Origin of the sequence: Methylobacterium sp. R2-1 (genome assembly GCF_014191355.1) — a bacterium.
In the GTDB taxonomy this organism is placed as follows: Bacteria; Pseudomonadota; Alphaproteobacteria; order Rhizobiales; family Beijerinckiaceae; genus Methylobacterium.
Genome location: NZ_JACHWM010000004.1, coordinates 173015 through 355694, shown reverse-complemented (window position 1 = coordinate 355694; position 182680 = coordinate 173015). Strand labels below are relative to the sequence as shown.

General features: G+C 67.5%; 173 protein-coding genes, 1 tRNA gene and 6 pseudogenes (1 of these 180 only partly in view). 89 read left to right on the top strand and 91 right to left on the bottom strand.

The annotated features are described in order from the left end of the window. A pseudogene (locus FHU13_RS08415) lies at positions 1–180 on the top strand (glucose-1-phosphate thymidylyltransferase); the annotation flags it as partial. 580 nt (positions 181–760) lie between these two features. On the opposite strand, the gene FHU13_RS08410 reads toward FHU13_RS08415, so the two are convergent. From FHU13_RS08410 to FHU13_RS08390, 5 genes are all read right to left on the bottom strand, one after another. Beyond that, positions 761–1135, bottom strand: a complete 375-nt coding sequence (locus FHU13_RS08410; protein WP_183435403.1) for a DUF4440 domain-containing protein — start codon at positions 1133–1135, stop codon at positions 761–763. A gap of 201 nt (positions 1136–1336) precedes the next feature. Further along, a complete protein-coding gene (locus FHU13_RS08405) occupies positions 1337–1579 on the bottom strand; it encodes a hypothetical protein (protein ID WP_183435402.1) in 243 nt (80 codons plus the stop codon). Positions 1580–1606: 27 nt separating this feature from the next. Further along, positions 1607–1882, bottom strand: coding sequence for an adenylosuccinate synthase (locus FHU13_RS08400; RefSeq protein WP_183435401.1), 276 nt, complete (start codon positions 1880–1882; stop codon positions 1607–1609). A 27-nt stretch (positions 1883–1909) separates the two neighbouring features. Further along, positions 1910–2164, bottom strand: a complete 255-nt coding sequence (locus FHU13_RS08395) for a hypothetical protein (RefSeq protein WP_183435400.1) — start codon at positions 2162–2164, stop codon at positions 1910–1912. A 702-nt stretch (positions 2165–2866) separates the two neighbouring features. Further along, positions 2867–3763 (bottom strand): NAD(P)H-hydrate dehydratase, encoded by an 897-nt coding sequence (locus FHU13_RS08390; RefSeq protein WP_183435399.1) that lies wholly within the window; start codon positions 3761–3763, stop codon positions 2867–2869. Between the two features lie 223 nt (positions 3764–3986). Here FHU13_RS08390 and FHU13_RS27630 point away from each other — a divergent pair, with 223 nt between their 5' ends. From FHU13_RS27630 to FHU13_RS08365, 5 genes are all read left to right on the top strand, one after another. Continuing rightward, the gene (locus FHU13_RS27630) at positions 3987–4277 is read left to right on the top strand and encodes a hypothetical protein (protein WP_183435398.1); all 291 of its coding nucleotides are present in this window, start codon (positions 3987–3989) and stop codon (positions 4275–4277) included. 84 nt (positions 4278–4361) lie between these two features. Beyond that, positions 4362–4724, top strand: a complete 363-nt coding sequence (locus FHU13_RS08380) for a hypothetical protein (RefSeq protein WP_183435397.1) — start codon at positions 4362–4364, stop codon at positions 4722–4724. Positions 4725–4893: 169 nt separating this feature from the next. After that, positions 4894–5145 carry a PilZ domain-containing protein gene (locus tag FHU13_RS08375; protein WP_183435396.1) on the top strand — a complete coding sequence of 84 codons (252 nt, stop codon included), beginning with the start codon at positions 4894–4896 and terminating at the stop codon, positions 5143–5145. Between the two features lie 172 nt (positions 5146–5317). Continuing rightward, a complete protein-coding gene (locus FHU13_RS08370; protein ID WP_183435395.1) occupies positions 5318–5491 on the top strand; it encodes a hypothetical protein in 174 nt (57 codons plus the stop codon). A gap of 567 nt (positions 5492–6058) precedes the next feature. Further along, positions 6059–6265 (top strand): hypothetical protein, encoded by a 207-nt coding sequence (locus FHU13_RS08365; protein WP_183435394.1) that lies wholly within the window; start codon positions 6059–6061, stop codon positions 6263–6265. Between the two features lie 59 nt (positions 6266–6324). On the opposite strand, the gene FHU13_RS08360 is transcribed toward FHU13_RS08365, so the two are convergent. Continuing rightward, positions 6325–6600, bottom strand: coding sequence for a hypothetical protein (locus FHU13_RS08360; protein ID WP_183435425.1), 276 nt, complete (start codon positions 6598–6600; stop codon positions 6325–6327). Between the two features lie 289 nt (positions 6601–6889). On the opposite strand from FHU13_RS08360, the gene pstS reads away from it, so the two are divergent. The 6 genes from pstS (at position 6890) to phoB (ending at position 12468) form a co-directional block, all read left to right on the top strand. Further along, positions 6890–7933 carry a phosphate ABC transporter substrate-binding protein PstS gene (gene pstS / locus FHU13_RS08355; protein WP_183435393.1) on the top strand — a complete coding sequence of 348 codons (1044 nt, stop codon included), beginning with the start codon at positions 6890–6892 and terminating at the stop codon, positions 7931–7933. Between the two features lie 110 nt (positions 7934–8043). Next, positions 8044–9018 carry a phosphate ABC transporter permease subunit PstC gene (pstC, locus tag FHU13_RS08350; RefSeq protein WP_183435392.1) on the top strand — a complete coding sequence of 325 codons (975 nt, stop codon included), beginning with the start codon at positions 8044–8046 and terminating at the stop codon, positions 9016–9018. 56 nt (positions 9019–9074) lie between these two features. After that, complete coding sequence (pstA, locus tag FHU13_RS08345) at positions 9075–9968, top strand: phosphate ABC transporter permease PstA (RefSeq protein ID WP_183435391.1); 894 nt, start codon at positions 9075–9077, stop codon at positions 9966–9968. Positions 9969–10007: 39 nt separating this feature from the next. Beyond that, entirely contained in the window at positions 10008–10823 is an 816-nt protein-coding gene (pstB, locus tag FHU13_RS08340; protein ID WP_183435390.1) for a phosphate ABC transporter ATP-binding protein PstB, read from the top strand. Positions 10824–10955: 132 nt separating this feature from the next. Further along, a complete protein-coding gene (gene phoU / locus FHU13_RS08335) occupies positions 10956–11669 on the top strand; it encodes a phosphate signaling complex protein PhoU (RefSeq protein ID WP_183435389.1) in 714 nt (237 codons plus the stop codon). Positions 11670–11763: 94 nt separating this feature from the next. Then, positions 11764–12468 carry a phosphate regulon transcriptional regulator PhoB gene (gene phoB / locus FHU13_RS08330; RefSeq protein WP_183435388.1) on the top strand — a complete coding sequence of 235 codons (705 nt, stop codon included), beginning with the start codon at positions 11764–11766 and terminating at the stop codon, positions 12466–12468. A 235-nt stretch (positions 12469–12703) separates the two neighbouring features. Here phoB and FHU13_RS08325 read toward each other — a convergent pair whose 3' ends face one another. Continuing rightward, on the bottom strand, positions 12704–13249 hold the full coding sequence (locus FHU13_RS08325) for a GcrA family cell cycle regulator (RefSeq protein WP_183435387.1): 546 nt from the start codon (positions 13247–13249) through the stop codon (positions 12704–12706). 514 nt (positions 13250–13763) lie between these two features. Between FHU13_RS08325 and FHU13_RS08320 the strand changes: the two genes are divergently transcribed. The 3 genes from FHU13_RS08320 to FHU13_RS08310 all read left to right on the top strand — a co-directional run bounded on the left by FHU13_RS08320 (position 13764) and on the right by FHU13_RS08310 (position 15883). Beyond that, positions 13764–14630: a cell envelope integrity EipB family protein gene (locus FHU13_RS08320; RefSeq protein ID WP_183435386.1), complete on the top strand. Its 867-nt coding sequence runs from the start codon at positions 13764–13766 to the stop codon at positions 14628–14630. Positions 14631–14728: 98 nt separating this feature from the next. Next, positions 14729–15499, top strand: coding sequence for a potassium channel family protein (locus tag FHU13_RS08315; RefSeq protein WP_183435424.1), 771 nt, complete (start codon positions 14729–14731; stop codon positions 15497–15499). A gap of 108 nt (positions 15500–15607) precedes the next feature. Next, on the top strand, positions 15608–15883 hold the full coding sequence (locus FHU13_RS08310) for a DUF421 domain-containing protein (protein ID WP_246714545.1): 276 nt from the start codon (positions 15608–15610) through the stop codon (positions 15881–15883). A gap of 11 nt (positions 15884–15894) precedes the next feature. Here FHU13_RS08310 and FHU13_RS08305 read toward each other — a convergent pair whose 3' ends face one another. Further along, on the bottom strand, positions 15895–17193 hold the full coding sequence (locus FHU13_RS08305) for a DNA polymerase IV (protein WP_183435385.1): 1299 nt from the start codon (positions 17191–17193) through the stop codon (positions 15895–15897). A 56-nt stretch (positions 17194–17249) separates the two neighbouring features. On the opposite strand from FHU13_RS08305, the gene FHU13_RS08300 reads away from it, so the two are divergent. Next, positions 17250–18071 (top strand): cobalt-precorrin-6A reductase, encoded by an 822-nt coding sequence (locus tag FHU13_RS08300; protein ID WP_183435384.1) that lies wholly within the window; start codon positions 17250–17252, stop codon positions 18069–18071. Between the two features lie 71 nt (positions 18072–18142). Then, positions 18143–19600 carry a cobyric acid synthase gene (locus tag FHU13_RS08295; protein ID WP_183435383.1) on the top strand — a complete coding sequence of 486 codons (1458 nt, stop codon included), beginning with the start codon at positions 18143–18145 and terminating at the stop codon, positions 19598–19600. Between the two features lie 12 nt (positions 19601–19612). Here FHU13_RS08295 and FHU13_RS08290 read toward each other — a convergent pair whose 3' ends face one another. Beyond that, positions 19613–20719: a DUF3616 domain-containing protein gene (locus tag FHU13_RS08290; RefSeq protein ID WP_183435382.1), complete on the bottom strand. Its 1107-nt coding sequence runs from the start codon at positions 20717–20719 to the stop codon at positions 19613–19615. A gap of 75 nt (positions 20720–20794) precedes the next feature. After that, positions 20795–21793, bottom strand: coding sequence for an adenosylcobinamide-phosphate synthase CbiB (gene cbiB / locus FHU13_RS08285; RefSeq protein WP_183435381.1), 999 nt, complete (start codon positions 21791–21793; stop codon positions 20795–20797). Positions 21794–21834: 41 nt separating this feature from the next. On the opposite strand from cbiB, the gene cobD reads away from it, so the two are divergent. Beyond that, on the top strand, positions 21835–22812 hold the full coding sequence (gene cobD / locus FHU13_RS08280; RefSeq protein ID WP_183435380.1) for a threonine-phosphate decarboxylase CobD: 978 nt from the start codon (positions 21835–21837) through the stop codon (positions 22810–22812). Here cobD and FHU13_RS08275 read toward each other — a convergent pair. After that, on the bottom strand, positions 22805–23989 hold the full coding sequence (locus FHU13_RS08275; RefSeq protein ID WP_183435379.1) for an MFS transporter: 1185 nt from the start codon (positions 23987–23989) through the stop codon (positions 22805–22807). The genes cobD and FHU13_RS08275 overlap by 8 nt on opposite strands. 327 nt (positions 23990–24316) lie before the next feature. On the opposite strand from FHU13_RS08275, the gene FHU13_RS08270 reads away from it, so the two are divergent. The 3 genes from FHU13_RS08270 (at position 24317) to FHU13_RS08260 (ending at position 26622) form a co-directional block, all read left to right on the top strand. Further along, positions 24317–24520, top strand: a complete 204-nt coding sequence (locus FHU13_RS08270; RefSeq protein WP_183435378.1) for a hypothetical protein — start codon at positions 24317–24319, stop codon at positions 24518–24520. A 197-nt stretch (positions 24521–24717) separates the two neighbouring features. Further along, positions 24718–26127 carry a malonyl-CoA decarboxylase gene (locus FHU13_RS08265; RefSeq protein WP_183435377.1) on the top strand — a complete coding sequence of 470 codons (1410 nt, stop codon included), beginning with the start codon at positions 24718–24720 and terminating at the stop codon, positions 26125–26127. 138 nt (positions 26128–26265) lie between these two features. After that, positions 26266–26622, top strand: coding sequence for a CsbD family protein (locus FHU13_RS08260; RefSeq protein ID WP_183435376.1), 357 nt, complete (start codon positions 26266–26268; stop codon positions 26620–26622). Between the two features lie 48 nt (positions 26623–26670). On the opposite strand, the gene FHU13_RS08255 is transcribed toward FHU13_RS08260, so the two are convergent. After that, positions 26671–27456 (bottom strand): 3-hydroxybutyrate dehydrogenase, encoded by a 786-nt coding sequence (locus FHU13_RS08255; protein ID WP_183435375.1) that lies wholly within the window; start codon positions 27454–27456, stop codon positions 26671–26673. Between the two features lie 216 nt (positions 27457–27672). On the opposite strand from FHU13_RS08255, the gene FHU13_RS08250 reads away from it, so the two are divergent. The 7 genes from FHU13_RS08250 (at position 27673) to FHU13_RS27625 (ending at position 33255) form a co-directional block, all read left to right on the top strand. Then, positions 27673–28626 (top strand): acetyl-CoA carboxylase carboxyltransferase subunit alpha, encoded by a 954-nt coding sequence (locus FHU13_RS08250; RefSeq protein ID WP_183435423.1) that lies wholly within the window; start codon positions 27673–27675, stop codon positions 28624–28626. Next, a complete protein-coding gene (locus FHU13_RS08245) occupies positions 28623–29348 on the top strand; it encodes a DUF1796 family putative cysteine peptidase (protein ID WP_183435374.1) in 726 nt (241 codons plus the stop codon). The genes FHU13_RS08250 and FHU13_RS08245 overlap by 4 nt, the downstream gene beginning before the upstream one ends. 148 nt (positions 29349–29496) lie before the next feature. Then, entirely contained in the window at positions 29497–30918 is a 1422-nt protein-coding gene (locus FHU13_RS08240; protein ID WP_183435373.1) for a L,D-transpeptidase family protein, read from the top strand. 89 nt (positions 30919–31007) lie between these two features. Next, the gene (gene ppk2 / locus FHU13_RS08235; protein WP_183435372.1) at positions 31008–31898 is read left to right on the top strand and encodes a polyphosphate kinase 2; all 891 of its coding nucleotides are present in this window, start codon (positions 31008–31010) and stop codon (positions 31896–31898) included. A gap of 144 nt (positions 31899–32042) precedes the next feature. Continuing rightward, on the top strand, positions 32043–32435 hold the full coding sequence (rplS, locus tag FHU13_RS08230; protein ID WP_183435371.1) for a 50S ribosomal protein L19: 393 nt from the start codon (positions 32043–32045) through the stop codon (positions 32433–32435). Positions 32436–32621: 186 nt separating this feature from the next. Beyond that, a complete protein-coding gene (locus tag FHU13_RS08225) occupies positions 32622–33029 on the top strand; it encodes a nucleotidyltransferase domain-containing protein (protein WP_246714544.1) in 408 nt (135 codons plus the stop codon). A 7-nt stretch (positions 33030–33036) separates the two neighbouring features. Next, a complete protein-coding gene (locus FHU13_RS27625; protein WP_246714543.1) occupies positions 33037–33255 on the top strand; it encodes a hypothetical protein in 219 nt (72 codons plus the stop codon). Positions 33256–33416: 161 nt separating this feature from the next. Here the strand turns inward: FHU13_RS27625 and FHU13_RS08215 are convergent, their stop codons facing one another. Next, on the bottom strand, positions 33417–34613 hold the full coding sequence (locus FHU13_RS08215; protein ID WP_183435370.1) for a lytic murein transglycosylase: 1197 nt from the start codon (positions 34611–34613) through the stop codon (positions 33417–33419). Positions 34614–34900: 287 nt separating this feature from the next. Here FHU13_RS08215 and rpsD point away from each other — a divergent pair, with 287 nt between their 5' ends. Continuing rightward, entirely contained in the window at positions 34901–35518 is a 618-nt protein-coding gene (rpsD, locus tag FHU13_RS08210) for a 30S ribosomal protein S4 (protein ID WP_183435369.1), read from the top strand. 67 nt (positions 35519–35585) lie between these two features. Here rpsD and FHU13_RS08205 read toward each other — a convergent pair whose 3' ends face one another. The 5 genes from FHU13_RS08205 to FHU13_RS08185 all read right to left on the bottom strand — a co-directional run bounded on the left by FHU13_RS08205 (position 35586) and on the right by FHU13_RS08185 (position 42173). Then, positions 35586–36650, bottom strand: a complete 1065-nt coding sequence (locus tag FHU13_RS08205; RefSeq protein ID WP_183435368.1) for an NAD(P)H-dependent flavin oxidoreductase — start codon at positions 36648–36650, stop codon at positions 35586–35588. Positions 36651–36758: 108 nt separating this feature from the next. Further along, positions 36759–37601 carry a phosphatidylcholine/phosphatidylserine synthase gene (locus tag FHU13_RS08200; RefSeq protein WP_183435367.1) on the bottom strand — a complete coding sequence of 281 codons (843 nt, stop codon included), beginning with the start codon at positions 37599–37601 and terminating at the stop codon, positions 36759–36761. A gap of 50 nt (positions 37602–37651) precedes the next feature. Continuing rightward, complete coding sequence (locus tag FHU13_RS08195; protein ID WP_183435366.1) at positions 37652–38362, bottom strand: phosphatidylserine decarboxylase; 711 nt, start codon at positions 38360–38362, stop codon at positions 37652–37654. A gap of 75 nt (positions 38363–38437) precedes the next feature. Next, on the bottom strand, positions 38438–40366 hold the full coding sequence (locus FHU13_RS08190; RefSeq protein WP_183435365.1) for an ABC transporter ATP-binding protein/permease: 1929 nt from the start codon (positions 40364–40366) through the stop codon (positions 38438–38440). 109 nt (positions 40367–40475) lie between these two features. Next, positions 40476–42173 (bottom strand): LysM peptidoglycan-binding domain-containing protein, encoded by a 1698-nt coding sequence (locus FHU13_RS08185; RefSeq protein WP_183435364.1) that lies wholly within the window; start codon positions 42171–42173, stop codon positions 40476–40478. A 228-nt stretch (positions 42174–42401) separates the two neighbouring features. Between FHU13_RS08185 and FHU13_RS08180 the strand changes: the two genes are divergently transcribed. After that, entirely contained in the window at positions 42402–43004 is a 603-nt protein-coding gene (locus FHU13_RS08180; protein ID WP_183435363.1) for a TIGR00730 family Rossman fold protein, read from the top strand. Beyond that, positions 43004–43795: a class I SAM-dependent methyltransferase gene (locus FHU13_RS08175; protein WP_183435362.1), complete on the top strand. Its 792-nt coding sequence runs from the start codon at positions 43004–43006 to the stop codon at positions 43793–43795. The genes FHU13_RS08180 and FHU13_RS08175 overlap by 1 nt, the downstream gene beginning before the upstream one ends. A 4-nt stretch (positions 43796–43799) precedes the next feature. Here FHU13_RS08175 and cysS read toward each other — a convergent pair whose 3' ends face one another. Further along, positions 43800–45188, bottom strand: coding sequence for a cysteine--tRNA ligase (gene cysS / locus FHU13_RS08170; protein ID WP_183435361.1), 1389 nt, complete (start codon positions 45186–45188; stop codon positions 43800–43802). Between the two features lie 327 nt (positions 45189–45515). Here cysS and FHU13_RS08165 point away from each other — a divergent pair, with 327 nt between their 5' ends. Continuing rightward, complete coding sequence (locus FHU13_RS08165; protein ID WP_183435360.1) at positions 45516–45842, top strand: hypothetical protein; 327 nt, start codon at positions 45516–45518, stop codon at positions 45840–45842. Positions 45843–45871: 29 nt separating this feature from the next. Here the strand turns inward: FHU13_RS08165 and FHU13_RS08160 are convergent, their stop codons facing one another. Next, positions 45872–46417 carry a CreA family protein gene (locus FHU13_RS08160; protein WP_183435359.1) on the bottom strand — a complete coding sequence of 182 codons (546 nt, stop codon included), beginning with the start codon at positions 46415–46417 and terminating at the stop codon, positions 45872–45874. A gap of 164 nt (positions 46418–46581) precedes the next feature. Between FHU13_RS08160 and FHU13_RS08155 the strand changes: the two genes are divergently transcribed. The 5 genes from FHU13_RS08155 to FHU13_RS08135 all read left to right on the top strand — a co-directional run bounded on the left by FHU13_RS08155 (position 46582) and on the right by FHU13_RS08135 (position 52486). Further along, entirely contained in the window at positions 46582–47586 is a 1005-nt protein-coding gene (locus tag FHU13_RS08155) for a DUF2865 domain-containing protein (RefSeq protein WP_183435358.1), read from the top strand. Positions 47587–47744: 158 nt separating this feature from the next. Then, positions 47745–49841 (top strand): OmpA family protein, encoded by a 2097-nt coding sequence (locus FHU13_RS08150; protein ID WP_183435357.1) that lies wholly within the window; start codon positions 47745–47747, stop codon positions 49839–49841. Between the two features lie 77 nt (positions 49842–49918). After that, positions 49919–51142 carry an MFS transporter gene (locus FHU13_RS08145; protein ID WP_183435356.1) on the top strand — a complete coding sequence of 408 codons (1224 nt, stop codon included), beginning with the start codon at positions 49919–49921 and terminating at the stop codon, positions 51140–51142. Between the two features lie 76 nt (positions 51143–51218). Then, complete coding sequence (locus tag FHU13_RS08140; protein WP_183435355.1) at positions 51219–51710, top strand: VOC family protein; 492 nt, start codon at positions 51219–51221, stop codon at positions 51708–51710. After that, entirely contained in the window at positions 51707–52486 is a 780-nt protein-coding gene (locus tag FHU13_RS08135; RefSeq protein WP_183435354.1) for a class I SAM-dependent methyltransferase, read from the top strand. The genes FHU13_RS08140 and FHU13_RS08135 overlap by 4 nt, the downstream gene beginning before the upstream one ends. Here FHU13_RS08135 and gltX read toward each other — a convergent pair. The 5 genes and pseudogenes from gltX to FHU13_RS08110 all read right to left on the bottom strand — a co-directional run bounded on the left by gltX (position 52483) and on the right by FHU13_RS08110 (position 55939). Continuing rightward, complete coding sequence (gene gltX / locus FHU13_RS08130) at positions 52483–53832, bottom strand: glutamate--tRNA ligase (protein ID WP_183435353.1); 1350 nt, start codon at positions 53830–53832, stop codon at positions 52483–52485. The two genes, FHU13_RS08135 and gltX, sit on opposite strands and share 4 nt — an antisense overlap. A gap of 56 nt (positions 53833–53888) precedes the next feature. Beyond that, positions 53889–54137: pseudogene (locus FHU13_RS08125) on the bottom strand (efflux transporter periplasmic adaptor subunit); the annotation flags it as partial. A gap of 1 nt (position 54138) precedes the next feature. Continuing rightward, positions 54139–55049: pseudogene (locus FHU13_RS08120) on the bottom strand (FUSC family protein); the annotation flags it as partial. After that, positions 55046–55480 (bottom strand): DUF4345 domain-containing protein, encoded by a 435-nt coding sequence (locus FHU13_RS08115; RefSeq protein ID WP_183435352.1) that lies wholly within the window; start codon positions 55478–55480, stop codon positions 55046–55048. The gene FHU13_RS08115 and the pseudogene FHU13_RS08120, both read right to left, overlap by 4 nt. A 177-nt stretch (positions 55481–55657) precedes the next feature. Next, positions 55658–55939, bottom strand: coding sequence for a hypothetical protein (locus FHU13_RS08110; protein WP_183435351.1), 282 nt, complete (start codon positions 55937–55939; stop codon positions 55658–55660). Between the two features lie 198 nt (positions 55940–56137). Between FHU13_RS08110 and FHU13_RS08105 the strand changes: the two genes are divergently transcribed. Next, positions 56138–56773 carry a glutathione S-transferase N-terminal domain-containing protein gene (locus FHU13_RS08105; RefSeq protein WP_183435350.1) on the top strand — a complete coding sequence of 212 codons (636 nt, stop codon included), beginning with the start codon at positions 56138–56140 and terminating at the stop codon, positions 56771–56773. 884 nt (positions 56774–57657) lie between these two features. Here the strand turns inward: FHU13_RS08105 and tolB are convergent. The 8 genes from tolB to ruvB form a co-directional block, all read right to left on the bottom strand. Continuing rightward, positions 57658–58998 carry a Tol-Pal system beta propeller repeat protein TolB gene (gene tolB, locus FHU13_RS08100; RefSeq protein WP_183435349.1) on the bottom strand — a complete coding sequence of 447 codons (1341 nt, stop codon included), beginning with the start codon at positions 58996–58998 and terminating at the stop codon, positions 57658–57660. Positions 58999–59076: 78 nt separating this feature from the next. Then, positions 59077–60465, bottom strand: coding sequence for a cell envelope integrity protein TolA (tolA, locus tag FHU13_RS08095; RefSeq protein WP_183435348.1), 1389 nt, complete (start codon positions 60463–60465; stop codon positions 59077–59079). 13 nt (positions 60466–60478) lie between these two features. Continuing rightward, positions 60479–60928 (bottom strand): biopolymer transporter ExbD, encoded by a 450-nt coding sequence (locus FHU13_RS08090; RefSeq protein WP_183435347.1) that lies wholly within the window; start codon positions 60926–60928, stop codon positions 60479–60481. A gap of 34 nt (positions 60929–60962) precedes the next feature. Beyond that, entirely contained in the window at positions 60963–61679 is a 717-nt protein-coding gene (gene tolQ, locus FHU13_RS08085; RefSeq protein WP_183435346.1) for a protein TolQ, read from the bottom strand. Between the two features lie 294 nt (positions 61680–61973). Then, positions 61974–62405 carry a tol-pal system-associated acyl-CoA thioesterase gene (gene ybgC, locus FHU13_RS08080; protein WP_183435345.1) on the bottom strand — a complete coding sequence of 144 codons (432 nt, stop codon included), beginning with the start codon at positions 62403–62405 and terminating at the stop codon, positions 61974–61976. A gap of 156 nt (positions 62406–62561) precedes the next feature. After that, positions 62562–63275, bottom strand: a complete 714-nt coding sequence (locus tag FHU13_RS08075) for a DUF4142 domain-containing protein (protein WP_183435344.1) — start codon at positions 63273–63275, stop codon at positions 62562–62564. Between the two features lie 305 nt (positions 63276–63580). Continuing rightward, positions 63581–64549, bottom strand: coding sequence for a metallophosphoesterase (locus tag FHU13_RS08070; RefSeq protein ID WP_183435343.1), 969 nt, complete (start codon positions 64547–64549; stop codon positions 63581–63583). Continuing rightward, the gene (gene ruvB / locus FHU13_RS08065) at positions 64542–65612 is read right to left on the bottom strand and encodes a Holliday junction branch migration DNA helicase RuvB (RefSeq protein WP_183435342.1); all 1071 of its coding nucleotides are present in this window, start codon (positions 65610–65612) and stop codon (positions 64542–64544) included. The genes FHU13_RS08070 and ruvB overlap by 8 nt, the downstream gene beginning before the upstream one ends. 182 nt (positions 65613–65794) lie before the next feature. Between ruvB and FHU13_RS08060 the strand changes: the two genes are divergently transcribed. Together FHU13_RS08060 and FHU13_RS08055 are read left to right on the top strand one after the other, a co-directional pair. Continuing rightward, the gene (locus tag FHU13_RS08060) at positions 65795–67585 is read left to right on the top strand and encodes a L,D-transpeptidase family protein (RefSeq protein WP_183435341.1); all 1791 of its coding nucleotides are present in this window, start codon (positions 65795–65797) and stop codon (positions 67583–67585) included. 146 nt (positions 67586–67731) lie between these two features. Further along, the gene (locus FHU13_RS08055) at positions 67732–68259 is read left to right on the top strand and encodes a Dps family protein (RefSeq protein ID WP_183435340.1); all 528 of its coding nucleotides are present in this window, start codon (positions 67732–67734) and stop codon (positions 68257–68259) included. Positions 68260–68396: 137 nt separating this feature from the next. Here the strand turns inward: FHU13_RS08055 and FHU13_RS08050 are convergent, their stop codons facing one another. Further along, positions 68397–71099: a bifunctional acetate--CoA ligase family protein/GNAT family N-acetyltransferase gene (locus FHU13_RS08050; RefSeq protein WP_183435339.1), complete on the bottom strand. Its 2703-nt coding sequence runs from the start codon at positions 71097–71099 to the stop codon at positions 68397–68399. Between the two features lie 74 nt (positions 71100–71173). Then, entirely contained in the window at positions 71174–71323 is a 150-nt protein-coding gene (locus FHU13_RS08045) for a hypothetical protein (RefSeq protein WP_183435338.1), read from the bottom strand. A gap of 120 nt (positions 71324–71443) precedes the next feature. On the opposite strand from FHU13_RS08045, the gene FHU13_RS08040 reads away from it, so the two are divergent. The 3 genes from FHU13_RS08040 to FHU13_RS08030 all read left to right on the top strand — a co-directional run bounded on the left by FHU13_RS08040 (position 71444) and on the right by FHU13_RS08030 (position 74322). Next, on the top strand, positions 71444–72094 hold the full coding sequence (locus FHU13_RS08040) for a class II aldolase/adducin family protein (protein WP_183435422.1): 651 nt from the start codon (positions 71444–71446) through the stop codon (positions 72092–72094). Positions 72095–72819: 725 nt separating this feature from the next. Next, on the top strand, positions 72820–73335 hold the full coding sequence (locus FHU13_RS08035; RefSeq protein WP_183435421.1) for a MucR family transcriptional regulator: 516 nt from the start codon (positions 72820–72822) through the stop codon (positions 73333–73335). A gap of 204 nt (positions 73336–73539) precedes the next feature. Beyond that, the gene (locus FHU13_RS08030; protein ID WP_183435337.1) at positions 73540–74322 is read left to right on the top strand and encodes a restriction endonuclease; all 783 of its coding nucleotides are present in this window, start codon (positions 73540–73542) and stop codon (positions 74320–74322) included. A gap of 2 nt (positions 74323–74324) precedes the next feature. Here the strand turns inward: FHU13_RS08030 and FHU13_RS08025 are convergent, their stop codons facing one another. Continuing rightward, positions 74325–75617 carry a PepSY-associated TM helix domain-containing protein gene (locus FHU13_RS08025; protein WP_183435336.1) on the bottom strand — a complete coding sequence of 431 codons (1293 nt, stop codon included), beginning with the start codon at positions 75615–75617 and terminating at the stop codon, positions 74325–74327. 436 nt (positions 75618–76053) lie between these two features. Here FHU13_RS08025 and FHU13_RS08020 point away from each other — a divergent pair, with 436 nt between their 5' ends. Together FHU13_RS08020 and FHU13_RS08015 are read left to right on the top strand one after the other, a co-directional pair. Beyond that, positions 76054–78234, top strand: a complete 2181-nt coding sequence (locus FHU13_RS08020; protein ID WP_183435420.1) for a transglycosylase domain-containing protein — start codon at positions 76054–76056, stop codon at positions 78232–78234. A gap of 290 nt (positions 78235–78524) precedes the next feature. Then, positions 78525–79592: an adenylate/guanylate cyclase domain-containing protein gene (locus FHU13_RS08015; protein ID WP_183435335.1), complete on the top strand. Its 1068-nt coding sequence runs from the start codon at positions 78525–78527 to the stop codon at positions 79590–79592. 19 nt (positions 79593–79611) lie between these two features. Here the strand turns inward: FHU13_RS08015 and FHU13_RS08010 are convergent, their stop codons facing one another. Next, positions 79612–80010, bottom strand: coding sequence for an MAPEG family protein (locus tag FHU13_RS08010; RefSeq protein ID WP_183435334.1), 399 nt, complete (start codon positions 80008–80010; stop codon positions 79612–79614). Positions 80011–80316: 306 nt separating this feature from the next. Between FHU13_RS08010 and FHU13_RS08005 the strand changes: the two genes are divergently transcribed. Beyond that, complete coding sequence (locus tag FHU13_RS08005) at positions 80317–81216, top strand: ParA family protein (RefSeq protein WP_183435333.1); 900 nt, start codon at positions 80317–80319, stop codon at positions 81214–81216. Next, the gene (locus tag FHU13_RS08000; RefSeq protein ID WP_183435332.1) at positions 81206–81739 is read left to right on the top strand and encodes a hypothetical protein; all 534 of its coding nucleotides are present in this window, start codon (positions 81206–81208) and stop codon (positions 81737–81739) included. Before FHU13_RS08005 ends, FHU13_RS08000 begins: the two co-directional genes overlap by 11 nt. Before the next feature lie 33 nt (positions 81740–81772). Here FHU13_RS08000 and FHU13_RS07995 read toward each other — a convergent pair whose 3' ends face one another. The 3 genes from FHU13_RS07995 to groES form a co-directional block, all read right to left on the bottom strand. Then, complete coding sequence (locus tag FHU13_RS07995; protein ID WP_312889570.1) at positions 81773–82051, bottom strand: hypothetical protein; 279 nt, start codon at positions 82049–82051, stop codon at positions 81773–81775. 219 nt (positions 82052–82270) lie between these two features. Then, positions 82271–83911, bottom strand: coding sequence for a chaperonin GroEL (gene groL / locus FHU13_RS07990; protein ID WP_183435331.1), 1641 nt, complete (start codon positions 83909–83911; stop codon positions 82271–82273). An 84-nt stretch (positions 83912–83995) separates the two neighbouring features. Beyond that, positions 83996–84286 (bottom strand): co-chaperone GroES, encoded by a 291-nt coding sequence (groES, locus tag FHU13_RS07985; RefSeq protein ID WP_183435330.1) that lies wholly within the window; start codon positions 84284–84286, stop codon positions 83996–83998. Between the two features lie 213 nt (positions 84287–84499). On the opposite strand from groES, the gene FHU13_RS07980 reads away from it, so the two are divergent. After that, positions 84500–85504, top strand: a complete 1005-nt coding sequence (locus tag FHU13_RS07980) for a magnesium transporter CorA family protein (protein WP_183435329.1) — start codon at positions 84500–84502, stop codon at positions 85502–85504. Between the two features lie 43 nt (positions 85505–85547). Here the strand turns inward: FHU13_RS07980 and FHU13_RS07975 are convergent, their stop codons facing one another. Then, a complete protein-coding gene (locus FHU13_RS07975; protein ID WP_183435328.1) occupies positions 85548–86189 on the bottom strand; it encodes a MarC family protein in 642 nt (213 codons plus the stop codon). Positions 86190–86405: 216 nt separating this feature from the next. On the opposite strand from FHU13_RS07975, the gene FHU13_RS07970 reads away from it, so the two are divergent. Continuing rightward, a complete protein-coding gene (locus tag FHU13_RS07970; protein WP_183435327.1) occupies positions 86406–87866 on the top strand; it encodes a lipopolysaccharide biosynthesis protein in 1461 nt (486 codons plus the stop codon). A 98-nt stretch (positions 87867–87964) separates the two neighbouring features. Continuing rightward, positions 87965–89155 carry a glycolate oxidase subunit GlcE gene (glcE, locus tag FHU13_RS07965; protein ID WP_183435326.1) on the top strand — a complete coding sequence of 397 codons (1191 nt, stop codon included), beginning with the start codon at positions 87965–87967 and terminating at the stop codon, positions 89153–89155. Between the two features lie 13 nt (positions 89156–89168). Here glcE and FHU13_RS07960 read toward each other — a convergent pair whose 3' ends face one another. Then, positions 89169–90812, bottom strand: a complete 1644-nt coding sequence (locus FHU13_RS07960; RefSeq protein ID WP_183435325.1) for an inorganic phosphate transporter — start codon at positions 90810–90812, stop codon at positions 89169–89171. Between the two features lie 337 nt (positions 90813–91149). On the opposite strand from FHU13_RS07960, the gene FHU13_RS07955 reads away from it, so the two are divergent. The 4 genes from FHU13_RS07955 to glpD all read left to right on the top strand — a co-directional run bounded on the left by FHU13_RS07955 (position 91150) and on the right by glpD (position 93475). Beyond that, positions 91150–91359 (top strand): hypothetical protein, encoded by a 210-nt coding sequence (locus tag FHU13_RS07955; protein WP_183435324.1) that lies wholly within the window; start codon positions 91150–91152, stop codon positions 91357–91359. Positions 91360–91464: 105 nt separating this feature from the next. Continuing rightward, positions 91465–91650 carry a hypothetical protein gene (locus FHU13_RS07950; protein ID WP_183435323.1) on the top strand — a complete coding sequence of 62 codons (186 nt, stop codon included), beginning with the start codon at positions 91465–91467 and terminating at the stop codon, positions 91648–91650. Positions 91651–91658: 8 nt separating this feature from the next. Then, complete coding sequence (locus FHU13_RS07945; RefSeq protein ID WP_183435322.1) at positions 91659–91964, top strand: hypothetical protein; 306 nt, start codon at positions 91659–91661, stop codon at positions 91962–91964. Further along, positions 91961–93475 carry a glycerol-3-phosphate dehydrogenase gene (gene glpD / locus FHU13_RS07940; protein WP_183435321.1) on the top strand — a complete coding sequence of 505 codons (1515 nt, stop codon included), beginning with the start codon at positions 91961–91963 and terminating at the stop codon, positions 93473–93475. Before FHU13_RS07945 ends, glpD begins: the two co-directional genes overlap by 4 nt. On the opposite strand, the gene FHU13_RS07935 is transcribed toward glpD, so the two are convergent. The 3 genes from FHU13_RS07935 to FHU13_RS07925 form a co-directional block, all read right to left on the bottom strand. Beyond that, complete coding sequence (locus FHU13_RS07935; RefSeq protein WP_183435320.1) at positions 93463–94896, bottom strand: mannose-1-phosphate guanylyltransferase/mannose-6-phosphate isomerase; 1434 nt, start codon at positions 94894–94896, stop codon at positions 93463–93465. The genes glpD and FHU13_RS07935 overlap by 13 nt on opposite strands. A gap of 182 nt (positions 94897–95078) precedes the next feature. Then, the gene (scpA, locus tag FHU13_RS07930) at positions 95079–97244 is read right to left on the bottom strand and encodes a methylmalonyl-CoA mutase (protein WP_183435319.1); all 2166 of its coding nucleotides are present in this window, start codon (positions 97242–97244) and stop codon (positions 95079–95081) included. Positions 97245–97349: 105 nt separating this feature from the next. Beyond that, entirely contained in the window at positions 97350–97850 is a 501-nt protein-coding gene (locus FHU13_RS07925) for a hypothetical protein (RefSeq protein ID WP_183435318.1), read from the bottom strand. Positions 97851–97966: 116 nt separating this feature from the next. Between FHU13_RS07925 and FHU13_RS07920 the strand changes: the two genes are divergently transcribed. Beyond that, positions 97967–98896 (top strand): DUF817 domain-containing protein, encoded by a 930-nt coding sequence (locus tag FHU13_RS07920; RefSeq protein ID WP_183435317.1) that lies wholly within the window; start codon positions 97967–97969, stop codon positions 98894–98896. A gap of 8 nt (positions 98897–98904) precedes the next feature. Here the strand turns inward: FHU13_RS07920 and FHU13_RS07915 are convergent, their stop codons facing one another. Beyond that, complete coding sequence (locus tag FHU13_RS07915) at positions 98905–99120, bottom strand: hypothetical protein (protein WP_183435316.1); 216 nt, start codon at positions 99118–99120, stop codon at positions 98905–98907. Positions 99121–99683: 563 nt separating this feature from the next. On the opposite strand from FHU13_RS07915, the gene FHU13_RS07910 reads away from it, so the two are divergent. Both FHU13_RS07910 and FHU13_RS07905 read left to right on the top strand, forming a co-directional pair. Next, positions 99684–100841 carry a S1C family serine protease gene (locus FHU13_RS07910; RefSeq protein WP_183435315.1) on the top strand — a complete coding sequence of 386 codons (1158 nt, stop codon included), beginning with the start codon at positions 99684–99686 and terminating at the stop codon, positions 100839–100841. Between the two features lie 69 nt (positions 100842–100910). Beyond that, a complete protein-coding gene (locus FHU13_RS07905) occupies positions 100911–101606 on the top strand; it encodes a J domain-containing protein (RefSeq protein ID WP_183435314.1) in 696 nt (231 codons plus the stop codon). Between the two features lie 127 nt (positions 101607–101733). Here FHU13_RS07905 and FHU13_RS07900 read toward each other — a convergent pair whose 3' ends face one another. Further along, positions 101734–103221, bottom strand: coding sequence for an SPOR domain-containing protein (locus tag FHU13_RS07900; protein ID WP_183435313.1), 1488 nt, complete (start codon positions 103219–103221; stop codon positions 101734–101736). 421 nt (positions 103222–103642) lie between these two features. On the opposite strand from FHU13_RS07900, the gene clpS reads away from it, so the two are divergent. The 3 genes from clpS (at position 103643) to FHU13_RS07885 (ending at position 106952) form a co-directional block, all read left to right on the top strand. After that, positions 103643–104038: an ATP-dependent Clp protease adapter ClpS gene (gene clpS, locus FHU13_RS07895; RefSeq protein WP_183435418.1), complete on the top strand. Its 396-nt coding sequence runs from the start codon at positions 103643–103645 to the stop codon at positions 104036–104038. A 22-nt stretch (positions 104039–104060) separates the two neighbouring features. Then, entirely contained in the window at positions 104061–106544 is a 2484-nt protein-coding gene (clpA, locus tag FHU13_RS07890) for an ATP-dependent Clp protease ATP-binding subunit ClpA (RefSeq protein ID WP_183435312.1), read from the top strand. Positions 106545–106679: 135 nt separating this feature from the next. Beyond that, positions 106680–106952: a hypothetical protein gene (locus FHU13_RS07885; protein WP_183435311.1), complete on the top strand. Its 273-nt coding sequence runs from the start codon at positions 106680–106682 to the stop codon at positions 106950–106952. 15 nt (positions 106953–106967) lie between these two features. Here FHU13_RS07885 and hemA read toward each other — a convergent pair whose 3' ends face one another. Genes hemA through bchF form a run of 14 tightly spaced genes read right to left on the bottom strand, consistent with a single transcriptional unit; the run spans position 106968 to position 122553 of the window. Then, positions 106968–108185, bottom strand: a complete 1218-nt coding sequence (gene hemA / locus FHU13_RS07880) for a 5-aminolevulinate synthase (RefSeq protein ID WP_183435310.1) — start codon at positions 108183–108185, stop codon at positions 106968–106970. Positions 108186–108241: 56 nt separating this feature from the next. After that, positions 108242–109051: a putative photosynthetic complex assembly protein PuhE gene (puhE, locus tag FHU13_RS07875; protein ID WP_183435309.1), complete on the bottom strand. Its 810-nt coding sequence runs from the start codon at positions 109049–109051 to the stop codon at positions 108242–108244. Position 109052: 1 nt separating this feature from the next. Next, the gene (gene acsF / locus FHU13_RS07870) at positions 109053–110153 is read right to left on the bottom strand and encodes a magnesium-protoporphyrin IX monomethyl ester (oxidative) cyclase (protein WP_183435308.1); all 1101 of its coding nucleotides are present in this window, start codon (positions 110151–110153) and stop codon (positions 109053–109055) included. Beyond that, positions 110150–110446 carry a hypothetical protein gene (locus FHU13_RS07865; RefSeq protein ID WP_183435417.1) on the bottom strand — a complete coding sequence of 99 codons (297 nt, stop codon included), beginning with the start codon at positions 110444–110446 and terminating at the stop codon, positions 110150–110152. The genes acsF and FHU13_RS07865 overlap by 4 nt, the downstream gene beginning before the upstream one ends. 17 nt (positions 110447–110463) lie before the next feature. Continuing rightward, the gene (gene puhC / locus FHU13_RS07860; RefSeq protein WP_183435307.1) at positions 110464–110934 is read right to left on the bottom strand and encodes a photosynthetic complex assembly protein PuhC; all 471 of its coding nucleotides are present in this window, start codon (positions 110932–110934) and stop codon (positions 110464–110466) included. 15 nt (positions 110935–110949) lie between these two features. Further along, positions 110950–111621, bottom strand: a complete 672-nt coding sequence (gene puhB, locus FHU13_RS07855; protein WP_183435306.1) for a photosynthetic complex putative assembly protein PuhB — start codon at positions 111619–111621, stop codon at positions 110950–110952. An 11-nt stretch (positions 111622–111632) separates the two neighbouring features. Further along, a complete protein-coding gene (gene puhA / locus FHU13_RS07850) occupies positions 111633–112406 on the bottom strand; it encodes a photosynthetic reaction center subunit H (protein ID WP_183435305.1) in 774 nt (257 codons plus the stop codon). 14 nt (positions 112407–112420) lie between these two features. Beyond that, a complete protein-coding gene (locus FHU13_RS07845; RefSeq protein ID WP_183435304.1) occupies positions 112421–113866 on the bottom strand; it encodes a BCD family MFS transporter in 1446 nt (481 codons plus the stop codon). Further along, complete coding sequence (bchM, locus tag FHU13_RS07840; protein ID WP_183435303.1) at positions 113863–114594, bottom strand: magnesium protoporphyrin IX methyltransferase; 732 nt, start codon at positions 114592–114594, stop codon at positions 113863–113865. Before bchM ends, FHU13_RS07845 begins: the two co-directional genes overlap by 4 nt. After that, the gene (bchL, locus tag FHU13_RS07835; RefSeq protein WP_183435302.1) at positions 114594–115487 is read right to left on the bottom strand and encodes a ferredoxin:protochlorophyllide reductase (ATP-dependent) iron-sulfur ATP-binding protein; all 894 of its coding nucleotides are present in this window, start codon (positions 115485–115487) and stop codon (positions 114594–114596) included. The genes bchM and bchL overlap by 1 nt, the downstream gene beginning before the upstream one ends. Continuing rightward, positions 115484–119212, bottom strand: a complete 3729-nt coding sequence (locus FHU13_RS07830) for a magnesium chelatase subunit H (protein ID WP_183435301.1) — start codon at positions 119210–119212, stop codon at positions 115484–115486. The genes bchL and FHU13_RS07830 overlap by 4 nt, the downstream gene beginning before the upstream one ends. Next, positions 119187–120779 carry a ferredoxin:protochlorophyllide reductase (ATP-dependent) subunit B gene (gene bchB / locus FHU13_RS07825; protein ID WP_183435300.1) on the bottom strand — a complete coding sequence of 531 codons (1593 nt, stop codon included), beginning with the start codon at positions 120777–120779 and terminating at the stop codon, positions 119187–119189. Before bchB ends, FHU13_RS07830 begins: the two co-directional genes overlap by 26 nt. Positions 120780–120784: 5 nt before the next feature. Beyond that, entirely contained in the window at positions 120785–122053 is a 1269-nt protein-coding gene (locus tag FHU13_RS07820; protein ID WP_183435299.1) for a ferredoxin:protochlorophyllide reductase (ATP-dependent) subunit N, read from the bottom strand. Further along, the gene (bchF, locus tag FHU13_RS07815; protein ID WP_183435298.1) at positions 122050–122553 is read right to left on the bottom strand and encodes a 2-vinyl bacteriochlorophyllide hydratase; all 504 of its coding nucleotides are present in this window, start codon (positions 122551–122553) and stop codon (positions 122050–122052) included. Before bchF ends, FHU13_RS07820 begins: the two co-directional genes overlap by 4 nt. Before the next feature lie 260 nt (positions 122554–122813). Between bchF and FHU13_RS07810 the strand changes: the two genes are divergently transcribed. From FHU13_RS07810 to FHU13_RS07760, 11 genes are all read left to right on the top strand, one after another. Continuing rightward, complete coding sequence (locus FHU13_RS07810) at positions 122814–123701, top strand: B12-binding domain-containing protein (RefSeq protein ID WP_183435415.1); 888 nt, start codon at positions 122814–122816, stop codon at positions 123699–123701. Positions 123702–123728: 27 nt separating this feature from the next. Continuing rightward, positions 123729–125192: a transcriptional regulator PpsR gene (ppsR, locus tag FHU13_RS07805; RefSeq protein WP_183435297.1), complete on the top strand. Its 1464-nt coding sequence runs from the start codon at positions 123729–123731 to the stop codon at positions 125190–125192. Between the two features lie 124 nt (positions 125193–125316). Next, positions 125317–126204, top strand: a complete 888-nt coding sequence (gene chlG / locus FHU13_RS07800; RefSeq protein ID WP_183435296.1) for a chlorophyll synthase ChlG — start codon at positions 125317–125319, stop codon at positions 126202–126204. Next, complete coding sequence (locus tag FHU13_RS07795; RefSeq protein ID WP_183435295.1) at positions 126201–127580, top strand: BCD family MFS transporter; 1380 nt, start codon at positions 126201–126203, stop codon at positions 127578–127580. Before chlG ends, FHU13_RS07795 begins: the two co-directional genes overlap by 4 nt. A 4-nt stretch (positions 127581–127584) precedes the next feature. Then, positions 127585–128778: a geranylgeranyl diphosphate reductase gene (locus FHU13_RS07790; RefSeq protein ID WP_183435294.1), complete on the top strand. Its 1194-nt coding sequence runs from the start codon at positions 127585–127587 to the stop codon at positions 128776–128778. Then, positions 128775–129272, top strand: a complete 498-nt coding sequence (locus FHU13_RS07785; protein ID WP_183435293.1) for a TspO/MBR family protein — start codon at positions 128775–128777, stop codon at positions 129270–129272. The genes FHU13_RS07790 and FHU13_RS07785 overlap by 4 nt, the downstream gene beginning before the upstream one ends. Positions 129273–129275: 3 nt before the next feature. Further along, entirely contained in the window at positions 129276–129635 is a 360-nt protein-coding gene (locus FHU13_RS07780) for a hypothetical protein (protein ID WP_183435292.1), read from the top strand. A 47-nt stretch (positions 129636–129682) separates the two neighbouring features. Then, entirely contained in the window at positions 129683–131278 is a 1596-nt protein-coding gene (locus FHU13_RS07775; RefSeq protein ID WP_183435291.1) for a c-type cytochrome, read from the top strand. 117 nt (positions 131279–131395) lie between these two features. After that, on the top strand, positions 131396–132388 hold the full coding sequence (gene gnd / locus FHU13_RS07770; RefSeq protein ID WP_183435290.1) for a phosphogluconate dehydrogenase (NAD(+)-dependent, decarboxylating): 993 nt from the start codon (positions 131396–131398) through the stop codon (positions 132386–132388). Beyond that, the gene (gene pgl, locus FHU13_RS07765) at positions 132385–133116 is read left to right on the top strand and encodes a 6-phosphogluconolactonase (RefSeq protein ID WP_183435289.1); all 732 of its coding nucleotides are present in this window, start codon (positions 132385–132387) and stop codon (positions 133114–133116) included. The genes gnd and pgl overlap by 4 nt, the downstream gene beginning before the upstream one ends. Before the next feature lie 231 nt (positions 133117–133347). Continuing rightward, positions 133348–133770 (top strand): hypothetical protein, encoded by a 423-nt coding sequence (locus FHU13_RS07760; protein WP_246714542.1) that lies wholly within the window; start codon positions 133348–133350, stop codon positions 133768–133770. 138 nt (positions 133771–133908) lie between these two features. Here FHU13_RS07760 and FHU13_RS07755 read toward each other — a convergent pair whose 3' ends face one another. After that, on the bottom strand, positions 133909–135681 hold the full coding sequence (locus FHU13_RS07755) for a glucan ABC transporter ATP-binding protein/ permease (protein WP_183435287.1): 1773 nt from the start codon (positions 135679–135681) through the stop codon (positions 133909–133911). A 269-nt stretch (positions 135682–135950) separates the two neighbouring features. Between FHU13_RS07755 and FHU13_RS07750 the strand changes: the two genes are divergently transcribed. Both FHU13_RS07750 and FHU13_RS07745 read left to right on the top strand, forming a co-directional pair. Next, on the top strand, positions 135951–136724 hold the full coding sequence (locus FHU13_RS07750; RefSeq protein ID WP_183435286.1) for a motility protein A: 774 nt from the start codon (positions 135951–135953) through the stop codon (positions 136722–136724). Positions 136725–136738: 14 nt separating this feature from the next. Beyond that, the gene (locus FHU13_RS07745) at positions 136739–137572 is read left to right on the top strand and encodes a flagellar motor protein MotB (protein ID WP_183435285.1); all 834 of its coding nucleotides are present in this window, start codon (positions 136739–136741) and stop codon (positions 137570–137572) included. 85 nt (positions 137573–137657) lie between these two features. Here FHU13_RS07745 and FHU13_RS07740 read toward each other — a convergent pair whose 3' ends face one another. Then, the gene (locus FHU13_RS07740; protein WP_183435284.1) at positions 137658–138164 is read right to left on the bottom strand and encodes a CAP domain-containing protein; all 507 of its coding nucleotides are present in this window, start codon (positions 138162–138164) and stop codon (positions 137658–137660) included. 125 nt (positions 138165–138289) lie between these two features. Further along, positions 138290–141031, bottom strand: coding sequence for a DUF3772 domain-containing protein (locus tag FHU13_RS07735; protein ID WP_183435283.1), 2742 nt, complete (start codon positions 141029–141031; stop codon positions 138290–138292). 710 nt (positions 141032–141741) lie between these two features. Between FHU13_RS07735 and FHU13_RS07730 the strand changes: the two genes are divergently transcribed. After that, positions 141742–142290, top strand: coding sequence for an HNH endonuclease (locus tag FHU13_RS07730; protein ID WP_183435414.1), 549 nt, complete (start codon positions 141742–141744; stop codon positions 142288–142290). A gap of 7 nt (positions 142291–142297) precedes the next feature. Here FHU13_RS07730 and FHU13_RS07725 read toward each other — a convergent pair whose 3' ends face one another. The 11 genes from FHU13_RS07725 to FHU13_RS07675 all read right to left on the bottom strand — a co-directional run bounded on the left by FHU13_RS07725 (position 142298) and on the right by FHU13_RS07675 (position 153867). Then, the gene (locus tag FHU13_RS07725) at positions 142298–142552 is read right to left on the bottom strand and encodes a hypothetical protein (protein WP_183435282.1); all 255 of its coding nucleotides are present in this window, start codon (positions 142550–142552) and stop codon (positions 142298–142300) included. Positions 142553–142575: 23 nt separating this feature from the next. Further along, complete coding sequence (locus tag FHU13_RS07720; protein WP_183435281.1) at positions 142576–143475, bottom strand: outer membrane protein; 900 nt, start codon at positions 143473–143475, stop codon at positions 142576–142578. Positions 143476–143769: 294 nt separating this feature from the next. Continuing rightward, on the bottom strand, positions 143770–144630 hold the full coding sequence (locus FHU13_RS07715) for an outer membrane protein (protein ID WP_183435280.1): 861 nt from the start codon (positions 144628–144630) through the stop codon (positions 143770–143772). 175 nt (positions 144631–144805) lie between these two features. Then, entirely contained in the window at positions 144806–145672 is an 867-nt protein-coding gene (locus tag FHU13_RS07710; protein WP_183435279.1) for an outer membrane protein, read from the bottom strand. Positions 145673–145989: 317 nt separating this feature from the next. Beyond that, on the bottom strand, positions 145990–147330 hold the full coding sequence (glmM, locus tag FHU13_RS07705; protein ID WP_183435278.1) for a phosphoglucosamine mutase: 1341 nt from the start codon (positions 147328–147330) through the stop codon (positions 145990–145992). Between the two features lie 148 nt (positions 147331–147478). Continuing rightward, positions 147479–148228, bottom strand: a complete 750-nt coding sequence (locus tag FHU13_RS07700) for a sulfite exporter TauE/SafE family protein (RefSeq protein WP_183435277.1) — start codon at positions 148226–148228, stop codon at positions 147479–147481. A 127-nt stretch (positions 148229–148355) separates the two neighbouring features. Beyond that, positions 148356–150284 (bottom strand): ATP-dependent zinc metalloprotease FtsH, encoded by a 1929-nt coding sequence (gene ftsH, locus FHU13_RS07695; RefSeq protein WP_183435276.1) that lies wholly within the window; start codon positions 150282–150284, stop codon positions 148356–148358. 137 nt (positions 150285–150421) lie between these two features. Beyond that, positions 150422–151447, bottom strand: coding sequence for a tRNA lysidine(34) synthetase TilS (gene tilS, locus FHU13_RS07690; protein WP_183435275.1), 1026 nt, complete (start codon positions 151445–151447; stop codon positions 150422–150424). Next, positions 151444–152469: a tol-pal system protein YbgF gene (gene ybgF, locus FHU13_RS07685; RefSeq protein ID WP_183435274.1), complete on the bottom strand. Its 1026-nt coding sequence runs from the start codon at positions 152467–152469 to the stop codon at positions 151444–151446. The genes tilS and ybgF overlap by 4 nt, the downstream gene beginning before the upstream one ends. 140 nt (positions 152470–152609) lie before the next feature. Then, positions 152610–153122, bottom strand: coding sequence for a peptidoglycan-associated lipoprotein Pal (pal, locus tag FHU13_RS07680; RefSeq protein WP_183435273.1), 513 nt, complete (start codon positions 153120–153122; stop codon positions 152610–152612). 346 nt (positions 153123–153468) lie between these two features. After that, positions 153469–153867 (bottom strand): hypothetical protein, encoded by a 399-nt coding sequence (locus FHU13_RS07675; RefSeq protein WP_183435272.1) that lies wholly within the window; start codon positions 153865–153867, stop codon positions 153469–153471. Between the two features lie 103 nt (positions 153868–153970). Here FHU13_RS07675 and FHU13_RS07670 point away from each other — a divergent pair, with 103 nt between their 5' ends. Then, positions 153971–154366 (top strand): response regulator, encoded by a 396-nt coding sequence (locus FHU13_RS07670; RefSeq protein WP_183435271.1) that lies wholly within the window; start codon positions 153971–153973, stop codon positions 154364–154366. Positions 154367–154387: 21 nt separating this feature from the next. Here the strand turns inward: FHU13_RS07670 and FHU13_RS07665 are convergent, their stop codons facing one another. Further along, the gene (locus FHU13_RS07665; protein WP_183435270.1) at positions 154388–155413 is read right to left on the bottom strand and encodes a WcbI family polysaccharide biosynthesis putative acetyltransferase; all 1026 of its coding nucleotides are present in this window, start codon (positions 155411–155413) and stop codon (positions 154388–154390) included. Between the two features lie 47 nt (positions 155414–155460). Here FHU13_RS07665 and FHU13_RS07660 point away from each other — a divergent pair, with 47 nt between their 5' ends. Beyond that, entirely contained in the window at positions 155461–156522 is a 1062-nt protein-coding gene (locus tag FHU13_RS07660; RefSeq protein ID WP_183435269.1) for a GSCFA domain-containing protein, read from the top strand. Between the two features lie 56 nt (positions 156523–156578). Here FHU13_RS07660 and hemC read toward each other — a convergent pair whose 3' ends face one another. Further along, positions 156579–157508 (bottom strand): hydroxymethylbilane synthase, encoded by a 930-nt coding sequence (gene hemC / locus FHU13_RS07655; protein WP_183435268.1) that lies wholly within the window; start codon positions 157506–157508, stop codon positions 156579–156581. Positions 157509–157707: 199 nt separating this feature from the next. On the opposite strand from hemC, the gene FHU13_RS07650 reads away from it, so the two are divergent. Continuing rightward, a tRNA-Lys gene (locus FHU13_RS07650) sits at positions 157708–157783 on the top strand. A 57-nt stretch (positions 157784–157840) separates the two neighbouring features. Here the strand turns inward: FHU13_RS07650 and FHU13_RS07645 are convergent. The 3 genes from FHU13_RS07645 to FHU13_RS07635 are packed head-to-tail and all read right to left on the bottom strand — an operon-like array spanning position 157841 to position 159581. Continuing rightward, positions 157841–158635, bottom strand: coding sequence for a hypothetical protein (locus tag FHU13_RS07645; RefSeq protein WP_183435267.1), 795 nt, complete (start codon positions 158633–158635; stop codon positions 157841–157843). Further along, a complete protein-coding gene (locus tag FHU13_RS07640; protein WP_183435266.1) occupies positions 158632–158871 on the bottom strand; it encodes a hypothetical protein in 240 nt (79 codons plus the stop codon). The genes FHU13_RS07645 and FHU13_RS07640 overlap by 4 nt, the downstream gene beginning before the upstream one ends. Then, the gene (locus FHU13_RS07635) at positions 158868–159581 is read right to left on the bottom strand and encodes a hypothetical protein (protein WP_183435265.1); all 714 of its coding nucleotides are present in this window, start codon (positions 159579–159581) and stop codon (positions 158868–158870) included. Before FHU13_RS07635 ends, FHU13_RS07640 begins: the two co-directional genes overlap by 4 nt. Before the next feature lie 59 nt (positions 159582–159640). Here FHU13_RS07635 and FHU13_RS07630 point away from each other — a divergent pair, with 59 nt between their 5' ends. The 3 genes from FHU13_RS07630 to FHU13_RS07620 are packed head-to-tail and all read left to right on the top strand — an operon-like array spanning position 159641 to position 161145. Next, the gene (locus FHU13_RS07630) at positions 159641–160204 is read left to right on the top strand and encodes a hypothetical protein (RefSeq protein ID WP_183435264.1); all 564 of its coding nucleotides are present in this window, start codon (positions 159641–159643) and stop codon (positions 160202–160204) included. 51 nt (positions 160205–160255) lie between these two features. Next, positions 160256–160693 (top strand): hypothetical protein, encoded by a 438-nt coding sequence (locus FHU13_RS07625; protein WP_183435263.1) that lies wholly within the window; start codon positions 160256–160258, stop codon positions 160691–160693. Beyond that, positions 160690–161145 carry a hypothetical protein gene (locus FHU13_RS07620; protein WP_183435262.1) on the top strand — a complete coding sequence of 152 codons (456 nt, stop codon included), beginning with the start codon at positions 160690–160692 and terminating at the stop codon, positions 161143–161145. Before FHU13_RS07625 ends, FHU13_RS07620 begins: the two co-directional genes overlap by 4 nt. A gap of 71 nt (positions 161146–161216) precedes the next feature. On the opposite strand, the gene FHU13_RS07615 is transcribed toward FHU13_RS07620, so the two are convergent. Next, a complete protein-coding gene (locus FHU13_RS07615; RefSeq protein WP_210287512.1) occupies positions 161217–161717 on the bottom strand; it encodes a hypothetical protein in 501 nt (166 codons plus the stop codon). 448 nt (positions 161718–162165) lie between these two features. Here FHU13_RS07615 and FHU13_RS07610 point away from each other — a divergent pair, with 448 nt between their 5' ends. Together FHU13_RS07610 and FHU13_RS07605 are read left to right on the top strand one after the other, a co-directional pair. Beyond that, complete coding sequence (locus tag FHU13_RS07610) at positions 162166–163164, top strand: GNAT family N-acetyltransferase (protein ID WP_312889569.1); 999 nt, start codon at positions 162166–162168, stop codon at positions 163162–163164. 30 nt (positions 163165–163194) lie between these two features. Next, positions 163195–163443, top strand: coding sequence for a hypothetical protein (locus FHU13_RS07605; RefSeq protein ID WP_183435260.1), 249 nt, complete (start codon positions 163195–163197; stop codon positions 163441–163443). A 107-nt stretch (positions 163444–163550) separates the two neighbouring features. Here FHU13_RS07605 and FHU13_RS07600 read toward each other — a convergent pair whose 3' ends face one another. From FHU13_RS07600 to FHU13_RS07585, 4 genes are all read right to left on the bottom strand, one after another. Next, complete coding sequence (locus tag FHU13_RS07600; protein WP_183435259.1) at positions 163551–165371, bottom strand: reverse transcriptase family protein; 1821 nt, start codon at positions 165369–165371, stop codon at positions 163551–163553. Between the two features lie 325 nt (positions 165372–165696). After that, entirely contained in the window at positions 165697–167361 is a 1665-nt protein-coding gene (locus tag FHU13_RS07595; RefSeq protein ID WP_183435258.1) for an SWIM zinc finger domain-containing protein, read from the bottom strand. Continuing rightward, on the bottom strand, positions 167358–170492 hold the full coding sequence (locus FHU13_RS07590; protein WP_183435257.1) for a hypothetical protein: 3135 nt from the start codon (positions 170490–170492) through the stop codon (positions 167358–167360). Before FHU13_RS07590 ends, FHU13_RS07595 begins: the two co-directional genes overlap by 4 nt. Before the next feature lie 597 nt (positions 170493–171089). After that, positions 171090–171497 carry a hypothetical protein gene (locus FHU13_RS07585; protein ID WP_183435256.1) on the bottom strand — a complete coding sequence of 136 codons (408 nt, stop codon included), beginning with the start codon at positions 171495–171497 and terminating at the stop codon, positions 171090–171092. Between the two features lie 1114 nt (positions 171498–172611). Between FHU13_RS07585 and FHU13_RS07580 the strand changes: the two genes are divergently transcribed. Next, positions 172612–172869: a DUF6894 family protein gene (locus FHU13_RS07580; RefSeq protein ID WP_183435255.1), complete on the top strand. Its 258-nt coding sequence runs from the start codon at positions 172612–172614 to the stop codon at positions 172867–172869. Between the two features lie 235 nt (positions 172870–173104). Here FHU13_RS07580 and FHU13_RS07575 read toward each other — a convergent pair whose 3' ends face one another. Further along, positions 173105–173404 (bottom strand): hypothetical protein, encoded by a 300-nt coding sequence (locus FHU13_RS07575; RefSeq protein WP_183435254.1) that lies wholly within the window; start codon positions 173402–173404, stop codon positions 173105–173107. A 69-nt stretch (positions 173405–173473) separates the two neighbouring features. On the opposite strand from FHU13_RS07575, the pseudogene FHU13_RS07570 reads away from it, so the two are divergent. Continuing rightward, positions 173474–173785 (top strand): annotated as a pseudogene (locus FHU13_RS07570) (methyl-accepting chemotaxis protein); the annotation flags it as partial. 86 nt (positions 173786–173871) lie between these two features. On the opposite strand, the pseudogene FHU13_RS27620 reads toward FHU13_RS07570, so the two are convergent. The 3 genes and pseudogenes from FHU13_RS27620 to FHU13_RS27615 form a co-directional block, all read right to left on the bottom strand. Further along, positions 173872–174066, bottom strand: a pseudogene (locus FHU13_RS27620) (hypothetical protein); the annotation flags it as partial. Positions 174067–174201: 135 nt separating this feature from the next. Beyond that, entirely contained in the window at positions 174202–174531 is a 330-nt protein-coding gene (locus tag FHU13_RS07565) for a polyketide cyclase (RefSeq protein ID WP_246714541.1), read from the bottom strand. Positions 174532–174708: 177 nt separating this feature from the next. Further along, a pseudogene (locus FHU13_RS27615) lies at positions 174709–174953 on the bottom strand (hypothetical protein). A gap of 2129 nt (positions 174954–177082) precedes the next feature. Here FHU13_RS27615 and FHU13_RS07560 point away from each other — a divergent pair. From FHU13_RS07560 to FHU13_RS07550, 3 genes are all read left to right on the top strand, one after another. Beyond that, the gene (locus tag FHU13_RS07560; RefSeq protein WP_183435252.1) at positions 177083–177250 is read left to right on the top strand and encodes a hypothetical protein; all 168 of its coding nucleotides are present in this window, start codon (positions 177083–177085) and stop codon (positions 177248–177250) included. A 70-nt stretch (positions 177251–177320) separates the two neighbouring features. Beyond that, positions 177321–177764, top strand: a complete 444-nt coding sequence (locus tag FHU13_RS07555) for a hypothetical protein (RefSeq protein WP_183435251.1) — start codon at positions 177321–177323, stop codon at positions 177762–177764. Then, positions 177745–178089: a hypothetical protein gene (locus FHU13_RS07550; RefSeq protein WP_183435250.1), complete on the top strand. Its 345-nt coding sequence runs from the start codon at positions 177745–177747 to the stop codon at positions 178087–178089. The genes FHU13_RS07555 and FHU13_RS07550 overlap by 20 nt, the downstream gene beginning before the upstream one ends. Before the next feature lie 908 nt (positions 178090–178997). Here the strand turns inward: FHU13_RS07550 and FHU13_RS07545 are convergent. After that, entirely contained in the window at positions 178998–179411 is a 414-nt protein-coding gene (locus FHU13_RS07545; RefSeq protein ID WP_183435249.1) for a DoxX family protein, read from the bottom strand. Positions 179412–179617: 206 nt separating this feature from the next. Here FHU13_RS07545 and FHU13_RS27350 point away from each other — a divergent pair, with 206 nt between their 5' ends. Together FHU13_RS27350 and FHU13_RS07540 are read left to right on the top strand one after the other, a co-directional pair. Continuing rightward, positions 179618–179824 (top strand): hypothetical protein, encoded by a 207-nt coding sequence (locus tag FHU13_RS27350; RefSeq protein ID WP_246714540.1) that lies wholly within the window; start codon positions 179618–179620, stop codon positions 179822–179824. Between the two features lie 1274 nt (positions 179825–181098). Further along, entirely contained in the window at positions 181099–182547 is a 1449-nt protein-coding gene (locus tag FHU13_RS07540) for a DUF1254 domain-containing protein (protein WP_183435248.1), read from the top strand. A gap of 38 nt (positions 182548–182585) precedes the next feature. On the opposite strand, the gene FHU13_RS07535 is transcribed toward FHU13_RS07540, so the two are convergent. Continuing rightward, a protein-coding gene (locus FHU13_RS07535) for a transporter (RefSeq protein ID WP_183435247.1) crosses the window boundary here: on the bottom strand, positions 182586–182680 show its end. It continues 919 nt past the right edge of the window; the window shows 95 of its 1014 coding nt (coding positions 920–1014); the start codon falls outside the window, past its right edge; the stop codon is at positions 182586–182588.

The window sequence follows — 182680 nt, the reverse complement described above, 5'->3', positions numbered from 1 at the left end:
CGGGTGCTGCAGCACCGGCAGGGGCTACAGGTCGCCTGCCTGGAGGAGATCGCCTACCTGCAGGGCTTCATCGGCCGCGAGCAGCTCCAGGCGCGAGGCGAGTTGTTCGCCAAGACCAAGTACGGCCAGAACCTGCTGCGCCTCGCCCGCGAAGGTCGCCGGCCCGATCAGGATTTTTGAAACATCGCGCGATCGGAGAGCATGGACGCTGCCGGCTGATAAATGGGGCATCCCGGCAGAGGGCCGGCAAGTTGCTTCGAGCTTGCTGGTCGTCGGAACAGGGCTGTCGCCCATCCGACGTTGAAAGCCGACCCGCGATCGGTGCGGGAAAGCCAATTTCCCTTTTGCGTCAAGTGATGGTGTTAGGTGAGGCGCGAGGGTTAAACTGCTGCGACTGCAGGTTTATTCGCGATCTGCTTGGAGAGATGAATCTTCCACATCGCAATACGATTGATGTAGATTCTGAGATTTATTCAGTGTTCATTTCGTCCCTGTGTAAACTGTACTGCCGGGCGGCTGCTCCGTTACATCCTCCTAACTAATGGAATCCGACTATGCGTGATCACGCAATCAAGATGGACGATTTTTCTCTGTAATACTTGGCCTGCGGTGGAGATGGAGCTTCCGGGCGGTTCAGCCGCTGTCCTTATCCTTGCTTCATGCCAGTGATGACGGTATTGCCACAGCGCACCCATCACTGCCTTGAGCAAGCCGGTGCTCTTCCCCCCAAACAGTCTCTGTCATGCAGTCGGAAGAACGGTCAGCTCTCCTCGTCGACGACCGGGGCGGGAATTCGAGGAGTTTGCTGGTGCTGCACCACCCGCCATTCCTCGTGTGACAGGCGGCGGTACGTCGACGTGCAATGCGCCTCGTAGGTCTCTTCGCCCCGCGTGGCCTTCACGGTGTAGGCGATGACGATAAGGCCTTCCTGAGGGCGGGCGATCCGGCCGTCGTCGATCTCGACGTCGGACCAGCGTGGCGTGTCCGACACCGCTTCGATCGCTTGCGTCCCGCTGAAAACGTAGGGCGGTTGCGGAAGCGCCATCAGGCACTCGTCATCGACCATTTCGCGGTAGCGGTCCGCTCCTCCGGTCCAAAGACTTTTCTCGAACGACCAAACACGGTCATCGTCCACGCGACTCTCCTCAGGCTCTCGACGTGCCGGGACAAGACGCGCCTTCGATGATCGTTCCTGAACGAAACGTTTCCGTGTCGGCGGCGGACGTTTCCGATCGCTGACGTCAGGCGTATGAAGATCCTGCTTTGGCCGGGGCGACAAGGAGTGCTGTGGGGCCTACGTAGGCGCTCGCTCGGGCGATGGTCGCGAACCGTCGGTTCAGAACGGCCAGGGCTCCGCTTCCTCTTGGACCAGGAGTCGCTCACCGGGCGAGATCAGCGGCACGATTTCGTCGATTGGCTGCGGCACGCGGATTGTGCGGCCGGCCGCGGTGATGAAGGTCTCGTTCCGCATCAGATCGGTGTCGCTGACCGCTTGCACGCTGGAGACGCGCAGCAGGTGGCGGCACCCATCACCATCCTGAACTTGCAGGTAGGCGCCGACCCGGCGCACGGCTTCCATGACGGGATCCTCCGAGCCAGCGCGATCTCAGGCGTCGGCGACCGTGAATTCCATGCCCCGCCCCGGTCCCTGGTCGGCGTAGTCGACGAGCGTCAGCCCGCGCTCGGTGAGCGCTTCTTCGACGATGCCGCGGTGCTTGCGCACCATCTGCCCGATTGCCAGCGGTGTCAGGCGTGGGCTCGCTCGGCGCAGGGCATCCACGCCGACATGGGCCGGCATACCTTCGCTCTCGGCGATCCGTGCCAGTGCCAAACCCAAATCGCGAGCCTTCGTCTCTGCGGCTGATTTCGGCTTGAAGGCCATAGGATTCCTCTTCTCTCGATGCTCTCGTCAGGCAGCCTGCAGCGTCTCGGCAAAATCTTCGGGCACCTCGCCGAACCGGCCGAGGATCGTCGCGCTTTCCAGTTCGCCGGTCTCGTCGTCGGCCACGATCTGGATGGCGGCCGTGCCTGGCAGCCGGGTGGCCATGGCCTCGGCGCGCTTCAGCGCACCGCTCACCGTCGGCGATGCTTGCTGATCGCCCGGGCACAGGCGTTTGCGTTTCAGCACGAAGGTTTGCACGAGGTAAGTCGTCCGCATCGTCACCGTCGTTCTCCCACACCAAGGCCAGGCTGACCGTCATTCACGTTTCCGACGGGACGTTGCGGTCACGTTTCCCCGTTGGGAGATAGGCCACCCGCACGTTCTGTTTTCGTTCTAGCATGGATGGGGGCGCTGCGTGAGCCCTTTCGAAGTGACGATTCGACGGCGACAGACCGCCTCCCTTTCTCCTTGGCGGGGGCGATGTTTCATTCCGGATTGGCGCGGCGACGGCTTCAGGCCGCGCTGAGAACTGATGGTCCGCGTCGGCGCTCAAAGCACCTGACCCAAAAACAAGCCGGGGCACGGTTCGGCCGGAGCGACCAGCCCACGCTTCGGACGTCGTTGACGCCCGAAGGCAAGCCATTCTGGCCATGGAAGGCCAATGTGGTGACGACGGACACCCTCATGGACTTCGTCTGCCGGCGCGGCAGCCTCGTCAGACGATCGTCAGCGGCGGTGGTCGAGGCGATCAGCCGCCACCGATACCGGAAATGACCTTGCCGGTACCGTTGCAGTCCGGGCAGCTCTTGGCCTCCACCTGGCCGCTTCCTCCGCATCGAGGACACAGATTTTCACCCGTGCCGGGCGTTCCGGGTGGCGCTTCATCGCCGGGTTTGACAGGCTCCGATGGTGTCATGATGGCCCTCCCTGATGTGAGGTAAGGCAGAACCCTCGCGCTTCCGGCAGTGTTCCCGGCGTCGAAACTCATGACCCGGATGCAGCTTCGGCCTCGCGCAGGATGGCAGGTACCTCATCGGGGATCTCGCGCGCCAGAAAGCCGACCGGCCCCACGCGTTCGGAGAGCCGCCGTCCGGCCTCGCCATGCAGGTAAACGCCCCAGGCCGCCGCTGTTGCCGCTTCGGCGCCTCTTGCGAGAAGGCCCGCGACGATACCCGCCAGGACATCCCCGGAGCCGGAAGTGGCAAGTCCGACCCCACCACCGCCATAGAGCCACGACCGACCGGAGGGATCCACGATCCAGCTCTTTGCGCCCTTCATGATCACGACGCATCCGACCAAGTCTGCGGCCCGGCGGGCCGCCGCGAGCGGATCCGTCTCGACTTCGCTCCGGTCGATGTCGAGAAGTCGGGCCATTTCGCCGGCATGCGGTGTGATCACCGCGCGGCCGCGGCAGGATCGAACAGCGTCGGACTGCGCGCCGAGACCGGGGAGCACGCCCGCATCGAGCACGAGCGCCGTCGTCTCTGGACCCGGCAGGAGCGTGCGGGAAAGCGCCTCCGCGGTCTTGCCGGCGCTCAGGCCCGGGCCGATCAGGACGGCCTTGCAGCGCTCCGCCAACGCGGGAAGTCGCCTCTCGGCATCGGCCGGGTCGATCTCGCCCTCGCTCGTCTCGGCGAGCCCGATGATCCGGGCTTCGGGCACCGTGAGGGCCATGGTCGACGCGACGCTCCTGACTGTTGCGATCCGGAGACGGCCGGCGCCGGCCCGAAGCGCGGCGACGCCGGCCAGCAGGGCGGCGCCCGGAACCTGCACGGAGCCGCCGACCACGAGGATCGTTCCGCGCTGCTCCTTGCTGCCTTCCCCCGGCGCCGGGAGAGGTGTTTCCCGAAGACATTCGAGAGTCAGGTGGTTTTCGGTCATCGCGCCCCTGTGTTCGCGTCCGGGGTGGCTGGCATCCGAGGGCGTCCTCGGCATTTGCGATGACGCTAGAGCGTAAAGCCACCGACGGCCCGCCCGTATCCCGCTCGAGCCGCGAGCGGTGTGCACTGTTTGCCGCAGACGATGGCGCTTATCGGCCGTCGCCATCGAATGGATACAAAATCGAGGCGTTGGGTTCCATAGGAGAAGAAACTCGGAACCAGCCATGAAGACCTTCCTCATCCTCGCAAGTGCAGTCGGGTTCGCGGCTGCGAGCCTCATACCGCTTACGACGAGTCCTGCCGATGCTCGCTCGCGTCACAAGAGCCGCAGCATCGTCACGAACGACGGCAGCGTGACCGGCGGGCGCGGTCGGGATCGAACGACCTCACGCGGTGCGACCGGGGCCAGCACCATCAACAGAAACTCTGCGGCTGGGGGTAACGCCAATCAGCCCGAGCGCGCGGTTCCGCAGGGCAGCGGCGGCGGGGGAAGCGGCGGCGCCGGCGCTCAGTGACGATCACGAACGCCTACGCCGTCGCGATGGACGGTGCAGTCAGGCGACGACGAGAGCGGGCGATGCGAAGGAGACAGGTGATCGATGGCACTCCGTTCCGAGACCCCGCCTCCGCCCGCTGACCACGTACCGGAAGCGCCCCCTGCTTCGGCGCAACCAACCACCGCGCAGCTGAAGGCCGAAATCGACTCAGGGCGCACCGGCGATAAGATCCCTGCCCAGGATCCCGGCCTGTCGCCCCTCGGCACCGATGACGAGGCGGCCGGGAGACCCTCGACCGCGTCCCAGGTCGCGCTGGCGCGGGATCAGGAAACCCGACCTCGCCGCCTGAGAGCCGCCAAGATGCGGACTGGGCATGGCGCCAACCAGTGGGTCATGCCCGGCTATTACGGTGTGATCGCGGCGGCGGCTCTCGCGGTGGGGCTTCTCGTTTGGTTCCTGCGCTGAGCGACGGTCTACGGACATCGTGTCGTTTCGAGCGAGTCGGGAAATCCCTAATCCAGGCGAAAGCGACCGACCTTCACCTTTAGGCGCCTGATTGTTCCAGTTTTAAGGAATCGCGCAACGACATCTTATTCTGCAGCCGTCACGCTTCGATGGTCACGCGAGGACATCGATGTCCAATCATGCAGGATGCCGGCTCGAACAAGCACCGACAGTCGTCGAGGCCGGGTTGATCGCGGTTGATGAACACACCTCGATTGAATGCTGGGTGCACGGCATCTCGGCGCAGCACGTCGAGATCACCGTTCTGGACACGTCACTCATCCCCGACGTGTTCATGCTCACCTCATCGCCTCTCGACCCCCTCAAGGTGTGTTGCACCCTGTGGCGGACGGACGAGATGATCGGGGCGCGGTATCGCTAGGACTCTTCCAAACGTGAGGGGTGCTGGTTTGCCGGGCCGCGTGAGCGAGCAAGGCGCGGGCATCGTGCATCTCGCCCGATCGGGGCGCCGCCGTCCAGCGCCTTTTGCCGGAGCGGGGGCGACCGGCGAACCCTATCGACCTTTGCCGGGTTGGTCCGTCTGGAGGTGCCTCATGGCCGATACGAGAAAGCCGGACGACGTCGAAGCTCCGGATCGACCCCGCCTGACGCCCCAGGGCCATAGCAGCGGCACACCTTCCGGGGAGGACAGCACCGATCCGCAGGGCGGGGCAAAACAGGGCCAAGGAGACAAGGCTGAGGGAGAGCGCGACGAGCCGGAGCGCTGATCAGCGGTCAGGCTGAGGGGCGTGAGAGGCGCGCTGTTTCCTACCACGGCGCGTGACGGACCGGCTTCTCTGGAGAAACCGGTCCGCCTGTCGCCTGCGTACCGCATTGGGGGCGGGCAGCCCAACGACATTGAAGCAAACGGAGCCGTCGCCTGCGCTCATCCGCTGGCCGCGAATGAGGAAGCGGGCTCGAATGTATGGCTAAGCTCCTTTGGGAGCTCGATCTTTTCGATCTTTGGGGATCGAGAATGAGAAACGGTCACGTCGCCGATGTGCGAAAACGCACAAAATCTAATCCATTAGGCCGATTCCGGGGGAGGAATTTTCTCAGCCAAACAGAGGGTTGCTGCCTCTGCTACCGCGGTTTCGTTCGCGCTTGGGCCCCGGCTGAGGATCGAAGACCGCTGCGTTTGACACTGCGGGCGAGTCGCGAAGCCGAATTTGCCGGAGGGTGGAATTAATCCATTCGCAGTAAGTCTTTGTTAACCATCCTCGCGCAATCTGGGGCACCATCGCTCCTCCTTGCCAGTGGCGATACGGTTCCTTCAGATTTGGCCTCGTCAGTTCATGGCACATCTCGCGACGGACTACCCTGCTCGATCGATCGTCGAAGCCGCCATGCCCGTCCTGAATGGCGAGAGCCGTGACCGGATCGGACAGGGGCTGCGCGACGTGTATGTCGAGCGCTGCGACGCCCAGCCCATCACCGACGCACAGGTCGAGTTGCTGCTGCGTCTACGGCAGAAGGAACGTGATCGCCGCCGGAGCCCGTGAGCGGCTGATCCCGGAAGGCCCCCGTCGAAGTTGCCATGTCAGGCGGTACTCAGCCGGTACTACTGCCAGCGCCGGGCTATCGGCTGCTGTCGCCGGACCTCGGCGGCACGAATCAAGGTCAGTACCCGATCGAGGTCCTTCAGAAGGGAGGACTCCGTCGCGCGCGCCAAAGCGATTTCCTGCTCGTCGCTGCCGAAACGCTGATGCTGCTGCTGCCGTGTCAATTCCTCCTCAAGGGCCGCCCGCTCGGCGTGAAGCGCCAGGTACGCCGCCTCTTGGGGATCGGCCGGATCGAGCAGGGTCTCCTCCTCGCGCGTTGAATGCGGCTCCGCCACGCTGACGGTCTCCTTGAACACTTTTTGTAGGAACCCGCTGCGAATCCACATGTCGCGGGCAGCGGCTCCCTGAAGCAACGTCAGCAGGGACGTGGTTCAGTAACGCTCAAGAACCTCAAGCGGTCCCATCCTCAGCGAAATTCCGCCTCTCCGTGGGCTGTCATGTCACCGTCATGTGCTCGTCATAGAGGCGGCGCGTCGGCGCACTAGATGGCAGCAGTGTCGCAGCGAGACCGGTCCGTGATCAGGATCGGCCCCGACAATGCGCCCGACACCCACGGAGATGCTTGTGAAACCCTTCGCTTACGCCTTGGCGGCCGGCCTCGCTGCCGCTCAGCTCGCGACCTCGGCCCTGGCCGCCGACATCACCGGCGCCGGCGCCACCTTCCCCTTCCCCGTCTACTCGAAATGGGCTGAAGCCTACCGCAAGGAGACCGGCACGGGCCTCAACTACCAGTCCATCGGATCGGGCGGCGGCATCAAGCAGATCCAGGCCAAGACCGTCGATTTCGGCGCGACCGACGCGCCCCTCAAGCCGGCTCAGCTCGAGAAGGACGGCCTCATCCAGTTCCCGACGGTGATGGGCGGCGTCGTTCCGGTCGTCAACATCGCCGGACTCGAGCCCGGCAAGCTCAAGCTGACCGGTGAGATCATCGCCGAGATCTACGCCGGCAAGATCCTGAAGTGGTCGGACCCGAAGATCGCCAAACTCAACGACGGTTTGAAGCTGCCCGAGGCGAACATCACCCCGGTCTACCGCTCGGATGCCTCCGGCACGACCAACATCTTCACCACCTATCTCTCCTCGGTCTCGGAGCCCTGGAAGAAGGAGTTCGGTGCCGCCACGACCGTCAGCTGGCCGGTCGGCCAGGGCGGAAAGGGCAACGAGGGCGTCACCGCCACCGTCAAGCAGGTCCCGAACTCGATCGGATACGTCGAGTCGGCCTACGCCAAGCAGAACAAGCTCGCCTACGCCCTGATCGAGAACAAGGCCGGCAAGTTCCCGCAGCCGGACGACAAGGCCTTCCAGGCCGCCGCCGCCAGCGCCGACTGGAAGTCGACCCCCGGCTTCGGCATCGCTCTGACCAATCAGGCCGGTGCGGACGCTTGGCCGATCACGGCCGCCACCTTCATCCTCGTCTACAAGGAGCCGGCGGACGCGGCCAAGGCCGCCGACGTGCTGAAGTTCTTCGATTGGGCCTACAAGAATGGCGACAAGCTCGCGACCGAGCTCGATTACGTGCCGTTGCCCGACAACGTCGTCGGCCTCATCCACGAGGAATGGAAGTCCGTAAAGGGCAAGGACGGCAAGACCGTCTTCGCGGGTAATTAAGCATAGAGAAGGGCCCTCTCCCTCAATGGAAGAGGGCCCTTTCCGAAGTGGTCCGCTCGCCTCGCGTGCTACGGCGCGCTAAACGCTCACCAGCCGAAGAGCCTTCGCGGATGACCGCCTTGACACAGACCCTCACCGTGGCCCGCGAGAGCGCCGTGGCCCGTATCGCCCCGAGCAAGACCGGCGACCGCCTGTTCCAAGGCGCCGCCTATGCTTCGGCCTTGTTCGTGCTCATGGTGCTCGCCGGCATTCTCGGCTCGATCATCTACGGTGCGTGGCCGGCCTTCTCGGAGTTCGGCTTCGGCTTCCTTACCTCCAGTGCCTGGAACATCGGTACCGAGCAGTTCGGCGCCCTGCCCGCGGTCATCGGCACGGTCGCCGCCGCCATGCTCGCGCTGCTCATCGGCGTGCCGATCTCGCTCGGCATTGCGGTCTACCTGACGCAGCTCTGCCCCGGCTGGGCGCGCAAGCCCGTGGCCATGACCATCGAGCTGCTCGCCTCCGTGCCCAGCATCATCTACGGCATGTGGGGCCTGTTCGTGTTCGCCCCCCTCTTCGCCCGCTTCGTGCAAGTGCCGGTCTCGAACCTGGTCGAGGGCCTGCCGATCGTCGGGACGATCCTCTACGCCCGCATCCCCTCGGGCGTCGGCGTGCTCACCGCCGGCATCATCCTCGCCATCATGATCGTTCCCTTCGTGGCCTCGATCACTCGCGACATGCTCGACCAGATCCCAACCGTCCTGCGCGAGAGCGCCTACGGTATCGGATGCACCACCTGGGAGGTCGTGCGCCATGTGCTCGTGCCGCAGGCCTCGGTGTCGATCATCGGCGCGATCATGCTCGGTCTCGGCCGCGCACTCGGCGAGACTATGGCGGTCACCTTCGTGATCGGCAACGCCAACCGTCTCTCCGCCTCGATCTTCGATCCGGGCTCGACCATCGCTTCGCGCATCGCCAACGAGTTCAACGAGGCCGACGGGCTTCAGCTCTCGTCGCTGATGGCGCTCGGCTGCCTGCTGTTCATCATCACCTTCGTCGTGCTGATCATCGCCCGTCTCTTGGTGCGGCGCACCAAGGTCGCCTGAGCAGGGTTGCCAAAGAAGACCGCCCGAGACTGCCCGAGTCGAAAGGACGCCGATCCATGGATGCCAGCAACCCCATCGCGACGGCCGGGCGCGCGCCGACGGCCAGCCGCGTGCGCTCCGGCCGCCGGATCGCCGACCGCGTGCTGATCCTCGCGAGCACAATCGCCACCCTACTCGGCATCATCGTCCTCGGCTCGATCCTGCTCATGCTGATCGTCGAGGGCGTCAAGGGCTTCACGCCCGCCCTGTTCACGGCGCCGACGCCGGGGCCCGGCTCCGAGGGCGGCGGCATCGCCAACGCCATCCTCGGCAGCCTCATCATGACGTTGCTCGGCATCCTCATCGCCACACCGGTCGGGCTGATGGCCGGCACCTTCCTCGCCGAGTACGGCCGGACCTCGAAGCTCGCCGACATCATCCGCTTCCTCAACGACGTGCTGCTCTCGGCGCCTTCGATCCTGATCGGCCTGTTCGTCTACACTCTGATGGTCCGGCCGATGGGCACCTATTCAGGCTGGGCCGGTGCGGTGGCGCTCGCCATCATCGCGACACCGGTGATCGTGCGCACCACCGAGGACATGCTGCGCCTCGTGCCCGGTCCGATGCGCGAAGCCGGCGCGGCTCTCGGCGCACCCCGCTCTCTCGTCATCCGCGCGGTGACTTGGCGTGCGGCGAGCGCGGGCATCGTCACCGGCATTATTCTCGCGCTCGCCCGCATTGCCGGCGAGACGGCGCCGCTGCTGTTCACGGCACTCAACAACAACAGCTGGTTCAATGCCAACCTTCTCGGCGGCGTGCCGAACCTGCCGGTCATGATCTACCAGTTCGCTCTCTCGCCCTATCCGAACTGGCAGAGCCTCGCATGGTCGGGCGCGCTGCTCATCACCGTCACCATCCTCGCCCTGTCGGTGGTGGCCCGCTTCGTGATCAAGGACCAGCGGGCGCGCTGAGAAAGCCCCGGGACAGACCTCCTACAGACGAGAGATCCGATGAGCGCCTCCCCCGCGATCCGCAGCCAGTTCGAGGGCCGCAGCCCGGCCGACGTCAAAGCGCCCGTGCGCATCGCCGTCAAAAACCTGAACTTCTACTATGGCAGCTTTCACGGCTTGAAGGACATCAACCTCGACTTTCGCGATCGGCAGGTCACGGCACTGATCGGACCGTCCGGCTGCGGGAAGTCGACTTTGCTGCGCACCTTCAACCGCATCTACAGCCTCTATCCGGAGCAGCGCGCCGAGGGTGAGATCCTGCTCGACGGGCAGAACGTCCTCGACTCCAAGATCGACCTCAACGAGCTGCGCTCGCGGGTCGGCATGGTGTTCCAGAAGCCGACGCCCTTCCCGATGTCGATCTACGACAACGTCGCCTTCGGCCTGCGTCTCTACGAGAAGCTGCCGAAGTCCGAGCTCGACGGGCGCGTGGAGGAATCCCTGCGCAAGGCGGCTCTGTGGGATGAGGTGAAGGACAAGCTCAAGCAGTCCGGCACCGGCCTGTCCGGCGGCCAGCAGCAGCGCCTCTGCATCGCCCGCACCGTGGCGCAGCGTCCCGAGGTCATCCTGTTCGACGAGCCGACCTCGGCCCTCGATCCGATCTCGACCGGCCGCATCGAGGAACTGATCGAGCAGTTGCGGGCCGAGTTCACGATCGTCATCGTGACCCACAACATGCAGCAGGCCGCGCGCATCTCGCAGTTCACCGCGTTCATGTATCTCGGCGAACTGATCGAGTTCGATGCGACCACGAAGATCTTCATGAACCCGGCCAAGCGGCAGACCCAGGACTACATCACCGGCCGCTTCGGTTAAGCTCGGGCGCGACCGCGATGCGGTCGTGCTCCACCCTGCGCCCTCGTTTTAGCGCGCTCTCAATCTCTGGACCGATGTCCCGTTCAACTTGAGAGCGCTCTCGTCCGACTGCCTGATCGGGAAAATCGCGACATGGCCGAGCATATCGTCTCCTCCTACGACACCGATCTTGAGAACCTGCGCCGCTCGATCGCCGAGATGGGGGGCGTGGCCGAGAAGATGATGACGGATGCCACCGATGCCCTGGTACGCCGTGACACCACCCTCGCCCAGGCGGTGATCGTCGCCGACAAGCGCCTCGACCTGCTGCAGCGGGAGATCGAGGAGCGCTCGGTTCTCCTCATCGCCCGGCGCCAGCCGCTTGCCATCGACCTGCGGGAGACGATCTCCGGCATCCGCGTCTCGGGTGACTTGGAGCGGATCGGCGATCTCGCCAAGAACATCGCCAAGCGCGTGGTCGCGATCAGCGATCAGGCGCAGCCGCAGAAGATCGTTCTCGGCGTCCAGCACATGAGCGACCTGGTGCAGGAGCAGCTCAAAGATGTGCTCGACGCCTACGCCAGCCGAGACGTGACCGCCGCCCGTGAGGTGTGGGAACGGGACAGCGCCATCGACGCGCTGTACAATTCCCTGTTCCGCGAACTCCTGACCTACATGATGGAGGATCCGCGCAACATCTCGTTCTGTACCCACCTTTTGTTCTGCGCCAAGAACGTGGAGCGCATCGGCGATCACACCACCAACGTGGCCGAGACGATCGAGTACCTCGTCACCGGTGAGACGCCGGTCGGAGAGCGGCCCAAGAACGACGCTTCGAACTACGCCACGGTGACGCCGAGCGCCTGACGCCGGAAGGCTTCGGGGACGCGAAGCGTCGAAGAAGCGTACCGGCCCGCTCTCGGATGGGTGAGGCCGGGCGCGACGGATGGAAAGACGGACGATGACGAGTGCGCGCATCCTGATCGTCGAGGACGAGGAATCGCTGACGACCCTGCTGCGCTACAACCTCGAAGCGGAAGGCTTCGCGGTCGATGTGGCGGTCCGTGGCGAGGAGGCGGATCTGCGCCTGCACGAGATGACACCCGATCTCGTCCTGCTCGACTGGATGGTGCCGGGGCTCTCTGGCATCGAGCTGTGCCGCCGCATCCGTGCGCGACGCGAGACCGAGCGGCTGCCCGTCATCATGCTGACCGCTCGGGGCGAAGAGGCCGACCGCGTGCGGGGTCTCTCGACGGGCGCCGACGACTATGTTGTGAAACCGTTTTCGGTGCCGGAGCTGCTAGCCCGCGTGCGCGCCCTCCTCCGCCGTGCCAAGCCTGCCCACGTCGCCAACATGCTGGTGGCCGGCGACATCGAACTCGACCGCGTCAGTCACCGCATCCGCCGTCAGGGCCGCGAGATCCATCTCGGGCCGACGGAGTTCAAGCTGCTCGAGTACCTGATGCAGAGCCCCGGCCGGGTCTTCTCGCGGGAGCAACTGCTCGACGGCGTGTGGGGCCATGACGTCTACATCGACGAGCGCACGGTCGACGTCCATGTCGGCCGCCTGCGCAAGGCGATCAACCGCCCGCGTCAGAGCGACCCGATCCGCACCGTGCGCGGCTCCGGCTACTCGTTCGACGAGATGTTCGCAGGAGCCGAGTGAGGGCCCGTCTTTCGACGGCTGCTCGGTCGGTCCGACAGGCTCATCCGAGCGGATTTCATGCCCGACCGGCGCAACCAGCCAGGAGCGGAATTGGCATGCGAGGCCGTTGATCGCCGCTGCCGCTTGACAGCTTCGCTCAAGGAGGCGGACGCCTTCGACCCATCTCAGCGAGCGGCGCCGATAAATCGACGCACTGCGCGGTCTCCGAAACAGCCGCGCAGTACCGCCTCATCGATCAGCGAAAACCGGCGACGCGACGATCGCGCTTGCGCTCGGCCGCGGGCTGATAGGCGACCTGCGCGTGCTGGGTGCAGTAGGGCAGGCCTGTGATGGCGCGGGCGCCGCAGAAGCGGAATTCCGGCGAGGTCGGGTCGCCCATCGGCCAGCGGCACATGGAGTCGCGCAGGTCCATGATGGTGACCCGCTCGGAGACGGCCAGCGCCACCGGCTCCGGGGCTGGCGTCCGCGGCAGCGGAAAGTTCGGTGCGGGGCGATGCGCCACGATCGCGGGCGGCTCCGGCAGCGTCGGCTCCTCGACGACCACCACCGTCTCCATCTCGACCTCGGCGGTCAGGTCATCCTTGCGGCGACCCTGAGCCGAGGCCGGGCCGATCGGTTTGACGCGACCGGCGAGCCCGAGGCGGTGCACCTTGCCGATCACGGCGTTGCGGGAGACGCCGCCGATCTGGAGGGCGATCTGGCTGGCGCTCAGACCATCGTCCCACAGGCGACGAAGCAGCTCGACGCGCTCATCCGTCCAGCTTGGGACCGCTTCCGTCATTGCCCCCTCCACGTCGAAACGTCCTTTGAACGCGAAACCGACCGACCGTGCGGCATCTCTGCCGCTTGAGGCGACAGCAAGCATCGCCAAAGCCGGCAAACCGGCCCTGCACATGTCGGTTAACAGACGCCAAAGCTGCCGTTGGCGACGCGGTGGAGACTACAGGACAGCTCGGCCGCGGAGCAAGCGTTAGCGCGTTCCATAAGCCGGTTTCCACCGCCAATCAGACTCCGTCGCCGACGGTTCGGACCGGTATCGACGTCGCTGCCACCGAATTCGCTGGGATCTGTTAACGCCTTGCGCAAAATTGCTCTTTTCCGAAATTGTCGGCCGTTTGCCACCTGACGCGGCAGGCCCTTCAAGCGCTCGCACCGGCCGTACCGGTGCCGTTGCCCATGCTCGGACGGTCTCTGAAAAAGATTGTCCAAGCGGACGCGATGACTATGTGTCGGGGCGGCATCCGCCGGCCCGCCGCCTGTGGACAACCCATCTTGAGTGGATCTTGGGAGATCGCATGCGACTGCGCCTCGCGCCGGCCCTGTTCCTTCTCGCCGCGACAACCGGCTTTGCGCTGGCCGCCGGCCCAGCCGCGCCGGTTCCAGACGAGACCGCGATCCGGCTGACCAATCACCGCGCGGTCTACGATCTGTCGCTGGCGCGCTCCGCTGGCACGCGCGCGGTCGAGGGGGTGCGCGGTCGCATCGTCATCGATTTCTCCGGCGACGCCTGCCGGGGCTACACGATGCAGACGCGGCAGGTGACGATGATCGATTCCGGCGAGTCCGGCGATCGCACCTCGGATCTGCGCAGCACCACCTTCGAGAACGGTGACGGAAAAAGCTTCCGCTTCCGCACCACGACCATCCTCAACAACGCGCCGTCACCGGCCGTGGACGGAACGGCGGAGGCGGCCGACGCCCTCAAAGTGAAGCTCAAGGAGCCCAAGCGAGACCAGTTCCAGAGCGAGGGGACGGTGCTGTTCCCGATCCACCACATGATCCGCCTGATCGAGGCGGCCAAGGCGGGACAGACTACCGTCTCCGCCAAGGTCTTCGACGGCTCGGACGACGGGCGCAAGGTGTACGACACGCTGGCCATCATCGGCCGCCCGAGCGCGGCGCCGGCGGCCGACACCGAACGCGACAAGCCGCTGCGTGAGGGCGACCATGCCGGTATGCGGCGCTGGCCGGTCACCTTGAGCTACTTCACGCCCGGAGAGGGCGAGCGGACGCCGATCTATACCCTCACCTTCGATCTCTACGAAGACGGCGTCAGTGGGCGGCTGCACCTCGACTATGGGGATTTCGCCATCGACGGCAACATGAGCCGTCTCGACCTTGCCAAGGTGGACCCCAAATCCGGGGCCGACTGCCGGAAGTAGCCTCCGGTCGCTGAGGCCGAATCGGCGGCGGATCGGGCTGAGCCCGAGGAACGTTCATGCTCCCGGAGCCGCGAGCGGCGACGGCAGCGGGTTGCGAGATGGCGAGCCTGAGGCAGAGTCTGCGGGAACTCTACGAAGGGAGCAGCGACCGCGCACACCGCTTCCGCTACGGCCTGCTCGCCTTCGATCTCGCCACCCTCCTGATTATCATCGTCTCCTCGTTCCTGCCCCGCCATCCGCTGGTGGAGGGAATCGACGTCCTGATCGGTGCGGCCGTCGCCGCCGACTTTCTCTCGCGGCTGGCAATCTGTCCGCGACCGGCGCGCGAGTTCCTGCGGCCCACGACCTGGGCGGACGTGGCGGCGATCGCCTCCTTCCTGGCCCCGATTGTCGGCGAGGGCGCCGGCTTCCTGCGCATCCTGCGCACGCTCCGGCTACTGCGGACCTACCAGCTGCTCGACCGGCTGCGAGCGGACTTTCCGTTCTTTCGCCGCAACGAGGATGTGATCATCGCGGTGGTGAACCTCGCGGTGTTCATCTTCATCATGACGAGCCTCGTCTACGCGACCCAGCACCGCTCGAACCCAAATATCGGCAACTACGTCGATGCACTGTACTTCACCGTCACATCGCTCACGACGACGGGGTACGGCGACGTCACCCTCCAGGGCACAGGCGGGCGCCTGATTTCGGTCGTGGTGATGATCTGCGGCGTCACGCTGTTCCTGCGCCTCGCCCAGGTCCTGTTCCGGCCCTACAAGGTGCGCTTCTCGTGTCCCGACTGCGGCTTGCAGCGGCACGAGCCGGACGCGGTGCACTGCAAGGCCTGCGGTACCCTGCTCAACATTCCCGACGAGGGCGCGGATTGAGCCGCATCGGCGCCAGGCCGTGATGCGTTCCCTGTCGGACGGCGGTCCATCCTCCGCGGTGCCGGTAGTGCGCGGTCGTCGAGCCGGCTGAGGGAGGTGGAGGATCGGATGCCCGACTGGCTCGCCTTCCGCTTTCCCGCCTTCCAGCGCTTCGTCACGCCGAAGCGGTTGCCCCTCGTCGTCGACGGCCGCCTCTGCTGGCGGAACATGCGCCGCGAGATGATCACTCACTCGGAACTGATGACCCAGCTTCGCCTGCAGGGAATCGACGACCCGGCCCTCGTGCGGCTCGCCTCGCTGGAGAGCGACGGCAGCATCAGCGTGATCCGCTGCGACGGGAAGGAGACCGCGCCCGGGCCGGAGGATCGCCGGGAACTGGTCTGAGGTGACTGGCCTCAAGTCCCGGATTTTGCCGGCTCTGTTCGGCGCCGCTCCGGCTCGCCGGTGAAGACGAGGCCGCGCTGGATCGCGGCGCTTCCGAATTTTTCGCGCAACCGGTCGAGCGCCGCCTCCCGGCGGGCGACGCGTTCGATGCACTGATCAGCGAGGTCGCCGCGGTCGGCGTGGATTGCGCCGCACAGGTCACCGCCCCCGATGCCGATCAGGCGAAACGGCGTGCCGTCGCAGGCGGCGTGCAGCATCGGTTCGCCCTCGTGGAAGAGGCGGTCGGCAAGCTGCGTCGGTTTCAGGCCGCCGCGGGTGCGGGTGCGCAGCCGGAACCGGGCGTCCTTCAGCTTCAGCGTGACGCTGCCGGCGGCGAGCTCCGCCCGCTTCAGCCGTCCCGAGACCTTCTCGCACAACCGCCACAGGATCGGCCGCAGATCCTCGAACCGGACGAGATCGGTCGCGAAGGTCGTCTCGGCCGAAACGCTCTTGGCCTCGCGGGTCGGACGCACCGGCCGCCGGTCGCGCCCTGCCGCGAGATCGATGAGGCGTGACGCGTCACGGCCGAGCGAGGCCTGGAGCCGCACAGGGTCGGCGCGAGAGATATCGCCGACCCGATGGATGTTGAGCGCGGCGAGGCGATTGCGGGCGCTCTCCCCGATGCCGGGCAGAATGCCGACCGGCTTGTCGGCGAGGAAGGCGGCGGCCTCCTCGCCGGCGATGATCGAGAAGCCGCGGGGCTTGTCGAGATCGGAGGCGATCTTGGCCAGGAACTTGTTGGCGGACAATCCGACGGAAACGGTGATGCCGATCTCCGTCTCGACCCGTGCGGCGAAGCGGGCCAGCGTCAGGGCCGGGCTCGCCCCGTGCAGGCGCTCGGTACCGGCGAGATCGAGGAACGCCTCATCGATGGAGACGGGCTCGACCAGCGGCGTGAGCGCCAGCATCATCGCTCGCACCTCGCGCCCGACGCGGGCGTACTTCTCCATGTCGGGGCGCAGCACGGTGGCGTCGGGGCAGCGCTTGAGCGCCTCGAACATCGGCATGGCCGAGCGCACGCCGGAGATCCGCGCGAGGTAGCAGGCGGTGGCGACGACGCCGCGCTTGCCGCCGCCGATGATGAGCGGCTTGTCCCGCAGGGAGGGATCGTCCCGCTTCTCGATCGCCGCGTAGAAGGCGTCGCAATCGACGTGGGCGATGCTGAGGGCGTCCCGTGCGGGGTGGGTGAGCAGGCGCGGCGAGCCGCAGCCGCGGCAGCGCAGGGCACCCTCGGCTTGCATCGTCAGGCAATCGCGGCAGAAGGGTCTCACATCGAAAACCTTGCCCGAGCTTTGCTGGGCTTTCGCGGGCGAGACAGGTTGTACGGATGTCCGAGGCCGCCGACCAGGGTTCTCCCACGCGCCATCCCAAACCGAATCCAGATCGGCGTCCGATGCAGGTGCTCGTGCTCGGCGGAACGACCGAGTCGAGCGCGCTCGTCGCCCTGCTGGCCCGCGAAACCGACCTGTCGGTGACCCTCTCGCTGGCGGGCCGCACGGCCGCGCCGCGGCCCGGACCGGTACCGATGCGCGTGGGCGGGTTCGGCGGCGTCGAGGGGCTGGCGCGGTGGCTCGCCGGAAATGGCATCGAGGCGGTGATCGACGCGACACATCCCTTCGCCGCACGGATCTCGGCCAATGCGGCCGCGGCGTGCGGGGCCGGCGGCGTGCCGCTGATCGCCGTTCGGCGTCCCGCCTGGGAGCGGCAGTCCGGCGACGCGTGGATCGAGGTCGAGAACGTTCCGGCCTGCCTCGACGCGCTCGGACCGGAATCGAGAACGGTGTTCCTCACCATCGGCCGGCAGGAGCTTTCCGCCTTCGCCCGCGCGCCGCAGCACGCCTATGTCGTGCGCACGATCGAGCCGGTCGGCGAAGCGCTGCCGGTGCCGAACCTCGTGACCGTCAGTGCCCGCGGCCCCTTCACGCTGGAGGACGAAGTTCGCTTCATGCGCGAGGCGCGGATCGAGGTGCTGGTGACGAAGAATTCTGGCGGTGCGGCAACGTATCCGAAGATCGAGGCGGCGCGCCGGCTCGGGCTTCCCGTGGTGATCGTCGACCGCCCTGCCCTGCCGGATGTGCCTGCCGTCACCGACGCCGCGGGCGCGCTGCGCTGGCTGAAGACCGAACTTGTTCGACGCGGGTTTACATGAATTCGGCTCGACGATGCTCGGCACCAGTGCCATGGCAGGATCATGCCCGCACTTGAAACGAAAAGCCGTCCATGACCCGCGCCCTGATGATCCAGGGGACCGGGTCCGATGTCGGCAAGTCGCTGCTGGTGGCGGGCTTGGCCCGCGCCTTCACCCGGCGTGGGCTGACGGTGCGTCCGTTCAAGCCGCAGAACATGTCGAACAACGCCGCCGTCACCGCGGATGGCGGTGAGATCGGCCGCGCCCAGGCGCTCCAGGCCCGCGCCGCGCGGGTCGCGCCGTCCGTTCACATGAACCCGGTGCTGCTCAAACCCCAGAGCGAGGTCGGCGCGCAGGTGGTCGTTCAGGGGCGGATGATCGGCACCGCCAGGGCGCGCGAATATCAAGCGTGGAAGCCGCGCCTGATGGCATCGGTCCTCGACAGCTTCGAAAGGCTGCGCGCCGAGTCCGACATCGTGCTCGTGGAGGGCGCGGGCTCACCGGCCGAGGTGAACCTGCGCAAGGGCGACATCGCCAATATGGGCTTTGCGCGCGCAACGGAGACGCCGGTGGTGCTCGTCGGCGACATCGACCGGGGCGGCGTCATCGCCAGCCTCGTCGGCACGCAGACCGTGCTGGAGCCCGAGGACGCGGCGATGATCCGCGGCTTCATCGTCAACCGGTTCCGCGGTGACCCGACCCTGTTCTCCGACGGAATGGCCCTGATCGCCGCGCGCACCGGCTGGTCCCCGTTCGGCCTCGTGCCGTTCTTTCCCGACGCTGCCCGCCTGCCGCCGGAGGACGCGCTGGCGCTCGATGCCCCGCAAAGCCGCCGCGACGGCGCCGGACCGCTGATCGCAGTGCTGCAATTCCCCCACATCGCCAATTTCGACGACCTCGACCCGCTGCGGCAGGAGCCCGGCGTCGCCGTCACGTTCGTGCCGCCCGGCGCGCCGATCCCGGCGGAGGCGGATTTGATCGTCCTTCCTGGTTCGAAGACCACGATCGACGATCTCGATTGTCTCCGCGCGCAGGGGTGGGACATCGACATCCGTGCGCATCTGCGCCGCAGCCGGCGGGTGCTGGGGCTGTGCGGCGGCTACCAGATGCTCGGGCGCTCCATCGCCGACCCTCAGGGAATCGAGGGTGCGCCGCGCGACCTGCCAGGACTCGGCCTGCTCGACGTCGAGACGGTGATGACGGGCGCGAAGCGTCTCGTCGCCGTCACCGGCACGACGCTGGCGGATGGCGAGCCGTTCTCCGGCTACGAGATGCATGTCGGCGACACGACCGGGCCGGACACCGCCCGGCCCCTGCTGCGCTTCGCCGACGGTCGGGCCGACGGAGCGGTCTCGCGCGATGGACTGGTGGCCGGCACCTATGTCCACGGCCTGTTCACCGACGACCGCCAGCGCGCGGCATGGCTCGCCCGGCTCGGCGCCGCACCGGGCCTCACCCGCTACGAGGCCGGCATCGAAGAGGTGCTCGACCGCTTCGCCGACCATCTCGAAGCGCATCTCGATTGCGACGGGCTGCTGCGCCTGCGCTGAAGGCGGCGCGCCTCACTCGCCGGGCATCAGCTTGGCAGGCACCTTGTAGGCGCGCGCTCCGCCGTTCCTGAGGCTGTCGAAGAGGACCAGAACGCGGTTCGATCCGATCGCCGTCACCGCCTCGGGCTTGCCGCAGCGATCGGCATCGTCGAGTTCGTCCAGCGCCCCGAGAAGCTGCGGATCGCCGCCCTTTCCCGGATCGAACAGGAAAAGCTTGTAGGCGACCTTCGGCTGCTCCTGGGCCGGCCCGCTGAGCACCAGCAGGCGCCCGTCGTCGAGCGCCGCGAGATCGCGGATTCCGGCATCCTTGCCGAGCTTGATCGGGATCGTCCGCCGCTTTCCCTGATAGGCGCCGTGCCCGTCCGCGAACAGGGCATCGACATCGGCCTCGACGAGGAAGGCTTCTCCCTCGATCGAGGGCGCGCGGAGTCCGGCGTAGAGCCGGTCCTTCACCACCGCGATGCCCTCGATATTGAGGCCGTTCGACTCGGTCAGGCTCTCGAGGAAGGATGGTCCCACCCGGTCCGCACCCGCCAGGACCTCGCCGAGGCGATAGGTGGTCTCGACGGCGGCCTCCGGCTTGTCGTCGTCCTCCACATCCGGCTTGCCCTCCTCATCGACGCGGATGCGGGCGAGGATCATCGCCGAGGTGTTGAGCGTATCCTTCTTGCGGCCGCAGCCGTGCGAGCCGACGACGTAGAAGTACGGCTTGGCGTAGGCGACGCCCTCGCCGTCGAACTCCTTGAACTTCGCGGGACTCTTGTCCGGGCATTGCTTGCCGGCGAACACCGTTCCGCGCGTCGCCGCGTCCGGCGCCTTGCCGATCAGGTCGATCGTCTTCTTGGGCTCGATGTCTCGGTCATCGATCGTCAGGAACTGGGCCTTGCGCCCCTCGTCGTTGACGACGAGACACCGCCGCTTGCCCGAGGCGCGCAGGATGCAGGCGATGCCGCTGACGTCGTAGGCGGCCGCCCCGTCGTCCTTCTTGCCCGAGCCCTTCAAATCTTCCTTGAAGGTATAGGGCTTGCCCTCTGGTTCCAGGACCGTGTCCCCGGCCTCCGCTGCGGTCGATCCAAGTACAAAGAGGAAATAAAGACAGATGCTGCTGGCGAGGCGCATGGCCGCAATCTCCTGTCTATTTCGATCGATGTGAAATCGATATTCGGGGGTATTGAGGATGCTGGTGGATATTTTTCAAAAAAGGTAGAGCCAAATCCCGGTTCCGGCAACGACCATTGTGAATTGTAGCGCGCAGGCGGTCCGATAAAGTTTCAGCGCGCGCACGATGTCGTCGGGGGTGGCGTCCGCCCGACCGTCGCCCATCCAGGCATCCTCGACCCGGGTGGCACCGTAGATGCGCGGGCCGGCGAGCCGCAGGCCCAATGCGCCCGCCATCGCCGCCTCGGGCCAGCCGGCATTGGGCGAGCGGTGGCGGCCGGCGTCGCGGCGGATTGCCCGCCATGCGCCCGCCGCCGAGACGTCCCGGCTCAGCGCCGCCGCCGCGATCAGCAACAGCGCGGTGAGCCGCGAGGCCGGCAGGTTCACGAGGTCGTCGAAGCGGGCGGAGGCCCAGCCATACGCCTCGTAGCGCGGGGTGCGGTGGCCGACCATGCTGTCGGCGGTGTTGATGGCCTTGTAGAGAGCGCCGCCGGTGAGTCCGCCTGCGCCGATCCAGAAGGCCGGCGCGACGATGCCGTCCGAAAAGTTCTCGGCGAGGCTCTCGATCGCGGCGCGGCAGACCGCCGCCTCGTCGAGGCTCTCGGGATTGCGTCCGACGATCATCGAGACGGCCGCGCGACCGCCGGTGAGCCCCTCCGTCCGCAGGGCGGCGGAGACGCGTCGGACATGGACGAAGAGGCTGCGCTGCGCCGGCAGGCTCGCAGCGACCAGGGCAAGGAGCACCACGCCGGCCCCGTGGCCCGCGCGTGCGGCGAGCGCGGTCAGCGCGAGGGAGATGGCGGCCGTCACCGTGAGCAGCAGCACGAGCGCCAGGATTCCGCCGAGCCGGCGTGCGGCGGCGCTGCCCCGGTTCAGCCCGTGCTCCAGCGCGCCGATCAGCCGGCCGATCCAGGTGACAGGATGGCCGAGCGCCCTGTAGAGGCGGTTGGGATAGCCCATCATGGCCTCGAACAGCAGGGCGAGCGCCAGGATGCCGAGGGTGTCGGGCGGATGGGTCAGGGCGATCCAGGGCATCGTTGGCAGGGTCGGTGTGGGGCGGAGGGGACGGAGGCGAGGTGCAGGGGGACGGCTCAAACGAGGCGATCGCGCATGGCGGCGATCTCGACGCGGCCCGAAGGCTGTTTCCGGGCGCGCCCGAGCCGTGGCTCGACCTCTCGACCGGCATCAACCCGGTGCCCTATCCGCTGCCGCCCTTTGAAGCCAGTGCCCTGCACCGCCTGCCCTCCCCCGGCGACCTCGCCCGGCTCAAAGCCGCGGCGGCGGCGGCCTACGGCGCGCCGGGGCCGGACCATGTCGTCGCCGCGCCCGGCACGCAGATCCTGATCGAGACCCTGCCGCGGCTCCTGCCACCCGCCCGCGTCGCGGTGGTCGGCCCGACCTATGCCGAGCACGCCGCCGCCTGGACCCGCTCCGGTCACACGGTGCGGATGGTGGACGATCCGGCCGAGGCCGACGGCACTGAGGTTCTGGTTGCCGTGAGCCCCAACAATCCTGACGGGCGCGTTTTCTCGGCCGAGGCGCTGATGCGCGCCGGGGGCGGCCTCGTCGTGCTCGATCAGGCCTTCGCCGACCTGGAATCCGTAGAGGCGGCATCGCCGCAGCCCGGCCTCGTGATCCTGCGCTCCTTCGGCAAGACCTACGGGCTCGCCGGGTTGCGGCTCGGCTTCGCGCTCGCCGAGCCGGCGTTGGCGCAGCGCATCGAAGCCGCACTGGGTCCCTGGGCGGTCTCGGGCCCGGCCATCGCCGCGGGCCTCGCGGCGCTGCCGGATGGTGCGTGGCGCCGCGAGGCTGCCGCGGCGCGGGCACAGGACGTGGCCCGCCTCGACCGGATGATCGGGCGGGCCGGCGGACGGATCGTCGGCGGGACGGCCCTATTCCGCACCGCCGATTTTCCTGACGGGCCCGGTCTGTTCCGGGCGCTCGGGGAAGCCGGGATCTACGTGCGGCGCTTCTTGGAGGCGCCGGAACGTTTGCGCTTCGGCCTCCCCCCAGACAAGACGGCGTGGTGCCGCCTCTCGCGGGTGCTCAGGTAGGCCGGGACCTGCCGCCGAGCCAGGACACGGCCAGCGCGGCGAGGGCGAAGGCGCCGCCGACGGCGCAGACACCGGGCCAGCCCGCGAGGAGGAAGGCCCGCGAGCCGAGGAAGGCGCCCGCCGCCCCGCCGATGAAGACGGCGGTGAACAGCACGGTGTTGATGCGCCCGCGGGCGCCCGGTGCGAGGGCATAGGCGCGGGTCTGGTTGGCGATCAGCGCGCCGTTGATGCCGATGTCGAGGAGCAGCACGCCTGCGGCGATAGCGAGGAGCGACACCTCTCCGGCGAGCGCGAGCACGGCGAAGGCCGCCGCGACCAGGACGCTGCCGGCGATCACCACAGGCCGGGCGCCGCGCCGGTCGCTGTAGCGGCCAGAATACGGAGCGATCAGAGCTCCCGCGACGCCGATGACGCCGAACAGGCCCGCACCCGCCGCCGTGAGGTCGAAGGGCGGCGCCTCGACGAGGAGCGCGAGCGTCGCCCAGAAGGCGTTGAAGCTGGCAAACAGCAGCGCCTGCGACAGGCTAGCATTGCGCAGGATCGGCTGGCTGCGCACGAGATGCAGCAGCGAGGTCATCAGCGCGCGGTAGCGTAGGCGCCGCGTCGGTGCGCTGCGCGGCAGGGTGCGCAGCGCCACCCCCGCCATGACGAGTGCGAGGCCGGCTGCGGCGAAGAACACCGCGCGCCAGCCGAAATGCGCGCCGACGAAGCCGCTCGCGGTGCGGGCGAGCAGGATGCCGGAGAGCAGGCCGGTCATCACGCCGCCGACGATCCGTCCCCGGCTCGCATCGGGTGCCAGCTCTGCGGCGAAGGGCACCGCCTGCTGCGCGGCGCAGGCGAGCACTCCGATGACGAGGCTCGCGGCCGCGAGCACGGCGAGGTTCGGGCTGAGCGCGGCGGCGACCAGCGCGACGGCCAGCCCGAGCAACTGCCACACGATGAGGTCACGCCGCGGCAGCGCATCGCCCAGCGGCACGAGAAACAGGATGCCGAGCCCGTAGCCGACGAGGCTGGCGGTCGGCACGAGCAAAGCCGCCCGCTCGCCGAACTCGGCGACGAGGACCGCGAGCAGCGGCTGGTTGTAGTAGATGTTGGCGACCGCTCCGCCCGCGATCAGGGTGAGTCCGATTCGCGTCGTCGGTGGGAGGGCGCGTTGATCGCTCGCGTCGCGGCTCATGGGTGCAGTGCTGCGAGCGCGGGGGAACGGGTCAGCACGGCGCGGAGGGAAAGGGCAGGCAGCATGGGCTGCCCCTTACGGTAGGCCGGGACCGGAATTCCAGTCCCATCTGCGCGGACAGCCCTGTGACGGTCGCGCGTCACAGTGACCATTTCCGTTCAGGTGCCCGGTGGTAGCATACCTCCACCGGCACACCCATATGTGGGTGGCACGGAAAAAGGCACAGCCTTTGCAGCGGCTTGGCTGGGCAGGCAGTTGCGGATGGATGCGCGATGGCGCACATCTTCTCCAAGCGCCTGGCAGCCGCTTCAACAGAAGGAGTCGTGTATGCCGAACTACCGCGTCCACTTCGCGAAGCAGATCCTCGGAGTCCCCTTCACCGTTGGTTTCGTGGAGATCGCGCGCGCTCGCGATCCGGAGCGCGCTCTCAAAGCGGCGGAGATCCGGTTCGCTCGCTCGCGCGGCGTGACGGATTGGCGCGAGCGGGCCGACACGGTGGATCTCGCGCCGCATGCGGAGGCGGAGCTCTGAGCCGCGCCGGATGGTCGGCTTCGGCCCACCGCCAGGGGAACGTTCCGTGAGGCCCGGCGGGATCGCATCATCGACAACGTGCGAAGCACGGATGCCACGCTTCGCAAGTCTGGCGTCGACGCGGCGGAGGCCCTAGGTTCCGGCAACAGCCGAGCCTGCCACGGGTCGGCTCGACAGATCCAAGGGCTTCTTCGGTCATGGCGGCGATCTCGTTTCTCGGTGATCTCATCCAGACCATCAGCGACCGGGGCCGCGACCTTATCGGCCTGGCGCGCAGTGACCTTGCGCGGACCGCGAGTGCGGCCGACCTCGCCAGACTGTGCGAGGATCTGATCTCCCGCCGAGGCGAAGCCTCCGGAGTGGCGCTGGCCCGCCTGATTCTCGATCGCTACGCTGCTTTCCCCCTCGATGAGCGGCTCGCCTTCCTCGAACTCGTGGCGGCCGAGTTCGGTGCCGACCACGACGCAGTCGATTCTGCCATCGCTGCCTACCGGGCCGAGCCGACGCGGGCGCGCCTCGGCCTTCTGCATGACGCCGCCGAGCCTCGCTCGCAGGAACTGATCCGGCGCCTGAATCTCGCCCGCGGCGGCACCCTGGCGCTGGTGCGTATGCGCGAGGATCTGTTCACCCTGCGCAAGCGCCTGAAGGAGCGTGACGCCGCTCCGGAGACGATCGACGCGGTGGTGAGCCTCGACAGCGATTTCGAGCACCTGTTCGCGTCCTGGTTCAACCGGGGCTTCCTGGTGCTGCGGGGCATCGATTGGTCGACGCCGGCCCACATCCTCGAAAAGATTATCCGCTATGAGGCGGTCCACGAGATCGCCGACTGGGACGAATTACGCCGCCGTATCCAGCCGACGGACCGACGCTGTTTCGCCTTCTTCCATCCGGCGCTGCTCGACGAGCCGCTGATCTTCGTCGAAGTGGCGCTGACCAACGCGATCGCTCCGGCGATCCAGCCGATCCTCGCGGACGGGCGCGAGCCGGTCCCGGCGGGGGCTGCCACGACCGCGATCTTCTACTCGATCTCGAACTGTCAGAAGGGTTTGGCCGGGGTCACCTTCGGCAACTTCCTGATCAAGCAGGTGGTCGAGGATCTGGCGCGCGAGATCCCGTCGCTGAAAACCTTCGTCACCCTCTCGCCGGTGCCCGGTTTCCGTACTTGGCTCGACCGCGAGCGCGGCGCCGACGCGCCGCAGGGTCTGACCCGAGAGGACGTAGAGGCGCTGCGCCTGCTCGATACCGACGATTGGCGGGCCGACAAGGCGAAGTGCGAGGCCGTGCGGCGCGCCATGCTGCCGGCGGCAGCGGCCTACTTCCTGCGTGCCAAGAACGAGAAGGGCCGCCCGCTCGATCCGGTCGCCCGCTTCCATCTCGGCAACGGCGCCCGCCTGGAGCGGATGAACTTCCTCGGAGACACCTCGAAGAAGGGCCTGAAGCAGTCCTACGGGCTGATGGTGAACTACCTCTACGATCTCTCGGCGATCGAGAAGAACCACGAGACCTACGTCAATCTCGGCACGGTCGCGACCTCCTCGGCGGTCAGCCGCGAGCTGCGCTCCAACCTGCCGCCGCCGCGGTCGGTCGTGCTGGCCGAGGCGGGATAGCCAGCCCGCCGTCGGGCGCAGCGAGCATCGCTTTTTCGCTGCGGCGCGGGACCGATTCCGTCCTCACACGTTCTTCTGTCCGACGCCCGCCCGAAACTCTCAAGGTGGCGGGCACGGCAGAAAATGAGGAGTTCCGCCATGGTTGACACGGATCGCGTCGTCGGCGCTGCGAAGGATTTCGGCGGTCGGGCGCAGGGTGCGGTGGGCGACGCACTCGGCTCGGACCGGGACTCGCTGGAGGGCCGCTATCGGGAAGCCGAGGGCCGGGCGCAGCGCATCTACGGTCAGGCGAAGGATACGGTACGCGACATCGCCGATGATGTCGGGGGCTATGCGGAGGATGCTTACGACCGTGTCAGCCGTCACGGTGGCACCTATCTGCGCGACGGGCGCGAGCGGGTCGAGACCCAGGTCGGCGAGAATCCGTTCCTCGCCCTGCTGATTGCCGGCGCGGTGGGCTACGGCCTCGCCCTGCTGCTGCACACGCGTCGCTGAACGGGATGACCGGAGCGCGGCGGCGCCGCCGCGCTCCAACCTTCGGCACTACTGCGCCGTCCAGCCGCCATCCATGGCGAGGTTCGCGCCGGTGATCTGACTGGCGCCGTCCGAGCACAGGAACACGGCGAGCGCCGCCACCTGATCGACGGTGACGAACTCCTTGGTCGGCTGCGCCTTGAGCAGAACGTCCTCGATCACCTGCTCCTTGGTCAGTCCGCGCGCCTTCATCGTGTCCGGGATCTGGCTCTCGACGAGCGGCGTCCAGACGTAGCCCGGCGAGATGCAGTTCACGGTAATGCCGTGGGTGGCGAGTTCGAGCGCGGCCGTCTTTGTGAGGCCGACGATGCCGTGCTTGGCCGCGACATAGGCCGACTTGTAGGGCGAGGCGACCATCGAGTGCGCCGACGCCGTGTTGATGACCCGGCCCCAGCCCTTCGCCTTCATGTGCGGTACGGCCGCGCGCAGGGTGTGAAAGGCCGAGGAGAGGTTGAGTGCGATGATCTGGTCCCACTTCTCGACCGGGAAGTCCTCGATCGGCGAGACGTACTGGATGCCCGCGTTGTTCACGAGGATGTCGATGCTGCCGAACGTCTCGACCGAGAGTCCGATCAGGCCGCCGATCGCGTCGGCCTTGGTGAGGTCGGCGGGCGAATAGGCTGCCTTGACCCCGAACTCGCCCTCGATGTCACTGCGCGTTCGCTCGATCTCCTCGGGCTTGCCGAAGCCGTTGAGGACCACGTTCGCGCCTTCTCTCGCGAAGCTCCGCGCGATGGCGAGGCCGATGCCGCTCGTCGAGCCGGTGACGACGGCGGCTTTCCCTTTAAGGGGCATGAATTCCCTCCGGTTCGCGGGCCGCGCGGACCCTCTCGTCCCACGACTTGCCTCAACGGCTCGGCGAAGTCGATCTTGCTGCGCCGCACGCCCTGACGCTAAGCGGCGGTTGACACCCATGCCCGCTTCCCCGAACACCTCGCGCCAGTCGGCCGCAGGACGCCGGGCGGATGCGCGGCTGCCGAACAAGAGTTGGATCGACGATCGATGGCGGTGATGCGCTCCTATCTCGACTTCGAGAAGCCCGTGGCGGAACTCGAGGCGAAGCTCGAGGAACTCAAGGCCCTGGGCCAGCGCGACGGCGCCGTCTCGATCAGCGAGGAGGTCGGGCGGCTCGAAGGCAAGGCGGCCCAGGCGCTGGCCGAGATCTACGCCGCCCTGACGCCTTGGCAGAAGACGCAGGTCGCCCGCCATCCGCAGCGCCCCCACTTCGTCGATTACTGCGCCGGGCTGATCGAGGAGTTCACGCCGCTGGCTGGTGACCGGAGCTTCGGCGAGGACGAGGCGATTCTCGGCGGCTTCGGGCGCTTCCGCGGCCGCCCGGTCTGCGTCCTTGGTCAGGAGAAGGGCGCGACCACCGAGGCGCGGCTGCGGCACAATTTCGGGATGGCCCGGCCCGAGGGCTACCGCAAGGCGGTGCGCCTGATGGAAACCGCCGACCGGTTCGGCCTACCCGTGCTCGCCTTCGTCGACACCGCCGGCGCTTTCCCCGGTATCGAGGCGGAGGAGCGCGGCCAGGCCGAGGCGATCGCCCGCTCGACGGAAGCCTGCCTCGCGCTCGGCGTGCCGAACGTCGCCATCATCATCGGCGAGGGCGGCTCGGGCGGCGCCATCGCCATCGCCACCGCCAACACGGTGCTGATGATGGAGCACGCCATCTACAGCGTGATCTCGCCGGAGGGCGCCGCCTCGATCCTGTGGCGCGACCAGGGCCGCGCGCACGACGCCGCCACCGCCATGAAGATCACCGCGCAGGATCTGCTGCGGCTGGGCATCATCGACGCGATCGTGCCGGAGGCGACCGGCGGGGCCCACCGGGACCGTCGGGCGGCGCTCGCCGCCGCCGGCGAGGCCATCGCTCGAGCCCTCGGCGAATTCGACGGTTTGAGCCGCGACGAGATCCGTGACCGGCGCGCCCAGAAGTTCCTCGATATCGGCCGCAAGCTGTGAAGCGGGGGCTGGGCGCGGGCCTACTGCAAGGCTTGCGCCTCCTCGGCCGACGCGACACCCGCGAGCCGGGCCCCGTCAATCACATCTCGCTCGGCAGCCACTGCCACACGGCGCAGATCCTGAAGGGCCTCGGCCTGCGCACATGGTCGGCCCCTTTCGACTGGATCTTCTCGTCGCCGGGCATGGTGCGCGATTGCCTGGCCGATGATTTCTCCGATCTGCTCGATCGGCGCCATTACGAGAGCACGCCGCTGTCTGAGCGCCGCGCCCCCGATGAGACCCGCTGCCGCCATCTCCTCTATCGCGAGCGGTACGCGATTCCGTTCGTGTTCAACCACCACGACCCGGCGTCCAGCGACGAGGATTACCGCTTCCTGGAGGCCGGCGTCCGGCGGCTGCGCGCCGCTCTGGACCGGCCCGGTGCCCGAAATCACTTCTACCTGATGACCGCTCTTCCCACCGACGCGGAGACGGTCCGGGCCATCCGCGACGCGCTGGTGGTACGGGCGCGAGCGCGGGGTGCGGACAATCACCTCACGGTGCTCCAGCTTCAGCAGGGGGAGCACCGGGCTGCCAGCCCGCTCACGCAGGAACCACATCTCGATTGGTTCAGGGTCGAGGTCCGCTCGGCTTCGGTGGGAGTCCGCTTCGCCGACCCGGCCGATGATGCCTTCTTGAAGGAGTGGGTCCGGGAGTACGGGCGCGTTTCCGCGGAACCGTGACCGTCCTGCAACGCCTGTCCACAAAGTGGATCCATGCATTGCGGTAAGGTTCGGGTAAGCTTAGCGAGTCTATTGGGTTTGGGGAGTGACGTCCGCAAAAGGGCCGAGAGGTGCCCTGCGGGCGAGGACACGTAAGGACGGGTTCCCCATGGCTGTGCGTCCGTTTGTGGCGGCTGCTGCCGTTGCTCTGGCGATGACCCTCGGTGCCTGCCAGGACAGCGCCATGCTCGGCGGCGCCTCGTCCCGCAGCCTGACGCCAATTCCGCCCGAGACGGTCGCACTCATGCAGACCAAGGGCATGAGCCAGTCCGACCCGATCCTGATCCGTGCCTTCAAGAAGGAAGCGGAGATGGAGGTGTGGAAGCGCGGCTCCAACGGCCAGTACGCGCTCCTGAAGACCTTCCCGATCTGCCGCTGGTCGGGCCAGCTCGGCCCCAAGCTGAAGCAGGGCGACCGCCAGGCGCCGGAAGGGTTCTACACGATCACGCCGGGTCAGATGAACCCGAACTCCAGCTACTACCTGTCCTTCGACGTCGGCTACCCGAACGCCATCGACCGGGCCAAGGGTGGGACCGGCAACTACATCATGGTGCACGGCACCTGCTCGTCGTCGGGCTGCTTTGCCATGACCGACGCCTCGATGGCCGAGATCTACGCGATCGCCCGCGAGGCCTTCAACGGCGGGCAGCGCGCGTTCCAATTTCAGTCCTACCCGTTCCGGATGACCGCGGCGAACATCGCCAAGTTCCGCAACGACCCCAACGCGCCGTTCTGGAAGAACCTCAAGGAGGGCTCGGACTATTTCGAGACCCTCAAGGAGGAGCCGCGGGTTGCGGCCTGCGGCACCAAGTACGTGTTCGGTGGTGCCGACGTGGCGGCGGGCAACTGCACGCCGCGGGTCGATCCGCTCGTCGCCGAGAAGCGCGACCGCGACAGCCACGAGGTTGCCGAGCTGATCGCCAAGGGCACGCCCGCGACTCGCGTCGTCTATGACGACGGCGGCCAGAATCCGGTCTTCCGCCCGCAGAAGCCCGAAGGCCCGACCTTCGCGAGCCTGATCGAGAACGAGAAGGACAAGGAAAAGGAGCTGGCCTACGCCGCCAAGGACTACGTCCGGCACAATCTCGGCGAGGTCAGCCGCCCGGAGAGCCTCGCGCTGGGCCCGAACGAGTTCGAGGTCGACGCCAAGGGCAAGCCCATCCTCGTCGCCGCGGCGCCGACCGACGCGCCCGGCCCGACCAAGACTGCGGCTGCCCGCAAGGAGCGGGAGAAGCCGACGACGGTCGTGGCCATGCAGGAGACGGCCAAGGCGGGCGAGGGTAAGGTCGGCAAGACCGACGGCAAGCCGCAACGCGTCACCGTCGCGGACGCCGACGGCGATGTGAGCGCCTTCAGCAAGGTTCTGGGGAACAAGGTCTCGGGCAAAAAGCCGGTCAAGGACGAGAAGTTCGCCGAGGCGTCATCCGCCAAGCCGAAGCCGGCCGCGAAGGAGGCGGTGAAGGACACGACTTCCTCCGCGGCCGTGAAGCCCCACGCCGCCGTGACGACGACCGGCTCCGTGCGGAACTGAGGGGTGGTTTGGCCGGTGGGATTTCGCCGGCCTGTCACACGAGGGTGCTCTAAGCGGCGGGCCCGACCCGAGCCTGGACCCTCCTCCCCATGCGCGACGACAGCCGCCCGCTTTCTATCGATTTCGAGGCGATCCGCCGTGAGTTCGCCGACAGCTACGACGAGGAGCTGGAGCTCGGCTTCGATGAGGATCACGACGACGGCCAAACGCCGTCGCGCCGCACCTACTTCCGCGAGCTGCTTCGGCTTCAGCACGAACTGGTGCGCCTTCAGGATTGGGTGAAGACAGAGGGCCTGCGGGTCGTCGTGATCTTCGAAGGGCGCGATTCGGCCGGTAAGGGCGGCGTCATCAAGCGCATCACTCAGCGCCTCAACCCGCGCATCTGCCGCGTGGCGGCGCTGCCCGCGCCGAACGAGCGCGAGCGCACGCAATGGTACTTCCAGCGCTATGTTGCCCACCTGCCGGCTGCGGGAGAGATCCTGCTGTTCGACCGCTCTTGGTACAATCGCGCCGGCGTCGAGCGCGTCATGGGCTTCTGCACCGAGGCGGAGGTCGAGGAGTTCTTCCGCTCCGTGCCCGAGTTCGAGCGCATGCTGGTGCGCTCGGGCATCCGGCTGGTGAAGTACTGGTTCTCGATCACCGACGCCGAGCAGGCCCTGCGCTTCCAGATGCGCATCGCCGATCCGCTCAAGCAGTGGAAGCTCTCGCCGATGGATGTCGAATCGCGCCGACGCTGGGAGGACTATACCCGCGCCAAGGAGGACATGTTGGCGCGCACCCATATCCCCGAGGCACCCTGGTGGGTGGTCGAGGCGGACAACAAGCGGCGCGCCCGGCTCAACTGCATCAGCCACCTGCTGGAGCAGATCCCCTATGGTCCTGTCGAGCATCCGTCCGTCGTGCTGCCGGATCGCGTGCGCCATGCCGACTACATCCGTGCACCGATCTCACAGGCGATGATCGTTCCGTCGCGCTACTGAGTACGGCAGAAGCCTGACCGTTGCGGGGAGGCCCATCGACAAAGCCGCGCGCATCGGGTAAAGGCCCGGCCAACTCACAACAGGATGCCGAAATCCTGACGCCCGGACCTCACCGGACGGGCGCTAACGGCCGGAGCATTTCCAATGAACATCATCGAGCAACTCGAGCGCGAAGAGATCGCCCGCCTCGCCAAGACCATTCCGGATTTCCAGCCGGGCGACACGGTCATCGTCAACGTCCGCGTCAAGGAAGGCGAGCGCACCCGCGTCCAGGCCTATGAGGGCGTCTGCATCGCCCGCAACGGCGGCGGCCTCAACGAGAGCTTCACCGTCCGCAAGATTTCCTACGGCGAGGGCGTGGAGCGCGTGTTCCCCGTGCACTCCCCGATGATCGATTCGATCAAGGTGGCCCGCCGCGGTAAGGTCCGTCGCGCCAAGCTCTACTACCTGCGCGATCGCCGCGGTAAGTCGGCCCGCATCGTCGAGCGCAACGACCGCCCGGCCAAGGCCGAGAAGGCTCCCGCCGCCGCGGAGTAATCTTTCGAAGGATCGGCTCAGCGGAGCCGCTTTCGCCGACGCGCCCGTCCCGAGATGCTCGGGGCGGGTTTTTTGTTGCTCCGTCTTGAACAGCGTGAGCGGAACTCGCGGCGCCCTTCGATCCTCGTGCCGTGCTATAGGAAGCCGGTGCGGCCCAAGCACACTTGGCGTCGGACGACCACTGCGATGAGGACGATCAGCGCATCCGAGAAATTGGTCAATCGCGAGGCCTTGGATGCGGCCGAGTTGTTCCTCAAGCGGCTCGATGGTCGTTATCCGGTGCGAGGCGGCATCTTGTTCGGGAGCCGCGCACGCGCCAGCCATAACGCGGACAGTGATGCCGACTTGGCCGTCGTACTCGCCGGCACTTCGGGCGATCGGCGTTCCGCGTCGAGAGACATGGCCGGGATCGCATTCGATGTGCTGATGGAAACGGGTGTGCTCGTCGATCCGCTTCCGCTTTGGGAGGACGAACTTGAGCGCCGGGCCGGGTCGCGTTCAGCAACCCGGCGCTCATCGACGCGATCTGGCGTGATGGAGTGCGTGTGTGAGCGATACGCCCGACGCTCTCTCGTCCTTCATGTGGAAGGCTGAGCGGGCCTTGGCCAGCGCCCGCGTGCTTCTCCATGACGGTGATGCCAAGGGGGCCTGCAATCGCGCCTACTACGCGATGTTCGATTCGGCCCGCACGGCGTTGATGACGCTTCCCGGACTGCTCGGCCCGCCGGTAGCCATCAAGACGCATCGCGGTTTGATCACGGCTTTCTGCCAGTACCTCGTCCGACGAGCCGGATCGATCCCGCGTTCGGACGCTCTCTGAATCACGTCGAGAAGCTTCGCCTCTCTTCAGACTGTTTCGGCGATATCCTGGAAGCGGACGACGGCCTCTGGGCCGTCGAGCAGGCGGATGCCTTCGTCAACGAGGTGAAGGCCCGTTTTCCGGAGCTCTGATCGAAGACGGACGCGCTCCGATCGAAGAGATCACCCCCGCCGCAGCGCCTCCAGCACCTTCCCGCCCGGCCGGCCCGTGGCCGGCATGCCGAGCTGGCGCTCGACATCCTTGATCGCCTCGCGGGTCTTGGAACCGACCTTGCCGTCCGGCTCGCCGACATCGTAGCCGCGGGCGAGCAGGCGGCTCTGGAGGTCGCGGCGCTCGGCGCGCGAGAGCGGCGGGTCGTCGGTCGGCCAATCGGCCTGGACGCCGGGGCGTCCCCGCAGGCGGTCGGACAGTACCGCGATGGCCAGTCCGTAGGATTCGGCTGCGTTGTAGGAGTAGATCGCATCGAAGTTCTTGGTGACGAGGAAGGCGGGGCCGTTGATGCCGGCGGGTGCCAGGATGCCGGCGGCCCCCTCCCCCGTCAGCGGTTTGCCATCGACGCGGGTGACGCCGAGCGAGGCCCAGTGGCCGACCGCGTGCTTGTTCTTGCGCCCGGCGGCGGCCACGTTGAAGCCGCGCGGCAGCCGCACCTCGTAGCCCCAGGGCTGCCCGTTCGACCACTTGGCGACGCGCAGGAAGTTGGCGGTGGAGGCGACCGCATCGGCCACCGAATCGACCACGTCGCGCCGCCCGTCGCCATCACCGTCCACGGCGAGGCGCTGGTAGGTGGTCGGCATGAACTGCGTCTGGCCGAAGGCGCCGGCCCAGGAGCCGGTGAGTCGCGACGCATCGATGTCGCCGCGTTCGATGATCTTCAGAGTCGCGATCAGTTCGCTGCGGAAGAAGTCGCGGCGGCGGTTGCTCGAACAGGCGAGCGTGGCCAGCGACTGCACCAGCGGCATCTTGCCGAGGTTCTTGCCGAAATTCGACTCGACGCCCCACACGGCGGCGATGGTGTAGCGATCGACGCCGTAGCGCGCCTCGGCATTCGCCAGTGCCTGGGCGTGCTGGCGCATGGCCGCGCGCCCGTCCTCGACCCGCTCCTCGTCCACCAGCGCCGACATGTAGTCCCAGATCGGCGTCTTGAACTCGGGCTGTGCCTGGGACAGCTCGATCACCTTGTCGTCGTAGGCGATGTTGGACGTTGCCGCCCGGAAGGTCTGCGCCGAGACGCCTGCGCTCGCGGCCTGCGCCTGAATGCCCGAAAGGCAGGATTGGAAATCCGCGCGGGCTGAACCAGCGATGAGGCTGCTGGTCAGTGCAAGTCCGATGAGGCTGGCGCGGGTGGTCGGCGTCGGCATGGGTCGGCGCTCCGTCGAATTTCGGGGATTCTCTCGCGCGATTCAGGCGATACGAGGGTTAACGAAAGGTGAGGATCGGCGTGCGGCGGAGCCGCGATCTTGGTCGCGGCATTGACGGTGCCGGCGTTCTCGTCTAGGCACCCGCTCGTGTACGGGGCTCCGGTTTGGGGCCCCGTCGCATTTCATACGCACCCGTGGGCGGTAACAGCCGCCCTGTCGCCCTCGCCGCTCCGGCGAAGAGGGAGAGGAGGGCGCGTTCCTCAAAAATTTGTTCCAGAGGAACAGCGATGTCAAAACGCGTCCAGGCGAAGCACAAGCTCGATCGCCGTATGGGCCAGAACATCTGGGGCCGCCCGAAGAGCCCCGTGAACCGCCGCGAGTACGGCCCCGGCCAGCATGGCCAGCGCCGCAAGGGCAAGATGAGCGACTTCGGCACGCAGCTGCGCGCCAAGCAGAAGCTCAAGGGCTACTACGGCAACATCACAGAGAAGCAGTTCCGCCGCTACTACGCCGAGGCGATCCGCCTGCGCGGTGACTCCGGCGAGAACCTGATCGGCCTGCTCGAGCGCCGCCTCGATGCCGTGGTGTACCGCTCGAAGTTCGTGGCGACCCCGTTCGCGGCGCGCCAGTTCGTCAACCACGGGCACATCAAGGTCAACGGCCGCCGGGTCAACATCCCGAGCTACCAGGTCAAGGCCGGCGACGTGATCGAGGTGAAGGAAGCCTCCCGCCAGCTCGAGTTCGTGGTCGTGGCCTCGCAGCTCGCCGAGCGCGATGTCCCGGACTACATCGAGGTCGATCATCAGAAGATGACCGCCCGCGTCACCCGGATCCCGGGCCTCACCGAGGTGCCCTACCCGGTGCAGATGGAACCGAACCTCGTCATCGAGTTCTACTCGCGCTGATTTTCGTCCGAGATCATCTCGGAGAACGAAAGGGCCGCCCCTCGGGGCGGCCCTTTCTCGTTGTGGCTTACTTCGGCACACCGCCCGCCAGCAGGCAGGTCAGTTCGGCCGCCGCACGTTCCCGCGAGAGGCCAACGGCCTGTCCCGACCAGAGCGGCGAGAAATCGCCCGAGCCCTGCGCCTCGGCCGCAATGCGCAGGGGCTGGAGCGCGGGCGCGGCACTGGGGAAGGCTGGTGCGAGCGCGCTCAGGGGGCCCAACTCCCGCACGGCGCGGGTGAGCAGGCTGCGGGCTGGGCGGCCGGTGAGCACGTTGGTCAGCACCGTGTCTTCGTCTCGCGCCGCGCTCAGGGCTGCACGGTAAGGTGCGGAGATGCCCGCTTCCGGACAGCGCAGAAAGGCGGTGCCGACCTGTACCGCGCTCGCGCCGAGAGCAAAGGCCGCCGCGACGCCGCGGGGATCAGCGATGCCGCCGGCCGCGATCACCGGAACGTCCACCGCGTCGGCGATCTGCGGCACCAGGGCGACGGTGCCGACCTGTGAGGCGGCCGCGTCTGTGAGGAACATGCCGCGATGGCCGCCGGCCTCCGCGCCCTGCGCGATCACCGCGTCGACCCCGCGCTCGGCGAGCCAGCGCGCCTCGCGCACGGTGGTGGCCGAGGACAGGATCAGACAGCCCGCCGCCCGCACCCGCCGCAGCAGCGGCTCCGTCGGCAGACCGAAATGCAAGCTGACGACGCGCGGGCGCAGCTCCGCCACCAAATCCGCCATCGCGTCGTCGAAGGGCATGCGGTTGGCCATCGTCACCGGCGTTTCCGGGGCGAGGCCGAGTTCTTCGTAGAACGGTGTGAGCGCTCGTCGCCACGCGGCCTCCCGGCCGGCATCGGGCGCAGGTGGCTCGTGGCAGAAGAAGTTGAGGTTGAACGGCGCGTCCGTTCGCCGGCGGATCTCGGCCACTTCGGCGCGGATCTGATCGGGCGTGAGCGCGGCGCAGGCGAGCGAGCCGAGGCCGCCCGCCGCGCTGACGGCGGCGGCAAGAGGCGCCTTCGGCCCGACCATCGGTGCCTGAACGATCGGTACGGTGATCCCAACCAGACGGGCGAAGTCCGTCTGCCCTGTCGTCTCTCCTGTCATGGCGGGCTCCTCGATCCTGCCGGTGTGCGCCAGGGACGCGGCGTCAGGCTCGTCGCACGGTCCATCTGCCAACCCTCGGATCGGCCGCGGAGAGCGATCGCGGACGCGCTACGCCTTCGGGGCGTCCAGACTGTCCTTGGCCCCGGCAAGCCGCTCGGCCGCTGCCTCTTGCTTCAGCCGCTTGCGGTACTGCGCGGCGCCGAAGGGAAGGCCCGCCAGGTACGCCAGGCTGACCGCCGCCATCGCCTCGAACGGGAAGCTGATGACGAGGCCGAAGCCGACCACCACGACGAGGAAGATCGGGACCACGAGGTCGCGCGGCACCCGCTTGCCCCAGGTCTTGCCTGAGAAGGTCGGCACCGTGGAGACGACGAGAAGGGCGATGGCCACGACGTAGGCGAGGATGACCGGCGTGCCCCAGCGGTCGAAATGCACGCCCAGGAAGTGCAGGTAGAGCGGCAGCATCCCAGTGATGGCGCCGGCCGGCGCCGGCATGCCGACGAAGTAGTCCTTCTTCCATTCGGGGCGGTTGGGATCGTCGAGCATCGCGTTGAAGCGCGCGAGCCGCAGGCACATCGCGATGGCGAAGACGAGCGCCACGATCCAGCCGACGTCTTTCAGGTTGTGGAGGGTGAAGCTGTAGAGGATCAGCGCCGGGGCGCAGCCGAAATTCACGAAGTCGGCCAAGGAATCGAGCTCGGCGCCGAAGCGCGAGGTGCCCTTCAGCAGGCGCGCCACCCGGCCGTCGATCCCGTCGAGAACGGCAGCGACGATCACCGCGATGACGGCCGGCTCGTACCGTCCTTCGAAGGCGAGCCGGATCGCGGTCAGCCCGAGGCAGAGCGCGAGCAGGGTGATCATGTTCGGCGCGATCATCCGGAACGGCACCGGCCGGAACCGGCGCGGCCGATCGTTCGCGTCCGGCGCGAAGGGCGGGAAGAGATCGTCCATGTCGTCTCTCGGCTCGTCGCTTCTCGGCATGTCGCCCTTCTGCAAAGAGATCAGATGCGGCGGAAGGCCCGCTCGGCCCCGCCGCCGAGATCGGCCAGCACCGTTTCACCGGCTACGGCCTTCTGGCCGAGCCCCACCATCACGCGGGTGCCGACCGGCAGGTAGACGTCGACGCGCGAGCCGAAGCGGATGAGGCCGAAGCGCTCGCCGACCTGCTTGGTATCGCCAGCCGAAACGAAGCCGACGATGCGCCGCGCCACGAGCCCGGCGATCTGCACCACACCGATGCGCACCGGCTGGCCGCGATGGGTCGTCTCCATGACGAGGCCGTTGCGCTCGTTGTCGTCGCTCGCCTTGTCGAGCTCGGCGTTGAGGAACAGGCCGGGCGTGTAATGGATCTGGCCGATCTTGCCGGAGACCGGCACGCGATTCACGTGGCAGTCGAACACGTTCATGAACACCGAGATCCGCAGCATTGGCTCATGTGAGAGGTCGAGTTCCGGCGGCGGCAGCACGGTCGAGATCAGGTTCACGCGCCCGTCGGCGGGGGAGACGACGAGACCGTCGCCGACCGGCACCACCCGCTCGGGATCGCGGAAGAAGTAGCAGACCCAGAGCGTCAGGATCAGGAAGACCCAGCCGAAGAACTGCGAGAAGTAGCCGAGCACCACGGTGAGCACGATGCCGATCAGGATGAAGGGGTAGCCCTCCTTGTGGATCGGCACGAGCGTCCGGCGGATCGTCTCGATGAGGTCGGTCATGGGCTCCCGTTGGACTCCGGCGGGGCGAATCTTCCCCGCCGGATGGCAGGGGGGCGCGGTTCCGTCAACCGCGGGTTAGTGCACAGGCTCCAGCGTGGCGGCTTCGGCCAGCGTGCGCTCGTCCTCGGCACGCTTCAGCGCCTCGCGGGCGGCATCCGCCTCGCGCTGGCGGTTCCACAAGGCGGCGTAGACGCCGCCCCGCGCCAGCAGGCTCGTGTGGTCGCCGCGCTCGACGACGCGGCCGTGATCGAGCACCAGGATCTCGTCGGCGTTGATCACGGTCGAGAGGCGGTGGGCGATTACCAGCGTCGTGCGGCCCTGGCTGACCCGGTCCAGCGCCGCCTGGATCTCACGCTCGGTGAAGGAGTCGAGGGCCGAGGTCGCCTCGTCGAGGACGAGGATTGGCGGCCCCTTCAGGATGGTGCGTGCGATCGCCACGCGCTGCTTCTCGCCGCCCGAGAGCTTCAGACCGCGCTCACCCACCGGCGTGTCGTAGCCCTCCGGCAGGCTCTCGATGAAGCGGTCGATCTGGGCGAGGCGCGCCGCTTCGCGCACCTCCGCTTCGCTGGCGTCCCAGCGGCCGTATCGGATGTTGTAGCCGATGGTGTCATTGAACAGCACCGTGTCCTGGGGCACCATGCCGATCGCCGCGCGCAAGCTGTCCTGGCGGACGCCCGCGATGTCCTGCCCGTCGATGGTGATACGGCCCGCATTCGGCTCGTAGAAGCGGAACAAGAGGCGCGAGAGCGTGGACTTGCCCGCCCCCGAGGGGCCGACGATAGCGACCGTTCGGCCCGCGGGCACCTCGAAGGAGATGCCGCGCAGGATCGGCCGCTCCGGGATATAGGCGAATCGCACGTCCTCGAAACGGACGGTCCCGGCCTCGATCTTGAGCGGCGGCGCGCCGAGGCGATCGGCGATCTCCGGGTTGCGCTGCAGGATCAGGAACATGTCGTCGATGTCGATCAGTGCCTGTTTGATCTCGCGGTAGATCATCCCCATGAAGTTCAGCGGGATCGAGAGCTGCACCAGCATCGTGTTGACGAGCACGAAGCCACCGATCGTCGTGCGACCCGCCATGATGTCGCGAGCGGCGAGCCACATCACTGCCGTCATGCCGAGGGTGAAGATGACAGCTTGGCCGGCGTTCAGCACCGCGAGCGAGACGTAGGTTTGGGTGGACGCCTTCTCGTAGCGCTCCATGGAGGCGTCGTAGCGGGCCGTCTCGCGCTTCTCGGCGCCGAAATACTTCACCGTTTCGAAGTTCAGGAGCGAGTCGACCGCCTTGGTGTTGGCCTCGGTGTCCGAGTTGTTCATCCGGCGGCGGATGCCGATGCGCCACTCGGTCGCCTTCCATGTGAAGCCGAGATAGGCGGCGATCATCGTCGCGACGACTGCCGAGTAGAGCCAGTCGAACTCGTAGGCGAGGATGCCGAGCACGAGGGCCAGTTCGACGATGGTCGGCACCAGCGTCAGCACCATCAGGCGCGACAATTCCTCGATGCCCGAGCGACCGCGCTCCAGCACGCGGGTCAGGCCGCCGGTCTTGCGCTCGAGATGGAAGCGCAGGGAAAGTCGGTGCATGTGCTCGAAGGTCTGGAGCGCGAGCCGCCGCACGGCGTGCATCGCGACCTTGGCGAACAGCCCGTCGCGCACCTGCGTCAGCCCGGCCATGGCGATGCGCGACAGGCCGTAGAGGGCAATCAGGAGGAACGGCGCCGAGACGAGGCCCGCCGGCACCGCAGAGGCCGCGTCCCCTGCCCCATCCTTAGCGCCCACCGCGGCGACCAGCGCGTCAGTGGCCCATTTGAAGGTGAAAGGCATCACCATCGTCGCGCCCTTGGCGACGAAGAGCAGCCCGAAGGCGATGAACACCCGGCGCTGGAGATCCGCGCGGCCGTGGGGCCAGAGATAGGGCCAGAGCCGGCGATAGGTCGTCAGGAGGCCGGGGCGCTCGAGAGGCGCGGACGCGCTCTCCCCCGCCGGCGCGGGTGCTTTTGCCATCGTGCGGTTCGGAAGGATCTCTCGGCGCGATGCGGCCGTCACGAGGCGCATATAGGCGCTCGCGCCCGATCGCGCACCCTCCCCGCCCCAGGCTTGTCCGGCCTTCCGGTCAGGTCCGGCGATCCAGGCCGCTTCGCGCCGACGGCGTCTCACGCGCGGGTGCGTCCTTCGGCAGCACGAACATCTGCCCTGGATAGATCCGGTTCGGATCGCGGATCTGATCCTGGTTGGCGTCGTAGATCACGGTGTAACGGTTGCCGCGGCCGTAGGTGCGCCGGCTGATCTGCCACAGGCTGTCACCACGGGTGATCCGGGCGGTGCTGACCTCCGGTACGAACACGGCGCCCGCACCGGCTGCAGGGGGAGCAGCGGCCGGAAGGCTCGGCGCGAGCGCGGTGGCGGCCCTGCGATCGGCGCCCGGTGTCGGTGCCGTGGCACCCGAGGACGCGGCCTGAGACGGCGAACCCGCTGCCGCGGGACGATCCGGCTCGGCGCGCATAGCGCCGGTCTCTATGGGCGGGGCGGCCGCGAGGCTCGGCGCAGAATTCACGTCGGCCGATTTGGCTTTCGCCGCCGAAGGCGTTGCGCGGTTCGCTCCGGCTTGCTCAGATGCGCCGGGACGCGGCTCGGCCGCCGCCCGCTCCCGGCTTGGAACCGCCAGGGGTGTCCCGTCGGGCTTCGTCGCGCCGGCCGCGCCTGTCTCCGCATACGGCGTCGGCGGCGTGCTGTCGGGATATGCGAAGGCCACCTCGGCGCGCGCCTTCACCTTCCCGCCGGCCGGGTCGACGGAATCGACGCGGATGCGGTAGGCGCCGGGCTTCACCCCCCGGCCGATTGTGAAGGCGACCCGCCCGTCGGCCCCGGATTGCCCTGCGGCCACCATGGTATCGTTGAGATAGAGGCGCAGGCTGCTCCACGCCGTCGCCTGACCCGTGACGTGAAGTCGTCCGCCCTCCTGCGCATCGACGCTGACGATGCGGACGGCGCCCGGTACGGTAGCCGTCTTGCCGGCCGGCTTGTTCGATTCGCGGCTCGGCTTGGTTGCCATCGAGCGGTTCTCTCCGGCTTCCTTGCCGGCTGCACTTCCGCTCTCTCGCGATCCTTCGGCCTCGCCCGGCGTCGGCGCGGCCTGGCCGGGCGTTCCGGCAAAGCCAGTCGCGGGGTGCTTGCCGGCAGCCTCAGGCGCATCGGGCTGGGATAGCACCCGCGTCGGCGCGTTGGGCGCGCTCAGGGCGATCAGCGGCTTGGCATCGCGCTTCTCGGCCACCACGATCGTCACGCTCTCGCGCCCCGGCAGCGGCTTGCCGTCCGGGCCGGTGCCGCGTAGGGCGATCTCGCTCGTGCCCGGCGGTAGATCCGGCGGCGTCAGCGCAAACTGACCGGCGGCGTCGGCCTGAGCCGTGGCGAAGGGCTTTCCGTCGCGCAGCAGCTCGATGCGGCTGTGGGGCGCCGCGCGCCCGGCAATGACGCTCGCCCCGTCCGGCTCGACCCGAACGATGTCGAAGCTCGGCGTTCCGTCTTCCGCGCGTGGCTGCGCGTCGCTCGCTGGGTCCTCCCCTGCGCCCCCTTGCGATAGGGCTCCGAGGGCGGCATGAGGGGAGTCCGTTGAGGGTGCCTTGCTCGCACGGTCGCCGGTCTCCGTTCCGGCCGAAGGTTCTCCCGGCTTAGCCGGCGTTTCGGCAGAAGGATTGACCGCCGCGTTGCGCTTGAGAAGCTCCCCGGTCCCGAACAACGCGACCACCATGGCGAAGCCGCCGAGCAGCCCCGCTACCGCGAGGACGATGCTTCGCCGCACCTCAGCCGTCATGGCCGCTCACTCCCGTACCCCTCGGGCTGCCGCGGGCGAGCACGATGCGCCGCCGATTGTCGACAACCCGTCTAAATCCGGTGACATATTAACGAACATGAGAAGAACACCAAAGCTCGAACGCGCACATATCCTCTTTTCCCGCGCGAACTCAGCATTCTGTCGCTTGGACGCCTGCATGAACCTGAGCCTTGACCTGTCCCGCCCCCTCCGTCGAGGAGACGCGTGATGGCGCAGCTCACCTCCGTCTGCGTCTATTGCGGCTCCGGCTTCGGCGGCGATCCGGCCTTCGCCGAGGCCGCGTGTCGGCTCGGCGCCTCGCTTGCCCGCGCTGGCGTCAAGCTCGTCTACGGGGGCGGCAATGTCGGCCTGATGGGCACCGTCGCGAGCGCGACGCTCGACGCAGGCGGCTACGTCACCGGCATCATCCCGGACTTCCTCAAGTCGCGCGAGCGCATGCTCGATGCGGTGCAGGAGACCATCGTCGTGTCCGACATGCACACCCGCAAGCGGCTGATGTTCGACCGGGCCGACGCCTTCGTCGCGCTGCCCGGCGGCATCGGCACGCTGGAGGAACTGGTCGAGCAGCTCACCTGGGCGCAACTCGGCCAGCACCGCAAGCCGATCCTGCTGCTCTCGGTGAACGGATTCTGGGACCCGCTGATCACCCTGATCGACCATATGCGCGCCCACGGCTTCATCCGCGAGGGCCTCGACTTGAACTACCTCGTCGGCGAGGACCCCGACCGCGTGGTGGAGACGCTGAGCGAGGTTCTGGCCCGGTCGGAGCCTGCGCCGCTGGCGGATGAACTGATCGAGAAGCGCTTCTGATGACGGCTTCGACCGAACCCGGCCACACCATCGCCGGCGAGCACCGGGGCGAGCACTACGCGAACGTGCTGGCCAAGCTCTCCCGTAACGCCGCCGTCCGGCGCTACCTGGAGATCGGCGTTGCGTTCGGCGACATCTTCTCCGGGGTCGCCTGCCGGCACGGCATCGCCGTCGATCCGGAGTTCCAGCTCAAGACCAACATCGCGGCCAACAAGGTGAAGGTCTCGCTGTTTCAGGTGATGAGCGACGTGTTCTTCGCCCACCTGAATCTGCGCCGCGACATCGGCGGCCGGATCGACCTCGCCTTCCTCGACGGCATGCACCTGTTCGAGTTCCTGCTGCGGGACTTCTTCAACACGGAGGCGATCTGCCGGCGGGATTCGATCATCGTGATGCACGACTGCCTGCCGGTGGCCGAACCGATGGCCGACCGCGACCCGATGCAGGCCGACATTCGCGCGCGGGGTACCCCCTTCGAGGGCTGGTGGACCGGGGACGTCTGGAAGATCGTGCCGATCCTAAAGCGCTACCGGCCCGATCTCGACGTGATGCTGGTGGATGCGCCTCCGACCGGCCTCGTCATCGTCACAGGGCTCGATCCCTCCTCGCGCACGCTCAAGACCCATTACGACGCGATCGTCGAGGAATTCTCGCGGCTGCCCAACACGGCGGCGGAGATCGCGCAGATCTATGCTGAGCACCCGCTCACCTCGACGGAGGACGCCCTACGCCGTCTCGGTGGACGCTCCTTCGCCAACGGCAGCAGTTGGCTGCAGCGGTTGACGGGCTGACGCTTCAGCCCGCCACCGTCCAAGTGGTGGTGCCGTCCTTGTTGTCCTTCACGCTCACGCCGATGGCGGTGAGCGCGTCGCGGACCCGGTCGGAGGCGGCCCAGTCCTTGGCGGCGCGGGCCGCCTTGCGTTCGGCGATCAGTGCCTCGACCCGGGCCACGTCGATCCCCGCCGCGCCGACCCGCTCCGCCTCGCGCTGTGCCGCCGTGCGGGGCAAGAAGCCCATCAGCCCCGCGCCGGCCTTGAGCGCTCCGGCGTCGGCGCCGGCGAGTCGGTGTAGCTCGCCGATGGCGGCCGGCGTGTTGAGGTCGTCGCTCAGCGCCTCGACCACGCCCGCAGGCGCCGACGCGTCGGGCGCCGCCTCGCCGGCCGCCTCGTACCAGCGGTCGAGCATCCGGCTCGATTCCTCCAGGCCGCGCAGGGTCCAGTCGATTGGCTGACGGTAATGTGTCTTGAGCATGTTGAGGCGCACGACCTCGCCCGGCCAGTCATCCAGTACCTGGCGGATGGTGATGAAGTTGCCGAGCGATTTCGACATCTTCTCCCCTTCGACCTGCAGGAAGCCGTTGTGGAGCCAGACGTTGGCCATCACGTCGGTGCCGAAGCAGCAGCGCGACTGCGCCACCTCGTTCTCGTGATGGGGGAAGATCAAGTCGATGCCGCCGGCATGGATGTCGAAGGTTTTTCCCAAGTGTTTCCACGACATTGCGGAGCACTCGATGTGCCAGCCGGGCCGGCCGGGCGCGTCGATTCCGGAGGGTGAGGGCCAGGAGGGCTCGCCCGCTTTCGAGGGCTTCCACAGCACGAAGTCGAGTGGCGAGCGCTTGTAGGGCGCGACCTCGACGCGGGCGCCAGCCTCCATCTCGTCGAGCGGGCGTTTCGAGAGCGCGCCGTAATCGGGCATGGACGGCACGTCGAAGAGAACATGCCCTTCCGCAACGTAGGCGTGGCCGGCAGCCACCAGCCCCTCGATCAGCCGGTGCATCTCCGTGATGTGGTCGGTTGCCCGCGGCTCGATGAAGCGCGCCGGTTCACCTTCTCGGTTCACGTCTTCGGCCATCAGCACGCCGAGGTCGCGGATGTCGCGGTGGAACTGCGCCAGCGTGCCGTCCGTGAGTTCGCGGATGGTGATGCCGCGTTCGAACGCGCGGGCGTTGATCTTGTCGTCCACGTCCGTGACGTTGCGGGCATAGGTGACGTGCGTGTCGCCGTAGAGTTGGCGCAGCAGCCGGAACAGCAGGTCGAAGACGATGATTGGCCGGGCGTTGCCGATATGCGCCGCGTCGTAGACCGTCGGCCCACAGGCATACATCCGCACGTTCGTCGGATCGATCGGGGCGAAGGCCGCTTTCTCGCGGGTCAGCGTGTTGTAGAGGCGCAACATCGGCGTCATCGACTGCGTTCCTGCCGGGCTCGCCCGGCCTCCCTTGCGGCGTGTGCCGCCCTCGTCGTTTGTCGTTGCAGCACAGCACCTTCGACGGGCCGACCGGTGGGGCTGGTACCGCCCCCGCCACAGTGTCGCCCGACCCGCCACCTGCCGCTGTTGCACCGCCGCGACGGCCGCCGCAACGAGCTTGGGCTACCCCAAAACGGTGATGAATTCGAGAAGGGCGGCGGACCGGCCGCTTCTCAGCCGACCGTGAGCGGACCGGCAAGGATTTGTTTACCGCGCCGTCCGAACACTCCGCACTCGAACGAACCCGTTCACAAGGTCTTCACCATGCGCCGACCGGCCGCCGTTCTTCTCGCTCTCGTTCTCGCCACCGCTGCCCTGCCGGCAAGCGCCGGCAATGAATCGACGGCGATCAAGCATGTCGAGAAGACGTTCCTGATCCCGGCCGAGGACGGCTACGGCGTCGGTGAGTGCTTGAGCGGTGGCCCGAGCGAGTGCGGACAGGTCGTGGCCAACGCGTGGTGCGAGTCGCAAGGCTTTGCCAGCGCGAGCAATTACGGCATCGCCGCGCAGGACGAATACACCGGCGCCATCGGCGATGCCGCTCCGGTGAAGAGCGCGCCGCGCCCGCTGCGCATCACCTGCCAGGATTGAGACCTGTCGGGATCGGAGCCGCAACCGCCCTACTTCACGAAATCCGCGCATTTCGGCGGCGGCTCGGTCCCCCAGGGGGCGAGCGGCACGGCCGAGGTGGAATTCTTGGGCGAACCCTGGATCACCCTGTCGGAATAGACCATGTAAATCAGCGTGTTGCGCCTGGCGTCGCAGCCGCGGACGATTTGCATCGACTTGAAGATCAATGAGCGGCGCTCGCTGAACACCACCTCGCCCTGCTTGACCTTGTCCTTGAACTGGACCGGGCCAACCTGCCGGCAGGCGAGCGAGATGTCGGAGACATCTTCCGCCAACCCGAGCGTGCCCTTGATTCCGCCCTTCTCGGGCTGAGTGTACCAGCAGGCGACGCCGGCCACCGCCGGGTCGTCGATGCCGTAGACCACGAGTTTGTCGTTGGGCGTCAGCGGGCGCCAGACCGTTGACTTGTCGAAGATCCGGTCGGGTTCCTGCGCCTGGGCCGGGCCGGCCAGAGCGAGGCAGAAGGTGACGCTGGCGGCGAGGCAGGCTGCTGCGCGTCGGCCGCCGTCCCCATTGGTGCCCGTGAGCCACATCATCGACGCAATCCCCTCAAAGCTTGGCTTCAGAGACATGGTGTCTCTGTCGCGAAAGGGCGAGGGGCTTTAACACATGTGGACGATCGCTGGTGCCGCTTCGCGCGGCTCGGCATCCTCGCTGTATCCCCCGCGACCTCCTGCCCGAGATCCCCAGCATCCGCACCATGCCGATGATCGGACCGCAGTTTCGCCGCGCACTCGGCGCCGTCCTTGCCGCGCTCGCCCTCGGCGGGGCGTCGCCGGCTGCGGCCGCGCCGGATGTCTGGGCCTGCCAGCGCTACCGCACGGAACTCGCCAACCTCAACGCCAGCGCCTCGACTGCGTCGGCTCTCCAGAGCGAGGTCGCGCGTCTCGAAACCTACTATCGCAGCCTGAACTGTGAGGGCGGCAAGTTCCTGTTCTTCGACACGCGGCCTCCGCAATGCGGTGCCGTCGAAGCGCGGATCCGCTCGCTCAACGCTACCTATGGCGGGGGCGACGGCGAGGTGGTCGCTGCCCGGCGACGGCAACTCGTTGCCGCCGTGTCGAGCGCCTGCACAGGCCTGATCGCCGGAGAGGGACAGGAGGGGCAGACGGCCGGCAACCAGACGGCCCGTGGCGGCGCGCAGGTGGTCTGCGTGAAGACTTGCGACGGGTCCTATTTTCCGATGGCGAACCTGCCCGACGGGCGCGGCGGGGCCGACGAGATGTGCCAGGCGCTCTGCCCCGGCACGGAAGCCGTTGCCTACTCGATGCCGCACGGCGACGAGGCGCTGAAATACGCCGCGACGATCAAAGGCAATCGCGCCTACACCGCGCTGCCGGCCGCCTTCAAGTTCCGCAAGAGCTTCACGCCGGACTGCTCCTGCAAGCGGGAGGGCCAGAGCTGGGCGCAATCGCTCGCCAAGGCCGAGAGCATGCTGGTACGGCACAAGGGCGATATCTTCGTCACGCCGATGACGGCCGAGAGGCTCTCCCGAGCGCCGAAGGTGCGCCTCACTCTGGTCGGACGTGCCGACCGGACGGCGGCGAGTCTCGCGGCGGACGCGGCCAACCGCGAAGGCGCGGCAGCGGCGCAGACCGCGAAGGAAGGCGGCGAGCTGACCGGCGCGACCGCTGAGAGCCGCAGCGCGATCCGCGTCATCGTTCCGAGCCTGCTTCCGCCGCCGGCGCTGACGCCCGCGCCATAGGGCACACTGAGCGATTTCGGCCCCTCCGCCGGCCGGATGACGGCAAACAAAAGCTGCGCCTCGACCAGGCCCAATCGAGCTTCGACCCGGAGCGATGGGGAACCAATCCGGCCCGACTGTGTTCGGAACCGCCGATTGCGTTTCACGAGGCTGACTTCATGCGGATAACCCGCTCCTTGCTTCTGGCCGGCACGATTCTGCCGGCGCTCGTCTTGTCCGATTCGTCCTCCGCCCGTTCTCTCGGGGACGGGGAGCGGATCGAACTTGCACAGCGCGAGGGTGCCGAAGAGGGGCCGCGCGGTGGCGGGCGCGGGCCAGGTGCGCCCGGCGGTGCTAGTCCGGCCGAACGCGGCGGGGTCGAGCGTGGCGGCCCGCCGGCACGGGAGCGGCCGGACAGATCCGAGCGTCCGGAGCGGCCCGAGCCGCGTCAGGCACCTGCTGCCCGCGAACGGCCTGAGCCTGCCGAGCGGCCGGCACGTCCCGAGAGGCCGGCGTCGCAGGAACAACGCCAGGAGCGTCCGGAGCGACCCGAGCGCTCAACCGCTCCCGAGCGCGGGGCGCCGCCGCAGCAGCAGAGGCCCGAGCGGGCGCCGGCCCCGGCCCAGAGGCCGGATCGATCGGAGGAGCGTCCGACCCCGCCGGCCGCCCGTGAGCGGAACCCGGACCGTGAAACGCCGGCCCGCCGCGATGCCCCCGACAGGTCCGACCGCGATGGCCAGGACCGTCCGGGGCGTCCGGGTGGCCGCGACACCGAACGCCCGGACGCCGCACCGAGCCAGCGCCGGGCTCCGGATGCGCCGACACCGCCCGCTTCCGAGCGCCCGGAGCGTCCGACCCCGCCGGCTGCCCCGCGTCCATCCCAGCCCGAGAGTCAGCCGACCCAGCGGCCTGGCGTTCCGGGGCGTCCCGTCGCGCCGAATCCGCAGCAGCCCACCCGTCCCGATCAGCCGACCCCGCCGACGGCGATTCCGCCCGATGGGACCCGAGAGGCTCCCAGCGGCCGCACGCCGCCGAACCAGCAGCCGGGTGTTCCCGGCCGACCGGTGGCTCCCAACCAGCAGCCCGGCGTTCCCGGTCGCCCTGTCCAACCCCCGGGCACGCCGCCCGATGCCACGGTGCCGAACCAGCCCGACGGCCGCTCGGATCAGCGCGGTCTCGATGATCGTCGCGATGGCGAACGGCGCGGTGACCGGCTCGACCGCCGTGACGACGACCGACGCGATGACCGGCGTGACGATGACCGGCGGGGCGATCGCAACGACCGTCGCGACCGCTTCAACGTGCCCGGAACGCCCGCCTACGTTCCCGGCGGCTTCCGCGACGACGATTATCGCGGGCGCGACTACGATACGATTCGCCGCGATCGCCGCGAGTACGACGTCGATGGCCGGACCTATTACCGTGAGCCCGGCCGCATCATCGTTCGCGACCGCGACACCACCTTCATCCGCCACGACGAGAACGAGCGGTTCCGCACCCTCTACGGCGAGCGAGGCTACCGCAGCGAGCGCCGCGGCGGCGAGATCTACAGCTACGTCGACAGCCCGGCGGGCGGCCAGATCATCACCGTCGTCGACGACGATGGCCGGCTCCTGCGCCGGTCCCGTCGTTACCGCGACGGGCGTGAGGTCGTGCTCATCAACAACGTCTACGGCGGCGCACCCCGGCCGATCTACGAGGACGTGGTCGAACTGCCGCCGCCGGATATCCGCATTCCGCGCGACCGCTACGTCGTCGATTACGAACAGGCCGACGAGCGCACCGTGTTCGAGGCGCTCTCCGCTCCGCCGGTCCAGAAGCTCGATCGGCGCTACACCCTGGATCAGGTGCGCTACAGCCCGCAGCTGCGCGCGCGGATGCCCTCGGTGGACATCAACACGATCACCTTCGACACCGGCTCCTTCACCGTCACACCCGATCAGGCCAAGCGCCTCTCGACCATCGCGGCGGCGATCAACCGGACGATCAAGGACAACCCGCAGGAGGTCTTCCTGATCGAGGGCTACACCGACGCCGTCGGGTCGGACATCGACAACCTCTCGCTCTCCGACCGCCGGGCGCAGTCGGTGGCGGCGGTGCTGACGCAGAACTTCCAGGTTCCGCCGGAGAACCTCACCACACAGGGCTACGGCGAGCAGTACCTGAAGGTGAACACGCAGGAGGCCAACCGCGAGAACCGCCGCGTCACCGTTCGCCGCATCACCCCGCTGCTCCAGCAGCAGGCGGAGGGGCAACCGCCGGCCGCGCCGCGCTGATCGAGGCTCTTGACCCTCCCCCGCCTGCGGCGCAGGTGGGGGAAAGTTACGCGTGGGCTTAAGAGCACGGGACAGCGATGGCGGACGACAGCGACCGGTTCATCGAGGCCGGGACGCCGACATTCCGCCGGGCGACGCTCGCCCTCTTCGCGGCGGGTTTTTCCACCTTCGCGGTGCTCTACGGCGTTCAGCCTCTGCTGCCGGTCTTCCACGACACCTTCGCAGTCTCGCCGGCCGAAAGCAGCCTCGCGCTGTCGCTGCCCTGCGCCACGCTCGCCGTCTCTCTGCTGATCGTCAGCCCGCTCTCCGAGGTCTGGGGACGCAAGCGGGTGATGGCGGCCTCATTGTTCGCCTCGGCCCTGCTCACCATCGGTGCCGTTCTGATGCCGACCTGGCACGGCTTCCTGATGCTGCGGGCTCTGACCGGCATCGCCGCGAGCGGCCTGCCCGCCGTCGCCATGGCCTATCTCAGCGAGGAAATGCACGGGCGCGCCATCGGCCTGTCGATGGGGCTCCTCATCGGCGGCAACGCGCTTGGCGGCATGGTCGGGCGGCTGCTCGCGGGCGTCATCGCCGACCACGCCTCGTGGCGCTGGGGGCTCGGGATCATCGGCGTGCTGGCGCTGTTCGCAGCCCTCGCCTTCCAGTTCGCCCTGCCGGCCTCGCGCCACTTTCTCGCACACCGCATGCGCTGGCGCGAGGTGCCGGGCACCTTCACCCACCATTTCCGCGATGCCGGCCTGCCCTGGCTCTTTCTCGAACCGTTCCTGCTGATGGGCGGCTTCGTCTGCGTCTACAATTACATCGGCTTCCGCCTGCTCGATCCGCCCTTCTCGCTGAGCCAGACGGTGATCGGGCTGATCTTCATCGTCTACCTCGCGGGCACGGCGAGTTCGGCCATCACCGGCCACGTCGCCGGGGTATTGGGGCGCCGCAAGGTGCTGTGGCTGGCGATCCTGCTCGGGATCGGCGGCATCGCCCTGACGCTTGCCGACAACCTCGTCCTCATCATCGGCGGCATCGTCGTCGTCACGGTCAGCTTCTTCGGCGCGCACTCGGTCGCGTCGAGTTGGGTCGGGCGCCGAGCCTCCAGCGACCGGGCGCAGGCCTCGGCGATCTATCTCTGCATGTACTATCTCGGCTCGTCCCTGCTCGGCACGGCCGGTGGCTGGTTCTTCCTGCATTACGGCTGGCCGGGGGTCGCGGGCTTCTTCGGCAGCCTCTACGTGGCGGCCCTCCTCGTCGCGCTGCGCCTGACGCGGCTCGCGCCGCTTCCGCCGGCCGGCGGGCCAACGTCCTGACGTCCGACCGCCGGGCCAACGATTGAGTTTCGGCGGCTGCGGCCGTTATCCTGCCGACAGAGTGGGAGAGCACAGCATGTCCAGCGTCAGCACCTGCCTCTGGTTCGGTAAGGACGCGGAGGCGGCCGTCCGCCTCTACGTCTCGCTCGTGGCCAATTCGCGCATCGACCACATTCAGCGCGCGCCGGGTCCCTGGCCGGGCGGCGAGGCCGGCGAGCCGATCCTGATCGTCTTCACCCTCGGTGGGCAGAGCTTCCAGGCGCTGAACGGCGGCACGCCGGTCGAATACGGAACCGCCGCGTCGATCTCGGTCACCTGCCGAGATCAGGCCGAGGTCGACCGTCTGTGGGCTTCGCTCACCGCCGAGGGCGGCGCGGAGATCGCCTGCGGCTGGCTGCGCGACCGATGGGGCGTGCCGTGGCAGATCGTGCCCGAGATCCTGCCGCGCCTCCTCGCCGATCCCAGCCCGAATGTGGCCGCCCGCGTCTTCACCGCGATGCAGGATATGGTGAAGCTCGATGTCGCCGCTCTTGAACGGGCGGCGGCCGGCGGAGAAGCGACGACATGACTCCAGCGCCGAGCCACGACGCCCACACGGAGAGCCAGTTCGGCAGCCGTGCCGCCGACTACGTCGCAAGTGCCGTCCACGCCGCTGGCGAGGATCTCGCGGCTCTGGCCCGCTTCGGTGCCCTCCCCCATGCGGCCGTGCTCGATCTCGGCTGTGGCGGCGGCCACGTCACCTATGCGGTGGCGCCGCATGTGCGCTCGGTGACCGCCCTCGACCTGTCGCAGGCAATGCTCGATGCGGTCGCCGCCGAGGCGGGACGCCGCGGATTGGCGAATGTCGCCACCCAGCAAGCCAGCGTCGAGGCGCTGCCCTTCGCGGATGCACGCTTCGGTCGCGTGCTCTCGCGCTACAGCGCCCATCACTGGGGCGACGTGCCCGCGGCCCTGCGGGAGGCGCACCGCGTGCTGACGCCCGATGGACGCCTCGGCCTCGTCGATGTCGTGCATCCGGGTCCGCCGCTCCTCGATACCCATCTTCAGGCCTGGGAGCTGCTGCGCGACCCGTCCCACGTGCGGGATTACGGCGAGGGGGAATGGCGCCGGATGCTGGCGGAGGCCGGCTTCGTGCCCGGTGCCGTCCGGCGCTGGCGGGTGCGCATGGATTTTCCGTCCTGGATTGCTCGGATGGGCACGCCGGAGGCGAGCGTCGCGGCGATCCGCACCCTGCAACAGGCGGCACCCGAACCGGTGCGGTCCCATTTCGCGCTGGAGGAAGACGGCAGCTTCACCCTCGACGTGATGATGATCGAGGCCGAGCCCGACGGGGTTTCGGACTAAGCCGCCGCCCCCGCCAGACGCTTTGCAGCCCGCTCGCGTCCGATCAGCGGAAGCAGCGCCGAGAGGTCTGGCCCGTGGTCGAGACCGGTCAGCGCGAGGCGCAGCGGCATGAACAGGGCGCGGCCCTTGGCGCCGGTCTCGGCCTTCACCGCGTCGGTCCAGACCTTCCACGTGCCGGCGTCGAACGGCGCCTCCGGCAGCAGGCGGGCGGCCTTGGCGATGAAATCCGGCTCGGCGATCACCGGCGTGACCGGCCCCTCCACCACCCGCCACCAATCGGCGGCATCGGAGACGCGGCCGAGATTGGCTCGCACCGCGAGCCAGAACGGCTCGGCCTGTTCTTCCGGGACGCCGAGGTTGACCAGCCGCTCGCGCGCCGCGTCGAGCGGCATGTCGTGGACGAGACGCGCATTCATCCCGTCGAGCTCGGCCGGGTCGAACCGGGCCGGAGCGCGCGAGAGGTGGGCGAGATCAACGAGGCTCGCCAGCTCGTCGAGGGAGGCGATCGGACGCACGGCCTCGGCCGAGCCGGTCAGCACCGCGAGCGAGCGCACGGCGGCGGGCTCGTAGCCGGCCTCGCGCAGGGAGCGCAGGGACAGGTGGCCGAGGCGCTTCGACAGCCCCTCCCCGTCCGCGGTTGTCAGCAGGTTGTGATGGCCGAAGGCGGGGACCGACGCGCCGAGCGCTTCGAAGAGCTGCACCTGAACGCCGGTATTCGTCACGTGATCCTCGCCGCGGATCACGTGGGTGACGCCGACCTCCGCGTCGTCCACGACCGAGGGCAGCGTGTAGAGGTAGCTGCCGTCAGCGCGCACCAGCACCGGGTCGGAGAGCGAGGCACAATCGACGTGGCTCTCGCCGCGGACGAGGTCGTTCCAGGCGACGACCCGGTGATCGAGCTTGAAACGCCAGTGCGGGCGCCTTCCCTCGGCCTCCAGCGCGGCGCGCTCGGCCTCGGTCAGGGCGAGCGCCGCCCGATCGTAGATCGGCGGCAGACCGCGGCCGAGCTGGCGCTTGCGCCGCCGCTCCAACTCCCCCGGCGTCTCGTAGCAGGGATAGAGCCGACCCTCCGCCTTCAGCCGCTCGGCCGCCGCGTCGTAGAGCGCGGTGCGATCGCTCTGGCGGAAGAACAGGTCCGGCTGGATGCCGAGCCAGCCGAGATCCTCGGCCACGGCGGCGGCGAACTCCTCCGTCGACCGCTCCCGGTCGGTGTCATCGAGGCGCAGCAGGAAGCGGCCGCCCTCGCGCCGGGCGAACAGAGCGTTCAACAGCGCCGGCCGGGCATTGCCGATATGCAGGAAGCCGGTCGGCGAAGGGGCGAAGCGGACGAGGGGAGAGGCGACCATGGCGCCGCTCTACCGAATTTTTGCAGGCATCGCACCGTCTGTGCCCAGCGGCGGCTTCAGTTCTTCCGCTCGGCACCGGGTTCCGTCCGGTTGGGAGTGCCGAAAAGCCGATCGCGCAGTGATTTGACCCATTGCGGCTGCCCCTCGCGGCCATCGCCGACGACCACGGTGGCCGTCATGCCCGCGACCAGGGTCACCTCGGACGGCACATGATCGATACGGATCCGCACCGGCACCCGCTGGGCGAGCCGCACCCAGGTATAGACCGGATCGACGTTCGGCAGGTCCTGAGTGCGGGTCGCGGCCGCGGGCGAGAGCTTCGGCCGGACGCCCCTTGCCCTCCGCGACCGAGCGCAGAGCGGGGGCAAGTGCCTCGCGCACCCGCGGGCCGGGCCTGTCGATGCGCTCCATCGCCGCCGCCAGCGCTCGGCTGGCCGCGGCCAGGACGTAGAGCGCAGCGATGGTGCTGCGGGCGCCCGCGGCCCGGTGGATGCCGTCATCGAGTTCGCCGGCGATGGCGCTCGCATCCGCCCGCATCGGCGCGACTTGCCGGATCAGAGCGGCCGTGCGCTCCGGTCCGGGATCGCTTCGGGTCAGGCTCTCGCGGGCAAAGGCCCTGACGTGACGGCTGCGTGGGCCTCGGCGAGGCGTGGGAGAAGGGCCTGCCACGTGCTCGGTGAGGCGAGCGCGTCGTTGATGAAGGTGATCGCGACGATGCCGACCGCGATTGCGGCGACGCGACCGATGGCGGCATCGAACACCGTCTGGGGTGCATCGATATGGGCGATCGCGACGATCGCCACGGTGTAGCCGGAGAGCATCGCCCCGTAGGCGCGGGTGTCCTGCAGGAACTGCGCGACGAAGACGCACAGGCCCAACCAGCAGGCGAAGCTGACGAGCAGGAGCACGCGATCCTGCCCGAACAGCGCCATCAGCACCAAGCCGACAAGGCCACCGACCACCGTTCCGAGGAAGCGGTAGCCGGCTTTCGAGAGGGCCTGACCGCGTTTCGGCTGGGCCAGGATCGCGACGCAGACGGCGGCCGAGGAGGCGCTGTCGAGCTGGAGCCAGAATGCGGCGTAGAGCGCCAGCATCATGGCGAGCCAGATCCGGAGGGCGAAGGCCCAGGCGGCGGGTTTGGGCACCCAGCGGTCGATTGCGTCGAGCAGGCGCTCGCCCGGACCCGCCCGGTCGGCCCGCCGCGCCGCCCCACTCACTGTACGACCTCGAGACCTGGCTCCAGAGCCTGCCTCCGATCCCGGGCGAGGCGCGCGACCCGCATCTGCCACAGGCAGAGCAGCGGCGTGACGACGAGTTCGAGGGCGAGCGCCGCGAGCATGGTCAGCGACGGCACGCCCGTGAGGGAGAGCCCGAGCAGCCGCGCCAGCCCGCCGAGCACCACAACGAGGGTCAGGAAGCGGAACAGCCGCGACTTGTCCTCGATCCCCGGTACGCAGGTGAGGAACAGGATGCCGATGCCGGTCAGCAGGCCGGACAAGTACCGGAAATGGCTGTCGGCCGACACGTTGACCGGCGTGCCGCCGCCGATTCCATCGATGCCGAACAGGACGCCGTACAGGCCCGCCAGGACAGGCACGACCGCGGCGACCGCCACCGTGCGCTGCAGGATGCGGCGTTCACGCTCCATGTCGGTGAGGCTTCCCGTCTTCGCTTCGATGCGCTCCCGCGCGGAACCGAACTCCGCTTCGGCCCGGGAGCGTTTCCGAACAGGGCGGCGGGCAACTCGCGCGCCACCATTCGGTTCACAAGCGACCTGTCTCGTACGACCTATCCCGTCAACGGCGTGAGCGATCCTTCGGACTCGTCAGGCCTTCTGCTCCTTCAGGCGCTTGACGCACTTGCTGTAATATTGCGGCCACTTCGGCCCTTGAGCGGCTTTCTCGGTGGCCGAGAGCGCGCGCCACTCGGCGCCGCACTTCTTCTGCCGCTCGCGGGCAGCGGATTGGGCCACGCTCGGCTCCTTCGCCGTCTGCTCCTTCGCCGCTTCCTTGGCGCTCGGCGCGCTCCAGGCCTCCTTGGCCGTCGCGGCCTGAGCCAGGAGAAGCGGCGCGGCAAGAGCCGCGGCGGCGAGGAGACGAGAGAGCATCGGGCAACTCCGGTGGGACGGATTCGGCAGCGTCGCCGTACGCCGCATCTCAGCCGCATCGGCGATCAAAGAGCAAGCGTCCCCTGCAACTTGCGCACGATTGGAGGCAAGCTTGGCCTTCGGCTTGAGCCTTCGACCCGTTCCGCGCTACCTCCTTAGCCGAGGATGGGCGCGGGCCCGCTTTTCCGGGAAGCCAGCATGGCGGTCACGACGGCGCAGCCGATCGAACTCTACACCTGGAGCACGCCGAACGGGTGGAAGATCCCGATCATGCTCGAAGAGTGCGGGTTACCCTACCGGATCGTACCGGTGAATATCGGCAAGGGCGAGCAGATGGCGCCCGACTTTCTCACCATCTCACCCAACAACAAGATCCCGGCCATCGTCGATCCCGACGGGCCGGGCGGCGCGCCGATTTCGGTGTTCGAGTCGGGTGCGATCCTGCAGTATCTCGGTCGGAAGACCGGCTGTCTCTATCCCAGCGACGAGCGCGCTCGCACGGCGGTGGACGAGTGGTTGTTCTGGCAGGTGGGGGGGCTCGGCCCGATGTTGGGACAGGCACACCATTTCCGCATCTACGCGCAGGAAAAGATCCCCTACGCCATCGAGCGATTCACGGAGGAGGCCAAGCGCCTCTACGGCGTCCTCGACCGGCGGCTCGCCGCCCATGAATTTCTCGCCGACACGTACTCGATCGCCGACATCGCCGCGCTGACCTGGGCAAAATTCCATGGCAAGCAGGGCATCGAGCTGGACGGCCACCCGAACGTGCGCCGCTGGCTCGACACGCTGCTCGCCCGCCCGGCAGTGCAGCGCGGCCTCGGCGCGATCTGAGCGCACGGCAGTGGAGGGCGACTCTTCGTCACGACCGTAGCCGACGTTCTCCGCGAGCCGGCACGCCTGTTGATGCACGTCGTGCCGGCCCGCGAGCCCGTCCGTTTGCCGGGGGATGCAGCACGAACGGGCATCCCAGTTTCCCAGTCGATTGATGCTGCTTTGTGTCCGTGCCTCCGGCACTTCTCCGACTTGCTCCATACACGACCTCGGCAAGAACCGCCTCCGGGACCGGTGCCGAGATGGGTCCCGACCGGTCGCGGGATGGGGTGCGTCGGGGTTCCTGACTTGTGCGCACAGGACCTTTCCGCAGCTTGCCGTAAGCCGTTGCCGGCGAACGGTTTTGTCTAGAAAGAGTTCGCCCTGGCAAAAAACAGTCGGCTTGGCAGCAGATTTCCGCTTGACGACCTGCCAATACGGACGCAGTCTCTATGCGTGCTTCGCAGTCGCAAGCACATCGGCCAAGAAACCGCTCGTCCGCGCACGGTTTGTTGGCGAAAGCTGGAGGAGACAGGGATGACTCCACCGCAGCGCAAAGCCGCAACGATAGCCTGAGAACCCGTTCGGTCTCGGACTTAGCGGCCCGCCACGAACACCGGACGGAAGCGGATCCCTAGGGGCGCAGAAGCGGCCGACACGGCGCGACTTCGAACACGCATTAGCCCCACCTTTGGACCGCTTCCGCCGCGGTTTCTATCGCACGCGAGAGAGCTTTCACCGTGCCGGCCATCGAGGCTCGCGCGGATTTTTGTCGTTGGCGTGCGACCGTCGACGGGCGCGTGTCGGATCGATCTCCGAGAACGTAGCGCCACCGGCGATGGCCCACCTTGCGAGAGGCGTTCGTCGCCGGCCTCGCGGGACGAGGCCGGTCGCAAGCGGTCGGACTACTTTCCCGACAGAAGCGGCGACCAAGTCGGGTCCGAGGCGAAGGACGGGGTCGGCACCGGCTGCTCCACCTTGCCGGTGATGTCGACCATGTAGAGCTTGCCGCCGCCCTGCCCGCCGGGATCGCGGAAGAACATCACGTACTGGCCGTTCGGCGCGAATGTCGGGCTCTCGTTGTGAAAGCCCTCCGTCAGCACCCGCTCGCCCGAACCGTCAGGCTTCATCACGCAGATGGCGAAGCCCCCTTTCCGCTGCCGGGTAAAGGCGATGAGGTCGCCGCGGGGTGACCAAGCCGGCTGCGAGGCCGAGCCTTCGCCGAAGGAGAGGCGGCGCGGGTTCGAGCCGTCGGCGCCCATCACGTAGATCTGCTGCGAGCCGCCACGGTCGGATTCGAACACGATCTGGCTGCCGTCCGGCGAGTAGCTCGGCGAGGTGTCGATCGCGAGCCCCTGTGTGACCGGCGTCTGCGCCTTCGAGGCGAGATCGACGGTGACGATATCGGCGTTGCCGCCCTGCTGCACGCTCATCACGAGGCGGCGACCGTCCGGTGAGAAGCGCGGGCTCGCGCTCATCGAGGCAAAGTTGCCCACGGTCTGGCGCTTGCCGGTCTCGAGGTCGATCATCTGGACCTTGGGCTGCTGGCCCGGCGCCTGGGTCATGAAGGCGATGTCCTGCCCCGCCGGCGAGTAGCGCGGCGCCACCACCGAGACGTCACCGCCCCCGGTCAGTGCGCGGACGTTGGCGCCGTCCTGATCCATCACCATCAGCCGCTTGCGGCGGTTCTCCTTCGGGCCGGACTCGTCGACAAAGGCGACGCGGCTGTCGAACCAAGGCCCGAGGCCGGTCACCTTGGTGTAAACCGCATCCGACACAAGATGCCCGGTGCGGCGCGCATTGGCGACGTCGGTGCCGTATTGCTGACCTGTGATTTGCTGGCCCGAAGCCACGTCCCAGAGGCGGAAGGCCACGGTGAGCCGGCCCGAGGCGTCGCGCCCGACCCGGCCCGTCACCAGGGCCTGGACGCCCGCGCCCTTCCACGCCTCGAAGTTCGGCGCCGCGTCGAAGCTCGGGTTCTCGGGAAAGCGCCCCTTCTCGAGCGGCGTGAAATAGCCGGAGCGGCGCAGGTTGTTGGTGATGACGCTGGAGACCAGCGTGCCGAGGCTGGCATCCCCCGCGAAGTCGGCGACGGCGATCGGCATCGGCTGGAAGGCGCCGCTGCCGATGCGGAGCTGCAACTGCGCCTGCGCCGGAGTGGCGGCGGGGAGCGCCAGCGCGAGGACGCCGAGCGCGGCCGTAAATGCCGGCAAGAGGCCGCGCCGGGTGAAGGCTGTTCCAGGCATGGGACAAGTCCAGGTCGGTCAGGGAGTGCGAAGGAGAAAGGCCGATGACGCGGTGGATCGGCCGGTCGAGCCGGCGGATCACACGGGCGAGAACTCGAACTCGGCGTTGATGGCCTTCCAGTCGTTATAGTACGGCGCGTACTGGGCCGGAATCTTGTACGGCGCGCAACGCCGCACCGCCCGCAGCGCGGCTTGAGCGATCGACTGATCGACCGAGTTGTTTCCGGCGCGCATCACGCGCGGTTCGGCGGTGAGCGAGCCGTCCGGATTGAGGCGGATATCGAGCATCGGCAGCACCACGCCCTGCGTCGCACCGGGCGGCGCCGAGTAGCACCGCTCGATCTGCTGCTGCAGCATGCCAACCAGGGCATCGCGCAGCGAAGGTGAGAGGCGCTGGGCATTGCCGGTCGCCGCGCCGAGCGAGGCCGTGCGCTGGACCTCGCGGCCGGTGGCGCCGGTCGATTGTGAAGCGGCCTTCGAGGCGAGTGCCTGGCGGATGTCGCCGGGGCTGAACTTGTTGGCGAGTTCCGCCTGGTGGCGCGCCTTGGCCTCGGCATCGGCCTTCGCCTTGGCGTCGGCCATCGCCTTCGCCTTGGCTTTCGCGGCGGCCTCGGCCTTGGCCTTCGCCTCGGCTTCCGCCTTCGCCTTGGCTTCGGCGACCTGCTTGCGGTGCTCGGCCTCCGCTTCGGCCTTCGCGGCAGCCTCAGCCTTGGCCTTCGCTTCGGCTTCCGCCTTGGCGTGCGCCTCCGCCTCGGCTTTGGCCTCCGCTTTGGCTTTGGCGTCAGCCTTCGCCTTGGCTTCTGCCCGCGCCTTGGCTTTCGCCTCTGCAGCCTTGGCGGCGGCTTCGGCCTCCGCCTGCTCGCGCTCGACCAGCTTCTGCAGTTCTTCGCGCTTCTCGGCCTCTGCCTTCGCGGCAGCAGCTTTGGCTTCGGCCGCCTTGGCGGCCTCGGCCTTTGCGGCTTCCGCTTTGGCCGCGGCATCCGCTTTCGCCTTGGCTTCCGCCTTGGCCTTTGTCTCGGCGGCCTTGGCGGCAGCGGCCTTCTCGGCCTCGGCTTTCGCGGCCTCGGCCTTGGCTGCGGCAGCCTCCGCCTCCTCCTTCACCGGGTCGGCGGTGTCGGCGCGCAGGGGCATGGCGTCGACGGCGGCGAGCTTGGTGTCGGCGGTGCGGGTGGGCGCGGCTGGTGCGTCGGTCTTCGCGTTCTCGGGCTCGCGCTGTTCCATCTTCTCGGAGACGCGGTCGGCGCGGTTCGGATTGTTCTCCGGCTTCTCGGCGTTGCGTTCGCCGCGGGTCAGCTCCGAGAATTGCTGCTCCGTCAGCACCTCAACCGGCACGCCCTCCTGCGCGTCGGGCAGCGCCGGGGCGGCCACCGCGAACAGCGCGAGGCCCAGCACAGCGGCATGCGCCCCGGCGGAGATCCAGACACCCGGTTCGCGATTTCGAAAAGACTCGGGCCAGCGCAGAGCCACTTTTCTCGCTCCGCTAGTTCGATTCCGGCTCGGTGACGAGGGCGACCTTCTTGAAGCCGCCCCCTGTCACGATCGCCATCACGTGCGCCACGCGGCCGTAATCGACGCGCTTGTCGCCGCGCACGAACACGCGCTCCTCGGTGCCGGTCTTCGAGGTCTGCATGAGCTGGGGCACGATGTCGTCGTCCTTCAGCTCGACCTCACCGAGATAGACTTCGCCGGTACGGCGGATCGAGAGCGTGATCGGCTTGACGTCGGAGTTGAGCGGGCTCGCCTTCGATTGCGGCAGGTCGAGAGGCACGCCCACCGTCATCATCGGTGCGGCCACCATGAAGACGATCAGCAGAACCAGCACGACGTCGATGAACGGCGTCATGTTGATCTCGTTGATGGCGCCGTGTCCGCGCCGTCCGCGGCGGCGGCGCTTGCGGCCGCCCTGCGCCGCGCCGTGCGTCATGCCCATCGATCCGGCTCCCGCTTCAAGTCTGCTGCGATGGTCAGGCGGCGACCGAGAGGCGCTCGTCGATCTGGCGCGACAGGATCGCCGAGAACTCGTCGGCAAAACCCTCCAGCCGCGATTGCGACTTGGCGACCGAGGCCTGGAGCTTGTTGTAGGCGAGCACGGCGGGGATCGCCGCGAACAGGCCGATCGCGGTGGCGAACAGAGCCTCGGCGATGCCTGGCGCCACGACCGCGAGCGAGGTGTTCTTCGAGGCCGCGATCGAGGTGAAGGCGGTCATGATGCCCCAGACCGTGCCGAACAGGCCGATGTAAGGGCCGGCCGAGCCGATCGAGGCGAGGAAGAGCAGACGCGAGTCGAGCCGCTCGACCTCGCGCTGAATGGTGACATCGAGCACCTTGTCGATGCGCTGCGACAGCGAGTGGATCTGCCGGCCGGAGCCCTCGAAGGAGCGCTTCCACTCCCGCATGGCAGCGACGAACAGGGCGCCGAGGCCGGTCGGCTGGCGGTCGTTGAAGGAGCGGTAGAGCTCCTCCAGCGAACGGCCGGACCAGAACGCCTCCTCGAAGGCATCCATCTCGGCTTCCGTGCGGCGGAACAGCAGCGTCTTATCGACGATGATCGACCAGCACCAGATCGAGGCGCCGAGCAGGCCCATCATCACGAGCTTCACGACAAAGTGGGCCTGCCAGAACAGGCCGAACAGGCTCATGTCTGCGACGGGCGCGGCCTGCATGGCATCGGCTGGAGTCATCGAACGATCCTCGCGTCGTCAGGGCCGCGCAAGAGCGCACCGGACTGCCGACTGATCCTTTGAGCGATGAGACCTGAGATCACTCGCGAATCTGTCGAAAGTAAGGGTCGGGAGCGTATCCGGAGCGACCCGTGCCTCGCCGCAGTTCACGCCTTCCTGCACACGAGTCTAAGCCTGGGACAGGGTTAAGAAACCGTTGCTTGGGCGCGTGCGATCGACCGCCGGAGGGCCGAGTCGGCCTCAGCCCGGACCATGAGGGCCGATCGGGCGGCCAACCCTAAAGGGCGTTCGAAGTCAGGTGGCTCTCGGATCCGGCGGCGTCAGAACACGGCGCAGGCTGTCGGGGAGGCGGATCGCCCGCCCGTTCCGAACGCAGGCGACGACGACCTCCGCGCGAACCAGCACCTCCTCGCCGCGGCGCACCTCCTGAGCCAGATGCATGGAGGCACCGCGCAACTCGCTCGAGCGGGTGTGCACCTCGATCAGGTCGTCCATGCGGGCGGGCTTGAGGAAGTCGAGATTCATCTTCCGCACGACGAAGACGAGACCCGTGCCCTCGGCATGCAGATCAGACTGGTCGCCCGCGAGGTTACGCAGCAACTCGGTGCGCCCGCGCTCCATGAAGCGCAGATAGCTCGCGTGATAGACGAAGCCCGAGAAATCGGTGTCCTCGTAGTAGACGCGCAGCGGAAGGCGGTGCGCGTCGGCGCCGGTCATCGGATCCATGGGCATCCGGATTTGAAGAGGAAGCCGGTCTTTACCGGCTCCCGTCCGCGCTGGCGAGAGGCCCGCTTTCCGCGACGGCGTGTCCGGCCGGGCGCCCAAACGGGCAGGGCCGCCCCTTTCGAAGGCGGCCCTGCCGACGCGTCAGCTTCGGATCGCTCAGCCGCCGATGCGGTCGGCGAGCGTTGCGGAGTGGGCGTGCTCGTCGGCGATGTAGGGCAGCGCCTCGTTGGCGAAGGTGCGGCCGGCGACGCTGTCGCCGTTGCGGGCGTAGCTGCTGTAGAGGGCGAGCGTCCGGGCGTCCGAGCGGGCCTGCCCGTTGATGTAGGTGCGGTCGAACTCGCGGGCGGAGCGGGCCGAGCGTAGGCGCTCCAGACGCTGCTGACCGTTCGGTCCGAGCGCGACGCGGCGACCGGGATCGCCCGAGCTGTTGTCGATCAGGCCGACCCCGCCGAGCACGCCGCCGACGATGCCGGTGCCGATGTTGGCGGCCAGCGTCACCGGGGCGAGCACCACGCCGACCGGATTGTCGAGGCGGGTCGGGATGCCCTGCTGGTCGGAGACGACGCGGCCGCTCGCGGTGAGCGAGGTGCCCTCGGGCAGCAGCGCCTTGGTGGTGGCCTCACGCTCGACCAGCACGCGGTTGGCGTAGTTGCGCACGTGCGGGTTGCGGGAACGCTCGAGCGCGATCCGGCTCGCCTCGATGCTGACTGCGTCCGAACGCAGGGCCTCGGCGCGGAACTCCCGCGTGTCGGTGGCCGCGCCGCCGATCGGGGCGTCGGCGCCGATGCGCAGCGGCAGTGCGTCCTGGGCCAGGGCGGGTACGGTCAGGGTGACGGACAGGCCGAGGGCGGCCAGGACGGGCGACTTCATGGCGGCTGTTTCCTTGGAGGTTTTGTAGAGATGCGTGCCGTTGCCGGCGCTCCCGGCAAGCGGGGTCGCAGCCTCAACTTGTGCGGTGGATGCATGTTCCACGGACGCGGAAGTCTGTGATCACAGGATCATCCTTCCGACGGCCGAACCTGTGTGCGCAATGCAATGACGCATGCGACGCAGATTTATTAATGGTTTAAGCGAGGTGCGCCCCTTGATCGTCGCGGCTGCGGCGGGGGACATCTGCTGGCGGGTGATCGTTTCGATCGAACGACCGCGCTATCCGATATGCGTTCGCCGCATGCTTAGCTGGTCGGACGCCCCGCATTCTCAAGATCGATCACCACAATCTCCGGCGGTATGCCGAGCCGCACCGGGGCGATGCTCATGCCGAGGCCGCCGGAGACGATCAGGTCCGCCTGCTCGCGTACATGGCCGTAGGCGAAGCGATCCTTGTAGCGGGAGGGCACGACCGGCGCGTAGCCGAACAGGCGTACCTGCCCGCCATGGGTATGCCCCGAGAGCGTGAGGGTGATCCGCGGCGGCACCTGGGGGAAGATATCGGGCTCATGCGCCAGAAGAATCGCCGGCGCGCCCTCCGGGATCTGGGCGAGCGTACCGGGCAGATCGTCGACGCCGATCCGGGGATGACCGCGCTTCTTCGCGCTCGGGACGAAGGCGATCTGGTCGCCGAGGCCTGCGAGCCAGACGTCATGCCCCCGCACCGCGAGCGGCAACGCCTCGTTCTGCAGCACCCGGATGCCGTTGCGCCGCAAGGCCTCGCCCGCGATCGTCGGACCGCTGCCGCGCGCCTGGGCCGACCGATCCTCCCACCAATCGTGATTGCCGAGGATCGCGTAGGTGCCGAGTGGCGCCTGGAGCCGTCCCAGGACCGGTCCCCACTCGGCGGCGTCGACATACCGGGTGACGAGGTTCATGCCGGAAACGTAGTCGCCGAGCAGCACCGTCACGTCGCCCTTCAGGGCGTTCGCGGCGGCGACGATGCCCTCAATGCGCGCGGCCGACATCCACGGCTCGCAGGCATGAATGTCGGCCAGCGCGACGATCCGCAGCGTCAGGCCATCCGGCCACGGCCCTTTTGGCTTGAGCCTGTAGCGGGTGACCGTGAGGCGCATCGGTTCGATGCCGACCGCGTAGGCGCCCGTGCCGGCACCGGTCAGTGCCGTTGCGCCGAGGCCGATCAGGACCGTGCGGCGTGTGACGGAAACGGGCCTGCTTTCACGCGCCCAAACGCGGTCGTCCGCCTCAGGCATCCGGGTCGTCGCTGCCGCCGAACAGACCGAACTGGCTGCTCGGATCGCGACGAGGCTCGGCGAAGCCCATGTGGCGGAAGGCGTGCGGCGTCAGCACGCGTCCGCGAGGGGTGCGCTGCACGAAGCCCTTCTGGATCAGGTAGGGCTCGATGATGTCCTCGATGGCGTCGCGCGGCTCGGAGAGCGCGGCGGCGATGGTCTCGATGCCGACCGGGCCGCCGCCGAAGGAGGTGGCGATCAGTGTCAGGTATTTGCGGTCCATCACGTCGAGGCCGACGGGATCGACGTCGAGCATCTGCAGCGCGCTGTCGGCGATGGCGCGGCTCACGGTCTGCGCGTCCGCAACGATGGCGAAGTCGCGGACCCGGCGCAGCAGGCGCCCGGCGATGCGCGGCGTGCCGCGGGCCCGCTTGGCGATCTCGTTGGCGCCCTCCTCGGACATGCCGAGGCCGAGCACGCGCGCGCCGCGACGGACGATGAGTTCCAGCTCGTCGATCTCGTAGAATTCGAGCCGGATCGGGATGCCGAAGCGATCGCGCAGCGGCGTGGTGAGCAGGCCCGCCCGGGTCGTGGCACCGACGAGCGTGAATTTCGGCAGCTCGATCTTCACCGAGCGGGCGGCCGGGCCCTCGCCGATGATCAGGTCGAGCTGGTAATCCTCCATCGCCGGATAGAGGATCTCCTCCACCGCCGGGTTGAGGCGGTGGATCTCGTCGATGAACAGAACGTCGCGCTCCTCCAGGTTGGTGAGCTGCGCGGCAAGATCCCCAGCCTTGGCGATGACCGGGCCGGAGGTCGAGCGGAAGTTCACGCCGAGTTCGCGGGCGACGATCTGAGCGAGCGTCGTCTTGCCCAAGCCCGGCGGGCCGACGAACAGGACGTGGTCCAGGGCTTGGCCGGTCTTCTTAGCCGCCTCGATGAAGATCTGCATGTTGGCGCGCGCAGCGCGCTGCCCGATGAACTCGGCCAGACTTAAGGGGCGGATCGACTGATCGACATCGTCCGCCTTGCGCTCGGGGCTCAGCAGGGTCTTGCCGGGCTTAGGGGTCTTGTCTTCGCTCACGGGGATCTCGCGGGGCGTCGGCTGGCCTCGCGTTTTGCACATCCGGCGCGCCGGGGCCACCGCGGCCAATCGGCCCCGAACCAAGAGGGCGACGTGACGTGGCACACGCCGCGCGGGAGGTCTTCAGCGAGTTGGTAACCAACACCGCCGATGATCGGCACGTGCTCTCGACGAGATCCGCGATGCCGAACGTTTTCAACGCCCCGCGCGGGCCCCGCCGCGCCCGGCTCCTCGGCGGGACAGGGGCGGCCCTGGCTCTCCTGCTTGCCACCCCGCTCCGGGCCGAGCCTTCACCCGCGCCCGAGCCGCAGCCCGATTCCCGCATCAATCTACGGATCGAGCCGAAGGCCGAGGGCGTGCCGGAACCGAAGCGGGAACTGCGGGCCGACCCGAAGCCGGAGCCGCGCCGCGAGAAGGCGGAGGCCAAATCCGACCCCAAGCCCGATCCGAAGCTGGAGCGTCCGACCGCCGACACCGTGGCCGTCCCGACCGAGACGCCGCTGGCGAAGAAGGCCTCGCGCGAGCTCCCGCCCGTGGTCTACGCCCGCGTCTCGGAGGATCCGGTGCCGACCTACACGGCGCAGACCTTCGTCGAAACGATGCGCGCCGCCGAACGCTATCAGGTCTATGCCGAAGCCGGTGGCTGGAAGATGCTGCCCGCCGACTTCGCCCCGAAGCCCGGCGACAGCCACCCTGCCATTCCCTCGCTGCGCCACCACCTGACGCTCACCGGCGACCTTCCCGCCGACGCACCGCCCTCCGACCGCTACGATCCGCCGCTGGTGTCTGCGGTGAAGGCGTTCCAGGCCCGGCACGGCTTGCCGGATGCCGGCATCGTCGGCCGCCTGACGCTGAATGCCCTCAACGTGCCGGCCGATGTGCGCCAGCGGCAGCTGCGCGCCTCGGCGCAGCGGCTGATGGGCTCGAATTTCGGGTTCGGCGAGCGCTACGTCACCGTGAACATCCCCTCCGCCACCGTCGAGGCGGTGGAGAACGGATCCGTCACGCGCCGCTACGTCGCGGTGGTCGGCTCACCCGACAAGCAGACCCCCGCTGTCGAGACCCGTATCACCGACGTGAACCTCAATCCGACCTGGACCGTGCCCGTTTCGGTGATCAAGAACGAGATCATCCCGACGATGCGCAAGAACCCAGGCTATCTGTCCAAGAACCGTATCCGCATCCTCGGCCCCGGTGGCGTCGAGGTCGATCCCACCACGATCGACTGGAACACGCAGAAGGCAGTCAACTATACCCTGCGCCAGGATTCCGGCCTCGACAACTCGCTCGGGCAGATCCGCATCGACATGCCGAACCGGCACGCGATCTACATGCACGACACGCCTTCGAAGTCGCTGTTCGCGGGCTCGGTGCGCTTCCACTCCCACGGCTGCGTCCGTGTCGGGCAGGTGAAGGAATTCGCCGCGTGGCTGCTTCAGGGCACAGAGGGACCGAACGGTCCCGGCTCGGCCTGGGGCCCGATCGAGATCGAGACCGCCATTGCCGCGGGCGAGCGGCGCGACGTGAAGCTCGTGAAGCCGACGCCCGTCGCTTTCGTCTATCTCACCGGCTATGCGACCTCGGACGGCCGTGTGCATTTCCGCGACGACATCTACGGCCTCGACACGCCGCCCGCGCCGGCCGCCGCCACACCGCCGGCGCCGGACGTCACGACCACAGGCGCCATCACGCCCCGCGCGCCGATGCCGCGCCCGCCGGCCTCGAGCGCGGCGCCGCGGTCTCAACCCTCCACGGCGCAGGGCATGTCCGCCAAGCCCGCGGCCGCCAAGCCCGACCCGGCCAAACCGGCGGCCAGGGACGTTTCTGCAATGCCCACGCCCGCTGCCTCGTCCCCTGCGACCGTGCGCCCTGCCCCGCAGAAGCCGCAGGCCCGCAAGGCCCTGCCGCCTGCACGCAATCAGGACGGCGAACCGGTACTCCTGCCGCCCGGACTCGTCGGCGGACGCGGCTGACGGCGCCTCGAACTCTCGCCTCCCATCCACAGCAGCGCTGCCATGCGAGGCGGAACAAAGCCTTCCGCTTCCTCATTCTGCCGATCGAGTGCCGACGCAGTTGTCGCCGGCTGAAATTCGGTTGCAGATTGTTAGGAACCAGCACCATGGCCAACGCTAAGCTGCGCGTCGCCAGCGATCGGCTCAACACCCCGACCGACCTCGATCCGAACGACGTCGCGAAGATCTCCGAGGGCCTGACCGTCCTCCTGTCGGATCTCTTCGCCCTCTACATCAAGACGAAGAACTTCCACTGGCATGTCAGCGGTCCGAACTTCCGCGACTACCACCTGCTGCTCGACGAGCAGTCCGAGCAGATCTTCGGCATCATCGACGCGGTGGGCGAGCGGGCCCGCAAGATCGGCGGCACCACGCTGCGCTCGCTCGGCCAGGCCGAGAAGCTCAAGCGCGTCCGGGATAACAATGCGGATTACGTGAGCCCGCTGGAGATGCTCAAGGAGCTGCGCGACGACAACAAGGCGCTGACCGCCAACATGCGCGAGCTGCACGGCATCACCGACGATGCCAAGGACGTCTCGACCACCAGTCTTCTCGAGGAGTGGATCGACCAGTCCGAGGAGCGGACCTGGTTCCTCTACGAGGCGACCCGCGAGGCCACCGACGGCGGCCACTGATCCGCACCCGGCGCCTGCGTGCCGAGGAACCGCCGGCCCGAAAGGGTCGGCGGTTCTTTTTTTGGGTGGTCTCGTGCGGGCCTAAGCCGCCTCGCTTCGGGGCGCGATGACAGTCGACCGATGGGGTAGACCACCAGCTATCTTCCAACCTTCAAGATCGCCTTCACGAGGCTCGCATCGTCCGGCATCGGCTTCTCCTCGAAGCCGAGATGGCGGCAGACGGCGCGCATTGGACGATTCTCGGCGAGGACGCTCCCTTCGACGCAGCCGATGCCTTCAGCCCGCGCCCAATCGATCATCATGCGCATCAGGGCGACGCCGAGACCGGTCCCCTTGATGTCGGAGCGTACGAGGATGGCGAACTCACCCGTGTCGTGATTCGCGTCGGCATGCAGGCGCACGGCACCAAGCATGCGCCGGTCCTCCTCCGCCGCCTCGTCGATGGCGACGAAGGCGATGGCCCGGGAATAGTCGAGCTGAGTCAGCCGCGCGAGGAAGGTGTGGCTGAAGTCGCGCACCGGCGCGAAGAAGCGCAGGCGCACGTCCTCCGGATCCACCTGTGCGAAGAAGGTGCGGAACATGTCCTCGTCATCGGGCCGCACCGGCCGGACTTGGACGCAGCGTTCCCCGACATTGAGGCGCCGCTCCCAGTCGGATGGATAGGGTCGGATCGCGAAGCGCGGGTGCCAGTTGCCGCGGCGGCGCTCCGAGGGGCCCAGCTCCGGGGCGATGCGCACGCGCGCGTCGAGGGCGATGGCGCCCTCGGCATCGGCGAGCAGGGGATTGATGTCGAGTTCGCGCACCGCCGGCAGGTCGGCGGCGAGCTGGGCGAGCTTCACCAGCAGCAAGGCGATGGCAGGCAGGTCCGCTGCCGGGACGTCGCGATAGGCTTCGAGCCGCCGGGCGACGCGGGTGCGGCCAATCAGCTCGCTCGCCAGCGCGAGGTCGAGGGGGGGCAGCGCCAGCGCCCGGTCATCGATCACCTCCACCGCCGTACCGCCCCGGCCGAACACGACCACCGGCCCGAAGACCGGATCCTCGGCCAGCCCGGCGATCAGCTCCCGCCCCTGCGGCCTTCGCAGCATCGGCTGCACGGCGAAGCCCGCCACCCGCGCGTCGGGGCGCAGCTCCCTGACCCGCGCGATCATCGCGCGCGCCGCCTCGCGCACGTCGGCCTCCGAGGTGAGGCCGAGGCGCACTCCGCCGACTTCCGACTTATGCACCACGTCCGGCGAAACGAGCTTGAGCACCACCGTGCCGCCGCCGGCGATCAGCGGCCAAGCGGCCGCCGCCGCCCCGTCGGGATCGGGGGCCAGCGTCACCGGCACCGAGACGATCCGGTAGGCCGTCAGCAATTCGGTCACGGCGTAAGGGTCGAGCCAGCTGCGCCCCTCGGCCAGTGCCTGGTTCACGATCCGGCGGGCGGCCACGACGTCCGGCGAGAAATCGCGCGGCAAGGCGTCGGGCGTGCGCATCAGGTCGTTCTGGGCCTCGCGGTAGCGCACGAGGTGCAGGAAGCCCTCGACCGCGTCGGCATCGGTGGCGAAGAGTGGGATCTTTGCGTCGGCGTAGATTGCCCGGATCGCCTCGTCCTCGCCGATCGATACGGCGAAGACGGGCTTGCGGCGTCCGGCCGTACGGGCCTTGGCGACGGTGCCGGCCACGGTCTCGGCCACTTCGCGGCTACCTGCCCGCGCGGTCGGTACATGGACTGCGACAATGGCGTCGCTGTCGCGGCCCGCGAGCAGCGGTTCGAGCGCGCGGACATAGTCGCCCGGCACTGCATCGATGCCGAGATCGAGGGGATTGGCGTGCCGACCGTGCCGCACGGGGGCGAGACTTTCCAGTGTCGCCTCGGCCGGCGCCGCGAGCGTGCCGCCGCGGTCGGTGAGATGGTCGGCGGCGAGCGCCCCGATGCCGCGCCCGTTGGAGACGATCATCAGCCTGTTGCCGGGAAAGGGCCGCTGGCGCCCCAGGGTCTCCACGGCGGAGAACATGGCATCGAGCCCGTCCACCGCGAGCAGTCCCGCGCGGCGGAAGGCGGCCTCGTAGACGGCGCCAGGTCGGGCAAGCGCTCCGGTATGGGTCTCCGGCTGGCGGCCCGGTGCCTCGTGGCGGCCGGTGCGAAGCACCACCACCGGCTTGGCGCGGGCGGCCGCCCGCGCGGCTGTCAGGAATTTTCGCGCATCCGCGACGTGGTGCAGGGACAGGATGATCGCGCGGGTGTGATAGTCTTCGGCGAAGTAATCGAGGCAATCCGCGATATCGATGTCGGTGGAGCGGCCCAGCGTCATCACCGCCGAGAAGCCGACGCCGTGCCGCCACCCCCACTCGGCGATGGCCGAGGCGACGGTTCCGGATTGTGAGATGAGGGCGAGGTCGCCCGGCTTCGGCGGGCGCGCGAGCAGGGTCGCGTTCAGGCCACGCGCCGGCACGCTCAATCCGATGCTGTCGGGTCCGATCAGCCGCAGGCCGTGCTGCCGCGCCGCTGCCTGGGCGGCGCCGGCCGGGGCCGCTTCGCCGTGACCGAGATGGGCGGACAGGATCACCGCCGCGGCCGCGCCGATCCGGCCTGCCTCCTCGACAATCGCCGGCACCGCCGCTGGAGGCGTCGCGACCATGACGAGATCGGGAGGCTGGGGCATGTCGGCGAGCCGCGGGCTGCACGCCAAACCGTCGACGCTGGCCTCGCGCGGATGGACCGGAACGATGTCGCCGCTGAAGCCGCCGGCGCGCAGGCCGTCGATGATGGCCCGGCCGACGGAGCCGGGCCGATCGCCCGCTCCCACCACGGCGATACGGCGCGGCGCGAGCAGAGCCTCGAATCGATAGGTGCTCATGGGCCGCCTATAGCATCCCGAGGCGTGAGACCGAGCGTCAAACGGCCTCAACCGGCCGCGCGATCGGATGGCCCTCAGGTATTCCTGCGCTGAGGCAGCACAAAAGTCTCGTACTGCTTGAAAGCCATCGGCCAATGCCCGCGCTCGGCGAGGCGACAGGCCGCATCACAGATCAGGCTCTGCATCCGGGCGATGTCCGCAAGGGTAACCCATCCCTGTTTCACCGGCAGGCTCCTGCGGCTAGTGTCGTGACGCGGTCCCGCTGGTTAACAGTCCAACCGCGCCCGACCGCGCCCGTTCCAGGCGTGCGTCACACGATCGGTTTCTCGCCCGAGGAGTTGCCCGTGCCGTCCTTCGCGACCCGCCAAGCGATGGTCGAGTCGATGCGCCGTATGCTCGATCTCGGCCTCAGCCAGGGGACCTCGGGAAATCTCTCGGTTCGATCCGGCGTGGGTTTTCTCGTCACTCCATCCGGAATCCCTGCCGAGCAGCTCAGTCCCGACGACCTCGTCGAGATGGATTTCGACGGACGTTGGGACCATCCGCTCGCGCCCTCCTCCGAGTGGCGCTTTCATCGCGACATCCTGGCGGCGCGGCCGGAGATCGGCGCCGTGGTCCATGCCCATCCGCCCTACGCCACCGGCTTCGCGATCTGCGGTCGTGAGATTCCGGCCGTGCATTACATGATCGCCATGGCAGGAGGGCCGACCATTCGGTGTGCTCCCTACGCGCCCTACGGCACGCAGCGGCTCTCGGATTTCGCCCTCGACGCTCTCGAGGGCCGCAGCGCCTGCCTGCTCGCCAACCACGGTATGATCGCCACCGGTCCCAACCTGTCGAAAGCGATGTGGCTTGCCGTCGAAGTCGAGGCTCTGTGCCGCCAGTATGCGATTGCATTGCAGGTCGGCACGCCGGTGATTCTGTCCGACGCCGAGGTCGCTGAGACTGTTGAGCGCTTTCGGTCCTACGGCCCGCGGGAGAAGTCCGGCCACTGACGCTTATGGGCACTGGCCTGAATGCAGGCGATAGCGGTGCTTCTCGATCTCGTTGCAATCTCGCCGTGAGACCACTGCCATGCGTGGGCCTCGAAGCCCTCGATCTGTACATTTGATCGAATTGACAATCTTATATTTGTGCCATCATTATCGGAATACATCGATGCCGCGGTACAGTCAGGTCTCTCGTAAATTGTCTCGCCCTTGTTTGGTCAAGATCGATTGTGTTATATATTGATCATGCTGCTGCAAAATAAACAGTTCATCTGTGGAAAAATTTCCGATTTAGTCAGTATGTACTGAATCGCCGATCGAAAGAGACCCGATCGGGTCGCCCGACCGCGGCAAGATCGCTATGCGATCGCATTCCTGCTGCAACTGTCCGCACCTTCTTCCCGCAGCCTCGACGGAAGGCGGCCTCCCGGTCCTGGGCACTTCGTCCGGCGGATCTGCTCACTTTTCCTGTCTTGCACTGTGGATTTGCGTCGAAATTTTTGGACGGTATTGTGGAATCTTGTATGCGACTTTTCGCGGAGCCCGGTTTCTAGCTGGGCAAAAGTTCAGTTGATTTTTTAAAGTACGTAAATTCCATCTTGCGGCCGAACCGATCAAAGGTTAAGTCCTGCGTCATTCAGCGCAGTCACTGCGTGCTCCGCAATGATGGCGTCGTTTGCGCGGCGCGTATTGGCGCTCGTCGTTTGCACATATCAGAAGGGATATTGATGATGTCGCTCGAGGATGGCTCCGCTGGCGATTACGTGACCTTAGCCGTCGACATCGTGTCAGCCTATGTGGGGAACAACTCGCTGGCAGTCGGCGAATTGCCCGGGCTGATCACCGCGGTTCACGGTGCCCTTGCGCAACTGTCAAACAATCCGGCCGAGCCTGAACAACCGGCTTTGACGCCGGCCGTGCCGATTCGGCGCTCGATTCAACATGACTTCCTCATCTGCCTCGAGGATGGCAAGAAGTTCAAGTCGCTCAAGCGGCACCTGCGGACGCGCTACAACCTCTCGCCGGACGAGTATCGCGCGCGCTGGAACCTTCCCGACGACTATCCTATGGTTGCCCCGAGCTACGCCGCCACTCGATCGGAACTCGCCCGGACCATGGGTCTCGGCCAGCAGCGCCGGAAGTGGCCGTCTAAGGCAGCTCCGGAGGCCGTATCCGAGCCAGCCCATGAAAGCAGCACGTCGGCGCCGCGCCGCCGCGGCCGGACCCGTTCGGGGGACGCAGCCTGAGCGCAACCGTGCTCGCAACCCGCGAGACGGACGTGGCCGTCATCGCGGTGCCGAAGTTGACGTAAGCGCCTTATCCACACGCGATGTGCCGTCCGCTTGTAGGGGCGGCGGGTTGAGGCGGCGGCGTTAGAAATCGCGCAACGCGTTGACCGGAAGAGTTCGCGAGGAAACCGGGCCGAGGTCCGGCCTCTCGCGGGAGATCTGATGTCCGGACGGTCGCCCACCGCCACGCGCCTGTTCTGGACCGTCGTCCTCGGGGGATGTGCCAGTCTCCGCTACGGGACGCCGGCCTTCGCCGCCACGGGTGCGGCTTGTCTCGCGATCCTCCTCCACCGCCTCGACCGCCCACGCCGGTTCCGCTCGCTCGTGCGCCGCATCGCCCGACGTCACGCCGCAACGCTGGCTCTGAGACGGCGGCAGGAACGCTTCCTCGACGCCTACGGCAACACGATCGAGGACGGCTGGCTACGCGAGCGCGTGTACTTCGTAGAGCGCACCGTTCTGCCGCTCGTGGAGGATCGCGGCTTCTCCGACTACGTCGAACCGCGTTTTGACGAGATGGTGGCGATCGTCGAGCGGGTCACCTGTGCGCATGAACTGCCCGACGAGATCGACACGCCGGAGGACGGTGTCGCCTACGAGCGATACTGTGCCGAGCTTCTCGGCGAAGCGGGCTGGGATGCCCGCCCGACGGGAGCGAGCGGCGACCAGGGTTGCGATGTGATCGCCGAGAAGGCGGGTCTGCGACTCGTGGTGCAATGCAAGCGCTACGGTCGCCCGGTCGGCAACGCGGCGGTGCAGGAGGTCGCGGCGGCGGCCCTTCACTGGTCCGGCGACATGGCGGCCGTGGTCTCGAACGCGGGCTTCACGCCCGCTGCCCGCAAGCTTGCCGGCACAACCGGTGTCCTGCTCCTGCACCACGACGATCTCTCGACGCTGGCTCCGACGCGCCGGGCCGGCCGTCGCGTTCTGACGGCCGGACGCTGAGACTACTCCGCCGGCACCGGCCGGCCGGTGGGCAGCGCCACGGCCTTGCGGCGCACGGAAAGCCGCGCCGCGCGCTTGCGCCACCAGATCACGACGCCGGTGACCGAGAGCATCGCGACGACGAGCCCCATGAACGAGATCAGGATGCGCCCCGGGAGGCCGAGGATGCGGCCCGAATGGACCGGGAACTGCGCCTGCACGAAGATGTCGGCGGCGGTGCCGACCCAGGGCTGGCGGTCGCCGATCACCCTGCCGTCCTGTCCATCGAAATAGATCGCGGCCGGACCGACTCCCGCGGCGCCGTGATCGTCGCCGGGCTCGAAGTAGCGTGCGGTGTAGAAGCCCTGCATCGGCGTATAGGCCAGCGCGCCGACGGGCTCCTTCCAGCCGCGGCGCTGCCCCTCTGCCTGCGCCACCTCAAGGATACGGTTGTAATCAACCCCCGGCTCGATTGGCTTGAGCGGCGAAACGAAGGGGCGGGTGTTCGATGGGTCGGGTGTCACCTGCGAAACGCTCGACATCAGCGGCAGGAACACTTCCCGGTACAGATTGAGCGAGAACGCCGTGAAAGCGAGCAGGAACAGGAGTGCGAAGGTCCAGAGGCTGAAGGCGCGGTGCAGGTCGAAGGTGACCCGGTAGGCGCTGCCCGAGGTCTTCACCTTCCAGGCCGGCTTCCAGCGCGACCACCAGCCCCGGCCGAGCTGCCGTTCGACCGCCGCCGGGCGCCGCGGATTGGCAGGCTTGCGCGCCGGCAGCGTCAGGTAGAAGCCGACGAAGGAATCGAGGGTCCAGACTACGGCGACGATCCCGAGCAGCCAGATGCCCCAGCGCTCCTCGCCCCACATCTCCGGCAGGTGCAGCGAGTAGTGCAGCTTGTACAGGAACGAGATCAGCGTCTCGCGGGTGATCGGCCAGACCTGCCCCCATTCCCGCCGGCCGAGTTCGGCCCCCGTCACGGGGTCGAGGAAGACCTGGTTGTAGCCGAGCTTGTGCAGACGGCCGGTCGACGCATCGACCCGTGGCACCACGAACAGGGACAGCGACTCGCCGGGCTCGGCCGCTAGCGGGATATAGGCGACACGCGCTTGCGGCTCCCGCGCTTCGAACTGCCGCGCGAGGTCGAGGGCGGGAACCGCCTCACCGCGGCTCTCGACCGTATGGAGATGCGGGTTCAGCCAATCGTCGAGTTCATGGTCCCAGGAGATCACCGCGCCGGTGAGCCCCGCCACCAGCAGGAAGGCGGCGATTGCCAGACCCGCCCACCGATGCAGCAGAACAAAAACGGAGCGTGCCATCAAACCCTCGAGCCTCGTTCCGGGACGGCTCGGCCGGGCACCGTCGGAGAAGGAAAGGCCTCCGGTCCTTGGACGAAAGTGTCCCGGTCCGGTTCAGTCCGGCTCCCCGCGCAGGCGCTGCGAGAGCGGGAGATTCGATAATGGCTGTCGCGCCGATGCGCCAGCCCTCGGCCGGCTCTAAGAACCACGCGAAACGATCACGCGTGAAGATCCGGTAAAGGCCGGCGCGGCGTGCTCCGGCTGGTTTAACAACCCTTAAACCCGCCGCAATTACTGTCTCTGACGCAAGGGTCGAACCGCCGTGCCGCCGGGCCAGCTCGCGCGTTCGACGGGATTGGTCCGGCAGAACATCGACGCGCGGATTCCGAGCAGGGGAGCACAGTCGCGGAAGGCTCGAGATCCCTCACGGATCGGGAGCCCCGGACGCATGGAACGTATGGCGCAGTCTCGCGGACGCAAACCACGCAGCGAACCCACATTCGACATCCCGGAGGGAAGCGAGCCGGGCCGCCTCGACGTGCGCCTGTCGCGCAACGACCGGTCCGCCGGCGCGCAGCGCGCGCCGGCCGGCCGCGCCCCATCTGCACCGAAGGCACGCGCGCGCAAGGCATCCGGCGGTGGCGGCCGGCGGCCGCCGCGGCGGCGCTCCTGGCTCGGACGTCTGGTCTATGCGTGCATCGTGCTCGGCATCTGGGCGGTGATCGGGCTGGCCGGCCTCATCGCCTACCACGCCTCACAGCTGCCGCCGATCGACCAGCTCGCCGTGCCGAAGCGGCCCCCAAACATCGCAATCCTTGCGAGCGACGGTAGCCTGCTCGCCAATCGCGGCGAGACCGGCGGACGCGTGGTCTCGATCAAGGAATTGCCGCCCTACCTGCCCCGCGCCTTCGTCGCGATCGAGGACCGGCGCTTCTACGACCATTTCGGCATCGATCCCGTGGGGATCGCCCGCGCGATCACGCAGAACCTGACCCGGCGCGGCGTGGCGCAGGGCGGCTCGACCCTGACCCAGCAGCTCGCCAAGAACCTGTTCCTCACGCCGGAGCGCTCCGCCTCGCGAAAGATCCAAGAGGCGATCCTGGCTCTGTGGCTGGAGCACAAATACACCAAGGATGAGATCCTCGAACTCTACCTCAACAGGGTCTATTTCGGCGCCGGCGCTTACGGCGTCGAGGCGGCGGCCCAGCGCTATTTCGGCAAGCCCGCCAAGAACGTGACGCTGGCGGAGGCGGCCATGCTCGGCGGCCTCGTTCAGGCCCCCTCGCGGCTGGCACCCAACCGCAACCTGAAGGCGGCGCAGGCGCGCGCCGCCCAGGTGCTCGCGGCCATGGAGGATCTCGGCTTCGCCAAGGCCCCGGACGTGAAGGTGGCACTGGCGCAGCCCGCGCGGCCGGCCTCGACGCGAGGTGGTGGCTCGCCGAACTACGTCGCTGACCTCGTGATGGACGTGCTCGACGACTTCCTGCCGAAATTCGACGAGGACATCGTCGTCGCCACCACCGTCGATGCGGGCATGCAGACGGCCGGCGAGAAGGCGCTCACCGACGAACTCAACGCCAAGGGCAGCCGCTACAACGTCGCGCAGGGCGCGCTCGTCTCGATGCGGCCGGACGGGGCGATCCGTGCGCTCGTCGGCGGGCGCGACTACGCGCAGAGTCAGTTCAACCGTGCCACCACGGCCAAGCGCCAGCCGGGCTCGGCCTTCAAGCCCTTCGTCTATCTCGCGGCGCTCGAGCGTGGCCTGACCCCCGACACGATCCGCGACGACGCGCCCGTACGCATCGGCAACTGGGCGCCGGAGAACTATTCGCACAACTACCGCGGCCCGGTTTCCTTACGCGAGGCGCTGGCGCTCTCGCTCAACACGGTGGCGGTGAAGCTCGGCCAGGAGGTGGGCCCGAAGGCGGTGGTGCAGACCGCACAGAGGCTCGGCATCTCCTCCTCGCTGCAGGCCAATGGCTCGATCGCGCTCGGCACTTCCGAGGTGACGCCGCTCGAACTGGTGGGCGCCTACTGCGCCTTCGCGAATGGCGGCAACGGGGTGATTCCCTACGTCATCGCCAGCATCAAGAGCGCCACCGGCAAGGTGCTCTACAAGCGTGGCGAGAGCGGGCTCGGCCGCGTCATCGACCCCAACGCCGTCGGCATGATGAACGCCATGATGCACGACGTCTTCACCATGGGCACGGCGAAAAAGGCCGACATCCCCGGCTGGGAACTGGCCGGCAAGACCGGCACCAGCCAGGAGTTTCGCGATGCGTGGTTTGTCGGCTACTCCGCCACGCTCGTGACGGGTGTCTGGCTCGGCAACGACGACGGAGAACCGACCAAGCGAGCCTCGGGCGGCAGCCTGCCGGTCGACATCTGGAAGGCCTACATGACCACGGCGCTCAAAGGCGAGAAGCCGGTGGGCCTGCCGGGCATGAACCGTTGGCGCACACCGCGGCCCGAGGCGCAGCCCGAGCGCGAGTCCGGCCCCGGCGGCCTGATCGGCGCCCTGCTCGGCGAGCCGGAGCAGACGGCCTCCGCCCTGCCCCCGCGTCCCGTTGGCCGGGAGCGCAGCCCGAGCCGGGACGACCGCAACTTCCTCGAGAAGCTGTTCGGGGTCGGCGAGTAGGTTCTGCGCAATCCTCCTGACGGGAACGGGTAATCCCTCCCGCCGAGTCACGGGTGAGAAAATTTTCGGCGCGGCTCGAGCCCTACACGCGGCGGCGCGCCACATTCGCGCCACGTTGCGGGCATGAGCCTGCGACAGCCTCGCGAGGATCAGGGTTTCTCCCGCACCTCCTGATCGGCGACCGAAGGAGCCCCCGTGTCGACCCGCCTGCCCGACCGTCGCCCGCATGGCCTGAGGGCTGCCGCGCGCGGGACGGGCACTTCCATCGACGGCCGCCGGAGCCCGATCTGATGCTGCCGCACCATCGCTGGTTCTGGCTCCTCATCCTCCTCGCCTCGGGTGGGGCGGGGCTGCTCTACAATGTCATCTTCGCCGGCGGCGCGACGCCGCTGGCCGGCTTCACCTACGGCCTGTGCGTCGGCATCTCGGCGTTGGCCTTCGACCGGGGCGTGCTCCTGGCCGGCGTCCAGTCGCGCATCCGCCGCCTGCCCGCCGGGCTCTACGTCGTGGCGGCGGAACTCTCCTACGTGGCGATGATCGTCGTCGGCAACGCGCTCGGCGGCTTCGTCGTCTGGCTGCTCGGCCTGACCGCGGACAGTCTGGAGGAGGCGGTACGTACCACGCCGCGGGTGCTGGCCTACGCGCTCGCCGTCTCGGCGCTGCTCGTCTTCGTGATCCGCATGCGCGACCTGATCGGCGGCGAGGTCTTCATCAACTTCCTCGTCGGGCGCTACCACCGCCCCGTGGAGGAAGAGCGCATCTTCCTGTTCCTCGACGTCGTTGGGTCCACCGCCTTCGCCGAAACGCACGGTGATCTGCGCGCCCAGGAATATCTCGGCGCCGTCTTCGCGACTCTGGCGGAGCCGGTGCGCCGGTTCTACGGCTCGACCGACGATTACATCGGCGACCTCGCGATGATCACATGGCCGATGGAGCGCGGCCTGAAGGACGCGCGCTGCGTCGAGTGCCTGTTCGCCGTGCGTGAGCGGATCGAGGCGGAGGCCGAAGCGTGGGAGGCGCGTTTCGGCACGGTTCCGCGGCTGCGGGCGGGCCTACATGGCGGCCGGGTCATCACGGCCGAGGTTGGGGTGGATCGGCACAAGATCGCCTATTTCGGCGACGCTGTGAACGTGGTCGCCCGCGTCGAGGCTCTATGCCGACCACTCGGTGTCGACACCCTGATCTCCGAGGATCTGTTGAAGCGGCTGCCGCGGCTGCCCGAGGGTGTCGTCGTCAGACCGCTCGGAACGCATGCCCTGCGCGGGCGCGGTCAACCCCTCTCCGTCGCGACGCTCGAACGCAGAGGGACTGCGACTCTGTCGAACGAGACGGCGCCGCGAGTCGCCGCCGCGCCGTAGGATCGAGTTAGCCGACTGGTCAACCAGCGCGCAGAAGCAGCAGGAGCGCGGCAACCGTCATCACGGCGAGCGTCGCGACGATGCCGCCGCCGCGGCAAGCGAACTGGCGCGGCGAGTTTGTCGGCGCGAACATTCCGATCGGGTGGAGGATGCGTGCGATCACCAGCACGATCAGCAGGCCCTGGACCCAGGCATGGGAGCCGCCGCCCGCCTCGTAGAGCGCGAGCAGCAGCAGGGTCAGCGGCACGTATTCCTGGAAGTTGCCGTGCGTGCGGATGCGGCGCTGGAGGACATCCTGCCCGCCATCTCCGAACAGGACATTGCCGGTGAGACGGCCGCCGATCACCCAGCCGGACAGCCCAGCATAGATCAGGCCCAGGATCGCGGCATAGAAGGCCGTGGTGGTCGGAAAAATCACAGCGAAGAACCTCGGATCGGGAGCGCGACCCGCCGGAGTGGCGGCTGTCGTTGGCGCTTCGCAAAATAGGATTATCGGCGCCGTAGTCCGCCCGTGCTGGCGATCACGAAGGCGTTTCATTCCGCGACGGTCACGGATCGGCGCTGGAGATCCAGCGTCGATCGGCAAGCGACAGAATGACAGTCAGCATTCTACCGAAAGGTGTCGTCGGACACCGGCAACGCTCGATGCGCTAGAGTGCCTTCAAGCAGCTCGACTTGCGGGCGGAGCAGGTTCGACGCGGCGTTCGTTTCTGAGGGGATATCGGTGGGCGGCAAGCTGATCGCGGTGGCGAACATGAAGGGCGGGGTCGGCAAGACCACCACCGTGGTCATGCTTGCCGAGGCGCTGGCCGCGGACGGAGCGCGGGTGCTGGTGGTCGATCTCGATCCGCAGGCGAGCGTGTCGGTTTGCCTCGCGGGTGACAGGCTGCTCGGCGAGATGATCGTCCGAGGGCGCACCTTGGAGGCCTATCTCGCCCTCAAGCTCATCACCCGCCACAAGCCGGACCTCTCCGCTCGGATCCAACCCGGTGTCAGCCTGACCATCCATAAGAACGCGCCGCTGTCGCTCTCGCTGCTGCCGTCCGGCCCGCACCTGCGGCTCGTCGAGCGGGAGATCCTCTACGAGTTGACCGAGCGGAAATTCTCGATGCACGCCATCGACGAGAAGCTGTGGTCGATCTTCCAAGAGGATTTCGTGCCTCTGGCCGAAAACTACGATTACATCTTCTTCGATTGCGCGCCGGGCATTTCACCCATGACCGAGGTGGCAGTGCGTGCCGCCGACCTCGTGCTCGTCACTTCCATCCCCGATTTTCTTTCCACCTACGGTCTCAATGCCTTCGTCGAGACGATCTGGCGGCGCTCCGGCCGGCAGGCGAGCCACATCGTCCCGAGGAGTGCACCGCACGTTCTCGTCACCCGCTTCCAGGCCCAGGTCCGCCAGCATCAGCGGACCCTGGCCCGACTCCAGACGGAGGCGAGGGCCGAGGATGCCGGCTTCCATCTGCTCCAAACCCGCATCCCGCAGGCGGCGGCGCTGGCCGACGCGCTGGTTCCCGCCGATGGTGCACCGCCGACCTTCTCCGCCAAGTATGGCGCCCACGTCTCCAATGTGCTGATTCCGCTCGTCGCGGAAGTGAAGGAACTCCTCCATGGCCCTTGATGTCGATGGGTACGCCGTGTTGCAGGCGATGGCCGCCGCGCCGGAAGCGTTTCCCGACATCCGGACCGAAATCCCCAAGGTCGCCCGCTCTCTCGTCGTGAAGCAGCTCAAGGCCCGGACCCTGCGCGTGGCGTCACTGCGCATGATCCGCGAGGTTCTCGGCAGCGAGAGCTTTGCCCTGATCGCGGACGGGATGTCCGAGGCGGAGATGAAGGGACTCGTGACCCGTCTCGACCCGCACCACCCCTCGCTGAAGAGCGCGACGCCGGGCTGGCATCGCCACCGCCTCGCCGCCCTGGCCGCCGGTGACGCGCCGTTCGGCAAGGGCGAGACCCGGGCCGAGGATGCAGCGACCAAGGCCCGTGCCATCGCGGCTCCGCCGGAGCGGGCGCTGGCCAGCCGCGCCTTCGCCGCGGTGTGGGACGGCAAGGACCACGACGCGCCGGCCGCGAAGGAAGGCCGGGAGAAGAAGGGCAAGGAAAAGGATCAGAAGGAGCGGAAGGGCAAGAAGAAGAAGGGCTGAGCCCGTCCGGACACGTGCCGTCCGACATGCGTTCTACGGCTCGTCGGGGAACAGGATCGCATACCGCGCTTCGAGGGCGGCGAGCCGGCCCTGCCCCTCCAGCTCGGCGACCCGGTGCCTGCGGGTCACGTCGAGGAGACCGTCGGCCATCTCTCCCTCACCGCAGAGCCTGGCGCGATCGGAGATCTGTGAGAGCTGATCGGCCATCAGGCGATCAATCCGTATCCCCTCCGACAGCGCCTGCATCAGGCCCAGCATCTCCTCGCGGATGCGCACATGCGGCGTCGAGGGAGCGGGGATACGATCCGTCACGGTGCTCGGGGAAATCAGGCCGACAACGTCAGAGAGCTGCCGAGTCGAAGCTGCCGAGACCCGGTGCCCGCGGCCACTGCATTGGATATACTCCCGGTGGTTTTCCTGCGGTGAGCCGCGCGCCGCCCCGGCGATCATCGGCCGCATCCGGGTCCTGGCGACGAAAAAGGGGCCGCCTCGCGGCGACCCCTCCTCCGTTCCTCGATGATGGGCGTGAACTTAGAAGTCCATGCCACCCATGCCACCGCCACCCGGCATGGCGGGAGCGGCGCTGTCCTTCTTGGGAGCGTCGGCGACCATGGCTTCCGTGGTCACCAGCAGGCCGGCGACCGAGGCCGCGTCCTGCAGGGCGGTGCGCACGACCTTGGCCGGGTCGACGATGCCGGCCTGGATCATGTCGACGTACTCTTCGGTCTGTGCGTTGAAGCCGAAGGTCTCGCCGCCGTTGTCGGTGATCTTGCCGACGACGATGGAGCCCTCGACGCCCGCGTTGCCGGCGATCTGACGGATCGGGGCTTCGAGTGCCTTGAGGACGATCTTGATGCCGGCCTGGACGTCCGGGATGTCGGACTTCAGCTCGGCCACCGCCTTCTTGGCGAGGAGCAGCGCGACGCCGCCACCGGGGACGATGCCCTCTTCCACCGCAGCGCGGGTGGCGTTGAGCGCGTCGTCCACGCGGTCCTTCTTCTCCTTGACCTCGACCTCGGTCGCGCCGCCGACGCGGATCACCGCGACGCCGCCAGCGAGCTTGGCCAGACGCTCCTGGAGCTTCTCACGGTCGTAGTCCGAGGTGGTTTCCTCGATCTGCGCCTTGATCTGGCCGACGCGGGCTTCGATGTCGGCCTTCTCGCCGAGACCGTCGATGATCGTGGTGTTCTCCTTCTCGATGCGGACGCGCTTGGCGCGGCCGAGCATCGGCAGGGCGACGTTCTCGAGCTTGATGCCGAGATCCTCGGAGATGGTCTGGCCCTTGGTGAGGATCGCGATGTCCTCGAGCATCGCCTTGCGGCGATCGCCGAAGCCCGGGGCCTTCACCGCCGCGACCTTGAGGCCGCCGCGCAGCTTGTTGACGACGAGCGTGGCGAGCGCCTCGCCCTCGATGTCTTCGGCGATGATGAGCAGCGGCTTGCCGGTCTGCACCACGGCCTCGAGCACCGGCAGCATCGGCTGGAGCGAGGAGAGCTTCTTCTCGTGGATGAGGATGTAGGGATCCTCGAGCTCGGCGACCATCTTCTCCGCATTCGTGACGAAGTACGGGGAGAGATAGCCGCGGTCGAACTGCATGCCCTCGACGACGTCGAGCTCGGTCTCGGCGGTCTTGGCTTCCTCGACGGTGATGACGCCCTCGTTGCCCACCTTCTGCATGGCGTGGGCGATCATCTCGCCGATCTCCTTGTCGCCGTTGGCGGAGATCGTGCCGACCTGGGCCACCTCTTCGGAGGAGGCGACCTTCTTGGCGCGGGCGGTGATGTCCTTCACGGCGGCCTGGGTGGCCAGATCGATGCCGCGCTTCAGGTCCATCGGGTTGATGCCGGCGGCGACGAACTTGGCGCCCTCGCGGACGATCGCCTGGGCGAGCACGGTCGCGGTGGTGGTGCCGTCACCGGCGATGTCGTTGGTCTTCGAGGCCACTTCGCGCACCATCTGGGCGCCCATGTTCTCGAAGCGATCGGAGAGCTCGATCTCCTTGGCGACCGTCACACCGTCCTTGGTGATGCGGGGAGCGCCAAAGCTCTTCTCGATGACGACGTTGCGGCCCTTGGGGCCGAGGGTGACCTTGACGGCATCCGCGAGGATGTCGACACCGCGCAGCATCTTGTCGCGAGCGTCGGCGGAGAAACGAACGTCTTTCGCTGCCATGTGAGTACCTGCCTCAAATGAGAGTGTCGGAAAGCCCTGAAGCCTGCGAGAGCGGCCTCGAAGGGCGATGGAAAGGGGTCTGCCTTAGGCGACGACGACGCCCATGATGTCGGATTCCTTCATGATGAGGAGATCCTGGCCGTCGATCTTGACCTCGGTGCCGGACCACTTGCCGAACAGCACGCGGTCACCGACCTTCACGTCGAGGGCGTTGACGCGGCCCTGCTCGTCGCGGGCGCCAGGGCCGACGGCGACGATCTCACCCTCTTGCGGCTTCTCCTTGGCGGTATCCGGGATGATGATGCCGCCTTTCGTCTTCTCTTCACTCTCGATGCGACGGACGACGACGCGGTCGTGCAGCGGACGGAACTTCATGAGCTGCCCTCTTGCTTCGAATTGGCGGTTGGTCTTCATGCGGCCCGGATGGACCGCGCTCCACCTGTTTGTTAGCACTCTAAGCAAGTGAGTGCTAACGACGGCTGCGAGATAGGCGCAGGCGGATTTTGAGTCAAGGCGCAGCTTCCTCGCGGCTGCGGCGTTTTTGCACGAATTTCTCGTGCAGCCCGACGACACGGACGATCCTTCCCGATGATGAGCCTGCATGGGGCAAACGGCGCCGTCCAACACGACGGTGCAGAGGGCAGCGCGAACCTGCCCGATCACGCGTTGTGGATCGATCTCAACGATCCGACCGCGGAAGAGGCGGCACTGGTCGAGCGCAAGACAGGCATCCGCGTGCCCTCGCGGGCCGCGCTTAGCGAGGTGGAATCGTCGAGCCGCCTGCGCCGCAACCGCGACGGCCTGTCCCTCTCGACGCCGATGGTGACGTTCGACCGCTCCGACTTCACCCTGAAGCCGTTGGGCTTCCTGCTCAGCGCGGATCACCTCGTCACGGTGCGCTTCCACGACATGCGGGCGATCGCGGCCGTCAGAAAACGTGTGGACGAGGGGGACGGCGACGGCAGCACCAGCACGGGGATGTTCCTGCTGGTGGTCGAGGAGCTGGTCGACAACCTCGCCGACCTTCTGGAGGAGATGTCGGGCGACCTTGACAGTCTCTCGACCCGCATCTTCGACTTCGATGCCGGCGGCCGGCCCGGCGCCCGCAAGGGCGACGCCACCGCTCCGAGGCGGCGCGACCTTGCGCTGCGCCGGCTCCTCCGCTCTGTCGGGCGCCATGGCAAGTCGCTGGCGAAGGTCCGCGCCAGCCTGCTCGGCCTCGCGCGCATCGTCGCCTTCGCCAAGAGCGAGTGCGGCCAGATCCTCGAAGAGCGCGATGCGCCGCGCTTCGACACCTTGGCAGGGGATATCGCCTCGCTGGACGAATTCGAGACTCGTCTCTCCGAAACCGTGCAGTTCCTGCTCGATGCCACGCTCGGGCTCATCAACATCGAGCAGAACAACGCCTTCCGCGTCCTCACCGTCGTGTCGGTGGTCGGTGTGCCGCCGACCCTTGTCGCCTCGATGTACGGCATGAACTTCAAGCACATGCCCGAACTCGAATGGGTCTACGGCTACCCCTACGGCCTCGCCCTGATCGCGATCTCGGCAATCGTGCCGCTGCTCTACTTCAAGGCGAAGGGTTGGCTGTAACGCCGCGTCGAGAAGCGCCGGCGTGCCGGGGGCTCCCGGCGGCTCAATGGCTGAGGCCGGGGAACAGGTTCCGCAGGCTCGTCACAATCATCTCCATCGCAACGGCGGCCAGGATCATGCCCATCAGGCGGCGTGCGATCGCGGTTGCCGTTACGGACAGGTGGCGGCCCAACCAAGGGGCGGAGAGCAGCGCGACCGTCAGAAGGACGAGAAAGGCGCCGACACCGATCGCGAGTTCCAGCCATTTGGCTTGCGCCTCGGCGGCGTGGCCGTAGACGATGAGCGTCGCGATCGTTCCCGGACCAACGAGCAGGGGGATCGTCAGCGGATAGATGGCGATGCTTGCCGCATCGATCTCGTCTTCCTTCTCCTTGGGGCTGCGGCCGTGCGTTCGGCTCGATGAGCCCTGCAGCATGGAGAGCGCGATCGTCAGCACGATGAGCCCGCCCGCCAGACGGAAGTCGTCGATGCTGAGCCCGAAAGCATCCAGGACGGCCTGTCCGCCCACGATCGAAATGAGGCAACCGATCGTGGTCCCGAAGGCGGCCGTGACGGCAACCCGCCGCCGCACGGCGTCAGAAGCTCCGTCGGTGAGGGAAAGGAACACCGGCACGTTCGCGATCGGGTTCATGATGGCGAACAGGGCGGCGAACACTTTCGTGACGAAGGGCAGATCGACAGACATCGCGAGCCTCTGTTTCGAGCCCCGGGGCTCCATAGCACGGCTCGGGCCTCAACCTGGCGCCGGCGCGCTGGCACCGACGGGCTGCGGCGAGCCTGGGTTCCCAGACGTACCGGAACGGCGGTGACGCGGCTGCCCCACAATTCAGGCTTTGTTGGCGGGTAGCTGCGAGGCTCGTCCTTCCAGGCTCGAGGCTGAGCGAGCAACGCAACCCGTCCCATGGCCGTCATCGCCGCCTTCGTTCTCAATGCCGGGCTGAACTTCATCCTCGGCATCGCCATCGCCCGGATGCTGGGACCGGCCGATTTCGGTCGCTTCGCCCTGGCGACCGCCGGCGCAGTCGTGCTCAACACCCTCCTTTTCGAGTGGCTACGTCTCTCGGCGACGCGGTTCTACTCGGCGCGGGTGCGCGAGGCCGAGCCGTGGATCCGCCGGGGACTCGATCAGGCCTACGGTGCCGTCGCACTGGCATTGTTCGCCGCGGCCGCCCTCTGCGCCGGCCTCGGGATCGCCATCGACCCGACCCCCGAGGGCCGGCTGGTGATCACCGCCGGCACCATGGTCGCGGCGATCGGCATCGGATTGTTCGACTACCACGCGGCGCTTGCCCGCGCCCGCTTCATCGGAGGCGCCTATCTCCGGCTCGTGGTGTGGAAGAACGCGCTGGCCTTCGTGCTGATGGCGGGTACAGCCTGGCTGTTTCCGCAGCCCGTTTGGGTGCTGATCGCGGGGGGCTTGAGCCAGTTCCTGGCGGTGCTGCCGATGCGTCGGGTGCTCGGTGACGGGCTCCTGGGGCACGCGCCCGCCCTCCCCTCCGGCCGGGTCCGCGCGACCCTGCGCCTGTTCGCGGCCTATGGCCTGCCCTTGATCGCGGCCAACGCCGTCTATCAGATCATGCCCTTCCTCAACCGCGCCGCCATCGCCGGGACCGCGGGCTTTGCCGAGGCCGGCTACTTCGCGCTCGCCGCGGATCTCGGCTCGCGGGCTTTCTCGACGCTCGGCGCGGCGCTCGACCTGCTGCTGTTCCAGATCGCCGTGCAGGCGGAGGAGCACCACGGTCGCGAGGCTGCCGAGACCCAGGTCTCGCGCAACATCGCCGTCGTGGTGGCGCTGCTCCTGCCCTGCGCCGCCGGCTACTGGGCGGTGACACCGGCCCTGCAGGCACTGATCGTCCCGGAGGCGTTCCGCGGGCCGTTCGCGGATTACACCGGCCTTTTGATCCCGGGCCTGTTCTGCCTCTCGATCATGAACTTCGCCCTCAATCCCATCTTCCAGATCCGCCGCCGGACGAGTCCGGTCGTCTCCGCCGCCCTGGTCGGCTTGGCCGTCAACGGCATCGGTCTCGTCGTCCTGCCGCGGTTGATGGGACCGCAAGGGGTCGCTGTCGCGCAGACCCTGGGTCTCGTCGCGGCGGTCGTCGTGCTCGGCGTGCGGGCGCTGACAGGGGGCGAACGCCTGCGTCTGCCGAGCCGCGACCTTGCGCTGACCGCCTGCGCCTGCTTCGCCATGATCCTGGCGGTGCTGCCGTTCCGCGGCCTGGAGCCGGCGCTCGCCCTGCCGGCCTGCGTCGCGGCCGGGCTGGTGGTCTACGGAGCGCTGGTCTGGTTCCTCGATATCGCGGGGCTGCGCACCGTCGTGCGAGAGCGTTTTCCGAAACGGCTTCCCGCACCGGCTCGTTGAGACGTGCATCAAGGCCCGCTTGCCAGCTTCGTCCAATCGGGGTTTGAGTCCGGACGTTCTTGCGAAACGCCCATAAGAAACCCGACGGGACGGAAACGATGACCTCATACGCGCCGGCCGACGAGCAGGAGGCGGCCGCCATCGTCGCGCAGGCTGCCGGCCGCTCGGAACCGCTGCGGCTCGTCGGCGGCGGCACCAAGTCGGCGTTCGGCCGTCCGCCTCAGGACGAGGCGACGCTTTCCGCGACCGGGCTCACCGGCATCACCCTCTACGAGCCCGCCGAGATGGTGGTCGCCGCCCGCGCCGGGACGCCGGTCGCCGAAGTCGAGGCGCTGCTGGCCGGGCGCGGCCAGATGCTGCCGTTCGAGCCGATGGATCACCGCCCGCTCCTCGGCTCGACCGGCGAGCCGACCTTCGGCGCCGTGGCGGCGGCCAACAATTCGGGGCCTCGCCGCATCAATGCGGGCGCGGCCCGCGACAGCCTGATCGGCGTGCGCTTCGTCAACGGCCGCGGCCAGCCGATCAAGTCCGGTGGGCGGGTGATGAAGAACGTGACCGGCCTCGATCTCGTGAAGCTGATGGCCGGCTCCTGGGGCACCCTCGGCCTGCTGACGGAGGTCACCTTCAAGGTCCTGCCGGTGCAGGAGCAGGTCGCGACCCTCGTTCTACCGGGTCTCGGCGACGCGGTGGCCGTCGAGGCGCTCGCGGCCGCCCTCGGCTCGCCGTTCGAGCTGACCGGCGCCGCCCACCTGCCCGCAAGCATCGGTGGCCCGGAGCCGCGCACCCTGTTGCGCATCGAGGGCTTTTCGAAGTCGGTGAGCTATCGCCTCGGCGAGCTGCGCCGCCTCCTGCGCCGGTATGGCGAGCCGCACGTCGTCGAGGGCGAGGAGAGCGCCGCGCTCTGGCGCGCCGTGCGCGACGCGACCCTGCTTGCCGAGCCGCACGAGGCCGCGATCTGGCGCATCTCCACCGCGCCGACCCGCGGACCGGCGGTCACCGCGGCGATCGGGGGCGAGCGTGCCGCGCGCTGGTTCTACGATTGGGGCGGCGGCCTGATCTGGCTCGCCACCGATCCTTCGGACGAGGCCGGCGCTGCCGTGATCCGCGCCGCGGTCAAGGCCGCCGGCAGCGGACACGCGACGCTGGTGCGCGCGCCCGAGGCGCTGCGCGCGGCCGTGCCCGTCTTCGAGCCGCTGTCCGAGCCGCTGATGCGGATCACCGCCGGCATCAAGGCCGCGCACGATCCGGCCGGCATCTTCAACCCCGGCCGGATGTACGCCGGCCTGTAACCTCTGCGTCGCTTCAGAGGACGACCCGCAGGCCGGCGTAGAGCAGCCCGGCTAAGGTGATCGCCGCCGGAAGGGTGAGCAGCCACGCAACGGCGAGGTTGCGCACGGTGGCCCATTGCAGGCCGGAACCGTTGGCGGCCATGGTGCCGGCTACGCCGCTCGACAGGATGTGGGTGGTCGAGACCGGCAGACCGTAGGCCTCCGCCAAGCCGATGGTGCCGGCCGCGGTGATCTCGGCGGAGGCGCCCTGTGCGTAGGTCAGGTGCTTCTTGCCGATCCGGCTGCCGACGGTGACGACGATGCGCTTCCAGCCGACCATGGTGCCGAGGCCGAGCGCCAGGGCGACCGACACCTTCACCCAAGTCGGGATGTAACGGGTGCCATCGTTCAGGCTCGTCTCGTAGGCCCTCAACGTCTTCGCCTCCTCACCGACGAAAAGGCCCTCGCGCTTCTCCAGGCTGTGGATGGCGTCCGAGGCGAGGAACATGTCATTGCGCAGGTTCGGCGTCGCTTCGGCCGGAACGTGTCGGATCGCTCCGTACTCCTTCACCTTCGTGGCGACGTCGTCCGAGAGGGCAGCGAGCGCCGCGTAAATCTCCGGCCTGTCGAGTTCCTTTTTGCCCAGCGCCTTGGTGATCTGTGCGCGCGCATCGGCCGCGCTCGGCACCGGGGCCTGTTCCGCGCGGTCCCGGAACACCGACCGGGCGCGCTCCGAGACGTCGACGAAGTGGGGCGTCGCCGATTCCGCCATGGTGCGGTTGAGCGCGTAGGCCGTGGGCGCGGCGCCGATCAGGATCAACATGATCAGGCCCATGCCCTTCTGCCCGTCATTGCCGCCATGGGCGAACGAGACGCCGCCGCAGGTCAGGATCAGCAGCGCGCGGATCCAGAGCGGGGGCGGTGCATCGGCCTCTGGCTCCCGGTAGAGCGCGCGGTTGCGGATCACGAACCGCATCGCCAGCAGCAGCAGGCCCGCCATGACGAAGCCGACAACCGGGCTGAACAGCAGGGCGCGCAGCACGCTCCACGCCTGATCCCACTGCACGCCGGAAGTTTCCGAACCCTCGGGCGCTAGGATCTGGTTGGCGAAGCCGACGCCGAGGACCGAGCCGATCAGCGCGTGCGAGGACGAATTCGGCAAGCCGAGGGCCCAGGTGCCCAAGTTCCAGATGATGGCCGCGATGAGGAGCGCGAAGATCATCGCGTAGCCCGCGGAGGAGCCGGCCTTGAGCACCAGTTCGACGGGAAGCAGCGTCACCACGCTGTAGGCGACGGCCCCCGTCGAGACGACGACGCCGAGGAAGTTCAGGACACCCGAATAGACCACGGCAGCGACGGGCGGCAGGCTGTGCGTATAGATCACCGTCGCCACGGCGTTGGCCGTGTCGTGAAACCCGTTCACGAATTCGAAGCCGAGTGCGATGAGCAGCGCCAGGCCGAGCAGCGCGAAGGCACCGATCGCGAGCGGCGGTTGGCCGGCGGCCTGCATGTCCGTGATTAGGTTGAAGAGCGCGTAGCCGACGCCACCCGCGAGCACGAGGAAGAAGAGGCCGATCCCGGCAGGATGCGTGCGCCCATCGAGGTTGGGTCCGCGGGCCGATCCACCGACAGGAGCGGGCGTCGAACCGCTGCCGGTCAGGCTGAGAGCGTCTGACATCGGAACTCCGAAGAACTTCGACCGCTGCAATCGGTACAGTTCGGCATCGGACCATGCCGGTCCACGCTCGACGACCGGCCAGTGTCGAATGACAGGGCAGCACCTGCCACCGCTACGGATCCGCCGCCGAGCTTACAAAGGTCGGTGGGACGTGCAGTTCCGTGAATTTTTGATGACACCGCCGGACGAAAGCTTCGGGAAAAATTCGGCTCAGCTTTCCGATGTATTCTCTCTGTCCCGATCAGATCTGGTTCGCAGATGAACTGCCGCTCGCGCCTGCGGCAGGGATGCGCGTCCGGCGGGACGCCGCGGGCCGTATCGTCGTAAGAGGTCCTCCATGTTGACGCTCGCGCTCTCGCTCGCCCTGCTCGTCGTGCTGATCCTCATCATCGTCCGGCGGCGAAATCTCACGATCCTGATGAGTCTGGGCAGCCTGATCGCGGCGCTGCTCGCGATGCTCTGGCTTCAGGATCTCGGGTTGTTGCCCGGCTCGCAAGGCCCGCTGACCCACACCCGGCCGCAGACCATCGACGACCTTCGCCGTTGATGAGCGGCTGGTGCGAGGCTCGGCCAGGGAACTCTCCCGGCCTTCGCGCGTCTGCCGCGATGATGCCGGCGTTCCTGTCCAGGCCCGCCGGATTGGAGATCTCCCTTGCGCAACCTACTTCTGCTTCTGATTATGATCGCCGGCGGCTTCGTCCTGACGGCCATGTATGTCGCGCCGAAGCAGCCCGAGCTGCGGGGCTGGTACGAGACCAATGCCTGCCCGCATCTCGACCAGATCAGCCCGAAGATCTGCGAGCCGATCCGTGCCGCGAGGCGCACGGACGCGATCTGAGGCGCCGCTTGCGCCGGGCCTTCGATTGGTTCTTCCGCGACCGGCGCAGCGGCGCCGTCGTGATCGGTCAGTGGCCGAACTGGCCCCTATGGATCTTCGCGGCGGCTTCGGCCCTGGAATGGCTGCTCGAGGCGACGATGCCCGGTCTGCCCGCTCCGGTCTTCGCGGGCCTTGGCGTCGTCGCGCTCCTGAGCCTCACCGTCTGGGCGCTCGATGAGATCGTCCGCGGGGTCAATCCATGGCGGCGCTGTCTCGGGGCCGCCGTGCTGATCGGGATCGTCGTCAGTCTCCTGAGCGGTCCGGGTGGGCGGTGAGCGAACCGTTCGATCTCCTCGTCATCGGCGGCGGCATCAACGGCGCCGGTATCGCCCGCGACGCGGCCGGCCGGGGCTTGCGCGTCCTGCTGTGCGAGCGGGGCGATCTCGCCGAGCACACCTCCTCCGCCTCGACCAAGCTGATCCATGGTGGCCTGCGCTACCTCGAACAGTACGAGTTCCGGCTCGTGCGCGAGGCGCTGGCTGAGCGTGAACGGCTGATGCGGCTCGCGCCGCACATCGTCTGGCCGCTGCGCTTCGTCCTGCCGCACGATGCCGGCCTGCGCCCGGTCTGGATGCTGCGGCTCGGACTGTTCCTCTACGACCACCTCGCGCGACTCAAGGCGCTGCCGGGCTCTCAGGCGCTGCGCCTTGGCCGAGACGGGGCTGGCGCGCCGCTCCAGAAGCGGCTGACCCGGGGCTTCGCGTATTCCGATTGCTGGGTCGAGGACAGCCGCCTCGTCGTGCTGAACGCGCTCGACGCTGCCGAGCGGGGCGCGTGGATTCGCACCCGAACCACCGTGGAATCCGCACGGCGCGAGGCCGGCGTCTGGACCGTCACCCTCTACAATGCCGAGCGGCGGCAACGGGAGAGCGTGCGGGCACGGATCGTCGTCAACGCCGCCGGTCCCTGGGTCGGTGAGACCCTGCTGCGCACGCTTTCCATCGAGGCGCGGCCGAAAGTCCGGCTCGTCAAGGGCAGCCACATCGTCGTACGGCGGCTCTACGACGGGGAGCACGCCTACATCCTGCAGCAGCCCGACCGGCGCATCGTCTTCGCCATCCCCTACGAGCGCGACTTCACCCTGATCGGCACCACCGATGTGGCGCACGAGGGCGGCCCCGGCCCTGTCCGCATTTCAAGCGAGGAGACGCGCTATCTCTGTGCCTGCATCAACCGCTCGTTCGAGCGGCAGATCGGCCCGGACGACGTGGTCTGGAGCTTTTCCGGCCTACGTCCGCTCTACGACGATGCCGCCGCGAACGCCTCGGCGGTAACCCGCGACTACGTCTTGGACCTCGATCACGAGGGGCCGCCGGTTCTCTCCGTGTTCGGGGGCAAGATCACCACCTACCGGAGGCTCGCCGAGCACGCGCTGGAGAAGCTCGGACCGCACCTGCCGGGCATGAAACCGGCCTGGACGGGCGCCGCGCCCCTGCCCGGTGGTGATATGGCGGGCGCCGATTTCGAGGGGTTCGCGAAGAGGCTCGCGGCCGATTACCCCTTTCTGCCGGATGCCACGGTCCGGCGCCTTGCTCGGGCCTACGGTACCCGCGCCGCACGTTTGCTCGGGGATGCGCGCTCGCTGTCCGATCTCGGCCAAGCCTTCGGGGGCGATCTCAGTGCCCGTGAGGTCGACTACCTCGTGCGGTACGAATGGGCCCGCCTGCCCGATGACATCCTCTGGCGCCGCTCGAAGCTCGGCCTCCGCATGGATCGGGAAGGCGTTGCCCGGCTCGGGCGCCACTTGTCCGACCTGTCTGCGGGGCCCGGAGTTCAGCGCCCGTAGACGTCCTCCAGGCGGATGATGTCATCCTCGCCGGTGTAGGAGCCGACCTGGACCTCGATCAGTTCGAGCGGGATCTTTCCGGGATTGGTCAGCCGGTGCATCGAGCCGATCGGCAGGTAGACCGCCTCGTTCTCGTGCACGAGGATAACCTGATCGTTGAGCGTCACCTCGGCGGTGCCCTTCACCACCACCCAGTGCTCGGCCCGGTGGAAATGCTTCTGCAGCGAGAGCCGCCCGCCCGGCGTCACCATGATCCGCTTCACCTGGAAGCGCTCGCCGATGTCGATACGCTGATACCAGCCCCAGGGGCGGTACATCCGGCGATGGGCATCTGCTTCCGGATGCGCCTTCTCGCGCAGGACCGTCACGAGATCCTTCACCTTGCCCGACTGCGCCTTGGAGGCGACTAGCACGGCATCGGGGGTTGCGACCACCACCACGTCGTCGAGCCCGACGACGGTGGTGAGCCCGTCGCCCTCGCTGTGGACGAGGCTCCCCGTCGTCTCGACCAGTTCGACGCGTCCTCGCACGGCGTTGCCCCGCGCGTCGCGCTCCAGCACCTGCCAGACGGCATCCCAGGTGCCGACATCCGACCACGCGAAGGAGACCGCGAGAACCCCGGCGCGGGTCGTGCGCTCCATCACCGCGTAATCGATCGAGGTTTTCGGCGCCTGGGCAAAGGACTCGGCCTGGAGCCGGACGAAGTCGAGATCGGTGGCGGCGTTGGCAAGCGCGCCGCGGGCGGCTTCCAGCACCTCCGGTGCGTGCGCTTCCAGCTCGGCGATCATCACGTCGGCACGGAACAGGAAGTAGCCCGAGTTCCACAGGGCGCCCTCTCCGATCAGACGCTCGGCACCGGCCGCGTCCGGCTTCTCGACGAAGCGCTCGACTCGGTGCAGGCCCGGTGCGTCGGGAAGGGCACCGCCGGTGCGGATGTAGCCGTACTCGGTCGCGGGCCGGGTCGGAGTGATGCCCAGCGTCATGATCTGGCCGAGCCGGGCACCGAGGGCGGCCTCCTGCGCGGCGCTCGCGAAGGCAGCGGTATCCTCGATCACGTGGTCGGCGGCCATCACCAGCACCACCGTCTCCGGGCCCTGGCGCGCACCGTGAAGGGCGGCCACCGCGACGGCGGCGGCGGAGTCGCGCCGCTCGGGTTCGAGCAGAATGTTGGCGGCGATGCGGCTCTGCGCGAGCTGCTCGGCGACGATGAAGCGGGACTCGGCCGAGGCGATGACCGTCGGCTTGGCGAAGACGTTGCCGTCGGCGACGCGGCGGACGGTGGCTTGGAAGGTCGAGGTCGTAGGATCGACCAGCGGCGTGAACTGCTTCGGCATGCTCTCGCGCGAGGCCGGCCACAGCCGCGTGCCCGAGCCGCCGCACAGGATCACGGGCAGGATCTTTTCCCGGTCCGCCTCGGCCATCGCCCAACACCTTCGAAGAACGGGAGCGCTGCCGATCTTCGAAAGCCGGCGGGCGCGAACAAACTCCGCCGTTTTACCCGATCCCCGGAGGTGGCACCACGCGAGGCGCGATGCCGCTTGGAATTCAGGTAAATTCAAATGAAAGGCGAGTGCCTCGCCCCTGCCGAGACTGGAAAGGCGGACTACTCGGCCGCTTGCCGCTCTCCGTAGCCCAGGCGGCTGTTGAGTTCACCCAGAAGCTTCACCGCCGCTTCCGCGATCACGGTGCCCGGCGGGAAGATCGCTGAGGCGCCCGCGGCGTAGAGTGCGTCGTAATCGCCCGGCGGGATCACGCCGCCGACCACGATCATTACGTCGTCGCGGCCCTCCTGCTTCAGCGCGGCCTTCAGTTCCGGAACCAGCGTCAGGTGACCCGCCGCCAGCGAGGAGACGCCGACGATGTGCACGTCGTTCTCCACCGCTTGGCGTGCCGCCTCGTCGGGCGTGGCGAAGAGCGGCCCGATATCCACGTCGAAGCCGAGGTCGGCGAAGGCGGAGGCGATCACCTTCTGGCCGCGGTCGTGCCCGTCCTGGCCCATCTTGGCGACCAGGATACGCGGACGGCGCCCGTCATTCTCCTCGAAGGCCTCGACGAGGCCGCGGACCTTCTCCACCACCGGCGACATGCCGCCCACCTCCCGCTTGTAGACGCCCGAGATCGAGCGGATCTCGGCGCGGTGACGGCCCCAGGCCTTCTCCAGCGCCTCCGAGATCTCACCGACCGTGGCCTTGGCCCGCGCCGCGTTCACCGCCAGTTCGAGCAGGTTGCCCTCGCCGTCGGCGGCCTTCGTCAGGGCGGCGAGTGCCGCATCGACGTCCGACTGGTTGCGTTCGGCGCGCAGGCGCTTGAGCTTGTCGATCTGCTTGGCGCGCACGTCGGCGTTGTCGACGCGCAGCAGGTCGATCTTCATTTCGTCGTCGGGCTTGTACTTGTTGATGCCCACGATCGTCTGGCGTCCGGAATCGATCCGCGCCTGGGCGCGGGCGGCGGCCTCCTCGATGCGCAGCTTCGGGATGCCCGCCTCGATGGCTTTCGCCATGCCGCCGAGCGCCTCGACCTCGCGGATATGCTCCCAGGCCCGCGCCGCGATGTCCCGGGTCAGCCGCTCGACGTAGTAGGAGCCGCCCCACGGATCGATGATCCGCGTCGTGCCGCTCTCCTGCTGCAGGAAGAGCTGGGTGTTGCGGGCGATGCGCGCCGAGAAGTCGGTCGGCAGGGCCAGCGCCTCATCGAGCGCGTTGGTGTGGAGCGACTGCGTGCCGCCCTGGGTCGCTGCCATCGCCTCGATGCACGTGCGGGTGACGTTGTTGAACACGTCCTGCGCGGTCAGCGACCAACCGCTCGTCTGAGAGTGGGTGCGCAGCGGCAGCGACTTGTCGCTCTTCGGCTCGAACTCCTTGACGAGCTTCGCCCAGATCAGGCGCGCGGCCCGCATCTTGGCGATCTCCATGAAGAAGTTCATCCCGATCGCCCAGAAGAACGACAGGCGCGGGGCGAACTGGTCGATGGTCAGGCCCGCCGCGAGGCCCGCCTTGATGTACTCGACACCATCGGCGAGTGTGTAGGCGAGTTCGAGATCCTGCGTCGCCCCGGCTTCCTGCATGTGGTAGCCGGAGATCGAGATCGAGTTGAACTTCGGCATGTTCTTCGAGGTGTAGCCGAAGATGTCCGAGATGATCCGCATCGATCCCTTGGGGGGATAGATGTAGGTGTTGCGGACCATGAACTCTTTCAGAATGTCATTCTGGATCGTGCCGGCGAGCTTCTCCGGTGGCACGCCCTGCTCCTCGGCCGCGACGATGTAGAGGGCGAGCACGGGCAGCACCGCGCCGTTCATCGTCATCGACACGGTCATCTGGTCGAGGGGAATCCCTGAGAACAGCGTGCGCATGTCGTAGATCGAATCGATCGCGACGCCCGCCATCCCGACGTCGCCCGAGACGCGCGGGTGGTCGGAATCGTACCCGCGATGGGTCGCGAGGTCGAAGGCGACCGAGAGACCCTTCTGGCCCGCGGCGAGGTTGCGCCGGTAGAAGGCGTTCGAGTCCTCGGCGGTCGAGAACCCGGCATATTGCCGGATGGTCCAGGGCTGGGTGACGTACATCGCCGGATAGGGGCCGCGCAGGTAGGGCGGCAGGCCGGGGAACGAATCGATCCCCTCGCAGCCCTCACGGTCCTCCGGGCCATAGAACCCCTTCACCGGAATGCCCTCGGGCGTCATCCACGGCTCCGAGACCGGCGGAGGCGGCGCCTTGAAGCCGTCCGCCGCGTAGGCGACCGAGGCGAAATCGGGAATCCGGGAGCTCATCGTGCAACTGTTCCTGGCGTCAGTCTCGGTGTCGGCGGAGACGAAGATTTTTTTTGAGCATTATAGGCAAGCCACCAAACGCGGCCACTGTCCATAAGGCGGGGCTCACCGGCCGCGCTTGCGCCGGCTTCCTGTCAGGTGATGACGCCCGCGCGCGTCCCACCGCACGCTCGGAGCCGGACCCGACGGCGCAGCGAGCCATGCCCGGCGCTGCGCGATCAGAGCTTTGAGCCGCTCGGCCCGCTTCTCCTTGCCGGCACAATCGCAAGGGCAATCGCAGTCGAAGTGGTGTGAGCCGCCCTCGCCGGAAAACAGGCTGACGAAAGCCAGCACGATCCCGACGAGGCCGACCACGCCGATCACCAGGGCCGGCCACGCAAGGCCGAGGCCGACCAGGACGGCGATGGCCGCCTTGCCCGCCAGCGTCCCGACCACCTTGACTTTCAGGAGAGCCGCGAAGGCTGCCGCCGCCCCGGCCGATCCGCGCAGGGCCGGCAGGCTTCGCCTGCGGAAGCGCTTGCGGGCCGCGAGCGCTTCGAGCCGGCGCAGTTCGCGCTCCGTCCGCCGCCGAGCGTGCGTCCGATCCTCTACCTCGCTCGCCTGCACGCCCCCTCCCCGTCGCGCTTGCCGCGCTGAATGTGCGGCGAGGCGAGCGTGACCGTCAAACTGCCGCTTTCGACCTCTCGTGTCGCGAAGGACGTCGCGCGGGACGGGGGATCAGGATGACGACAGGGCGAACGGAGCCGAGCGCGGCACGGAATTGGCCGTTCCTGACGGGCTTCGTCGCGGCCGAGCGCCGGCTCGGCGAGTATGCGCGCGCTGCGGGCCGCCTGCCGGCCTTCGCTTACGAATTTCTGCGGTTCGGGGTGAAGCAGGGGTGGGCCTGCCTGTTCGGCGGCCTGATCTGCGCCCTGTTGATCGGGACGCACCTGTTCTATCCGGTCGACGCACCGCTCAGCCGCTACGACTTCCTGACGCTCGCGGCTGTGCTGATTCAGGTCGCGTTGCTGGCGCTCGGCATGGAGACCTGGGAGGAGGCCAAGGTCATCGCGATCTATCACGTCGTCGGGACGACGATGGAGATCTTCAAGACAGGCGTCGGCTCGTGGATCTATCCGGAGGCGAGCCTGCTGCGCATTGCCGGCGTGCCCCTGTTCACGGGCTTCATGTATGCCAGCATCGGCTCCTACATCGCCCGCGTCTGGCGTCTGTTCGACTTCCGCTTCACGCGGCATCCGCCGCTCAGGTTCACGCTACCGTTGGCGGGCGCGATCTACGTCAACTTCTTCAGCCACCATTACGTGGCCGACATGCGGGGCGTGCTGTTCATCGCGACCGGCCTGCTGTTCGCGGGCACCGTCGTCCACTTCAAGGTCTGGCAGGTTCACCGCCAGATGCCGCTGCTGCTCGGCTTCGTTCTCGTCGCGCTTTTCATCTGGCTCGCCGAGAACATCGGCACGGCAAGCCGCGTCTGGCTCTACCCGAACCAGGCGGCCGGCTGGTCGCCGGTCTCGGCGGCCAAGCTCGGCTCGTGGTTCCTGCTGATGATCGTGTCCTACGTGCTGGTCACACTGGTGAGCCGGCCGGAGCCGATGCCCGGCGCCGCACCCGAGCAACCCGCCGCTTCGAACGAGCCGGAGGCCGTGCGCTGAGGCCGCGATCAGTTGACGTAGGTGCGGATCCAGTTCGGGGAGAGGATCTCGCCCTCTTCGGTGATGATCCAGGGCTGCTTCGAGGGATCGCCCAGGGCCCCCTTCGCGGCGGCGAGCGCCTCGCGCAGGGTGTCGTAGCGCTCGGGCTGGGCCAGCGGAGAAGAGGCCGGCAGCGTGCGCCAGATCGTGAGGTCGGCAGGACGTTCGAGAGCTTCGGTTTCCATCTCTGGTTCTTCCTGTGCGAACCGTATTCGTCCGTGAAAGGACGCCGCGACGACTGATGCCGCCGGGACGGTATGTTCAAAGTTTTGTGGGCGATCGAAGCATCTCTGGGGCAGCTTTGCGATCAATTCGAGTGTTCGATAGCCAATCGGTCACCGTTCCGTCGCAGTTCCTCGCCTGAGCCTTGCCTTGGTTTCGCCAAGAATTGGTCCAGGCCCGCCCACCGATGCCTTTTCATCAGTAGGAAGACACTGCGTATGAAACAGTATGCAATTGGTTACTCTCGGTAGACAGGCTTGACCGTGCGATGTCGCACCCAGCCCGCCTGTGAGGAAAAGCGGGGATTTGTTGACCGGAAGCCACACCGGACACAGCTAAGTCTCATTCTTCGAGGTCCCACGATCGCCGTTGCCACCGACCGCTCATTTGGGAGTTTGGTCGAGCAAGTCTGAACGCGACCCGTTCCGTCGGCGCGGGTTGCGCGGTCGATGGTCGCACGCGGGCTGGACGAGGAAAGCTCGAGCGAGGGCTTGGGCTAAGACTGAGTCAGTGGTTGGGGTTGTCGGTGCCGGAACGTTTTGTGCGGATCGCCTTAGGCGTGACTCTGGGTCTGCTGATCGCCTTCGTGGCGCAGCCCTACATCCTCGCCTTCCTCTACTCGGCGGACGCGCCCCGGTCGGTCACTGCGCGCGGTGACCTGTCTTCGGCGGAGAAGACCACCGTCGATCTGTTTGCCCGCGCCTCCCCTTCCGTGGTCCACGTCTTCGCCCAGGCTGCGGCGCAGGGGCGAGCGCTGATGGAGCCCGACGACGAGTTGGGCCAAGGGCCGGGAGGAAGCGAGCAGCAGCAGGGCTCCGGTACGCAAACCGGCACCGGCTTCGTCTGGGACGCGGCCGGTCACGTCGTGACCAACAACCACGTGGTCGAGGCCGCGACCAAGGGCGGCGGCTCGATCTCCGTGCGGCTCGCCTCCGGTGAAGTGGTCAGCGCGCGAGTCGTCGGTATCGCGCCAAGTTACGATCTGGCCGTGCTCCAACTCGGCCGCGTGGCCAAGATGCCCCCTCCCCTCGCCGTCGGAACCTCGGCCGATCTCAAGGTGGGGCAATCGGCCTTCGCGATCGGCAACCCATTCGGCCTCGATCACACTCTCACCACCGGCGTCATCAGCGCGCTTCAGCGGCGCCTGCCGACGCAGGAGGGCCGCGAATTGTCGGGCGTCATCCAGACCGATGCCGCGATCAATCCGGGCAATTCCGGCGGACCTCTTCTCGATTCCGCCGGTCGCCTGATCGGCGTCAACACGGCGATCTTCTCGCCCTCGGGTGCCAGTGCGGGCATCGGCTTTGCGGTGCCGGTCGATGTGGTGAACCGGGTGGTGCCCGACCTCATCAAGAACGGACGCGTCCGCAACCCGGGCATCGGCATCATCGCCGGACAGGAGGCGACCGCCGCCCGGCTCGGCATCGACGGCGTCGTCGTGCTGCGGGTGCTTCCCGGTTCGCCCGCGGCGCAGGCGGGCCTGCGCGGTGTCGATCCCCGCACCGGGGATATCGGCGACGTCATCGTCGGCGCCAACGGCCGGCCGGTCCACCGCCTGTCGGACCTCACCTCCGTTGTCGAGGAGGCTGGGCTCGACCGTCCGGTCACCCTGCTGGTGGAGCGCGACGGCCGGGTGCGGACCGTTCGGCTCAACACGGCGGATGTGGCGCAGACGCGGTTGTAATCCTCCTCCCCGGAGTCGTGCACCGGATGAGCGCTTTACCCGCGCTCCGAACCGGACGATGACCGCAGGATGCTCCTCGCCCTCGGCCTTCTGGCACTCATCGGTTTCTGGTGGCTCGGACGCCGCAACGGGCGCCTGCCCTTCGGCCTGACACCTCGGCTATTGGCCGGGTACGCTCTCCTGGCGACGGCCTTCGCGCTGTCGCTGCGCGGCAGCTTCATCCCCGCCCTGCTGCTCGGTGCGGGAGGGATCTGGTTGGCCGAGGGCGAAGCGGGCGTGATCCGTCGCGTCCGCGCGTGGCGCGGGCATCGGGAGCCGCAGTGTGTGCGCACGGCCTCCCTCGAACTCGACCTCCGCTCGGATGGCGTACCGTTGGACGGGACCCTTTTCGTCGGCCCTTTCGCCGGGCGCCGCCTGTCGGCAGTGCCGCCGGAAGCGCTGATCGAGCTTGTGCTGCTGCTGCGCGCCAACGATCCCGAGGGCGCGGGTCTGTTAGAGGCGTATCTCGACCGCCGGCAGCCCGGCTGGCGTGTAGACGCTGATGGCGACGGAGACCCGCGGCCGGGCGGCCCGGCGAAGCCAGGGACGATGACGGAGGAGGAGGCTTATCAGGTCCTGGGGCTTGAGCGCGGGGCGTCCCTGGAGGACGTCCGCACGGCTCACCGGACGCTGATGAAGCGGCTGCATCCCGATCAGGGCGGCAGCGTCGAACGGGCGGCGCGCGTGAACGCGGCGCGTGACAGGCTGGTGAACCGACATCGCTAAAACTCCACGCGCGTTGTCAGGGTCGATGTGACGGACGAAGTGCGGCCGCGTTGCTGCGGCTCTTGTCATCGAGCGACCGCCGGCCGAACGCGCCGGCAGCCGCACCGAGAAAGCTTGTCGGAAACGATCAGCTCCGGGTGGCGAAGCAGTTGAAGCCGTTCTTCTTCAGCGCGGCGCAGGCATCCTGCGCGGTGCTCTGCTCCGAGAAACCCGAGAAGCGAGCGCGGTAGAGCGTGGTGCCGCCATGGGTCACGCGCACCGTGTAGGGGGCGGCCTTGGAGAGCATGCCGGTGCGGCTGCGGGCGTCGGCGAGGATCGACTTCGCCTTGTCCTCGTCGTCCATGGCGCCGAGCTGGATCACCCAGGGGCTCGGGGTGACGGGCTTGGCGCTGTCGTTGCGGGCGTCCTTCGGCGGACCCTCGGCGCGGGAGGCGACACCCTCGACGGTAGGCAGGCGAGCGGTCGACTTGCCGCCGACGCTCGGGAAGGGTGCCTGGCTCGCCGGCCCGGCATAGGCCTGGGCGGCATTCGGCAGCGCCTGGAGGCCGGCGCGACGCGATCCCGGCGTCGTGGTGGCCGGGCGGATGTCGAGTGGAGCGGTGCTCGTGGAACTCGTCGTCTCGACACCGTCGTCATCGTCCGCCGAGGCGATCACGGTGCGGGTGCGGGTGTCGGCCTCGGCGACGACGGCCGGGCGGCCGCGCTCGGCCACCTCCACCACGGGCGAGGTCTGGCGGGCGCCGGCATAGGCGCGGGGTAGGTTGGCGCGCACGAGATCGGCCATGATCCGGTCGCGGCTCGCGCCCGACTTGCCGCCGAGCACAATCGCCACGATCTGGCGGTCGCCGAGCTTGGCCGCGGTCATCAGGTTGAAGCCGGAATCGCGTGTATAGCCGGTCTTGATACCGTCCACGCCCTCGACATTGCCGAGCAGGCGGTTGTGGTTGCCGATGGTCCGGCCGCGGAAGGCGAAGGAGCGGGTCTGGAAGTAGCGGTAGTAGCGCGGGAAGCGATCCTGGATGGCACGGGCCAGGATGGTGAGATCGTGGGCGGTGGTGATCTGGTCGGGATCGGGCAGGCCGGAGGCGTTGGCGTAGTGGGTGCGGCTCATGCCGAGCGCCTTGGCCTTGCGGGTCATCATCTCGGCGAAGCGCGGCTCGGAGCCGGCGATGTTCTCGCCGATGGCGCAGGCCACGTCGTTGGCCGACTTGGTGACGAGCGCCTTGATCGCCTCCTCGACCGTGACGGTCGAGCCGGGGCGTAGGCCCAGCTTCGACGGGGCCTGGGCGGCGGCATTGGCCGAGATGCTCAGCGGCGAGTCGAGGTCGTAGCGGCCCTTCTCCAGCTGCTCGAACAGCATGTAGAGGGTCATCACCTTTGTGATCGAGGCCGGGTGGCGCAGCGCGTCCTCGTTGACCGCATGCAGGGTGCGACCCGACTTCACGTCGACGACCATGGCGGCATAGGGCGGATTGTAGCCGCTCACCGCCTTGCGGGCATGGCCTCGCCGTTTGGCCTCGGCGGGATCGGCCACCGCGACGAGAAAGCTCGTCGCCAGGAGCAGCACGGCGACAGCGCGGGACCCCGTGGTGGGCCGGCCTTCTACGCGACGCATCTCGAAACCTTCGCCTCGACAGTCGGACGTTCTAGCCCGGCTGGCACCCTTCACGGACGCCGCCACCGGGTCCGCAATCTCTGGCGAGGACGGTAGGATGAACGCGGTTACGCGGCCGTTAATGCTGCCCGATGCGAGTACGAGATCGTCCTTTTGCCACAGGGGTTAAGCCAATCTTGACGCGCTGGCGGCGCCTGGCACGTGCCGATGGTTCTGCGCGTGGACATCGGGCACCGACGAACGCTACCCCGCGTTTCGCGTGTATGTGCGCGTGCGAGCCGATGAGTGTGGCTGGGCCGGACAGTTTCACGCACCTCACTGGCGCAGGCGCCGATCGGCCTATAGATTGCCTCTTGAGCGCTACGTCCCTCACCGGGACGCTGGTGCCGAAGGCTGCCAGACCAAGGTCGCTTCGATTCAGATGTTTTCCAAGCTGATCCAGAACGAAGTGCAGGAGGCGGGTCGGGGACGGGTTCCGGTGCGTGCGGCCTCAACCCCGCGCAACCCGGGCGACGACGATCGTTCGGGCACCGTGATCATCACCCGGACCAAGCCGCGGGCGAAGCGACCGAGCCTGTACCGCGTGCTGCTGCTCAACGACGACTACACGCCGATGGAATTCGTCGTGCACGTCGTGGAGCGGTTCTTCAACAAGAGCCACGAAGACGCCTACCAGATCATGATGCACGTCCACCACAATGGTGTGGGGGAGTGCGGCGTGTTCACCTACGAAGTCGCGGAAACGAAAGTGACGCAGGTGATGGATTTCGCCCGCAAGCACCAACATCCGCTTCAGTGCGTTATGGAAAAGAAATAGGCATCCAGCGAAGGCCAGAGCATTGCCAAGCTTCTCACGCAGCCTCGAGCAAGCCCTCCACCGCGCCCTGGCCTTGGCCGGAGAGCGCCGCCACGAATACGCGACCCTTGAACATCTCCTGCTCGCCCTCGTCGACGATCAGGATGCCGCCGCGGTGATGCGGGCCTGCAACGTCGAGATCGACGTGCTGCGCCGCAATCTCGTCGAGTATGTCGACACCGAACTTTCGAACCTGACCGGCGACGGCCGTCAGGATGCCAAGCCGACCGCCGGCTTCCAGCGCGTGATCCAGCGTGCTGTGATCCACGTGCAGTCTTCGGGCCGCGAGGAGGTGACCGGCGCCAACGTGCTCGTCGCGATCTTCGCCGAGCGCGAGAGCCACGCCGCCTACTTCCTGCAAGAGCAGGACATGACCCGCTACGACGCGGTGAACTACATCAGCCACGGCATTGCCAAGCGGCCGGGGGCCTCCGAGGCCAAGCCCGTGCGCGGTGCCGACGAAGAGGCCGCCTCCGAGCGTCCCGGACCTGAGGACAGCGAGGCGCGGCCCAAGAAGAAGGGCGATGCGCTGGACGCCTACTGCGTCAACCTCAACAAGAAGGCGCGCGACGGCAAGATCGATCCGCTGATCGGCCGCCACGCCGAGGTGGAGCGTACGATCCAGGTGCTCTGCCGCCGCCAGAAGAACAACCCGCTGCTGGTGGGCGACCCCGGCGTCGGCAAAACGGCGATCGCCGAAGGCCTCGCGCGCAAGATCATCCAGCACGAAGTGCCCGAGGTGCTGGCCGATGCGACGGTCTTCTCCCTCGACATGGGCACGCTGCTCGCCGGCACCCGCTATCGCGGCGACTTCGAGGAGCGCCTCAAGCAGGTGATGAAGGAAATCGAGGCGCACCCCAACGCCATCATGTTCATCGACGAGATCCACACCGTCATCGGTGCGGGTGCCACGTCGGGCGGCGCGATGGATGCCTCTAACCTCTTGAAGCCCGCCCTCGCCTCCGGCGCCCTGCGGTGCATCGGCTCGACCACCTACAAGGAGTACCGCCAGTACTTCGAGAAGGATCGTGCCCTGGTGCGGCGCTTCCAGAAGATCGACGTCAACGAGCCGTCGATCCCGGACACGATCGAGATCCTCAAGGGCCTGAAGCCGTACTTCGAGGAGTTCCACAAGCTCAAATACACCACCGACGCCGTGAAGGCGGCAGTGGAGCTGTCGGCGCGCTACATCAACGATCGCAAGCTGCCGGACAAGGCGATCGACGTGATCGACGAGACCGGTGCTTCGCAGATGCTGGTGCCGGAGGCGCGCCGCAAGCGCACCATCGGCGTCAAGGAGATCGAGACCACCATCGCCACGATGGCGCGCATCCCGCCCAAAACCGTGTCGAAGGACGACGCGGTGGTGCTCAAGAACCTGACCGAGAACCTGAAGCGGGTCGTCTATGGCCAGACCAACGCCATCGAGGCGCTGACCTCGGCCATCAAGCTCGCCCGCGCCGGCCTGCGTGATCCGGACAAGCCGATCGGTTCCTACCTGTTCGCCGGTCCGACCGGCGTCGGTAAGACGGAAGCGGCCAAGCAGCTTGCCGCCAGCCTCGGCGTCGAGATGCTGCGGTTCGACATGTCGGAATACATGGAGCGCCACACGGTCTCGCGGCTGATCGGTGCCCCTCCTGGCTATGTCGGCTTCGACCAAGGCGGACTGCTCACCGACGGGATCGATCAGCATCCACACTGCGTGCTCCTGCTCGACGAGATCGAGAAGGCGCATCCGGACCTGTTCAACATCCTCTTGCAGGTGATGGACCACGGCAAGCTGACCGACCACAACGGCAAGCAGGTCGATTTCCGCAACGTCATCATCATCATGACGTCGAATGCGGGCGCGTCCGATCTGGCGAAGTCGGCCTATGGCTTCACGCAGTCGAAGCGCACAGGCGACGACGTGGAGGCGATCAACCGGCTGTTCGCACCGGAATTCCGGAACCGCCTCGACGCAATCATCTCATTCGGCCACCTGCCGAAGGAGGTCGTGGCCAAGGTCGTCGACAAGTTCGTGCTCCAGCTCGAAGCGCAGCTCGCCGACCGCAACGTCACGATCGAACTCTCGGACGAGGCGCGCGACTGGCTTGTCGAGAACGGCTACGACGACGCGATGGGCGCCCGGCCCATGGCTCGCCTGATCCAGTCCACGATCAAGACACCGCTCGCCGACGAGGTGCTGTTCGGCCGACTCAAGGACGGCGGTGCCGTCAAGGTCGTGCTGAAGAAGCCGGAGGGCGAGGACGGCAAGGGCAAGGGCGAACTCGGCTTCGAATTCCCCGCCGGCCCGGTTACGCCGAAGCCCGAGACGGACGTCGCCAACGCGGCCAAGCGCAAGCGCTCCAAGCCGCGCTCGGCGCCCCGCAAGAAGGCGGTCAAGCGTGACGGTGGTCCGTCCGGCGGTGGCTCCTCCGGCGGCGGTTCCGTCCGCACCGTGCCGAAGGTCCCGCTCAAGGTGTGACCGCGCAAGGCCACTCACTCGCAAGAGTGAGTGGCGTTCGAGGCTGGCGCGGCTTGCGTTCCTGCGCCGGCTCCCGGATATGGGCGGCGCCGCGCTCTGCCAGAGGGCCCGGCATCGGCCAGCAATGAGGGTAGCATGACGAGCGACACGCAGGAGGAGCCCCTCACGCCTGTCGCGCCACAACCGGATTCGGGGCGGCCGAAGCCGCTGACGTCTCGCGAGAGACGCCGCCGCCGCCGCAAGGCCCGCCACCGCGGCGAGGAGATCCTGGGCTGGATCCTGGTGCCGGTGATTCTGTTCGGCCTATTCTGGGGTGTGAACGCCGTCCTTGAGGCGATGGGCACCAGCCCCGGCGTGGTGTGGGATCAGCTCATGCAGGTGAAGGCCGCGCTCGAAAAGAAGATATAGCGCGAGCCTCCGAACCTACTCGGCCGCCGCCTTGCTCAATCCGATTCGCCGCCAGATCGTGCTCAGCGCATCCACGAGGTGGTCGATGTCGGCGTTCGAATGCAGCGGCGAGGGCGTGATGCGCAGGCGCTCCGTGCCGCGCGGCACGGTGGGATAGTTGATCGGCTGCACGTAGATGCCGAACTCATCGAGCAGGGCATCGCTGATCGCCTTGCACAGCACGGGGTCGCAGACCATCACCGGAACGATGTGGCTATGGTTGGCCAGCGTCGGAATGCCCGCTGCGTCCAGCGCCTGCCGCACCCGCGCCACCCGCTCCTGGTGGCGCGCCCGCTCGGCGCTGCTCGTCTTGAGGTGGCGGATGCTCGCGGCGGCGCCGGCGGCGACCGCCGGCGGCAGCGAGGTCGTGAAGATGAAGCCCGAGGCGAAGCTGCGCACGAAGTCGCAGAGCTGCGTCGAGCCGGTGATGTAGCCGCCGTGGACGGCAAAGGCCTTGCCGAGCGTTCCCTCGATCACGTCGAGCCGGTGGGCGAGCCCCATCCGCTCCGAGATGCCGCCGCCCCGCGCGCCGTAGAGGCCGACCGCGTGCACCTCGTCGAGATAGGTCAGCGCGCCGTGGGCCTCGGCCACGTCGCAGATCTCGTCGATCGGCGCGATGTCGCCGTCCATGGAATAGACCGACTCGAAGGCGACGAGCTTGGCCCGGCCGGGCTCGATCAGGCCGAGCTTGCGGTTCAGATCGTCCGGATCGTTGTGGCGGAAGATCTGCCGCTCGGCCCGGCTCGAACGGATGCCCTCGATCATCGAGGCGTGATTGCCCTCGTCGGAGAACACCACGCAACCCGGAAGCTTGGAGGCGAGCGTGCCGAGCGCGGCCCAGTTCGAGACGTAGCCGGAAGAGAATATCAGCGCCGCCTCCTTGTCGTGGAGGTCGGCGAGTTCCTGCTCCAGGAGCACGTGGTAGTGGTTGGTACCGGAGATGTTGCGGGTGCCGCCCGCCCCGGCGCCGCAGCGGTCGATCGCCTCGTGCATCGCCCGCAGCACCGACGGGTGCTGACCCATGCCGAGATAGTCGTTGGAGCACCAGACGGTGACTTCCCGCTCGCCGCCGGGGCTGTGATGCGTCGCGTAGGGAAAACGCCCGGCCTGCCGCTCTAGATCGGTGAAGACGCGGTAACGCCCTTCCCGGTGGAGTCCGGTGATCGCGCTGCCGAAGAACGCCTCGTAGTCCATAACCGTCCTCCCCGATGAAACTGTCGACGGCGGGTGGATCTCGCGTCCACCTCACCTCATTCGCGTGGCCCTGCTGCCGTGTCCTGCGCCTCGGCAACGACCGGGGCGCTGCGACCCGGCAGGCTCCAGTTCCACAAGGCCGCCGAAGGCAGAGGCAGCATCAGGAACCAGTGCTCCAGGGTGGCGAGCGCCGCGAGCGCGGCGAGAAGGCTCAGGCCCGTGACCGTCTGCGGGGTGGCCTCCGCCCCGAGAGCGCCTCGGGCGAGCCGCACGGTCGCGGCGGTACCCAGCGTCACCGAGACCGGAAACAGCGGATTCATCCGTCGCCGGCTCAGGTAGCAGGCGAGGTAGCCGAGATGCTGCGGCAGGAACTCGGCGTGGAGGTTGCGCACGCCGAGGAACAGGTTGAGCCGCGCCGAGGCGTTCATCAGCGCGAGCAGCGCGTAGGTCCCCAGCGCCACCCGGTTCCCCGCTCCCCAAGTGAGGCAGAGGATGGCGAGCCCGCCGAGCAGGATTGCGAATTCGTGCCAGAGGCTGGTGGCGAGCGCCGCGAAGAAGCGGTCGAGCCCGCGCAGGTTCGGCGCGCAGGCGGCGGGCTTCGGGCCGGAGACGAAGCCCATATAGTAGGTCATCTCCTGCCAGCCCCAGACGATCACCGCGGCGGTGAAGCCGATATAGGCGCCGGTCTCCGTGTCGTCGTCCGCGACCGCACCGATCGCCCAAAGCGCCCCGGCCAGCACGGCGCTCGCCGCCACCATGCTCCGGGCATGCGTCCGCCGCGGCAGGTGCTGGAGCACCAGCACCAGCCCAGTGGCCGACCACCACAGCAGGACGGCGTAGAGCGCCGGGGCGGCGTAGGTGCCCATGCTACCAGACCGGCCGAAGGCGGATGTCGGCGGGCATCGTGTTGTGCTTGACTGGCAGCAGGTAGAGCCGGGCGAAGGTTGCCGCCGCAACCAAGGTCTGGGCACCGTGCTTCAGCCGACCCAACAAGCCGCCTTCCGCCTTGGCGGCGGCGATCTTGTCGGCGCAGACCAGCAGCCGGTCGAGACCCGCCTTGAAGCGCGGATCGTCGAGATCGAGCGTGATCGGAAACGTCTGCTTCGAAATCTCGGAGGTGATCCGGAAGACCTTGAAGTCGTAGTCGGTCGGATCGACCCCGAGCGCCTTGTGGAAGGCCGGGCGGCAATGGTCGCGGACATACATCGTCGCGAACACCGCCAGCAGGAAGAAGCGAATCCAGTAGCGGTTCGCCCCTTCCGTCAGCTTCGGGTTGGCCCGCATCAGAAGCGCGAACGCCTCGCCGTGGCGGAACTCGTCGTTGCACCACTTCTCGAACCACTTGAAGATCGGATGGATGCGCCGCTCGGGGTGCCGCTCCAGCTCGCGGTAGATGGTGATGTAGCGGGCATAGCCGATCTTCTCCGAGAGGTAGGTCGCGTAGAAGATGAATTTCGGCTTGAAGAAGGTGTATTTCTTCGCCTTGGTCAGGAAGCCGAGATCGACGCCGACGCCGAAATCCTTCAGCGTGTCGTTGATGAAGCCGGCATGCCGGGCCTCGTCGCGGCTCATGAAGCCGAACAGCTCCTTGATGTCCTTGTTCTTGGCGCGCTTGCGCATCTCGGCATAGAGCACGCAGCCCGAGAACTCGGCGGTGATCGAGGAGACGAGGAAGTCGAGGAATTCTTTTCGTAGTTCCGGGTCCATGCCGGCGAGGTCGCAGTCGAACTCCTCGTTGCGCACGAAGTGGCGCTTGTTCGGGTCCGAGCGCAGCTCGTCGATCAGGATGTCCCACTCGCGGCGCACGGGCTCGACATCGGTGCGGTCGAGCTCGTCGAAATCGGTTGTGTAGAAGCGCGGGCTCAGGAACGTCGTCTGTTGCGCGCTCTTGGTCGAGTCGTTGACCGGATTGCGGGGGAGCGGCGTTCCCGCTGAGGATGGGTGCTGGGGCTGGACGGTGGCGTTCACAGCTTCCTCCGTTCGGAAAAGCTCACCTCGTAGAGCTCGGTCAGCTCGAGATGGGCGATCAGCTTGGTCCAGGCCCGCTCCAGCCGGCCGGCGCGGGTCACGGTGGCGGTTCGGCGCACGGTGAGGCGCTCGCCGTAGGGCACCTCTGTCGGCGCATCATGGACTTGGACCTCGTCGCCGGGCCCGATCTCGAATCCGGCATCGAGGGTCACGTGTGCGTGCAGGCTCTCCGGCGTCTGCTCGATCTCGACGGTGCAGGGCACCTCGACGACCGTCTTGCCGATCCAGGCCATGTCTGCTGCTCCTGCCATCACCGCAGCTCCGTGCCGGGTAGCAGGCGGGCGAAGGCCTTCGCGTTGGAGGGGCCGAAGGCCAGCAGCGGCACCTGCCGCCCGGTGGCCTCATCGTCCAACGACAACGTGCCGTTGTCGAATCGCGTGAGGGTGAAGGGCGGCTCGCGGCTCAGGCCCTCCCGCTGCCGCGCCTGGGCGAGCCCTCGCAACGTGCCGCGGATGAAGCCGTCCTGCCCTGGCTCGATCCGAGCGACGAGACTTCCGTTCTCCGCCGCCCGCAGATTGATGGCACCGTCCGGCTGATCCTCCGCGTGGAAGGCCAGCGTCTGGATCGGCCGGGCCGGCTGCTCCTCCGGCTCGGCCTCCTGGCCACGGCCGAGGGTGACCGCGAGAAGCGACACCGCCAGCAGCGCCGCGACGGCCAGCAGCGCCTGCCGCTGAGACGGCGGCTTCTGCGGCGGACGGCGGAAGTTCAGCTCCACGGGCATCGGTTCCACTCCCCGCTATCGGGCTCCGGCCGCCGTGAGACGGCCCGGTACGGTGCTGGCGCGTCCGCTGACGGCGGTCGGCTCCTCAATGCGGGTGGGGCCATCGGCCCGCGCCGCAAGGGCCGGCGTGAGCAGGGCCGCCACGCTGCGGGCTTCGGGGACCGAGCGCAGCATCGGCTCCGGGCGGCTCACGCGCCAGGGGCGGGCATGCGGCCACAGATGCAGGTAGGCGACCCGCTCACCCGGTGGCAGCCGCAGGGGAATATCGCCGCTTCCATCGGCAAACAGGCGCAGGTCCGCCGATTCGATCCGGGTCAGCGGCAGGTTGAGGGCGATCGGCAGGGCAATGCCGACATGCATCACCACCCTCTGGTTGGTCAGGGTGTAGACCGTCGTGCGCTGGACGAGCCAGGCGAGGAAGGTCAGTAGCCCCAGAGCGCCGAGACCGATCAGCAGCGTCGAGCCGGCAATGGCGAGCGCCCGCGCCGGACCCTCGCTTACGGCGGCGCCGATGGACAGCAAGGTGGCGGTGCCGGCGAACCACAGCATGACGAGCCGGGCATGGAAGGCGCGCAGCAGCACGCCGGGCAAGGTCGGGGCGCCGCGCCATAGGATGCGCTCCCCTGGCGGCAGCGGACCGGGCAGCCCCCGCAGCGTTCCTTCGGGCAGGAAATCCGACTCGCTCATAGGATCGGCCCTCAGAGAATGGGTTCTTGGCGGGCCGGCGAGGCGTAAAGGGTGCCGGCGCCGAAATACGCCATGATCCGTTCCTCCTCCCGCAGGGTGACGGAGTCCGGATCCTTGGTTCCGGGGATGTCGGCGAACTGCGCCGCCAGCAGCGCCTCGGTCTTCACCGTGCGCGAGAAGCGGCCGGTGGTGCAGAAGGTGACGGGCATCAGCACCCGGCGCCCCCCCGCACCGAGCTCGACCTCGTAGTAGCGCACGAACGACTCGCCGCGATCGACCCAGAGATCGACGACGGTGCCGGCGACCTGCCGGTCGGCGCCGAGGACCGGCATGCCGATCGGGTTCGGCCCGTCCTCGTGGACCACGAAGGCTTCGGCGACGCGTAACGGAACGATGCGGTACTGCGCGTCCCAGGTCCGGTCGTGCTCGTCGTGGCGCGGCACCCACGAACCGGGACCGACGCCGGCCTGGAGCGAGGTATTGGTGCGGAAGTAGGGGGCGCCGGGAAAGACCTCGCGGCGGGCGCTCGGCACATCGGTGTCGTAGGCGATGTTGGTCTGCGGCGCGTACATCGTGTGGCCGCTCGACAGGTGGAAGGCCTTCGGCGTCGGGATCAGGATCGGGTCCGGGCTCCTGAGGCGGCCGGCGGCCTCGTTCTCGAGCGGATAGCCCTCGCGCCGATCCTCGCGGCGCAGGTAGAAGACGAGACCCGCGAAGAAGATCCAGAACGCGTAGAGCGTGACCTGCGCGACGTCGATGTAACCGGTGATCTCGCCTCTGGGCATGACGGGCCTCCCGATCAGGTGGGACGGTTGACGAGGGGATCGAACCGGCCGGCCCGCCCCTCGTCCGGGCGGTCGACTTCGGGCTCTGACGCCCGCACGAGCGGGCCGATCGCGACCAGGGTCGCGAACAGCAGCGCGATCTCGACGTGGTAGACGATGAGGTAGCCGATCGCCGGCTCGTTCATGCCTTCGCCGAGGGCGCCCGATTGGGCGACGGCCGCGCCGAGATCGCGCAGGATGCCGCTCGCGGCGATGGCCGTACCGGCGGCGGTGGCCTGCACCGCGCCCCAGGCGCCGAGCGCGAGGCCGGTATCCTCCGGCCCGGCCTTGGCCATGGAGGCGGTGAGCGTGCCGTGGGCGAACAGCCCGCCGCCGATGCCGATCAGGGTGACGCCCGCGGCGAACAGCCGGGCGGACGCGAGCGGCGCGGCAAAGATCACCGCCGAGAAGGCGGCGATGCCGATCACCGCGCCCGCCGCCGAGACTCTGTAGGGATCGCCGCCGCGATTGAGCCAGCGCGCCGCGGCGATCAGGCCGAGCCCGCCCCCAGCGGCGAGCATCGCGGTGAGCGCCGTGGTCTGCGCCACCGTGAGGCCGAGGATCTGGCCACCATAGGGTTCGAGCAGGATGTCCTGCATCGAGAAGGCCGCGGTGCCGAGCGCGATGGCCGCGAGGCGCCGCCGTGCGGTGCCTTCGTGAGCGTAACCCCTCCAGGATTGGGAAAAACTCGGCCGCAGCTTGGACCGGTCCGAGCGACCGGGATCGCGCGGCTCCTGCTTCCACAGCGCGACGCCGTTGAGCACGATAGTGATCAGCGCCGCGCCCTGGATCACCTGGATCAGGCGGACCGCCGAAAAATTCGCCAGCGCCAGCCCGAACAGCACGGCGCTGCCCATCATGCCGGCGAGCAGCATGGCGCAGAGGAGCGCCACCACCTTCGGGCGGGCGTGAGCGGGGGCGAGATCGGTGGCCAGCGCCAACCCGACGGTCTGCGTCGTATGAAGTCCGGCGCCGACGAGCAGGAAGGCAAGCGCGGCCGCAGCATGGCCAACCCAGAGCGGACCGGTGGTGTCGCCCGACAGGATCAACAGGGCGAATGGCATGATCGCCAGCCCACCGAACTGCAGCAGCGTGCCGAACCAGATGTAGGGGACGCGCCGCCAGCCGAGCACCGAGCGGTGCGTGTCGGAGCGGAAGCCGACCACCGCCCGCAAGGGGGCGAACAGCAGCGGCAGCGACAGCATCACGGCCACGATCCAGGCCGGCACCGCCAGCTCCACGATCATCACCCGGTTGAGCGTGCCGATCAGAAGCACGGCAGCCATGCCGACCGTGACCTGGAACAGCGAGAGCCGCATCAGGCGTCCGAGCGGCAGCTCCTTCGTTGCCACGTCAGCGAAGGGAAGGATCGTCGGGCCGAGGCGAAGCAGCGCCTGGGTGATGGCGAGGCCGGATTTCATCGAGCGGCCCCGGTTTCGATCGCGGGCAACGACTTCTTGCGTAGCTCGATGGCGCTCGAGAGGTAGAAGCCGCTGTTTACGCGGTGCGTCCGTCTCACGGCGAAATGCGCCAGCGCCCGCTCCCCTGCAATGCGCTGCCGCAGGCCGCTGTCCGTGATCGGCACGATGGCGGGCGCCCGGTCGCCCTTCGGGAACAGCTTGCCGGCCGCGTGCATCAGCGTCAGCAGCGCCGTGCGCGGGGCGACCGTGAACAGCAGGCTGCCATCCGTGCGCAGCGACAGTTCGGCCAGCGCCCGCACGATGTCCGGCGCCTGATAATGGATCAGTGAATCCATCGCGACGACATGGTCGAAGCGGCCGAGCCAGGGGTCGAGCATGTCGCCGACCCGAAACGTGATTGAGCCGGAGCCGGGGATCGCGGGCAGGCGCTCGCGGGCGAGCCCGATCAGTGTCGGCGAGACGTCGATCGCCACCACCTCGGCCCCCCGGCGCGCCGCCTCCACCGCGAGCGCACCGGTGCCGCAGCCGGCATCCAGCAGGCGCCGGCCGGTCAGATCCGCCGGCAGCCAGCCGAGGAGATTCGCGCGCATGGCATCGCGCCCTGCCCGCACCGTGGCGCGGATCTTCGAGACCGGCGCGTCGGAGGTGAGGCGCGACCACGCCTCGACCGCGGTGCGGTCGAAATAGGTTTCGAGCTGGGAGCGGCGGGTGAGGTAGGGCGTGCTCATCAGTCGAACCCGAGAAATTCGAACAGGTCGCGGTCCTTCATCGGGGCGGCCTCGCAGGGGTCGGCACCGGCCCACAGCGTCTCGGCGAGCCGCATGTACTCGTCGGTGACGGCCTTCAGCTCTGGCGACGGGTCCATCTCGAACAAAGTCGATTTCTTCAGGCGCGAGCGCCGCACCACGTCGAGGTCGGGGAAATGCGCGAGACGGCGCAGGCCCACCGCCGCGTTGAAACGGTCGATCTCGTCGGTTCCCGCCGAGCGGTTGGCGATGACGCCGCCGAGCCGCACGCCGTAGTTCTTCGACTTGGAGTGGATCGCCGCGACGATCCGGTTCATCGCGAAGATCGAGTCGAAGTCGTTGGCGGTGACGATCAGCGCCCGATCGGCGTGCTGGAGCGGCGAGGCGAAGCCGCCGCAGACCACGTCGCCGAGTACGTCGAACACGACGACGTCGGTATCCTCCAGGAGATGATGCTCCTTGAGGAGCTTCACCGTCTGCCCGACGACGTAGCCGCCGCAGCCGGTGCCGGCGGGCGGCCCGCCGGCCTCGACGCATTTCACGCCGTTATAGCCCTCGACGACGAAATCCTCGGGTCGCAGCTCCTCGGAGTGGAAGTTCACGGATTCGAGCGCATCGATCACCGTCGGTGCGAGGCGCTTGGTCAGGGTGAAGGTCGAATCGTGCTTCGGGTCGCAGCCGATCTGGAGCACGCGCTTGCCGAGCTTCGAGAAGGCGACCGAGAGGTTCGAGGAGGTGGTGGATTTGCCGATGCCGCCCTTGCCGTAGACTGCGAAGACCTTGGCGGTCTCGATCCGGTCGGCGGGGTCGAGCGCGACCTGCAGGCTGCCCTCCTCGCGGCGGATCGGGACCGGATTCCGGATGGCGATGTTCATGCCGCGACTCCTGCGGTGATGCCGGGCATGGCTCCGGGCGTGACGCCTTCGAGCCGGTCCTCCAGTTCCTCCTCGGCGCGGTCGAGCGCGTCGCGCATCGCCGGGTCGGGAGTCCAGAAGCCGCGGCGGTGGGCTTCGATCAGGCGGCTCGCCACCTTGGCGCAGGCGGTCGGGTTGAGCGTCGCCATGCGGTCGCGCATGGCCTCGTCGAGCACGAAGGTCTCGGTGATGCGCTCGTAGATCCAGGGCTGCACCGCGCCGGCGGTCGCGGACCAGCCGACCGTGTTGGTCAGCGTCGCCTCGATCTGGCGCACGCCCTCGTAGCCGTGGCCGAGCAGGCCCTCGTACCATTTCGGGTTGAGCATGCGGGTGCGGGTCTCCAGCGCCACCTGCTCGTCGAGCGAGCGGACGCGTCCCTCCCCGCGGGTCTGGTCGCTGATGTAGATCGGCACGCTCGCGCCCTTGGCGCGGGCCACCGCCCGGCCCATGCCGCCGAGCCCGTCGAAGTAGTGGTCGACGGAGGTGACGCCGAGTTCGACCGAATCGAGGTTCTGGTAGGCGAGATCGACCCGCGACAGCACCGCTTTCATCAGGTCGCGCTGAGGCGCCGGGCGGCCGGTGCGGCCGTAAGCGAAGCTCTTTCTCCGCGAAAACGTCTCGCAGAGTTCGTCCTCGTCGTCCCAGCGGCCGGATTCGACGAGATGGTTGACGTTGGCGCCGTAGGCCCCCTCGGCATTGGAGAAGACGCGCAACGCCGCCGTCTCGAAGTCGCAGCCCTGCTCGGCCTGGATCGCCAGCGCGTGCTTGCGCACGAAGTTTTTGTCGGCCGGCTCCTCGGCGCTGGCCGCCAGGAAGCTCGCCTCCGCGAGCAGCTTGGTCTGCAAGGGCAGAAGATCGCGAAAAATGCCCGACAGCGTGACCACCGCGTCGATGCGCGGGCGGCCGAGCCGTTCGAGCGGGATCAGTTCTGCCCCCGCCAGGCGTCCGTAGCCGTCGAAGCGGGGCGCCGCGCCGATCAGCGCCAGCGCCTGGGCGATGGGACCGCCCTCGCTCTTCAAGTTGTCCGTGCCCCACAGAACGAGCGCGACGCTCTCCGGCAGGGCCCGGCCCTCGGCGATATGACGCTCCAGTACCCGCGCCACTTGGCGGGCGCCGTCGGCCAGCGCGAAGGCCGTGGGCAGGCGGTAGGGGTCGAAGCCGTGCAGGTTGCGCCCGGTGGGTAGGATGCCGGGATTGCGCAACAGGTCGCCGCCCGCGACCGGGGCCACGAAGCGCCCGTCGAGCGCTCGCATCAGCGCGGGCAACTCGCTGTCGCGGGCGAGGTCGGCATCGATTCGGGCGAGGTCGGCGAAGGCGGCCCGATTCGTCTCATCGGCGGGCAGGTTCGCGGCGGCCAGCGCCTCGTTGAGAGACGCGCCCGCGATCAGATGCTCGATCCCGGCGCGGGCCGGCTTGAGCCCGTGCGAGGCTTCCGCCAGGGCGAGCAGCAGATCGAAACGTTCTTCGCCGGCCATGCCCTGGCCGATCACGTGCAGGCCGTGCGGGATCAGCGTCTGTTCGAGTTCGAACAGCGCGGCGGCGAGTGCGGCGACATGCGGGTGGGGATTGCCCTCCCAGGTTGGCTCTGCCGGGACCAGATCGACGGCTTCGCCCTGCGCCTGGATGATCGCGGCGAGCGCCGTCCGCTCAACCGTCGCTTCCGGTTCCAGACCGCGCCAGCGCTCGACCGAGGCCTTGAGGTCGCTCAAGCCGCGGTAGAGCCCGGCGGCGGCGAGGCTCGGCGTGAGGTAGCTCACGAGCGTTGCGGCGGAGCGGCGCTTGGCCAGCGTGCCCTCGGACGGGTTGTTGGCGGCGTATAGGTAGATGTTCGGCAGCGCACCGATCAGCCGCTCGGGCCAGCAGGCTTCCGACAAACCGGCCTGCTTGCCGGGCATGAATTCGAGCGCGCCGTGGGTGCCGAAATGCAGCACGGCGTCGGCGGAAAAGTCCTCGCGAAGCCAGCGGTAGAAGGCACTGAAGGCGTGGGTCGGCGCGAAGCCCTGCTCGAACAGCAGCCGCATCGGATCGCCCTCGTAGCCGAAGGCGGGCTGCACCCCAACGAAGACGTTGCCGAACTGCGCGCCGAGCACGAGGATGTCGGCCCCGTTGCTCTGGTGGCGGCCGGGCGCCGGGCCCCATTGCGCCTCGATCTCGGGCAGGTAGGTCTCGCGGCGGACGTGATCTTCGGCCGAAACGCGGGCGTGGACGTTGGCCTGCGTGCCGTAGCGGGTGGCGTTGCCGCCGAGAATCTTTTCCCGCAACGCATCGACGCTGTCGGGCACCGCGACGTCGTAGCCGTCGGCCTTGAGGCCGCGCAGGGTGTTCAGCAGCGAGGCGTAGACCGAGAGGAAGGCGGCCGTGCCGGTGGCGCCGGCATTCGGCGGGAAGTTGAACAGGATGACGGCCAGGCGCCGCTCGCGCTTCGGACGCCGCCGCAGGGCAACGAGCCGATCGATCCGGGCGGCGAGCCGCTCGGCGCGCTCGGGATGCACGCGCATGTCGCGGGCGTTGGCGGGGCCGGAGGCCGAGGAACGGCCGCCGAACACCATCGGCGCTGTCGCTCCGTCGAGTTCGGGGATCGCGACCATCATGGTCGCCTCGACCGGCGACAGGCCGCGGCTGCCCGCCTCCCACTGCTCGATCGTCTGGAATTCCAGGGCGTGGGCGGCGAGATAAGGCACGTCGAGCCGCACCAACGTCGCCTCGGCCGCTGCCGCATCGTTGTAGGCCGGGCCGCCGACCAGCGAGAACCCGGTGAGCGAGACCAGCGCCTCGATCGCCGGCCGGCCGTTCGCCGTGAAGTAGGCGTCCACCGCCGGGCGGTTGTCGAGGCCGGCGGCGAAGGCGGGCACCACCGAGAGGCCCTTGGCTTCCAGGGCGGCGATGACGCCGTCGTAATGCGCCGTGTTGCCGGCCAGAACGTAGGAGCGCATCAGCAGCAGGCCGACGCGGCCCCGTGCGCCCGGCACCGTCGGCATCGCGGACAGGCTCTCACCGACCCGTCTTGGCATGCGCGGATGGTAGAGGCCGGTTTCGGGATAGTGCTGGGGTGCGGGCGCGGCGGCGATCTCCCGCCATACGGCGCGGGGCCCGGCGGCGTAGCGCTGCACCAGGAAGCGCACGAGGCTCGCGACGTTCTCATCCGAGCCCGCGAGCCAGTATTGCAGGGTGAGGAAATAGGCCCGCACGTCCTGCGCCGAGCCGGGAATGAAGCGCAGGATCTTCGGCAGCTTGCGCACCAGCGCCATCTGCCGGGCGGCATTGCCCTCGGCGCCCGGCTTGCCGCGCAGCCGCTTCAGGAAGTCGAGGGCCGAGCGCTTGGTCCCGCTCATGTCGAAGCGATTGAGTCGCGTAGTGCGCACGATCTCAGACGCCGAGAGGCAGCCGATCATCGCGTCGCAAGCCTCGCGACGGGCCAGGATCGCCGGCAGGATCGCCCGGACGTGCTCGTCGAGGAACAGCATCGCCGAGACGACGATGTCGGCGCGCGCGATCTCCGCCTCGCAGGCCCGGAGCGCGGCCTTGTCGGTCTCCCACTCGGCGGCGGCGTGGAAGCTCAGGGCGAGCCCCGGCATCTCGGCGGCGAGCCGCAGGCGTGCCCGTTCCACCGCGCTCGCCAAGTGATTGTCGAGCGTGACGATGGCGACGCGGATGGTGGGCCTATCGGCCGAAATGCGCCTTGGCATCGTAGAGGGTCTCGAGGGTGATGAGCGGGAGCTGCCGCTCGCGGGCGAAACGCTCGGTGTTGGCGCGGGCCTTCCCGCGCACGAAGAACGGGATCTTCTTCAGCTCCTTCTCGGCATCCGGCGCCCACGGCGCGGTTCGAACCGCGTCGGCGCCGTGGACATGGAGGGATGGAACGGGCGCCGACGCGAGGAGAGGAGTCTTCGGCGCCCGTTCCACGGCGTCCGCGATCCGGCTCGGCGCGTGGCCGAGATGCGACGGGGCGGCGCCATCGTGAAATTCGGGATCTTCGCGGAACATCCCGAGGAGATGTTCTTCCAGTCCCATCATCAGGGGGTGCACGAGGGTATCGAACAGAACGTTGGCGCCCTCGAAACCCATCTGCGGCGAGTGGCGGGCGGGAAAGTCCTGCACGTGGATCGGCGCCGAGATCACCGCGCAGGGAATGCCGATCCGCTTGGCGACGTGGCGCTCCATCTGCGTGCCGAGCACCAGTTCGGGCGCCGCCGCCTGGATCGCCGCCTCGACGTCGAGGTAGTCGTCGGTGATCGTCGCCTCGATGCCGTGGAGGGCGGCCTCCGCCCGGACCTCGCGGGCGAATTCGCGGGAATAGGTGCCGAGCCCGACGAGCTTGAACCCGAGCTCGTGCGCGGCGACGCGGGCAAGCGCCAGGGCGTGGGTGGCGTCTCCAAACACGAAGACGCGTTTCCCGGTGAGATAGGTCGAATCGACCGAGCGGCTGTACCAGGGCAGGCGCGAGGACGCGTCGGCGAGGACGGGAGCGGGATCGACGCCGGCGAGCGTCGCGACGGCTTCCACGAAGCGGGTCGTCGCCCCGACGCCGATCGGCACCACATCGACGAAGGGCTGGCGGAACGTCTTTTCGAGGTACTGCGCGGCACTGCGCGCTACCTCGGGATAGAGCACGACGTTGAAGTCGGCCTCGCCCAGACGGCCGAGATCGGCGGGCGTCGCGCCGAGGGGTGCGACGACGTTCACCGCGAACCCGAGCCGCTCCAGGATCGTTTTGACCTCGATCAGGTCGTCGCGGTTGCGGAAGCCGAGCGCGGTGGGCCCGAGGATGTTGCAGGAGGGACGCCGCCCGTTGCGGGCGTCGCGCTCGCTCGGGGCGCCGGCCAGGGCGCGTACCAAGCGGTAGAAGGTCTCGGAGGCGCCCCAGTTCTCCTTCTTCTGGTAGGCGGGCAGCTCCAGCGGAATGACCGGGATCGGCAGGTCGAGCGCCTTGGCGAGTCCGCCCGGATCGTCCTGGATCAGCTCGGCCGTGCAGGAGGCGCCGACGATCATCGCCTGCGGCCGGAAGCGCGCATAGGCGGCGGCGACCGCGTCCTTGAAGATCGCCGCGGTGTCGCGGCCGAGATCCTGGGCCTGGAAGGTCGTGTAGGTGACCGGCGGGCGCTTGGCGCGCCGCTCGATCATCGTGAACAGCAGGTCGGCGTAGGTGTCGCCCTGGGGGGCGTGCAGCACGTAGTGCAGCTCCTCCATCGCGGTGGCGACCCGCATGGCGCCGATATGCGGCGGTCCCTCGTAGGTCCAGACGGTGAGCTGCATCGCCGCTACACCTCCAGCCGGGCGCGCCGAAGGAGCGGGCGCGTGAACAACTCGGCGAGGTCGCCCGCCTGCTCGTAACCCTGGATCGGCGTGAACAGCAGCTCGATCGACCACTTCGTGGTCAGCCCCTCCGCCTCCAGGGGGTTGGCGAGGCCGAGGCCGCACACCGTCAGGTCCGGCCGGGCCGCCCGGCAGCGGTCGAGCCCGTCATCGAGGCTCTGTCCCTCGACCACGGGGGTGCCGGCGGGGAGCCACTCGATCTCGGCGGCGAGGTGAGAACGGTGGAGGTAGGGCGTGCCGACCTCGATCAGCTCGGCGCCCATCTCCCGCGACAGGAAGCGGGCGAGCGGCACTTCGAGCTGCGAATCGGGGAAGAAGAACACCCGCTTGCCGGCGAGCTGTTCGGCGTGCGCGGCCAGCGCCTGACGTGCACGGCGCAGGCCCGGCGCCGTCACCGCCTCGAAGCGGCCGGGATCGACGCCGAACGCTTCGGACGCCGCGCCAAGCCACGCGGTCGTGCCCTCTGCGCCGAGCGGGAACGGGGCGGCGATGCGCCGGGCCCCGCGCTCCTCCAAGGCCCGCGCGGTGTCGGCGAGGAAGGGCTGGGCGAGGAGAAAGCGCGTGCCGCGCCCAACCGCCGGCATCTGGCCGGCCCGCCGTGCCGGCAGGAAGCGTGCGGCGATGCCGAGATCGGAGAACAGACGGCTGAACTGATCCTCGACCACGTCGGCGAGCGCGCCGACGACGAGGAGTTCCTCCGTCGCCGCCGCCTCGGGCAGTTCCGGCACCAGGGAAGCGAGGCAGGCATCCTCGCCCTGCGTGAAGGTCGTCTCGATGCCTGAGCCGGAATAGTTCAGCACCCGCACGCCCGGTGCCAACCGCTGCGACAGCCGCAGGGCCGCCCGCGACAGGTCGAGCTTGATCACCTCGGAGGGACAGGAGCCGACGAGGAACAGCAGCCGGATGTCCGGCCGCCGCTCGATCAGCCGCGTCACCACCCGGTCGAGTTCCTCGTTCATGTCGGCGAGGCCGGCAAGGTCTCGCTCGTCGATGATGGCGGTGGCGAAGCGCGGCTCGGCGAAGATCATCACGCCCGCCGCCGACTGGATCAGGTGGGCGCAGGTGCGAGAGCCGACGACGAGGAAGAACGCGTCCTGGATCTTCCGGTGAAGCCAGACGATGCCGGTCAGGCCGCAGAACACCGCCCGCTGGCCGTGCTCGGCGCGGACGGCGACTCCGCACTCTCCTGAGGAAACGGGCGCGTGCGCGTTCACCGGGCGATCCCTCCCGCGAGTGCGAGGGAGGCCGGCGCTTCGAGCCGCGCCGCCCGGAGCTTCAGGAGGAACTGGCCGGCATTGATGAGGTAGGCGGCGTAGGCGGCGAGCGCGAGGACGAGCAATCCGGGCGTGTCGAGCCAGCCAAAGCCGAGCGCGGCGAGATAGGCCGTGTGCAGTGCCAGCACGAGCATGCTGAACACGTCTTCCCAGAAGAAGGCTGGGGCGAAGAGGTAGCGGCCGAACACGACCTTCTCCCAGATCGAGCCCGTCACCATGATCGCGTAGAGGACGAGGGTCTTGGCGACGACGGAGGCGCTGGCGATCTCCGCCCCCTCCCCCGTCGCGAGCGTGCGCAGCACGAGGCCGAGACTCGCCAGAAAGACGAGGAACTGCAGCGGAGCCAGCACCCCCTGCACCAGGGTCCAGGGCGAGCCGTCGCGCCGCTGACGCTCGGCGGGCGTGTAGAGCGCTCTCTGTTGGCCTTGGCGCTCACGCATGGCGTCCGCCCTCGCTCATTGTCCCGACCCCGACTCCGCAGGGCCTCGATTGAGGATGAGCGTAGGCTCCGTCGCTCGAAAGTGTCAATCCAGGTTGACGGTTGTTATATCTTACATGTTGTTCGCGCCTTGTTCTCTGCGGGGTTGCCAAGGGCGAGAGGAAGCGTATCGTTAGGTTACACGCGTCCGTTGCTTCCGGCGTCACGAAGTGCACTAAAATGCGCATCGCCCCGCCGAGCCGCTTCCTCAGGGAGACGCCTATGGGTGAGTGGAGGCATCTGGGCGAACGCTTCGAACTCCCTGCGGGGATGCCGGATTGTAGCGTCCTGGTGGAATCACGGGCAGGGTCGAGCTCGGCGCATCAGCCGGACGATTCGGGGATGCGCCGTCAACTGGCGAGCCTCGTCGAGGCTGAGATACTTCCCAGGCTCATGTTGGCCCACCAAAGCCAGACGCGACCTCGGATATCGGTCTCGAATCGCCGGCCGACGCCGGAGGAAGTTCAGCGCCTCTGCGAATTGCTGCTCACGCGCACCGATGCCGATCTCGCCCACCATCTCCTGAACTTTCTCGACGAGGGGCTGTCGCTCGAGAGCGTGCTCGTCGAACTTCTCGCCCCCATGGCCCGGCATCTGGGACAACTCTGGGAAGAGGACGCCTGTGATTTCGTCGATGTGTCCGTGGCGCTCGGCCGACTTCAGGCGGCCGCACACGAGCTGTGTGCAAGGCTCGAGGGCGAGACCGACGGTCCGCCCGAGCGCAGCATCCTTCTGCTGCCGTGCCCGGGCGAGACGCACGTCTTCTCCCTCTCGCTCGTGGCAACGATCTTCCGAGAATCAGGGTGGGACGTGACGACGATGAGCGTCCGATCGGATCGCGATCGCGACGAGTTGGTCCGATCGGAGTGGTTCGATGTCGTCGGGCTGACACTTTCGTGCGACGTCTTCCTGCCCACCCTTCCGGAGCTGATCCACAGCTTACGCGGCGCCTCCCGCAATCCCAGGATCAAGGTGCTGGTCGGCGGCCCCTATTTTGTTAGGAATCCGAATCACGTAAGCCTCGTGGGCGCCGACGGAACTGCGGAAGATGGGCGGCTTGCACCGCTGATCGCAGAAAGCTTGCTTGAAATGCGGACGCGAGCCTGTTGATAAGGGCGCTTTCCGCGCCATCAAGAAGTGTTGACCTTGAGCAGCTTGGCGAGCCCTTCTCCCTGGCGCCCTTCCCCGGCGCTGCAACAGGCAGCCGGTCTCCTCGATGGCGAGGCGGCCGGGCTACTGATTGCCGCGACCTCCGATCTCTCCCTTGTGGTTGATGATCGCGGCATCATCCGCGACACCGTTGCAGGCCGCGCCGACTTCGAGGGCCAAGGCATCGAATCCTGGCTCGGACGGCCCTGGATCGACACCGTGACCATCGAGAGCCGGCCGAAGATCGATGCGCTGCTGCGCGATGCGGCGCCCGGCACCATGACCCGCTGGCGGCAGGTCAACCACCCTTCCCCAACCGGCACAGACCTGCCGATCCGCTACGCTACGCTCCGGCCGCAGATGGACGGACCGATCATCGTGATCGGCCAGGATCTTCGGGCGATGGCCGCGCTCCAGCGGCGTCTGGCCGAGACCCAGCAGGCGCTGGAGCGGGATTACGATCGCCTGCGCACGGCCGAGACCCGCTACAAGCTCCTGTTCCAGCTCTCGGGCGAGCCCGTGCTGGTGGTCGATGCGCGCACGCGGCGCGTGACGGAGATCAACCCGGCGGCGATGCGGCTGCTCGGTCGTCCGCAGAAACGCGTGATCGGCCAGGACGCAGCCGATCTGTTCGATGCGGGAAGCCTGAGGGAGTTGCAGACCCTGTTCGCCGGCCTGCGCGTCACGGGGCAGGCGGCGGATCTTATCCTGCCATTGACCGGCGGCCGGGGCGACGTGCGCGTCTCCGCTTCCCTGTTCCGTGGAGAGGGCGCGACCTCGGTCCTGGTGCGGCTTGCGCCCCTGACTCCGGTGACGCCCGAGCGCGTCGCCGCCGGAGGCGGTGCGCTCGACGTGATCCAGCGGATGCCGGAAGGCTTCGTCGTCACCGATTCCTCGCGTCGCATCCTCACCGCAAACCCCGCCTTCCTCGACCTCAGCCAGCATGCCACCGAGGAACAGGTGCGCGGACGAACCCTGGACACTTGGCTCGGCCGCGAAGAGACCGAGGCGCTCGCGCTGTTCGCGCTGCTGCGCGATCACGGCTCGGTGCGCCATTTCCCGACCGTGATGCGCGGCCAGTACGGCTCGACGGAGGAGGTCGAGGTCGCCGCCGTGGCCACCTCTCACGCCGAGCAACCGTGCTTCGGCTTCACCGTCCGCGCGACGCCGCGCCGGGCGGCCCCGGTTCATGCGGGCGGCGGAGCGCACGACCTGCCCCGCTCGGTCGAGCAGATGACGGAATTGGTGGGCCGCGTCTCGATGAAGGCACTCGTGCGCGAGACGACCGACCTCATCGAGAAGCTGTGCATCGAGGCGGCGCTGCGAATCACCCGCGACAACCGCGCTTCGGCCGCGGAGATGCTGGGTCTGAGCCGGCAGGGCCTCTACGCCAAGATGCGACGCTACGGCGTCGGCGACCTCGATGCCGACGACCCTGAGTTGATGTCTTAGGGTAAATCTCGGGAATCGGTATTATAATGCTGATTTTCGAACATTGCGTCATAAATCCGATTTCGTTCAAGCCGGGTGTAAAGCTCGGTTGACACATGTCTCCCGGCGCCGGTAGCTTCCGGGGATGGCAACGCCCGCACCGAGTGCCGTCGTCGAGCTTCTGAAGCCGATCACATGGTTCGCGCCGATGTGGGCCTTCGGCTGCGGGGTGATCTCCTCCGGCCAGGCGCCGTCCGGGCAATGGCCCGTCATCGCCGCGGGCGTAATCTTGGCCGGGCCGCTCGTCTGCGCCACGAGTCAGGCCACCAACGATTGGTTCGACCGCCACGTCGACGCCATCAACGAGCCGAACCGCCCGATTCCGTCAGGACGCATTCCCGGCCGGTGGGGGCTCTATCTCGCCGCCGCTTGGACGATCCTGTCGTTGATCGTCGCCGCGATGCTCGGACCCTGGATTCTCTGCGCCGCCCTGTTCGGGCTCGTGCTGGCCTGGATCTACTCCGCGCCGCCGCTCCGGCTGAAACGCAACGGCTGGTGGGGCAATTCCGCGGTGGCCCTCTGTTACGAGGGGCTGCCCTGGTTCACCGGTGCGGCAGTGATGGCCGCTTCGATGCCCGACCGGCGGGTGCTGCTCGTTGCCCTGCTCTACTCCGTCGGCGCCCACGGCATCATGACCCTCAACGACTTCAAGTCGGTGGAGGGGGACCGAGCCATGGGCCTGCGCTCGCTGCCGGTACAGCTCGGCTCCGATCGCGCGGCGCGCTTCGCCTGCCTCGTCATGGCCCTGCCGCAGGTGGCGGTGGTGGCGCTCCTTCTCGGTTGGGAGCGCCCCTGGCACGCCGCCCTGGTCGGCGCCCTGCTCGCCGGGCAACTCGCCCTGATGATGCACTTCCTGAAAGCGCCCCGCGCCCGCGCCGCCTGGTACAACGGCACCGGCACGACGCTCTACGTCCTCGGCATGCTGGTCTCGGCTTTCGCCCTGCGCCCGCTCGTGCAAGGGCTCGCGCCATGACCCGCGCAGCGCTCGCCTCCCCTCACCTCTTCCCTCAATCTTTCTCCTGGCTCCAGATCGTCCGGCTCGGTCTCGTCCAGACCGCGCTCGGCGCGGTCGTGGTCCTCATGACCTCCACCATCAACCGGGTCATGGTTGTAGAGCTGGCCCTACCTGCGATCGTGCCCGGCGGCCTCGTCGCCCTGCACTACGCCACGCAGGTGCTGCGGCCCCGCTGGGGCTACGGCTCGGATGTCGGCGGGCGGCGCACGCCGTGGATCATCGGCGGTATGGCCGCGCTCTGCCTCGGGGGTTTCGGCGCCGCTGCGGCGACGGCGCTGGCCGCGACCCACGTCGCCGCCGGGCTGGCGCTCGCTGTCCTGTCGTTCCTGCTCGTCGGCATGGGCGCGGGCGCGGCGGGCACCTCGCTGCTCGTCCTGCTGGCGACCGGGGTGGAAGCCGGGCGCCGGGGTGCGGCGGCGACCATCGTCTGGGTGATGATGATCGCCGGCTTCGCCGTCACCGCGCCGCTCGCGGGTCACTTCCTCGACCCGTTTTCCGGCACCCGGCTCGTCGCCGTCTCGGGCAGCGTCTCGCTCATCGCGTTCACCGTGGCTCTGCTGGCGGTTGCCGGCATCGAGCCGCGCCGCCCGGAAGTTAATGCCGGCCGGAACGACACGAAGCCGCCGTTCAGGGCCGTGCTGGCACAGGTGCTGGCGGAACCCGCCGCGCGGCGCTTCACCCTGTTCATCTTCGTCTCGATGCTCGCCTACAGCGCGCAGGAGCTGATCCTCGAACCCTATGCCGGCCTCGTCTTCGCGATGACGCCGGGAGCGACGACCACGCTCGCGGGTCTCCAGCACGGCGGCGTGCTCGCCGGCATGCTGTTCGTGGCGGGCATCACCGTGTTCATCGGCGGGCCGGTGCTGGGTTCGCTCAAGCTCTGGACGGCCATCGGCTGCGCGCTCTCGGCGCTGGCACTCGGGACGATTGCCGCCGGCGGACCGGTCGGGCCGGATTTCCCGTTGCGGGCGGCGGTGGCGGGGCTCGGCTTCGGCAACGGCGTCTATGCCGTGGCGGCGATCGGCTCGATGATGGCGCTGGCCGGCCGCGGCGGCGAGGCCGAGCGCGGCACCCGCATGGGCGTCTGGGGCGCGGCACAGGGCGTCGCCTTCGGCGTGGGCGGCTTCCTCGGCACGCTGGCGGTTGACCTCGCTCGCCTCGTCGCGTCGGAACCCGTCTACGCCTACGCCGCGGTGTTCGCGCTCGAAGGCGTCCTGTTCCTCGTCGCCCTGCTGATCAGCCTCAGCGTCGAGCACGTCACCGTCGGTCGTCGGCAGAACCCGCTGACCGAGACGGCCTCCTTTCAGCTTAATCCCGGCTTCGAGGCGAGGTAGCGCCATGGCAGACCACGACGGTTCCGAGACTTTCGACGTCGTGGTGGTGGGCGGCGGCCCGTCGGGAGCGACGGCGGCCGCCGATCTCGCGGCCACCGGCCACCGGGTGCTGCTCCTCGACAAGGCCGGGCGGATCAAGCCCTGCGGCGGTGCGATCCCGCCGCGGCTGATCCGCGACTTCGCGATTCCCGACGGGCTCCTCGTTGCCCGCATCCGCAGTGCCCGGATGGTCGCGCCGAGCGCCCGCCACGTCGACATGCCGGTCGGCGATGGCTTCGTCGGCATGGTCGATCGCGAGCATTTCGATCCCTACCTGCGCCAGCGGGCGGCACGCGCCGGGGCCGAGCTGCGCGACGGGCTGTTCGAGCGCATCTCCCGCGACCGGCCGGGTCTCGCCACGGTGCATTACCGCTCCGGCAAGGGCGGCGAGGAACATCACGCCCAGGCCCGCCTCGTCATCGGCGCCGACGGGGCGACCTCCACGGTCGGACGGGCCGAGATTCCGGGACACGCCCGGATGCGGCAGGTCTTCGCCTATCACGAGATCGTCCGCCGCCCCGCCAATGCCGCGCATGATGGGGCGCGCTGCGACGTCTATTACCAGGGCCGCCTCTCACCGGACTTCTACGCCTGGATCTTTCCCCACGGCGAGACCGTCAGCGTCGGCACCGGCAGCGCCCGCAAGGGCTTTTCCCTGCGCGGTGCGATCCGCGACCTGCGCGCCAGCACCGGCCTCGACGCCTGCGAAACGATCCGCCGAGAGGGCGCACCGCTCCCGCTCAAGCCGCTGCGGCGCTGGGACAACGGCCGCGACGTGCTGCTCGCGGGCGACGCGGCGGGTGTCGTCGCGCCGGCTTCCGGCGAGGGCATCTACTACGCGATGCTCGGCGGACGCCTCGCGGCCGAAGCGGCCAAAGTCTTCCTCGCCACGGGCGACGCCCGCGCGCTGGCCGGCGCGCGCAAGCGGTTCATGCGGCTGCACGGACGCGTCTTCTGGATCCTCGGGATGATGCAGTGGGTCTGGTACCGCAGCGACGCCCTGCGCGAGCGCTTCGTCGCGATGTGCAAGGATCGGGACGTCCAGCAACTCACCTGGGACGCCTACATGAACAAGGAGCTGGTGCGCGCGAAGCCGGCGGCCCATGCGCGGATCTTCTTCAAGGATCTCGCGCACCTGTTCCGCTGGGTCTCGCCGTGACCGGTCTACTGGCCGGCGGCTGGGGGCCGCCCGTCGCCGCCGGCCTCATCGCGCTCGCCGTCGCCGTGGCCGGCGGCGTCGCGACCCGGACCGATTCTTGGTATCACCGCCTGCGCGTTCCCGGCTGGAAGCCGCCGGACTGGGCCTTCGGTCCGATCTGGACCGTGATCTTCGCCCTCACCACCGCCTCGGCGGTCATCGCCTGGAACGCCGATCCCGACGCTGCAGCGCGAACCCGGTTCGTCGCGGTCTTCGCCGTCAACGGCGTGCTCAACATCGCCTGGAGCGTGATCTTCTTCCGCCTGCGCCGGCCTGATTGGGCCTTAGTCGAAGTGTTGCTGCTCTGGCTCTCAATCCTCGCCGTGATGTTCACCGTCGGCCAAGTCTCGATGCCGGCGGCCATGCTCAACCTTCCCTATCTCGCCTGGGTGAGCGTGGCCGCGTGCCTCAACCTCACCATCGTCCGGCTGAATCCGCGCTTCGGGAGCACGTGAGCGATGGCCGAGGTCTTCGCCCCGCTCTTCGTCTCCGGGCGCATCGTCGATGGGATCCTCCTGCTGGTCGCGATCGAGGCGCTGGTGCTGCTCGGCGCGCGGGCGCGCTGGGGCCGCGGCCCGGCGCCGATGACGCTCCTGAGCAATCTCGCCTCCGGCGCCGCGCTGATGCTGGCTCTTCGGGCGGCGCTCGTCGGCACGGTATGGCCCGGCATCGCGGCTTGGCTGGTCGTCGCCCTCGCGGCGCACCTCGCCGAACTGGCGATCCGCTTCCGCCAAGACGATCCGGCCCCACGGCGGACTGTGACAAAGCGGCTTGGAACAACCGAGAGTGACGAACCTTCGGTGCGCGCTCACCGATGACTTAGAACAATTCTTACCGGGGCTCTTCAACATCGGAGATCGGGTTCATGACGCGCCTCACTGCCCTGGGCTCCGGTTGGCTCGCCGTAGCCGCCCTCCTGTCGGCCGGCACGGCCCGTGCGCAGGAGGCCGATGCCGACCTCGTCAAGCGCGGTGAATATCTGGTGACGGCGGGCGACTGTACGGCTTGCCACACCAAGCCCGGCGGCAAGTTCATGGCCGGCAACTACAAGCTCGACACGCCGATCGGGGCGATCAAGACGCCCAATCTCACGCCGGACGACGAGACGGGCATCGGCAAGTGGAGCTACGAGACCTTCGAGAAGGCGTTCCGTCACGGCATCGGCGACGCGGGCGAATATCTCTACCCGGCCTTCCCGTTCGGTTGGTACACCAAGGTCTCCGATGAGGACACGAGGGCGATCTTCGCTTACCTGAAGTCGCTGCCGCCGGTGGCAGAGAAGCGGGAGGAGAACGAGATCCCCTTCCCCTTCAATGTCCGCACTGCCCTGATCACGTGGCGCACCGCCTTCTTCACCGCCGAGCGGTACAAGCCCGATCCGAACGCGAGCGTGGAGGTGAACCGCGGCGGATATCTCGTCGAGGGTCTCGGCCATTGCGGCATGTGCCACAACGAGCGCAAGCTCGTCGGCAATTCCAGCCTTGCCGGACGGTTCGGCGGCGGTGTCATCGACGGCTGGTACGCACCGAACATCACGCCGGATGGGCACCAGGGCATCGGCGCCTGGAGTGACGCGGAGGTCGTCTCCTATCTCAAGACCGGTACCGCGCCGGGCAACCGTCCGGGTGTGGCCGCGGGTCCGATGCGCCAGACCATCGAAGAGTCGCTTTCCAAGATGACCGACGCCGACCTGAAGGCGATGGTCGTCTACCTGCGAACGATCCCCGCCAGGCAGACCTACAAGGAGAAGGATCTCCAGGCCTTCAACCAGCCGGGGGCGCCGGGGGCGGACACCTACCTGACCTACTGCTCCTCCTGCCACCGGCCGGACGGCAAGGGCGTCGAAGGCGCGATCCCCGCATTGGCCGGCAACACCTCGATCCAATCCGGCGGCCCCGAGACGATCATCAACGTGATCGTTGGCGGGCTCGCCGCCCAGAGCGGCTACGCGCCGATGCCGGCCATCGGCCAGGAGATGAGCGACGAGCAGATCAAGAACGTCACCGACTACATTCGCAACTCCTGGGGCAACAAGGCCCCGGTGGTCTCCGAGACCGGCGTGGTCGCGACCGCTCGGCAGAAGATCAAGACGATGATGGCCGGCAACGCGGCCTGCTCGACCATCGAGGATGAAGGACTGAAGGCCGAGATCGAGCGGGCCGTCGGCGGCGACGCGTTGAAGGGGCTGAAGCCGAACGACTTCGTGCCGGTCCTCGCCCGCGCCGCGCCGAAGGTGAAGGCGGCCACACCCGAGGCTGGCGACGACGCCGTCGTGAATGGGTTGCTCTCGGCATTCTGCAAGGCGAACCGAAGCGACCGGGAGGCGGAGCCGCTGCCCTGGTCGGCGACGATCGGCTCGTTCGGCAACGTCGCCTACAGCCAGGTCAAGAACCCCGAGAAGCGGGTGGATGCCATGCCCGCCCCGGTGCCGGCCTCGGGAGTGACTCCACCCAAGCCTTGATTCCGGTTTTTACGCCCTACCATTGGCGGGTGCAGTCGCCGCTCCGAACCACTCGGTCTGTGATCCGTGATGGATCGCGCGGCGGACACTGATGCGCCCGATGGGGAGTGCGACCGTATGCAACTCGGCATGATCGGCCTCGGCCGGATGGGCGGCAACATCGTCCGCCGTCTCCTGCGCGACGGCCACACGGCAGTCGTCTACGACCGCGATCCGAAGGTGGTCGAGGCTCTGGCCGCCGAGGGCGCGGCCGCGGCGTCGAGCCTGGAGGATCTCGTTGCGAAGCTGGAAGCGCCCCGCACGGCCTGGGTGATGCTGCCGGCTGGCCACATCACCGAGGAGACGGTGACCGCACTCGGCGGTCTTTTGAGCGCCGACGACTGCATCATCGATGGCGGCAACTCGTTCTATCAGGACGATGTGCGCCGGGCCCACGATCTCGATGCCAAGGGCATCCACTACGTCGATGTCGGCACCTCCGGCGGCGTCTGGGGGCTAGAGCGCGGCTATTGCATGATGATCGGCGGCCACAGGCAAGCCGTCGACCGGCTCGACCCGATCTTCCGCACGTTGGCACCGGGTATCGGCGAGATCCCGCGTACCCCCGGCCGCGACGGCCGCGATCCGCGCGCCGAGCAGGGCTACATCCACGCGGGGCCGAGCGGGGCCGGCCACTTCGTGAAGATGATCCATAACGGCATCGAGTACGGCCTGATGCAGGCCTATGCCGAAGGGTTCGACATTCTACGCCACGCCAATTCCCCTGAGATCCCGGAGGCGCGTCGCTTCGATCTCAATCTCGGCGACATCGCCGAGGTCTGGCGGCGGGGCAGCGTCGTCTCGTCCTGGCTCCTCGATCTCACCGCCGCGGCCTTGGCCGGCGATGAGCGTCTCGAAGGATTCTCGGGCTACGTCGAGGATTCGGGCGAGGGCCGGTGGACCATCAACGCTGCGATCGAGGAGGCCGTGCCGGCCACGGTTCTCTCCAGCGCCCTTTACCGCCGCTTCCGCTCTCGCGAGGACGATAGCTACGCCGACAAACTGCTCTCGGCGATGCGCCAGGGCTTCGGTGGCCACAAGGAACCTCCGCGCCGGGGGCCCGCCCCATGATCCCGCTTCCCGCAAACACCGAGCTGATGGCCGATGCGGAGGCGATGGCTCGGGCGGCGGCCGAGCATCTGCTGGCGATGACCGAGCGCGCCGGGAGCGAGCGCGTGGCGGTCTGCCTGTCCGGCGGCTCGACCCCGAAGCGGCTCTACGCGCTGCTGGCCTCGCCCGGTTTCGTCGAACGGGTGCCGTGGTCACGCATCCACTGGTTCTTCGGCGATGACCGCGTCGTGCCGTGGGACGATTCCCTGAGCAATGTGCGCGTGGTCCGTGACGCCTTCGGCCATGCGGCTCCGGTACCGGCAACGCATCTGCACTTCATTCCCTCCGACCTGGGCGTCGAGGCAGGCGCTCGAGCCTACGAGAGAACGCTGCAGGAGTTTTACGGCAGCGATCGGTTCGACCCGAACCGACCGCTCTTCGATCTCGTGCTCCTTGGACTCGGCAACGACGGGCACACCGCCTCGCTGTTCCCGGGAAAGCCGGCGCTGGCCGAGCGCGAGGCCTGGGTTGCGCCGGTGCCTGAGGCAGGAATGGAGCCGTTCGTGCCGCGCATCACCCTGACCTTCCCGGCCCTGGCTTCATCGCGGTCCGTGCTCTTCCTCGTCAACGGCGCGAGCAAGCGCGAACCGTTGCGGCGCCTCGCCGACGGCGAGGACCTGCCGGCGCGCCAAGTCCGGAGTGCGGGGCGGGTGACGTGGTACGTTGATCGCGAAGCGGCCGAGGCCTGAGCTCCCGTCCTCGAACTTCGCCGCCCCAGTTTCGACGTGGATCTTGCCCGTGTATGAACGGCCCATCCTCGACGAAACCGGAGTACCTCGATGGTATCAGCCGAAGGTGCGGCCGCGTTGGATGCTTGGCCTCGTGCCTATCGACCGCGCTTCGCCCTGCGGCGGAGCCGCATACAGCTCGGCCCGCTGAAGCCTCTGGACCGGCGCCGCCGGCCCGTTTTGGCTCTGTGTATGGGATTGGTCGGCCTCTCGCTCGTCACGACCTGGGCGGTCGCGTCACAGATCCGCATGGGTGTTGCCGTTGTGGAGCAGGCCGTCTCGGTGGCGATCGCTGAACCTGTTCAGGAAGTCGTTCAACCGGACCGCGCTGTCAGTGCCGCGCAGGCGCCGCAGGCTGCACCGGCCGGCGAACCACCACTGACGCTCGAGGCGTCCCTTCCATCATCCGCTGCCGGGCTCTCTCCTGAGCCGCACCCTGCCCCTTTTGTCGCGGCCGCGCCGATCATGCCGGTGTCGAAACCGGCCAACGCGCCCGTCGTCGATCTTGGGGCCTTGCCGGTTCTGAACCTCGATGAGACCGCCTTCGACGCCATTCAGGCGCCGGTCTCCGTGGAGCCGCCCCGCGTCCCCACGCGGGCTCACGGCCGGCCATGATCTGAGCCGCATCCGATCTCGCGCCGTACTCGGGAGCGGCATCCGATTCCCGGTTCGGTGTCGCTTCGGCGGACCGGCCGGCAGAGCAGCGTGTCCGGAGCCCGGCTCCAGGGAACCGGGTCTCCTTCAAGGCTCCCCTCAGGCGGCGAGTGGCAGGTCTTCCTCGGTCTCGGCCGCCATGAACTGGGCCCGGGCGAGCGCCGCGAAGCGCTGGTTGAGGGCGACGAGTTCATCGAAGTTGCCGGCCTCGACGATCTTTCCGTTCTCGAAGACGAGAATGCGGTCGGCGTTGCGGATCGTGGCGAGGCGGTGGGCGATCACGAAGGTGGTGCGCCCCTCCATCACCGTCTCCAGTGCCTGCTGCAGCTTGCGCTCGGTCGCCGCGTCGAGGGCACTGGTGGCCTCGTCGAGGATCAGCATCGGCGGGTTCTTGAGGAGCGCCCGCGCGATCGAGAGGCGCTGACGCTCACCACCGGAGAGCGACCGGCCGCGCTCGCCGATGATCGTGTCGAGCCCGTCAGGTTGACGCGCCATGAACTCGCTGGCCTGGGCGCGCTCGAGGGCGTCGAGCATCTCGGCATCGGTCGCGTCGGGACGGCCGACCTGAAGGTTCTCGCGGATCGAGCGGTTGAACAGCATCGGCTCCTGGAACACGACACCGATATTGTGGCGCAGGCTGGAGAGGCCGATGTCGCGGATGTCGATGCCGTCGATGCGGATGGCGCCGGCATCCGGATCGAAGGTCCGGTGCAGCAGGCCCAGCGTGGTGGACTTGCCCGAGCCCGTGGTGCCGACGAGCGCCACGGTCTCGCCGGGACGTGCCGCGAAGGACACGCCGTCGAGCGCGCTGCGGCGACCGTCGTAGGAGAAGGCGACATCGTCGAAGGTCACCTCGCCCTCGAACCGGGCGACCTGCTTGGCCTGCGGCCGGTCGCGGACGGTCGGCACGGTGTCGACCACCTCGAAGAACTCGCGCATCTTCGGCGCCTGCATGAACACGCCGTTCACGAAGGTCACGACGTGGTCGAGCTTGGTCACCAGCATGGTGGCGAGGCTCATGAAGGCGACGATCTCGCCGACCGTGGCCGCACCCTTCTGGTGCAGGGCGATGCCGGTGATGAAGATCGCCGTCATGGTCAGCGTGCCGGAGGCGCGGGTGGCGACGTTCGCCAGCGCCCACCACGACAGGACCGGGATCTGAACCCGGAGCAGGTCGTGGATGATGTCGCGCATCGCTTCTTTCTCGGCGCGCGCGCGGGTGAAGGACTGGATCACCGCGACGTTGCCGAGCGCGTCAGAAGCGTGGGCGGCCAGCCCCGACTGGAACTGCTCGACCTCGCCCTGGAGCGTCTCGGTCCGGCGCAGGACGTAGCTCGCGAGAGCCGTGAAGGCGAGAACGAGGACGACGAGGATCGCGCCGAGCCTCCAGTTCACGAACAGCGTCATCGGCAGCAGCACGCCGACGGAAAGCAGAGCGGCGAAGTGCTCGCGGAAGAAGTTGAGCCAGACCCAGGCCATGGCGTTGGTGCCTTCGAGCATCGCCTTCAGCACACGGCCCGAATGGTTGGACGAGTGGAAGGCGATCGGCAGTTCGAGCACGTGCTCAAAGAAGTTCGCCATGGTGGAGAGCCGGTTGCGGTGGGCGAGCCGGTCGGAATGCAGGGCGATCGCGACACCCGCGCCGATGGTGAACAGGCCGAACACCACCCAGGCGACGATCCAGGGTGCGAGCGTGCTCGCGGGCGTATCCTTGGACAGGTGAGTCAGGCCGTCGATGATGCGGCCCATGATCAACGGCTCGGCGAAGGCTGCGACCGCCAGTGCAACGTTGGCCGCGATCAGGCCGGCGGCCAACCGCTTCTCCGCTCCCAGCAGGCCGAGCACCCGCGCATAGAGGCGAATCATCGACATCGTGCTTTCGCTCCCCGCCCCATCGGCCACAGGCCGTGGGGATCTCGACGTTGGAACCGGAACGTCCCGGCGCCGCCTCACCGAGATCCTGCGGTTCTCCGCGCAGGGCCCTTCGGTCAATCGGCACGGGGGCTTATCGCTCGCTGCCCCTGAACGGCACATGACGGGGAATGGCCGTTTCCACCAAGCCCCTTTACCGTTCCTTCAGCCTGTTTTTTTAGAACTTGGGCACGGCCCGGAGGATCGGCCGGGCTTCGGGCATCGGCGTCATGGATCTCGCAACCGGTATCGGGCTCGTCGGCGGCGTCGGCGTCGTCTTCACGCTCATCATGATCGATGGCGGCAACTTCGCAGCCTATTTCGACAAGCACGCCGTAATCGTCATCTTCGGCGGCGCCGTCGCCGCGACGATGATCCGCTTTCCGTTCTCGACCATGCTGCACGGCCTGCCGATGGGCCTGCGCTACGCCTTCACCATGCGCTCGGTGAAACCGCATGAACTGATCGAAGAGATCACCAAGATCGCCGACGTGGTGCGCAAATCCGGCCCAATCGCCCTCGAGAACATGGAGATCTCCGATCCGTTCCTGGCGCAGGGCGCACGCTACATCGCCGACGGGTACGACCGCGACTTCATCCGCGACACGATGGAGCGCGACCGCGACAACTTCCTGATGCATCTCGACGAGGGCTCGAAGATCTATCGCGCCTTCGGCGACTGCGCCCCCGCCTGGGGCATGATCGGCACCATCCTTGGCATGGTGACGATGTTCGCCAACATGTCCGACCCGTCGAAGCTCGGCCCCGCCATGGCGACCGCCCTGCTCGCGACGCTCTACGGCGCGCTGATCGCCAACATGGTCACCCTGCCGATTGCCGACAAGCTGCACGTGAAGCTCGAGGAGGAGGACGTGTCGCGCTCCCTCATCATCGACGGCATCCTGCTGATCCGCGATCAGAAGAGCCCCTCGCTGGTGCGGGAGATGCTGATCGCCTACCTGCCCGCGCACCACCGCGAGGATCTCGCCGCGGAAGCGGCGTGACGGGAGCGTAAGCGGTGGCCAAGAAGAAGCGCGGCGGCGCCCATGGTGGTCACGGCTGGTTCGTGACCTTCGCCGACCTGATGGCGCTCCTGATGAGCTTCTTCGTCATGATCGCCGCCTACTCGACCCAGGACCAGAAGAAGCTCCAGGTCGTCGCTGGCTCGATGCGCGACGCCTTCGGTGTGAACAAGGAATCGAAATTCGCGGGCATCCTGGAAAGCGAAGGAATCCCAACGGCGGACAAGTTCAAGCATCTGCGCGACGTGCCGCCCGAGCGCGCCACCGACCGCACGACGCCGCCGCAGATCGACAGTGGCCTCGACGACGGCGTTCCCGACCGAGGCTATCCGGATGCCTTCGGGCAGGCCGCCGCCTCCCTGCGGCAGGCGATGCAGGACATGCCCGAGGTGGCGGAGCTGTCGAAGAACGTCATCATCGCGCCGACTCGGAAGGGGCTCGACGTCTCGATCGTTGATCAGGACGGCCGCTCGATGTTCCCGGAAGGGTCGAGCCGCCCCAACGATCGCACCCGGCGCCTGCTGGAGCGGCTGGCGCCGACGCTGATGAAGCTGCCGAACCGCATCGCCGTGACCGGCTTCACCGCAGCGACCCGTCCCGGCACCCGCGACACCGCCCCGCCCTGGGAGCTCTCGGCCAACCGCGCACTGAGTGTGCGCGACGTTCTGGCCAATGCCGGACTGCCCGACGATCGCTTCGCCTCGGTGACGGGCAAAGCGGATACCGAACCGATGTTTCCCGACAATCCCTATCTCGCGGCCAACCGCCGGGTGACGGTGACGCTTCTCTCCGAGGCGCCGCCGACGCCGAACGGCAAGGTCGTGCCCTGACGGCTAAGTGTCTCTCTCAAAACTCCCGCCGCGCTTTCATTGCCAGAGCGGGAACGGTCCGTGACCGGGAGTTTTGTGAGGCACTCTATTTGGCCACCAGCAGCGCCCAGTAGACCTTGTACTTGGAGCCCGGTGCATAGGCCGTGGCGATGCCCATGCGCTTGGCCTCCGGCGCGAGCATGACGGCCCGGTGAGGAGGGCTATCGCGCCACCCTGAGAAGGCTTCCGCGAGCGTGTGGTAGCCCGCCGAGAGGTTGGCATCCGCGCCGTCGTAGCCGAGGCGGGCCACCGCGGCGCGCACCGTCTGGCTCTTGCTCGGCCGATCTGAGGCGGCCATGGCGGCAGCCTCGGTCTCGGCCAGTCTCTGCAATTCCGGATCGATGACGAGCGGCGCGGCGCCGTTGTTGCGGCGATAGGCCGAGATCATGTCCCGAGCCGCTACCGTATCGACGGCAGTGCTGCCGGTGGTGAGCGGCAGATACATGCTCGGCAGGCCCGTCGCCTCGGGCACGACCTGCCCCGCGCAGCCCTGGAGCAGGGTCACGAGGGCGAGCGCCGCGGGCGCGGCAAGAAGGGTCTGACGTCGGAGCACGACAGCGGGTTTCCCGTGAGCAGACGGTTGAGGTGGGCCCTGACCGCAGGAAACTCAAGTGTAACGCTGCCGCCAGCCCCGATATCCTCAGGGCCGGCGGCGATCTTGCCTCGCTACATCTCGTCCTATCCGTGGCGTCGCAGGTTCACGTCCTGCGACCCGCTTCCAGGCCGGCGAGTCGCCTCGCGCGGGTCGGACGAAGAGGGTTCATCCGCCCCGGCCGACGCTTTTTCTTCGCCGTCCGGACGAGACGTCGCCAGGGGCGCCAACACATGTGCCGCCGGGCTACCGACCGCATGGGCAATCTGACCGAGCGCATCGCGCACCGGCTCCAGGCCCTGCACGGTGATGAAGCTCGAAGCCGGCCCCATCGGCGGGATGAACTCGGCGTCGGAGAGGGTCTTGAACACCGAGAAGTTCAGGTCGCTCTGCACCTTCTGGCCGAGATTGACGTCGATCACCATGGCGATCAGCTCGAACTCGAGAAAGGGATCGCCGATCTTCTTGAACACCACCCGCGGCGCCGGCTCCTTGAGCACGTCCGGATGCGCCTTGGCGCAGGCGACCATCATCTCGGCAGCCTCCACCGGATCCTTGCTGCGCAGAACGTTGACCGAGATGATGACCCGGCCGGTGCGGTCGCCACGCACGCGGTTCTTCACGATGCCCGAGATCAGGTTCGAGTTCGGCACGATGACGGCCGAGCGATCGAAGGTCTGGATCTCGGTGGAGCGCACGGAGATGCGCCGCACGATGCCCTCGCTGTCACCGATCAGCACCTGATCGCCGACGCGGATCGGACGCTCCCAGAGCAGCAGCAGGCCCGAGACGAAGTTGTTGACGATGGATTGCAGGCCGAAACCGATACCGACCGAGAGCGCGCCGGCGACGATGGTGAGCTTCTCCAAGCTCAAGCCGAGATACGAGAAGGCCAGCGCCAGGGCGAGCAGGAAGCCGACATAGCCGGCCACCGTCGAGATCGAGTTGCGCAAGCCTGCATCGAGATCGGTCGCCGGCAGGTAGGTGCTCTCCAGCCAGCGCTGCACGCCGCGGGTGATGAACACGCCGAGCACAAGGATGCCGATGCCGAAGGCGATCGCCGAGAGCGAGATCGTGACGTCGCCGACCTTGAAGCCGAAGAAGGCCGTGCGGATCGAGGAGAAGATGTCCGTCGAGTCGAGCCCCCAGGGCGCCAGCGCGAGGAGCGCGGCGGCCGCGATCAGCAGAACGCGGGCGAAGCCCGTCGTCAGCACCGCGATCTGATTGAGCGAGCGCTTGCGCAGGCCGGTATTGGCCTGGAGCGTCGTCGCGATGCGGGTGTCGTCGCACAGAGAGCCGCCGATGAGCACATCGGCACTGACGACCAGCAGCCAGAGCAGGACGAGGATGCTGGCGGTCCAGATCAACTGATCGACCAGGAAGGCCGAGAGGGCGACGTAGCCCACCAGCGGGGCCGCCGCGATCACGGCGACCGCGACCCACCCGAGCAGCCGCAGCGGCCCGCCGATGTTGGACGAGGTCTCGGTGCCGACATAAGGGCCGAAACACTCCTCCTCCTTCTCCGCCGTGTCGGCGAAGCGATGGAGGCCGATGGCGAGCAGCAGCGCCGCGGTGATGGCGCCGACGCCGCGGGTCGCGATCGAGATCGGCAATGCGGCGTAAATCGCCGAGTTGAGCGCCTCCGTCGATTTCGACACCGTGATGACGACGGCGATGCTGACGGCCAGCGCGGTGATGCGCCACGCGGCAGCATCTGAGACCGGTGCGGGACGCCACGCAGGCTTGTTGACGGCAAGCAAGGCGTCGGCCGTCGCCTCGACGAAGGCGATGAAGGCGATGCCGCCGAGGATGGTGCTGGCGACCGGCAGGAAGCGCGCGGGCAGCAACTCGGTCACGTCGAGGGCGTAGTAGACCGCGTAGCTACCCGCGAGAGCCGGAACGGTTCCGAGCAGGAGCACGCGCCATGCACCGAGAAGCTTGGCGCGCTTCGAGGGCGTGGTGACGTTGATGTCCCGGCGCCCGAGTGCCGGAGCGATGTTGCGGCGACCGAAATAAAGGGCGAAGGACAGGCCGAAGGCAAGGCCGAGGATCAGCAGGTTCCACAGGCTGGCATTGCGGCGGAACAGGGAGACGGTGTCGTCGAAACCGCTGCGCAGCGAGCTGATGTCCCGCGGGATGTCCGCACCGACCCGCATCCACAGATCGGGGCTCAGCAGCGACGAGCTGCGCTCGAACAGGCCGCGGGTGAAGGCGGCCCGGCGGCGATTCGAGATCTGATCGACGATCTGGTCGCTCTGCACCAGCAGCGATTTGGCCAGCCGCTGCGTGCCGTCGATGTCGTTGACCGCCTGCTCGCGCTCCGCGCGCTCGCGGGCAACCTCCTCGCTCTCCTCCCCTTCCTTCGGCTTCGGCCCGATCTGCGTGAGACGCTCGCGGGCGGCGTCCAGCCGCGGCCCCAGCAGCTCGATCACCGACCGCAGCCGGTCGGCGAGCGGGTCAAGACCGTCGCGGGCGCGAGTCAGATCGCCTGCGCCGACATTCGGCCCGGTGATGGCCTTCTCACGCGTCTCGAGATCGGCCTTGATGGTATCGAGCCGGTCGCGGAGCGTCTGCAGCGCTTCTGAGACGGGCGCCTTGGGCGCCGCTGGTTTGGCAGCCGGTGCGGCTTGCCCATTCGCCTGAGCCGGCTGGCCGTTCGCTGATATCGGGGCCGCGTTCGGCTGTTTTGCCGCCGGTGCTTGAGCGGCCGGCGGACTCCCCTGCCCCACCGCCGCGTTCGGGAGGGCGGCGGTCGCGGCCAGCACCGCGATCAGGGCCGTGCCACGAACCCGATGTCGGAAACGGGTGAGAAGGGAGCGTCGTAGCATTGTCATCCTTTGCGGGAGGAACGGCTCGGGTCGTGTCCGCAACGCTTGGGCAGCCGTGTTGCCGTGGGTGCGGATGCCGACGTGACCGCCGGCCCAGATGCGCCGCATCGAAACTTCCTGCCTTGTGGTGCCCCCGAGCTAGAGCCTCAGCCAGGCTCGCCGAGGGGCGACGCACGAAACTTTTCGCAACGCACAAAGCCGCACTGATGCACGGTGTGTGCCCGCGTAATGGGGCGAAAGGATGCGGTCGAGGGCGCCGGAAATCCTGTTTCCCAGGAAAATCGGCGACCGCGACGTCACGGACCCTCCGCGCGCCTTCACAAGCTTGTCACGCTGATATTACACTAAGCCGCGATGGACTTGGCCATATCCTCACGCAGCGAGGAGGCGGCGCTGATCGTCCGCCCCGCCCCGCTTCGGCTCGAACCGGCACGACTCGCCGGTCGGGGGAGTTGTCCGCGTCAAAATCCACCCAGATTCATTCACTTCCGCCGTCCCGCCGGAGCGCATCGCGTTCTGGCTGCGGATCTAGTGCGAGAGCGCGCGACGGATCGGAGACTCGCGACCGTGCCGGGGCGCCATGCCCTCCGGCCCGGTTCCGAGGCGTCCCCTAGGCTCCAGCTGTCGCGAGCACGGCATGGCCCTTCGGACCTTCAGCGTCCAAGGCCGAGGCGCCCGCGGGGCGCCGTCACGAGCAGTGAGTGGCGTCGATGATCGATCTGCAGACCCTGGTGCTCAACGCGGATTACCGGCCGCTTTCCTATAACCCGCTGTCGTTGTGGTCCTGGAAGGACGCATTCACGGCCTTGTTCCTCGATCGCGTCACTTTGGTCGCGAACTACGACATCGAGGCGCACAGTCCCAGCCGGTCCCTCAAGGTGCCGAGCGTGGTTGCCCTCAAGAGTTATGTGGCGCTGGCTCGCAGCCCGGCCTTTACGCGCTACAATATCTACCTGCGCGACACCTTCAGCTGCCAATATTGCGGCCTGCGCCTTCCCTCGGGCGGTCTGACCTTCGACCACGTCGTGCCCCGCTCTCGCGGCGGCCTCTCCACCTGGGAAAACGTCGTGGCGGCCTGCTCACCCTGTAACCTGCGCAAGGCCAACCGCACGCCGGACGAGGCGGAGATGCCCCTTCTCAACGAGCCGCACCGGCCCACGCGTCATGAGCTGCACCGCCGCCAGCCGGAATTCGACCACCGCCAGTATCACCACACCTGGCTCGACTATCTCTACTGGGACAGCGAGCTCGACAGCTGAGCCGGCATCAGCGCAGCGGCTGCGGCGGCTCGTTGAACATCGGCTGGTTGGTGGGCCGCGGCACGTAGGCCCGGACGGCAAACCTCTCGACTGGCGGCGCGCGAAAGCGCGGACGCGGATCGCGGTAGGGCATCCCCGGCGGGAGTGTCGTGATGGCCGGGTTCGGTGCCGCGCGTCGATGAAACTGACCGGCCTCCACAGATGCGGGTGCAGCGGCGAAACCGGCAAGACTGAGAGCGCAGAGCGGAAGCAGATGGCGCATGGGAGCTCTCGCGTTCAATCGTGTCAGAACTTGATGGCGGCGCCACCGCGGACGGTGTTCAGCTCGGCCTTGTGGCCCTGGAAATCGTTGAACAAGACGTATTGATACTCGCCGCGCAGCAGGAAATTCGGCGTGATGGCGTATTCGAGGCCGCCACCGACGGCGAGGCCGACGACGGTAACCTTCTTCGTTGTTCCGTGGACTGTGCCGGGCGCCGGGATGCTGCCGGGTGGGTTATCTTGGTAGAAGACCGAGTAGCCGTAGTTGTTGATGAATGACTTCGTCGCGCCTGTCTGATTGGAGGCAAAAGTTGTATTGTTGTAGCCGAAGTTCTGAACGGTAACCGTGTCACTCACAGTCGCGCGACCGAGGGCCATGCCACCTGTGAAGAAGGGGAGCAGGTTGCCGAAGGCGTAGCCAAGCCGGCCTCTGATCGTCCCATAGTCTTGGATCTTCGTGCTGGCTTGACCGGTCAGACGGACGGTGGTGAGAAACTCGTCCTTCGTGATCGTCGAACGGCCAATTTGATCGAAGGTGTCTCCACCCCGGCCGAAGTAGGTGTAATCGGCTTCGAGACCCGCTACGACATCTTCGAACTGATAGTTGACGCCGGCAAACACGCCGTAGCTGGCTCCGCCGGAATGGGTGGCACGCGCGGCGAGATACTGAGACGCGCCCATCTCGGATTCCGCGACGGTGTTCCGGAGCGCGTTCGCGACGATCGATTGAAAAGCGTTGTTGAAGCCGAGGGCTGCCGACGTGTAGCCCCCGTGCCCGCCGACATAGAACCCGCTCCAGTCCACCAGCGGAGCCGGCGCCACATAATCATCGTCGGCGCCGCGCAGCACGCCGTAGTCGAGGTCGGCAGCGAAAGCCGGCGATACCAGAACGGAAGTCAGAAGAGCCAGGGTCGCGATACGCATCGTCGTCGTCCTCACGCACCGGGCCGTCACTGCGCCGGGCTGACCCTTTCGTCTTAATTCAGTAACCTTAATTTTTCGTGCCGGACCAACATTGGATGGCGTTCCGAGATGGCTGACGCGTCGTTCTGGGCTTCGGATCGAGGGTGATCAGAGAGCTTCTTGATCGTGCATCGTGCGGCGCCGACCGTCGGCTGCAATCGTTCGTGACGATGTTGTCCGATGACGCTCAAACAGGAATGGCGCCCGGGTTTCATCCCGGACGCCAGAGGTCGATGAAAGACGGGTTTGGTCGGCTCAGTTGCCGAAGTTCTGGGCGGCAGGCGGAAGCAGGCCGTCGGCGAAGCGATAGCGCAAGCCGACCCGGAACTCGTTGGCCGCCAGATCCTTCACGCGCGTCAGGCCGCCATACTCGTCCAGCCCGCTGCGGATCCGGCCTAGGTTGATGTACCGGTAGGCCGCATCGAGGCTGAAGCCGGCGCCGATATCGTAGGAGACGCCTGCAGTCAAAGCCCAGGCGAAGGTGGTGACCGAGTGGTTGGTGCGGAAGGCCGCGTTACGCGGACCCGTGCCGGCGGTCCCATCGCAGCCATCGATCAGGCAAGTGGTCTGGGTGTAGTTGCGGCTCATGCGCTTGTCGGCAAAGCCGACGCCGGCACCGACGTAAGGCGTGAAGCCGTACCAAGTCCCGATATCGGCGTAGACGTTGACGAGGCCCGTCAGCACATCGACCTTGCCGGCTTCGAGGTTGTAGCCCGTCTCTAACACAGAGCGTGAGGAGTAGCCGCGGAAGGAGGAAGCGCCGCGCTGGTCGATTGTGGCGTCGACGCGCAGCCACGGATTGATCTGATAGCCGACGCCGCCGCCATAGCCGGCCTCCGAGCTCAGCCGCAGCCCGACCAGCGGCGGCATGCCGGGATCGCTCGGATCGGGGATCGCGTCGTCGCGCGGGTGGTCGTACCAGCTCTGGGTGAAGTCGCCTCGAAGATACCAGCCGCTGCCGATCGCCACCGGTGCGGCCTCGACCGGCGGCGGGGGCAGCGGAGGCAGATCTGCTGCTGCGGCCGAAACGGAGAACGCGCAGATGCCGGTCAGGGCGCCGAGGAGCGTGCCGGTCGCGAGCGTGGCCGCCAGCGCCAGACGATGCGATGCGATCATGGGAAGCCTCGTCGGAGGCGGCGGCCGGAGGTGTCCGCGCCTCGATTAGCCGGTAGTCTTACCGATAAAGGTTATGATCGGCTTAACCTTAACCAACGGGGTTGCCGGGCCTTCGAAAACAAGAACGGCGCGGAGGTATCCGCGCCGGTCGGGTTTCAATGAAGGAGAGGCGCAATCAGTACTTGCGGACCAGCGGCGGGGGAGGCGCGTAATCGACCGCGGCGACGGCGACCGGTGCACCGAACAGGTAGCGCAGACCGACCTTGACGTCGTGCGCCTCGAGTTCCTTCACGCGGTAGACCGTCTTCGGGCAGTCCGGAGCGCAGGTGACGACGCCGGTCGTGGCCTCGCCCATGTTGAGGTAGCGGTAGGCGGCCTCGAACCGGACGTTTTCCGTCACGGCGTAGCCGAGACCGGCGTGCAGCGCCCAGGCGAAGTTCGTGCGCTCATTGTGCCGGCCGATGCCGAAGCCACCTTCATACGCACCGTAGCCTTTGTCGGTCACGCCGCCGAAGCTGTGGTGGGCGACGCCGACGCCGGCGCCGATGAACGGCGTCACACCGTACCACGTGCCGAGATCGACGTAGCCGTTGGCGAGGCCGACGATGGAGTCGAACTTGCCGCTGGTGACGTTGTAGCCGCCGGTGTCGCCGAACGTCTTGTCCTCGGCGACAAAGGTCCACTTGCTGCGGAAACGGTACTCGCCGGTCGCATCGACGCGAAGCCACGGATTGATCTGGTAGCCGATGCCGCCGCCAATGAAGTACTGGTTCGACACTTTGTCTTGTATGACGGCGTAATCGTACGGTTTCGGCGGGTTCGAAACATCCTCGGCGATGCTCTTGCGCAGGTCGAGCGAACCGTAGCCGCCATCGACGCGCAGGTACCAGCCGCCGGCGAAGACCTCCGGTTCGGACAACGGTACGGGCAGAGGGGGCGGGGGCGGCAGCAGGTCGGCGGCCTGTGCAAGGCAGGGCACCCCGACGCCCGCGAGGAGCGTGAGAGAGCGCGCCAATGCGGGAATTTTGGAGCGGCGGCGCATTAAGAAATCCTTCACCCGTCGAGCACGCCGAAAGATCAGGCCGGCCCGAAATGCGAGTGCAAGGATGGTCTATGAAGGTTAAGCCGCGCTTAACGTAAAAAATTAGTCTTGTCGATCCGTTTCATCGAACGGCAAAGCGTAAGAAATCAGTACCATCGTCGATTGCGCGGCCACCCTGTAAATCACCTTTCGGGTGGGCTCTGCCTTCAGGTCCCATACGTCCTGCGGGTCGCCGGACCGAAACCCGGTCCAGCGGCACTTGGCATTTTCAGGTCTCGCCCCGCAGTCGAAGGGCGGACGGGCCGGAGACGGGCGCCTCAGGCCGCGGCGCGGGTGACGGCGTCGACCACCTCGTCCACCACCTCAGCGACTAGATCACGATCGTCGCCCTCGGCCATCACACGGATGACGGGTTCCGTGCCGGAGGGACGGATCACGAGGCGACCGGATTGGCCGAGCCGATCCTTGGCGTGGGCGATCGCCGTGACCACCGAATCCGCCCGCAGCGGTTCGCCGGAGCGGAAGCGGACGTTCTTGAGGATCTGCGGCAGCGGCTCGAAGCAGTGGCAGACCTCACTCACCGGCAGGTTGCGACGCTTTACGACACTGAGGAGTTGAAGGGCGGCCACCAGTCCGTCGCCCGTGGTCGCGTAGTCCGACATGATGATGTGGCCGGACTGCTCTCCGCCGAGATTGTAGCCGTGCTCACGCATGTGCTCGAGCACGTAGCGATCGCCGACAGCGGTGCGGGCAAGCGTCAGACCGAGGCCGTTGATGAAGCGTTCAAGGCCGAGATTCGACATGATCGTCGCGACGAGGCCCGGCTGAGTCAGGCGCTCGTCTTCCTTCCAAGAGCGGGCCACAGCCGCCATGAGCTGATCGCCATCGACCTTCTGGCCCTTCTCATCGACGATCAGCACGCGGTCGGCGTCACCGTCGAGAGCGATGCCCACATCGGCGCGCAGCTCCCGCACCTTCTGCACGAGGGTCTCGGGTGCGGTCGAACCAACATCCTGGTTGATGTTGAAGCCGTCCGGCTCAACGCCGATGGCGATCACCTCGGCGCCCAGTTCCCAGAGCGTTTCCGGGGCGACGCGATAGGCGGCGCCGTTGGCGCAATCCACGACGACGCGCAGTCCGTCGAGGGTCACATGGCGTGGCAGCGTGCGCTTGGCGAACTCGATGTAGCGGGCATGCACGCTCTCGATCCGCTTGGCGCGGCCGAGCTCGCGCGATCCGGCGAGGCGGCGGCGCATGTCGCCGTCGATCAGGCTCTCGATCTCCAGTTCCAGCTCGTCGTTGAGCTTAAACCCGTCCGGCCCGAACAGCTTAATGCCGTTATCCTCGAACGGGTTGTGCGAGGCCGAGATCATCACGCCGATATCGGCGCGCATCGAGCGGGTCAACATGGCGACGGCAGGCGTCGGCATCGGACCCAGCAGCAGCACATCCATGCCGACGGAGGTGAAGCCGGCGACGAGCGCGGTCTCGATCATGTAGCCGGAGAGCCGGGTATCCTTACCGATCACGACGCGGTGGCGATGGTCGCCGCGCTGGAAGATCAGGCCGGCGGCCTGCCCGACCTTGAGGGCGAGCTCCGGTGTGATGACGCCGTTGGCCCGGCCGCGGATGCCGTCGGTTCCGAAGTGTTTGCGCAACGTCGCTTCTCCGCGCTCGGCGTGGCTCGCAGCGGGCCACATTATCAGATCAGGACCCGGCCGGCGGAGCGGATCGCGGGTGTGGTGAATCGGTTGCTCCGCGACAAAGGCGGTCGAAATGGGGCGGCCGAGCCCCTCGGGCTTGTGGCTATCGAAGAAGTTGCGGCACGGCCGAGACGAGCAGGGCGACACCCGAGACGGTGAGGAGACCGAGGACGAGCCTGCGGAACCCGGTTTCACTCAATCCCACATACGCCCGGGCACCGAGAAGGGCGGGGATCAGCATGGCCGGCAGCACCAGCAGGATCATCGGCAGCATGCTCCGGGTGATGAGTCCGGAGGCGATGTAGACCACCAAGGTGACGGCGAGCATCGATAGATTGAAGTTCTGGATGACCGCACGTTGCACGTCGCGGTCGTAACCACGGAGCGTGCACCAGAGCGTCGGCAGCGTGCCCGTGAAGCCGCCGAGGCCCCCGAGAACGCCGCCGCCAAGGCCGATGGCAGCGTCGGCAATCCGTCCGCCGATGGTGATGCGTGGAAGATCTTTCGACAGGAGCATCGCTGGGCACCACAAGACGAGGACGGTGCCGAGAATGGCCTTGAACCAATGCATGTCGAGATGCGGCAGCAGGAAGGCCCCAAGCGGGACGCCGGCGAAGCCTCCGAGCACGAACGGCGCCAGAAGCCCGATCTCGAAGCCGCGGCGCACGGTAACGGCGGCGATGACCTGACCCGCGAGGGCGCCGGTGACTGCCAGAGCCGCCGCGAGTTGCGGATCGATCACCCAGGCCCAGATCGACATGGCGACGAGGCCGAAGGCGAAGCCGGACAAGCCCTGCACGAAGCCAGCCAAGGCCGCGCCGAGGGCAACAATCAGGTAGACCGAACTCAGCATGGCCGGCCGTTCCGTCCGCGTTTCGAGTGGGATTAGCGACGACGAAGCCGCGGAGGGGCGGCCGAAAAGCGATCAGACATGGAAAAGGGGCGCCTCACGGCGCCCCCTTCCCTTCTCGTCGTTCTGTTCAGCCCTGCGGTTGCGGGCTCGGTTCCAGCCCACCATCGCTGCCGCGGGGGCGGCCGCGACCGGTCGAGGGCACCGGCGACCCACGCGCCGGCGTCGGGGGCACGTCTCCCGAGTCGCGCACCGGCGGTTCGCCCTGGAGCAGCTTACGGATCTCCTCGCCGGACAGGGTCTCGTACTCGAGCAAGCCCTGCGCCAGCGCCTCGAGGTCGTCCTTGTGCTCGGCGAGGATGCGACGCGCTTCCTCAAGGCCGGCCTCGACCAAGCGGCGCACCTCGGCGTCGATCTTCTGAGCGGTCGCTTCCGAGACCGTCTGCTGACGGCCCATCGACATACCGAGGAAAACCTCGTCGTTGTTGTCGCCGTAGGCCACCGTGCCGAGTTCCGGCGAGAAGCCCCAGCGGGTCACCATCATCTTGGCCAGCCGCGTCGCCTGCTCGATGTCGGACTGGGCACCCGAGGTCACCTTGTCCTTGCCGAAAATCATCTCCTCGGCGATGCGGCCACCCATCATGATCGCCAGGCGCGAGGTCATCTGCTCGAACGACATCGACAGCTTGTCGCGCTCGGGCAGCTGCATGACCATGCCGAGCGCACGGCCGCGGGGGATGATCGTCGCCTTGTGGACGGGATCAGTGGCCGGGACGTTGAGGGCGACGATGGCGTGGCCGCCCTCGTGGTAGGCGGTGAGGCGCTTCTCGTCCTCGGTCATGACCAGAGTGCGCCGCTCGGCACCCATCATCACCTTGTCCTTGGCGTCCTCGAACTCATGCATCGTCACGATGCGCTTTCCACGGCGGGCGGCGAGCAGTGCCGACTCATTCACGAGGTTCATCAGGTCGGCACCGGAGAAGCCGGGGGTGCCGCGGGCGATAGTCTTAAGATCGACGTCCGGCGCCAGCGGCACCTTGCGGACGTGGACGCGCAGGATGCGCTCACGACCAGTGACGTCCGGATTCGGCACCATGATCTGGCGGTCGAAGCGACCGGGCCGCAGCAGGGCCGGGTCGAGCACGTCGGGGCGGTTGGTCGCCGCGATGATGATGACGCCCTCGTTGGCCTCGAAGCCGTCCATTTCCACGAGGAGCTGGTTCAGCGTCTGCTCGCGCTCATCGTTGCCGCCGCCAAGGCCGGCGCCGCGGTGACGGCCAACCGCGTCGATCTCGTCGATGAAGATGATGCAGGGTGCGTTCTTCTTGGCCTGCTCGAACATGTCGCGCACGCGGCTCGCGCCGACGCCGACGAACATCTCGACGAAGTCCGAGCCCGAAATCGTGAAGAAGGGCACGTTGGCTTCACCCGCGACAGCGCGGGCGATCAGGGTCTTACCCGTACCAGGCGGGCCGACGAGCAGCACGCCGCGCGGAATGCGCCCACCGAGGCGCTGGAACTTCTGGGGATCGCGCAGGAACTCGACGATCTCCTGCAGATCCTCCTTGGCTTCCTCGACGCCGGCCACGTCGTCGAAGGAGACGCGCCCGTGCGCCTCGTTGAGGAGCTTGGCCTTCGACTTGCCGAAACCCATGGCGCGGCCCGCGCCGGACTGCATCTGGCGCGAGAGGAAGATCCAGGCACCGATGAACACGAGGATCGGCAGCCAGCTCACGAGGAGCTGGATGAACCAGGGCGTGTTGTCGGAGGGCGGACGCGCGGTGATCTGCACGCCCTTGGCCTGAAGCTTCGAGACGAGGCTCGGATCGTTCGGCAGATAGCTCGAGAAATTGCCGCCGCCCACGTAGGTGCCGCTGACGTCCTGACCCGAAATCGTGACCGACTGGATCTTACCGGCATCGGCATCGTTCAGGAGCTGGCTGTAGGCGATCTCGCTGCCGCCGCCGCGGTGACCCGGGTTCTGGAACAGGGTCACAAGGGCGAGCACCAGCAGGAAGATGACGACCCACAGGGCGAAATTGCGGAAATTCGGGTTCATCGATCGGTCCTGGGAGGCGTGCGAGCGTCGTCCCGCAAGGTCGCGGCATACCCCACGCGCTCAAGGCCAATGTAGGCGGCGCCCCCTCGGTTGCCAAGTAAATCGGAAGCGCCTGCGGCGAGGGCGACCTGGTAGCGTTAGCGGCGCTCCCCACCTGCCCTGCGCGGCGGTGCGGCCGCAAGACGGATCGTCCCCTTCCGGTCGGTCTCGATCAGAACGCCCCGAAGAGTCCGGCGCAGCACCCTCCCCTCGGTCAGAGCCGGCAAGAGCGCATCGAGAACGAGAGCTTCGAGCCGACCGAGACGCTTCGGCACAGGTGGCTCTTGGATGGTGGCGATCGTGTCCATCGCCGTGTCGAGGACGCGCAGTGCGATCGCTTCCGGCTCGCGGCGCAGACGATGTCCATCGAGGCGAAGCTCCCCGACCTCGTTCCGCGCGATCTCCGATAGCACGGCGTCGGCGCGCTGCCGGAGCGCCGCGTCGTCCCGCGCAGCGCGGACGGCAAGGCGGCCGAGGCGTGCTGGGTTCAGGCCCTCCCTGGCCAGCAGGGGCAGAAGTCGGCGGAGCCGTGCTCGGGCGAAGCGCTCGTCCTGGTTGGAGGGATCGAGCAGAAACGGGAGATGATAGGCCTCGCAATAGGCCACGAGGTCGGCCTTCGGGATGTCGAGGAAGGGCCGCGCCAGCCGGATTTTCGGTGTCAGCGAGCGTTCGCTGCGCATACCGGCAAGGCCGGCGGGACCGCTGCCGGCGAGGAGCCGCATCAGCACGGTCTCGGCCTGATCGTCGAGCGTATGGGCGGTGAGAACGAGGCCGGCTCCGATCCGGGCGGCATGGTCGGTGAGAAGCCGGTAGCGGGCGCTGCGGGCTGCGGTCTGGATCGCGCTGTCGCGGCGCGGCGCGTCCCAGGTCAGAATCGTGTGGCCGAGACCGAGTTCGGCCGCGAGGAGTCCCACCTCGACCGCCTCCGTGGCTGAACCCGCGCGTAAGCCGTGATCGACGGTAGCGACACGGACGCGGCCGCCGGCCGAGCGCGCCGCATGCATCAGGGCCGTGGAATCGGGCCCGCCGGAGACTGCGAGCAGGACCGGAGACGGGGCTTCGTCGAGTAGCGGAGCGAGGGCGCGGGCGAGCCGTTCGTCGAGGGACGCGGGCGCGTCGCTCAAGCGGCGCAGCGGGCGCGCTTCTGCTCCCGCTCGACGCCCTGGCGCACGCCGGCGCCCGCACCCGGAAACTTCCGCTCGACCTCGGCCAACGTGGCACAGGCTTGAGCCTTGGCACCCAGCGCGTGCAGGGAGGTGCCGAGCTTCAGCATGGCCTCAGGGGCGACGGGCGAGTTCGCGAAGTCGGTCGACACCTTCAGGAACTGCTCGGCGGCCTCGCGCGAGCGATTGCGCTGGAGGTAGCTCTCGCCGAGCCAGTAGGTCGCCTTCGGTACCAGCCGGTCGCGGGGATGCGACTGGATGAACTGGCGCAGGCTCATCTCTGCCTGCTCGTATTGGCGCTCACGGATGAGGGCGTAGGCCGCCTCGAAGTCGGCCTGCGCGTCGCCGCTGCCGGTGGCGGCGATGCTCGCGCTTCCGGCGGGCGCCTCGACTGGCCCGATCGATCCGGTGCGCGCGGGCGGGGGCGACAGGTCCACCGGGCCGCCGAAGCCGGGCGGCGGCAGATCCATGTCGTCGGACGCGCTCGCATCCGCGTCCGCCACGGTCGGCGGGACGGAACGGCGCAGCGGTGTCTCAGATTCGGCGATCGCGCCGGTCGGCAGCGGAAGCGAAGGCTGCGTCGTTCCGAGCGGCTTCGGGGCGCCCGGCGCATTCGGGTTCTGCTCGGGGTCGAAGGCATCGCTCCGCTTTCCCGGCCGTCCCTCGCCGGGATTGGTGCCATAGGGTGCGGCGGAGGGCGGCGACGCGGCGGGGGGCGGCGCCTTGCGGGCGGGAGCCGCGGTGCTCCCCTTCCCTTCCTGGAAGCGGAACTCGACATCCTCCTGGAACTTCCGAAGCTGTTCCTTGAGCTGCCGGTTCTCGTACTGGAGCGTTTCGATCTGTCCTGACAGTTGCCGGGAAACGTTCTCCAGGCGGTTGAGTCGCACCACGAGCTCGGACGCATCCTGCGCCTGGGCGGCGCAAAGGGCAGCCGAGGAAATCGAGAGGCCGAGTCCGAGGGTCAGGAGGAGGCGGCGGTACATGGCGGCTGGCACCGATCGGTCTTCTGGCTCGCGGCCATCGTCGTGTCACTCTCCAAACTCCCACCTCAGGGAGTTCGAAGAGGCACGCTCACCCGTTAGCAGAAGGCCCGGTCGGCCGCAAAACCGGGCCTCGACGGGTTTCAGGAACCGGCGCCACCATCGAGGACGCTGACAGCGCGGCGGTTCTGCGACCAGCAGGAGATGTCGTTGCAGACCGCCACCGGACGTTCCTTGCCGTAGGAGACCGTGCGCATCCGCGAGGCCGAGATGCCGCGGGAGGCGAGATAGTCCTGAACCGTCTGCGCGCGGCGGGCACCCAGCGAGTAATTGTACTCGCGCGTGCCACGCTCGTCGGCGTGACCCTCGATCAGGAAGCTGTAACGCGGATAGCGTTGGAGCCACGACGCCTGTTTGTCGAGGGTGGCGGTGGCGGTCGGCGTGAGATCCGTCGAGTCGGATTCGAAGAAGACCCGATCGCCGACATTCACGACGAAATCCTGAGCGCTGCCGGGACGTGCCACGCCGCCGGCGCCGCCCGCGCCCAAGGCGGAGGCATCGGCGAGATCGCTGTCCTTGCTGCAGGCACCGAGCCCGAGTGCGGCGCAGAGTGCCAGCGTCAGGGAAAGCCCACGAATGCGCGCGGGTGTCGACATCGTCTGTCTCCTCACGGCCGAGCCGTGCCGGTTGTCCTGCCGGTGCTCGCTACGATCGCTCAGCGATCGGGACCAGCCCCGAGTTCCTGCTTGATTGAGACCTCGATCCCCGCACGCGGACTTGCGTCGGCTGAGGGCGCTCTCGTCCCAGATGGTGTAGCCGCGGATGGTTAAGTGTCTCTCACGAATGCACTGCCGCCGCTGTCTGCCCGTGAGACGGATCGTCTAGCGGGTAGGAGAACCGAGACGGCGAGATCCGTGACCGGTTCAAGCTCGACCGTAACGCCGCGTCAGTGTTCTGCCGACAATTGCGGCGCCCCGTGGGCGCAGGCCGAAGTCGCGTCGCTTATCCCTTCGGCGTTGCGGCGCAGCAACAGGTCTGACTTGAAGCCGCGCGCAGGGTCGCGATTGCTTCTCGCGCATGACGGGCGGCATGAACGGCGGTTCCGAGCGGCACGGCAATCTCCGCGCCGCTGAGGCAGGCCTGCTCCAGGGCGGCACAGGCCCCTGATAGATCGTGGAAAGAAAGGCCGCCGCTCGATGAGACGAGGATGTGAGCGTCCTGAGCGAGCCGCGACGGCTCACGGGCCGGCGGATCGAAGCGAGCTGCGATTTGGCGGTCGAGGACTTCGAGCAGATCCATGAGGCGTGATCGGCCGAACAGCTCCTCCAACTCGGCGAGACCGTCGGCATCGAAGGCAACCGCTCGGGCAGGGCTGGGCTCAGGAGCGGCCGGCGGGTTCATTCCATTGCTCCGCTTTGCGAAAGGTTGCTATGCGCCGATCGAGTTAACGAAGCATTAACTGTTCGGCTATGTGATGAGGACGCCCCAAAATTGGATAAGGGTCATGTCGTCAGCCACGACCGTGCTCATCGTCGAGGACAATTACCTGTTGTTGGAGATGCTGACGCGGCTGTGCGAGCGTGAGGGCATGCGCGTGCTGGCGGCGTCCAGCGGCGAGGCCGCGTTGACGGCGCTCCGGGATGAGGGCGAGTCCATCGATTGGCTGTTCACCGACATCGTCCTTCCGGGCCTGATCGATGGCTGGACCGTCGCCAGCGCCTATCGTGAGCGTTATCCGCAGCGGCCGATTGTCTATGCCTCGACGACGGCACAGGTCGAGAGCCGGACGGTTCCGGGTAGCTTCTATCTCCGCAAGCCGTTCGAAACGCGGGAGGTTCTGGAACTCGCCGGCGTGATGGCCGCGCGCCCTAGTGAGAGCCGGAGCCGCGTCGCCGGCTGAAATCGTAAGCGCCGGGGCCCTCTATGCGGCCGCATCGAAGAGTACACGGATCTCCGGCACCGTATCCCACGTGCCGAGGCGGGCGCAGGTGAGATCCTGCGGCCGGTGCCGAGCATAGAGAGCAAAACTCTCGGCCACGAATTCGGTCAGATCGAGCAGGCGCGACGGAGCGCGGCGTCCGTCGCCCTTGAACAGCGTCGAGCCCGGCACTCCGTACCGCTCGGCGATCTCTGGCAGAACCGGCCAGACCGGTTCGGCCGCCAGCGTATCGGGCGCGTAGGCCGCCACGGGAATATCGAGCGGGTCGCAGCCCGCCTCGCGGGCGAGGCGCCGGGCGATGTCGCCGAGCACGTGCAGCCGGGGGTGGTTGATGACGTGCATGAACACGCCGCCTCGGCCCCACAGGGCGAACTCCCGTTCCAGGCCGAACCCGACGTCGCGGGACGTGCGCAACAAGTAGTCCGCGCTTGACTGCCACAGATCGAAGTAGCCGAGCTGGTCGAAGACGGCGCCGGTGTAGAGCCGCAGGGTCGCCTCGACGCTGAGGCCCCGATGGAAGCCCTGGAGCGCGATCGCCGAATGATACGGGCCGATCGGCGAGGCGACGAGCCGCGACAACCGCAGGCTCGCCTCGTCACCGACATGAACGAGATCGGGATGGAAACCGGAAAACAGGATCGTCGGGAACAGCCGCAGGCCTGGTACCCGCTCGGCCAGCCCATGGATGTTGCCGCCCGCGATGAAGCCTACGGGAAAGAACTGCGAGAAGACGTGGTCGGTCTCCCTCAGATGGCGCGCGAGCCGGTCGATATGCCCGAACCGGCGGGTCAGACCCGCGACGAGGAGCGTCTCGACCTCGGCGCCCGGCAGCATTAGGCGCAGGGCCTGCGCGACCCCGGAGGCTTGGCAATTGCCGATCACCGCGATGCGCGGCCGACCCGTCGAGGCCCGCCACGGTCTCGCCCAGGATCGCGGTGAGAACGAGCGCGCCGCAGCGGCCTGGACGGCGGGGACGATCGGCTTGAAAAGGGCGGGGAACGGGGCCAAGCGGCGCGCGGCCTCTCGCGGGCGGGCGTGCAGGATCGGATCAGGCGATGAACCCTTACCGCGATCTACCGGCCGAGCGCTTCTGGCGCAAGGCGGTGGCGGGTGTGCCGCCCTTCGCCATCGATCCGGGCCCGCGCGACGTCTTCCGTATCGCGCGCACCGACCGGGTTGCGACCGCCGGCTCATGTTTCGCGCAGCGCGTCTCGCAGGCGCTCGTCCGCGGCGGGTTTCGCTACCACATCACGGAAACCGCACCCGAAGGGATGACCGAGTTCGAGGCGTCGGCCCGCCAGTACGGCACCTTTTCGGCGCGCTACGGCAATCTCTATGGCCCCCGCCAATTCGTGCAGTTGTTCGATCGGGCCTTCGGCGCCTTCGATCCGGGGCTCAAGGTGTGGCGGCGGGAGGACGGCCGATTCGTCGATCCGTTCCGCCCGACTATCGAGCCCGACGGCTTTGCCGACGAGGCGGCGGTGATCGAAGCCCGCGACCACCATCTCGCCCGCGTGCGCGAACTCTTTGAGAGCCTCGACGTGCTGGTCGTGACGCTCGGCCTCACGGAGGGTTGGCGTTGCCGCTCCGATGGGGCAGCGCTATCCCTCGCGCCGGGTGTCGCCGGCGGGCGGTTCGACCCGGCCGAGGTCGCCTTCGTCAATGCAAGCACCGCGGAGGTGGCAGCCGACGTCTCCGGCTTCCTCGACCGGCTCTGGAGCGTCAACGCGGCCGCGCGGGTCATCCTCACGGTCTCGCCGGTGCCGTTGATCGCGACCTATCGCGACCAGCACGTGCTCGTCGCGAATGCGCATTCGAAGGCGGTGCTGCGCGCTGCGGCCGGTGAGGTGTGCGAGCGATGCGATCCGCGCCTCGTCTACTTTCCCTCCTACGAGATCATCACGAGCCACACCAATGGCGGACGCTACTACGAGGAGGACCAGCGCAGCATCGCCGAGCCTGGCGTCGCTCACGTGATGCGGACGTTCATGGCGAGTTTCTCGCCCGGATCGGTCGAGAAACGGGAGCCACCTCCGTCCCGTGCCAGCGAGGCGGAATTCGCCGGCACGGCCGGCGTGATCTGCGACGAGGAGACGATCGAGCGCAGCCTCGCCTGAGCCAAGCCCAAATCCGCTGTTCCGAAGGGATCGACCGGATTGGGTCTGCGACGACGCTACTTGAGGTGGGCGAAGTAGACGTCGCCCGCCGCCCGCTTCAATTCGGCCCCCGCATCGCGACCGATCGCGTCGGCCTCCGCGGCCGGACCTTCGCGGTGGACCGCCCAATGGCGGCTGCCATCCGGCAGGAAGAGCAGGCCATCCAAGGTGATGCGGTCACCCACGACCTGCGCGAGTGCCGCGATGGGCGTGCGGCAGGAGCCATCGAGTTCGGCGAGGAGGCCGCGCTCCGCATCGAGCGCCGTCGTGGTGGTGGCGCACGCAACCGGCCTCAGCAGCGCCCGGATGGCGTCGTCTCCGGCCCGGCATTCAATCCCGAGTGCCCCTTGTGCCACGGCCGGGAGCATTTCCTCCACCGAGAGCACGCTGCGCGCGACATCCTCCATCCCGAGGCGCTGAAGGCCAGCGAGCGCCAGCAGGGTAGCATCGCACTCTCCCGCTTCGAGCTTGCGCATGCGGGTGTTGGCGTTGCCGCGAAGGGGCACGATGGCAAGGTCAGGCCGGTGCATCAGTACCTGAGCCCCACGACGCAGGGATGATGTGCCGACACGGGCACCGGACGGAAGATCGGCGAGGCGGTTGGCTGCGCTCGCGCTGAGGAAGGCATCGCGCGGATCGTCGCGCTCCAGGATACAGGCGATGGTGAGCTCGTCGGGCAGCCAGGTCTCCACGTCCTTCATGGAGTGGACGGCGACATCGATCGTGTCGGCGAAGAGCGCCTGTTCCAGTTCCTTGGTGAACAGCCCCTTGCCGCCGATCTCGGAGAGCGGCCGGTCGAGCACCCGGTCGGCCACGGTCGAGACGACGACGATCTCGGTTTCCAGACCCGGATTGGCCGCTACGATCCGATCACGGACCATGCCGGTCTGTGCGAGCGCCATCGGGCTGCCGCGGGTTCCGATTCTCAGAGGTCGCGAGAGGCTCATGCTTTGCGCTGTAGCCGAGACGGCAGCGCTCGTCACGCCTTGGCGTGCTCTTGAGCGGACAGGTCGTCGGAAGGCGGCATACGACGCGTTGTCGGAAAACTTTTCAAAAGGGGGCTGGACACGCCGCCCGCCCATTGCTAATTCGCCGCCACCGCACGGGACTGGTGGCCCGGCGGTCCGGCCTCTCCAAAGAGGCTTGGGGCGCATAGCTCAGTTGGTAGAGCAGCTGACTCTTAATCAGCGGGTCCTAGGTTCGAACCCTAGTGCGCCCACCAATCATTCCAAGAACTTAGCCCCTACTTGGAACGCCGTTTCGACACGGCGTCAGTGGCTCATTTCGACAAACCCTCCCGCTTCGTTCTAGCCTCTAGTCGCTTCCGTGCGCCCTCGCGCCGCTGCGCGGCCGTCGTCTGCGCATAGCGGAGCAGAGCGGCCGTCGTCAGGTGGCCGCTGAGCGCGCGAAGCTGCGCGTCGGTCAAGCCGGCCTCTGCGCCCTCGACGTTGCCGCCGTGGCGCAGGCCCATGAACTTCACCTCCGCGTCGATGCCGGCCGCCTCGCGGATCTCCGCGACCTGGTGGCGGAAGTAGTCGGGTTGCCAAGGCAGGTGCACCTTGCGGCGGCGGTCGAGCTGATCGCGCGTGACGATCAGCGTCCCGCGCCGCGGCAGCGCATCAAGGCGCGCCGTCATCTCCGGCCAGAGCGACGTGCCGTCCGTGTCGAACAGCGGCACCTCGACCAGCTCGCCGGTCTTGTGGTGGAACACGCGCACGATGCCCGGCGCGTCCGCCGGCCGGTAGTGTGTCCAAGCGAGCCGGGTCAGGATGTCCTCCTGCCGCTGGAGCCAGAAGAACGCGATCATCGCCGCCGTGCCGATCGACCCCTCCCCGGCTTTGTCGGCGGCTGCGACGAAGCGGACTAGCTCGGCGTGCGTCACCGGCCGCGTCGCCTTGGCCTTATAGGCGAGCCCCATCTTGGCGAACGGGTTGTCGAGCGGAATCTCGCGCGGCCGGTCGCGGCGCGCCACGTTCCATGCTCGCTTGCAGACCGTCATCGCCAGGATGGCGGTGCGCACCCGAGCCGTGCCGTCAGCCTTGGTCTTGAGCCGGTCGTAGAGAGGTGCGCTCATGCCGCCTCTCCATCGAAGCCGGCCCAGCGGATCTGCGCGTCGCCTGTGATCAGGGCGGCGAGCGTCGGCTCGGCGGTGTCGTCGTCCTCGGCGTCAGCGTCACCGTCCAAAACGTCGAGGAAGGCGATGAGGCGGGCGGTGGCGTCGAGGGCCTGCTCGATGGCGAGTTCGACACGGCGACGAAGGGCGGTCCGGTCGACGGGCCGCTGCGTGACAAGGGGGACGACGGCGCTCACTGACGACCCCGCACGTCTGCCGACGACGTGTTGCCGGCCATCCGCTGGAGAACGGTGAGTCCCTCTTCCTTCGGATCCAAGCCAAGGTCGTCACAGATGTCCAGCGTCAGCCGAGCCAGCCCTTGCCAGCCGGCCTGGGTGGTGGGCGTCACGCTGAGTGCATGCTGGAAGGCGACCTCTGCTGCCTCGCAGGCCTCGAACCAAGCTGGCGGTAGGTCTGCGTCCCGGTTGTCACGACGGTGCTGATCCAGAACCGCCAGCGCATGGTCGATCGCCTCCCGCGTGTTCGCGATGCTGGCAAAGATCGGGTCGGGCTGTTCGCCGATGCGCAGCACGTCGGCCAGTAAGCTTTGAAGGATGGCGGTTTCGTCGAGAGGGTCGTCGTCCTCATCAGCCTTTGTGCGGCAAATCTCGGCGGCGATCTTGGCCTTCGTCGTTAGGCCTTCGAGCGTGTGTGCGGGCAGCGCGCGCGCCCGGAGGATAGCTGCGTCGTAAGCTTTGGTGGCGGCATCGAAGGCGGCGTCGAGCACAGGCAAGCCATGCGCGGCCCGGTATGCCTCAAGTTCGGCCTGCCACCGATCCCAAGCCGCGATGATCGCCTCGGCGCGCTGCTGAGCGGCCTCATGGATGCTCAAGATGGTCCCATCCGGGCGACGGTAACCATCCCCTTTCTTGACGAGGTAGACCGCCACCCGCGGGACAGCGCGCAACTGCTCAACCTCCTTGGCGCCGTAGGGCAGCCGCGCATCCCATCATCAGGACCATCATCATGACCCGTGTGCTTCTGCTCGCGGCGCTGGCGCTCGCCTGTGCCGCGTCTCCCGCTCTCGCCGCCGAGGTCGCCACCGTCGGCGACAAGCCCGTGCTGATCCCGTGGGGCGACTGGCTCGTCGCGCTCGCCGTTTCCCTGCGCGAGCCGATCCTCACCATCCTCCTGCCGATCATCGCGGCCTACATCATCCAGGCCATCCGCAAGGTCTATCCATGGGCGGCCCTGTTCCTGACGCAGAAGCGCGTCGAGATGATGCTTGAGGCCGGCGTCGGCTACGGCCTGAACGCAGTGAACGGCGCGGCCAAGGGCAAGACGCTTTCTGTCAACGTGGCCGTGCCGGTGATCGCTAAGGGAACGCAGTACCTCGTCGACACCGCGCCGTCCGCGGTCATCAAGGCGGCCGGCGGCGCCGATGGCATCGCGGCCCGGATCTTCCGCAAGCTCGACCTCGATGACCACGCCAGCGAGCAGGCCGTGCTGGTCCCGGCGCAGGAGCAGATCGGCGCGGGCACGGTGAACGCCGACGAGCTGCGCCGCATGGACGAGATGACCCGGCGCTGATCGCGTTGGACACAGCTGCGCGCTGAGGATGGCATGCCGCATCGAAAAGAGGTGTCCCTTGAGCGCGCACGCGAACTCGTCCGCATCCTTGAGGCGCAGTTGCCCGACCGGATGCCGGCGCCCCCGAACACCGAACTCGGAGAGAGGTTCGATCAGCGCCTGATGGAGAGCCAGGGCCGACGCGATGGCCGGGACATTCACATGTTCCCGGCGCACCTCCGCATCTGGTTCGACACGCTCAGCGTGGACGACGTGCAGAAGCTGGAGCGCCTGATGGCGGTGAAGGCTGAAACCGTCGCCTGGATCGACGCCAAGAACGGGCGCGAGTTGCAGAAGCTCGACGGCGCGGTGGAGTTCATCACCTCCTCGCGCACGGCCGCCAAGGTGTTGATCTGGATCGGCGGCATGGCAGTCGCCTTCGTCGGCGGCGTCGCGGCCCTCGCCAAGAACGGCATCGACCTGTTTTCCATGCTGCGGGGCGGCCGATGATGGGCTTGCGGCTCTTCGGCTACACCTGCCTCGGCATCATCTCGGCGGCCATTCTCGCGACGGCCGGCACGCTGGCGTGGTTCATCGCAGATCGCGGCGTGCCCGTGGTGGTGCCGGAGACGACGGTCCTGACGCCTACGGTGAAGCCCGGCGGGCGCCTCTACATCCGGCAGAAGGTCAACTATCTCCGCGACTGCCGGGGCAACGTTGATCGCGCCCTCTTCGACGCGCACACGCACCGGGCGATCCTACCGCCGGTCAAATACGAGCGTCCGCCGCAGGGGCTCGGGCTGCGCGTCATCACTACGTGCTTCACGGTGCCGGAGGAGTTCGAGCCCGGAGAGGGGCAGTACCACGCAGCCCCGGAGTACGCGTGCAACCCGCTGCAGCGCTACTACTGGCCGATCACGCGAGCGCAGAACGTGGTCAAGTTCCAGATCGTGCCGCGGTAGCCCCCTTCCCGGTCCGCTCCACATCAGCCCCGTGGGGCTCAAGCGGGCGTGGACCCTTTGCTCGGGCATCCTCACGCTTGCGATGGAGTCTGCCGCAGCGAACTTCCTGAAACAGCAATCACCCAGAAAATAAAACCGCCACACGCGCCGAAAAGTGCAGTTTTGAATATTGTCAGAAACATTTCTTGCCAGCCATAAGCCGTCCGCGTGTAATCAATGACTGTGGCTCTGTCTCCAATGCCTGCATATTGGGGAGGAAAAAACAACATTACTATCAGCCACGGGAGCGACGCCGTCACAGCACCAACTAGAGCGCAATTGACTGGGCTCGGATGGAGCTTTTTGCGGAGCATTAGAAAAGCAGGGATGCCCAGCATCACGGCTGCCGGGTATGCGCCAAACAAAGCGTACATCCTTGCGGTACGCCATACCTGATCGATTGGGTGCAATCCGGCGTATTTCTCGGGCTTTGAAAGCGCCATGAGCAGCGCTGCGGCCCCCGGCGCGATGCTAAACGCAGCGATAATCCTCCAAAGAGGAGCGGGCGCACGGCTCGGCGAGTCAATTGTCATTCCGCGACTCTAACCGAACCGACCATACAAGGCAGCATCCAGCGCACGCGCCCCTACATCGGCGACTGGTGGCGGACCGGGGAGATCTGGAGCAACGGGCCGGCACCGAGTGGACCGCCCTGGGCGGATCGCCGTAGCCTTTCCCCGTCCAGATCATCGACGACCCCACTTCAGCCCAGCCCGGCGCAGCCGCGGCGGGGTTTTCGTTTCAGGCCCGACGCGCCGCCGGAGCATCCGCTTCCGCACCTCGGCCGTCCGGTCGGCGAGCAGATTGAACCCAAGGAATGCCTATTGATAGGTAAATCCTGCGGATTGTATGCGCTGCCGCGCTTTCATATGGATACGTCTGAGCATTTGCGGGCAGAGTCCGCAAGATAATTACTGGCTTGCCGTTGAGTGGGCCATCGCATGCCGGCCGACGGCATTGCGACGACTTGTTGGGGCTGCTGTGAAATCGCTTACAGTTACTGAAGTGCCTCGGAGCCTGGACTGGCATGAAGCTGTCCGCCAGAGCGAGAGCGCCAATGTTTACGCTTCGGAGAAGTGGGGAGAGTACAAAAGGCGCCTCGGCTGGTCGGTGAAGCGCGTCATTATAAGCGACCAATCAGGCCGAGAGCTTGGGTTAGCCCAATATCAAGTACGAAAGCGCGGCCCTTCCCGCTTTATTCTTGCGCAGGGTTGCCCGCTTTTAACCGAGAAAGGGACCTTTCAGGCGAAAGAGGTCTTCGAAGCCTTTATTGCGCACCTAGATCTAGGCCGTCTCGATCTGCTTGGCATCAAATATCATCACTTCGAGACGGGTGAAGCGAAGCTTGCGCTCCTAGCTCATGGATTTCGCCCGGTGATTTCGGCCAAAGATCATACGCTTGAGGTCGATCTCTCACAAAGCATGGAATCGATCAGGTCGGCTTTGGATGGCCGCTGGCGCAACGCACTTATGAAAGCGGAGCGTAATAATAATATCGTTATAAAGTTCATCCACAGTCCGCCAGAGAGATATGTAGCATTTGACGCATTTTCCGAGATGTACACTTCTCTCAAAGAGAGAAAGGGGTTCAAAAATAGTCTTAACATCCAGATATACCGCGAACTGGCCGCGCACGACACTTGCCTGGAATTTCAAGAGGTTCGTGAAAATGGCGAACCGGTCCTTGTCCGTATAGCTCATAAATCTCGCCATCGCTGGACCGATTTTTATGTCGCCTCAAACGAACGCGCCCGGGCGATGGAAGTGCCGAGGCTTGCTCTGTGGCGAGCGATCGAGAAAGCCAAACAGGAGGGCGCCTCGATCTACGATCTCGGTGGGATTGATCCTGCGAACAACCGGGGTGTCTTCGTGTTCAAGGCTGGCGTGACGCGAAATGTTGCCCAGGCAACTCCGTTGTGGCTTTACAGCCGGTCTTCTGTCGTCCGCGATGTCGCCGCCTCAATCCTTGGCCGTCGCTGACGGCGCTCTTGCATGTGGAGGTCGTAGGGCTTGCTCGCGCGACTGCGCCACGGTAGCGAGCATCCGCTTCCGCACCTCAGCCATGCGGTCGTCATCACCGATGCCGGCCTCGGCAGCCTCTTCCCCGACGGCCTCATAAATCTGCCGCACGGTCCCCTCGTCCAGGCCGAGACCGCGGGCGAAACCGAGCAGGCTGCGCATCTCGGCGGTGGATCGATCGAACGGGCTGGAACGCGTACGAAGCGTGCTCTCTTTGGGAGGTTCAGCGCCGATCCATAGCGCTGCTCCGCATTCCGCTCCTCCCTGCCCTGCACCGGGGCGGTGTTGACCAAGTAAGCCCGGTGGTACTCGAAGCGCGCTTCACGTTCTTCGCACTAGATCTGGCCTCACTGGTCACGCCGCCGACGAAGCCAACGCCTGAGGCCAATCAGCAGCGCGGCGGCGAGGACCAGGATCCCGATAACCGGATGGATCACCACTCCGGCCTGGAACAAGACAAAGACGCCCAGCGCCACCATCCAGGGCTTCATCGGCGCGGCCTCCGGATCAACTTGCGGGGCGGGCGCCGGATCGACGGAGGATGGGGCGGAACTGCGACCGATCACCGGCACGAAACTGCGGCCCGAGGGCGTGGCACGCCGAGCGGGGGCCGCCGCCTCCGCTGCCGCCTGCGCCAGGATTGGATCGGGTTCGGGCACGGGCCGGGCCGCCGACTCCCACCAGCGCGGAAGCGGCTCCACGCCGCGCGCTGCTCGGGCGCGGAACTCCGACATGCGCGGTCGGGCGGCCGGAACCTGCACACCGTTGGGTTCGGCGAGGGCCTGCGCCCGCGCGACCAGGGGAGCGCCGGCATCGGGCGTGACCATGCGGACGAAGTGGGCGAAGCCGAGCGCGGCGCGCAGCACGCCATTTTCACCGCTTCCACCCCAGCGACGGCCGGTGGGCCCGTGCCGCTCGAGGCCGTGTAGCAAGGCACGGAAGCGGCGCAGGGTTTCGCGGGGCACCGCCACGCGCTCGTTCACCGTCAGCCCCGTCACTTCCTGATGGCGTCCGCGGCGCATTACCCGGGTCTTGTCGGGATGGACCGTGAAGCCTTCCGCCGCGACGATCTCGTGGACGTATTTGAGGAGGGCGCCGACCTTGCCCGATGCCTCGCCGGAAGCGGAGAAGGTCAGGTCGTCGGCGTAGCGGGTGTAGGTGAAGCCGAGGCTGCGGGCGAGGCCGGACAGCCGGGCATCGAGCCGGGTGCAGACGAGGTTGGTCAAAGCCGGGCTTGTTGGTGCGCCCTGCGGCAACCGGCGCGGCCCCCGCGCGGCGTAGAGGGTCTGCCCGTCAATCTCGACCGCATCGACGTCCGGCTCGGTGCAGATCAGCGCCAGCACGGTAGCGACAGGCTCGGCGTAGCCGAGGCCGCGGAACTTGCCCTTGATCCGGCGATAGTCGAGGCTCGGGAAGAAGTCCTTGAGATCGAGGTTGACCACCACGTCCCGGCCTACATGGGCGCCCGCGTTGGTAACGATCGAGCGGCCGGGAACGAAGCCGTGGGCGGCCTCGTGGACGGGAGCGCGGGCCAGCAGAGCGTCGAGAACCCAGTACTGCGCCCGCTTCAGCCGTGGCATTGGCGCCGAGATCGTGCGCAGGCCACCGGCCTTCTTCGGGATGGTGAAGCGCTGGTAGTGGCTCACCGTGGCGAGAGCCCGATCGTAGGCGAGGAAGCGCAGTTCATTCAGGGAAATTCCCATGGCCTGGGCCAGCACCTTCGGGCTCGCCAGAGCGGGCAGGCCGGGGGTGGGCTCGCGCGCGGGATGGGCCGGCCTCGAGAGCCCCGCCGAGACGCCCTCCCCAAGATAAAGCAGTTCGTCGTCGCGGCGAGCATGCCAGGCGAGCGCCCGCTCGTGGCGCCCCTGCGCGTTGCGAAGTTTGGTCTCGCGCCGCCGCTTCAGTGCCGCCTTCTTGCGGCGGCGATGCATCTCCTTGAGGGCCGCGTCGGGGTTGCGCCAGAGCGCCTCGCGCCGGTGCAGGTCGGTGATGGCCCGGCTGATCTCGCCGCGGCGGCGGATCAGGTCCTCGGGCAGGTTCGGCTGATCCGCCCCTTCCGGCCAGTAGCCGAGGCGGATCATCTCCTCCAGCACGACCTCGTCCTTCGAGCTCTCGCGGATACGGTCGTAGAGTTGCTGGCGGGTCAGGGAGCCGGGTTGCGCGCTCACGGGCGCCCCCCCGTGCGCGGCATCGAGGCGGACATGTGGGCAGGTACGAGGGGCGCCGGTCGGGATGCCTTCGTCAAGTCTCGGGACCGGCGCGCTCCACTCGAAGCCGGCACGACCACCCCGGCGCGTTTGGGTTCAGGGAACCCAAATCGAGAACGCGCCGGGGTGGTCAGTGCCGGCCCAGTGAAGAGCGGGCCGGTGACGCTTTGCCGGGCAGGGTGCAGGGACGGCGAAACGCCGCCCAGGATGCAAGGTCCGCCCCCGCCGACTCCCCTCGTGAGCGCGAGCGTAGGCCAAGCCGAGGCCGGCATCAATCGTCTCCCGGTCACGCCTGTCGCCCCATCGACCTGCCCTCGACCTGCCCGTGAAAGAACCGGCGCAGGGCGAGCATATGCTCGCAGGGGCCGCGCATGAGCCGGTTGTGGATGAAGAAGCCGCAGCCGCAGGTTCCCTCGACCATGCGGTCGTCCGCATCGATCGCGATGGTGGGGCGAAGCGCCTTGCCGTTGTCCAGCACGGTGCCGGAGAGGCGGCGCCTTTCGTCCGAGTGCTCGACAGAATCGAGGGTGACGAGCCCGGCCGCGAGGAAGCGATCGGCCTTCGCCTCCTGCTCCGAGGCGAAGCGCAGGGCGCCCGGCTCCAGCGGCTCACGGGTCAGCTCCCGCAGGCGGTAGACCCGCTTGTCGAGGTCGAACATGGCCCGGCCCGCCTGGACGTAGCCGCCGAGCGCGGCCTCCGCCGTCACCCGGTCGACCCCGGTCTCGGCCGCGAGGGTCGCGGCGCTCGCGAAGTGGTGCCGCCTTAGGGCCGCGAGGACCCGGGCGGCTGTGTCGGGATCGACCGCGGTACGGGGTGCCAGGAGATCGAACTGCCCGGCGCGCGACCAGTCGTTGGCGGTCCAGCCGGAAAGGCCCAGCGTGAAGCGCAAGCCGCCGAAATCCACCACCGCGAAGGATGGCAGCCCGGTGCCGAGCAGGTGCAGCCGAACGGATTTCGCCAGCGGCAGCGCGCGGGCGAGGATCGCCAGCCTCCGCCGGCCCCACAGGCGGATCTCGGCGCCTGTGCTCCCCTGATAGATCGACCGGCGAAAGGTCAGCCGCTCGTTCCAGGGCTCGATCAGGACGGAAACCGGCCGGTCGGGCTCCAGCAGGAAGCGTAGGGAGCGCGGCCCGTGCCGTTCCTTGCGCGCGGCGAGCCGGGTCAGGATCGCGTGAAGGTCGACCGGGTGAAGATTGACGGTATGAGCGGGCTGCGCCATGGCACTCGACACTTGGAGGAAGCCGCGCATCCAGGAATCGGGCAGCTCGATCTTGTCCTCGCGATAGGCCGCCTCACCGGTGGTCTGCACCTCGAAGCCGGTCGGGTCGATCGACAGCTCGGTGTCGCGGTAGCTGCGGATCTTCTGGAACTCGTCGTAGAGGGCGTGGCTGTAGTCGATGTTGGTGGTGCCGCAGGCCATTGCGCCGAGGCGCTCGAAGGTTTCGTGGTCGCAGGACAGGCGCCCGTAGCTCGACTCGTCGAGGCTGAAACACTCGAAGAAGATCTCGTCCGGGTGGACGGTGATAACCGGGTCTAGCACGATCCAGGCGTCGAGATCCTCCTTGTAGAGGCGGTCGAAGTAGCGCTGCCGCGCCTGGTAGAATGGGCGCATCACCGCGTCGGTGCGGATGTCGATGTCCTTCAGTTCGCGGCGCAGCCCCTCGATCTCGGCGCGGATCGCGTCCTTCTCAGCCAGCGCCTCCGCGAGCAGTTGCCGCTCGTTGGCCTGGAGCCACGCGAGATAGGCGCTGCGGTCCTTCGGCTTGAAGCGCAGGTCCGAGACGACGACGTGGTGCAGCGCGGAGATCGCCTCGCGGAACGGCAGATGGTGGGCGACCTTGCCGGTGAAGAAGGTCGGCTCACGCAAGGTATCGGGCACGAAGCCGAGTCGGGTTGCGCCCGCGTCGGAGACGGCCCGGCTCTCGCCGAGATAGCGGTGGACGAAGTTCATCGAGTGGCTCCCGCGCCGTCCGCCGTGGTCCGCGCCTCGGGGAGGCGGCGCGCGATGGGCGTGTCGAGATCCGGATGGGCTTCTCCAATGTCGCGCAATGCCAGGACCGCGGCGCTCCGGTCGCGGGCGGTGCCGCTCAGGGAAAGGTCGGCGAAGAGCGGCAGCAATATCTCTGCCCGCGCGTGGCTAGCCAGGGCCTGCGCCCGCAGGAAGGCGGCCATCCTGTCCTTGGCCACCCTGCCCTTCAGCACCTGCAGCATCACGATGCGGGCGAGCGGGATCAGCCGCGCGAAGGCCGCCTCGCTGGCGAGCGACCGCTCGGTCAGGAGTTCGGTGATGAGCAGGTGCATCGAGGGCGAGGGATGTTCGAGCAGTCGCAGGAGTTGCGCCTCCGCGTCGTCGGGCCGAAGGCGGCTGCGCAGGAGGCTGCGGGCGAAGGCCAGCACCTCCGGTTTGACGCTGTCGGTGACGAGGGCGAGCGCGTCCGGTGTCCAGGCCTCCTCCGGCCATGTCCCGAAATGCGCGCGGGCGAAGGCGAGGGTGTCAGGCCACTCGCTCTCGACGAGGAGCACGGCGTCGGCTGCCTCGGCCCGGAAGCGGCCGGGCTCGGCTTCGTAGGCGGCGATCGCCCAGCGTCGTACCGAAAGATGCGGGTGGCCGCCGAGCCGCGCGATCTGGCGCACGCTGAACCCCTCGGGTGTCCTGTCGACCAGCACCGCCGCGCCCAGGAACTGGGCGCCCTTGGCCCGTGCCTGGAGCAGGCGCCACAGGGTGCCGGCGTCGAGCGCGGCAAGTTCGCCGGGGACTGCCTCGGTCAGGAGTGCCACCATGTCGCCGGGATAGGCGTCGTCGGGGGCGGCGTGGAACAGGCTGCCGATCAGGTCCCGCGCAAGGCGCGCGGCGAGCGCCGGGTCGGCGTCGGCGAGGCGCCGGACCAGCGGCCGCGCCGCACGGCGCAGCTCCGGGGAGGGACCGCTCGCGACGGCGAGGACCCGCGCGGCGTGGCGCTCGAGGCCGGCCGCGTCAAGCCGGGCCAGGAGTCCGAGGGCCGCTTCTCGGACTGCCTCCGACTCCGCGCCCACCAGTCTGTCCCAGAGATCGTCGGGCAGGCTCGCGGCGTCGATGTCGGAGCGCGCCAGCAGATCGATGCCGGCGGCGGCGACCTCCGGGGCGGGATGCGCCATCAGACCTGCGGCGTCCTCGCCGGAAACCGGCAGGCCGTGGGACGGCCAGAGCGCCGCGAGTCCCGCCCGCATCGCTCGGATCGCCGCGACCGCCGCCGCGTCGGGGACTGGGGGCAGCGCCCGTAGCCATTCCACCAGCCGCCGGCCGAGCGCCGCCGCCCCGTCGCGATCGAGCGGGCGGGTGCCGGCGAGGCGGATAACCGCCGCTGCGACATCCGCTGCCGGGCTCGTCAGCAGCGCGAAGGCGAGGGGCGTGTCCGACCAAAGCAGGGCGGGATCGGCCTCGATCCGCCGCAGGGCGAGGCCGCGCGCCTCGGGCAGGTCGGCGCCGACGAGGACGGCGAGGAGGCTCGGATCGACCGCGCCCCCGGCGAGCCGGTCCCGCGCCGTCTCGAAGGCCAGCTGCTGCGCCGCGAAGCTCGCGGCGTTCAGGAGGCGCCCGAGTTCGGCGGCCGTGAGAGCCTCCCGGGCGGCCGGATCGGCCCACAGCACCCGCACGCCGAGGCGGGCCACAGGCTCCACCCGCGCGTCCGCCGCTAGTCGCAGGGCCAGATCGGGCCGGGTGCTCCAGAGGTCCGGAAAGGCCTCGTCGCGGCGGTCCGGATCGGGCTCGGCCCGTTCGAGGAAGATCAGCGAACGGTTCCGCGGCATCGCCTGGGGCGCGTGGCGGTAGAGGAGCTGGCTCGCGGTCCAGTTGCGCCCGAGCGGGCCCTGGGCGCGGGGCTCGCGGCCCCAATTGCCGTCCGGTCGACGCGTCCAGGCAGTCCAGGCCTTGCGCGGGTCCAGATCCTCGGGCGAGAGGCGCAGCAGGAAGGCGGCGGCCATCTCCGCGAAAGCCGGATCACCGGCCTCGCCACGCTTGCGCAGGGCGCGCCAGATCCGGCGCTTGAGATAGAGATGCGTGGCCGAGGACAGGCCGATCCGCCGATCCAACACGCCCCGGCTGGTGCGAAGCGTGATGGAGCGACCGAGTTCCGGCACGAAGGCGTAGGCGCGGCCGGAGCGGTACATCGCGGTCGCGGTCTCGAACCGGTGGGCGGTGGCACCGAAAAGGCCGGCATCGTCGGCCATCTCCGCATGTTTGAACAGGCGGCGCAGGCCCAGCAGATAGGGCGGCCGGGCCGGCAGCCGGGCGAGCGCCGCGCAGAGGGCAACGTGCAGGCGCGGCTCCCGCCGGGCGCGCCGTCCGAGCGCCACCAGCGCCGGCCCGACCCCTCCGGCGTCCTCTCCGGCAAGAGCTTCGAGCGCGGCGCACAGACTGGCGACGTCACCAGCCTCGGCTGCACACGTGACGGCGGCGGGTAGATCGGGCTCGTCGCCTCCTTCACTGTTTTCGACGCCGGTCGGCATCGCGGCCACGGCGAAGCGAGCGAGATCGCGAGTCGCGACGCCCCCCTGACCGGTGGCGATGCGCTCCAGCGCAGGCACCGATTCCGGGCCGCCAGCCCGCGCCAGGGCCCAGACCAGGGAGTAGCTCGCCTGCGCCGGATGGGTGCCCCGCGCCAAGGCGACAAGACCGGGTGCCGCTCGCGCGATCCGCAGCTGGCCGATACGCCAGAGCAGGCGGTCGCGCTCCGCGCCCCGCCATCCCTGCCGACAGCAGGCCGAGAGGCGCGCGAGCAGTACGGCATCGCGCCCGTCGGGGCCGTCCTCGGCCGACCCGTTGGCCGCATCCTCGCCGTCGCGTTCGATCTGATCCGTCCGGCGATAGCCCTCGTTGAGCTTGGACACGAGGACGCTCTCGAAAATCTTCGCGGCGGCCGCTTCCGCGACTGGCTGCACGATCTTCGTTCCCTCGCGAAGGGTCTTTCCCCTTCGTCCGTAGCGGACGTTGACGAGGTAGCGCTCGGGCAGGATCAGCGCGTCGTTCTCGACGAGATCGATCTCGTAGACTTTGTCGGAGGAGCCTTCCTTCAGATGAAGGCGCGCCGTTCGGACGACCCTCATGCGGCGGCATCTGCAAGGGCGGCGATCACCAACTGGCCAGAGGCGCGTGCAGCACGGGGACCGGCAGCCCGATCTCCGTGGCCATCTACAAGCATGGGCATCCGGTCTCCTCTGGGTGGACGGATGTCGGGCGACGCGCGGCGTACGGCGTCTCGATGTGCGGTAAAGCGTAGCCTTCGGAAGCGTCGGAGGGCAAGCGCGCGACTTGCCAGCTACAGGTCATGGGCGGCGACGAGGTTCGGCACAGCTGGCCAGGACGCGACTGGCGGCGCTAAGCTCGACCACATGAGCGAGATTGAGGACGTGCAGGCCGGAGCGGCCCACCGCATCACCTTCACCGAACCTATGGTACGGGATGCGACCGATCGGGTCCCAATCTCTCAAACCGATGTCTCTAAAGCGCGACAGCTTGATCCGGGGCCTAGTGCTCATCGGGGCGCCTCTTAAACGTCCGCTTCCCACCCTTAGCGGACGCTACCTGTAGCGACGACGATCTGGTTCAGCCTACCCTGTGAGCGTTCACCCGCGCTCCGTCCTCATTGGATGACAAGGATCGTTCGTTAACAGCGGACCCGATTGTCAAGCTGCGTTAAGCGCCTACGGCGTGGGCGCTTTCAGGCCGCTTGGTTCGCTCTCCTCCTGCTCTTCTGAGAATTTTCCTCGCATTTCCATGAGGGAAAGCGCTGATCGAGCCGTCATAGCAATACGTTGGGGCCATCCACTCTTTACAAAATCATCTTTGGTAACGCTCGCAGAGGTATCTCGACACGCCTCGTCTACAAGCTTGAGCACCTCAAACAACGCCGTCTTTTCATCGTTTGTGATGGCCGTGTTGGGAGGGAACTCTGGATAATCAGGTACCCAGTCGAACAAAGCTTGAAAATACTCGCCGAGACCTGGGAAGAACAGCGTGTCTTCCCAATCCACAAGACAAGCAAGCTCCTCCATCATCCGGTTGCGACAGCGCTGGTGACGCAGACGATCGGATATGTCGTTGGTCATCATGTATCGTCCGGTGCCGGGGACAAGGTTCGTTCCGAGGTCGGGTGCCCGCCTCATCATGAGCGTTCGTAGCCGAAGCCGCCCCAATGTCACGCCCATCACGGCGAGGACGACGATGACCCCTTGCTTCTTCGTCGTGACCTTGGCCGGTTCTGGAAGCGAAGTAGCCCGTTGCAGTGTCCTTGCTGACTGCCCGCTTCCCAATCATCGTGGGTCTTCCATACTGATCTTTCCGATGCAACAATGACGTCATGACCTAGGATGTTTTAGCAAAGTTTAATTAGATGTTTATAAGGACTTTATTTTGAACTAAATGTGGCCTCCAGGCTTCTGCAATCACAAACCACAGGAGCTCATCATGCGACAGGTCCTTGCTGCTACGTTAGCCTTGCCGCTCGTTCTCACTGGCGCAAATGCGGTACAAGCACAGCAACCATCAAGGCCCTCTTCAGATAACGCCTCGCCTGGTACGTCAGGCGAGAAGCAGAAAGGCGACCAGCTGAAAGCAGGAGAGATGGGGGGCGGGTCTGGCAATACCGGCCAACCGGGTGATTCGCCCGCAAGCAGTGGAAACGCGACACAGGACTCGCGGACTACTAAGACGCGCGATCGCTAACTGACCGACACTGAGCCTTGCAGCAGGCTTAGATTATGCTCGAGCACAGACGTAATTTTGTGCTCGGCCCATTGTTCATCAGTCGACTATTCTGCCTACGCGCTATTCTGCTAAGTAACGAGCATGAGCAGGGTCGCGCAGCCACCCCCCATAGCGGACGTGGCCCTACACCCGCGACTGGTCGCGGACGGCTGTGTTAGGCCTCGGCGGACCGGCGCAGAGCTGACACGACCGGGCTGATCCGGCGGACGCTACTAGTCTTGGCCCTCCCTGTCTCCAGCAGGTACCGTAGACGTATCTTGCCCCGCCCGGTTCGCCGCGGCGGGGTCTTTCCATTTAGGTCAAATAGATTATGCAGCATTGAATGGCCCGCAACTAAAACAAATTTCGGAGAAACACCACACCGGTGCATTTTGTATTCCGTTGAACTATTATGTTCGTGGGAGCGTATTCCTGAAGCGATTCCGAGTCGGAGCTTGAAGATACAAGGATAACGTGAATATGCCCCGCTACTACATCGACACATATGATCGGCTTGCGTTCATCGACGACGAGGGACACAATCTGCCCAACGAGGCGGCGGCAAGGGCTCTTGTACAGCGCTCGTTAGTCGCGATGGCCGCAGAGCAGGCAGCCACTCGTTCATCGACCCATCTTCGAGCTGAAGTGCGCGACGAGGCCGGAAAGCGGGTTGTGGCAGCGTCGGTAACCGTCTCGGTCGAATGGACCGGCGGAGGTGGCGTTCAGTCTCTCAGATGAGGGTGCGCGATCCGGTGATACTCAGCCGGAACAGCAACATCCAAATGAGGTCCCTCCCCCACTACCTCACGATTCCATAGCGCAACTCACCCCGCTCGGCCCAACCGCAGCGGGGTTTTCATTTGAAGCGTGCCTAGGTGCTGCGGCTTCCGCAGAATTTACGCCCGCGGGGCCATCAAGATGCCCCGCGAGTTCAGGACCAGGGGCGAGATTCCGGATGCAGAAGGCTGCTAGTTCAGCAGTCGTTACTGTTCTGCCCCTGAACGACCTTACCCTCTGGCGGCTTCTTCTCACCGGGGCCGGGCTTCTCAGTAGAGCCCACGTTGTTCATGGCGCCCACTGTCTTCGGCGCACCTGCGTGCTCGCCTCCGGCAAGGTTCTTCGTCGTCTGGTCCGTGTTCGAACTCTTGTCCCCGGACGCGTTCTGCCCTTGGCTATTCGTGGTCTTTCCGACTGCGCAGGGAGCCGCGACAGCTGTTGCTCCGGTCAGCGTCAGGATAGCCGCAGCAGCGGCCAGTGTGTGGCTCAGCTTCATTGCTTCCTCCAGGCTGTTGCCTATCCCAGCAACCAAACCTGCTACACCCGGGTTCCGCTCATGGTGGGCTCGACCGGGCAGGCCGTGTCGGCCATCGGCTCGATCACGGCGCGCATCCAGGAGATCAGTGGCGTGGCCACCGCCATCGCCGCGGCGGTCGAGGAGCAAGGCGCGGCCACGCAGGAGATCGTGCGCAACGTGGCTCAGGCTGCGATGGGCACGGGCGAGGTGACGAACAACATCGCGGGCGTGGCCAGTGCGGTTGAGGAGACGGGAGCGGCGGCTTCTCAGGTTCTCGGCGCGGCCTCCGAACTGTCGCGTCAGTCCGAGCACCTCTCGGCCGAGGTCTCCCGCTTCCTCGCGACCGTCCGGGCGGCCTGAGATGGCGACGGCCGAGATCCGGTTGCTGGCGGGCGGCCTGGATCTGACTGAAGCGGCCCGGCTAGTGCAGGCACTCGGCCGGGCGACGCTGTCCAGCCCAGGTGCACGGCCTCGGCACCAAAGCGCTCGATGAAGTCGGTGCAGGCCTCGTGGATGTTCGCCCAGGCGGCGGCGCCAAGGTACCGGCACGGTGAGGAGTTCGGGCGGAGCGCACCGAAGGCTTTGCGCCAATCGGCGGCTTCGGTCGGGAGCGGATCGGACGCGAGTTCGGGAAGGAGCATCGAGGCTGCCGGCTGATGGCGGGCCCGACGGCGTAGCGGCGCAGTGTTGCTTCAAGCTTGCTGGTCGCCAGCGGACGACCTCCGGTGCTTCCTGCCGTCGCCGAGGGCGGTTGATGGTAGGGACTTGGGCCCTCCCTACGCGCCCTCCGCAAGCCTCTTGAGGCTCGCTAAATCCCTTCTGACCCAAGCCTCGTCCGCGGCGAGTTTCTCATCGCTCATGTCTGGCTGTCGGAACAGGGTCAGCATTACCTCGCTGCCTTCTCCGTTCGCGATGATCCGCATGGGGACGTAGACGACGCGCCCGTCTCCAAGATCAACCCAGTGGTCCATCACGCCGAAGCTATTGTGCTCCGAAAACGTGATCCTGATAGGCCCTTCCGGTCCCTGAGCACTCCACGCTGCCCCTTCGCGTTTCAGAGGCGCGTTGCTGAGACCTGACGCCCATTTCGGGAAGGTCTCGGGCATCCAGATCATCTCGTAAAGTTCGCGTGCGGTTCTCCGAACCGACCAAGTGATCACTTTGGCTTCCAACATGCTCTGCCCTGAAACAACCAACGAGCATGCCTCGACCCGCTACGCCGCGGATCGGACAGCGCTCAAAAGATAATCACGAAGCATCAGCTTGAAGCCACTTTCAAGCGCTCAAGCCTCCCGCGCCCGCGCCAGCAGGATCGCAGTTCGCACTGCTGCACGCTTCACGGGGAGGCCGGCTTCAGGGTTGCTGACGATCTGGCTCGCTCATGCGTGGCCCGCGACGGCCGCAGCGAGGTCGAGCACGTAGCCGTCGGCGATCGGATGGGCATCAGTCGCAGGATCGGCCTGTAAGCCTCGACGGCCGCGTTCACCTGCTCGTCGGTGACGGCCTTGGCCTTGAAGAGTTCGCCGATAGCAGGAGATGGATCAGCCGTCTGCGAAGCCTGATGCGTCGCTTAAGCGCCACTAGCCATTGTTTCGGTCGCGTACTGCGCAGCCTCAAAAACGATCTAGCCCAGGCATCACGTAAGATTGTGTTTTTCTGAGCCTCGCTTTTTAGTTGTGAGGCGCCATATAATGATTTCCCTCTGCGCAATCTCGTGCCTTGGGCGACGGTAACGATGCGGAGGTCCCGATGGCCAAGTTCCTTGCGAACGGCACGGCACGATCAGTCACGACCGAGGATTTCAATCTACGTGCGAAGCTGGTGCTCGCGAGAACACGAGACCCATTGCCGGCGGAAAAGCGCGAAAGAAGCCCACGCTGGTCCAACAGGCACCCGGCGAAAGCAGCCGGTTAAGCTCGTTTGTTATATGGCCTGCCCTACATAGGCGAGGGTGCGATCGGGCAACCGGTCCAGCTAGCTCGTCGTGGCGCACCACGCCTTCATGCTCACACCCGAGCGCCACACTGTAGAGCGCGATCCTGGTCTCACCCTCGGCGATCCATGCGGCAACGATGGGTAGTCCGAATGGGCGACGCCGAGGTTGTGTTTCAGTTTAGAGTTTGGACGCGGTTGAGCCAGTTGGGCGTTCCGGCTCCCTAACCCTCGCGTAGCTCCTCCCGCAAGCGTATGCAGGTCGCCAAGCGGGAGGTGCCGATGTTTGACCGGCGAGAGCTTTACCAGAGTCCAAGTGGCGATGTCTGGTATCTTGGCCGAGAGTCAGAGAACGGCAGAGCCTTCATCATCCACCAGCCTAATGGTCCATGTGGAGGACAGCGTAGCCATATCGAGTTAGGGGGTTTTTGGCAGACGGAACCGGCGAGCCAGAACAGCAAGCCCTGCTTCGCCTGATCGGAACGCTCGTTGAGGTGCCGCCATATGCCGACCGGACCTGAAGGCCGACGCGCTCAGCCGATGCCATCGGCAGCGCCGTCCGCGTCACGCAGCCCGCGACCGCTGAGGAAGACTTCGCTCGAGAAGCCCATGAAGAACGAGGCTGCGGCTGAGATCGGCCGCAAAGACGAAGCCTTGTCGCTGCGCTGACATCTGCCATGATGGTTTAATGAGCGACATCCCGATCTGCGTCCACTACGTCGTCGTTCGACATCCTGAAGCCGAAGGACGGCTTTCTCCAACGCGGCTTTGGGTTGCCGTTCTCCCGCGTGATGAGGCGGTTGAGGCAGTTAGGAAGCAGGCTCCTGAGGGATGGCAAGTCGAGCTTGCGCCAAACCAACCGACGCATGATCAGGCAGCGGCGCTCAACCTACGCTATGGCGAAGTCCGAGAGATTACGGAGCGGACCTGATCGCCCTGCGGGCTTAACCAGGGCGGGAAACCGGAAGAGCACTGCTGCGGGTCAAAGTCGGAACGCCTGTTGGGGTGAACACGTCTGTGGCTTCGTGAATCGCGGCCGTTCGTTGCGTCTCCGTGGAACGGATCCCTGCACCATCGGGGCATGTGCGGTTAGGCCCGCATCGCGAAAGCCTAGACGAACCGTGTCGGCAGCACCTGCTCCGATCTAACTTTTCCGCCGAATGATGGCCTCGACCGTTTCGACAAATCCAAAAAGTTGTTGTATCTGAAAGAAGGCAGGTCAGCACTTTTGTCGAAATGGACGCTGGTAGACCAAGATTTTCTGACGACTCTTAATCAGCGGGTCCTAGGTTCGAACCCTAGTGCGCCCACCAATCATCTCCCTGAAAATACAGAACTCTCTCCAAGCGGCTCTAGACCGGTTTGAGACGGTCGGGAATTTTCGTTCTTGCTTCGAGCTTCTGAATCGCGGCCAGAGCGAGGGCCGGATCGCGGTTCAGGCAGTGGGAATCGAGGATTGTAGCGACATCTCGGTAGTGAGTGCTCAGTGAGCGTCGCGATCTCGGGAGCGGAGCAGCCGGCGAGCGCTAGGCGGCTCACGGCGGTCTCACGCAAGCCATGGAAAGTCAGGCCGGTGATGCCGGCCACAGCGCATGCCTTGCCCCCCGAGGTGCGGAAGCCGTCGCTAGTCCAAGGTCGGCCTTCCGAGTTCGGTACGATGATCGGGCTTGGCCGAGGCGTTGCAGTTGACGCCGCGCGCAGCGGGCCGCTCACGAGGATGACGACGTGCGCCTCCGCCTTGCCCTGCGTCAGGCGGATCGTCTGCCCGTCGTAGGCTGCTACGTGACGTCGATCATCACCTTCCTCGTCGAGCACAAGACGCTCGTGTTTATCGGCCTCGGGCTGTTCTTGATCATCAAGGCTGCGGGCTACGCGCTCGGTGGCTGGATCTAGTGCGGACAGCATTCTTCTGACGCCGCTTTCCAAGCAGGAGGACAGGAGCGCTTGCCGTCCGTTCCTGCCCATGCACTCCGCCGGCTCCTACAGCACCTACCGCCTGTTCGAGTGGCGCATGGCGACGATGATGGTGCTGATCGCCTTCACCCTCGCCATGCCGGATGACACCATGTTGCGCAATGCACTGAAGCCGATCGCCGAGATGGGGTTCAGCGAGGCCAACATGGCGCTGTTCCTCAACGGCTGCATCAACAACGTTCGCGTCGGGCCGAGGGGTGCCTATGCGAGGGCAATCGGCGCCGGGATCGGCTGCCTCATCATGGGCCAGTTCGCGATCGCCCTGATCTATGACGCCTTCACGGTGGCGCATGCGCCGAGCTTCGTCATCCCTGTGTTCGGGACGCTCGCCGGGTTCGAGGCCATTTCCGTCTACATCGCCGTGCTAGACGGCGTGTCGCGCCGGAGCCGGCTTGGCAAGGCTCCGGCGGCACTTGAGGAGGTTCGGGGCTGATGGACTGGCTCAGCTTCTCAAGGACGTGATCGCGACCGAGCAGTTCCTCCAGATCTTCACCGACGGCTGCACCATGATGCTGGTCGGCTGGATGGTCACGCGGGCACGAGGAGACCGCGATCACCTGCCGCCGCCCTTCCTGCAGGGACCGCGTGAGGCGATCGACCTGATGCGGGAATTGCGCGATCTCGCCCGTCGGCAGACCGAGGACACCAGCCGCATCGCGGAGCGCATCCGCATCATCCGCGAGGAGGCGAAGCAGCAGACCGAACTCCTTAGCCTGATCGAGCGCGAGCAGGCGATCCGAGAACAGGGTGCATCATGATCGGGATCGGACGTGACGCGCTGCTTCATAGCCGTGACCCTTGTCGGCATGATTACGAGCGGGAAGCCGGCCGAGGACACCCGCACCTATCCATTCATCAGACCAAGTGAGCGCATCAGCCGGTTTCTACGGAACCGGGCCGGCGCCCTCATGCGAGATTGGAGATCAACATCGGGCCGATCACGACCTTCGTCCGAGAGACGCCGGAGGCGGCGGCGCGGGTGCTGTGCGTGGAGCGTCAACCCCACGAGCCATGACGGTACTCACATCGCATTCCGCTGTTTCAAAGCCTGATGGACAGCGAAAATAATCTGTCTTGTTGGATAGCTGATATGTACCATATCGCCACAATGCGAACATCGATACTTTGAAACCGAGGCAAACCAACGGCCCGTCTTCTCATGCCTTGTCCCGCATGAGGGGCACGGATGCTGCATGATCTCTTCATACAGGTTTGGCGATAACCTCATGATACCCACCCTGGTTCAAGCGAATGCCAATCCTATCACCACGATGCAAGCAGAATTTAAATAAAAACCATATATAGAAATATTTTCTTATTAAAATTGGATTGACAGTAGATGATGGGCCGAAATGCTTTTTGCACTTAATACTTCGCCACAGGTGCGAACTGAGTTTCCCGCGACGGCGCCAATCATGGTTGGCGCCATCGTCGCCACCGCCGGCATCCGCCCGGCTATCGAGCAGACGCGCCCTACATCAGCGACTGGTATCGGATGAGCGAATCCGGACTCGGTGGGCCGGCGCCGAGTTGATGGCTCTCGACAGATCGCCGCCCGACTGTAGCCTCGATCCCTCTCACTCATCGACGGACCCATGCCTTCAGCTCCGCCCGGCCCAGTCGCGGCGGGAGTTTTCGTTGAGCCCGGCCCTAGGTTTCGCAACATTTAGTAGTCAGCAAGTCGACGCCCGAGCAGAAAGCGAGGTGCGAGAGCGAGCAATTCTGATCGGAAAGCATAGGCGAGTCCTGCGAGCATGATGAAGAGCACCAATGCCGGCAACGTCATCATGATCGGATCACCAGCGTGCAGGTGGCAACCGGCAGCTCCTACCATCAGCACGGCCAGCAGCATCGCTCCGAGGCCAATGAAGCGGCGCGACCAGAGCATCACGGCGCCGATAAGCTGGAGCGCGCCGATCACGTACATGAACCCGAGCGGGTAGCCGAACCTCTCGAATCCTGCGACTTCGAACGGCAGCGCGGCAAGCTTCATACCAGCTGCGACGAGGAACACCGCGGTGAGCAGGCCGCGGGCGATCGCACTGCCGATCTTCTTCTGATCCCAATTCTTCATCAACATCGTCCCCTATGCCTAGCAGCCGTGCATAGACTGTTGTGGTGATGAGCCATGGCCTGGTTCTGTTGCGAGATGATTGCGTCCTGGGTTGCTTCAGTCGAACGGCGTCAATGCCATCCTCCTGGTCCCGCTCGCCAGCTTCCTGAAGACCTTCTTCGACTACCGCATCGAGGCGCTAAAGCCGGCATTCGCCCGGGATGTGGCACAGGGTGCCGGTACAGCGCTGTTCAACAGCATGGCGGCTGCTGACCTTAACCTCAGCGATCAAGGATCTGACTTTGGCGATCCGGGCGGACGCGGCCTCGGAGGAGGCGCAGCACGCCAGCCAATTCGCGAAGGTGCTCCGGCGCCTTACCGACGTGCTGAACTACCAAGACGACACCCATGGACACCTGCCGCGAGGAGGACGACGATGAGCCCCTGCTTCATAGTCGTCACCTTGGCCGGCCTGTTCGCGAGCGGGAAGCCAGCCAAGGACGCTCCCGCCTTACCTGTTCATCGGGCCGAGCACGCGCATCAGCGCGGTGGTCACTGCGCCGGGTGAGCGCCCGCATGCGCGTTCCGAGATCACCATCGGGCCGATGACGACCTATGCTCGTGAGACTCCGGAGGAGGTGGCGCGGGCGCCGTGTGTCGAGCGTGAGGCAAAAGAATAGTGGTTGGGTAGCGATGCAGCGACTGCACCCGACCCCAATCGGACCTTCGGACGGTCTGGTTGCCGGCGTTCTAATTGGCCCGGAACGACCTAGCTTGGCCACAGCGCTTCCATCCGCTTCGATGCTCGTGTGTAGACAAGCCGATGTTCCGCACTGTTCGGTTGAAGGTCTCATAGCTCCTTCCTGACCTTCCGCCTTGACGGCCCAAGGGCCAATCTTAATGAGGAAGCGAATCTTTAGCCTGCGGCCCGAGGAGGATTCATGACATCGACAGTCGATGCCTACTTTCTCTGGCCGTGCGCATCGGATGAAACGCCCTTGCTTCATTTCCGCAGCGCTAATCTCTCGGATTCAATCTGATCCAAGTGACAGGTCAACGTCTTTTGCTCAGACACGAGACATTCGCGCATACAGGCATACTATTTTAGCTCCAATCAAAAAGAGGCAGTCGTGACCTGCTTTTCAAGCTAAGCGGTAGCTATTGCAGATGATATTGCATCTTCGCGATGGAGTGATACGGTGAAAATCACCTTGATTCGGTTTAGCGCCGCCGGGTAGCCACGTCAGCATCGTGCTGAGAGCTCGTCATGAAGCTCGTCATGAAGCTCGTCATGAAGCTCGTCCTGGTCGCCCTTGGCATCTTTGCTTGCCTCATCACTTACTTTCCAAAAGAGGCTAACGCCGCCGTTTGCGCGCGTGGCGTTTACCGGGCCGGTTGTGTTGGTCCGCGCGGTGCGGTTGGAGTCCACCGCGGATTGTATGGACCACGCGCAGTGGGGGTTTACCAGCGCGGATACTATGGGCCTCGAGCATTCGGCGTCCGGCGTTGGCGAGATACGGCCCCGTCACTTGAGTCGACAGCGGTGCGGTTCGTGTCACAACACGTGTCCGCCTCAGCCAAGATCCTGGTGCCTCTTAAGCTTCGGAGTTGCTTACGCGAAGGCAGGTGCTGGTGAACCCATCTGCCGAATAGGCAGCGGATCAGATCTTTCCTGAAGCGCCTGAAATCAACGGGCCACTCACAGGAGGCGACCATGGATGTCAGCAGACGGATCTTTGCCGTAGGCGCCGCTACAATCCCGTTCATCGGGTCGGGCCTACCCTTCGGCCGGGCGAAGGCTACAGAGCAGGACGCGCCGATCATCGGCAGCCAAGCGGCGGCGGATCCGCTGGAACTCGCAACGGACGCCTACATCTACGGCTACCCGCTCGTCACCATGGAAATGACCCGGCGCGTTCTCACGAACGTAGCCGCGCCCGAGGGTAAGGGCGCTCCGATGGGCCAGTTCGCCAACATGCGGGAGTACCCAAACGCGAAATTCCGCGCCGTCACCGCCCCCAACGCGGACACACTCTATTCCAGCGCCTTCCTCGACGTTGGCCGGGAGCCTCACATACTCACCATTCCGGAGGAGGACGGGCGCTACTACCTCATGCCGATGCTGAGCGCCTGGACCAATATCTTCGCCGTGCCGGGCAAGCGCACCACCGGAACGGGCCCGCAGACCTACTTCATCGCCGGCCCTGACTGGAGCGGCAGCGTGCCGTCTGGCGCCAAGCTGATCCAGGCACCGACCAACCTGATCTGGATCCTCGGCCGGACCTACTGTACCGGCACATCCGAGGATTACCGAGCCGTGCACGCGTTGCAGGACCAGTACAGGCTCATTCCGGCCAGTGCTGCTGGGAAGGCGTACACGCCTCCGGCAGGCCGGGTCGACCCAAACATCGACATGAAAACGGCTGTGCGCGAGCAGGTCAACTGCATGGACGCAACGACCTACTTCAACCTGCTGGCCGGCTTGATGAAGGACAACCCACCGGCGCTCGCGGATGGAGTTCCGGTCGCCAAGATGGCCTCAATCGGGATCGCGCCCGGTCGGCCGTTCGATCCAGCAAGTCAGCCACCCGCCATCAGTGACGCGATCGAGCGGGCGCCAAAGGAGGCCATTCCCCGCATCATGGGGCACCTGAAGGATACGGGCAGACACGTGAATGGGTGGACCTTCACGACTGACGGCGGCGACTACGGTAAGGACTACCTGCAGCGCGCCCTGATCACGGCCGTCGGGCTCGGCTGCAACTTGCCTCAGGATGCCGTCTACCCAACCACTACGGTCGATGCTGCCGGCCGCAAGCTGAATGGCAACTCGAAGTACGTTATGCGCTTCCCAGAGGGCGAACTGCCGCCCGTCAACGGCTTCTGGTCGCTGACGATGTACGATGCGGACTACTTCTTCGTCGACAACCCGGTCAACCGGTACTCGGTAAGCCCGCGCGACGACCTGAAGGCCAACCCTGACGGCTCGGTCGATCTCTTCATCCAAGCTGAGAGCCCAGGAACACAGCACGAGTCGAACTGGCTCCCAGCCCCGTTGGGGCCCTTCATTCTGATGATGCGGACCTACTGGCCGAAGGACGATCTGTTGAACGGCGCCTGGGCACCGCCGCCGGTCACGCGCAGCACGAGCGCTTCGCTCTGAGTCGCTCAGCAGGATCCGGCCGGGACAGCAGTAGGGGCTCAGTTCTTTGCCACGATCACCTTCGGCTCGGGCCCCGCCTTAGCCGGCGCCACCCAGAGCGGTGCCGCGATGGTCAACCACGTCGCGGTGCCCT

Excerpts from the sequence above, each read along its gene's own strand:
- groL (WP_183435331.1), bottom strand. The coding sequence starts at position 83,911 with ATGGCAGCGAAAGACGTTCGTTTCTCCGCCGACGCTCGCGACAAGATG.
- FHU13_RS07710 (WP_183435279.1), bottom strand. The coding sequence starts at position 145,672 with ATGCGCCGCCGCTCCAAAATTCCCGCATTGGCGCGCTCTCTCACGCTC.
- FHU13_RS07675 (WP_183435272.1), bottom strand. The coding sequence starts at position 153,867 with ATGAACCCGCCGGCCGCTCCTGAGCCCAGCCCTGCCCGAGCGGTTGCC.
- FHU13_RS08190 (WP_183435365.1), bottom strand. The coding sequence starts at position 40,366 with ATGGCAAAAGCACCCGCGCCGGCGGGGGAGAGCGCGTCCGCGCCTCTC.
- pstB (WP_183435390.1), top strand. The coding sequence starts at position 10,008 with ATGAGCGCCTCCCCCGCGATCCGCAGCCAGTTCGAGGGCCGCAGCCCG.
- FHU13_RS08185 (WP_183435364.1), bottom strand. The coding sequence starts at position 42,173 with ATGACGGCTGAGGTGCGGCGAAGCATCGTCCTCGCGGTAGCGGGGCTG.
- FHU13_RS08025 (WP_183435336.1), bottom strand. The coding sequence starts at position 75,617 with ATGGCACGCTCCGTTTTTGTTCTGCTGCATCGGTGGGCGGGTCTGGCA.
- FHU13_RS08015 (WP_183435335.1), top strand. The coding sequence starts at position 78,525 with ATGCTGCCGCACCATCGCTGGTTCTGGCTCCTCATCCTCCTCGCCTCG.
- FHU13_RS08255 (WP_183435375.1), bottom strand. The coding sequence starts at position 27,456 with ATGCCCCTTAAAGGGAAAGCCGCCGTCGTCACCGGCTCGACGAGCGGC.
- phoB (WP_183435388.1), top strand. The coding sequence starts at position 11,764 with ATGACGAGTGCGCGCATCCTGATCGTCGAGGACGAGGAATCGCTGACG.
- FHU13_RS08180 (WP_183435363.1), top strand. The coding sequence starts at position 42,402 with ATGGCGCAGCTCACCTCCGTCTGCGTCTATTGCGGCTCCGGCTTCGGC.
- FHU13_RS27630 (WP_183435398.1), top strand. The coding sequence starts at position 3,987 with ATGAAGACCTTCCTCATCCTCGCAAGTGCAGTCGGGTTCGCGGCTGCG.
- puhA (WP_183435305.1), bottom strand. The coding sequence starts at position 112,406 with ATGCCCAGAGGCGAGATCACCGGTTACATCGACGTCGCGCAGGTCACG.
- FHU13_RS07775 (WP_183435291.1), top strand. The coding sequence starts at position 129,683 with ATGACGCGCCTCACTGCCCTGGGCTCCGGTTGGCTCGCCGTAGCCGCC.
- FHU13_RS07545 (WP_183435249.1), bottom strand. The coding sequence starts at position 179,411 with ATGTTGATGAAGAATTGGGATCAGAAGAAGATCGGCAGTGCGATCGCC.
- FHU13_RS08090 (WP_183435347.1), bottom strand. The coding sequence starts at position 60,928 with ATGGGCATGACGCACGGCGCGGCGCAGGGCGGCCGCAAGCGCCGCCGC.
- gnd (WP_183435290.1), top strand. The coding sequence starts at position 131,396 with ATGCAACTCGGCATGATCGGCCTCGGCCGGATGGGCGGCAACATCGTC.
- FHU13_RS08310 (WP_246714545.1), top strand. The coding sequence starts at position 15,608 with ATGCCCGACTGGCTCGCCTTCCGCTTTCCCGCCTTCCAGCGCTTCGTC.
- FHU13_RS07885 (WP_183435311.1), top strand. The coding sequence starts at position 106,680 with ATGACGAGCGACACGCAGGAGGAGCCCCTCACGCCTGTCGCGCCACAA.
- FHU13_RS07590 (WP_183435257.1), bottom strand. The coding sequence starts at position 170,492 with ATGAGGGTCGTCCGAACGGCGCGCCTTCATCTGAAGGAAGGCTCCTCC.
- pal (WP_183435273.1), bottom strand. The coding sequence starts at position 153,122 with ATGTCGACACCCGCGCGCATTCGTGGGCTTTCCCTGACGCTGGCACTC.
- tolB (WP_183435349.1), bottom strand. The coding sequence starts at position 58,998 with ATGCCTGGAACAGCCTTCACCCGGCGCGGCCTCTTGCCGGCATTTACG.
- FHU13_RS07830 (WP_183435301.1), bottom strand. The coding sequence starts at position 119,212 with ATGCCAAGGCGCATTTCGGCCGATAGGCCCACCATCCGCGTCGCCATC.
- cysS (WP_183435361.1), bottom strand. The coding sequence starts at position 45,188 with ATGACGCCGATGTTGCGCCTCTACAACACGCTGACCCGCGAGAAAGCG.
- FHU13_RS07715 (WP_183435280.1), bottom strand. The coding sequence starts at position 144,630 with ATGATCGCATCGCATCGTCTGGCGCTGGCGGCCACGCTCGCGACCGGC.
- ftsH (WP_183435276.1), bottom strand. The coding sequence starts at position 150,284 with ATGAACCCGAATTTCCGCAATTTCGCCCTGTGGGTCGTCATCTTCCTG.
- FHU13_RS07960 (WP_183435325.1), bottom strand. The coding sequence starts at position 90,812 with ATGTCAGACGCTCTCAGCCTGACCGGCAGCGGTTCGACGCCCGCTCCT.
- FHU13_RS08175 (WP_183435362.1), top strand. The coding sequence starts at position 43,004 with ATGACGGCTTCGACCGAACCCGGCCACACCATCGCCGGCGAGCACCGG.
- FHU13_RS07920 (WP_183435317.1), top strand. The coding sequence starts at position 97,967 with ATGACGACAGGGCGAACGGAGCCGAGCGCGGCACGGAATTGGCCGTTC.
- FHU13_RS08290 (WP_183435382.1), bottom strand. The coding sequence starts at position 20,719 with ATGCGCCTCGCCAGCAGCATCTGTCTTTATTTCCTCTTTGTACTTGGA.
- FHU13_RS08315 (WP_183435424.1), top strand. The coding sequence starts at position 14,729 with ATGGCGAGCCTGAGGCAGAGTCTGCGGGAACTCTACGAAGGGAGCAGC.
- FHU13_RS08270 (WP_183435378.1), top strand. The coding sequence starts at position 24,317 with ATGCCGAACTACCGCGTCCACTTCGCGAAGCAGATCCTCGGAGTCCCC.
- FHU13_RS08195 (WP_183435366.1), bottom strand. The coding sequence starts at position 38,362 with ATGACCGACCTCATCGAGACGATCCGCCGGACGCTCGTGCCGATCCAC.
- FHU13_RS08370 (WP_183435395.1), top strand. The coding sequence starts at position 5,318 with ATGGCCGATACGAGAAAGCCGGACGACGTCGAAGCTCCGGATCGACCC.
- FHU13_RS08165 (WP_183435360.1), top strand. The coding sequence starts at position 45,516 with ATGCGCCGACCGGCCGCCGTTCTTCTCGCTCTCGTTCTCGCCACCGCT.
- FHU13_RS07970 (WP_183435327.1), top strand. The coding sequence starts at position 86,406 with ATGGCCGTCATCGCCGCCTTCGTTCTCAATGCCGGGCTGAACTTCATC.
- chlG (WP_183435296.1), top strand. The coding sequence starts at position 125,317 with ATGGCAACGCCCGCACCGAGTGCCGTCGTCGAGCTTCTGAAGCCGATC.
- FHU13_RS08150 (WP_183435357.1), top strand. The coding sequence starts at position 47,745 with ATGCGGATAACCCGCTCCTTGCTTCTGGCCGGCACGATTCTGCCGGCG.
- FHU13_RS08405 (WP_183435402.1), bottom strand. The coding sequence starts at position 1,579 with ATGGAAGCCGTGCGCCGGGTCGGCGCCTACCTGCAAGTTCAGGATGGT.
- FHU13_RS07580 (WP_183435255.1), top strand. The coding sequence starts at position 172,612 with ATGCCCCGCTACTACATCGACACATATGATCGGCTTGCGTTCATCGAC.
- FHU13_RS07975 (WP_183435328.1), bottom strand. The coding sequence starts at position 86,189 with ATGTCTGTCGATCTGCCCTTCGTCACGAAAGTGTTCGCCGCCCTGTTC.
- FHU13_RS08265 (WP_183435377.1), top strand. The coding sequence starts at position 24,718 with ATGGCGGCGATCTCGTTTCTCGGTGATCTCATCCAGACCATCAGCGAC.
- FHU13_RS07980 (WP_183435329.1), top strand. The coding sequence starts at position 84,500 with ATGATGAGCCTGCATGGGGCAAACGGCGCCGTCCAACACGACGGTGCA.
- FHU13_RS07670 (WP_183435271.1), top strand. The coding sequence starts at position 153,971 with ATGTCGTCAGCCACGACCGTGCTCATCGTCGAGGACAATTACCTGTTG.
- FHU13_RS07725 (WP_183435282.1), bottom strand. The coding sequence starts at position 142,552 with ATGCGCCATCTGCTTCCGCTCTGCGCTCTCAGTCTTGCCGGTTTCGCC.
- FHU13_RS07905 (WP_183435314.1), top strand. The coding sequence starts at position 100,911 with ATGCTCCTCGCCCTCGGCCTTCTGGCACTCATCGGTTTCTGGTGGCTC.
- FHU13_RS08365 (WP_183435394.1), top strand. The coding sequence starts at position 6,059 with ATGGCACATCTCGCGACGGACTACCCTGCTCGATCGATCGTCGAAGCC.
- FHU13_RS08390 (WP_183435399.1), bottom strand. The coding sequence starts at position 3,763 with ATGACCGAAAACCACCTGACTCTCGAATGTCTTCGGGAAACACCTCTC.
- cbiB (WP_183435381.1), bottom strand. The coding sequence starts at position 21,793 with ATGCCCTGGATCGCCCTGACCCATCCGCCCGACACCCTCGGCATCCTG.
- FHU13_RS07575 (WP_183435254.1), bottom strand. The coding sequence starts at position 173,404 with ATGAAGCTGAGCCACACACTGGCCGCTGCTGCGGCTATCCTGACGCTG.
- FHU13_RS08075 (WP_183435344.1), bottom strand. The coding sequence starts at position 63,275 with ATGAAGTCGCCCGTCCTGGCCGCCCTCGGCCTGTCCGTCACCCTGACC.
- puhB (WP_183435306.1), bottom strand. The coding sequence starts at position 111,621 with ATGAGCGAGTCGGATTTCCTGCCCGAAGGAACGCTGCGGGGGCTGCCC.
- FHU13_RS07585 (WP_183435256.1), bottom strand. The coding sequence starts at position 171,497 with ATGATGACCAACGACATATCCGATCGTCTGCGTCACCAGCGCTGTCGC.
- FHU13_RS07795 (WP_183435295.1), top strand. The coding sequence starts at position 126,201 with ATGACCCGCGCAGCGCTCGCCTCCCCTCACCTCTTCCCTCAATCTTTC.
- phoU (WP_183435389.1), top strand. The coding sequence starts at position 10,956 with ATGGCCGAGCATATCGTCTCCTCCTACGACACCGATCTTGAGAACCTG.
- FHU13_RS07730 (WP_183435414.1), top strand. The coding sequence starts at position 141,742 with ATGATCGATCTGCAGACCCTGGTGCTCAACGCGGATTACCGGCCGCTT.
- FHU13_RS08115 (WP_183435352.1), bottom strand. The coding sequence starts at position 55,480 with ATGGAGCGTGAACGCCGCATCCTGCAGCGCACGGTGGCGGTCGCCGCG.
- FHU13_RS08110 (WP_183435351.1), bottom strand. The coding sequence starts at position 55,939 with ATGCTCTCTCGTCTCCTCGCCGCCGCGGCTCTTGCCGCGCCGCTTCTC.
- puhC (WP_183435307.1), bottom strand. The coding sequence starts at position 110,934 with ATGCCCGTGGAGCTGAACTTCCGCCGTCCGCCGCAGAAGCCGCCGTCT.
- FHU13_RS08020 (WP_183435420.1), top strand. The coding sequence starts at position 76,054 with ATGGCGCAGTCTCGCGGACGCAAACCACGCAGCGAACCCACATTCGAC.
- bchM (WP_183435303.1), bottom strand. The coding sequence starts at position 114,594 with ATGAGCACGCCCTACCTCACCCGCCGCTCCCAGCTCGAAACCTATTTC.
- glcE (WP_183435326.1), top strand. The coding sequence starts at position 87,965 with ATGACCTCATACGCGCCGGCCGACGAGCAGGAGGCGGCCGCCATCGTC.
- clpS (WP_183435418.1), top strand. The coding sequence starts at position 103,643 with ATGTTTTCCAAGCTGATCCAGAACGAAGTGCAGGAGGCGGGTCGGGGA.
- FHU13_RS08260 (WP_183435376.1), top strand. The coding sequence starts at position 26,266 with ATGGTTGACACGGATCGCGTCGTCGGCGCTGCGAAGGATTTCGGCGGT.
- FHU13_RS08240 (WP_183435373.1), top strand. The coding sequence starts at position 29,497 with ATGGCTGTGCGTCCGTTTGTGGCGGCTGCTGCCGTTGCTCTGGCGATG.
- FHU13_RS08250 (WP_183435423.1), top strand. The coding sequence starts at position 27,673 with ATGCGCTCCTATCTCGACTTCGAGAAGCCCGTGGCGGAACTCGAGGCG.
- FHU13_RS08135 (WP_183435354.1), top strand. The coding sequence starts at position 51,707 with ATGACTCCAGCGCCGAGCCACGACGCCCACACGGAGAGCCAGTTCGGC.
- FHU13_RS08000 (WP_183435332.1), top strand. The coding sequence starts at position 81,206 with ATGGCCCTTGATGTCGATGGGTACGCCGTGTTGCAGGCGATGGCCGCC.
- pstC (WP_183435392.1), top strand. The coding sequence starts at position 8,044 with ATGACCGCCTTGACACAGACCCTCACCGTGGCCCGCGAGAGCGCCGTG.
- FHU13_RS08055 (WP_183435340.1), top strand. The coding sequence starts at position 67,732 with ATGGCCAACGCTAAGCTGCGCGTCGCCAGCGATCGGCTCAACACCCCG.
- FHU13_RS07630 (WP_183435264.1), top strand. The coding sequence starts at position 159,641 with ATGACCCGTGTGCTTCTGCTCGCGGCGCTGGCGCTCGCCTGTGCCGCG.
- FHU13_RS08060 (WP_183435341.1), top strand. The coding sequence starts at position 65,795 with ATGCCGAACGTTTTCAACGCCCCGCGCGGGCCCCGCCGCGCCCGGCTC.
- FHU13_RS07700 (WP_183435277.1), bottom strand. The coding sequence starts at position 148,228 with ATGCTGAGTTCGGTCTACCTGATTGTTGCCCTCGGCGCGGCCTTGGCT.
- FHU13_RS07755 (WP_183435287.1), bottom strand. The coding sequence starts at position 135,681 with ATGTCGATGATTCGCCTCTATGCGCGGGTGCTCGGCCTGCTGGGAGCG.
- FHU13_RS07595 (WP_183435258.1), bottom strand. The coding sequence starts at position 167,361 with ATGAACTTCGTCCACCGCTATCTCGGCGAGAGCCGGGCCGTCTCCGAC.
- tolQ (WP_183435346.1), bottom strand. The coding sequence starts at position 61,679 with ATGACTCCAGCCGATGCCATGCAGGCCGCGCCCGTCGCAGACATGAGC.
- hemA (WP_183435310.1), bottom strand. The coding sequence starts at position 108,185 with ATGGACTACGAGGCGTTCTTCGGCAGCGCGATCACCGGACTCCACCGG.
- bchF (WP_183435298.1), bottom strand. The coding sequence starts at position 122,553 with ATGCGTGAGCGCCAAGGCCAACAGAGAGCGCTCTACACGCCCGCCGAG.
- FHU13_RS07790 (WP_183435294.1), top strand. The coding sequence starts at position 127,585 with ATGGCAGACCACGACGGTTCCGAGACTTTCGACGTCGTGGTGGTGGGC.
- FHU13_RS08155 (WP_183435358.1), top strand. The coding sequence starts at position 46,582 with ATGCCGATGATCGGACCGCAGTTTCGCCGCGCACTCGGCGCCGTCCTT.
- pgl (WP_183435289.1), top strand. The coding sequence starts at position 132,385 with ATGATCCCGCTTCCCGCAAACACCGAGCTGATGGCCGATGCGGAGGCG.
- FHU13_RS07780 (WP_183435292.1), top strand. The coding sequence starts at position 129,276 with ATGGCCGAGGTCTTCGCCCCGCTCTTCGTCTCCGGGCGCATCGTCGAT.
- FHU13_RS07540 (WP_183435248.1), top strand. The coding sequence starts at position 181,099 with ATGGATGTCAGCAGACGGATCTTTGCCGTAGGCGCCGCTACAATCCCG.
- FHU13_RS07555 (WP_183435251.1), top strand. The coding sequence starts at position 177,321 with ATGCACTCCGCCGGCTCCTACAGCACCTACCGCCTGTTCGAGTGGCGC.
- FHU13_RS08400 (WP_183435401.1), bottom strand. The coding sequence starts at position 1,882 with ATGGCCTTCAAGCCGAAATCAGCCGCAGAGACGAAGGCTCGCGATTTG.
- groES (WP_183435330.1), bottom strand. The coding sequence starts at position 84,286 with ATGAAGTTCCGTCCGCTGCACGACCGCGTCGTCGTCCGTCGCATCGAG.
- FHU13_RS08030 (WP_183435337.1), top strand. The coding sequence starts at position 73,540 with ATGTCCGGACGGTCGCCCACCGCCACGCGCCTGTTCTGGACCGTCGTC.
- FHU13_RS07750 (WP_183435286.1), top strand. The coding sequence starts at position 135,951 with ATGGATCTCGCAACCGGTATCGGGCTCGTCGGCGGCGTCGGCGTCGTC.
- FHU13_RS07915 (WP_183435316.1), bottom strand. The coding sequence starts at position 99,120 with ATGGAAACCGAAGCTCTCGAACGTCCTGCCGACCTCACGATCTGGCGC.
- FHU13_RS08070 (WP_183435343.1), bottom strand. The coding sequence starts at position 64,549 with ATGCCTGAGGCGGACGACCGCGTTTGGGCGCGTGAAAGCAGGCCCGTT.
- pstA (WP_183435391.1), top strand. The coding sequence starts at position 9,075 with ATGGATGCCAGCAACCCCATCGCGACGGCCGGGCGCGCGCCGACGGCC.
- FHU13_RS08160 (WP_183435359.1), bottom strand. The coding sequence starts at position 46,417 with ATGATGTGGCTCACGGGCACCAATGGGGACGGCGGCCGACGCGCAGCA.
- FHU13_RS08215 (WP_183435370.1), bottom strand. The coding sequence starts at position 34,613 with ATGCCGACGCCGACCACCCGCGCCAGCCTCATCGGACTTGCACTGACC.
- FHU13_RS08050 (WP_183435339.1), bottom strand. The coding sequence starts at position 71,099 with ATGAGCACCTATCGATTCGAGGCTCTGCTCGCGCCGCGCCGTATCGCC.
- FHU13_RS08140 (WP_183435355.1), top strand. The coding sequence starts at position 51,219 with ATGTCCAGCGTCAGCACCTGCCTCTGGTTCGGTAAGGACGCGGAGGCG.
- FHU13_RS07615 (WP_210287512.1), bottom strand. The coding sequence starts at position 161,717 with ATGACAATTGACTCGCCGAGCCGTGCGCCCGCTCCTCTTTGGAGGATT.
- bchB (WP_183435300.1), bottom strand. The coding sequence starts at position 120,779 with ATGCAGCTCACCGTCTGGACCTACGAGGGACCGCCGCATATCGGCGCC.
- FHU13_RS08200 (WP_183435367.1), bottom strand. The coding sequence starts at position 37,601 with ATGGACGATCTCTTCCCGCCCTTCGCGCCGGACGCGAACGATCGGCCG.
- FHU13_RS08275 (WP_183435379.1), bottom strand. The coding sequence starts at position 23,989 with ATGAGCCGCGACGCGAGCGATCAACGCGCCCTCCCACCGACGACGCGA.
- FHU13_RS08320 (WP_183435386.1), top strand. The coding sequence starts at position 13,764 with ATGCGACTGCGCCTCGCGCCGGCCCTGTTCCTTCTCGCCGCGACAACC.
- FHU13_RS07845 (WP_183435304.1), bottom strand. The coding sequence starts at position 113,866 with ATGAAATCCGGCCTCGCCATCACCCAGGCGCTGCTTCGCCTCGGCCCG.
- FHU13_RS07620 (WP_183435262.1), top strand. The coding sequence starts at position 160,690 with ATGATGGGCTTGCGGCTCTTCGGCTACACCTGCCTCGGCATCATCTCG.
- hemC (WP_183435268.1), bottom strand. The coding sequence starts at position 157,508 with ATGAGCCTCTCGCGACCTCTGAGAATCGGAACCCGCGGCAGCCCGATG.
- FHU13_RS07735 (WP_183435283.1), bottom strand. The coding sequence starts at position 141,031 with ATGCTACGACGCTCCCTTCTCACCCGTTTCCGACATCGGGTTCGTGGC.
- rpsD (WP_183435369.1), top strand. The coding sequence starts at position 34,901 with ATGTCAAAACGCGTCCAGGCGAAGCACAAGCTCGATCGCCGTATGGGC.
- FHU13_RS07935 (WP_183435320.1), bottom strand. The coding sequence starts at position 94,896 with ATGGCCGAGGCGGACCGGGAAAAGATCCTGCCCGTGATCCTGTGCGGC.
- FHU13_RS07645 (WP_183435267.1), bottom strand. The coding sequence starts at position 158,635 with ATGAGCGCACCTCTCTACGACCGGCTCAAGACCAAGGCTGACGGCACG.
- FHU13_RS07720 (WP_183435281.1), bottom strand. The coding sequence starts at position 143,475 with ATGCGTATCGCGACCCTGGCTCTTCTGACTTCCGTTCTGGTATCGCCG.
- FHU13_RS08225 (WP_246714544.1), top strand. The coding sequence starts at position 32,622 with ATGAGGACGATCAGCGCATCCGAGAAATTGGTCAATCGCGAGGCCTTG.
- FHU13_RS07565 (WP_246714541.1), bottom strand. The coding sequence starts at position 174,531 with ATGCCCGAGACCTTCCCGAAATGGGCGTCAGGTCTCAGCAACGCGCCT.
- FHU13_RS07900 (WP_183435313.1), bottom strand. The coding sequence starts at position 103,221 with ATGCGTCGCGTAGAAGGCCGGCCCACCACGGGGTCCCGCGCTGTCGCC.
- gltX (WP_183435353.1), bottom strand. The coding sequence starts at position 53,832 with ATGGTCGCCTCTCCCCTCGTCCGCTTCGCCCCTTCGCCGACCGGCTTC.
- FHU13_RS07810 (WP_183435415.1), top strand. The coding sequence starts at position 122,814 with ATGGGTGAGTGGAGGCATCTGGGCGAACGCTTCGAACTCCCTGCGGGG.
- FHU13_RS08380 (WP_183435397.1), top strand. The coding sequence starts at position 4,362 with ATGGCACTCCGTTCCGAGACCCCGCCTCCGCCCGCTGACCACGTACCG.
- FHU13_RS07760 (WP_246714542.1), top strand. The coding sequence starts at position 133,348 with ATGGGATTGGTCGGCCTCTCGCTCGTCACGACCTGGGCGGTCGCGTCA.
- FHU13_RS07865 (WP_183435417.1), bottom strand. The coding sequence starts at position 110,446 with ATGGCCTGGATCGGCAAGACGGTCGTCGAGGTGCCCTGCACCGTCGAG.
- FHU13_RS08105 (WP_183435350.1), top strand. The coding sequence starts at position 56,138 with ATGGCGGTCACGACGGCGCAGCCGATCGAACTCTACACCTGGAGCACG.
- FHU13_RS08375 (WP_183435396.1), top strand. The coding sequence starts at position 4,894 with ATGTCCAATCATGCAGGATGCCGGCTCGAACAAGCACCGACAGTCGTC.
- scpA (WP_183435319.1), bottom strand. The coding sequence starts at position 97,244 with ATGAGCTCCCGGATTCCCGATTTCGCCTCGGTCGCCTACGCGGCGGAC.
- ppk2 (WP_183435372.1), top strand. The coding sequence starts at position 31,008 with ATGCGCGACGACAGCCGCCCGCTTTCTATCGATTTCGAGGCGATCCGC.
- ybgF (WP_183435274.1), bottom strand. The coding sequence starts at position 152,469 with ATGTACCGCCGCCTCCTCCTGACCCTCGGACTCGGCCTCTCGATTTCC.
- FHU13_RS08325 (WP_183435387.1), bottom strand. The coding sequence starts at position 13,249 with ATGACGGAAGCGGTCCCAAGCTGGACGGATGAGCGCGTCGAGCTGCTT.
- ybgC (WP_183435345.1), bottom strand. The coding sequence starts at position 62,405 with ATGGATCCGATGACCGGCGCCGACGCGCACCGCCTTCCGCTGCGCGTC.
- FHU13_RS08205 (WP_183435368.1), bottom strand. The coding sequence starts at position 36,650 with ATGACAGGAGAGACGACAGGGCAGACGGACTTCGCCCGTCTGGTTGGG.
- FHU13_RS07660 (WP_183435269.1), top strand. The coding sequence starts at position 155,461 with ATGAACCCTTACCGCGATCTACCGGCCGAGCGCTTCTGGCGCAAGGCG.
- bchL (WP_183435302.1), bottom strand. The coding sequence starts at position 115,487 with ATGAACATCGCCATCCGGAATCCGGTCCCGATCCGCCGCGAGGAGGGC.
- rplS (WP_183435371.1), top strand. The coding sequence starts at position 32,043 with ATGAACATCATCGAGCAACTCGAGCGCGAAGAGATCGCCCGCCTCGCC.
- FHU13_RS08295 (WP_183435383.1), top strand. The coding sequence starts at position 18,143 with ATGACCCGCGCCCTGATGATCCAGGGGACCGGGTCCGATGTCGGCAAG.
- FHU13_RS08035 (WP_183435421.1), top strand. The coding sequence starts at position 72,820 with ATGTCGCTCGAGGATGGCTCCGCTGGCGATTACGTGACCTTAGCCGTC.
- FHU13_RS07955 (WP_183435324.1), top strand. The coding sequence starts at position 91,150 with ATGTTGACGCTCGCGCTCTCGCTCGCCCTGCTCGTCGTGCTGATCCTC.
- puhE (WP_183435309.1), bottom strand. The coding sequence starts at position 109,051 with ATGGGCACCTACGCCGCCCCGGCGCTCTACGCCGTCCTGCTGTGGTGG.
- FHU13_RS08145 (WP_183435356.1), top strand. The coding sequence starts at position 49,919 with ATGGCGGACGACAGCGACCGGTTCATCGAGGCCGGGACGCCGACATTC.
- FHU13_RS08300 (WP_183435384.1), top strand. The coding sequence starts at position 17,250 with ATGTCCGAGGCCGCCGACCAGGGTTCTCCCACGCGCCATCCCAAACCG.